Source organism: Nanohaloarchaea archaeon SW_7_43_1 (assembly GCA_003009795.1).
Taxonomy (GTDB): Archaea; Nanohalarchaeota; Nanosalinia; order Nanosalinales; family Nanosalinaceae; genus SW-4-43-9.
The window spans coordinates 57006-286368 of sequence record PXPE01000001.1; the positions used below are offsets into that span (position 1 = coordinate 57006).

Genomic DNA, 229363 nt, shown 5'->3' on the forward strand with positions numbered 1-229363 from the left:
CTCTGCTATAAACTCGCCATCATCAATTTCCTTTCTTTCAAACTCATTTTCCGGAGCAAATATCATCGGATTCTCCGGCAACACAAACTCTGAGATAAAGCTTAGGGCGGCCTCTGACTCGAGAGTTTTGTCTTTAGCTTCATCAGTCCAGTAATAACTTCCCTCCCATCTATCAGGTATCTCCATCCGGGGATCAAGCTCGGTCTCATAAATATCATCTTCAGGCACATAATGCATCTCAAAATCCTCCAGCTCCTCATTCAGAAGATCGAACGCGAAGGACTGACGTCTGAACTGCTCTTCAGCTTTTTCCTCATGTGTCGGTGCCTCGTAAACCAGTCGACCATTATGATCCTGTGGTCTTCCACGGTGAGGCTTGGCCTCATATGCTCTAACCCATTGCTCATCCAGATCAACCAGCATAAGATCTATCTCGCCGTAATACCATTTATTGGAACGGTTCTCGAAATCGCTTTTCTCCGAAATATCTCTTATATCATAATCAACGTTAGAAAGCACTATATCCCACGATCTATCATCATATAGCTCTATAGCTTCCTGGATAGCAGCATCCAACACCCTTCCATGATCACGTCTATCATCAGATTTTTCCAGGGAGTTCTCTATCTCCCAGTAACGGACATCCGTGCCTTCGGGTAAGTACTCACTTTTCAGGTTTCTCCGCCTTGCTATATCTTCCATCAAATCGGAGGGAACCTCCTCTATAGGGATAGCGAAATCATCAGCTTGATTTGAACCAGAAATAAGATGCTCAGAAAGCATCCTCAGGCACATCATTTGATAAGTAGATCGGGTTTTGACAGCCTTCGGATGCATCAAACATTATATCAAACAATTCTGACCGGGCATTAATTAATTTAACTGAAGACGTTCTCGCCTTCTACCCAGATGGTTTCATAGTTCTGTGAAGAGGATAAAATTGGATTGAAAACTCCTTCAGAAAAGTTCTCAAGCTTCTCATCTATGTCTCTCTGGTCGTCTTTCAAGACTTTTCCTCCTACATATGGCGCCGTATCCATCACACTGTAGGAAACCTGCATATCATCCGTAAGCCGGGTCTTGTGCTTCCATCCTTCTCTTTCTTCCAAAAAGTTTTGATCCAAGAGATGTGAAAACACATTTTTGGCCTCTTCAGCTTCTTCCTTCTCTTTTGGGTTGGTGTAGAACCACTCAGATACAATCTCTTTGTTCTTGAAATCAACCTTTCCCATATCTACAGGATAGTCCTCCACGTTACAAACATCCTTGAAGAGAACGCCATAACTGTTATCCTTGAAAGACTTGTACTCAAGCCATACACGGCCATTCTCCAGCTTATCATTTAGGCTTTGGTTTTTATGCATGGTTTAGAATGTGATTTGATCTCAACTAATTTATTTCAGAGGGAAATACAAACCGGATTTAACTTTTCAGGTCGAGTCAATTCTTGTGTCAAGGCTTCAGAACCTCGAGTATATGATAGAAGATCTAGAGAAGACCATTAAGTCAAAGAGGAAAGAGAGGATAAATCTTGAGAGAACCTCTTACATGCTTAATAAAGAGGAAGACGGCCGGAGCTTCGCCTTTCAGATATGGCGGTATGGTGACGGAAAACATGTAGATAACCATTTCAGGGAACTAGGCTATGAGAACCCTGACGACCTGATAGAATCACTTAGAAATATGAATGGTGAAAAACCGGAGAGAAACTTCCGACACGAGATGAAGGGTTTGAAACATTCGATGGAAGAAATTTACGAAGAATTAGAATCTGATTACTGTTTTTGATCCTTCTTCAAACTCAACCTGGTAGCCAAACTTCTTGATAACCTCCAGATTCGTTTCTACATGAGAACTGATCTCGGGAATCTTTATCTCTCCTCCAACTATCGCCATGAAAACGAGAAGCTGATCAGCCATGAATTCATCGACAGCTGCCCCCGAGGAATGAAACTTCTTAAACTCCCGGACTGCCTCTCCAGCAACTCCTTCAGATCTCTTTCCTTTTTCACCAATAGCATCAAAACCCGCTACAGAGTTCTCATACACTGCTTTCACCAGCAGCGAAGAACCTGTTGAATCTGTTTCCTCATAGTTAACTTGTTTGCCTATGGGCACGGAGACATGAGAGTTTTTCAGTTTTCTAGCGGCTTCATCTGCCTGGCGATCTGCCACTTGCTGTTCCCCCAGCTCCCTGGACGCCTTCGAATATATCTCAAACCTCTCTAGTTTTCCCCTCTCAGTCAATTCTATCTGCTCTAAAGAATGTTTTTCTGTCTCAAGTTCTGCCTCACCGCCCCCAGAAGGATAATAGCCTGTACTTTTCAAACCTAAGTCGCCCGAAAAGCCAAATTTCCGTAAAAGCGGAAGCTTAACATGTTTCAGATATGCAAAGGTCGGGGACCATTTCACATCAGTTCCTCCTTTAGCAGTTAAACGAAAACCGGAGTCAAGCTGTGAGGTTAACGGGAGAACAGTATCATATAACAGTGTTATACTACCTGCAGTTCCAATGTTTGAGGTAAATGGGTTAGCGTCTAACTCCTGAGGCTGAAAAATAAGCTCTTCCGAGCCAATCTCACCGCCCTTAACCTCTGCACCCGATATTCTCGCAGCGGATCTGACACATTCAAGGTGCTGGTTTTTCAGCCCCGGATCTGACCTATTACCTCTGATATTTTTCATGCGGAAATCCTCTCCTCTTATCACGGAGAGTGCAAGGGCTGTTCTCATCATCTGTCCTCCGCCTTTCCTCCCATCTATCTCGATCATGGATAAAAAAGTGGAAGCGGAATGATTTAACATCAATGACCGACGCATTCACACAGTCTCCGAAAGAACTAGAACAGTTCCTAAAATTCATAGAGGAAGATCTGGAAAATGTGAGAAGAGTAATCAATTTCTGCAGAGAGAAAGATCTGGACAACGAGTTTATGGTTCACGCCAAATCCGAGACTGTAGAAGAATCAGCTGAAAATGTAGGAATAGAGGAGGAGAAGATTGTAAAGACCCTTATATTCAAAGCAGGAGAAGAATTTGTAGCAGTTCTCTGTCCAGGCGACAAACGTGTCTCAGAGCAGAAACTTGAGGAAATAACTGGAGAAAATGTCAGGATGGCTAATCCTGATGAAGTAAAGGAGAATACAGGATATATAATCGGGGGAGTTTCACCTTTCGATCTTGATATATCTACTTTCATGGAGAGATCGATCCTTGAACATGAAGAAGTGAAACCGGCTGCTGGCTCTAGAGTAGTAGGAGTTACCGTAGACCCTGAAGAACTCAAACATGCTTTAAGTGCTGATGTAGCCGAACTAAGCTCACCTTAGAGTTCTTTACAACATACCTTCAAGGTAAAGCCGCTGAGAACTATCAGAGACTGTCAAAAATAACAAGCGTTTTAACTCTTAGAGCCTTATTCTTCCATGATGAACAAGGAAGAGCGGAAACAAGTAGTTCTACGGAACACATCTGAAATCGTACAGGAGGAAGAACTTGACCAAATTCTTGAGGAGAAAGACGAACCAAATACATACGTGGGCTACGAAACATCCGGACCTGTACATCTCGGACACTGGGCTTCCATCAGAAAGCTCAGCGACCTCCAGAAGGCCGGTTTTAACCTTAAGGTTCTTTTCGCCGACCTTCATACATACCTAAACAAGAAGGGAGAGGAGCAATGGATTCAGGCCATGACAGAGTACTGGGAGGCCACCTTCAAAGCATTAGGCCTTGACGCAGAATTCCATAGAGGTAGAGGTTTCCAGGAGAAGACAGAGTACTTCCACGACGTCCTTGAAATGTCACTGAATACTACTATCAACCGCGGACAGCGATCAATGAGCGAAGTCGCATCAGGAGACGACGACTCAAGAGCGGTCAGCCAGATAATCTACCCATTAATGCAAGCACTCGACATCGAGTATCTTGACGTTGACCTGGCTATGGGAGCGACAGACCAACGGAAAATACATATGCTGGCCCGTGAGGCCCTGCCAAAGATCGGATACAGGAAGCCAACATGCCTCCACCATCCGCTGGTTGTCTCACTTACAGGCGGAGATAAGATGTCTTCCTCACAGCCGGAGACCATGTTCCCGTTACACGCATCAGAGGAGACCATAAAAGAAAGAATCAAAGACGCTTACTGTCCTCAGGGGGAAACTGAGGAAAACCCTATTATCCAGGTAGCAAGGTTCCATATCTTCGGGGATGATGAAGAACTAGATATCGAAAGACCTGACGAGTACGGAGGAGACCATACATATGACAGTCTTGAGACATTGAAAGAAGACTTCAAGTCAGAAGATCTCCACCCACAGGATCTGAAAAATTCAGTAGCAGATCATATAGCTGGAAAACTGGAACCTGTTAGAGAAAGATTCAAACAGGATCCAGAATTACTTGAATGCTTGGAAGAGATCGGGCATGAGAAGCCGGAATATCAGCAGTAACCAGAACAGAGATTTAACTCTTTATCCCCAATAATTTATCGGGAGGGAATTCTGTTGGAAGATAGAATAGATCTAGTTAATCGAAACACTGACGAAGTTGTAAAACTTGAAGAGGTCCGGAATCAGCTGGAAAATGCTGAGGCTTCCGGAGAAAAAGATCCTAGAGCCTATGTAGGATATGAGACTTCAGGACCTGTACATCTAGGCCACATGACTTCTGTACAAAAACTTCTTGATGTGCAGAAAGCCGGATACGAACCTGTTGTACTCTGGGCGGACAGACACACAGAGTTAAACAACAAAGGAAAAAATGAATGGAACGATGAGGAAACCCGGGAATGGATAGACGGAATGACCGAATACTGGCAGGCAACATTCGAATCACTAGGTCTTGATGCAGAGTTTGTAAAGGGAACAGATTTCCAGAAAGACCCGGACTACCTCAACGACGTTATAGAGTTCGGAAACAAAGTAAAAATGAACAGAGCCTCCGATTCAATGGGAGATATAGCTGACGATGCCTCTCTAACAGTAGCACAGAATGCTCTTTACCCGTTGATGCAGGCACTTGATGTTCCACATCTTGATGTTGACCTGGCGATGGGAGGCACCGATCAAAGAGGAATACATATGAAACTGGCACGGGACAAGCTACCGGAAATAGGATACAGCAAACCGGCGGTCCTACATTATCCGCTATTGACTTCTCTAAAAGGTGAGGGAACAAAGATGAGCTCTTCCAAACCTGAGACAATGTTTCCTCTTCATGCAACAGAAGAAACGATCAAAGACAGGATTTCAGGCGCCTACTTCGATACTGAAGCTCTAGATGAATATCCAGAGGGAATAGATGAAAACCCTGTGATGCAGATAGCGGATAGATTTATCTTCGGCGCTGACCGAGATCTCCATGTTCTTACTGAGGAGTATGATGTGGATGAACAGTATTCAAGCATGGAAGAACTTTACGGCGATATTAGAGAAGACGAACTTCACCCTCAGGACGCCAAAAACGCTGTCGGAGAGGAGATAGCAGGAAAGCTTGAACCTGTAAGAGAAAGATTCAAGGATGAACCTAGGCTTCTCGAACCGGTTTCCGAAATGGGATATGACCTGCCGGAGTATGTCGAATAAACAAAGGTAGATCAAATTCAGAGAAACTATGACCGTTCTAGTTAAAAATTTCCTTACTTAAAGAGTTTCTATGCTGAACATAGACCTTTTCCGGGAAAAGCCTGAAAGAATCAAGGAATGTGAGATAAAAAGAGGTAATGATCCGGAAAATGTTGACAAGGTAAATGAACTTGATACAGAATGGAGAAACAAACTTCAGAAACTGGAATCTCTGCAACAGGAGAGAAATACAGTAGGTGATGAGATTGCGGATCTGAAACAAACCGGTAAGGATGCATCGGACAAGATTGAGAGAATGCAGGAGGTCAAGGAGAGAATATCAAAACTTGAAGATGAAGTCGATGAACTAAAGGAGAAGAGAGATACTGTAAGGTACAAGGTCGCCAATCTCCTGCATGAAGACGTTCCGGAAGGAGAAGGCGAGGAAGACAATATTGAGTTAAGAAACTGGGAGCCTGAGAATGGAAGAGACAAAGATTCGAAACTCGCTGCGGACATAATGCAGGAAGAGAATCTGTTGATGAGTGAGAAAGCTGCCGAAGTCAGCGGAGAAAGGGCATACTACCTGACTACAGAATTACTCAGACTGAACCAGGCGTTAACCAACTTCGCCCTTGATTTCATGAGAGACAAAGGATTTGATCTGCATCAGACACCCTTCATGCTTGAAGAAGATGCAATCAGCGCAGCGGTCGACATGGAAGCATTTGAAGACCAGCTATACCAGGTAAACGAAAACGGAAGGTACCTTATCGCGACCGCGGAACACGCTCTCGCAACTATTAAGAAAGATGAAGTGATTGATGAAGAACTCCCATTGAAACTTGGAGGTTTCTCAACCAACTTCAGAAGGGAGGCTGGAAAACATGGAAAACAGACGCGAGGACTCTGGAGGGTACACCAGTTCGAGAAAGTGGAACAGTTCATTTTCTCGAAACCGGAAAGCCATCTTGAGCATATGGAATTAATGACACAGAACGCTGAAGAAATTATGCAGGAACTAGGCCTTCCATACAGAGTAGTGGATATCTGTGACGGAGATATTGGGGATAAAACTTACAAGCAGTACGATATTGAGGTTTGGAGACCGCCTCTCGGAGAGTACGGCGAAGTCGGTTCATACGGTAGCTGTATAGATTACCAGACAAACAAACTGGGAACAAAGTTCTTTGATAACGGGGAGAGGAAAATACCGTATACTATATACGCAACAGCCCTAGCCAACCCGAGAATTATCACAGCTATAATAGAGAACAACCAGACAGAGAATGGGATCAGGATTCCGGAACCGTTGAGAGATTACATGGGAGGAGAGGAGTATCTACGGCTGGAATAGTTTACCACCTGCTAGTAACTATTTATTTTTTACGTTCGTTTATTAATACATGCCGTATGACCTCGACCCGAGAGGAGAAAAAGTAGAGAATATAAGAGAGAGTTATCAGAGCCGAAACCCGTCTTTAGTCGAATTACTGAACGCTGCAGACTACCTAACAAGGGAATATTTCGATAAAGAAAAAACCGGAATTATCGGAGGACTAACCACCGTCGAAGGAGCTCATTCGACATCGACTAGAAGGCCTGTCTCCGCGAGCATTGACATCGCATACGTAGACGAAGAAAATAACCTTGAACAACTGGGCACTGATTATCCCTCATGGGAATTTAAAGGTACAAAATTTGTTGATTATCAGCAATTATCTGACATAGATAGCAGAGAAGAAAAGCATTTGGAGATTAGTCTGGTTGAGGCTGAGGAATTTCCTTTATTCAATTTCACAAGAGACTTAATTGAAGAAGGAGATAACTATACTCTAACCGCACAAGATGGGTCAGGATACATACACGACTTCGACATCAGACTGGCGGATCCAGTAGAAAGCGTATGCTCAAAGTTCAATAGACTTCAGAACCGCGGAGGCATAACTAAAGGAAGTGACTACGTTGACATGGCCTCCCATCTACACTGGATGCATCAAAAAGATGAAAGCATGTTAGAGGAGCTCGGAGAGATGATAGATGAAAGAGTTGAGGGCAGCTATGAAGAAGCTGTAGAATCAATTCAGCGAGGAGCTGAAAACTTCAAGAAAGAGGAGAAAACATTTTTGGAAGAGCCGATCGAAGAGCTTGAAGAGGCGATAAGGTGACCGATATTCGGACCATCGAACCTATGCCATATCAAGAATTCAGGGAGAGATACGAGGAAGATGAGTACAACTCAATGGATGAAGCGCTCAGAATTTCTTCCCAGTTTTATGAAGAAGAAATGGAAGAAGATGCAACACTTTTCGGCAGCCTATTAGTACATTCGGATATCTACGGATGGAACAATTTGAACAGACCTACAGATAGAACAACCGAATTTCTTACAACAGAAGACGAAATAGCCCGATTAGGAGAGGAATATGATATATGGGAGCCAGAGGACAACTGTTATTTCCTTGACTATAATGGATGGGCGGTAGGCCTCATTCCTGTAGAAAAAGATGTTTTTGAAGGCGAATACCTGGAAGAGCCTATAACCATTTCTGAAAGCTTTCTTCAAAACAGCACAAGGATCGAAATAGACGGTAACGATCTCAAGGTATTGAGGCCAGAGATCAACTTCGGTATGAAGGCTCGAAGATATACAGATAGTCTTCTCTCAGAATCATATGTCAAGTCAAACGATTTGGCAGACATGGCATCAATGATGAAGTCCCATAGAAAACAAGAAAACGGGGAATATGATAGAAAGATGCTGGCGGATGTGGTGGAAGATTATACCGAAGGACAGTTCCCGGAAATTGAATGGTTAAAAGATACTCAGATACGAGTGGACGAACACATCACTCTCAACGATTGGAAAGATATCAACTTGGAAGCTGAAGCCCTCTACAAGGAACTGGAAAAAGCACCATTCTGATTTTTAAGAATAGCAGCACTTCTTTGTTTTGCATGGAAACCACAGTGATGATCGGGGAGAAGCCGAAAGTTGCTTCTCGACTGGCGAATGCCCTCGGAAACTACTCGACACAGGAGAACAGGGGAGTAAAGAACTATGTTCTTGAGACAGATGACAGAAAGATAATCATAGCTCCTGCAGTAGGGCATATCTTCAATCTTGAGCAGACAGAGGAAGGATGGGACTATCCAGTCTTCGATGTAGAATGGGAACCTATCTTCGAAAATCAGGACTCCGCAGATTATGTAAAGAAATACTACAACAATCTTAAAGACCAGTTAGGAAAGGCTGATACATATATCAACGCGTGCGACTTCGACGTTGAGGGCAGTACAATAGGAGGAACAGTCCTTAGAGAAATGGTTGACGCAGATGAAGAAAGAATTGAGAGGATGAAGTTCTCAACCCTAACTCCTTCCGATCTACAAGAAGCCTTCGACAACCTTGAAGAGTTCGACAGAGGTATGACCGAAGCAGGTATCACAAGACACATACTCGACTTCTACTACGGTATCAACGTTTCCCGTGCCCTGATGAAAGCCGTGAGAGCAGCAGACCGGTACAAAACATTAAGCACGGGGCGTGTCCAGGGACCAACTCTGAAGATTCTGGCCGATCGGGAAAGAGAAATCCAGGAGTTCAAGCCTGATCCTTACTGGGAGATTTATCTGAATCATTCAGAGTTCACAGCTCAGTGGGAGGATGATGAGGACAGAATCTGGGATGAAGAAACTGCAGAGAGAAAGTTCGAGAAAATAAAGGGAGAGAAAGAAGCTGAGGTCACCGACGTTAAAGTCAACAACTACAAACACAACCCTCCAATACCGTTCAATTTAACCGGGCTGCAGAGCGAAGCTTCTTCCCAGCTGAATATCTCACCAAAACAGACCCAGAGTATCGCACAGACACTTTATGAAAACGGCCTAATTTCCTATCCGAGAACTGAGTCACAGAAACTACCGCCGAAGATCGGTTACAAGAACATACTGAACAGTATAAAGGGACAGGAAAAGTACGATGATCTGGCAAAAAAAGTTCTGAAGAAAGACAAGAAAGATAACCTATACACAACCCAAGGAAAAAAGAAGGATGACGCACACCCAGCGATCTATCCAACCGGTGAATCACCTTCCGGATCATTATCAAAGAAGGAGGACCAAGTCTATGATTTGATAGTGAAACGATTCTTCGCGGTATTCGGAAAACCGGCGAAAAGAAAATCAATCACCTTTACTCTAAATGTCAAAGATGAAGAGTTCAAGGCCAAGTCAAAAATCACAGTAGAGAGAAACTGGTACGACCTCTACGAACCATATGTAAGAGTTGATTCAGCCAAGCTCCCGGAAATGGAGGAAGGACAGAAACTGCCCATCGACAGCTTTGACAAAGAGGAGAAGGAAACTCAGCCTCCAAATCGTTACTCGCAGTCAGGTATCGTGAATGAGCTTGAGACCCGTAACTTGGGAACAAAGGCGACTCGAGCAAAAACTGTAGATCGATTATATGACCGAAATTATATTGAGGAAAAGCCGATAGAGGTAACTGATCTAGGTCTTGTAGTTGTCGAAACACTTGAGGATTACAGCCCTGATCTTGTATCGGAGGGCTTGACGCGGGAATTCGAGGAAAAGATGGAGTCCATCAGAGAGGAAGACGAGAGCCGTGAAGAGGTTCTCTCCGAGGCTCAGGACAAGCTAATAGATACACTGACCAACTTCAAGGAGAAAGAGGGAGAGATCGGAGAAAAACTGGTGGATACAATAGATTCGGAAAGGAAAAGAAGGAGAAGGCTCGGACCATGCCATGAATGTGGGGATGGAATGATAAGGATAATCAAGAAAGGAGGATCCAGCTTCGTAGGATGCTCAAATTATCCTGACTGTGAGAACACTTACCCACTTCCCAATAATGGGAACATTAACTCGACCGACCAAGAATGTGAGGAATGCGGTAAACCAATGATCTACGTTGACAGAAAGAAAGGTAAGAACTACCAGATGTGCGTTGACCCTGACTGTCCGAGCAAGGACGATTGGTAAAAAAGCAGGTTAGCTTCTGCTCAACGCCCAGCTAAATCATACTTGTACCTTTAATGGGGTAACCAGAAAGCTGAATAATAAAAATTCTATTCGCCCTCACTTGATAAAAACTCGATGACGTTGTCGGTTCTTCCCTGGGCTTCCTCAAGGTTAAACTCTTTGCCCAGCTCCTCAAACTTTTGCCCGAACGCTTCTTCATCTCCGATCAGCTGCCTAATATCCTCTGCTGACTCAATAAACTTTTCACGGATTCTAATATTCTCCGGGTTCTCTGCCTGAATCGAACCGTAAAGCCCGGGTTTCTGGTTCAACATTCTCGCCGTTAAATCCGTTATCAGCTGGTAGACAGGTGAAGAGTAATTCGACATTTCCTCTCCATCGATCCCGGATTTCCTTATTGTTTCTGCAACTACAAGTTCGGAGAAATGAATCAGTCCCTGTACCAGTGACATGGCCTCATCATGGGATTCAGGATCGGTAATATGTATGTCAGCTCCCTTTTGTTTCCAAAACTCTTCCATCTCTGTCCATTTCTTCCCTTTCTCAGGGCATAGAACAATTTTTTGGCCTTCAACCGGGTTGCTGGGGGCGTACATGGGATGCATTCCGAGGACTTCGCCGGAATAATCTTTCATCGCCTCAACCGGTTTCTTCTTAACCGAGGTTACATCACAGAATAGAGCATCATCGGAAATCTCTGGGCCGATCTCATGAATGACCTCCAAGGTTACGGCGATCGGAACAGCGACAATTATGACATCAGCATCTTTGGCAGCCTCTTTGTTCGAACCGTAATCCCAGCCATGTTGATCTGCTATCTTTTCTGCTTCATCGGTGTTTGTGCCGGAAATTATTATCTCATTGCCGTCATCCAGATGGTTTCCCAGATGCTGTCCGAATTTGCCTGTACCACCAACGATTGCCACCGTTCTATCTATCATTATCCTTCGTTCCCACATTCTTTATCCAGAATATCGAAAGCCTTGTTAATCTCTTCTTTTGTAGTAGAGCCAAAACATATTCTAACATTCTCATCGCCTTCAGGTCCCATCGGTTCACCCGGAACCATAGCAACACCTTTCTCAACCATTTCAAGGCAGAAGTCCCACGAATCCGTTCCAACTTTCGGGAAAGCGTATATAGCTCCTTCCGGGGTTTCAAATTCCCAACCGATTTCATTCATCCTGTCTACCACCAGATCTCTCCTCTCCTTATAGGTTCTCCTCATCTGCTCGACATGTGAATCATTTTCCAGGGCTTCTACAGCTGCGTACTGAGAAATTCTTGGAGGACAAGCGGTAGTCGCTCGAGAAACTTTGGCGTAATGGTCGATGCTTTCTCTTCCCGAGATTATCCAGCCGATTCTCCAACCGGTCATCGCATGGTTTTTCGATACAGATCCAATGATGACAGAATTATCTGAATAAGACGCAGGTGAATAATGATCCCTGCCGTAAGTTAGCCTGTGGTAAACCTCGTCCGAGACCATTAGGCTGCCTGATTCCTCGGCGATCCTGCCTATTTCCCTGGCCTGGTCCTCGGAAAGCACATTACCGGTCGGATTGGAAGGCGTGGTAACCACAAACAGATCTGCCTCCGCTATCCTGTTTTTAGCCTCCTGCCTGAGCCGACCCTCGTTATTCCAGTACTTTACTTGCTCCCATTGGTTGCCGTTGACCTCGCTTATCATCTTGTAAGGCCCCCAGCAGGGATCGTTGAAAACTGCTTTATTTTTCGATCCTAGGTGAGCAGAGAATACTGAGTATAACGCTCCCATCCCACCGGTGGTTATCATGACGTTTTCTTTTTCCACCGATTCAACTCCTTGTTTCAGGTTTTCCTCTTCCGCTACAGCCTGTCTCAGTTTTTCTATGCCAAGCATCGGGGAATAGCTTTGTTTGTTTTTGAGCCCTTTCTTCGCTGAATCCTTAATGTGTTGAGGTGTATCAAAGCTGGGCTGGCCTATATCAAATCTTATGCATTCATCTTTTTCGGAGGCTTTGTGCGCTATCTTTCTTATCGAAAGATCAATATTCTTAACCTTATCTCTAAAGATTTCTTCCACCCTTTCTGTATGATCCAAGGTTTTTGACATCCGCGTAGGTTTCAAGGCATTTCATTGCTTTCTGGAATCTTCCCAAGCCTTTTGGTTCTTCGGCTTCTAGATAGAAATAATAATCTCCGAGACCGTCTCGAGTAGGCCTAGACTGGATATAAGAGAGATTAATCTTATGGTCTGAGAAACAGGAAAGCATTTTTGAGAGAACACCTGGGTCATCCTCTCCAGGCTCCAGTACCAATGAGGTTTTCTCAGGATTTTGATTTTTCTCTCCATTGATCACCAAGAACCGGGTAGTGTTCGAGGCTTCATCTTGAACGTGTTCCTCCAGAATCTCGAGATTATTTAGTTCAGCCGCCAGACCTGAACAGATTGCAGCCTCATTTCCCTCAATTTCCTGCCCTGCTTTAGCGGTTGAAGAAGATTCAATCTCTTCCCAGTCGTTGTCCTCTATCATTTCTCTGCACTGGCTCAGCGCCTGGGGATGGGATCTAACGCTCTTTACATCCTCTATATTATAGTTTGATGCAAGAACATGATCAATCTCAACGAGAACCTCTCCTGTCACCCCGGGATTTTTCTCCCTAAGAAGATCAATTGATTCACCGACTCCTCCACCAAGTGAGTTCTCAAACGGTATCACAGACACATGTCCTGATTCAACAGACTTCTCTATACTGGAGCAGGTAAATGGCTGATAATCTGAGAAGTATTGATCAACCGCCTGATGAGTGTAAGTTCCTTCAGGCCCAAGAAAAGCTACTTTCATTCAATTTCACCTCTTGCTTCTCCATTCTCCATTTCAATTAGAAGCTGTCCTAACTCTCTGCCTTTTTCCTTCGGGAGTTCCTGCCTTTCAAACAGTTTCTCGAACTCCTGTTTTGTCTTCTCCTGTCTACTGTTGTCGTCGACATCCAATTCCTTTTCTTTCTTGCACTCAGAGATCTCCTCAGCTATATTTATTCTTCGGGAGACCGCATCCACTATCTCAGCGTTAACCCTGTCAACCTTTCTTCTGTAATCCTCTAAGTCCATGCACAAATAACTATGCTTGCTGACTGTTTATAATTGGACGATTCCATCATCCTGTTGTGTAATCTGTGGTGTATTCAGAACAATCCTTTATTCTTCACGGATTCAAGCCCTTCATCAGTTATCTTGAACTGCGATGATTTTCCTTCCGGCATCGAACGGTGTTTCTCGATCTCAATCTCCCGAACTGATTTGTCGGAGTTCGAAAGCTTGAGAAGGCATTTCGACCAGTAACGTGGGACATCGCTGCCTACCAGTTCAATACTGTCCTCATCAAAACTGCTGTATACCTGATTTGTCACAAGCACAGGAATGTTGTTCTTCCTCGCAATCTTTGAAAGCTGTGATAACTGTTGTGATAATTTCTGGTTGACCTCCTGAACCTGATTTCCCTTTGCTTTTAATCGATACAAAGACACCATAGAGTCGACTATAACTATTCCCGGATCGTGTTCCTCTGCTATCTCCTCCAAGGAATTGATTGCATCTTCCTGCTGTCCAAAGTCAAGAGGCTCGTTCAGAACAATGTTTTCCAGCGCTTTCTTTGATGCAATTTGTTTGAATCTCTCTGGAGAAAAACCTTTCTCTGTATCAATATAGACAACTTTCTCCCCTTCCTCAGCTAGATGTGCCGCTGCCTGGACACAGAAATTGGTCTTCCCTGAACCCGATTCACCGAAGACATTGGTTATTATACCTGTCTCTAACCCTCCACTAAGGAAGGAATTGATCGGTTCGCTGCCAGTCGATACGCGTTCAACTTCCACGCAGAATGATTGCTTCCAAATCTTTTATCTTGAATGGCAAATTAACCGAAGGATTAAAAATAATACAGGCATATTATTTAGGTCATGTCAAAGGTTGCTGTCAATGTCGCAGACAAAGAAAAGTCGCTGATAGATAAGTTTGTGGAGAAAATTCCTGGCTACAAGAACAGGTCAGACTTCATACGGAAAGCCGTGAGAAACGAAATGAAAAGGGACTACGAAGTTCTGGAAGAAATATCAGGTTCTTGGACAGAAAAAGAAGCGGAAAAGGCCGAAAAAAGGATGAGGGAACTGAAAGAAGAGGATGTTGAGGCTTCAAAAACATGATAATTGATACAAACTTTGTTATAGATCTTCTAAGAGGCAGGAAAGACGCTAGAGAAAAACTTGAAGAACTGAAACAAAAACGAGAGCCATTAATAATTCCTCCTGGCGCAGTTTTTGAACTGAAAGTAGGTAAACCTGAGGACGAAGAAATAGACAAGATTCTAGGCAACCTTTCAAGAGCAGATTTAACTCCAGAAATAGAAAAGGAAGCCGCCATTATAAGAAGAAATCTTGAAGCGGATGGAAAACCTATAAGCTCTATTGACTATCTTGTAGCCGGGACAGCCAGAAACCTGAACGAGAAGCTGTTGAGCCGGGACACACATTTTGGAAGGGTTGAGAACTTAAGAGTTGAGAGATTCTGACCTCTTTTTTTATTCACGTCAACAAAAAAGGGTTTAAATGTTAGAGATACTCCAGTATATATGCCCCGAGAAGAGGAGGCCTCACTGCTCACGTATAATACTCACAGAGAGAAGTTTGAATCCGTCTATGAAAGGAACAAGTTTTATCGCGGCCTTTTCGGGTATAAACAGACGGTCAAAAAGAATGGGAAGAAGTATGAATACGAGAAAGACGGACTTATGGATCAAATACCGAATGCAAGAATCGATGATTCGGTATTCATAATATCAAAAGGTAAAGTCCAGAGAGTTGAGAATTACTTTATGGATTGGGGAGAAAAAGTTTCCCACCACATATTCAAGGTACTGATTGAAGACCGAAACATAATAGAACAGTTCAAAGACAAAGAAGACGGATCAGAAGAAGCTAAAACGTGATAATACAATGACAGACGACAATAACGACGAAACTGTAAAACTCCGGGTAGGAGAAGTTCCTCCAAACGCACAACAGGATATAGGAAAAGGAATAGTGAGAATCGACTCCAAGGTAATGGAGGAACTCGGAGTTGCAGAAGGCGAGGCAGTCGAAATCGAGGATGGAAGAAAAACAGTAGGAAGAGTAGCAAGGAGCTATCCTGCCGATAAGGGACTAGGAATCGCGAGAATGGACGGCTACATGAGAAAAAACGCGGGAACATCTCTGGGACAGAAAGTAAATGTAAACAAGGCCGACCTAAAAGAAGCCGAAAAAGTAACTCTAGCGCCAGCAGAAGAAGGCGTAATGATACAGGTACAGAATCCTAATATCTTCCAGAGAGCATTGAGAGGAAGAGCAGTAACCAGGGGAGATATAGTTGTGCCGGGAGATTCACAGGACAGAGAGAAATCCTTCTTCGACGATGTATTCGATATGGAAGCTGACCGGTTCAGGTTCTCCTTCGGACAGGACACCAAACTAGCTGTGGTTGGAACTAAACCAAAAGGACCGGTGAAAATCACAGAAAATACTGAGATAGAGGTCAAACAGCAGTCAGTGGAAGAAACTGAACAACAAGAAGTCAGGGTTCCAGAGGTAACTTACGAAGACATTGGTGGGCTGGAAACCGAGATCCAGCAGGTTCGGGAAATGATCGAACTACCGATGAAACACCCTGAAGTATTCCAGCAGCTTGGAATCGACGCACCGCAAGGAGTCCTGCTCCACGGACCGCCGGGAACAGGAAAAACACTGCTGGCGAAAGCAGTGGCGAACGAAGCCGACGCCACATTCATGTCAATTAACGGCCCGGAGATTATGAGCAAGTTTTATGGAGAATCAGAGAAGCAGCTGCGTGAAAAATTTGAGGAAGCTCAAGAAAACTCTCCAGCAATAATTTTCATCGATGAAATCGATGCAATTGCCTCCAAAAGAAGCGAGGTAGGTGGAGAAGTAGAGAGAAGAGTAGTAGCCCAGCTACTATCATTAATGGATGGGCTCGAAGAAAGAGAAAACGTCATAGTCATTGCAGCAACAAACAGAGTTGATGCAGTAGATGAGGCTCTGAGAAGAGGAGGAAGATTCGATAGAGAAATTGAAATCGGTGTACCAAACAGAGAAGGAAGAAAAGAGATCTTCCAGATCCACACCCGGAACATGCCATTAACTGAAGGTGTCGGACTGGAGGAGCTAGCCGATAAAACACACGGATATGTGGGAGCAGACCTCCACGCAGTATGCAAAGAATCAGCAATGAGCGTGCTGAGAAACGTCCTACCTGAGATAGATCTTGACGGCGAGATTCCAAGCGAAGTTATGGACAAACTTGTAGTTGATCAAGATGCAATGATGGAGGGAATTAGAAAAGTTCAGCCGAGCGCTATGAGGGAAGTAATGGTAGAACTACCGAAAGTCACATGGGAAGATGTAGGAGGACTGAACAGCACAAAGGAACAACTCAGGGAGATGGTTGAATGGCCTCAAAAGTATCCTGAAAGATTCGAGAAAATGGGAATTGATGTTCCAAAAGGTATTCTGCTCTACGGACTTCCAGGAACCGGGAAAACACTGCTAGCGAAGGCAGTGGCTAACGAAGCCAACGCCAACTTTATCTCGATCAAAGGCCCGGAGCTCCTAAGCAAGTACGTCGGAGAATCAGAGGAAGCTGTCAGAGAGGTCTTCCAGAAAGCGAGACAGGTAGCTCCATGCATCCTGTTCATTGATGAAGTCGATTCTATAGCCGCAAGAAGAGGTTCAAGGAACGATTCAGGAGTTGGAGACCGGATGGTCAACCAGCTGCTAACAGAGCTTGATGGAATAGAAGATCTCGAAGGAGTAACAGTGATCGCTGCAACAAACAGACCTGATCTAATTGATCCGGCTCTATTGAGACCTGGAAGAATCGATAGGGATATCGAGGTAGAGATTCCAGACCTTGAGGCCAGAAAGAAGATTCTCAAAGTTCATACAGGTGAAATGTCGCTTTCAGGCGACATCGACATAGAGGATCTAGCACAAAAGCTTGAGGGATATGTCGGTAGCGATATTGAATCGCTCTGCAGAGAGGCTGCGATGCTTGCACTCAGGAAAGATCCGGAAGCAGAAGAAGTCGAGATTGAGCACTTCGAGGATGCGATGGAGGAGACAAAACCGACAGCAACTGAAGAAAACAGGGAACACTACAAGCAGATGATGCAGAAGATGGATAAGGTTGAGAAGACTGATGACAGTCCTGACTACTACGCATAACCCTCCTCCACTTTTAATTTTTCTTTACTTCCTTCCCGAGAGTCACCGGAACCTTATTAACACAAAAAGGAGAAAGATTAATTATGTCAGAGGAAAATTTTGAGTGCAATACCTGCGGAGAGGACTTTGATTCTGAAAGAGGACTTCACGTCCATGAAAGCCGTTCACACAACAATGATGATAAAGTATCTGAAAAGCCTACTTTTGAAATAGGTATCAGGAAGTTTGGCTTTCTAATGTTTACGTTAGGTTTGACTACAGGAATAATATTAGGAGGTTTTCTGGTTGGAGCTGGGATGTCCGGATCTGGCCTTAAATTTGAGACAGCAGGATCTGATACAGAAACACCGAATGAACCCAGCACCGGGAACAATGATAACGATAATATAGATTCACAAAACCAGGATTCAGGAACAGGAGTTGTTTCACTCCAGAACCCTGAGTATCCATACGGAAACCTGGAAGCCGGAGTAGGATCAGGTGAAAAAACTTACGGCGATACTACTTTCAAGCTGGAGGGAGAACCTTACATAGGATCTCCTGATGCAGAGGTGACAGCGGTATCATTCGAAGACTTTGAATGTCCGTTCTGTAAGAGATACAATGAGAATGCATACACTGGAATAGTGGAAAACTATGTACAGAACGGAGATGTTCAGTACTTCTACAAGAACCTTCCGCTACAACGTATTCATCCGTGGGCAGAGTCTTCAGCTCTAGCCTCAGAATGTGCGTTAAATCAGGATGCGGAGACGTTCTGGATATTCAAGAAAGGTTTCTTCGATAACCAGGAAGCACTTGGAAACGCTCACCAGAACGGTAACTTCGATGAGTCAATGTATAACTGGGCGGAACAGACAGGTCTAGATACCGGCCGGTTCAAACAGTGCTACGATAACGAAAAGGAGCTGGAAGAAGTTCAACAGGACAAACAGGAAGGGAACGATAGAGGGGCGTCGGCTACTCCAACCATCTTCATCAATGACCAGAAGTTAGAAGGAGCTCAGCCTTACTCCCGATTTGAATCAACGATAGATGAACAGTTAAAGTAAGATGAACTCAGAAGACTTCCTGAAGGATCTGAAGAAAGGAATTAAATCCGGCTTCAACTCAGGAAGAAAAACAGCTTTGACTGTTTCCATTTCTATCCTATTTTTTATTCTGATATCTCTCTCCACCAATATAGGTTATTCAACACAGATGTTTTCAGCAGGTATAGAATACTGGTTACCTGCCATTTCTTTGTCAGTTACCGGTCTCTACCTGAACGGAGGTGTATCAGAAATCATACTTAACCTGGTTTACTCTGTCTTAATTGGAATAATAGTCACTAATACATATATACAGTTCAGAAACTCTGGGACTAGAGCGAGAAACTTTTCAGGGATAGCGCCCGGTTTCTTAATCGCCGGATGCGCCGGATGTGGGATAGGTTTGTTGAATTTAACAGGTCTGACTGGAGTGGTTGCAGTCTTGCCTTTCCAAGGAACACTGATCAAACTCACGGGAGTAATACTGTTAATCTACTTTATAGCAGATATCGGAAAACCTGAGCTCTGTACTATTCCTTCCTAGTTGTAACTATATTCTCACCGTCTTCTCCAACACCGATGAGAACAGTATGTTCTGCCTGTGCAACCGTTCCATCGTTTTCCTCATTGAGAACTTCGTAGGAGTTAACGATACCTGACTGAACCAGTTTATTCATCGCCATCTTCTTTCTACCCGTATAATTGTCTATCCAACGTGTTGTAAATGGTAGGCCGTTGAAGTTTTTGATCTGTCCAAGAAGCTTTCTCTCCATTCTCCCTCTAACATTTCTGTCCTGCTCAAGCTTGTAAATATTGCCGGGCTTGCCATTCTTGATTTTTCCACCGCCATCCGTAATGAAAGGCTCTACAGCTACGGCATCGCCTTCTTTAAACTCGTGAGAGGAAGCATTATCCACACAGGGTATAGAAACTCCAGCATGCTGCGTATATCTACCGAGGTAATGACCGGTCAAATTTCTTACAACCTGATAATCATCCGAAACCTGTGACTCTACAAACCGTCCGAACTCCCCAATCGTTTTCCCGGGTTCAAGGAAGTTCAATGCCTTCTCCAAAACCTCCTCAACCTCATCAACCATTCGTTTCTCACTATCTGAAGAATTGACAGTAAGAGCTGTATCCGCTATGTAACCTTCTGAGTGAGCTCCGATATCGATCTTCAGTACGTCATCTTCGCTTAAATTTCTTGATTCGTCGTTGCTCGGGGTGTAGTGAGCCGCCTCCTTGTTGATGGAAAGGTTCACAGGGAATGCGGGCTGAAGCCCTTCACTGCGTATACTTCCCTCTATTTCATCTGCGATGGTTTTCAGATTGGTTCCGGGAGTCGCGATTTCACGCGCCTTTTGCCTGGCACCCTGAATTGCTTCACCTGCTTCAATGTAGTGCTGCCTTGTTTCCTCGTCCATGAGGTAAATTAGTCGGTAAGTGTTTTTACTTCTCTGGCTTCTCGGCGAAGACATTCAAGAAGTAATCGAACTCCTCACGGTCAGGATTGTTTTTCCCTGAAAGCTTCTCGTCAATCTCATATCCTGCGCTTTCGATTATTTCGTAGGCCTTGTCCTTCGAGACCAGATAGTGTTTGATGCTACCATTGTCCGTTTCATCCATGTAGAATTCCTTCTCTCCAAGCTTGAAGGTGATCTGGGCGAGACCGCCTTTCTCCGTGACCCTATAGAGTTCTTCAGCCGCGTCCCTCATGCCCTCTGGATTGTTGAAATGAATGGATGCACAGCACCAGACTCCGTCGAAACTGTTGTCATCGAAATCAAGATGTTTCATGTCTGACTCCATAGCTTCTAATTCTCGCTGCTCGAGGTACTCAACCACTTCCGAGGATACATCAACACCGACAGCGTCCAGTCCGTTCTGCTCGAAGTAAGCAACATCATGGCCCGGGCCGCATCCAGAATCAAGAATTCTATCACCCGACTCGAACTGTTCGACAAACCTGTCTCTTATGTTCAGAAACTCCTGAGGGAAGTTGCTCCGCTTTGTGGCCTCCGCCAGACCCTCAGGATCAGTGTAGAAATCTTCAGGATTCACGCGCAACACCGGTCTCTACGGCAGCCTCTCTGACTCTTTCGGCGATCTCCATCGCGAGCTTTTTGTCCAGAGTGTCAGGAACGATTCTGTCTTTCTCAGGTTCGATGAATCCGGCGATTGCCTCCGATGCAGCCTGTTTCATTTTTTCATTAATATGGCTGGCTCGTACATCGAGCGCTCCACGGAAAACACCTGGAAATGCCAATGAGTTATTCACTTGGTTGTCAAAATCGGATCGACCTGTAGCCGTGATGTATGCACCGACTTCCCGGGCTTTGTCGGGTTTTATTTCCGGTTCCGGGTTAGCTAGTGCGAACACAATCGGATCATCAGCCATTGATTCAACCATTTCTTTTGAAACAATTCCGGATGCTGAAAGACCGATGAAAACATCTGTATCTTCCATTGCATCCTCAAGACCTCCTGATTGCTCAGAAGCCAGCGTTCTATCGGCCAGATCCGCCTTGTATATATTCTCATCATCAGTCCTTAGAATGCCGGAAGAATCTACCGGCACAATGTTTTCAGCTCCAGCATCAATTAGAAAGTTTGCTACAGCAATACCTGAGGCCCCGGCACCGGAGATCGTAATTCTGACGTCTTCTATACTCTTACCAGCGATCTTCAAAGCATTATTCAGCGCTGCAAGAACAACTATCGCTGTCCCGTGCTGATCGTCATGGAAAACCGGTATATCCAATCTATTCTCCAGCTCTTCTTCAACCTTAAAGCATCTCGGTGCCTTGATGTCCTCCAGGTTGATCGCTCCAAAAGTTGGTGCTTCTCTTTCCACATGTTCAATTATATCTTCGGCAGAATCAGCATTTATGCAGATCGGGAGACCATCGACTTCTCCAAACTTCTTCATTAGATTTGCTTTACCTTCCATTACCGGCATTGAAGCTTCCGGACCTATATCACCAAGACCGAGAACTGCCGATCCATCAGAAACAACCGCTACAAGATTTCCTTTAGAAGTATAACTGTAGGCTTCCTCTCTATCATCTGCTATCTCTCTACATGGCTCGGCTACCCCAGGAGTATAAATCAGATTCAGATCCTCGATACCGTCTATATTGACAGAGGGTTCTACCGATATTTTACCCGGATTTTTAGAATGAAGCTCCAGAGCCTTCTCTTTATCAACCATATCTGTTGATTATCGCAGGAATTAAAAAACACTTCGAACCCTGGAAGAGGATTTTACCGAAAATTAGTTTCTTCCGTATCCCTGGTTAGGAAAGTTTGGAACTACTAATGTCAAATTCATTGAACTATTCTTCAAATCTCCAAAGTACAACAATTGTCACTATGAGAGCTGTGAAAGCCATCACCGGAATAGTGATATATCCGTAATGGAATGTATACTCGGTAGAGCAGCTCACAGCTGTAATTGAACATCCTGCCGAGCTGAACTGATCAAATCTCTGGATTATCGAATGATAGAGAGCGATAGGAGCTCCAATCAAAGCAAGGGGTATCACATAATCACCTAGATCAGACTTATTTAGAAACAAAGCAGTTGCTGACAGAACCGGTATCGGATAAATGAATATTCTCTGGAACCAGCAAAGTCTGCATGGCTCATAACCTAGTATATTGGATAGATAGAGACTGCCAGCGGTCGCAACTGACGTCACCACAAAGACTATCTCGGTTGAATAACTTGAGATATAACTTTCTATTCTGGAGATTGGTTCAAAACTGTAACCAGCCTTTTTCAGTGCAAAAATGGCCAGGCTGGCAATTAAAGCTAAATCAAGTATAAGTACCCCAAATGCCAGCACCTCCGTAACTAAGCTCATACTTACTAAATTTGGAGATTGAATTAAAAACCTGCCGTAATAATTTCTGGATATAATGACAGACTGTAAATACTGTGACAAAGAGTTTGATTCTGAAGATGAAAAGTATCTCCACTGGGGAAAAGAACACGAGGACGAACTCAGCTCACATGACAAGGAAAAAGTGAAGAAAGCCGAGAAAAAGACCGAGCAGAAAAAATCCGAGAAAATGAAAAGAAGAAAGAAACTCGGCGGACAGGCACTCGCTGTCGGAGGCGCTTTACTGGTTGCAGCAGTTCTTGGTTACCAAGCATACAGCTCTATGAACCCCGGAGGCGGACAAACGGGAGACTTCAACCTAGAGAACCAGCCTTTCCAAGGCAATCCAGACGCTAATGTGACAGTAGTTGAGTTCGGAGATTACTCTTGTGGTCACTGCCAGAGGTTTGAGAACGGAGCTCATAAACAACTTGAAGAAAACTATATCAGCACAGGCAACGTAAAATTTTACTGGGTAAACTACGCCTTCCTCGGCCCCGAATCAACTGATGCAGCGGTAGCGAGTGAATGTGTCTATGATCAGACAGAAGCCAACGAAGAGTTCTGGGAATTCCACAGCGAAATGTTAAACAACCAGAAAAACGCTGACTGGGGATCAACAGATCTGTTCGTCCAGATAGCAGGGGATACAACCGACGTCAACACTGAGGAACTCCGATCCTGTATCTCAAATCAGGATACAGTCAGCGAGGTGCAGTCCGACAGGGCTCAGGGATCAAACAACGGAGTAACCGGAACACCTTCAATATTTGTCAACGGGGAGAGAATCCCGAACAACAAGTACTCCTCAATCAAAGCAGCAATAGAGCAGAAATTAAGTTAGAATGAATACAGACAAGGTTAAGGCTCATTACAGGGAGAAAGAAACAGAGATTGAGAAAAGATTGGAACAGTTTCGGGCGTTGAGAGATGAGAGCGACTACAGACTTTTCATAGAGCTGGTTTTTGTGATACTGAGCTCCCAGACAGAGGCACATAAAGCCTGGAAGGCAACGGAAGAACTCGATGAGAAAAACCTGCTGATGGAAGGAAATAAAGACCAGATCGCCAAGATTCTCGAAAGAAACGGGGTAAGCTACGAAGAGAATAAAGCCGAATATGTCGTGGGTAACCGAGAATTTCTCTCCCAGCCAACTCTAAAGAATCCAACAAAAGAACTGAAACTCAAAGAAAAGCTTGATCTAGAAAATCTGGAAAAGACTAGAGAATGGCTTGTAGAAAACATCAAAGGCATCAGCTGGAAAGGCGCTTCACATTTTCTTAGGAACATTGGTTACGGAGACGAATTTGCAATTGTCTCAAGCTACATCTCTCAAAGTTTATTCGAACTTGAGCTTCTGGAAGAAGCTGATTTACCTAAAGATAAAGAGGAATATTTGAAGCAAGAAGAAAAAATGAAAAAGCTTGCTGAAGAGACCGGAATAGATATTCTGGCCCTCGACTTAACTCTCTGGTCAATGGAAACAGGAGAGGTTTTCAAGTGAGTAATTCTTCTAATCTATATTCCGCGCCTACTTTTCCTTCTTTGGCCATTTCTAAGAGCTTTTAATTGACTTGCCCGGCTTTACTCATACCGGACATTGGATTCGGTTCAAATATTTTAGAGAGATCAGTTTAGAAATCGGCTTGGAAGTATGTAGCTCTTATTATTATATAGACAAAGTAAAGCAGTACAAGCAGCAAGCCTCCTATGACGGTAAGCACTCCGTTCTCGGATTCTTCAAATTTAGTTGCAGTATTATTCATTCCTGTTTTACGGAAAAACGGTGCCAGCAGATCTCCTATCTTTTCTCTGTTCCAAAGATAAGTAATCAGTACTATAGCTGTTCCGGCCTGTACAGGGAGATCCCAGAGTATGAGAGGTCGGGGAATAGTGTAGCTGGATATTGCTGCGCCAATTCCTATACCCATCAAAGGATTGGTTATATTACTTCCTATCAAAGTCCCTAGCGAAAGACCTTCAGCTCCTTTACGTACCGCTGAAAGCGCTGTGAAAAACTCTGGCATAGCTGAGACAAGACCTATAGTTGTTACTCCGATCATCGAGCCAGATATACCTGTCTCTGCAATCAAAGTTTCAACTACACCCAGAAAAATATCTGAAAAGTATATCAAGAAAGCCATTCCTAGAATCCCTACACCAAGATCTGTCCAAGGTTTTTCACTAGGTTCTGCATCACCGTGGCGCAGAAGTTTCTCGCCTCTCTTGGAATATAAGTAGTAGATATAGCCAGCAAATACTGTCACGAGCAAAACACCTTCAAACCTGCTTAAAGTTCCATTTAAGGCCATAGAAAGTACTAGAAGGTGCGCTGCAACCATCGGAAAGTAATCTCTCTTTATGAAATCACGTGTGAATACGAAGTGGTTGCGTCCCTTCATCACCGATGCAAGAACTACAACAGTACCCATAATCAGAGTCTGCTGGATTACATCTGATCCGATATTCATACCAAGTACAGTTCCTGAAATCTCGTTTATAGCCGCCGGATTGTTCAGTATGTTAAGTGATCCGACCATATGCACTGATATTTCAGGTAAAGAAGTACCTATAGATATGATCGTCATCCCAATTACAACTTCAGATACACCAAAACTCTTGGCTACCGACTGCATCCTCTCAACAACTTTCTCAGCGCTGAATACGATAACAACGATAGAAACTAGCCCTATAACTATTTGGGGAGCTAAGCCTGTAAAACCAAAAGCCATGAATCGTTATTTAATTAAAACGATTAAAAATTCATTCATCAAAATCTTCCGAGACCGCTCTGCTTCCCTTTACCTCTCAGCTGGCCCTCTGTATAACCGAACACTTTAAGAACTCTCATAACAACCGGCAGGACCTGATTCTCAATATAGTAATCGGCATCATAACTCTCCGCCTGTTCAAGAACTCGGGCTCTCTGGGATATACTACCTCCTCCCCGGGTTATAACATACGCTATAGTTGATCCCGGTGAGATGTCTATACCGTCTTTTATCGCTTTTTTAGCCGCTTCGACATGGGGTGCAGTTGAGTCATAGTTTTCCGGTTTCTTGTTCAAAGTCGTATAAATTCTGAGCTCCTCAACAGGAACCTCGCCTTCTCTAAGCCTTTCTACGATCTGTTTAGCTATCTCAACGGCTTCATCAACATCATTTTCAAGAACCTGTCTCAAAACCCGTTTCTGAGCCTTCTTGGCGATCGGAGACCAGTCTCTTCTAACCTGTTCGAAACCGGTAATCTTCATTTCACCGTCTTCACCAATTAATGCATACTTCTTTTTCGCACCGTCTCCGGAATCTGTAGAGGTGAAGAAACCTCTCTTGAAAAAGCCTTCAAACTCTAGCTGCATGAACTCCGGTAGATCGCTATTGACCTTTTCTAGAAATGAATCCATATTTTCTCTGATATTTTCTCCTTTTAGGAAAACCGAGTCGGTATTGTGGACCAGTATGAGGCCTTCTGCGTCTACAAAATTGTGTTCCCCTTTTACTTCTAAATCGTATACTTTCTTCTTGGTTGGACTAACTTTCTCAATATTGTTTATTTTTGCAGGCGTGAAGTCCTTCTTTGCGTATTCAGGAGCTTTAGGGGCGGTATTACGTATTGATTTTATCTGTGGCTTATCAGATCGGTATTTGAACGATACATCATTTATAGGTCTTCCATATCCATTCTCTCCAAGTTCCAGTTGTTTAAGTATGTAGTGAACCTGGTTCGCAAGATCAGTACTTTTAGTTGAGAACTGCATATTTTCAGAATTGTACCTAGAATCGTGATCCTTGTCCCTGGAACCATCAGCCTCGAAGTATCCTTCTACAAAAGACTCCTTGAGCTGTTCGTGTCCATTGATTATAACTTCGGGAACTTTCTTTCCTGATGAACCTTTACCTGCATCCAAACCTTCCACAAATAAGCTTACAACCGGTTTTCTTTGAATGCGGTAGTAATACATCTTGTTGCCTGTTCGGGAGTCAATATCTTCGATTAAGGAGAGTTCTTCGTCCAAAATTTCATCAAAGAAGCGTTTTACTCTGCGTATATTGCTTTTGTCTTGCCCTCCGAAGGAGATCATCTGTTTATCCCTCTTTGATGCCGAGCCATCACCACAATAAAAACCTAGTATCCAGGCAAGTTCCAAGCTTAGCTCCCAAAAACGAGGTACTCTACCAGCCTTGGCGTTTTCACATCCTATATATGAGTGATCGGAGGTGGCTTGGTCTAGTTCTACATATCTTTCGGAATGCTGGCTGTGGACATGAGAGGATAGATGATATTCTTCCTCACAGTAAGGACATATACCTTTCTCCGCAGGAAATCTCTCAGTATCTCTATAAGCCCTCAGCTCAGAACTTGTATAATCTAGTTCTGTAAGATCCAGAGTATCTCCTTCTGAATACTTCTCCTCAGCTTCAGGAGGCTCGGATATAGAAATAAGATGATCTCCTTTCTCAAGTTCTTGAGCATCTGCCAGCTGGACACTCTCTACGCCATATTTATAGATTGAGTGCTGCGGCGTAACCTCAGTCCTCCCTCTATTGGTGTCAAACCTCAGTAAATCGCCGTCATAGTCATGCATTATGGCTCGCTTCACGGGCCGGAAAACTGATTCACCTTTCTCCTTATCCCAAGCAAGAGTCTTGTAACTCTCTGGATCTTCAAAATCTTCAACAAATTTCCCTATCTCAACGAATCTAGTGTTTGCGTCAGAATCCTTCACAACTATCTGTCTCGAATAATCCAGGCTGTCACCGTACACAATTTCAAATCCTTTATCCTCCGCTACATCTATTGTATCTTGTATATACTGTCTTCCAAGATATGTAGTGGCTTCAGCACATTCTCTAGAGTACCAGCGGGCGCCATTGTATCCAAGATAGCCATAAAACGAATTTGCAAGTATTTTTTCGGCTTGCTGGCGGTTATCAAGGTTTTGATGCTCTGAGCTATCTTTATCGAGATCCTTCATTTTTTCCTTTAGCCGGGAACGATCTTCTACTAGTTCTTCAACCAGTTCCGGAAAGAATCCCTGGTTATCTTGGCAGAAGTTGTAGTCGAACTCGTCCAGTTCAAACTGGTCACCACATTCTTCCAGATTCAGAGTATCTGGCGAAATGTTGTGGCTTACTAGTACGGTAGGATATAGGCTCTTAAAGTCTAGTACGGCTATATTCTCGTAAAGACCTGGTTCAGGAGTATAGACAAATCCTCCTGAGTAAGCCCCTTGTCTTCTCCTGTTTCTTCTCTTATCCCGGGAAGGCCGATTACGCGGCAACATGTCCCGCTCGTGCGCCTCCCTGAGCAAGTAGTTCTCTGTCAGCTGACCGTATGTAAGCCGACAGGCATCAAATGGGATCAGCCCTGTTATCCTTGATAACTCCAGTATCTGCGGTCCGATTTCTTTTCCTAACCTGTAAGTTAACTCTGAATCTTTCAATGCGTAATCCGCGAAAGCACCGAGATCTTCTTTATCTCTCCATGAAGCCTTCATCTCCTCCCAGGAGAGATCATTCTTTTTCTCACCTAACATCTCTTCCGCCACAGAGTCAAGATCAAGAGTCTCCGACTCCAGTCCTGGAGAAAGGACATGTGAGATAAACGGATATAAATCAAGGTGCATTCTACCTTTCAATCTAGCTCCTGCGAATCTTCCCCGACGGTTGAACTTCATTCTTTCCCCATCTCTACCCAATGCCAGTTCAAGGCCATAATCGTCCGATCTTTCCCTGAGAACATCAAAATCATACTCATCGGTGTTGTAGCCGAGTAAAATATCAACATCTCTTTCTCTAACAGTTTCGATCAGTTTTACGATTGTCTCTCTTTCCGTTTCAACGGTTCTGACGAAGTCTCGGTCGATCTCCTCTGTTGTGAACACTTTCTGGAATTCTTTCGAATAGACTGAGGCCATTATTATCCTGTCTTGGTATACCTCGAGATCGAAGGCAAGGGTCTCCCAATTCTGGCTCTCATCTGCCTCTACATCTGCACTAATTGACTGGAGCTCTAGCCTGAGATCAAATTCCTCTGAGTTAACTTTTTCGCCTTCCACTTCTATCCATTCAGCTGGTTTAATTCCTTTATCAATTAGATAACGTTTGTAGAACGGAATGTCAAATTCTCTGCATTCCTTTATTCCTTTCATATCCCAGAGCTGGTTTTTCAGCTTCGGAATCTTGGGAGGAATGCTGGTATGGACTTTCAGGACTTTTACTTCCTCATTCCCTTGCTTAAGCTTTTCCTGGCTAATACCTCTAACCGGTATTTCCTCGCCTTCCTCCTCGAACTCGGATTCAATTATCCGCTCTTCAATTCCATCTATATCCTCATGTTCTTTCGGAACAGCGTAAAGATAAGGCAGAAAGTCTTTATCGAGGAAGAGAATATTTTCCCCTTCACGAGATACTCCAAAGCACCTAACGGTTACCTCTCCCTCCTCAATCCTGTAGTCGGCATCGATCACCTGGATTTTCTTCTTCATGAAAACAAAACCGGTTTTGAAAGTTAAGTAAAGGTCGCTTTGAAAAGGAACTGAGCTGATCAGTAGCAATTGGGAAAAGATAATACACATGCCTGTTCATACCAAACAAAACAGTTTCTTCAAGAAAAAGTGCTTATGAAAAATTGAAGAGTTTGAAAAGAGCCAAAAGCTTTTCTGATGTAATCGAAAGGATATAACAGAATCAGCGCTTGGAAGAATCCGGATTTGAACCGAAATCGAGAGAAATGTAATTGGGAAGTTTTCGGAATTCTTTTTAACCGATATATGAAATAGGTCTTCATGAAGAGGCGCATACTTGTGTCTCTGAATTTGGTCATCATAGCTTCAGGATGTATTGGAAGTCAGAGTGCTTCTGAAGGATTTCTAACAGAATATGATTCAAATGTTTTGCAGCTACAGAGCCAGGGTCAGGGCATCAAATTTATTCTGAACAAAAATACTCAAAATTATACAATCCAAACTTCTTCGCCTGTTAAAGCTGAAGAAATGTTTTCTGATGTAGATAATCGCACTCGAAAGCTACGAGATGTTTGTAGCACGTTAAAAGATATGGCGTACAGTGGTGTCAATCGAGCGGAAGGTCAGCAAAAGTTTAACATCCTAAATCAAGATGGCGAAGTATTAGAGAGTAAGAAAAGCATAAACACGACAAAATTAGCAGCAACCTTGGAAAGATATGAATTATCCAAGGTCGAGTATACTGTTCTTAATGAGTCCGGAGATATAGAAGCGGAATGTATAATGCAAAGTAAACAAGATGATGGTATAGAGATCAAGTTTTATGGGGATTAAGAGAATAAATCCCAAAATTTGGTCTCATCAATCTTCTCTTAATCCTTTGTGGAACAGGATTCCTATCAAATGTGGTAATATACAATTGGCAGGACATGTTCCGACCTTATTCCTAATTCTTAACTGACGAATTTATTTCTATATTTTCTGCCTTTTCAGGGTTTTTCAATACTATTTCAATCACTCTATCGAAAAATCCCTCTAGAGTATCAATCAGGAAGTCCGGATTATCGCTTTCCATTAACTTATTTTTGAAGATTTTTTCCAGTTTTTGTAGTGCTCCTGATGCCACACACCCTTTAAGCCTCTTCTCATACTCCTCTCTGTATTTTTCTGGTATTACTGAACCTATTTCGGCATCTGTTTCGTTCATAATCTCTTGATTCAGGCTTTTGAGACGGTTCCCGCACTCTTCAGGTATTGAATCAGGTCTATCAGAAATATTTACCAAGGTAGGAGGGGGCTTACAGCTTTCAAGCTTGTCTGGAACCCTCTCATAAAATTCCTGTCTTAACTCCAAATCATTTTCTGGATTTTCTCTTATCCTCTGCTCATATTTTTCTCCCATTCTGTCTATCTTTGACCTGCAGAAGTCTGTGGTTTTATCTGGTAGCGTATAATCAAGCTCAATACCAGAATCTGTGTTGTTGGCCGTTGAGTTGGATTGGGCCATGACAGCGGATAGAATTAATATTCCTCCCAAAAACAACCAAAACGGTTTGAATAACCTCACATTTAGAAATAATTCATTTTTCCTGTTAAATCTGTCGAAGGTTACATGCCAGTTTCCGGGACACAATGAAACCTGGAGATATGCAATTGCCAGGGCCAGAATTGGAACCGAAATCAAGAGATAATAAATGGAAGTTTCTGGATTCCACGGTTTCCACTAGCTGTGTTTAAGAAAAGAGTTTTGAACACGATATATACTAGTTTTGGAGAACCTCCGACCACAAAAAATACAAATTTTAAACGCGGCCGTTTATACCAAAAAACATTTAAGTTGTGATAAGTAAGTGACAAACATGACTGTTGATGAATACTTTGGTCCTGTATCTGTCAAAGGAATGGTGGAATTCCTAAATACTCTAGAAGGAGAAGTTACGGTATCACAGAGCCATGAAGAATTTTTCTTAAATGGTGAGGTTGAGGTTTATACGGCAGCAGAATATCTTGAAGGTGTAGTAGAAGGAGAAGCCCAGCGTTCGGCCACTCCTTGGCTCGATAATGATGATGGAGATGGTCTGCTTGACCCTGAAAGTTTAGAACCTTGGGAAACTAGAGATAGTTATTCGGGTGAATTCCGATTAAAAAGTCAAGCTGTAACAGAAGACGGAATTAGTTATGAATTCAAACTTCAGGCAGAAGACGGAGATGGAAAACAATGCGACATCACCATGACAGGAATGGAAGAAAACTATGAGAGCACAAGTTCAAATATTGGAATAAATGCATATATGTCAAAAGCCTTCAAAGAAGCCGGAATTTAATCTAAAAAGATGAATATATCATGAATGATTCAAATCCTTGCTATGAGGCTCCTGAAGAAGAGAAAGGAAAGGACTGCAAATTGGAATAAATCTGAAATAATAAGTTTTCTGGACGAACAATATGAGAATCCTCTGGAAGAATTTGGAGCAGAGGACTATGAAGAATTAGAGGATAAAGTAGAAGAACGAGGACTTGTATATGACGAGGGTTCAGACTGGAGATACGAACAAGTGCCAGAACTTGGCCAAAGAGACTATGAATCGGAATCTGTATTCGGTTTAGTGCCTAAGGGGAAGGCTGATGAAATTGAAAGTCCTGAACCTTGGGAAGTGAAATTCCGAGATGAAGAAGGAGAAGTCCAAGTTCACTGGAAGAATAGATAAAGATTTATTTTGAACTTCAATCGCGATTTTTTACAGTACTATGGAAAAATATATTTTGAAAATTTTTCAACTAATTTAATTATCTAAATAAGGCCGGAATACAGAAGTAATGAAGTCTGTACTATACGAGTCCTCGGAACTGTCATGGGGCATACTGAATAAGTTCCTCCATCCTCTATTCTTTCTACTTTCTCGAACCATCTTTTGACTCTTTCCCATTGCTCTTCACAGTCTGAGATAATGTAAAATAAGCTGAAAATTCTTTTTGATTTAAATCGAGAATATCCGTGGCAGTTTCGGGATTTCTTAGAATCGTGGAGATATGCAGTTGGCAGGACCGGGATTTGAATCAAACCTCTGATTATGCAAATAAATTAAATCTCTACATCAGCCATAACATAATATGAAACTGCTACTGATCACTGACATCCACGGCGACACTGAAAACCTAGAGAGAATTATTGAGAGAGAAAATTATAACGCGGTTCTCTGCGCAGGGGATCTAAGCGATGCGAACGAATTCGACGATTATAAGGCGCAGCTGGACAAAGTTCTCGATGTATTTGAAAAACAGGGAGTTATGACGAAAGCCGTTCCCGGAAACATGGATCCGGAAGAGGAATGTGTACGAGAGTTGATCCAGAGAAGGATGAATATCCACAAGAAGATCGCGAGCTTTGAGGATTTCGAGGCGGTAGGTTTCGGAGGAGGCATAACACCGTTCGGGACACCGTTCGAACCTGAAGGTGCCAAGATCAAGAACGCTATGGAAACCCTCTACGATAGGATGAAGGCCGATAGAAAATTCGGAGTTATCCATCAACCACCTGTCGATTCTCAGCTCGATATGGCTGATGGGGATCATGTTGGAAGTCAGGAAGTAAGGGAAATCATCGAGGATAAAAAGTTCGAGCTTATTCTGACCGGTCACATCCATGAGTCGAGAGGGCGTGATGAGATCTCAGAAACTACTGTAGTCAATCCTGGCCCTGTCATGGAGGGCTACTACGCCATAGCCGACACTAAGGGAGAAATAGACGTTGAGATGAAACAGCTGTAACTGAACGGCCCAGCCGGCTTCCAATTTATTTCTTCTACCTTCTTCAATCTTTTCTCGGCATTTGGTGTGTTTTAAACAGCTGGATAGCTGAAAGAACTACCGATCGGATATATTTATGATATGCACAAGTGTTAAGTTTACAGTGTTTTTATAAGCAAGCTAGATATACCCTATAATAGGATAAATACTTATTCTGTACAAGGAGGTGAACAAACATGGCAGAACTACCACTTGCACCAGTAAAGCGAATCATCAAACAGGCAGGAGCTCATAGAGTTTCAGAAGGAGCAGTAGAGGAACTCAGAGATGAGCTGGAAGATTATGCTGAGGACAGAGCAAGAGAGGCAAAGGAATTCGCTTCTCACGCAGGACGGAAGACAGTGCAAGCTGACGACGTCAAAGCTTCTCAGTAAAATCTTTCTTAACTCTATTTCACTATTTTCTTTTTTACTATGAAGTTGGAGAACAGTTTTATTCTTGCACCAGGAATCGGAGAGAAAACAGAGCAGAAACTATGGAAAAACAATGTAACCCACTGGGACGAAGTATCACAGACGAATGCGATAGGAAATACGAGGCGTGAAACCTTGGAAGGTTTTCTCAAAAAGGCAAGAAAGAATCTCAAGGTAGGCAACAGTTATTTCTTCGGAGACAAGCTACCGAATAAGAGTCTGTGGAGAGCATATAGAAACTTCGAGGAGGATGCTTGTTTTTTCGACATTGAGACAACCGGTCTGGACAAGAGCCGGAACAGGGTGACAACTATTGCTTTTCATAGAAACGGCGAGACCCGAACACTGGTAAGAGGTCAGAACCTGACACGAGAGAATATTCAAAGAGAGATCTCCAATTCGAGTATGCTGGTGACTTTCAACGGGAAGAAGTTCGATCAGCCCTTCCTAGAGCACAGTTTTGATCTAGACGTAGATACTACTCATCTTGATCTTATGTATCCATGCAAGAGGATCGGTCTTTCCGGCGGGCTGAAGAAGATCGAAAAACAGATAGGAATCGACAGGGATCTTGAGGATGTCGATGGTCGGGAAGCCGTCAGGTTGTGGAAAAAGTATGAAAACAAGAACAACGAGGACGCGCTAGACAAACTTGTAGAATACAACGGATACGATGCCCGGAATCTCCAGGAACTGGCTGAAATCATTCATGAGAGACTCGAAAGCCGTTTTTATCGGCCTCACATTAGGCAATAGAGGAAATATTTATAAGAGTCTGAGCTCAACTATGGCATAGTGTCAAAAATGGTCCTAAACAACGAATCCGGAATGCATATGATGCCGGTGAGCTACAGCTATAATAGGGCCAAGGCTAAGTCCAACAAATTCTTCAATATTATTGGCATCCTAGCAGAGTAAAGCGGAATGACGCCTTGGCTCCCAAATCGGAGCCATTCTCGAGCCGACCGCAAAAAACCAAAACAACTGAACAGGGTTTTTCCACTCACCTGCTATCTCCACACCGTAGGGAAAAATCCAGGGGATGACTGTTGCTTGCAAGGTAGCGGTCATCCTCCAAAACATTTTCCAAACTTGACAACTCGAGATCACTCCACACCAGGTGTCAACAATTAACGCAAACACACGCAACTTCGAAGCCGAGCTCCAAGCTCAGGCGGAAAGAAACAATGTACCAAGGACACAGCTCAGCTCAGAAGCAACGGTACTAACAGCAACAGCGCTTTAGAAAAGGGATGCCGGAGAACATTCGTTTTATTTCCAAGCCAGAGTTAATGCTTTTCCACACCTCCGGCTAACAGAGGAACAAACAATACTAAGAACCTCTGTAAAAATCCCTTTCTTTTTTAATCCAGGGCAGCTGACTCGAACGCAACCCATCCGTTCGCCATCGAATCAAGTATCGAGGTGAAAGACTTTGCCGGCTTAATAATCTTCCTTCTACCCTTCTTCCCTTCATTTCTTCCCCTGAATTCCATGTATTCATACTTGATAATTCCTAAACGCCTCAATTTGGGAAGAATATTGTTCTTAAGGTTGGACTTGCCTTTCTCATGCCCCCACTCATCGAAGCTGTTTAGTTTTTTCGAACCAATTTCTCCCTCCTTCTTCAACTCTCTCAGAAAGATCTTGGCATACTTATTTCTCTTTGGGGACTGCTCATGTGGGAAGAAAAGATCTACAATTTTCTCCCAGTTCCATGCTCTCTCGCTTTTCTTGTATTTTTGTTCTTCCTCAGGTATAGCTAATGAATGCTTTGTGACTATGGTAGTAGATTTCCTGGCTTCTTCATCGACAAAAGGATGTTGATCTTCCGACATATTTAGTGTCTAACAAAGGAGGTATAATAAAATTACGACCGGAACCGGTTAAAAATATTCAACAAAGTAGACTAGATATGGACTACAACAACCTTTCCAAGGAAAAGCTTGTAGAAGCATTAGAAGAGCTTGAAAAAGAAGGCGTAGAACTTGAGAAAGAAAGAAAAGAGTTTGAGGAAAAGGCAAAGAAAGCTAAGGCTGACTTCGAAAACTACAGGAAAAAAGAAGATGAAAGAAAGCAAAGATGGCAGAAACAGGCTGAAGAAGAGCTGGCCGAAGAACTGATTGAGGTACTTGACAATCTAGAGAGAGCGATAGCTTCAGCTGAAGCCGATTCAGGTATAGTAAAGGGGGTCAAAATGGTTTCGGACCAACTCTATGAGAAACTGGAGAAGAAAGGGTTAGAAAGAATAAACGCTGAAGGAGAAGAGTTCGATCCCAAGATGCACAAAGCGGTCGAAACCAGAGAACACAGTAAGGAGAACAGGATACTAGAACAGAAAAGAAAAGGATACAAGTTCTACGATAAAGTCCTAAGGGAAGCCGAAGTGGTTGTAGGAAAGTCAGATAAAGAGGAATGAGCCCAATTCAATTCTGAAGACTTGAATCAATTTTACTGATCATTGAATATACATCACGACCTTTAAGACCATCGTTCAGTTGTATACCTACTATCTCGTCCTCTATCGAATCTTCATCAAAATTTATTATATCCGCTTCCAAAATATTGTACTCCACGATATCCTCTACATACGATTCGAATTCTTCTCTAGAACTCCAAACTGGATCCGGCATTGGATCTTCTTTGGCTGTCATTCCAGTATCCGGCATATATGTTTCTCCATGAGGAAATACATCCTGAACCTGTTCAGCTCCGTAAACATCCTCTGGCACTTTATCTATACCTGCTATAAACTGGCAGAGTATCGGCCGGTACATCTCCCATTCGCCGTTCCTCTGTATGTACTCCTCAAAGTCTTCCAGATTTACCATGAGAGTCAACATAAAATCTTAGATATTAAAACAGTTTCGTGGCTCAATGATTCTGCATTGATTTATCGGATCGTTTAAAAATTTTTATTGTTGTATACAAAAACATAGGTGTGATTCTAAATGGGAAAGATAATCGGTATTGACCTTGGAACAACTAGAAGCGCAGTAGCATCAATCGAAAATGGAGAACCAAAAATTCTGGAAAACTCGGAAGGAGAAAGGATAACACCTTCAATAGTGGCTTTCGACGATGGAGAGAGACTGGTTGGGAAACCGGCGAAAAACCAGATGCTGACCAACGAGGAGGACACGGTAAATTCTATTAAGCGACACATGGGAGAAGAACACGAGGTGGAGCTTGGAGGGGAGGAATATACTCCTCAGCAAATCTCATCAATGATTCTCCAGAAACTAAAAAACGATGCAGAGGAGAAGCTTGGAGAAGATGTCGAGAAAGCAGTTATCACCGTCCCAGCTCACTTCGACGATACACAGAGACAGGCAACAAAGGATGCCGGAGAGATCGCAGGACTTGAAGTTGAAAGGATACTGAACGAGCCTACCGCCGCTTCACTGGCATACGGACTTGATGACGAAAAGGAGCAGACGGTGCTTGTATATGACTTCGGTGGGGGAACATTCGACGTTACCGTACTTGAGATGGGTGACGGGATCTACGAAGTCCAATCAACAGAAGGAGATAACGATCTAGGAGGTGACGACTTCGACCAGAAAATCGTTGAATGGGTACTAGAAAAGTTCGAGGAAGAAAATAATATCGATCTATCCGGGAACGATGAAGCAATGCAGAGAATCCGGGAGAACGCGGAAGAAGCGAAGAAGGAGCTTTCATCCAGGAAGTCCACTAAGATAAACATACCTTTCATTCACCAGGAAGACGGGGAAACATATAATATAGATTACGAACTGACCCGTTCCAAGTTTGAAGAACTGGTAAACGAACTCATCCAGAGAACGACAGATCCTACCGAAACAGCGATACAGGACGCAGAAATCGAAAAAGCCGAGATAAGTGAGGTGATCCTCGTTGGAGGTACAACCAGAGTCCCGGCGGTAAGAGAACACGTCCAGGCAATCACAGGTCAGAAGCCAAACAAAGAGGTCAGTCCAGATGAAGCCGTAGCAGAAGGCGCAGCAGTCCAAGCCGGAAGCATCTCAGGTGAAATGGATGACATTCTACTGCTGGACGTAGCACCGCTATCCCTCGGAGTAGAAGTGAAGGGAGGATTGAAGGAGACACTTATTGAGAAAAACACCACTATCCCTGCAGAAGAGTCAAAGACCTTCACCACCGCACAGAACAACCAGTCAATGGTGACAGTCCATGTTGTCCAGGGTGAAAGAGAGATGGCAAAGGACAATAAATCACTTGGACAGTTCAACCTTGAGGGAATTCCGCCGGCGCCGGCCGGACAGCCAAGAATCGAAGTAACATTCGAGATTGACGCAGATGGAATACTGAACGTCTCAGCGGAAGAACAGGAGTCAGGGGAAGAAGCATCAATCACAATTGATGATGCCTCTAGATTAGATGATGAAGAAATAGAAGATATGAAGGAAGAAGCAGAGAAACACGAAGAAGAAGACAAGAGAAGAAGGCAGTTTATTGAGGCCAAGAACCAGGCTGACTCCACGATCAGTCAGGCAGAAACACAGATAGAAGAACACGGAGACAAAGTCGACGATGACTCAATCATCGAATCAGTAGAGAACGCAATTGAAGAACTGGAAGAGGAAAAAGAAGAAGCAGAAGAGATGGATGACCTGGAAGAAGCCACTGAGAAAATCGAAGAAGCAATCGAAAATCTCCAAGAAGAGCTACAGGAAATCGGTAAGGAAATCTACGGAGATCAGGCCGGAGGCCCCGGAGCAGGGGGCTTTGACCCAAGCAACATGAGCGAGGAAGACCTCAAACAAGCAGCCCAGAACATGAACATGGGCGGAGCACCAGGCAATTCTGGAGACGACGAGGTAGTTGATGCCGACTACGAAGAAGTAGATACTGGCGACGAAGAGGAGGAATAAATCATCTCCTCTTTCCCTCCTAAAACCTTTCAGAAGCTACCGAATCGGAGCCTAATTTGATCAAACTCTTGTGAATATACATTGACAAAAAAATATTACAAGCTTCTCGGCGTGAGCGAAGACTCCTCTCAGGACGAGATAAAGAAGGCCTATCGTAAAAAGGCCAAAAAGTATCACCCTGATTCTAACTCTGATACTGCGGACGAGGAGAAGTTCAAGAAGATAAATAAGGCATACGATGTTCTTTCGGATGAGGATAAGAGAAAGAAATACGATCGGTTCGGAGAACAAGGAGTAGAAGGTCATGCCGGCAGAGGTCAGCGCCGAGCTGCTTCCAACTTTCAGGATATTTTCGAGCAGATATTCGGCGGAGGAGGAATCGGTGGCCGAGAGAGGAATCAAGGAAACCATCTCAAGATGCAGACTAGTATAACGCTGGAAGAAGCGTATAAAGGGGTTGAGAAAACCTTTGAAGTCGATCGAAAAGTAAAATGTTCTAACTGTGACGGCACGGGAGCCGAAAACAAAAACAGTTCAACATGCTCCAGATGCTCAGGAAGAGGAAAGGTAGAACAGGTCCAGAGAACTCCGCTGGGTAGAGCAAGGTCGGTGACCGAATGCCCCAAATGTGATGGGAGGGGAGAAATACCGGAAACAAAGTGCTCTGAATGCAACGGAAACGGATTGAAGGAAAAGGAAAATAAGATAACAGTGGATATACCTCCTGGAGTGAAAGACGGTCAAAGGCTCAGAATGTCCGGTGAGGGGAACAGATCAGTCTCCGGTGAAAGCGGTGACTTATTTCTCTACATTAATCTTGAGGAACACGAAATCTACGAGAGAAAGAATGAGGACCTCTTCACAACTTTAACGGTAGGGATTGGGGATGCCGCGCTCGGGACAAAAGTAGAACTCGAACACCCGGACTCAGATATACAGCTTGATATCCCTAAAGGCACACAACCCGGTCAGGTGTTGCGGATCCAGGGCAAAGGTATGCCCACACAGAGAAGAATGAGAAACAAAGGAGACCTCTATGTCAAAATAGATGTTCACGTTCCGGAAAAATTAACGGAAGAGCAGAGAGAGGTTCTTGAGGAAATGAGGTTAGAAGGAGAGAAAGATAAAACCTTCTTTGAGACTGTTAAGGACTTTATCAGCTGACCGCCGCCTTGATGTACGGGATCGAGTACATTATTCCCACACCAAGCGAAAACACGACTAGATGTGTGATCCAGTTCTCACTACCCTTGAAGTCGGGCAGCAGATCACTTCCTGCTATAAAGACAAAGTTTCCAACCACAAGAGGCAGCAGAACCGGTACTGTAGCTCCCGAAAGCTGTGATAGACCTAAAACCAGTCCAGCACCGATAAACATAAAGACGCTGATACCAATGTTTACCCCCAAAGCCTTCAGTTTGGAGAAACCGTAGTCAACCATAACACCGAAATCCCCGAGCTCCTTTGGAATCTTGTGCGCAACCACAGCGATTGTCGCTGCTATACCGGCGGAACCTGATGCTAAGAAGCTTGTAGCGATAAGAATTCCGTCCAGAATATTATGAACTGAGTCTCCGGCAGCCAGGACGTATGGCAAAGGTTCTTTGTGATTTCCGCTATGGTGGCAGTGCCAGTGAAACATTCTTTCAAGTACGAAAGAGCCCATCATACCGGCAATTATCAGCAGTCCGGTTATTCTACCATAGTTAAACTTGTTCGCTAACCGGAATACCAAGTGTATAAAGACTCCTCCAAATATTGTTCCAGCTGAGAGAGATATCAAGTATGGAGTTACTTTCTCAAAATTGTCATCGGATATGTAGAGCATAAATCCTCCGATAGCCGAAATCAAAGATGTTAAGATCAGACTTCCGAATATTGTTGCCTCAACCATCACCAAATAAATCTATTATTAACTCTTTAAATGGTACTACTAACTCTGTGTTGTGGTAATAATCAGCCTGTTGATAGACGATAAACACTTAACAAGATCAAAAAAGAGGTAGAAGCAAATTTTTTTGGTCAAAACAAGAGGCCGAAGTGTCTGTAACTAATTTTATATCATAAACGACATAGTTAGAAAATGTGGTTACTGTAACCATCATTGGAGGCGGGGTAATCGGATTATCTACGGCAGTAATGCTTGATGAACACCCTCAGTCGGATAACTTGAACATACGTATCTTGGAGAAGGAAAATTCTTTAGGATCGAAGTCGACAGCAGCTGCAGGCTGTGGAATGCGGACGTTATATCGACACGATACAAACTTAGAGCTTGCCAGGCGCGGACTACGTTTCTGGTCAAACGCGGAGCCAATACTCGGTCAGGAGATCGGCTTTAGGAGAAACGGATATCTGTTCTTAACAAACAATCAACAAACCCGTGAAACGCTGAACAAACAATCTCAAAAACAGCATATAAACGGTTTTAACTCGGAGATAAATCCCGGCAAAACTAAAACAAAGGGTATCGACAACTTAGGCCTATCAAACTATAGTTTTAGTCTCTATCTTCCTAACTCAGGGTTGGCTTCACCAAATAAGATAGTATCAGCTCTACAAAACAAAATAAATAAGTCTGATATATCAGTGTGCACAGATACGCAGGTACTGGATTTAAAACGGGGGGGCGACCAGTGGGATGTCTTATGTGAAGATGGTAAATTGAGATCTGATTATGTTGTTAATGCAGCAGGTGCTTGGGCTGGTCAAGTCGCAAAGATGGTTGATACTAACCTTCCAATAAAGAATACAAGACGAAGACTATCAAAAATGGATAGATCAGTAGATCCAGATACTCCTCTTACGGTTGACATAGATACAGGAGCTTACATACTCCCGGACGAGGATGGAACTCTTCTTGCTGGAGGCAACCTTCTAGATGGAATGGACAGATATGATGAGAACGATCCAAGCTCATTTTCACTATCTATCGATGAGGATTGGAACAAAAAATTCCGATCTGCTGCATCAAATATAGACAACAGTCTCTCTAATGCAACAATTGTAGATAGTTGGACAGGACTTTATGCAATGACTGAAAGCCGGGTGCCAATAATATCTGAGAACAAAGGGATAATACATGCATGCGGTTTCAGCGGTCACGGAATAATGCAGGCACCAGGTGCCGGTCACATAGTCTCACGGATTATATGTGAGGGCTACAATCCTATGCTCAGGGGACTAGGTATTAACAATCGACCGGATAGCACAGATATCCAGTTCTAAGCTCGACTACAACACAGATAAATGAGAATTTTTTTCACCGGTTTACGACCGCATAACTGTAAGTATCCCACATAGGGTGCTTGATCTTATCGACGCCGTCCACGCTATTTCTAACGGCATTAACTGCTTTAATGCTCAACATAGGGAAACTTGAATGAGTAAACATGCTGTCACAAAACTAAGGAAAACATCCAAAAAATATCTACTGTAAATATTATCTATGGAACTAGCACACACGATGTTGAGAACCGGCTCACCAGAACAGATGATTGAATTTTATGAAGCAGCATTCAGCATGGAACTAAAGAGGAAATCAGTGAACGATTCATTCACCCTATATTTCATAGGACATCCTGGACAGACAGCAGAACTGGAACTAACGTATAACCATGGTGAAGACGGAGAATATGGAAAGGGAGAGGGATTCGGTCATATAGCAATCCGAACACCTGAGGATATGACTCTGCAAGAAGCTTACGATAAAGCGGTAGAGGCGGGAGGAAAAGACTATCGGCCACCAAAGGAATGCCCTGGAAACTACGCCTTCGTAAAGGATCCGGAAGGATACGAGGTTGAACTACTAGGAAACTAGAACAGCCTTTCACGGACATTTTTTGACATTGGAACTCTACTGTCGCTATTTGAAGGGTCTTTTTAGTTGATGGATTCGAATCCATAGTGTATGGAAACTGAAAAAATCGAAGAAGATCTCCAGATGCTGGTTCTATTCGCCACGACCCAGATACTTGGTCTTCTAACGGCTTACAGGCTTAAATTCCGTAATATTTCATCTACTCCGGTATCTCAGGGATCAGTACCATGGATCATGATTGCAATAGTTGGCGTATCCGCACTTCTGATGGGATATATATACGGGAAAAAGATGTACGGAGCAGCCGATCTCTGGATATACACAGTCTATGCTCTATCATCTTTCATCGTGTTCGACAGCTTTCTCGGTGTTAGAGCGACGATGTTGCTCGTGACAGCGCTCCTGATGGCAATTCATTTCTCGGAGTCTGATTTTGTCACAAGTGCTTTGCTGTCGGTATGTTTTGCCGGTGCCGCGACCATAATGGGAATAGTGCTAACCGTTCAGAACGCCGCAATCTTCGTGGTTCTGTATATGGTTTATGATGTTATAGCGGTGAAAACCGGTTTTATGGGACCTCTGGCTCAGGAGACTGATAGAAGCTCTTTCCCTGGATTCAAGATCGGTTCAAGGGTTTTAGGTGGCGGTGATGCTATTGTTCCACTAATATTTGCGATCACGGTACTTGAGTACGGTTTACAGACATCGATTTTGACAGCTGGTGGCTCCCTCATCGGGCTCCTGACTCTGAAAGCTGCCATGCGGAAGAAGATGGTTCCAGCAGCACCGCTGATATGCATAGGTGCTTTTGCAGGATTCGCCTTATCGCTCCTTATCTGATTTGGAACAGAAAATTCAGTAGGGAGATATGAAGGTTGAGGGATTGCGGAGAGGATCAAGAAAGTTCAGGACAACGAAATAAAAACGGCAAGTCTAGATATGTTCTAAGTAGTTTTCTTACAAAATCAGTCAGCCTTCTCCAGAGGGACTTTCTTCTCCTTCTTCGTCTTTTCTAGGGATCTTGTAGTATAGGAATCCTCCACCACCCATTACCGCAATCAGCCCTGCAATCAATCCAAGGTTTTGGTAATAACTGTTCCGGGCGTTTTCCAGGCTCTTCTGAGCGTCCTGTAAGTTACTGTTCGAGTTTTCAAGCTCATTTGAGGCATTGGCGCTTATTGATTCGATTTCTTCCTGGGTGGATGCATTCTCCAGCTTTTCTTTGTCCTTTTCGGCTTTCTCTAGCCGTTTCTCACTTTCCTCTATGTCCCTTCGAGCTTCTCTATTCTCACTGTTATTACCGTATTTCCTTTCGGATTCTCTCAGCTCTGCCTTTGCTTCCGCCAAGTTGTCTTTCGCTATCTCAATCCTGAGTTCTAACGCTGCTGCAGTGTCTTGTTTTCTTTGATCTATTTTGGAGCTGTTTTGCCTTTCTCCAGAATCGTTTTTCTCTGAGCCTTCTTCGGTAGTCTTGTTTTTACTGGTTCTGTTCTCGGAGCTGCCGACGTTCACGTCAAGCGATGTGTTTGATTCCCGAACTTCTGCGTCCAAACTTGTATCTATGCCTTTATCGGAATCCGTGTCAGGATCTGCGTTGCCGTGGAAACTGCCTGTAATTTTCAAATCAGTGTCTTCAGTCGGCTGATCCGGTGTTCCCATAGATATAGCTGAGACTGATCCCGTGGCTAGCATTAGAGCTGTAAGCAGTGTGAGAAATTTTTTCATGTTTACTCCTCTAGCTGTGTTTTGATGTTATGTTTAATGAGGTGTGTGAAGTCTTCCTTGAATATTTTATCTGGTGCGATGAGTCTTTTATCAAATTTGTTGATCTTCGAACGATATTCATTTTTAAAGCTTTCCATGAATTCCAAGTACTCATCGAAGTCCGGAAATCCCACAAATAACACCAGTGTCCGCCGGAAATCATCTGTCTCACCCAGAAATATTGTGTTGGGTTTATCAGCAAGTTCGGTTTTGTCAATCGGTTCTGAAAGCTGTACAGTCATCATGCAGTAAACCGAAATTCCTACTGCCTCCAGGTCGACTATCGGTAGGTACTCATGTATGGTGTCATTTTCCTCAAACTTTCTCCTGATCCGGTTTGCTGTTGCCTTGCTCATTCCTGTTTCACTGGCGATTTCTGTGTCGGTTCTGCTTCCGTCCTCAATAAGGGCTAAAAGAAACTTTCTCTCATTATGCGACATGTCTTCAATACTTTCTCTCATGCACAACAAATAACTGACAAACTTTATAAAAGTACGGTTGTAAATGAGAAAATACCTCATAACGTGATCAACAATGAAAATGAAAACACACACCCGAAACGCAGTTTTGATGACCCTCGCAGTAGCGCTGATGGCAGCACCAGCAGCCGCAACACACACAGAAGCTGGCGCCGCAGCGCACACATCGACGAACGCAGACGCTAATGCACACACCAACGCACAAGCCGATACAGGAGTAATGGCTGAAGCAATTGTCAACCTGGACTCTAGAGTAAGTGAACTTGAGGCAGAAGTAAACGAGCTTCAGGCACAGGTTAACGGAAGTTCAGATACAGAAGCCCACGGCTCAGCTGAGGCAGACGCCGACGTGAATGCTGAAGCAGATACAAACGTAGATGCGGATGCAAACACGAACTCACACGCACAGGCCCAGACACACACAAATGAGAACGGAGAGACCAACGCTGATTCAGAGAACAGTATCTTTGCAAGAGTATCTGGTATGTTCGCAGGAGGCGCTGACGCAAACGCTGATGCAAACGCACACACAAATGCAGACGCTGAAACAAGCGTAGAAGCATCCGAGAACTCGAAAGCCAAATCAGAGACTGACGGAGAATCAGGAATTACAGGTACAGTCAAGGCTCACATCGGAGCAGCTGCTGATGCAGAATCAGACACAAAAGCAGAAAGTGATTCCTCCGCAGAAGCAGACTCTCACACCAGTGCCAATGCTGACGCAGACGCTGACGCAAACGCACACACAGACGCAGATGCAAACACAGATTCAAACGCAGACGCATCAGGTAGTGCAGAAGGCGGGCTGGCTGGTTCAGTAGGCCTTAACTAGAAAAATGACTTTTTCCCTTTCTTTTTTCTTCTCTCTTCTAAATCACACTAGGCACCATCTTACCTCTAACAAAAGTTGTCTAAATTGTTGAATTAGAACAAACATTCAATGTATTTTAAAATCAAATGTTGTTAATAGACAAGAAAAACATAATAGAGAGTATGTTCGATACAAATACACACTCATACGATGAGTGTTCACATGTAATACACACTCTTACTGTGGAAAAGCTCTAAAACGGCCGTTTTCAGGCATCTCAGATTGAACGAGTAACTCGTCATCTCCAGAGGGCAATCTAAAGGACAAATAGAATACATAGAGAAAGCTCAAAAACATCAAAAACCGTCAAAATAAAGGAGGTATAGTTTGACGAGGGTTCCATATATAGAAAACAAGCTGTCGAAGTTATAGGTTCTTTATGCTATACCATATCCACCTGGCATACCCGGGAGTAAGGGTCAAGGACATATGAAAAAACACAATATCATGCACTCTAAATATACCTTCTTTGTTCCAGGCCATGTTTTGAAGACGGCACTTTTGAACGATAGGAGATGAGTGTTCATCTAGTCCCAACACTCATTTCTCTGTATGATCGCTTAGTATTCTTAGCACGATATCTCGATTGTTCTCTGTATAGAGTATGTTAGCGACACCTTTCTCACTCTCTGTTACTGATACTCCAAGGGCTATCTCATCGAAAACATCCTTCAGACGGTCAAAAAGTCCACCTTCACCGTATATTATGAGGCGCTTGCCATCGTCTTGGATCTTTGTTATTCGCACAATAATCTGTTGCTAGGGTTTCTTTTTACTATTTTTCAGATCATTCATTATGGAAAAAATCTGTGTATAAATTTGCCATGTAAGAGTGAAAGCGAATAGCATTTAAAATTATTGTATGTTGGTGTAAAGTGAACATTGTTTGTGAGAGCTCTGATCAGATACTCATGGTTTACTGTCATATCTAGATGCTTTATGGGCTCAAAAAAGAGTGCCCAACATGAGTTTTGCGACGTCTAATTCCTATTGTAGAAAAGTTCTTGATCAAGTGAGTTTCCCACAGGCGTTGTTGAATGAAGCAACTTGCTGATCTCGCCATCTATCTCTTCCATCTCATTGTAACTTGCCTTCAAGTTCGAATTATCAGGCTCCTCGCTGTATCTCACGAAAGTATAAGCATCATACGAATAGTTTCCGCCAATCGCTCCCGCTAACGCAGCTTTACCCTCCTCCTTGTTAGGAACTGGCTGTACCTCTATGTCTTCATGGCCAAATCCTAAGTTGTGTGAAAGCTCATGACCCATAGTCATAAAGGGCTGATATTCTGAATAGTCATCTCTATCTATTATCAATGGTATTGTTTCCTGATTCTCCTCAATCTGTTCCAACGCCTCCTGCTTTCCGACAACGTTTTCATTTTCAGTTACTGATCCTTCATTGCCAACATAAACAGTACTTGTACAGGTGAATCCTTCGGGAGTATCTCCAGAGGAAACATGACCTCTTCCTAACAGGTCATTTTGATCCTCTCTTTCACCTGTATGTGATGATAAGTGAAGCACAATGTCATAACCCTCATATTCCTGAGCCAGCTCTGCGGCATCTGAAAATATTTTATCGGCTGAACTCTCCGATTTATTCAAGTCAATCTCTTCATCATGTACATCTACATTGGAGTCTCCTGCTACAAAATTGGTCCAAGGCTCCAAAAACTCATCTCCCACGTATTCAGGAATATCGCTCGGGATATCTCCGTAAGTTAGTTTTACATCCAATACGCCCTCATCGTCATTAGAGAGTTCTTCTCCCGAAGCAATTCTATCATAGACCTCAGGCTCCGGCAGATTATATGCATCCTTCAATGCCGCACCCAGGTCTTGAGGAATACCTCGTCTCAGTCTGGCATCATACTCACTAATTTCTCCGTCCCCATCAAGATCTATGTAGCCCTCCGATGTAATATTCATCGGATTATCTAGGATATCGGTTAAATCATAATCTGGTTCATATTTACCTTCGAATAAGGAGCTGGATGAGGTAATAGGGAACAAAACAGCGGGTGCACCTACAGAACCTAAAGATTTCAGGAAGTCCCGACGAGTCTTCTCGCTATCCATAATTTGTTATCATAGAGTAACAATTATAACTTATTGGGTTAGAGGTCTCATATTCAATGAATTTGTGCCGCAAATCGGATATCAAATAAGTTTGAACTACTTTATTGGTCATTTTTGGGAGAATAAAGCAAAAGAATATTTAAATCTTCCGTAGATTTGGACGAATGGGTGGACAAACCATGAAATACAAACGAACGTTCACGGCAGCAATTCTGCTAATCGGACTTATAACAGCTACACCTACAGTAGCTGCACAGGCTCAGGGAGAAGCACAGTCAGAGGCAAGTGGCGGAATAGTGGCTGACATAAGTTCAGCGTTAAGCCTAGACGCAGAAGCAAATGCCGAGGCAGATCAAGAAACAAAAGCTGATAGCAACTCTAGTGAAGAAGACCAAGAGAGTTCAACTTTCAGTGCTGTAGTAAACGTCTTTACAGGATCAGATTCTGATGCAGATAATGAAAGAAATGAAAGCAACTCTAGCAAAGAAGGATCAGCAGTTAACGCAGTAGTAAACGTCTTCGTCGAATCAGAATCCAACACAGAAGCCGAGGCAAATGCAAACACAGAGGCTAACGCAGATGCAGAAGCTGAGAGCAACACAGGGTTCAGCCTGTGGTAGAAACCATTTTCTCTTCAAATTTTTTTCGAAGTATTTCTATCGGAAGCAGTATTCTGAAATACCCAAGCAGGAGATCTACAAATGTTAAGAAGCCATGAAAGAGGGTTTTTTCCCCATCAATGCGCTCTATCCGACTGCTTCCTCTATCCTATTCGAATAGTTTGTATAGATATAGGAGGATGCTATAAGTAAGATGCCGAGCACTAGGAATGATACTGTTCTCGAAAAAGTATCTAAGCCTGAAGTATCGACAATAAATACTTTGAACGTAGTAATACCTAGAACCGCTATCGATTGCCTTCTAAAGTAGGTTAGACGAAGCTTAATGCCCATTATTAACAGGCATAAACCATAAACTCCCCAAAGAACTGACAATCTAAACCCTTCTATTTCCAAACCTATAGCAGTCATCGACAGCAACACTATGGACCATGAGAAGGCTCTCTCTACCAAATTATAGTCCAAATTCATTTTCCTTAATCCATCTCTGTTAAGCCTAGAAAGAAGGTAAATAACTGTAAAGCCTGTAATAACTGCTAAGTATGCAAATAATCTGGTAGACGATAAAGGATTAGAATAGCTAAGACCAGCCAATCTCCAGGAATCATAAATCAGGACTTTGGACCCGGCTACGGCAGAAACGAAATAGCCGCCATAGCTTATTTCCTTCCTACCTAAGTTCAGGGATAAAAATACAAGTAGAATTGCTAATGCTGAGTAAACGACCGTGGTCCAGAAATCAGAGAAGTAAAGAAAAATCCCTGTTAATCCAAAAGGAATACCTGAAAACAGATAGTGGTTTTCCAGATCTACATCAAGGTTCTGTGATACGAAATAGACTAAAGTCTGTAAAGCAAAAATTCCAAAGTAAATTCCGTATAAATATTCAATGCCTGATTCCATGAACTCTAAGGTCGCCAGGGCAGTGAAAAGCAAAGGCGTAACATAAATACTGGCTAGCCCTAAAACTCTATCCAAATCATTCAGCTCCCTTAATTTATGCAAAATTGCTGAACTAGAAGCCGTGAACAAAGCTAACATTGAAGTAAGAAATATCAACCCTGATTCATGCCCTCCGATTTCACTCCAAATACGGTATATGCCCATCGTTGAGATAAATGCGTAAAGATGAATGGCCAGCCAATTCTTGTAATATGACAATAAAGCGGTTCCTCCAGCCAACAACCCAACGTAAATCAGTATATAATATCCTATATTCGTACCAAGATAAGCAGTTGCGAATCCAGCAGTAACTGCTTCAGCGCCGAAAACCTTTGAATTTTCACGGACAGCTATAGCAAACATTCCTAGTGCTACAGCCGCTAAAAAGAATACATTCTGTTCCAATGTAAGACCTATAGCTTGCTGATACCCTGAGAAATGGTAGGACGCATAAACCACGAAATAAACAATTCCTGTTCCGCCACCCATCAAAGTACGACCCCACCTCTCATACCCGGAGAACTTCTCCTTAGCAAACCATCCTAAGCCACTTATCCCTAAACCTGCAATCAATCCTAACACTATCCTGGTAGTATAACCGATTAAATCCTGCTGTATAGCATATCTAATTGAGAAAGCTATACCTAAAACAAATGCAAGAACTCCTATCCTGCCTAACCATTTCAGCCCTACTTCCGACTCAAGAGAAGGTGATTTCATACCGGAGTCCTCGCTAGAATCATCTCGTTCTTCCGATGAATCACTTGAAGAATCAAAATTATTCTCCAAACTTCCCCCAATATCTTCCTTGTCCCCGGTTAGAGCATCCTCTATTCTACTTAGTCGGTCATCAATGTTCTCAACTTTCTCTTCCAGATCATCGATTCTACTATCTTCTTCCCCGGTCATTGAAACTTAAATTTCTCTGAGACTGATTTAAAACATTATTGCAAATCTGGATACGGTTCTGAGAGATCTTGTAAAACCAACAATCTTGTTTAAATACTTAACTTCAGATTTGTTATTTGTGGTAACCAATGGAATTTTCTATCTCGAAAATGAAGGAAATGATCAAAAGTGAAGGGGACAAAAGAGTATCAGAAGACGCAGCTGAGGAACTTGGGGAGCTACTCGAACTGTTTGCAGGAGATCTAGCTGAGGAATCAGTCGCTGTTACAGAAGAGGAAGACAGGAAGACAGTTAGAGGCGAAGACGTCAAAGAAGCTCTGAGATAAAAACCAATTTTTTGTTCTTTGAATTCTAACAGACATCACGGATTTAAGTCTTCCATCTCAAAATTCTGATATGGAACCTGAACAAATTGTGGAAAAAATAGTAGAGGAAACAGATCTTGAAGAAGACGAGATAGAGGAAAAAGTCGACGAAAAAATGGACGAGTTCGAAGGACTTGTATCTGAGGAAGGTGCAATCCATCTGGTAGCAAAGGAAGCAGATGTCCAGATAGCGGAATCAAGTGATCAGGCACTGAAAGTCGAAAATATCGTTCCAGACATGAGAAAAGTTAATATCAAAGGACGGGTAACAAGAATATCTGAAACCAACACCTTTGAGAGAGATGACGGAGACGATGGCAAAGTAAGAAATATTACACTGGGAGATGGCACCGGTACCGCAAGACTATCTCTCTGGGACGACCAGACCGAGATCGCTGAAAAAGTTGATGAAGGCGACGCAATAGGTATCTCAGGAGCATACACTGTAGAAGACAACCAAGGTAACGCAGAACTAAGACTCGGGGACTCCGCACAAGTGAAAATGATGGACGATGATGAAGTTCCCGAAGTTGAGGCAGATGAGGTAAGTGAGAAAACTGAAGCCAGCATTAGAGAGGTAAGAAGCAAGAACGCCGAGTACAGCGTAAGAGGAATGATAATGGATGTTTATACCAGCAGCCCGTTCTACTCGCAATGTCCTGAATGTGGAAACACAGTAAGAGAAGACGATGATGGAGAATACGTGTGTGAGGAACACGGGGAAGTAGAGCCGGATAAAGCACTTGCAATGTCAATCGTTTTGGACGATGGAACAGGCAATACTCGGGTTGTAATGTTTGGAGATAGAGCGCGGGAACTTCTCGATATTGATGAGGAAACCGAGAAAGAAGGAGATATTGAAGCAGTCGAGAAAGCAGCCACAGACGTGATCGGAAGAAGAATAGAAGTTGAAGGCCGTGCACGCCACAACGATTATTTCGGAACGCTTGAGCTCATAGCAAATAGCTTTGAAGAGATAGAAGCTGAGAAAGAGCTTGACCAGATTATTGAGATGTTCGAAGCCTAAAAAAACTATACTACTTAGACAAAAGATCAAGAATTTCTTAACAAAGAAGGGAGGACAATACTATGACAGAAGACAACGAAAAAGACCTTGTAGAACTGAAAGGAGTAGGAGAAAAAACAGCGGAAAAACTCGAAGAAGCAGGCTACGACGATCTAATGTCGATCGCTACAATGAGCTCCGGAGACCTCGGAGAAGTCGCAGATCTTGGCGATAAAAAATCACAGAAGATAATCACTGCAGCACGGCATGAACTAGACCTAGGATTTGAGACAGGAAAGGATAAGTACGATTCCAGGAAGGAAATGGGTCGGATTGCCACAGGATGTGAAGACCTCGACGAAATCGTAGGAGGTGGAGTGGAAACACAGAACATTACAGAGTTCTACGGAGAATACGGATCAGCAAAGACACAGATTTCACATCAGCTCTCAGTAAACGTTCAGCTACCTGAGGGAGAAGGCGGCTTAGGGAAAGGCGCAGTATATATTGACACGGAAGACACCTTCATTCCAACAAGAATCGAGCAGATGGCCGAAGCCCGAGGACTTGACGTTGAGGAAACACTTGACAACATCCACGTCGCCCGCGCATACAACTCGGATCACCAGATGTTGCTTGCAGACGAGGCACAGGATATCTGTCAGGAAGAAGACATAGGATTGATCATAGTTGATTCTCTAACAGCCCAGTTCAGAGCAGACTACGTCGGAAGAGGGGAACTAGCCCCTCGACAGCAGAAACTGAACAGGCACATGAACACACTGCTCAGACTGGCTAACTCCCACAATGCCGCAGTAGTCGTCACAAATCAGGTCATGAGCAACCCTGACCAGATGTTTGGTGACCCAACAAAGGCAATTGGAGGACACATCGTTGCACACAACTCCGCAGTACGACTCTACCTGAGAAAAGGAAAGAAAGACAAGAGAGTAGCACGACTCGTCGACTCACCCTACATGCCGGAAGCAGAAGCAGTATTCAAAGTAGCAGACGAGGGAATAATCAGCGATTAACGGAAATTCTTGACATCCGTTATTTCCCTTATTTTTTCATCGGTAGTCAGGATTACCTCACCCTCACTGAAAGCTACTTGAAGAGCATCAAATGTGTGAAGATCGTATTCCTCCATATAATGTGCAGCTTCCAGATATTTATCCATATCTGCCTCAATTTGCATCAACATCTCAAGTTCAGATAGTTTCTTCCTCGGACTCAAATCATTTCTCTCACAGAGAATTAGAACCTCGTTTAAGGTCACGTGGCTCGTAAATATTTCCTCCTTATGCTCTTCGTAAACTGCTCTAGCAGAGTCCTTGAGCCAGTCAGAATCTTTCAGTAAAGCCAGTATGAAATCGGTATCTGCATACATCATTTTGTTGCCTGTTCTCTGGAATCTTTTCTTACATCTTCCTTTAGTTCTTCTATAGACTTGTCTTCTAGAGCTTCTTCCTCCTGAAAGCTTTCTAACGGATCTTCTGGTAAAGGCAATAATAAAATTTCATCCTGAGTCTCAATTATTCGAAATTTGTCCGTATAACCATTTCTAATTTCTTTGGGTAAATACAATCTACCTTGGTCGTCAACAGAAGCAACAGTCATAGTACCACAGAAATAAACTTATTTCCATTGAATTAAATTTGTTTCCACTAAAGCTGAGTATAAAAGTGATTATATCTGAAGTAAGAAACGATAAAGAGCACAAGGCCTGTCTAAGTAGATTCCTACTGCAGAATCACCAATCAGATTATGTCGCTTTCTGAGACGATCACAAAGTCACCGATGCTTCTAACCGCTGAGAACGGGACAATGTTTCTTCCCTTCCGGTCTTCCTGAAGTTTTACATCGTCGATGTGTTCTGTTGTGTTGGAAATTAGCAGGTTCATAAGTTCTCCTGTGTCTCCGACGAATGAGATATCTTCTACTTCTCCGTATTTTTTACCATGTTCTTCCGAAACTATTGTTCTACCAACGATCTGTGATCCTCGAGGTCTATCAGCCATTTTTGCTCCTCCGTAACATGTTTTTATGGCCGAGACATTAAAAGTTTACATGGCCCGAGTGTTCTCAGCGATCGATGTAGAAAATGAAAAACTTCTTGAAGAACTGGCTAAAGTCCAAGATAGAATAGACCTGGGTTTCTCACCGGTCAAGAAAGACAAAATGCATATCACTTTACAGTTCTTCCAAAATATAGATAAAAAGGAAATAGACGAGCTGAAAGCGACGATGGATAAACTTGAGGCTGATTCTTTCACAGCGGAGGTTTCCGGCGTCGGATGCTTTCCCTCAACTGAACATATAAGGGTGGTTTGGTCGGGTCTAGATCAGGAAGAGAAATTTCAGAGGCTTTACAACCAGCTTTCTGACCATAAAATAACATCTGACAACAAACATGAGTTCAAGCCTCACATAACCCTTATGCGGGTGAGAGATATAGATAAGGATAAAAAGAAAAAACTGAGAAGAACCCTGAGGGAATTTGAAAACCATAGATTTGGCGAGCTTGAAGTTAGAAATGTCAAACTTTTCCGATCCGATCTTCAACAGGGTGATTCAAGATACGAGAAACTTTACAGCAAAGAGCTGTGACGCACAGGGAACTATACTTTATATCTACCGTACTCGCAGTGATAGGACTGGGAATAATGTTTGTGACAGCGGAAAGTATTGAACCGGAAACAAATAAGATTGAAAGTCTCAGCTCCTCCTCACAGACAGGAGACATAATAACGGTTAAGGGAGAAGTGATCTCAAGCCAGTATGTAGATGGAAACCTGTTTCTTACAGTTGAGGACGAAACAGGATCAATGTCGGTCGCAGACTTCAACTCGAATAAAAACTTTCAGGAAGGAGAGAAGGTATCGGTTGAGGGCGAGATAACTCTTTATGAAGGCGAATTAGAGCTTATAGCCCAGGCAATTGAGAGACAGTGATTGGATTTAAACCGTTTCAGGATGAAATCTTCAGTATGTTACTTTACCTGATAATACTATTGCTTGCGTTGCCTTTTGTTGATCTTTATCTTCTGATTGAGGTCACGGGCAGAATCGGATTTATCGAGACCTTGGGCCTGGTTTTCCTTACAGGAATTCTGGGTGCCTTCTTCGTGAAACGGGAAGCGAAAACTGTCTGGAGGAAACTCGGTGTCTCTGTAACAGCAAACGAAGTATCCCGAAACGTCCTAGAGGGTGCAATGATCGTTCTAGGAGGCCTAATGCTGTTAAGCCCAGGATTCATCACTGATGCTGTAGGCTTCCTGCTGGTAATAGGCTGGACTCGGATAAGGATAGTGCTGAAAATAGAGGAAAAAATGAAGGAAAAATCCAACTTCAAGGTCCAAGTACAGCAGTTCTAGGCATTATAAGAGGCGAAAAAGGAAAGAGCAAGTACCGCCAATCCCGCCTCCGATGGTATACTAAATCCGTACATCGAAAGCGCTATACTCCCAAGTACCAATGCCCCACCTTTTCTAATGTAGTTAAGGTCGAGCTGTGACGTATCTAGCCTTGATGCGAGGAATAATGCTGAGAGAGCTACCAATGCCGTTCCCGCTGCAGGAGCAACATACTCAAGGCTTAAGGCGACTGAACTCGGATTCTTTACCGATAAAACCATACCGGTTATCAGTATGGCAGGTACTGAAAGCCATTCCCCGACTTCTAAACCACCCATCTTCACCGCTATCGTAAATAATGCTAATCCGGCCGCGTATCGAAGTCTTCCCACAAAGAACAGCTGCTCATAGATCGGAGCCACCAAAGATATCAAGATCGCTCCGACTACTAAGTAAGGTGCTGCCCGAAACACTGTTCTTGTCGCCTCTTTTCTCGTCTCCGAACACGAGTACAGTACTGCAAGTGCTCCCGCTCCCGTGAAAACTGTCAACGCCACCGATACCACATCAGAGAACGTCTCAATCGCTCCTGTAACAAGAAGGGTTGCGAAGACTCCATCAACAAGCGGAAGGCAGAGGATAAAAATCAGTTTCCGTGCGTCCTTATCGGGAACGAGTAAGTGCCTTGAAGCGCCGTCACTCAATCGTTCCAGAACCACAGAGAAATACCCTTTCTAAGTTTTTATGCGGCCCCGGAACCAAGAATCATTTCCAATTAACAATTGCCTTGGTTCCGATGGTCAGAAAATTAGTAAACCTAAACTTAGAGATCATCGCAGTAGCTGACATAAACATTTCATCAACAGTCCTCGAACCAGCCACTGCATTCATATAATCTAACATAGTCGGGAAGCTGTTTTAAATGTTACTCTGGATTGATCAGTATTTCGCCTTTATCAATTACTTTCTCACCGTCAAACTTGACGGTAGGATCCTCACATATTGTATCCCAATGGATATCGCATACGTTCCTCTTTTCATGATTCTCTGAGAAATAACTTGAGTTGTCTCCAAACGCAACATGTACCGTTCCTTTAACCTTCTCATCCTGGAGAACATTACCGATCAGAGTAGCTTTCGGGTTCGTTCCAATTCCTAGTTCGGCGACCTGTTTCGCACATCTGAACTCTTCAAAAGTCTCCGTAAGTTCCGATTCTTCCTCATCTTCATGTCTCACCGCTACCGCCCTATTGTCCTCGATCTCGATTTCTGTTCCTTCTGGAGCGAAGGGAAAATGATCAATAACTAGAACTCCGTTTGCATCGATAACACCGCCATCAGCTTCTCCTGCCGGAAGATTTCCGAAATCCCCCTCTTCCCTGATAAAACCTGTATCCTTCTCAAAGTACTTCCGATCAACTTTCAAAGTTAGATCAGTCCCGCTCGGTGTCTCGATTCTTACCTCTGAAACATTTTCAAGTGCATTGTAGAATCTCCGGGAAAGATCACGAACTTCTTCATAATCTGCATTCAGGCTCTGATTCCAGACTTTCTTTGTAACAGTAGGCATCGTAGCTACACGGGACCCTGCCTCATTTGCTTTATGCCTAGCATCAGTGTGAGATAAAGACTTCAAAGTTGGAGCTATAACAGCATCAGCCTCTTTCATACTTTCCGCAACTTCTTGAGGTGGTTCTTCGCCATGATTCTCCGGTTCCTCATACTCCATCAAACGGTAATCCGCGCCTACGTTATCTAATACTTCAAGAAGCGAATTAATTAAATCCTGGTCATTACCATCGTTCAGAACAAGCACTTCTTCCCCGGATTCAATATCCATGCACTGATTAACAACTGTTTCAGCTCCTTCCTTAAGGCTCATACAATATTCTTAGTGTCCAGAGTTAAAATGCTTTCTAGCTTAGCCGGGCAGAAGTTACTCTGCCCTGAATAAAAAAATCAGCTCGGTTTTCTCACAGATTCCCGGGGCTGAAGGGTAGCGGAAAATCCTCGGAAAGTTTCCTCCTCATAACATCCTCTTGACCGGCAAAAACCAGGTCAAGATCCTCGTGGCCTCTGCTAATATCCTGAAACTCGGCCATGGTTTGAAGACAGTTACCACAGCTAGATCCTCCTTCAGGAGTCGAGGTCGCTATCACAATTTTATCAAAATCGCCAGGTTCCTCACCGTAACGCACAGCTTTCGCAAAAACATCCTCTGAATGAGCCGTCAACTTCCTATCATCCTCATGCTCCTTATTGCTGTACGGATAAACAATACCATCAAAAGTCATCAACGCAGAACCAACCTCAAAACCCGAGTCATCAGCATAAGCCTTCTCCATACCCTGCTCAGCAATATCGATCAACTCCCGTTCAACTTCCTCCTTGCTTCTATCAGTATCCAGCTCCAGATAAGAACTATAGGGCTCAAAGCTCTCATCAACTACCTCAACACCCTCATCGATATGAGGAATCACAGCATCATCCTCATCTCTTTCGACAACTCTGTAAAACATTTTCTCATCCAAAGCAGTATTGCAAACCTTTAGAGACATTTCAACATCGATGAAACCATATAAAGATTCTAGATCCGTTCCTCTCAACCTGTAATCAGGATCCTCAGTGACAATTACTGCGTCAGAAAACTTTCTGCCGCCGTTCTGCAAACCCTCATGCACGGCATTAGTCAAAGCCCAGAAACCTGTAGTATAATTAGTATTCTCAATATCTACACCTGCAGAACCGCGGCCATACTCATCCACTACAACAGCAGAAGTATCATACTGCTCATCTTCAGGATCAAAAAAATTCGGATAGGACTTATCTAAAACCTGAAAAGCAAGTTCCTCAGCACTCAAAGAAACTTCTCCATCAGACATGAACTACTCTTAAAATACAAACTTCAATAATCTTGCCCTCTAACAAAGAAATTACGCCTCGATGGCTCAGCCTGGCTAGAGCGGTCCCCTCGTAAGGGACAGATCCCGAGTTCAAATCTCGGTCGAGGCTTTATAAAGGATATGCTTTGAGAACTCTGTTTGAGGTCTAAATTAACTCACCGTCCAAACTGCAGAAGCCCAAGAGTCTTCTTCATCATATTGCTCAGGTCTCATATTAGAAGGAGTGTTTTCCCAGATTTGTTCTCCTATTTCTCCGCCTTCTATTCTAATTTCTGTATCAACTTCTTGCAAGTCTTCTGGTTCCTTTACTCTTTCACCGGTCGCTGGTCTTGCTCCATAATTGAGCAGATGGTTATCAGAGCGGAGTTTTAGTTTGTAGCTTTTCCAGTCCGTCCTACTTCTGGTTATCGGATTTTCAATCCTCGTCACTTCGTAATCTCTGCCCAGAAATTCTGAGACTTGCATCTCCAATCCATCTATTATAGCGTCCAAAGGCTCGTCTAAATCTTCATCTCTTAAGGGCACTCCTACCCCTTCTGGATTTAATAGTTTATATTTTGTCCTTTTAGGTCCTATATCCCAGCTTTCTCTTTGTTTTGCCATTTTGTAAAGTTCTTCTCCAGAAAGGAGTATTCCAGAATTATAAGCTGCTCCAGACATATTAACTTGCTGAAAATGAACTCATAAAAATCTGTCGCCTATCGAAAACTTTAGATCTTTCGCAGGTCACCATTTTAAACGTTAGACTTGGAAGCAAGCATTTAAATCCCGGTCGGGGTTTGGATTTGCCTTTTTATGCATGACTAGAGTTGGTGGCGCAGAATTCTACCTTACACTCCAAGATTTGAAATCAAGTCGTTATTTTTCCACACTGACTAAAACCGGAGAACAGTTTAGATTATTTCTCAAACTTTTGATAGAATCCATAAATCTTGTTTTTGGCATCTGTATTTCTCTTCCTGTCCAGGAATCATTGACTGCGAAACAACCATCTGAGTAATCACTAATTACAACCCAGTGAGCAAAATGGGTATACATATCCAAACTCCTTTTATCGAGCAAGACTATCCCCAATCCTGTTTCAACCGCCTCTCTGTAATCGCCGCACGACATTATTTTATGCTCGGGATCTATCTTATTCCCTAGATTTTCAGATAATTTTTGATATTTCCAGACAAGGTAGTCTGACTCTATGAATACCTCGACAGAGTGGTCTTGCATTAATTCGTTTATCAAATAAGGCTCGTAGCACTCCCTATCAAACCTAAATGATTTTTCAAGCAAATCAAGCTCATCATCCTTGCTGAACTCAAAACCATCACCGTAATAGGATTCTACCATCGCATAACAGTTTATGAAACAACCAAACGGAGTTTCCTGTTTCAAGGTATTTGGGCTATTATCCATTGATTTAGAGAATCAAAATATCCTCAAATCTTTTCAATCTTGCTAAAAACAAAAATAAACTTTTTAAATAGAATTTTGATCCTTAAATCCTATCTCAAAATTTTAATTATCGGAGATGACCGGTTATCTTACCGCCTATTTGGGTCTTCAAAATTCGGTTTGAGTACTATATTTCCCGACTTATTTGCTGAATCTCAAATATTTAAATGTCACTACACGAGCTGGTTCTTATGAACCAGAAAATCTCCAGAGAACAGACCGATGTTTTGTTCGAAAGAATTATTGCACAGATTGTAGACAATTTGATAGTAGCGTTTGCAGCGCTCTCAATTTTAGCTCTAACATTTTTATTGACATACTTAGGTTTTAGTTCCGTAGCTGGGAGCTTAGCTCCGGGCGGTCTTTTGCTGATAGGTATAGTCTTGGCCTTTGCACTTAGTACAATTTATCAGGCGTTTCTTGAGTATTACTGGAACGGCCAGACTGTAGGAAAAAGGTTAACGGATATACAGGTAGTGAAACAAGATGGTGGAAAAATCGGATCAAAAGAGGCTGTACTGAGAAATTTGCCTAGTTTAGTGATTATAGATTTCTTCTCCGGCATACTTTTCTATACGGCAGCGATAGCAAGCATTAAGTCAACAGAGAAAAGACAGAGAATCTTTGACCGTTTGACTGGAACAGTTGTTGTAGAAAGATAAAATTGAAGAAGCGAAAGAGGCGTAGAAAAGTAAGCATCCTAGCCGGGTTTTTTAGTTTCCGTGAGCACCGTTTCTGTACTGTGTGCTGCCTGTAACACGGACAAACTCGCTTTTATCACGTGCGTCTGTAACATTGTTGGCGCCGCAGTAACTTAATCCGCTTCTTAAACCACCTAGGTACTCCTGGATTACGTCTTCAACGCAATTGTTCTCTTCATAAAACATTACCTCTCCCTCTTCGTAACTATCTGATTCTTTCAGATCGCGGTCGCTTCTGTCTTCGGCAGCGGCTTTTGTTGACATACCTCTGAACTCTCCATCTTTGGGAGATTCGTAAGTATCTCCGAATACACCCCCACACATAACGGCATCTGCTCCAGCCATTAACGCTTTACAGAGGTCACCTGGTTTGCGGATACCACCGTCAGCAATCAGATCCGCATCCAAGTTCTGTTCGCTGATTTCCTTTACAGCAGAAAACTGTGGGTACCCCGCCCCGGTCATTTCACGGGTTGTACAAGCCGCACCCGGACCAACACCGATTTTAACTATGTCTGCACCGCTTTTGCTGAGATCGTAAGCACCCTCCACAGTAGCCACGTTACCAGCAGCTACAGGCACATCATAAGCTTCAGTAATATCTTCAATATAATCCATAAACGCTTCATGGTGTCCATGCGCAATATCCGCCACGAGCATGTCAACACCGGCATCAACAAGTTCCTTACAACGGCTGTACTCGTTCAAACCTACGGCACCGGCAACAGGTGAAATACCTTCAACCATTTCAGCCTGCTCACTTGGCTCTAGGAACCGGTGGACAACTCCTATACCTCCCTGTTCGGCTATTTCCTCAGCCATTCTTCTTTCAGTTACGGTATCCATAGGAGCTGAAATCATCGGTGCTTCAAGAGTTATACCGGCCAGCTCTGTAGAAGTATCAACATTCGAAAGACTTTCTACACCAGTTTTTTTGGGTTTTAGAAGTACGTCATCGTAACAAAGTTTAGTTTCTTCCAAAAGTAATCCTCCCGGGAGTAATCAAATGAAGCAAGCTTATAACATTTTAGCATAAAGCAGCTCTGGTTTCAGATATTTCTATCCTGTTGCAGATTCAGGATGTTTCGAAGGCCTCAAGAGCGCTTCGAGTAAAAACTTTGGATTTCGAAGAGTTTGAAGCCCCTGATTTTTCCATTCCTAATACATAATCTGCTCCAGCGCCCTCTGCCTGGTTAATTTTCTGCTGATCAATTTTAGCATCTAATGCCACCAACTTACAGCTTTCGACATCAGATACTTTCTGACTCATCTGACCGACCGGGAATCTTTCCAAAGTTTCAAAGTTTTCATCTAATATGGTGGCGGCCCTAGTACCCACTAAATCTTCTAGTATTCGCTCAAATCTGTTTCTATCCTCCTGATCTATTTCCTCTTCAGCATTACTTTTGCTTACATATTTGAAAGGTTCCTTGTCTCTCAATGCTTTATAGATCTGCTCTTTGCCGAGTTCTTCCACTTCTTTACGTTCAGGTGCCCGAGCTATGTAATCCGGTTCTGCTTTTTCCTCAAGCTCCCTCAGTATCAAGTCTCCTCCTCTGTCGCCATCAAGAAATGCTGTAATTGTTTTATTTTCGGTTATTTCCTGTGCGTTCTCCGGTATAGAGGTTCCTCCAAGAGCTACTGTATTCTTTATACCGTTTTTCAATAAGTTGAGGAGGTCTGCTTTTCCCTCTACAAATATTATCTCTTCCGACTGTTCGGCTGAAGGTCCTGCACTGAATCCTTTGTAAGCTGTTATTTCTGATGTTCTTACTTCTTCTTTGACTTCTCTTGTTATACTGTTTTTCTCGGGTTTCTCTTCCTGCATTTCAGAGAGTAACTGCTTAGCTCTTTTGACTATGTAGTCTCTTTTAGTGTTCCTTCTATCGTCTATCTCTTCTACCCTGATATCTGCTCCTGTAGGACCTACACGCTCGATGGTCTCCAGAGAAGCAGCCAGTAACGAAGTCTCAGCCGAGTCAAGAGACGTCGGTATTTCTATCTCGGCTATGGAAGTTCCTTCCTTATCTTCAACCCTTACATCTATTCTGCCGACCCTTCCTTTTTCCTGCAGCTCTCTGAGATCAAGTTCGTCTCCAAGAAGTCCTTCAGTCTGACCGAAGATTGCGCCGACAATATCCGGTTTCTCAATTATTCCTGAGGACTCAAGTTCTGCCCTGATAAGGTATTTAGTTGAGCTCTGCGATATTTTCCCCATTATTATCTTTCCTCCAGTCTTCCCCTAAACTCTCCTTTATCCATATTCACAGTACTTCGGTCACATATGTATAGTATATGGCTGCTCTGTAACACAGACGATCATCCGGTAGTCCCAATCGTCGCGCCTGCTGACCGAGAGCAGCCATAAAAATAATATCTTACTGTCTCTTATATGTTCAACTTTCTACCAACCTTTTTCTAGGTAACGATTAGGATTGGCTGGCTTCTAACCGGCTATTGGAAGAAAATTCCTTCTTCCGGAACCGGTTCGAACTCTGACTGCCGGGTTTTACTTTGAGTTGGCTCTTCACCGTGATACTTTCTCAGGTACTGGAAGTACTCCGTTGTTTTCTCCCTGGCATATTCTCCATCATAATCTACCATTTCATGAACTATGAACATCATAAATATCCAGCGGAAAAAACGGTTTAGAGGATAGGCTATGACTCTGGGGAGATTGTCAATACCCGAGGGGATGTTGTACTTTAATTCGGTATTTACAAGGTACTCAACCATTGCGAAGTCATTTTCGCCAGAGGGCGGTGTTTTTGTATTGATCGTTGACTTTATTCTCAGTTTTCCTCTATTACTGGGAAGATCGTCTTCCTTCTCTATCGTAGATTTGAACGATCGAGAGTCGACGTTCTCCTCATAATGTGTTTCATCCGGTCTTCCCATATCCATGTTCTGTTTGAAGATATAGACATGGTCTTGGTATATTCTCGGGATTTTCGGGCTTTCGTACCATTCAACCCTGTTCTGGATTTCATGCCATCCTCCGTTAAAAAGCTCAAAATGATGCCAGGTATCATCCCTATGCCCGAATTTCTGTTCTTCATAGTTGTTTTTATAGGTATTAGGAGTGTGAAACCATGGTAAAATGTTTTTTCCAAGAAAACCGGGGTCTTTGTTTTCACTCATTTGTTATCACTTTGATGGAGGCTGGTAGTGTGATGCTCCTGATCTGTGTACGGTTTTCTCGACTCCGAATTTTTCACGCATTAGGTTGTGTATGATCACGGTTGTTTCTTCGGCTTCCTCTTCGTATCTGTTGATTTCTTTTGAGTAGAACTTGTTGTACCAGATTCCTACTAGTATCTCGTAGAACTTTGATTTCTGGAACCTGGATCTGTGTTCGGATCTCAGCCCTGTCTTCTTTTTCCAGTTTTCCCGTGGTTCTTGTTTGAAACCTTTTGGCAGCCAGCTGATAGGGTCCCCGCCCGGGTAGATACTGATGACTTTGGAATCGACTTTTACACGGGCCTTGTGAATATCGTCTGGACGGTCAATGGTATAGAAATCTTTAGGTTTCTTCGCTTTGAAGGAAATATTAAACATTAACACTGTATGAGGGCTTTTCTCCTTGAAAGCTTTCATCCTGATACGGTCCTTGGGTTTCTTCACTGAGAACTCCATTCTTCCTCCTTCCTCAATCCTATCCATGTCGAACTCGTCCACAAGTATGTCTTTGAGATCATGGTAGATTCTGGCAGGATCCTCTTCAACGAAGAAATGATCCTGTTTCCCGATCACAGATTCCTCAAACTTTACCATGGCCTTACACCGCTTCCAGGTTCTGTCTTACCCTGTTCATTAACTGATCGGTTTTGCTCTCCACTGCGTGCTCCCATTCCTTCCTTACCTCACCGTATAGAAACTTTTCATACAGTGCGCGGTAAGCATAGTACCACAGGGTTGCCTTCCAACCTGTTACGGGATAGGATGTCACAAGCTTTCCTTTAACCTGTAAGTCAAGCTCTTCGGATTCCTTGTTTATCACGGTAAATATCTCTAGAATCTCAGCTGTATGTTTGTCGAAAGCCTCCTCAGTCACTATCTTGGAGCGGACATTTCCTTCATCGACATCGGTGTAGTATTTCTCCTCGGTGACATGGTCAAAGGCCATTCTTCTCTCCAGGAGATCTCTTATCTCAGGGTAAGCTCTCTCAGGTTGGTCTACAGCGATAGTCTGCCGTCTTCTCACCACTTCCTCCTGAATTTTCATACCGCTCATATAGAGTTAACTGGTGGAAGGTAGGATAAAAAAGAGAAGGTGCTGAGAAAAATTTTTACGAGACGTCAAGGTTTGCTCTGCATTCTTCACAGAGAAGTTCTCCTGCCATTTCCCTGAGGTCTTCAGAGTAATTGCCGCATTCCTCACAGACTCCTTCCTGAGGTTCTTCCTGTGGTGTTGCAGGTGCTTCTAGCTCTCTTTCCTCTCCGATGATTTCCGCGAAGCCAGGCCACGCCCGTATAATATCGCTTTGTGTTAAGATGCCTACAAGCATGTCGTTTCTGACAACAGGTACTCGAGAGATTTCGTTCCGAACTAAGGCCATTGCTACATCATCAAGAAGCTCTGTCTCTTCTGCAACGATCAGATCGGTACTCATTACTTCTTCAACTTTGGTGTTTGCAGGATCAAGGCCTTCAGCAACTACCTGATAGGCTATGTCTCTGCAGACGATCACTCCGACTGCCTCTTCATTTTCGACAACCACTAAGCCTCTAATCCCTTCCTCTCTAAGAAGGTTGGCTGCCTCTATTACTGTTTTATTCTTTTCAACGGCTATTACGCCGTCGGTCATTACCTCCTTTACCTGGACTTCTTGTTTCATAATAGGAAACAGATATGGCAACACTCTTAACCCTTGTCCTAACCTGTGAACTGCCTCAACCCGCTCTGCCTGTTATCCTTGCCGAAAAGGCTTTGAAGAGTCTTGTTAAGAACTAGTATCTGCTGCCGGACATACGGCGATACCTCATACTCATCGATTATATCCTTGGAAGGTTGCATGTACTTCTTGATAGTGCCTTCGGAGATTGTGAGAAGTACCTTTCCATTACATTCCGGGCATTCAGCCGTTGCTTTCCCGGAAGGAGCGATGGTCTGGTTGGTTAGAGGCACCCTGCGGAACTTGGTGTTACAATCAACACAACGCATCTTCTGGGATGAGAAAGATCTCAAGTTACCTTTGATATCTGGTATGAAATGCTTGTTGAGTAAGAGCTCCGCAACTTTGTTTTCGTCTACAGCCTTGAATTTTTCTCCGATACCTAGTTGTGCCGAAGTCTTCTCGCTCATTTCATCTAGAGTTACGTATTCGCTCTGTGTCGGGCCGTCCTCAATATTTGAGGTCTCGTGAGTGTAGCCATGATCATACGGTCTATCGCTATGTACAATATCTTCACCAATCTCGATATCGGTCTCAATGTTCCAGGGCTTTTTGTACTCAGTGGTTTCCTCGTAGAAGCTGAGAGGATACTCATCCACCGTTTCGATCGCCCAGGCCTCATCATCAACCTCATCAGGGTTTAAAACTGTTGAAAGGATTAAAGGCGCATCCATGGTCGCAGCTCCCGTCATGTCTGGAAGGAAATCTCTTGAAAAGTTCAGTAAGCCGTCCATAAGCAGTAGAATGGCGTCCTCGTCTCCGTCGCAATTGTTGGTAATTAAATTGTCCGTCGTGATAAAATTGTGAGTATTTTGCACTTCTATATCGTACATAAACTTTTCTTCAGCCTTTTCTATTTCTTTAGACTTTATAGGATCAAGTGTTATCTCCCCTCTAGCTTCTATCCTAGGACTTCTTTCTTTCGAGTAATCTTTCTCAAGGGCTTCCTGCTTTCTCTCTAGTTCAAAGCCAATCTGCTTTCCAAAGTTTACGGCATGTGAGGACCTGATATGAAGCTTATGGGATACAAATGTTCTATCTTTGTAATGTTCCTCACCGTACTTGTCAATTAGTATTCCTCCTGCTTCTCTTTCCGAAGTATTGTATCTAGTAAATATACCGAATCTTTTCAGCATCAGATCAATATCATCGAGTAACCCTCTTGACACACTAGTGGCCTGAACATGTAGTCTGCCCTTCTCTACCGATCCATCTCCAGCGAAGTAAGCAGAAAGTAGCGGCTTTATCTTTGATTTAGGCACAGACTTAACGAATTCCGGTATTCTTTTTTCATGGGCTCCTGTACCTATTTCAAGCTCTTGGAAGAACTCGTAGATTATCCTTGAACTTAAAGTCAGAATATGGTCTCCTTCCGAAGGCTCATATCCAAAGACGGACTTGATACAGTCTGTCATCTGTTCTTTCAGTTCTTCTTCTCCGAACGCGAAGCAGACTTGGTAGAATTCTTCACCCTTCTTCTCCGACTTCCTTGTATAACCTTCTGCTAGATAATATCCTAGCAGTTTCATGAAATCATCATTTATCTCGATGTCATTGGACAGTTCAACGTTGTCTCGTTTTGCAGCAATTATTGCATCTCCAGAAATCTGATAATCCATACCTGCCTCCTGGGAAAGCCTGTCTAGAATCTTTAGTGGTACGGTTTCTCGATATCTGTAATTACCTAGTGTTTTCTTGCTGATTCCTAGTAGATCTGCTGAACTCTTCAAGCCGCCAAGCTCATCTATCAGGCGATTAAGAGTATCTACATCCTTTCTTATCACTATTCCTTCGGTATCAATAAAGTCAGTTAGATGAATTCCGTCTTTACTCTCAAACTCTACATCAATTTCCAGTGGCGCCAGAAGCCGATCTCCTTCATCAACTTCACGAGCTTTCTTCACACCTTTAGATGTTTTTAGCCTATGGTCGGGGAATACCTCAATCTTTCTTCCTGAAGCGGTTTCAAATTCAATCTTAAACTCTTGTGCAGGAGCCCTGTAAACTTTTGTTGCATCTGAAGCAGTAACTTCATTATCTTCTTCAGATAAAACTGATATCTCGATCTCTTTCTCAACTGTACCAGTGCTATCGGTTTCTTTTTCGCCCTGAGCAGTCTCAAATATTTCCATAAGTTCTTTCTTTGTACCGTCAGCCAACTTTACTTCTGTATGGCCAGGAAGACAGTTGCGCCTCTTTCCTGCGTGCCAGTAAGGATGGGCATAGATTCCTTTGGCTTCTGTAAAACCGATTATTCTCCCTACTGTTCCTCCTGATGTGTGTGGAGCTAACCCGATAACGAGCGATCCTATTAGATCCTCTTTCTTTTCTATATTGTAGTATGGCTCCATGTCGTAGAACTGTTCTAGGAGGTCATCAACGAAGTTGGCTACACTTATGAAGTATTCAGATGCTGGTATGGTTTTGTCGTTTTCCGGTATCACTATGTCCTGGGGTTTTAGCGCTAGGACTTGGTTGTCGTTTTCAAGCGGGTTGCCGTCTATGTCTTTGTTGTAGCCTAGCTCTCTGAGTTTTTCGACCGATACGTCGATCTCGGAGGGCTTAAAGTGGGTCATCGGGATGTCTGAGGCGTCGTATCTAACTGTTCCATCTTTGTTTACGTAAAGGCCGTGTTTTTCTCTCAGTAGTCCTTTCTCTACAGGTTCGACGTGCTTGTGTTTGCCGCTCATACCTCTTACTGATTTCAGAAGCTCCGGCAGATTTCTCATCCCTAGGTTTTCCATCGCGTTGTCGATAAGTTTTCGTGTGTCTATTTCGGTGTACTTGTATCGCTCAATCCTCTGGTTGCCACATTTCTCACATTCATCTACTTCTTCATCGTGCTCATTGTCGCATTCCTTGCAGAACCAGATCGGGTTTGCCGGGGCGTCACAGTCGATACAGTAGGAGAAGTATGTGTATTCGTTGCATTTCGTGCACCGGTTGTGAAGTATTCTCTGTTTGACTTTTCCTTTCTCATCGTGTAATTTATTGTTGTAAGTTGCGGTAAGGTTTCTCATTCTGCCTCCTTCCTTCTTTCCGCAAGGGAAAAGCAACTGTGGGTCTCCTTTGATCGTTCTTTTCTCTGCTTTCTCCGGTCTGCCCATTCTGGATCCGAGATAATGAGGTGCCTGATCTCTTACCTCTATTCCTGAGACTTCCTGTATAAACTCCGGGATCTCGTTTTGGTTTTCGAGTTCAGGTTTTCTATCAGTATTCCCGAGAAGTCTATTCAGGACTTTGAGATCTTCTTTCCTTACTTTGATTTCGGCATCCTCAGTTTTATGCTGTACTAGTATATCTTCCAGGGCTTTCTTGGTCTTCTCGCCCGATAAGTCGTCTTCCTGTACAGAGCGGTATAATGCTTTGAATCTTTCAACCGAGGTTTCATCCCAATGATAAGTCCATTTCGGATGAAGCGGGATACCAAGTTTCTCTGAGATCTTGAATGCTTCCTCAGGGCTTGGATCTCTCTCTGAAAAATCTTTACCAAGTTTTACTCCCTGCTTTTCCAGTTCTTGAGCCAGTTCTTTTTCCCACCATTCCTCAACATAGGCTGAGGGTAGAAGTTTTTTGCCGTTCTCCAAAAACTCTCCGTAGGTTACGAGCATGTCACCGAGGAAAAGTATTTCATCGACTTTTCTCTCCAGATCCCGTGCCTGTTCCCGAGATTCAACCTTGATTACTTCTCCGTTCTTTAATCGAACAACCGGCGGGTGTATCGTATCACAGGCAGTTCCGACGGTTGCTTTACCAGGATATTCGACCTTGAACTGTGTTCCTATTGCAGCGAACCTTTCTGTGATCTCCATTGTCGCTGGATGGAAGGAGACGGCTGCCAGACCGTTAGTTCTTGAGTGTCCGTATCGAAGTCGGAATCCTCCTTTTTCTCCAGGATGACCTAGAACCGGTCTCCCTGCCGTCAGGGAGCCCAGGTATTTATCGGAAGGTGTGTAACCTTTCTGCTCAGAACTGTCTGAATCCTCGTCTCCTGAGGAGTGAATTGATTTCTGGAGCTCAATGTATTTTTCAACCCAGCTCCAGTGCTCAAGCTCGAACTCGGATCCCCATTTTTCAATTCTCTTCTCAATTTTTGGCGCTTTCAACGGTAAACCGTCAAGATAGACAAGACACATTCCTCCTCTAATCCGGTTGGTGTCGATCCTCTCTAAGTCTTTGTGGTTAGAGACATCTAATTGTTCGGTCGGGGAACCTGTTACCTCGACAGGAACGTTTTCCGCAATCATTTCTGTCTCCTCTCTGGTGGGATTGTACTGCTTTGCAGTAACCCTGTTGTAGTAGTCCTCAACCTCGGCTGCATATCTCTTGACGACGGTTTCCGAGGGTTTAAACCGGTCGAGACCGACTCCTATCCTCACATAATCGGCGAGAAGGACACTCATAGCGGAGGCGGTTCCTCCTGCGGATCGAATAGGTCCTGAGTAGTAAATAGCAAGGTATTCAGAGCCGTCATCGTTTTCCCTTATTCTGATATCTCCTATTCCTTCAAGCGGTGCAGTGGTTATACCGCCTGTCATGTAGGAGACGCCGACTCTTATCCCTGCATCACAGGCTCTCTCAGTCTCTTCAAACTCATGGAATCTTCCTTCAGCTATTTCTCTGGCGATGGAGAATGCCACTCTTTCATCGTTTTTTCCGTACTCATCTTCAAGCTCTCTGATTCGTTCTGCCACACCGGAGTCTTCCAGTTCCGCAAACTGGGCTGCGATAACAAGGCTGGAAGCTTTTTCCGGTAGGTCTTCAGCTCTCGGAATATCTACTTTCTGCTCCGGATCTCTAGACTGGGATCGGGCCTCATTAGCAATCTTATACGCTTTATCTGTTCTCTCATCTATAGTTTCAAAATATTCTTCAGTATCCATTAGAAAAACCTTTTGACCCTGGTGTTTCGAGTTTTGTAGTTGACCATTGTGACTTTGCCTGGATCCGGCTCATGTCCCATCCTTTCCTGGAAATCGGTCTGCTCTTGGAAGCTTGAGGAGTTGATGACGTTGACTCCTTTGTAACTTTCGTTGCTGTGAGAGTGGAAGTGACCTGATACAAAGACATCCGGTTCCTCAGTAATGGCTAGATGGTCTTCTCCCTCAGGTGAAAGTTGGTTGGAGCCATAAGATGGAGCGAGATGCCTTCTTTTAAGCAGATCTATCATTACATGATATGGCTCTTGGTAGGCCTTTTCCCTCAGAGCCTGGATTCTATCCACATGATCGTCAAAGCTATAGCCATGATAGATAAGGTTCTTTATACCCTTGCTTCTTATCGCATGTAGTCTCACCGTCTGAGGGTTCTGAACAAAATGTACATTGTTATAATCATAGATCTCAGGCATTGCTTTTTCCGGTAGTCTTGGCTGTGGCTCCGCAAGTCTTGTAATGTCGTGGTTTCCAGGACCTACTATCAGCTGGATATGTTCCGGGACTTTTTCTACCCAGTCCTCGAACAGTTGATACTGTTTGTAAATATCCGTTACCTCCAATTCTTCCTTCTGACCAGGGTAAGAGCCGACACCCTCAACTATATCGCCGCCTATAACAACATAACCGACTTTTTCGGCATTCTCTGATTTCAGCCAGTCCGCGAACTCCATGAACTTGTCATGTCTCGTGTCTTTTGATCCAAGATGGAGATCTGAAATATAGGCGGCCTCGACATCCTCTGAAGTGGTTTCAACACCATCCGGTATCGGCAAATCAGGTCTTACAACGCTGTTCGCATAGATAATGTCTCCTCCCATGCTCCCGATTACGCCGATAGCTTCGTCAGGAACTATTCTTTTTCCATCTCTCTCATCTATTAATGCTTTGAACGTCCCTGTTTTATCTTCTAGCTCTACTATCCATCTACCTGAGTTAGTTGAGTATTTTTCTTTTACGAAGCCGATTGCAGTGGCCTCTTCACCTTCGTTTCTTCTTTCAAGTCGATTAAGTGTTGTTGCTGCTTGCAGCTCTTTTCTCCTCATTAACAGCTTCTTCATCTTGTCGTAACGATCATTATAGTACTGCAGGAACTCTGGAACATCCTTTTCATCCTTAGAGATTTCTTTCTCATCCATTATCTCAACTTTTGTATCCATTTCGTTCCTATCTCTCTCATCTAGTATCTCAATATTCTGATTAGCTTTAGAACTGTTCACGTCATCAGTAGAAATCCTTTTTGGCTCACTATTTTCGGATGTGTTTTCTTCTTGTTTTCGGGAGTTTCCCATTTCTCCAGTTGAAGCATCTTTTTTTTTCCGAACAGTTTTCTGGCCTGAGTGTCCGTTAGGTGAGGATCCGTTCGACTTTGGGCTGCCGCTGTTGAGAGCCGAGCTGTTGGATTCCTCCCGTTTCTCCCTAAGGTCCTCTAGCATGTTCTCAGAAATATACATAGGTGTGATATCAAGATCTCTGATTGCCTCAATATCTTTATCGGTGATATCTTCAGCGGCTTCTTTGCCTACTATGCATCCTTCTTTCGTCAGTTTCTTTACAGCGTGCTTGTTCATTCAACCCTCCCCCTTTTTCCCTTTTGTCTATATGTAGAATTTCTCTTCAACCAGTTCCCGAATCTGGCTTTTAATGTTGCTAGACAGGTCAACACTTATCTGCCTGGTCCGGCCATGCCTCCCCTTAGACATAACATTTGCATTGATAATACCAAGCATATCAAGCTCTGAGATTAATCCTGAGACCCTTCTCTGCGTTAGTTCTGAAACCTCTACGTTTTGGCAAAGTTCTTTGTATTCAGAGTAGACATCTCCTGTAGCGATCTCGTTTTCCTCCTCTGTCGCATTGAGGATAGTGTAAAGTACCAGTTTCGAATGTTTTGGCTGAGATCTTACTGTCTCAACAACCCTGTCTCTTTCAATCTTACTCTGTGCTCTATCAACATGTTGTTTTACGATCTGTTCGGATTCACTTCTTTCAGCTAGCTCTCCTGCTACTCTTATTAGATCGAGAGCTCTTCTGGCATCGCCGTGTTCTTGGGCGGCTAGAGCAGAACATTTTGAGATAACTCCATCCTTAAGAACATCCTCTCTAAACCCTCTATCAGCCCTATCCTTCAGTATCTCTCTCAGCTCAATTGCGTTGTACGGAGGGAATATAATTTCTTCCTCCGATAGACTGGATTTGACTCTGGAGTCCATGTATTCTGTGAAGTTGAGGTCGTTCGAAATTCCTACAATAGAAACCTTGGTTTCCTTTAGATCATCGTTTATTCTTGTAAGGTTATAGAGAAACTCATCTCCTACCTTTTTTACTAGAGCATCAATTTCGTCTAAAGCTATTATAACAACTCCTTTTTGCTCCTGTAGAGCTTCGAAGAATCTGTTGTAGACTTCATCAGTTGGAAGGCCTGTACTTGGGACATCATCTCCTAGCTGTCCGGCCAGTTTAGCTAGCAGTCTGTACTCCGTATCCGCAACTTTCTTCATCTTACAGTTAATATAAACAATTTCTAAGTCTTTACTCTCGTTTTTAGCTACTGTGTGCAACTCGTTTGTAACATGCTTTGTAATAAGCGATTTTCCAGTTCCCACAGATCCATAGATAAAGACGTTGCTTGGATCATTTCCTCTAAGAGCTGGGGCAAGTATCGAGGCTAGGTCATCTATCTGTTCATCTCTGTGTAATATGTTATCAGGAACCCAGTTAGTTGTGAGGGCATCTTTATTTTTGAAGAATGTATCTTGGTCGATATAGTTTGAGAACATCGACTGCAAGTTACTTTGGCTCATTCCCTACCCTCCATTTTGTACCGTGATCCCATCTGTGTTATTTCCATTTGAAACTAAGGTTTATATTAGTACTCCAGTTGAAGCCAAGGTTTTGAGAAAACGACTTAACCCCCACCCCCTGTTTTCATGTGGAACTCTTCTAACCACACATCTACTGATATAACAGTGTTATATTATATTATGCTGTTATAACGAATAACTTAATCCCTAGAAAATAATTCTCCAGTCGAAATTAAGGGGTCGGTGCCTAGAAACCCAATTTTGGTCCCAGACTTGAATATGAGAAGCCTAGAACCGATTTAGTATTTTAGCTCATAAGAACGTTGTCAGATTGTTTTAGACATTATCAAATTCTAAGAAGTATCAATAAGTTATATAATGTATTTTTGTACTTTTTTACATTTGCCTAAGCTCTCAAAACCTGTTTTAGGGTTTGAAAAATGTTTAGAACACCATTTACACCCCCTGATTTCAAGTGGAACCAGACTTTTCTGAGATATCGGAGAAATATACTACTAGAGATTTTCCTGGATTTTTTATAACGGCGTTATACTATTCTTACTTATCCTTCCAATTTTCCAGACTTGATATTATCTTAGACCGTAAATATTTATCTTTAAATTACGGTTCACCAAACAAGTATGACTTAACTTGGATTAGTTTGAATCCTTACTATAGCTCCCAAAAGTAATAAGTAGATATTGCCTCAATATTATCTTATTATGACAATGAGTGTAGATCTGCCTGATGGTTTGGAGAACGAAATTGACTCAGAGGTATCTAATGGAAGGTATAAGTCCAAGTCAGAATTAGTCAGGGATGCTGTCAGAAGGCTTTTAGAGGAGAGAAATAAGCTAGAGTACAGAAAGCTCTCTGTCAAAGCCCAAGAAAGGATAGATCTGGCGAGGGAGACAGGAGAAGAGTACAATCCTGAAGAAATTAGAAAAGAATTAGGGATTGAGAGTTAGATGAATTATAGTTTCAAAGAAACAGCCAAGAATTCACTTGAAGAACTAGATGTTGATGAGGTAAAGGAAATTCTGCGTTTAATTGAAGAAATGATAGAGGAAGGATTCAGTCATCCTAAGGTAAAGATGATTAAGGAACGGAATGGAGACTGGGTATACAGATTAAAGGTAGATAGGGAGAACACTAACCACAGAGTTTTTCTTGACTATGTTGAAGGAGATATCAAGATACTGGATATCATGCATAGAGATGTTGCTTACGAAGGCAAGTACGGAAATGGATGAGAATGTTCCCAGTTTCTCCAATTATTTAAGATAAAAAACCTGATTTCATGGCTATGTCAAACCACGACGGAACAGATTATCAATCACCGTCTTCAAAAAGCGCTAGAATCTGCGCTAATATTGTTGCATCAGTACTACTTACTGTATTAGCTATGGTGAGAGCAGTCTTCAAAGCAGTGTTTGGCATACTTTCGGCTATGGCTGGTTGAGTTCTTTTTCCAAAAATCTTTCCAGTTTTTCTGTCTCTTTGTCCAGTAATTGTAGTTTGTTTTCTAAATTTGATTCCTTCAGATTACCAGATTTCCTGGTTAGACCATTTTCCGTTCTGCGGATGAAAGTTCCTTCAGACATCTCTAACTTTTCAGTAATAGATCCAGGTCTCTGTCTTTTTGATACCTTGAAATTGCTTGTCTCAAGAACAGAGTCACTGCTCTCGACATTTCTCTTCATTTTAACTCTTCCATTTTCTGTGTTCCATTTGATACTGGTTTCCCTCTGCTCCATACTGATCTCGATATCGGAAGTAGGGGATGAAAGTGTTCTGAAAAAGTTCCCGATAAAGACTGATCTTGTGGAGTTCATCGAGTTCCTGACTTTGATATTATGTTCTTCTCCATCAAGCTTCACTGTATGGTTTCCTGTTTCAGTTCCCAAGACTCTCCAGTTCAGAGTTTTTTCTTCCCCGGCCGGAACTGATAATGATCTAGTCTGATTTTCTAGCATCCCTAGTTCTGTTCCTTTCTCTGTCCTCAGTTTGAATGTTTTATTGATCGTGAATTTGTTTGGATTCTCGATTACCGCAGTGACTTCTCTAGTACTTCCCTTTCTAAGTTCCGGACTGAAAAAGTTTATCTTCAGAGGTTTCCCGATCCTGATAGTATCACGAGTCTGGGCCAGAATATTATCTTCAATTAGGATCAATTCGACATCTTTTTCTCCATACGAAAGGTTCTTGATCTCAACTTTGCTGCTTCCTTCTTCTAGATTGACATCTTTTGATCCGGTTCTGTTATTGATTCTGTAAATAATATCTCCATAGAGACTTTTCTGGGAGAATATTTTCGCTTCCAGAGTTCTATTGTTTGAATCGGGTTTGATGTTGACTGGTGTCCGGTACTTTATCTCGGCGTTTGCTGATTCAATTACTTCTGTCAAGTTGTCATTTGTTTTGAATCCTGAGACCACATAGTTGAGCTGGTTATTTTCTATCGATAGATCTGCTTTCTGTATCTCGATGTTTTTCTTGTTAGTATTGAAGGTCTTACCTCCAGAGGTAATCGGGCGGTAGGTTTCAGTACTGATGTTTTCATAGTCTTGGGTTGTCAGGTTGATGTTTCTGTCAAGAATACTGGATCCTTTTGGTAGTCTCTGACTGAACGAATATAACGGCGTTATACTAACTCCTGGTTCAAGAAGATAGTTTGAAGCATTCGACTCAACTGTCTTCCGATCACCGTGTTCTACTATCTTCTGCGGTGTCTCAAATGATATTTCTAATTTGCAAATGTTTTCCTTACAGCCTCTCTTTGTTTCAAAGTTTTTGTTTTGGATCGGATCCTTCTTCATTTCTGGATTGCCATAAAGTCTTAGTGAGCTCTCCATTTTCTCTCTGATACCGGTTTTATGGATAGTGGTTGGGGAGTAGATCAGATTGGTTGTCTTCAACTGGTTGATTGATGCTTTGAGAGAGTTACCTAATGTCTTTCTGTGAAGGAAGAAGTTATAGCCAGTTAAGGAAGAGTAAGCAGGATAGTTTATACTTGAGTAACCGAGATAGCTGGAGGCGCCTTTTTCCAGGAATTTTTCTTTCATTTCCCCTTTTGATGCTAAGTTAGAGTTATCCCAGACAATCGTTTTTTGCATTTCTGGAATCTGTTCAGGTTCAAACGTTTTCTCACCACTGTATCTTCCTGAAGATTTACTTTCCTCCGGTAGAACCCAATTATTCCCATCACCTATACCCTGGTAGTAAAGGATATCAGCCTCTTCCATGTTGTTTTGGAGAGATGTCTGGTTAAGGTTCGGATGCCTGTCCGGCCAGACAAAAGCATAAAGCAGTTTCATAACCGATTTTTGTACGTTTCCTTCACTCAGTGTATCGATACCAAGCTCTTCCATTCTTTCCAAACCTCTTTCCCAAGTTAAATTCGAAAGTGTTCCATTGGAACTCGAAGTACATCTCCATCAACTGCTCGGTATAGGTCAAGGCTTTGACGATAACAAGAAAGCTTTCTAACGCGTTAGCCGCGTTCTCAGAGACAAACTTCTCAACAATTTCACCTATATCATCTACTTCTCCTAGAAATGCAGTGATCTCTACCGGCGTTAGACTTAGAAGGAATTTTACGGGATTGGCTCTGTACTCTACGAGATGTGTTGTATCATGGCCTTCTTTCTTAAAAACCGATTCAAGACTTGAACCGTATCTCAATCCTCCGCCGCCCGTCGAGAGAATAACAGGCCAGGTACTGTGAAGATATTCCGAGGCAACGAGAGCCTCGTCTCCTAACTCTCTGTTTATCGACCTGTGGAATAAAAGTGATGCAGTCGTGGTGTTTTCCGGGTATCTTCCGATACCGGCCTCAAGGAAACGGTCTTTATTCAGGTTCCCGTAATCCAGATCCGTTGTGTAGGTATTCCCGTCTTCAGGATCATCGAAGAAGCCTTTCTCAACAGGATCGGATTTCAGTTTCGCTGGAGCATCTAGAAGAGAAATATACTTGCCCTGGAAGATTGTCTTCCTGTTCTCACCTATCCTATCGAAGATGTTTTCGATTCTGTTTTCTAGTATAACGGCGTTATAATTATCTTCTGTGTGGAGAGGCATCGATCCCTGTTTCACCGCCATATAGGAGGCGAGAATCCCCTTTTCCGATTCCAGGTCAGCAGCTACAACATGGTTTGGCTCAAACTTCTCGATGAACAAGTTCTGAATTTCCTTCAAACTGTAGTTGCTGAAATCTCTGTCAGCATCTTCCTGGTTAAAGGTTACAGTTGCATCTTTCTTCGATGCTAATGCAGAAACATAAACCAGTTTCTTCCTAGAACCAGCGTAGTACTTTTCCCTGGAAACATCGAATTCATCATTGAGGTTCCCAAGATTATCCGAATCAACTACGGTCTTATTCATTCCTCCCGGAACAGAATTGATATTTGAAACCGATACCGACTGATCCAATGCGACCGCCTTAAACAGTTCTCTATCCGTACCGGTAAAAACCGTGTTCTCCAAGCCTTGGCTCGTATTAACTTCGTTTATTATATCCAGTATCTTGATATCATTATCTACAGCAACACCGATCTCACTTTCATTATCACCTGTGTAATCACCTGTCCTCGGTCCAACAGTCAGACCAGGATACTCCCTGCTGTATACCTTATCCCCGCCGTAATCAAAGAAGGAGAGATTATTGTTCTGCCTTGCTACAATGAGTTTCTTGGATGGTATCAACTGAATATTTCTTACATTTTTTTCTCCTGAGGAAGAGCTAATTTGTCCTGTTTTAGTATGCCTAAATACCAATCTTCCCTCCGTGGTGTAAACAAATTTGTTCGATATAACTTGAGGATGAGATAGGACTTTATCTGTATTAATACTCCAATTTCTTCCTCCGCTTTGTGAGTAGAGATCGATGCTTGACTTCCCTGAAATAATCACACCATCGCTAGAATTCTCGGTCTTAAGTATATTATTTTTTGGCTGAGATTTCCATAAAACTGTTCCGTTTAGATCGACAAAATTGGAAACAGCTTTATTGCCATTAAAGGGTTTCCCTCCAGCTCCGACCGCTATCCTATTATTTGAATAAAAACTGTAAGGATGCCAAGAATAACCTCCTCCACTGAAAGAAGAGATTTTTTCACCTGTTTCATTGTAAAATTCTAGTGTGTTGAGGGTTCCTCCCGCAAATAATGAACTATCGTTAATTCGATACAATTGAACGGAGTCTACATAGTTACCCAGATTCTTCTCATGAATAAGATTTCCTGTTTTTCTGTCTCGCAATTCGAGATTTCGACCACCTATTCGAGTTCCTAAGGCTATATGTTCATCATTCACATGGAAATCTGAAGATAGATAACCTTCTGGTTTCCGAGTCCATGAATTATTGGCATTGAGTTTCTCGATATAATTTTTTGAAACTAAAAATACCTCTAAATTATCAATTTTCATATCTTCTAAGCTTTCTTTAGCGCTAAAATCATCTATTTGCTCTGTTTGGAGTGCAAGACCGATAGGTAACAGAGGAATTAGAATTAAAATGGCAATTAGTTTTCTCATAAGTTGAGTAAAATTGAGCTCCTTTAAAAATTCTGCTGATGTTGGAAACCGTAATAACTGTTGGATCCGGAGAAGGTAATACTGGATATGATGAAAGCAACTCTGATTTGTACTGTATATAATGAAGGAGAATCCATCCGAGAACTTCTGGACTCGATAGTGAATCAGTCGGTTACTCCGGATGAAGCCATTTTTGTTGATGGCGGTTCTTCTGACAGTACTCAGGAGATAATTGAAGAATATGCTGAAGATCATAATTGGCTGGAACTTGTAGTGGATATAGGCGCCAATATAGCCGAGGGCAGAAATACCGCGGTCGAACATGCCTCTAATGATTATATCGTATCGACCGATGGTGGCTGTGTCCTAGATGAGGGATGGTATGATGAGATGAGTGATGCATTAGAGGAATCAGACTATGTAACAGGGATGTGGGAATATCAGGCCGATAATCTGTTCAAAAAAGTACAGGGCAAAATAGTGTCATCGGCGCACACTGTTGAAGAACTGAAGAAAGGTAACAGAGGGCCAAGCTCGCGATCAGTAGGTTTCTCGGTACAGGCCTGGAAAGATGCAGGCGGTTATCCGGAAACTCTTTATACAGGAGAAGACTCAAAGTTCAACGCTAAAGTAATGTCGGAGGGTTATAAGCCGGCGATCGCTGAAGACGCAATGGTCTACTGGCAAATGCGTCCCACCTGGAAAGATTTCTATCGGCAGTTCTACAAATATGGTGAAGGGGATGCTAGAGGGGGAAACCTGTTTATTCACCCATCCCAGAAATTTGGTGCTAGTAAGAATGTATGGTTGTTCTCGACTGCGTCATTAGCGATCTTGTCAATGATTTCTCTGATTTATACGTTTGTTTCTGGTTCGGAATTGGCTCTGTATAACGCCGTTATATTATTTACCTTATTGGTTATTCCAATAGGATACTATATGTCTGCTTTGAAGGAAATACTGATTGAAGATGGGCTCAAAGCATTTCTAATCGCGTTAGGAATTTCTCAGCTGAAATATTGGGCTTGGTACGATGGATTTGTATTGAATTGTTTGAAAGAACCAAGTCTGATTTCACATCAGTTTAAGGAGGCGTCGAGATTGAGATGAAAATAGGTATGGTAACGACACAGTTTGCCGAAGTAGGTGGAGTAGAGAATGTGGTTAGAAGTCTTTCTAGAGAAATGAGAGAAAAACATGAAGTTCATCTAATTACTAGAGACCGACCTCAAAATACAGAGGATTTTTCTAGATTTGAAGAAGTACATATCATAGAGAACACAGATTCATATCTTAATTATCTGAGCAGTGGTAGAAAATGGTTTGAGGAGAACTCAGGAGATTTTGATGTTCTGCATTTTCATAACTGGTCGCCAATAATACCGGCCAGAGAAATAAAAACTCCTAAAATCTTGACCTTTCACGGTACAACTGTTGATATTTTTTTAGGAAATAAACAATATCACAAAGCTCCGATTTACTGGATGCTAGAAGAATATGCAATTAATATAGCTGATAAAGTAACTTCAATTACTGAATCTCATCTAGAGCCATTCTTCGTGTCTAATTATGAGATAATAAGGAATGGTGTTAATACCGAAAAATATCTTCCTACAGAAACGGAGGAGAAAAGGCAGGAATTGCAAGATAAATATAATATAGAAGGAAAAGGAATACTGATAGTAGCTCAACATGAAGAAAACAAAGGCCACAGAAACCTGATCGAAGCAGCATCAAAAATAGACCAGAAACATACACTGATGACACCAAGCACAGGCCCACTCCAGAGAGAAATAGAAGAGATAGCCGAAGAAAAAGATGTCAACGCAGAATTCTACGGCAAAATACCTGAAGAGGAACTAATCGAACTATACCAGGCTGCAGACATTTTTTGCCTGCCAAGCTGGAACGAAGGACTACCACTCTCAATGCTAGAAGCACTAAGCTGCGGTTCACCAATACTAGTTTCTGATGTTGCTGATAACCCAATTATAGTGGATGAATCAAAAGCAGGCCTAACAGTAGAACCAAAGGATGTAAAAGACCTTCAAAAACAGCTGTTGAAACTTCTTGATTCAAACCTTGATCAGAAATCAGAAAATGCTAGAAACTACGCAGAGAAAAACCTTGACCGGGAAAATATATCTCTACAGTACCAACAACTATACAGTGAAATCGCAAAATGAAAGTGAAAGACTGGTCAAAAGTAGCTGAGGAATACCTTGAACTAATGCCTGACACAGAGAAGATAGGGGTCGTAACTGATACCGCTGAGACAAGTTCAGGAGTTGGAAGAGTAAGCAGAGAGCTCGCCCAACAATTCTCGAATCGAGATTTTGAGGTTATACTTTACACTATAGATGGCAGGATATCTGAAGATAAAATAGATGAGCTGGAACCTGATGTAGAGGTAAAGGAAATTGACAGAAGTTCCTCCATTGATCCTAGAGAAGTAAATAGGATAAAGAGTTTATTTGAAGAGGATGATGTTGATTGGATGAATTCTCATGGCTTCTATCTTGCTATGGTGGCGGCGTTTTCCGATGTGAAGACCCTGAAGACATACCACGCACATATCACGGCCTGGTCCGAAATCAGGAAACATCCAATACACTGGATAAAATGGGTTGTGGAAGAATCACCGTCTATCTGGCTAGCGAATCAGAGAGTTTCAATCAGCGAATACGCTGCCAGACAGATGAAACGGTTCTACCTCTCAAATTCGAAAATGATCTACAACGGAATAGACACCGAAAGGTTCAGAGAGAAAGAAACAGACTACAGATCAAAAATAGATATTCCAGAAGATGCTTTTGTAGTAGGAAGTTTATCAGCGCTGAAAAAATACAAAAATCAAGAGAAAACACTTGAAGTATTTGCGAAAGAATACGCAAGGAGAGGGGATGTATATCTGGTAATTGGCGGAGACGGACCAAGAAGAGAACATCTAGAAGAAAAGGCCTCCAAGCTAGGAATCACGGAAAAGACAAAATTCCTCGGTTATGTTCATGATAAAGACCTAGTAGATTTCTACAACTCAATCGATCTCTTCATCTATCCTTCCAAATGGGAAGGATTTGGTCTTCCCCCATTAGAAGCAAAACTTTGTGGGTGTGAGATAAAAATACCTAATCAAGAAACAGCATTGAGAGAGGTAGAAGGAGGCGAGTGATATGTTTTCGAAAATATATTTAAAGTATGATCGAATACTGAAGAAAAAATTAGGTGATTTTCCTGGTTTGACCAGATTGTCCTTTTTTCTCTACAAGCTTGCGGAGAGGAATATTGAGAAAGTGGAGGGGGGGGAGTCTGTGTTTGAGATGGAATGGGATAATTTAATTATTCTAGACGCCTGTAGGTTTGATACTTTCAGAGAATGTTATGATGGAGAGATTGATTCCCGTATTTCTCTAGGAAGCTCTACACTAGAGTATATGGAGAAAAATTTCTCTTCGGGTAACTTTGTGGACACTATTTATGTAACAGGGAATCCTCACTTCCATCCATCACAGTTTAAGAACCTGACTGGTAGAAATTTAGAAGATGTTTTCCACAGTGTTTTTCATACGTATCAAACCGACTGGGATAAAGATGCAAATACAGTATTACCTGAACCATTAATTAGAGATGCAAAAACAGCTAGGAATCTGTTTGAGGATGAGAATCTAGTAATTCATTTTATGCAGCCTCATTATCCATTTGTCAACTCAGATCTTGCTAAGGGCGGTATTAATCCCGAACTTGATGATTCTGCTGAAAGTGTTTGGAGGAAGGCAGAAAAAGGAGAATACTCTCGTAAAGAGGTTTATCAGACCTACGAATCTCACCTTGAATTTGTTCTGCCTAAAGCGAAAGAATTGGCAGAAACTCTTGAGGGAAAGACAGTAATAACCTCCGATCACGGTAATCTTGTAGGGGAAAACGGATTATATGGACATCCCTCAAGAGCACGAGCACGATGTCTAAGAAAGGTACCACTCTTGGTGATATACGATGAGTAAGGTACTCGTAGTAACCTTTGATGGAATGGATAAAGACTTAATTAGAGATTATAATTGCGAAAATCTTCTTGGGATGGAAGAGTTTGGCACGATAGATAACTCAACAGGGATTTCTACTATAATAACAAATGAACTCTGGGCAAGCTTCATCACAGGGAAGACCTGGAAAGGCCATGGAATAATTTCTAAGAATAGGCCTGAATCAGACTTTCTCTTCGAGATAGAGAAACTAAATAGATACAAATTCTTCAGGAAGTTCATGGGTATAAGAAGATCTATTTATGACAATATTCCTTTCCTTAACTCTAGCATAAGAGCTTACGATAAAAGGGATTTGAAAAGTGATACCCTCTTTGAGAAGGTACCTTCCTCGAAAGCTATAGATGTTAGAAGTTATAACCTTATTTACAATGTAGACATGATGTCCGGCCTGAAAAAAGGCGTTTCTGCAGCCACAAAGGAATTAGAACGCTTTACAGAATACAAGAAAAAAGAACTTTTTCAGGCTATGGGAGAAGAATACAGCTTTATTATGACTCATTTCCATAAACCGGATCATATTCATCATTGGTACTGGGAAGTAGGGAAAAACGAGAAAGTGGAGAAAACATACCATGAAATGGACGAGTTAGCTGGAGAAATAATGGATAAGGCTGAGCAGAACGAATTTGAGAAAGTGATATTCATTAGCGATCATGGCCTTCCAGATATGCAGAAAGGAGCACACAACGAAAATGCATTCTACGCATGCAATCACGAACTATTCGGAGATGAAAAGCCGCATATAACAGATTTTCACGACAGGATTTTGGAACTAATCAGTCAAGGAGGCGATGAAATCGAAGGTGTTGATTTTTGATTGATTTTAAAGCCCTATCAAAGAATATTAGGAGAAGAAATTGGAAGCCGTTTCTTTTGAAAATATATCGGCCTATTTTTAGAAGAAAGGACCATGAGGGCGTTGATATTCTTGAAGAGGAGTGGGATAATTTGATTATTCTAGACGCCTGTAGGTATGATATTTTTAAAGAGGAGAACTTCTTAGAAGGGGATTTGGAAAAAAGAGTCAGCAAAGGCTCTAGTTCGAGTGAATGGCTAGCTGAGAACTTTCCGGAAGATGAATATGAGAATATAGTATATGTATCCGCTAATCCTCACTTGTGTCCATTTGAGCTTGATTATATTGGAGATGCAATGGACTCGAGTAAATTTCATGATTTTGCGCCCGTTTATCTAGAGGAGCCTGAGGAAGACATTAAATCAGCTAACTACATGAGTGTGCATCCTGGAACTGTAAATGAATTTGCAAGGGAATTTGCTGAAAAGTATCCTCTCAAGAAACTGATTGTGCATTACATGCAGCCGCATATTCCTTATATAGGTGAAACAAAGATTAGGCTAGATCAAGAGGTAGAGAACCCGTTTGAGCTTTTCCAACATCCCAAATGTCGGGAAGGGTACCGTGATAACTTGAGGCTGGTGCTTGAACATGTGAGAGAACTAATACCTCACCTCTCCGGGCAGACTGTTGTTTCTGCGGATCATGGAGAACTTTTTGATGAGAGAGGGTTATATGGTCATCCTACCGGTATTTACTTCTCTGATCTCGTGACTGTTCCTTGGTTTGAAGTTGATGGCAATTACTTAGATAATGAGGAAACAAGAGGTATTGATATATGAAACAGAATTTTAATCGAGTTATTATCATAGCGTTTGACGGCTTAGATTACCAGAAGATTCGGAAGTACGACTGCGAAAATGTGATGCAGGAAGAGTTTGGAAAAATCTCTCTAGAGAATATGCCCTTGACTACTGGACCTCTATGGAGTTCATTTATTACAGGTATGCATCCGGAGGAGCACGGTGTTCAAAAGACGATGAACTGGACCAATCAGAAAGTGCAGAAGTTTGAGAATTTGATGGGAGACCTTCCTTTTACAGATTTCTGGAAAGGTATTAGATGGACTATCTTCCGTAACCTTGGCTCCCTTAATGCAGGGGTAGTGGGTGCTTACAGGGAGAACTTGGAGGTAAATGAAACTATTTTTGAGGACATTGAGCCCTCAATCTCGCTTAATGTTCCTGGTCAAGATATTAATACTGCCTTGAGCACAATCATTATTTCAAGGGCGCTTGGAAAAGATGCCCCTCTTCCTAAAGACGTTATGGAAAGGGATATTGACGCTGAGCATCTGAAAAGGAAAGAGGAAACATTCGAGGCTCTGAAGGATGAGAATTTTGCGTTGTTGATGTCTCATTTTCATAAGTCTGATTTCATGCAGCATCTTTATGGTTTCAGTGAGGAGAAGGAAAGAGAACTCTATAGAGTATTCGATAAGCTAGCCGGAGAAATCAAAGAATATGCATCTGATGATGACTTGCTGATCTTCTGCTCTGATCACGGTCTTGAGGACGGAGGTCACAGAGATCAGGCATTTTACTCTCTAAATCATGAGCTAGGCCTTGAAAATCCTCATATAACTGAGTTCCGAGATATTCTGAAGTCTATAGAGGTTAAGAGGGCTGAGGAGATTAGAGAGCTGGATCTCTAAAGGTATCCCATTTTATCCAGCTTGTCTTTGATTTCTTCCTCTACCTCCTTCTCTTCTCCGCTGAAATTGCCGAGCTTCTCTCTAATACTCTCCTTAAGTTCCTCGACTAAATCCGGATTCAAATCCGTTTTCTCTTGGTGGAAACCGTTGATTCTGAAGCCTTTCTTTTCTCCGTTGCTATCTACTACAAGCTTTGAATCCTGCTTTATTGCTGCCTGTAGACCTCTACTGAACCATCCTATATCTTTTGGAGGATTGAGCTTCTCCAGCTCCTCTATATACCCTCCTAATGCCTTGTCCCTCTCCATGTGGACTATTTCTCTTTTTTTCTCATCTGGAAGAAGGCAGGGCCTGCTCTCCACTTCTTCAACCGTTTCGCCTGTAGCAGCTTTTAGAAGGGAGTTTGGAAGATCTATGAGAGAAACAGGTTTTTCTACATTATCCTCTCGGAAGGGGCCTCCCGCAATAACAAGAGGAACGCGCGTAAGGCTTTCATTAAGAGCTGTATCATGATAAAGAAGCCTGTTATACTCGCCAAAGTTTTCCCCATGGTCTGAAGTGAAAACTATAATTGTGTCTTCGTACACTCCTTCTTTTTTCAGCTTGTCTATCAACTGTCCGACTCTGTAGTCTAGGTATGCAACTTCGGCATCGTATCTGGATTCTACAACATCCATTTCCTCATCTTTAAGTTCGAGATTTCCCGCCGTATAATCTAGGCAATGTCCCCAGTCAGCTACTCTGTCGACTGCTTCTTCGTCCATTTCTTCTCCAACTTCTCTTTCGAACTTCTTTCGGAACTTTCTAGGTGCCTCATACTTGTTGTGAGGGTTTGTGGGGTTCCAAAATGTAAAGAAGTGTCTGGAATCTTCTCTTGATTCAAGCCATTTTCCAATCTTTTTCGTTGCGTAACGAGTTCTATTATCTTGGCCAAAAAGAAGGTTCCAAACCATCCCCTCCATATGCCAGAAATTAGGCTCGAACTTATCCTTCAAAGAAATGTCTTCATAGTAGTCAAATCCTCTTTCAAAACCTAGATCTGAACGAATGTGGAGGGACAAATTGTAAGCCCTTGTCTCGTAGCCTTCATCACTGAAGTAATTCCCGATAGTCCTGTACTCCTCATCTAGGGGTGAACCCTTCGCTGGCCAATCCATGTTTGAACAGTACTCTCCTGTAAGAAATGAAGGCTGTGAAGCTGCTGTCCAAGGTCCGGTAGCGTATGCCTTTTCGTAGAAGACTCCTTTCTCTGCCAGCTGGTCAATATTTGGTGTCAGCTTTTTTCCGTCTCTTCTGTATCCTGTGTAAGAGAGTCTATCGGCCCGCATAGCATCGGCCATTATAACTAGCACATTTTTCTTTTCCATACTGAAGAAAGAGTATCTTTTTACTTATAACTTTAGAATAGCATTTGTGATGGCCCGAAATATAGAAGACTTGGATATCCTGTGGCTGGGATATGATGGAGTACATCCGGCACATAGAAACTTCGCTGATAGCATAGGTGCGGAAGTAGTTAATTTAACTATAGATAGTGATCCAGGATGGTCCAATGCCTGGAGATATGTTGAAAATGGTATTAAACAAGGTCACTATGATTATGTGATTTGCAATGAGGGACCTTCTCTCCGTAGCGGGGCGCCTATGAAGTTTTACTCTTGGTTGAAACCAGGTGAATCAAATACTAAAGTGATTAGGTATCTAGCCAATGCTAATTACTATTTTATTACACAAGGTGATGGCGCTAGACCTTACTTCAATAGATTTGTAGCAAATTTTGTGGATGGTGGGATTGCCAATTCAAAATTTACAGAGAAGAACGGTAAGAAATTTATTGACGGACCTATAAGAACTGCAATTCCTCCAATAAGACAGGAACTTTATGATAAACTGCCCAAAAATGGTCATAACTGTGGAAGTAGAAAGATTCTTTCAGTAGGAAACAACTCCTGGTATAAGGGTAAGGATTTACTTGTTGAGGCCTTTCAGATCGTTAAAGAAGATTATCCAGAGGCAGAGTTAATTTTAGTAGGTAGTGAAACTAAGGAGTGGAGCGATAAAGACAATGTAAAAGCACTAGGCAGAGTTAAAGATGTTGCACCTTACTATGACAAGGCAGATGTGTATGTTCAGTCCTCTCGAGGAGATGGATTTGGAGTAGTGGTTCCAGAAGCCATGAGGTCAGGAATTCCTACTGTTGTTACAGAGACTACTGGTGCAAGTGAGATAGTAAGGGACTTAGATGATAATTTGATAAGAGATGTAGATCCAAAAGATATCGCTCAAGGCATTAAATATTATTTCGAACTTTCTGAAAAAAGAAAAAAACAATTATCAGAGACCGCCAGAGATCTATCCGAACCTTTTTCTCCAGAAAATCGTAAGAGCCAGTTTAGGGAAGAATCCGAAGAGCTAGTAGAAGAACTAGAGAAATGATATCAATTGTTATACCTGCAAGAAACGAGAAAGAGAATTTGAAAGACTTATTGGAATCGATAGACCAAACCACCTATGATGATTATGAAGTTATAGTGGTTGACGGGGGATCTACAGATGGAACTAAACATGTGGCTGATAAATATGATGCAAGAGTGATTGGAGGTCCTCAAGAAGGTCCTGCAGTGGCCAGGAATGTTGGTTGGGAGAATGCTAGAGGGGAATTTGTGTATTTCTTGGATGCAGATAGATTAATTGGGCCTAAAACCTTGAATAATGTTGCAGAGGCTTTTGAAGAAAATTCCGAGGTTGATGTATTTCATGTAGAGACCGTTGACAAGTTTGTTACAGATAACTGGGTTTCTAAAGCGATAGCTGCGGAAAACGGTGCTTTGACAGGAAAACAACATAGAGCAGAAATTTTCAGGAAGCTAAAGGAGGTTATAGGGCTGTGATAATACGAAAAGAAGTTTTGGAGGACATTGGAGGTTATGATGATGAGATGGCATATGGAGAGGATTTTGATATTCCTGAGAGGATAGATAAGGCGGGTTATAGAAGAGAATGGGTTAAAGGCGAAGAGTACCACAAACTAGTTTCCTCCTTATCAGAGGTATATAGACAGGGCAGATGGTATGGTAAGAGCATACTTTGGATGGTTTACAAGCATCCTAGCTCCTTTCCGAGCCTTCTCAGTATAGGCTTATTTTCTACCCTGCCATTTATTACACTTGGAGCTGTCCTCTTTTCTCCCCTAACTTATCTGGCAGCCCTACAATATTTACTAATAGGCTTCTATGTTATTCTAGGTTTCTACAGAACTCGTAATCCTTATATAGTGGCTGTTCCCTTGATTAAGGTAGTAAGGAGTATTGCAGAGGTTGTAGGTATTGTGGAAGGGTTCTTCACTACGGACTTTGGTCGCGAATGATATTAATGTAGCTGGAAATGACTGACTCTTTGTCAGACCCAATCTTCTTTGCTATGTGTCTACAGTCTTTATCTCCAGATTCTGGCTCTGTATTATTCCAGTTATCTACGAGGAATTCATCCGGCAGGTACTCGTTTAGAGGCCTGATATCTGAGGTCAGAACTGGTATCCCTGCGGCAAGCGATTCCAGAAGTGCGAGAGGTAGGTCAACGGTTTTCTCAAGGTTATGGTATGGAAAAACGGCTAGCTTGGCTTCTGAAAGAGCTTTCTCGGGAAGCCCCTCATGCAGAAATATCTCCCCGTTACCGATCTTCTCCTTCATCTCAGGAAATCTTTTCAGGACTGTCTCATCGTCCTGTATGAAGTAGCAGTGTACAGGATGTTCCTCAGAAGCCATATACATAAGTCTATCTATCCCTTTATCGGGGCGGGCGTGACCAAAATGCACTATCTTGTCGTTGGAGCTTTCGATATCAAAGAACTTGTCTTCTACGATAGGACGTAATGTAGAAGTATTACTGATTTTAATCTCATCTCTGTAGAATTCTTCCATATTTTCCGAGGGTAGTATAACTTTGTCGCAAAGCAGAGGAAGGAACGTCCGTTTAACGGTTCTACGGAAAAGGTTCTCTGGCTTTATATTATAGTAGTTGACGAAAATCTGTGTATCTGAAAGAATATTGAATTTCAGAAGTCTAAGGAAGAATTTCGAGTTCAGGAAAGGTGTAAAGTATAGATGAACAACGTCGTAGTCGCCTTCTCTTACGTTGTTGATTACGTCCTCTTTCTGAACTATGAAGTTATCTACATGATGTCCACTATCTTTCAGAGCTTCTTCCATACGGTTATGCATAGAAGCTAAACCACCAAAACCCGGGTCCTGTATCAGAAATGCGAACTTCATACTTTATCCTCTATGAAGCTAGCTATTTTTCGTGGCTGTCTTTCAAGCGGCACACGCAGCTTTTTGATTTTTACACTTTCAAAGCAGTCTTCCAAAATCTCTCTGTTTTTCGCTTCTGAGTCCTCCATGTATTCGTTGGCTTCTTCAAACTCGGTTCTCCATATATTATAGTTTTCCTCAAATCCAGAGCGCTGCATCTGGTTCCATAAAACCATTTTATGGATGAAGTCTTCTTTTCTCATATTTTCTAATCTCATATCATTGCGTTTCTCCGGTTGAATGTAGAAAGCAGTATCAATCTCTCTTTTCTCTGTTTCAAAGTTCATATCATAAGGATCAATCTTCACAGGTTCGATGAATCGATCCAGAGCTTTACCTACGATGGGCAAAGGCAGTTTTCTTATTTGTCTGAATGATTTTGCTTTTGGCTTTGAGTAATCAGCATTCAGATTATTCAGGAGGCTCTGGAATTTCTCTATATTATGGTTGCCGATATAAAGCGGCATCCGAAGAGGAATTGCCTCACCGGAACTATTTACTGGTGCATCTTCGTCGGCCATAAACTTGAAGCCTCTCAAGTTCAGGGCTAAATTGATTCCGGTCTTCCCTGTATTAGGCGGTCCTGTAAGCACATAGGCGTTTTCACTATCTGAGAATGTAGAAAAGTGGCTCAGAGATATTTCTTCACGTAGAAGCCGATAGTATTCTGCATCGAGAACATAGCTATTTAGATCGCTGTTTCGTTCCGTATTTGTTTTTACAACTGTTTTCTCTCCGATTTTTGAGAAATCTATACTGTATCTATTCCCTGATTTTAGAATCACCATTCTATCATCGGTGAACAGATAGGAGTTCCCGGCACGAGAATATCTTTCAGCACTCATATCTTTTTTCTGAATATTTGGATTCAAAGGTTCAGGAAATTTCACTTTTCATCACTTCCTATTAGCTCTTTGACATCTTCAAAGCTGCTGTAAGATAGATTCTTCACTTTAGTGTCTTCCAGGCTTTCTCTGTAAATTTGTTCTCGGGATACAATATTCTCATCTGTGATAAAGCTGAATAGGGAAGGATAGTGATGTGTGTGGAACTCCTGTAAGTTATCGGCTAATCCAAGTAATCGATCGACATCGTTTTCCACATCTGAAGTTCTGAACTTTCCTCTGTTCAGTAAGAATATCTTTTCCAGCTCTGTGGGCTCTGAAGCTATATTTTTGTCATCCGTTTCAACTATTTCCTGTCCGAAGACTCTTTCCCCAGTTTTCTCCAGTATTGAGGTTCTTTCAACTGTGAAATCGGTTACGCGGAGCATCTCAGGGTATGGATAGACTTTCCCATCCTTTAAAAACACCAAGTTATCAGCCATGAGTTTGTAATCATTTTCCGCCAGGTAGAGACCTAATGTAGTCTTCCCGACCCCGCCGAATCCCGTGAATACATAGGCCTCGCCGTCTTTCTCAACAGCTGAGGCATGCACAGGATAGAAGCCTTTTTGCTGCATCTTCCACATTAATGGAAGCTGAATAGCACGTCTGATTATAAAGTACTCGTAGTATTCGTTCCACGTGCGCTCTTTACCTTTTTTCGCCATCCTGCCGTAATGCTTCCAGGTCTCTGGGTCGAGGTATGCAGCTATCTGTAGCTCATCCTCCATGCTTACCCTGCATTTTAGAGGTCCGTCGCTGTAGATCATCTCATTTTCATTAATCTGTGTTCCAGCACCTAGATCTGAGAAAGCGTCTTCGTCAAACTCTGGAGCTTCAAAATGAACAGATACTCTCATATCAACATCTTCCACCTCCTGCTGGAAACTCTTCAATCGTTTCTCCAAAAACTGTCTGAACCCTTCTTTACCGGTCTCTACTTCCAGACTGGTTCCGTGTATATCGAATTCTGATTTCATTCTATGAGAACCTCTCTATCACTTCATCTAAGTAAGGTATATCAACACCTATCTTTCTTTCCGCTGCTTTGATAATCATTTTGTCATCTTCGGAAAGTGTACGTGTTAAAAGCAGCAGACCTAGATAAATTACTCCAAAGGCTGCTAGTGCAGGAACTAACATCCATTCTGGAACAGGATCAGCTAGGGCTTTGATCAGGAAGTAGGTTGAAACTGCTGCAACCAGCCCTGAGAAAAATATCTTCCACATAGAGATCTTGAAAGGCTGCTTACTTGTTAGGTAGTTCACAACTATTATACTAGCTACAGAACTGGTAACAAGGGAGAAAGATGTAGCTATCGCAGCGCCTAGAACTCCATAATCAGGGATTAATAGTAGATTCAAACCTATATTGACTAGGCCTGTCATAGAGGCTAGATAGAAGTTGTATTTTGTTTGGCTTGTAGCCTCGATTATCTGGCGGCTAATACCGGTTAGTGAGGAGGCAAGGTATCCGAAAGCAAGTATTGAAAGTGCTGTTGCCGTTGAAGAATAGCTGAAACCGATGAAGTTAACTGTCTGCTCTAGGTACTCAGGACTGAAAAGCAGCTTTAGTCCGGGCTTTGAGAAAAGTGCCATGAGGAGGAACATTGGTAAGGTAATCATCAAAACCCATTTTGTGGTGGTCTTGTATACCTGCGCCATATCCTCAATCTTACCTTCTGAGTAAAACTCGGTCATTACTGGAGTGGCTAGAGAACCTATAGCACTGGGAATAACACTGATGATTGTGGCTGTCGGAAGCGCCGCGTTGTAGAGCCCTACTGCAGAACTGTTCTTCATATATCCGAGTAGGAATATATCTGCCCAGGAGGTAATTTGATTAAAAACATCGGAAAGAACTAAAGGTGCGGAATGTCGTACGATTTTGGCTCTCTCCCGAACAGAGTTGATGCTTCCGGAAATGAATGGAAAAATCTTTCTATCGATCAGGTACAGGCCTAAAATACCTGATGAGATCCATCCGGCAGCAAATCCGATGCTAGCACCAAAAAGACCGTAGTTGAACCACAAAAGCACAGCGGTTACAGCGATTTTCACAATGCTCTCAGTAATATTTCGGATGTAGATCTTGAAACGTATTTTCTTGAAAGCCACAGCGATGTTAGTTGTAACAGTTGCCAGAGTGCAGAAAGGGACTGCGATAGAGAATACTCTGAGAACAGAGGCAACCTGTTCTGATCGAAATATTTGTATGGCTAAGAAGTCTGCTGATAGGAAAAGTCCTATAGAAATTATAATGCTGGTAAGAAGTGTAACACGTATTGAAAAGTCAAATACTCCCTGAATACGTTCTTCGTCATCCTTATTCCTGTAATAAGGAATAAAACGCTGTACGCTGGAAGGAATTCCTAACATAACCAGACTTGTGATAACACTGAAGGCCATCATTCCTAGAGAAAGAACACCGTAAAGATCGGAGCCAAGCGCATTTGCGGCTACAATTTGGTAGATATAGCCAAATACCTTCGTTAGCATTACACCTACGAAGGAAATACCCGCGCCTTTCACAAGTGTTCTTAAAGCATCAGATGCCGAAGCCATTTATCGAACATAGAAGGTCCTAGATATATTAAACTCATATTTCACAAAACCTCAATATGACAAAACTCTTGGTGGTTGGATGGGATGGAGCTAGTCATAACTATTTAGAGGAGATTCAACTAGACTACTACGGATCTTTACAAAATCAAGGCAAACTCCTCCCGGAAGATGTCTACAAAGGTATTCCGATTGATTCGGGTACTGCTTGGACTACTATCACTACAGGTACTGGGGTCAACGAGCACGGTTTCCTGAGCATCAATAATGTTGTTAAGTCAAAGAGTTTCCTCAATTTCACGAAGAGTATCGCTAAACTAATACCGAACAGAAAGCTGAGAACTTACGCTTTCTACGGCCCTAACAAATTGTTCAATCTTAAAGACAGAACTCCCAGATCCCAAGATGTCCAATACAAAAGACTCTGGGATTATATTGACGACAGTCTAACGGTAAGTGTGCCGCTGACCTATCCTGCTTGGAAACATAATGGTGTAATGTTTTCAGGTATTCCTGCACCTAAAGACGGCGCTCTACCTACTTCTTATCCTCAAAGCTATGAAGACTATAGGAAGAGGATCAATGCCTATAATTATCTAGGAGGCAAAAAGACTCCTTTAGAAGAAAGTTCTAAACCGAATCTTCAGGAGTACAAGGATAGGATCTACGAATTAAATGAGGAGGCTTTTCAGGTTGTGGAGGAACTGGATGAAGAGAGGGATTTCCAGCTGATCTTCGGAGTCTTCCCAATTATTGATGATCTTCTACACGCTCTTGATCCGGAAGACAACCGGGATGAGATAGAAGCAGCTTATGAATGGATTGATAACAGAACACAAGAACTAGTGGAGAAGGTTAATCCTGACAATGTTCTAATCCTTTCCGATCATGGTATGATGCCTGCTGAGGAATCGCTTAACCCGAATCAGTATCCTGGTCTGGAGATGGATCATGATCCGATGAATGGTATCTGGGCTTCCAACACAGATCTTGAACTTGAAGAGCAGAAGGACGTTACACCTAAGATTCTTGAGTTGTTCGGAAAAGAGTTCAAGAAGGAGAAGTTCGAGATGGAGGTTGAACCGGATACGGAAGAATTTGAGGATATAAAGGTCTAAGATTGATTGGGAAAATGTAATAATTTTCTAGAGGAAGACTACAACATGACTAAGGTCTCTGTTGATAGCGAAGGAAAGATATATCTTCCGGAATAAATCAGAGAAGGATTCGTGGGAGAGTTCCATGTTGTAAAGCTTCAGAATTCGATAAAACTTGTACCTATTGAAGATGTTCCTGTTGAAGGACTGAGAGAAGCTACTAACGGAGCCGAGATTGTTGACCTTGATGGTATTAGTGAGAAGGTTGATAGGAAGGCGAAAGAGGAACTTAAAGAGGAGTTCTAACGAAGAATCCCCTAAGTTAGATCTGGAAAGGGCCAGGGTTGAAGGTTAGTTCTCAGAATGAAGGAAATTTATTTAAATTTTGCCATTGATCTAAACTTTATGGAAGTTAAAGCAGATGACGGAAGAATCTATATTCCTAAGGAAACAAGAGATAGGATGGGAACAAAGTTTGAGCTTATAGATAGAGGAGATAAAATAATTCTGGTTCCACTTGCGAAAGACCCTTTGAAGGCTCTTAGGGAGGAAGTTGGGGATATAGATAAATCTGTTGAAGAGCTCAGAAAAGACGCTTTAGAGACTGCGATGAAAGAGGCGGGAAGGTAAATGTATGTTGATGCCGATTTTGTCCTGGCTCTTTTCAAAGAGGATGACTGGTTAAAAGAGAATGCCCAAGCAGTATCTGAAAGAGAAGATGATCTCTGGACTTCAAGCTATACTTTAGTCGAACTCCTACTTGTTTCATACAGAGAAGGTTGGAATTCTTTGAAAATTATTTCCTATACTTGTCAAATGTTAAGGGTTGAAGGAGAAACAGAGGAGATTAAGGCGGCAGCCAGCCATATAGAAGAAAATGGTTTTACCCCGTTTGATGCACTGCATCTTGTGTCTTCCGGCAATGATGTCATGGTAACAAGCGATCAGAGCTACGAAGGTTATACGGATAGACTGAAACTTGAAGATATTGGTGGCTAGGAGATATTATTTTTTACAGAGTATAAACGACGTTATATTCTTAGTTTGTATCACTATAATTATCAGAAATGATTATTTCATAGCCGCGAAGTAAGAATTTCTTGTTTTTGTGTAAAGTTTTTAACAGTTTTTATGTAAATTAGTTACATGAATACTAAAAATGTCTCAAGTAGAGAAGCTGAAATAATAGATGAAATAGAGGGCAGAGAGATGCTATTCTTCTCGCCAACTGATATATCCCGTTTCCTGGGTATAGAGAAGAGGAACGCCTATAATCTTCTTTCCAGGATGCAGAAGAAAGAACTAGTAGAGAGGATAGAATCTGGAAAATATGTCCTGACCAAAAAATATAATTCCCGAGATATCTATGAACTGGCTTCAAACATCATTAAGACATCTTACCTTGGATTCTTTAGCGCTCTGCATTTCCATAGTCTTACAGAACAGGTTCCGCAGAAAACCCAGATTGCATCAACCAAAAGAAAAAACTCCTTGAACATACAGGGGAGAAAAGCCGAGTTTGTGAAGATCCGTCCAGAAGATTTCTTCGGCTACGAGGATTATAACGGCGTTGTATCCTCCGATCCAGAAAAAACGCTGATAGATTGCCTAAGATTACCACAAAAAGCAGGAGACTTCTCCAATATAGCAGGTCTGGAGTTCAAAAACTTTCACACTGAAAAACTGATCAGGTACTGTGAGAAGACTGGTAGCTCCGCGGTCGCCTCCAGACTAGGATACCTGCTTGACCAAAATGAAGTTAAATTCAATAAAGAGAGGCTGAAAACTATTACTAGCTATTACTGCAAGCTTGATCCAGGTAAAAACAATAAAAACGCTTCTAAAGAATGGAAAATTTATGCTAACCGTGAAATATGATGATTGATAGACAGAAACTAAGAAAGTTACATGAAGAAGATCTACCACTTCATATCCTCGAACAGGACTATATCCAGGCCCTATTCCTCACAGAGCTCTACAGCAAAACGGAAAAACTTGTTTTCAAAGGAGGCACTTATCTAAAACATGCATACGGTCTGGACAGGTTCTCAGAGGATCTTGACTTCACAGCAGTAGAAGAAAATGTAGAGAAAGATGTAAGAAGCGCCAAAGACGCTCTAGAAGATTATGGTATAGCTGCTGAGATCGATAAAGTTAATGAAAACAGCATTTCATTCAGTTGCAGGCTCCGGTTTGAAGGCCCGCTCTACAAAGGCAAGGAACAGTCAAGAGGAAGTGTAGAGATCGATATTTCCAAGAGAGAAGATGTACTGCTTGAACCGGAATGGAAAAGACTGTTCTTCGAATACCCAGAAACCCGGGTAGTAAACGCTCTGGGCTTGAAAAAGAAAGAGTTACTGGCGGAGAAACTCCGGGCTCTGAGTACCAGAGAAAAAGCAAGAGATCTCTATGACTGCTGGTTCCTGATGAAACAGGGTACTGGGATCGATCTCAAACTTTTTCAGAAGAAAATGAAGGTTGTAGATGCAGAACCTGTTATAGAAATAGCTAAAGACCAGCAGAACTGGAAAGGCGATCTTGAAATGTTTCTCGAGAACCCTCCAGAGTTCAACCAAGTGAAAGAGGAAGTAATGCAAATACTTGAGGAAGAAGGTTTCGAGATGAAAACGTCATAAATAATGGCAACGAATTAAAGGATGTGAATCAAGATGACTGATACAACTGTAGAACTTTCAGAGGAAACTTACGGCCTATTAGCTAAGAGAGCGAAAGACAAGGGATTCAAAACGACGGACGAGTACATCAACTATGTTCTTGACCAGGTCGCAGAGAAAGCGAGAAAAAAGGTGGAAACAGACGACCAAGAGTTCAGCGAGGAAGACGAGGAAAAGGTCAAGAAACGGCTGAAAAGCCTGGGATACCTAGACTAAAACCTTCCGTTTTCTTTTTCACATTTGCTCTCTAACAACTATTCTATGCAAGCCGTTTTCCTTGGAATGAATGATGGCGGTGAGAAAGTCTATAACTGGCTGAACGATAGAAACGATATAGAGGTTAAAGCACTTTTGACTGAGAAAAATCAGCTATCTTTGGTTGAAGACATAGAGCCGGATATTATGATTTCCTCAGGATTTGAACACAAAGTTCCGGAAGAGATAATTGAAGTTCCGGAACAAGGAATTGTCAACCTCCATCCCTCTTTTCTACCACACAACAGAGGGTCTCACCCCAATATATGGAGCATAATTGAGGATACTCCGGCCGGCGTCTCCATACATTACATGACTGAGGAGATTGATGGAGGCCCTATTATTGATAGGAAAGAGGTTAGAGTAGAACCCTCCGATACCGCAGGGAAGCTATACGACAGGCTTCAAAATGAAATGTTTGAGCTTTTCAAGGAGAACTGGTCTGATATTAAAGAGGGAGTTAAAGGTGAGGAACAGACCGGTTCAACGACAACACATTACGAAAGAGAGCTAGGGGAGATCAGCGAACTAGATCTTGACGAAAAAGTAGAAGTGGGAGAGTTCCTGAAAAAACTCCGGGGTCTGACCTGGAAGCCGTACAAGAATGCTTACTTCGAGAAGTATGGTGAGAAATACTTTGTTGAAGTTGAGATTATTCCTGAGAGCGAGATAGACTGATTTAGATCTTATTCTAGTTTTTTGAAAAGAGATTTGTATTTATCTGCTATATCTTGAAATTTTTGCTTAGATTCTAACCACTTGTTTGCTTCCTCTGTTTCAGTTTCAAGTTGTGTTTTCATTGGGTGTTTCACCTGTTTTGATCCATTGGGCTGTTTCCTCAATACTCATTGAGGGTAATTCCCACTTTATAGCATAATGTAGTTCATCAGTGTTTTGTATTTTATGGGGGCTGAATGATTCATTATTCTCTTGTAGAAAACGATCGGTTATCATTACTGCAGTTCTTTTGTTACCATCATTGAAAGGATGTTTTTCTATTAGTTTTTGTAGATAGATGGCTGCTGACCCGTAAACATCATCTTCACTTCTTGCATCTTCCAGTACTTCTTGAATTCTTTCAAGCCCTTTCTCTCGAGATCCTTTAAGACCTTCTGTTCTCACTCTACTATTTTCTTTTACCACTTCGTGAGCGGTTAGAATATCTTGGATACTGGGGTGCCAGAAAGGCATATAGAACTAACTGGTTAGATAGGGATTTAATATCCAGGTTTTGAGCGATTTTGTCTTTTAAAACATCTTAACAGATTCTTTGCCGTCATGGCTACTTTTACAGGACCTAAGCCTCTTGGAACCGAGCTTAGATGTGAGGTTTCCTTTGATTTCTCAACTTCATTCTTGGAGTTCCCCGATCTATTTATGCCACATATCTTTCTCAAGTTCTACAGAGGACTTAACGCTATCTACAACACCTGTTAACCTCCCAATCTATATCTGTATCAACCATATTTTTCTCTGAGTTTTCATCAATTTATGATTTACGCTGATGAGTTGATTTATAAACATATTTTGCATAAGATATGCATTATGCCGAGAAAAACTATCTCCCTGCCAGAGGACCTCGCAGAATTCGTGGACGAGAACCATATCAATCTCTCCCGGTTTGTACAGGACAAGCTGAGGGAGCTGGCAGAGTCAGAAATTGAGGAGGAAGAGCTCTCTGAGGACCAGGCAAAGGAGATTGCTCAAAAACTGGAAGACCTCGGTTATCTTGACAGGTGAAAAACAATGGTAGAGCATAGAAAAAGAACGGTTCTGAAAGCAGCGACTTATAGAGTATTTGCAACAATTACTGTTTTCCTAGTTTCATTCTCATATACGGGAAGCTTCGCTTCTGCTGCAAGTATCGGACTTACAGCAGCTGTTGCCAAAACCTTGCTTTACTACACATGGGAGAGACTCTGGGCAAATATTTCTTGGGGTCTCAAGACCACAAATTAAACTTGGACGATCGAAAAAATGAAAGTAATCGGAATTGACGCGGCTACCTGGGACCTGATAAAACCACATAGAGAAGAACTACCAAACTTCGACCGTCTGATGGAAGAATGCGACTACAAGACAGTTACTGTGGAAGAAACACCAAAAAGTGCGCCTCTCTGGACATCAATATTCACAGGATTAAGACAGAGCGAGCACGGTCACAAGGACTTTGTAGTTGATGATGAACTGCAGAAAAGAAGGGATATTGATGGAACATTTGTCTGGGAAAAACTCGATGATATCGACACCATAGTTCTACAGGTTCCCGCGGTTATTCCGCCGATAAACTACAACGCAGAGTATGAGCCGGAAGGATTCGGCGTCTCCAGCGATCTAGACGAACTCGAGGCCGACAGAAAGAAATTATTGGAGAAATCCAAGGATGTTCTCGAGGAAGATCCTGAGTTCTTCGCTGTCGTATTCATGCAGCTGGATCGTGTCTCCCACTTTTACTGGAACGACAAGGAACTGATCCTAGAATGGTACAAGAAGATGGACGAAGTACTTGGAGAGCTACTGGAATACTATGACTTCGAGTCTGATGAGCCTCTAATCGTTCTCTCAGACCACGGGTTTGCGGAGCATGGAGAAGGCAGAGTACAGACCTTGCCAGAGGAAACACCGCACGGAACTTTGGAAGGCGACCATCACGAGGACGCAGTTCTGATCACAAAAAACGTAGATTTCGAAATCAATCAACCAGAAGACGTTGCAAAAGCTATTCTAAACAACTACGGGAAGTATTATCCAACCCACTAAATTATATTAAGAGCTGATTATTATGCCAGAATCACCTGTAACACGGGAAGAAATTGAAAACGCACCTACAAAAGCCAAGATAAAAGCCGGAGAAGAAGTTGTCAAACGAGCCCTTGAAGAGTACGATCCCGAGAAAACGGTTATCGGATTTACAGGAGGGAAAGACTCGACAATCACTGCCTGGCTCGTCAAGCGAGTATGTGAGGAACACGGTATCCAGAAACCGGATTTCATGTTTGTAGATCACGGCCAGCATTTCGATGAGCTTGAAGACTATGTCAAAAGACTTGCCGACGACTGGGGATTTGAGGTTATGGTCGCAAAGAACGAAGATCTTATAGAGAAGGCAGAAAACCCGGGCGACAAAGTAGATGTATCAGAACTTAACGAGAGAAATCAGAGAGAAGCCGAAAGAGTAGGAGACTACGAGGAAGTACCGTGGCTGATGGACACCGAAGCAGGAAACCACCTTCTCAAAACAGTTCCAATGAACGAGTTACTGGAGAACCACAATATTGAAGCAGTGATCAACGGAGTCCGATGGGACGAACACGAGTCACGAGGAGATGAAGACTTCTACAGCCCAAGAAATGAACCTGAACATATGAGAGTGCACCCTATTTTGCAGCTTACAGAGCGAGATGTCTGGGACGTATCATGGTTCCACATGGTGCCTGACGTAACCGGGGTCGAAATCGAAGAGTACCCGGAAAACAAGGACGATCTGCCAGAAGGACTTTCCAAACAAGGTGTTCCTATCAGTCCGAAGTATTGGGCAGGATTCAGATCCCTGGGATCAGAGATCTCAACCGACAAGCACAAAGAAGAACCTGCATGGCTACAGGATGTAGAGAACACCAAGGAAAGAGCAGGCAGAGCCCAGAACAAAGACGATAAAGAAATCATGGAAAAGCTCAGGTCTTTAGGCTATATGTGACTATCTGGCTTAACTGTAGCTTCTGTAGAGCTATTTTATAATGTTGCAGCTCTGTAGAACCTTTTTAAGTTCTTTTTCTCTACCGGAATACCGGAATTCTTTGTTTTTGTTTATAAAGTAAATATTAGCCAAATACTGATATGGAATTAAAAGAAGCTAAAAAGATACGAAGTCTCTATCACGATAAAAAAATGGCTCAAAAAGAGATAGCTAGCGAAATGGGGTTAACTCAGCCCTGTATTTCGAAGAAAATGAAGAAATACGGTATCAAATCAGATTTTAATGGTTTCTGGAGTCAAGAGGATGAAGAAATACTGGTCGAAATCTATAATGAAAGGTCTAAGAACGAGGTGGTTTCAGAATTCCCTGATAGAAGCTGGAGGGCCATAAAGCAGAAGGCCAATAATCTGGGTCTGAGTGTGTCAATAGAGGAACATAGAAATAGTGAAGAATTAAGAAAAATTCTGGCTAAAAATTCTAGAGAAAGAGCAATTAAAGTGAATTTTGGCGATGTAGAATCGGTGTCTTATGTTTTAGGCGTGGTTGACGGTGACGGATTCAATGATAATGATAACACCGTAGGTTTGGAGGTGAAGAATCCTGATTTTGCCGGCAAATTTGCTGAGAATTTGGAATTAATTGGTTTAAATCCGGGAAGGGGGCAGAGAAGAGGCAAGGAGACTGTCTGGGGATCTTCCAAAGAACTAGTTAACTGGATAAATAGTTTCGATTATGATTCCAAATTCGAATGGCTGGTAGAAAAAGGAGATATCTGGAAGTATATTGAAGGCGTTTATGACTCTGATGGCGATTTTAGTAGTTCCGGACCCAGAATATGCTCATATGATGAGAGTGAGAAAAGATTCATTAAGAGGGTTTACGATTATCTCGATTTGAAAAGTAGCGTTCAATCAAACAATGTGTATGTCAGGGTTTCAAGCGTTGAGAAATTTTTCGACAATGTAGATCCAGTATATGAGAAGAGAAGACCCTAGTCCTGATGTATTTTCCAGGTATAGAAGCTTTCGAAGACATAGTTGAAGCCGAAACCTGCTATTATACCGATTGTGTTGGCTATTACAACAGGAATTCCGAACATGCCGTAGAGTATTTTCAGTACTACCAGCGCCACAACCACTCCTCCGCTCCTGACCAGATTAGACTTCAGAAACCTCCTTAGACCGCCTTTTTGGGCGTCAAATGTCCATTTTTCGTTTAACAGGAACATGAAGATGATGCTGAGTTCTGCGCTGATCAGTTTTGCTACCTCTATCATTAATTCCGTATTCCGTTCAAGAAGAAATATAACGCCGTTATCAACCATTAAACCGATAAAACCGATAAAGGCAAACTTGGAGATTCTCTTCATATTCAGGAGTTCTTTTATACGGTTCTGGTATCTCATAGAAAGATTTTTCACTGCTTGAGAAGTTCTTTCACTGTTTTTGTGACTGATTCCCGAGAGTTCCGCTCTGGTTTCCAGCCTTCATTTTCCAGCTTTGAAATATCCAGTCTCATTTCGGGTACATCGCCTTCCCATCCTTTCTCGCCGCCTGTATAGCTGAACTTAGGATTGAGGTTCATTTCCTCCGAAACTATCTCTGCAATACCGTCGACATCTATCGAGTCCCTGCTTCCGATGTTGAAAACGGTATCCTCCGCTTTCCATGCATGGATTATTCCCTCGACCGTGTTCTCAATATGCAGGTATGATTTCCTTTGTTTCCCGTTGCCAAGGATTTCCAGTTTTTCAGGTTTTTCCTTTAGTTTGTGTATAAAGTCATATATTACTCCTTTCCGATTCCTTCTTCCTACGATGTTAGCGAGTCTGAGAATACTTAGTTCAATATCAAAAATCTGGGAGTAAACCTTGCACATGTGTTCTCCACCTGCCTTTGTCGCTCCGTACATTGAGATCGGATCAAGGTTTGCGTCCTCAGGTGTAGGTATCTCTGTTTCCTCACCGTAAACCACTGAAGAAGATGCGAAAACTATTTCGTCTACATTATTCTCGATGCATGCATCAAGCACGTTCTTTGTTCCTTGAAGGTTCTCCTCAAAATCCTTGTCTTTATCTCCGGGAAATGTTTTGACTTTCGGGTTCGCGGCAAAGTGAAAAACCGTGTCTAAATCCTTGAAATGAGGTTCTATCTCCTTTTTTGATTTAATGTCGGCCTCAACCATCTCAATGCTTTCGGAAACATTTTCATTTTTCCCGGAGGATAGATTATCGATTACTCTTATACTGTGGTTCCTATCCAGTTCCTCACAGAGATGTGAGCCGATAAATCCTGCTCCCCCGGTCACCAAAATCCGCATAATTAGGTATTACCAGACAGGAGTTTAAAATATTCTGAGCTCACTAATTACTTTCAATGGCCAAAAAAAGAGTTTCCCTCACACTGGATAAAAATATTGTTGAGAAAATTGACCGTGAAGCAGATAGAAGAGATCTGAACCGTTCACAGATGGTGGAAAATATTATCGATCAGTATTTCAGTCAAAAAGGATTGGATACAGCTATCGTTCTCTGTGGGGATGAAGAGGTCAAAGCTTTGGAGCTATACGAAGGCAAACCTGTTTTAAGCCATATACTTGATAATCTTTCGGAGGAAGGTTTCAGTAGAGTAATTCTTCTGGTGGGTCAAAACCGTGTTATAGAGGAAGAGTTTGGATCAGATTACAGTGATCTGGCTTTAGAATACATATTTGAGGAAAAAACTCATGGTACTGCTGAAGCCCTTTCAGAAGCTGAGAGCAGGATAAACAATAATTTTGCAGTGCTCAACGGCCATGTGATTGCGGAAGTTGATTTCCAGGATATGCTGAATGTTCATAGAGACGAGGATGCGCTCGGCACTATTGCTCTTACCGCTGTTGAGGATCCAAGCAGTTACGGCGTTGCCAGACTTAAGGGTCGGAAAATACTCGGGTTTGAGGAAAAGCCTAAGAAAGGGGAAGAGCCTTCCCGGCTCATAAACGCTGGAGCCTATATATTCGATCCTGACGTTTTTTCCAGACTTGAAGAGAACAGTCTAGAAACTGCTTTCTCCCGTTTCGCCTCGGAATCAAAGCTTTATGGCTATATTTACGGCGGAGAATGGGAAGACATAGACGAGTAGATCAAAGTTTCTGATAAAGCATCTGTTCAAGTTTTCTGCCTTTTTCTGAAAGTATTTCCTCAAGTATCATACCCAAGTTATACAGCATTGAAACAGAGAAACCTGTTATGAGGAAGTTGTAAGGAGGTTCTATTCTTCCGGTGTAGTATGTCATGGCCACGGGTAGAAGTGCAGCAACGTAATGAACCATGCTTAGAACCATTACATCTGATTCTTCGTATTCTATCTCGCTGAAAGTGTTCCTGTAACTGTAAAGGATTAACGCAGCAAAACCGGTAATCGCACCAAGTCCATACATTAATGCTTCTACAACAGTAGGGAGACCGCCGCTGTAATTTACGAGTAAAGCACCTGAACCCCAGAAAGCGATCGTGAAGCCGTACGCCTTCGATTCATTGGCTAAAGTGGATCTTAGGAAGTTCTTTCTCATTTGAACACTAAATTAGATTTCCCTGATGAAAAAGGTTAGAGTCTGTTCTAGAGACATACCATGAATTGCTTTTTATCTTAGACTAATCATAACAATTGTGTGAAGCTGATAGTTCTAGGATCAGGGTCCTGTATAATGGATCAAACAGAGAGGGCGTGTTCCAGCTATCTTCTGAAATATAACGATAAAAGTGTATTAGTCGATACAGGAATGGGAATGGCTAATAATCTACCTAGAATCGAGGAATCCCATCAGGATATCAATGCCATAATAAATACGCACAGGCATCCGGATCACATCTCAGATTTAATACCTTTTATTCAGAACAAACTGGTCGAGAACATCTATTATTCAAAGAATGAGGAGTATATAACTCTTTACGGCCCCGAAGGCCATTCTGAATATGTTGAGAGCAGAATAGCTTATGAAATGGATGAGTCTGTAGAAAGTCTTAATGAGAATAATTCTTTCGAAATTAAGGTTGTGGAGTTTTCTGAGGGCTCTGTAAATGATTATCCGGATTTGGAATGTATAGAGGCGGATCACGGCGGCTCTGAGTTTCCATGTTATTCTCTGAAGTTTGAAACCGATAATTACAGTATAGTGTTTACGGGAGATACTGATTTTCATGATCGGCTTGTAGATTTCTGCGATGGTGCCGATCTTGTTGTAGCGGACTGTTCCATGCCTGATAATAGTAAGGTTGAAGGTCATATGACTCCTTCAGAATGTGCGCAGCTTTCCTCTTCCGCTAATGTAGATAAGTTGGTTCTTTCACATCTGTATCCTGAGGTTGATAATATTGATCTCAGGTCTCGGGTCAAAGCCGATTTTGAAGGAGAAGTAGTGGTTGCAGAGGATTTGAAAGAAATATCTTCTTGACGGGTTAGTCTTAAAAACTTCTATTGTATTACTTTGTATTACGATATGTTTACTGGCGAACATCCCTCTGTTACGGATAGTGGTGATGACTGGAAAGATATCAACAGTCTACTGGAATCTAGACATCCAGTAGGCCTACTATCGCTTGATGAAGGCAAAATACTGAACGGAGAAATACACCAAGCCAACCCCAAAGACTTATACTTTGGCGAAGTTGAGGTCATAAAAGGAGAATATGTAATTCTTCCTTCTGACTTAATAGAGATGGTAGATGATGATCTCTGGAGTGAGCCCACCAAACTTGCTGAAGACCAGAGAAATGACTGGGGTTTCTACATAGGCCGTTCGACAGGATCTCCACTGGAAGTAAAATACGACGAGAATATACCTTCTGAAGAAGGATGGCACTCTCACAGTGGTTTTGAAGCATATGTGCCGACCAAAGGCGATATTGAACTAGGTATGAGAGGTTTTGAAGACGATTTGAATCAGGAATTCCAGAGTGTAGAAATAGATGAAAACCAACTATATTTGGTTGATCCATATGTTCAGCACAAAGTTATTGATCAAAGCGAAGACCCTGATCTAGCCATAATAAGATACCCTGAGGATAGCCAAGAAATGGTTTCAAAATACGACGGACAGGGAAACAAAATCTATTGAAACACTATTTCGTGTCCTATTGATAAAAATCCTTATGAAGGAGAATAATACATGGAAAAGGCACTAGTAACTGGCGGAGCAGGATTTATCGGCTCAAACATTGTTCATCAACTCGTTGACCGTGGTATAAATGTAGTCGTTCTAGACAGTCTATACCTGGGATCCGAAAGCAATCTGGGAGATGTAAGGGACGAGATTGAATTTATTCAGGGCTCGGTTACTGATAGAGAAAAAGTCGAACAAGCAGTTGAAGGATGTGACACTGTTTTCCATCAGGCGGCGAGATCTTCTTCCCCGATGCATAAAGACGAACCTGTTGAAGGCGCCAAAGTTAATGTTGAAGGATTCATCAACACCGTGGAGGCGGCTAAAAACGCTGAAGTTGAAAAAATTGTATACGCTTCCACAAGCTCAATGTACGGCAGCGTAGAACCTCCCCACAGCGAGAAACAGGTTGTAACCCCTACCAACCTATACACGGCTTCAAAAATGTCGCGTGAGCTGTATGCAAAAGTCTACTCCCGGTCCACAAAAATTCATTTCACAGGACTGCGATATTTCTCGGTATATGGACCTCGGGAAAAAGCAAAAGGAGATTATGCGAATGTCATCACCCAGTTCATGTGGAAGATGATGGAGGATAAGAAACCTGTTATCTGGGGTGATGGAACCCAGAGCAGAGACTTCACCTACGTGAAGGACATCGCAAGAGCCAACATCAAGGCCGCAGAGATAAAAGAAGAAACTAACGGCGAATACTACAATATCGGAACAGGTACAGATACTTCTTTCAACGATCTGACTGATACCCTGAACAAAGTACTGGATAAGAGCATTGAACCCGAATACATCAAGCATCCAAGAGATAATCCTGTCATGACCACAAAAGCCCACCTTGAACGTACAAAAAAGGAACTTGGATGGGAACCACAAGTGGAACTCAGGGAAGGCCTTGAGAAGACCTACAGCTTCTACAGAAACCAATAAACCGGTAAGCAACCATTTGTGACCTTATAGAACCAGCTCTTGATGGAAGGAAAGACTGAATTACAGGAATAAAGCCAGACCTAAAATTACTACGAACACCTCTAATACCATTAGGGAGACTGTGATCTCTTTCTCATTCATACCTCTGTCCATGAAGACATGGGTCAGCGAGTAAATACTTTCATGCTGGTTCCTCAACTCATTACCTTCCAGTAACCCCCAGGAGTGTGCTTCAAACCGGTTTCTGGCTTTAAGGAAGAACTCTAGGAACCATGGACCGAATATGAATACCCCGAACTTCTCCATATCGCCGAGAACCATCACCGAGAATAGGGCAGCTCCACAGAGATATGTAAGTGAATCACCTGGGAGAATGGATGCAGGATACCAGTTATAGATTAAGAATCCGAACAGAGCTCCTGAAAGACTGAAGCCCATAAGAGCTGCTTCTATTCTACCGTTGAACAGTGCAAAGGTTCCAAGCCCCAATGCAGCTATCAGGCTCATTCCCGCTGACAGCCCGTTGGTACCGGCTAACATATTTACGACATTGGCGACAAACAGCAGTCCGAGAGGCAACAGCACCAGAGGATAGAACAGACCCCATTCGATAACTCCTATAATTGGAAAGTTCATGGTCCAGGAACCGGCCCCTACAGCCATAAGAGGGAATACAGCGGGCAGCACAAAGATCATCTTGCTGAGCTGGCTTAAACCTACTCTGTCTATGTCAGGATTATCGAACTCTACCTGATCCCCGAAAACATCCATTATCTCAAACAACCTGTTCGAAGAGCTTTGCTCGACTTCTATTCCTTCCCCAACATGGATATCATCTATCAGACCTATCAGCGTGATTATGTTGATTGAACATACTGATGCAAGAACCAATTCGTTCTGGATCCCCACTTGCAAAATTTTTCCCAGTCCGATCACAGCCATTGTGGAAAAAAGAACGCCGAACAGTACTACAATTCCTCCAGAGGTCGCAATTTTAGGTTTTCGGGGTTTCTGTTGATCTTTACCGTAGATGCCTGAGGAAAGCAGATATTTTTTTGCCAAAGGAACTCCAAAAGCTACGGAAATAAAACTGAGAACCGTTGCAGAGATAATTAACGATAATTCCATTATATCTCACTCTGTATCAATTTCCCACATTCTGACAAACTCTCCGGTATTACCGCCGTCAACCTTGTTGAACATGTCAAGTCCGTGACCGTCCATTAGATAAAGCCTCACCAGTGTCGAATCTGCTATCTCCTTCGGTACCAGGACTGCCCGGGCGGCTGTACCTCTTCCGGCATTGGCTGTACCTAAAGCTCTCTCTATGCTGCGGTAAGGATTTATAGCAACACAGTAACTGGCATCTGTTTCCACTTCGTAATTAATACTTCCTTCATTAGTTAAAGCACAATCCAGATTCGTTCTGCCTCTTGCCTCAAGTGTTGGAGCCTTAGTCTCAGAGATTTCAACACTTGTTTGACCTACTTCAATAGGCACATAGAGCCCCAGACCTCTTCTACCTCTAAAGTTGACAACAGTGTTGTTATCTTTGTCACGGCTTAGAGATCGCTGTATATTGCTCGAGGTCTGTAGCTGTTGCATTGACTTGAAGTTTTCATTGTCTCTGTTCGCGATCTGGCTAACAGCTGAGTACTTACCTATCATGGTCTCATCAAGTACAACGTAATCTGCTGAGTGTTTTTCCAAGAATTCCGTATGATTCTCAGGATTGTCTGAGGTTAAAAACTCGGCCAGAGGGAAGTTGATTTTCTCCTCTGAACCGTAGTATCCGTTGTTTCCTCCGTCGGCTACAGCAGCTCTTTCACCTATTGATTCGAACCAGTAACCGTAGTCCCACCATGAAAGAATTACATCTCCTTCTTCGGTGTTTTGCTCCATCCATTCAAGATTCTCCATCCACAGATTGTTAGGTGATCCTCCAAGATTGTCTGCATTTGCAATACCTGCCGATAAATTAACAGTCAGAGTAAGGACTATTACAGCTGCGATAACCGATATCTTGAGATCGAAGTCTCTTACCTCTTCTATGAAATCCATATCTTGGATAAAGTAGTATGCTATCCCGTTCAGTGCTACTACCGCTCCGGCTACAACACCCAGTGAGATACTAAGTGCTGATCCACCCACTAGAACAGCTATGAGATCTATCACTATAATAGCTGATCCGATTCCGAGTAAAGAAACATCATCGGGATCCATTTCCTGGAACTTTCTGACCACTCTGGAAAATGCATAACCGGCGATTAATGCTGTTGGGAAAGCCGCTAGGAAGATGAGCCGTGACCTTGATACTGCTCCCAAGATTGATGTTAAAGCCCAAAGGAACGGTAGAACTTGATACCACTTGTACTCTATACTGAAACTGCTTTTCTGACCGAGCGCGCTCACAATTATTAAGCCGCCCGCAACAGCGAGTGCCGGCGAACCTATTGCCCGTACAATACTTCCTCCCTGGAAGAACGATGCGAACGCTATAACCCATGCAAACAGCACTCCTACCATTAGAAGGTAGTAGTTTTTCCCTTTCATCTCTTTTTCCACGAAACCTGTTTTTCTGAGCAGCATCGCTGCAATATATGTTCCTCCGAAAACTATTCCGGCAAACGCTAGCGACCATGCACCATTAAGTTTTGATAGAGCTCCTAGTAGAGGAGTAAAAGGTCTTAAGACCGTAAGTGATTCCGGTAAAACACTTGCAACGTTAGTAGAAGAGACTGCCCCCAGTTGTCCGACTAATTGATTTAACCCGGCCGGAGTATTTTCTGCGACAGTACCTGCAATAACTCCTCCTCCGTTCCGTGTCACACTTCCCACCAAACCAAAGAAAACACTTTCAAGGAACTCTGAGTATAGAGGTGACAGAGCCAGAGCGATCAGCCCGGACAGTACTGCAGCTGGTGTGTAATATGGTAGATAAGTATTATCTATTAGATCAAGATCCTCGACCAGATAACGGCTCCAAAGCAAAGCCAGAAGCCCAATATTGCCGACGAACAATGTATCGGTTATCCAGAATCTTTCAGGATTCATTACTGCTGCAAATCCGCCAGCTACGATAACTAAAGGTGTGTAGGATGCCACAAGGTTCTCGGTATCCTCGTTGATGAACATCATTACCAGAACTACAAGCGGATACAGAAGCCAGAGATATTTTGAACCTCCCCAGCTGATGGAGAAAATCCCAAGCGCCAAACCGGAGAACAGACCGAATAGCTGGCTTTTCTCTTTCCATGCTCTAGTAAAGCAGTAAAGTGATACAAGCATGAAGAATGAGCCGGTTGGCTCCTTATCGAAGAAGCCTGCTGAAGTTCTGTGAAGAATGCCTGGAATTGTAGCTAGGGAGAAAGCTGCTGCAACTCCAGTATACTCATCATAAAGTTCTTTACCTAAGAAGTATGTGATGAAAACTCCTCCTGCACCCATCAAAGCCGGGTAGAACTGAGCCCAAGTTAAATAGGATTCAAAGAACAGGAAAGGCCCTAACCAGTAAAGAACTGCCGGGAAGATAATATTGCCATTATTGAAGTTATGGAACGGAGCATTGTAAGGAAAGTAACGCATGAAATCGACAGCAGGTACGTTTCCTTCAAGTGCAAGGTGTTGGCTCTGCCGGAAAATCCAGTAAGGGTCCAGAGCCTGTAAATATTTCATACCCTGAGCCGGCATGTATCTAATATATAATGCGAGCAAGAATATCCCGGAAGCAGCTAGAAATCCCCAGTTATTCAGTACAGCGGTTTTAGGATCGTTTCTGAACTTCCTTCCTCTTTCCTCCAACCGCTCCTTGAAATCTGGGATCTTCATAATCTATACTCAAATTATGTCAGACTTTTTTTAATTCTCTCCCGACTTACAATTAGTTTAAAAGAAACAGAGGAGAAGGAACTTGTTGTGGAGCTAGAAAAACAGTTTAACAAGGTTTACCAGGACTACGATAAGTATTTTGTTATACCTGTAGCCATTATCGCCCTTTCCTTAGCTGTTATGGGTTATAGCTATGTTTCGAACGGTGAAGTAATGGAGAAAGGATTGGATTTTACAGGAGGAACTGAGGTCAAGTTCGCGATAAACGATAGTTTTGAGACTCAGGAAATAGCAAGTGTTTTTTCGGATGCCGGAAGGAACGATGTACAGGCAGTTAAACAGACTTCCGGTGAAGAAACCTCGCTTCTTGTTAGGATACCTCCTCCGCAGATAGATGAATCCGAAGCTCAGAATATATTAGAGGAAGCCGGCTATCAAGTAGAGGTTGAAAGTCTTCGATCCATCTCATCCTCAGTATCGGAGGAATTCTTCGTACAGGCACAGTTAGCATTTGCGATGGCTTTCACTATCATGAGTCTGGTGATATTCTATGCTTTCAAGGACTTAACGCCTTCTCTCGCTGTAATATTCGCCGCAGCAGGCGACATAATATTTGCGATGGCAGGAATGGTAATATTCAATATCCCACTCACTCTCGGATCATTCGCGGCTTTACTGATGCTTATCGGTTATTCAGTTGACACAGATATTGTGCTGTCAACAAGAGTCCTGAGACAGCAGAGAAAATCGTTGCAACACAGAATCTGGACAGCGATAAAGACAGGAGTTACTATGAGCTCCGGTGGAATCACAGGCTTCGCATTGCTTTACCTTGTATCAAATGTGCTTGTCGGACCTTCCGAACTCTCAAATATTGCAGCGGTAATGGTTCTAGGATTGATAGCGGATATTCCTCTGACATACTTTGGAAACGCATTAATACTTAAAAAATACGTTGAAGGAGACTTTGCATCCTTAGGAGAGTGGTTCAGATGGAAGTAAAGGAACTGATGAAAGAATGGAGGATCCTGGCCCTTATCATAGTACTAGGAACGTCTTTCGTGCTTCTAGGTCCGCATTATGAAACAGTTGACGGCGAGACAACTATTACAACTGAGATAAACAAAGGCTTGGATCTAAAGGGAGGTACCAGGGTCTTGCTCGGGGTACAAGGAAACAATACTTCAGAAGCACAGGTCAACCAGATTGGTACAATACTTGAACAGAGAATATCTGCCTTCGGTTTAACCCAGACCTCGGTAAGAACAGTGAGGCTCGGAGATGAATACCGTGTACTCGTAGAGGTAGCTACCACGAATCAGACACAGATCCGTGAACTTATATCACAGGAAGGTAATTTCCAAGCGAGAATGCCATTGAAGGTGGCAGATGAACAGGAGTTTTCACTGGACGAGACCTATAACTTCCAGTACAATGATGGAACAGTAACGGTTGATGGCGAAACATACTCGCCAGGGGATGAGTTCACACTGGAAAATACTGACTTCGTTTATGTCAACAATACTGAGGATGACAGAGCCAGTATACACGTAGTTGCGTATGATGGAGAGGACGTCCAGCGAGTTCTAACTTCACGGTCCCGAGTGAGTCAGCAAGGAGGCGGATACTCGTTCAGATTCCCCGTGGTACTCTCCTCTGAGGCAGCTGACCGTGTTCAGTCAGTAGCTCAGAACTATCCGACGACCACGGTTGGAGGAGAACCTTACTTGGGCAAGATCAGCGGTACAGGTCCTGCAAAGCTCATGCTCTACGTCGACGGCAATCGGCAAAGCGCATTAAACATGGCCTCAGTCTTCAAGACAAAGGTCGTAAACCAGCCATCGATCAACGGAGGAGGACAAAATGCAGAGCAGGCAAGAAGTGATATGGAAGAGCTTCAGGCAATTCTTCAATCCGGCAAGCTTCCGGCACCTGTAGAAATTGATTCACTATCGACCATTTCATCCTCACTCGGAGCACAGTTTATGTCCGCAGCTATAATATCTATAATCGCATCACTGATAGCAGTAGGAGGATTAGTTTACGTAAGGTACAGCAATGCCAAACTGGTAGTACCTATTGTAATAACAGGTGCCTCCGAAGTATTCATCCTTCTCGGATCGTTCTTTTCAACCATCATAACTCTTGATCTGGCATCGATCGCGGGAATTATCGCCGCGGTAGGAACCGGAGTAGACGACCAGATAATTATTACGGACGAATCAGGTAGAGATATCGTCAGAGACTGGAAGAAACGGCTTAAACGAGCTTTCTTCGTAATCTTCACATCTGCAGCCTCAACAATCGGAGCCATGATGCCGATTGTCTCACCTTCAATCTCCAATATGGCGATCGGTGCAGCAGGTCTAGGTTTAATCGGTTACACACTTTATAGTCAGAGAACCCGACCACATTACTTTGCGATCGGAGCGATCGCAGTTGGAGTATCGGCCTTCGCATTCCAGCTCAGCCCGTCCAGCTTCGCGCTGCAGTCAGTCAGAGGGTTTGCAGTAACAACGATCCTTGGAGTATTGGTAGGAATCAGTATCACAAGACCGGCATACGCCAAGATGCTGGAATACATTGAGGAGAAATAGTTGACCTACTGAAGAGATAGCGATAGAAAAATATGAATTAAGAAATATTTTTTACTGAAGCTCCATCACTGCTTCGGCCACATCTTCCGCGTCTTCCAGTGCTTTCTTTGCTTCGTCTTCGCTGCACCCTGTTTTCTCCATTACCAGTTCTATGTCATCTGAGTTGATTTCCTCTACTTCGCTGTAACTGCCCTGGAGCTGGAAGATTTCTTGGCCTTTGGCCTCAATTTTGGAAAGATCAGGATTTTTGAATACGAGTTTCTTGTCGCCGACTGTTACCTCTACCTTATCAGTGTCAATTTCTTCCATATCCATTCCCATCTGCTTCATAGCCTGCATCATATCTTTTCCGCCGAACATATTCTATAGATAACACACCTGTTTTTTATATCCGTGATCCAGCAGAGAATATATGCTGGAAATACTTGTTTTAATTTTAACGGGAGTATTAGTAGGTGTTTTCACGGGATTGACGCCCGGAATCCATCCGAACACAGTTATTTTTGCTCTTTTACCGCTTTACTTTGCTTTTGATTTTAGTTTTGCTATCTATGCCTCCTTTGTCTCGGGCGTATCCCTCTCCCATACTTTCCATGACTTTATACCCTCAATATTCCTCGGCGTTCCTGAGCCTGAATCCGCTTTAACTGCAATTCCTGGGCAGAGAATGGCTCTCCAAGGTAGAGGTCTTCAGGCATTCCAGTACACTGTGTATGGAGGCCTTTACTCTATGTTAACAGCCCTCCTTCTAGCATACCCCCTCTTCCTTACGTTGGAAGGTATCTACAGTTTTTTCGAGCCGGTGATGCATTACTGTCTATTTTTTGTAACTTTATTTGTTGTTTTCAAATCAGATAGCCGGTTCAATGCAGCTCTTGTCGCATTACTTAGCGGGCTTCTAGGGCTTGTCTCTTTCTCCTCCCCAGTCAATCAGCAGTACGTTCTCACACCAATATTTGCAGGCATGTTTGCTTTTCCCTCGATTTTCAATGCTCTGAGTGAAGGTGTTGAGATACCGGAGCAGATAGAACTCCCGACTTCAAGAAGGATTTATTTTCTCGGCGGTATAACAGGTTTTATCTCCTCGCTCCCGATAACAGTTTTTCCCGGCCTCAGTAACTCTATCTCCACGACTTTTCTGATGCCTTTAGTGGATAAAAAGGAGAAATTCATCGCTTCAATGGGTGCGGTCAATACCTCGGATATTTTTCTTTCATTCTTGACTTTGATGGCTATTGAGAGAGCTCGTTCAGGTGCATCAGTAGCACTTCAGACCACAGGCAACAGCGATATGGTGTTCTTTGTTCTCGGCGCCTCGATTTTTGCCGCCGGAATTTCTGCACCTTTGGCCCTGAAAACCGTTCGCCTGTTTCTAGGCTCTTTCTTGATGGATAACCAGAAAGTCTTGTCCTACTCTGTAATGCTTGTACTTCTTGCTGCAACTATCGGTTTAACAGGTTCTTTTGGTTTCTTGATATTTCTGACCTCTTCAGCGATCGGCTTCCTGGCAAGTATAACCGGTGAAAGGCATTCCTGTATGGCGGTTTTGCTTTTCCCGGCTATCAGCTTCTTTATGGAGATCAGTATATTTATGTGATTTAAGAAAAGAGGTAACAGTATGAACGAACGAAAAATCTTTCTAGTTCTACTGGCATTTGTTTTTGGGTCTATAGCATTTTTGATGGCCAGACCGTTTCTAGGTTATATAATAGGAGCAGGTTTGCTTGCTTTCCTTCTCCACCCTGTTCACAGGAGAGTTTCTATACATGTACCCGACCGTATTTCAGGTTTACTGGTTGTCATGCTTGGAATAACGGTGCTTATAGTTCCGTTTATTTTTGCAGCTATAGCGGTTTTTGAGGATGCCAGGAATCTTGTTGATGATGTTAACCGGACAGAGGTAGTTGATACAGGAGAGATTGAACAGAGAGTATTTGAACTGACAGGAAGAGAAGTTAATATCAGGCAGAATGGAAACCAGTTATTCCAAAGGTTTACCAGCACCACCTTGGGCGGCTTCACGGAATTTTTGCGGTTCTTCACACATTTCGCCATAGGCATTACGATAATGGTATTCTTGCTGTACTATCTTCTAGTGGACGGTAAACAGTTTTTTGAATGGGTAAAGGCGATAATACCGCTTTCAGATGAAATAAAGGACTCCCTCTTCAATGAAATGAGAAGCACCTCGTGGGCTGTTATAGAAGGTCATGTGTTGGTAGCAATAATCCAGGGCTTGATCGCCGGTCTAGGTTTATTCCTGACCGGAGTACCGAATTACTTTTTCTGGACGTTCATAATGGTGTTACTAGGATTCATACCGATATTCGGAACATTCCTTATTTGGGGCCCAGCTACAGCATACCTCTTTCTCATCGGAGACGTGTCGAACGCATTGTTCCTGGCTATCTATGGATTAGTGATTGTAAGCCTAACCGACAACGTGATCAGACCCTTCGCAGTTGACCGAGGCTCAAATCTTCACCCTGCAGTTATTCTAATCGGAGTAATAGGCGGAGTTTATGTGTTTGGAGCCGTAGGATTGTTTATAGGACCAATAACGCTTGGAATATTCAAATCAGTTCTTTTGGTGTTCAAAAACAACTACGAAGATTTATAAGCGGCTCTCCACGTAAATATAATATGGCAGATATAGCTAATGCGGCCATACTTGCATCGCTCGTAGTAGGAATGATATCCATTCCAGCAGCTTCAGGAAACATTGAAGCAGAAAACACAGTTTCCGAGCCTTTAGACGATATATCCTCGACAGAGAATACACCTGTCCAGGAAACAACAGAGCTCGATTCTGACTCATTCAGTAAAGTAGTTGAAACAGCTTTCTCTAAGATCAGGACAGAAGTAAGTTCAGGGTCAGTAGATGGCGAGCTTGAGACTCCTCAGTCAAGGCTAAAACTCGAAAAGAAACCTGATGGAGTTGAGTGGAAAATGGAAACTCCACATGGAACACTTACAGCCGCTCAAAAATCAGACAAAGTAATCGAGAGAACAGAGACACCACACGGAACACTTGAGAAAACACGGGAAAATGGAGCTGTCAAGACCAGCTTCCGCGGATCGGACAGAGATAAGGTAGAGAAAATATCCGGAGAGCTTCGAGACCTAATGGAGGAAAGAAAGCAGAAATACCGGTCGAAGACTGATGAAATGAGACTGGATCAGTACAGAGAAGGAGTAAGTCTTGACGTGGCCCAGAAGACACCGGAGAAAGTAATCATTGACAATCGGATGAACCAGAGACTTGATCTAACCAGTTGGGAAGTAGCCAACAACAATCCGGATTACTTTGAACTGAACTCAGATCTAGAGCAAGAACAGAAACTTCATATCTATTCATCCGATAGATCAGAGATCAACGTGACTGAAAACGATTCCGACAAATATGTCTACGGTTCAGACTTGACATGGGAAGATGATGCAGATACCGCAAAACTCTTAGATTCAGAAGGGAACGAGATAGATCTCTACACATACAGCTAGAGTTTCTCTATCTCCCCCCTCAATTTATATTTTTCTCGAGTAAAGAGCCGCTTCATTACCATCTCCTCGTCCTCCTGGATGATCACTATATTCTTGAAAATGGACAGCAAACTATCAGATTTATTCATTCTCTTGATCTCGTACTTAATGCCTAAAATACCGGCCAGAGCAATATAAAGATAAGAAATAACCATAAAAGAGGTAGAGTTGTATCCTAACTGCCTAACAGCTAGATAAGCTATACCGTAGAATGCAAAGCCGATTGAAAGAGGCACTTTGAGTCTACTCAACATGAAAACTTTTTGGAGATACTGAGTTAAAAAGCAAACTTTAGTTATCCAGTATAGATGAAAGGAGTTTACCTAGTATTCTTCCGGTTATCTGAATCGAAAATGATCCAGATAGGGGCCTTGGGAGAGCTCAGTTTCGATTCCGGAACCTATATCTATGCTGGTTCAGGGAGAAACTCTATTGAGAAAAGAATTGAACGCCATTTCTCTTCGCCAGAAAGTAAATTCTGGCATATAGACTACTTTAGTGCCGAGGCAAAGTCTATTGATTACTTCATATTACCAGAGAAATCAGAGTATGAATGTTTCATGGCGGAAAACCTCCATTACTGGTGTGAACCTGTTGAAGCATTCGGTTGTTCTGACTGTGACTGTAATTCACATCTTTTCAGAGTTCCAGAAAACTTTTGACTTTTTGATCACAGTTTTCTAATATGGTCTATTTCCAGTGCCCGGATTGCGGGTATAAACAGAGATCGAAGGCGGAGAAAAGGTTGACTTGTCATAGATGCGGTCGGAGCTACAAGAAATCGGATTCCAAAAAATCCAATGACAAGACTGAAGACGTAGATGAGGAGAAAGGTACAGGATTCTTCAAGTACTCAAAATCCGATAAGTAATTTGATTATTATAGTTTAGCAGATACAGTTCTTGCATGAGAGAGTACAGGTTCAAGTCCGAAGACATTGATCTTGAATTGACATTAACCTGTGGTCAGACATTCTGTTGGAACAGGTTTGAGGGAGAACTCTATGGAGAAGGCGGTAACAGGTTCTACAGTTTCAGGAAAGAAAAACCTTTGATCGCAGAGCAAAAAGATAACTATCTTCTTGTAGAGACAGATTTATCCGAGAAAGAAGTCAGGAAGGCGCTGGATCTGGAGACAGATCTGGAGAAGGTCTTCAGCGAGTTTCCCGAGAGTGAGGCTCTGGAAAGATCGGTATCGGAGCTCTGGGGTTTGAGAATAATCAGCGATGAGTTCTTTCCCTGTCTTGTGAGCTATCTCTGTTCACCTCAGATGAGGATTCCACGGATCAAGAAAATGCATAACGATATAGCCCGGAAGTTCGGCGAAGAAGTAGAGGTTGATGGGAAGACGGTTTACCGGTTCCCAGAACCCGAGGAACTGGCAGAAGCATCGGAAGAAGCACTCAGAGAACTCGGTGTCGGTTACAGGGCGGAGTATATAGTGAAGTCGACGGAAATGATAGAGAACGGGCACTACAGTCACGAGGAACTCTCTGAAATGAATTATGAAGAGGCTAGAGAACATATCAAGCAGCTCTATGGAGTTGGAGACAAAGTTGCGGACTGCGTTCTTCTGTTTTCCAAAGGATTTCACGAGGCCTACCCGATCGATACCTGGGCTCAGAAATGTATCAAAACCCATTACCCTAATCTTCACCACGATAAATATGAGAAGACTTCAGAGAATGTGAGACAACATTTTGGCCAAAAAGCTGGCTATGCACAGGAATATCTTTTCCATGCAGCCAGGAAAAATATAATAGAAGTTGAGGACTGAACCGGGAATATGATGGAACAGCAGGAAAAAGTTGCGGAATTTGTGGAAAAACATAATATGCAGGCGACTTCAGCATTCAGAATTATGGATCTGGTAGCCGAAGTCGGTGAGATAGCCTCGGACGCAACTAAGTCGGCCGATTATGGGGAAAGCGAGGAAGAGCTGAGAGTGGAGAAAGATGAACTGGGTGATGCATTATTCTCTTTGATCTCCGTTGCAAACGATCTGGGAATCGACCTGGAGGAAGCTCTTGATGAGTCTCTAGATAAGTACGAGTCAAGGATTGAGGAGAAAGGTGATGCCGGAAGTGAATGAAGCAATCAGGGTTCGAATGACAAGAGATGATCTGGAATCGGAAGAAAAGAAAGAACTTGAGCTGAAGGAGAGAACTGATGTGAAACAGCTTCTTGATAAACAGGGTATAGAGAGGCAGGAAGTACTTGTATCAAGGAATGGAACGATTCTAACTGATAATCATGAGATCAAGGATGGTGACGAAATCAGGGTTATGGATGTCATTGCTGGCGGTTGATTTTTTATTCTAACTACCTAATTACTACTTAATGGAATTTTTGGATCTGGAGGGTAAGGACGAGAAAGACATAGTCTTTGATGTTTTCGATTTGAATAAACTCCAGAAATCTCTTTTCAGAGAGATGCAGGATGCTAAACTTACTGTAAAAGAGCTGGCATCACAGGTAGATCGAAACCGTTCCACGGTGCAGAGAGCGTTACAGGATATGCTGGATAAAGACCTCATCATGAGAGAAGGAAAGACTGATAAGACAGTCTACTATGTCTATACAACTCTCCCACTGGAAGAACTGCGTGAAGTCACGAAAAACACTCTGGAACAGTGGCATGAAAAGGTTGAAAGCAAGCTTTCCTAGAACTCCCAGAACAGATATCCGAAATAAGTAACTGCTGTTAGATGGCTTAGAACTGTTGCTAATGGCTTAAGGTTTAGGCCGGTTACTGTTACCATGAATCCAAGTAGAACTATAACTGAAACAGCTTCATGTGAATAGTTATCTATGAAGTTCCTAAAATTCTCAAAATAATTTTCTTGTCTACTTAATGTATAGATGACTGCTCCTACAAGAAAGTACTTTATTAGAATAGCTGCAACGTTCCAAGAATTCTCCACAAGTTTGTACCCGAATGAGACCATTAAATGTAAAACCATGTCTACTCGTCTACATCGTCAGTCTTGAAATCCTTGATAATAATTACGTCATCAACCGATTCAACCATCCTATACGGAATAACAACGTTTCTTGTCCCACCAACCTTTTGTGCAAGATAGGAACCTTTCTCAGCTCCGACAACGACAGAACGAACACCGAACTTGCTCAAATTAACTTCAATGTCCTTCATTTTACCGCAGTAAGAACCTTTTCTCGTAAAAACATCTTTTCCAGTAATGTCGGAGTAATCAAGGATATTATCAGCCATTAATTTATCACTCTACAGCCCAAAATTCCGTCTAGAAATTTATATAACCTTTCCAAGCAGAGTCCTCAAACATTTACTTCAAAACACCACCTTTTCTTATTAAACAGTTAAGCTGCAAAAATTAAGATACGAGTCGGGGTCGCATAGTCTGGTTCATTGCGATGGCTTGCTAAGCCATTGGGGGTCTTTAGGCTCCCACGCGGGTTCAAATCCCGCCCCTGACGCTTTTTCTAGCTAATATTGGACTTGGACCTTTCTCACTCGGGGAAGAAATTGAACTTTCTTTGCGGAAATGACTGATAACTATAATTAGAGGTTCAGAGAAACTAGATCAGAGAATGAAAATATCGATAGAGCGGGAAAAAAGATTACCGGTCTTTAGGTGGACGCTCACTAAGTTCCTCTTTACTATCAACTAGTCCATTACTTATCATTAATTGAGATATCTCTCTCCATTCTTCTATAAGACTCTCTTTCTGTCCTCGCAGCTGACTTATTCCGCCTTCGGCACCCTTCAGGTTATCTTCTACAGCCTGTGAATTTTCCTCGAAAACCTCTTCTTCAATCATTTCGCAAAGGCCTATTGCAGACTCTAGAACTTCATTGAGGTCTTTGAAGTACCTTAATGATAACTGAGCTTCTTGCTTATCTCCATTTTTTGCCGCCTCTTTACCTAGGTCTTCGACTAATTCACAGTACTCTTGACTTAACCACATGGCGGTTCTGGCTACATTCAAAAGTTTTACTTGCTCCTCTTCATCGGATAGTTCCTGATTACCAGATTCAGATTGTTGTATAACCTTTTCAAACTCTTCAATGTGGTTCTCAAAGTCTTCAAGGTCTGTCTCAGATTTTTCTAATTCATTGATTATGCTTTGATGATCTACATGTTGTGCTTCTTTCCTATTAACTTTGGCAATATCAGCAAACCTTTCTGAGATATTATCTAGAATGGCCAAAATCTTTTTGTGAACCTTTCTTTTGTCACTCATATCAAATAATTATAGTTTTTTGTATAAAAAAGTTGATAGACCTGCGGTTCTGTATCAGGCTTTATCTCTATGGTATTTTCAGATACCTAAAAGGATTCCTTTATCGTTCTCACTATTCTCCTTTTCCACCTTGACAGCCTGTTCCGAGTCCCGCTTATAAGGAGGTAAGTGGATCTTAGTATCCTGTTTTTCAGCCAGTGAACGACTAGGTATGCGAACATAAAGGCAAAGATTCCGCCCTGGACCCCTGAAAAATGTGTAACGTAAAACTGGGATCCGGATATGTAACCGTAGGAGCTTAGAACCGCGAATATACCTGTAAGCAGTGAAACTGTTTCTTCTGCGTGTCCAATCGGAGCCTTGATATTAAACGAGTTGTTGTGGTAAAATCCTTCCACCAGGAATATGAGGCCGCCGGCCCCCATTATAATCCCCAGAAAAATGTCTCCGAATACAGGGCCGATAAAGTTCCAGGTCTGGACTAATGCTAGGAACAGGAAGAAGTTCATCAGTGCGAGGCTCACATTGAACGGATTGAATATTCTCCTGGTGTTATCGACCCAGATACCTGTCTCCTTTAACAGGTCTTTAGTCTCCGTGTTCGATTTCCTCCAGTCAAAGGCAAAGGATTTGATTCTTTTCTTGGTATCCGCCTCTACAATTTCCTTGTTATACTTTTGTGGCCAGTTTGGCGTAGAAAGACTTAAACTCCATTTACCGTTCTTTTTGTCGGCGTAAAGAACAAAATCAAAATCTCCGTAATGGGTCCACCGGATCTTACCTCTTTCCTCATATGCTTTACCCCAGTTTTTAGCTCCTCCCATAACATTCAAGCCTCTAGAAAACTTCCTCAAACAACATAGCTATACTAGCATCCTTTTGTTGTATCATACCGCGATTATCTCAGAAAGGGTTATAACCATTATTTCCCATAGCTTGAACCCTTTTTGTTATCTTAAGCTTCTCAATGCCCGACAACATGATGAATGTTGCAGGTATCTTTAGTTCCAATATCTTCAATTGGTAGATACTCTAATGTTTAGCTGTATTAATTATTTTTCTAGCTCTCAGCCTGCTTGTACTGTCTTCTGTAGCTTCCGCTCCACGTTTTCCCCTTCCTGTATAAGCCTTTCAAGGTTGGATTCAAACTCACTTAACTGCGCTTCTTCACGTTGATTGGCCACATCTGCATTCTGCATAGCACTCTGTAAAACCTGGTCTTCCTGTTTTATATCCTGGAGGAACTGCCTTATCTCCTGGGCTTCTTCAGCAAGCTCTTCCTTTTCCTGGTTTAAGTGCTGGGTTTCCTGTTTTACTTGTTTCATCATCTGTTTTCTTTTCTGATGTATCTGTTTTAGTTCCTGTTCAATATTCTGGTCTTCATTTTTCAGTTGTTTCAAGAATGATACTGCTTTGTTCTCTTCCTTAGAGTTTGAACCTTCTTCCAGGCTTTCTTTCTCATAGTTTTTGATCAGACCCTCAAGCTCCTGATCCTCCTCTACATGCTTTTCCTCTATCTGGTCAAGCTCTTTGATCTCCTCGTTCAATCCATTCAACACTTCTTCAACTAAGCGGAGTTTTTCCAGAGCGTCGTTTATCTCATCCGCTGTCTGTGCTTCCTGCTGGAGAAGATTTTCCATATCTCCTAGTTCTTCCTCGTTAGACGAAACCGCTCGATAGAGTTCATCGACTGATTCTGCTTCACCTATCTGTCTGATAACATTTTCCTCATCTCTTAGAATCTGATCAAGCTCCTGTCTATCCTGGCTTTCTTTTCTACTGATATCTTTTTCCTCTTTTTCTATCTGTATTATTTCGTTTTCCTCAAGACTTTCCAGAAGACTATCTATTTTCTGCTCTATGTCCTCCAGTTCCAAAGTTTCCTGTTTATCTTCTTTCTCAATACTTAGAATATCTTTCAGACCACTTGCCTTTTGTTCTTCCCGGGCTGTTTGATTTTCTTTCCTTTTTTCATCTTCTATCTCTTCTTGAAGTTCCTCAAGCTGTTCCTTGTATTTTTGTTTTTCCTCCTTAGTCTTTAGCTTCTCTCTACGGTATTCGGGGAACATTCTACCGATCAAAGGAAGACTTCCAAGTACTCTTGTAGTCCAAGAATATTTTTTGCGTCTAGCCATTTTTTATCAATTTGTCATTGCTTGTTCATGAAGCTTTTGAGATAAGGATTTCTCTCTGCACGTGATAGCTTTCCCGCCTTATCATCGTTACGTAACTTGTCCCTGCATACAGTATGAATATCAGAGACGTTCCGAGGTACGATGAAACGTCTTCTACAAACTTTAACTGGTCAAAACCGATTATTGTGGCCACACTGGTTACAACGCTGGCGTAGAAAAATACTTTGAGAACGGCCTGAAACATCTTCATATACCTGTAATATTTTAGTGCGTTATTGTATCTCTCTAACTCTTCATCATCAAGCCTTTTCTCAAGATAGATCCTGACATCCTTATCAGCTTTTCCCAGAGGCGTCAGCTCAAACAGGTAATCCTTGATCCTCATTATATAGAGGTTTTTTTGCGACCGTTTGGTATAAAACTTTCATCAAAACTAGTTGAACCATGAATCCAGATTCTAAAACAGTAGCTGCATCAGCAGTATTCTTGGTATTGGGCGGTGCTCTTGGCGGAGCAGCCACCTACAACTACATGCAGTCTGAGATCCAGAATTTGGATGATAGACTTGAGAATCTTGAAAGCAGTGCAAATGTGGTCAGATTGAACTATACTGAAAATACCGGTCTTTCCTCACTTTTCGATTCTGTGGATCAATCAACAGTATATATCAGAGCGAATGGTACAGGAAGATCCCAGGGTTCAGGATTTGTATATGATGAAACCGGTCATATTGTTACTAATGAACATGTAGTTGCAGACGCTGACAGAGTAGAAGTAGGATTTATCGATGGTTCTACACGGAGAGCAAGAATTGTTGGAACCGATCCATACACTGACCTAGCGGTTCTAAAGGTCAACAAGAGAGATCTTGATCCTCTGGAGCTAGCGGATTCTTCAGAAGTGAAGGTCGGACAGAAAGCGGTAGCTGTAGGAAATCCATTCGGGCTCAGAAGCTCGATTACCTCCGGTATAATATCACAGAAAGGTAGAAGCCTGAGAACTCAAGGAGGATTTTCAACACCTAATGTTCTTCAGACAGATGCCGCAATCAATCCAGGTAACTCAGGAGGCCCATTAATGAACCTTAAAGGAGAGGGGGTTGGTGTCAATACTGCCATTGAATCTAATACAGGAACTTTCTCAGGAGTAGGATTTGCAATTCCATCCAACACCGTCAGAAACGTTATCCCATCATTAATTGAAGACGAAGATCATCAACATCCATGGCTCGGAATATCCGGTGTCGATATCAGCCCGGAAATCGCTGATAGAATGAATCTGAAAAATACTACAGGATTCCTAGTGGTCAATGTGATAGATGACAGCCCGGCCGATAAAGCAGGGCTGAAAGCAGGAAACAGAACAGAGGAAATTAACGGTAACTCTGTAAGGCTTGGGGGAGACGTGATAACAGCCATAAATGGAAAAAAGATGAGAGGTATAAACGACATTTTGCTTTACCTCTCCCGGGAAACGGAAGTAGATGAAGAGGTAAATGTAACTGTTATCCGGGACAACGAGAAAGTTGACAGGGAAGTGACTCTTGGCGCTAGGTCAGATCAGTGAGGACTGTATCTAAGTAAGGCAGCGATTCCACCAAGTTTCTCAATTCTTTCCCCGGCTTCATGATCTTTGTGTATGATGATTGTCTCACCGCCGTTGTTTTCCACAGTCTCTGATAAATCCGGGTTTTCACGGTTCTTTTCAGGGGTGATCAGAAGTCTTTCTACGGCGCCTTGCTCCGCTAGTTCCTTGACAGGCTCTCCATAGCTTGCGTTCCCATCATCTCTAACTCCCTCAAGTAATTCTTCAACTACCTCGGTTTCCTCAGATATTCTCGAGTCCTCAACCACTTTCTTCAGACCTCCGCGTTTTATTGCCTCCCTCAAACCGGTTTCACCTGTCACAGATGTATCCTGTAAAAATACTTTCGACTGTATATCATCGGAGAGCAGATTCTTTACCTTGTTCTTCTCCATTCCTGGCCCAGCCAGAATGATGTTTTCTAGGTCACTTGCTGATCTCTCAACCGTTGATTTGACCTTCTTATAGAATCCGTCACCTTCCTTCTGGTCGGCATACATTTTTCCTGGAATGTTTTGCTCCACGCCAGACATATTCTTGATGCCTGATTCCTCCACCATGAAAAAGTCGGCCTTACCTTTCTCAACAAGGCAGAAAAGTACTTGGTATGACCGTTTCTCCTCCATCTCCTCTAGCTTGTTGAAATCCTCTCCTGTGAAGTTTCGCCAGATATCGAACTCCATCTCCGGCTCCAAGTTGAAGGTGTGGTATCCCAATTCAATATCATCGCTTCCCTCGGTAATTTCACCGGTAACTCTTAGACGATTCTCTTGGTATTTGATCTTCTCTGTCTCAAGCGTTAGTTTCAGTGTTTTTTTCTCCCGTCCATCCAGTTTGGTTCTCTGTGTTAGAGCTCTCAGAGTATCTCCGGGCTTAATAAAGTCTTTCAGGTGCCAGAGATCATCCTCATTTTCGATTCTGATCTTGGCATAGCCTTCACCTCTATCAGTGTTTAACAGTTTCATTATATTAGAGAAGTCAACCTACAAATAAAAACCTAGAAACTTTAAGAATAATCCATGGAAGAGAAGTTCGGAGTAGTCGTAGCTATGGGTTTAGCTATTTTCGGTTTAGCTTTCGTGGCAAACAGCGCAGATTTGGACTTTATTGATACTTCGGAACAAGATACTGAGAGTGTATTTATTGATAAGAGCTACGATAAAATCGGAGAATCAAATCCTGACGACCGTGTCATCGAGTTCGGAGATTTCCCTGTAGGAGAAGCCCGTGGAAACATTAGAGCGTACAGAAATGACAGAGCTTCCATCTCTGACTCTTTATTTTCCTTATTTGGTGGAGAAAAAATAGTTTTCAGATACAACGCCACTCAGCCGGAAACAGGAAATGTTTCGTTTGAAGTCCTAGGTAGAGAAGGAAAAGGAGATGTCTATGTAGAAGTGAATGATCGAAGGCTTTATTCTGAACCATTGATAGCTACAGGATCTCCGAGAATTGAAGTCCCTCAGACAGCTCTGAAACCGGGTATTAACCGGTTCGAGATTGGAGTGGAAAGGAATTCATTCTTCGGATCAACAGAGTATGCGCTTGAGGAAGTTGAGACCCGGGTCAACGATAGAAAATTCCATGACTACGAAGATAATTTCCAGGTCTACAGCTATGAACTACAGGATTACGTTGAGTCACCGTTAACGTTCACAATAACTAAATCGTTAAAGGCATCACCTCTTGAAATCATTATTAACGATCAGACAGTATACTCGAAAGACCAGGTAAGATCACAAAATGAAGTTGAAATTACGCCTAGAAATGCCAATCTTACACCGGGATCAAATGAGATAACATTTTCGACAGACAAGCCTTCACGGTACGATATTGAAAATGCACAGATGACCATTAGATACATAGGGAACGTTGAAAGACAGAATATTGAATTCGACTTCCCTATCAATAATAACCAATTAGATCTAGTCAACAATGATGATACAACGGAGTATATCAGCTTTGAATATCAGAACCTACTGCCATCCCCTAGACCTGTAGACATCAAACTAAATGATTATCAAGAAACTTTGAACCCTAGAAACGGAGAAAACTCTATAGAGTTAGAGGAAGGAGTTATACAGCAGGAAAACAGTTTTTCATTTAGAAGCAACGGCACATACCAACTTGACAAACTGAGGATATATACAGAAGGTGAGGAATAAGTGGGCTGGGGAAAGTATGTTGGTTTATTCATTCTTGGTTGTATACCGCCTTTCCTGTTCATTGGAGGGCCGGTACTTTTTCCCTTGTTAGGTGCTTTCTGGGGGTATGTCAAGTTCTGCATCAAAGTCGATATTATCGTAATTTATCTGATTGTAAGGCTGCCTATCTGGCTCTTCATACAGTTACCTCTTTACAGCCTCAAGTACAGTACTCAAAAGATAGATGAAGTCTTCAGCCGAGGATTCAATGCTTTAAACAGGAGAAGAAAGCTTTCAGTTTTCTTTATTACAGTATTTGGCCTCTTTTTTGCATTTTTATTTCCGTTTAACACGAGTTTTCAGCCATTAAATCCTTTTTTCTGGTGGAGCAATATCATTAATGCATTGAGGGTTGCAGTTGGAGCATTAGGAACCACGATAATATTTTTGACAATTATTGAAACTTTCTCAGGAGGGGTTGCACAAAAAGAGATGCCTGGAAAATGGGCGAAATCAGAGCTGTTTGCCGAGCAGGATGCTGCAGTCGCAGCAGTTGCTCAAAGCGCTGACTCGGCTCAGAGAGCGGTTGAGGGAGCAATGAAAGCCAATGAAACCAAAAACAAAGCTCAGGGAGTTTACAGCGATATTAAGACGGCTGATACTAAAGGATCTATCAAGGCCCTTCCGAAAGATATGGGGAAGGCCCTGACGAATCTTGGAGAATCATTTGGTTTAGAAGTAGAAGCAGGAGCAGCTGAAGCAGAGGCGGGAGCAGCCGCTGCAGCATCTAACCCGCTTGGCTGGATGGCTGTAGGAGTTTTCTTATTTGCCTTGTTTATCTTTGTGGTTCAATTAGTATTTGTCACAGCTTATTTCATCGGATTTCTTCAGTTCGTAGCGCCAATAGTTTTAGGGCCGGTTGCAGCTGCTCTTGGCCTTGGCTCTGATTACGGTAATTATCTCGGAGGTGAAGTAGCTGATAGATATCTTGCAGGACTAAGGGTAAACTTTGACACATACGTCGATCCTGTACTTGAAGCTAGACAACGAGTTTACTGTCTGCTTCAAGGCCCTGCCTGTATGAGACAGTGGAGACTTAATAATACCCGCACTCCAGGCTCTAATGCTGTTGGAGAACAGTATCTGCTCAGCATCAACAGGTTTGAGGTAGGTTCAGGTGATAGATTGGATATTGCTTACAAGGATGGTGACTATAAGGTACCTACATCTTTCGGCTTGAAGAATTCAAGGAACGGGTTGAAAGGAATCAATGCATTGAATGTAAGCTATAGGATACGTGTTATAGACTTTGATAGAGGCAGAGATGATCCATTCTGTGATACTGAATGGACGCCCGTCAGTGGTTTTGATATACGAGAAGATGCTGAAGGACGTTTCAAAGGTAATGACCTTTATCCTGGCACTGCGGCAAATACAAACTTCCTGACTCTAGATGAATTTAACTTGAAGAACTGTGGGTTGTTACAGCCTGGAGCAGGTGAGACAAGAACTGTGATACTTGATGTGAAGTATGATTACTTCTCTCAGGCCACGCTATACTTTGATGCTATGGCACAGGAAACACTACTATCAGATCCTAGTATTGAGAAGAATTGGAAGAAATCTGAAACAGCTGATACTCCTGTAAAGTCCGCGCTGAACGTTAATTCGCCGGTACTGTTTGATCAAAGCGAAGGTGATTCACAACCGTTCTCAATGAGAACCACACTCTTCACAGAGGAAAGAAATATTGAATACAAGATAAATGAATTACAGGTTAGGAAATCATCACAAGTAAGAAAAGCAGAAGGTGCTAACCGGAACTGCCAACTTGAATCTGCTAGTGGGAGAGGCGAAAATGTCATGGTACCCTCTGATAACGCGCCAGGAATAGGAGACAACGAAAAAGATGGTGAAACCAGGTGGTATGATTCAACCAATAGTCCCCCGTTCTTTGGATGTATAATGGAGCTTAAAGATATTGGCTCCATAAGTCCGGAAGGTGAAACACTTACCATGGGGGTTGCCTCAAACTACACGTTAAAACTTGAAGAACCTCTAGATAGATTCAGAGTGCTTAACACGCGATGCACGGAATTTAACTGTCCTCTTTTGGTAACCAGGAATTTCGCTGATTCACAGGAAAGTAAAGATAACTGGAAACACAAATGTGAAGGCCCTGATGCCGGTAGAACAGGAGGAACAGCAGGTTGTTCAGTCGTACAGGGAGATCCAAACGACTGGTCTACAATAGGAGAAGATCTTATGACAGGTAATAAATCACTTGAATCAAGGATTGAAAGAGGTGAAATAGCTATTGATCCATTCCAAGTTGATGAATTAGGCGGTCCTAGCTACAATCTGACGAACATCCCAGCTCTTACTGGAAATGCTGGTAATGATGGGAGAACAGGGAAAGTTGCCGTAGGTTTGACACAGGATAAACTTGACCAGATAGAAAATGATTACTACTCCAGATTCGGAGATATAGAAGGTAGAGGTTTTGCACTGGTATCATATCTGAATACCGAAGGGGATAGAGATGTAGAGGTTAAAGAACTAGAATATATACTGTGTCGACAAGAAGGAGACCGTAAAAAATATGCCAGATACTTAGCCCAAACCCGGTACTTTGGTCAGGAACCGGCTTGGGTATCGTTCAGTCCTGCATTCACAAACTGTGGAAGCGATAAACTATGGGAGAGCTTCGGTAAGGGATTCAAAAGTGAACAGAAGATTAGACCATCAATACTTCTCGGACCGTATGCGTTGATTGTGGAGAACACGGTCAGAGGCTTGAAAGAAGAATATGACAACATGGCGGAACAGTATAGAGCCCTTAGTTGTGAGGGCGGAGATGGAAGTAGCTTCAAGGTATATGATCCTGATGAAGGCTTGAAATGTGTAGGAGGGGAAGAGAGTTACCCTGAACAGGAGTCTAGTGGGGATGGAAGTTAGAACCATTCTAAAGAGTTTACCCGGATAAGGTGATGAATGTCAGTAGGTTTCTGGTGGCTATCGCTATTCCAAGTACTGAGATCAAGAAGAGATAGTAAATTTTTTCATCCCCTTCTACATTCTTCAGGATGTAGTAGACTGCGGGAGGTATTATCAGTGATTTCATTATGTACATACCTTTCAGGGAGCCAAAGACATCTATGAAAAATCTTGCTAAAACATGTTTTTCACCGGTTCTAGGAAACATAAGTGCTATGCCTGTGATCCCTGCATCGAAATAATGTGAGACAATAGGGATATAGAATTCGGGCTTAAGGAAGCCTGGTTTAACCAGTTTCAAGATTGAGTAGCCCAGTATCATAGTTGTTCCCAGTGTAGCAGTTATCATCGCGAATCCTGGGAAGTTGTTTACCCTGTAAAAACTTAGCGAGATCAGAAGTATCACCGTTCCAATGGCTGAAAGTATTTTATGGTAGCTGTAGCTTGTCTTCGATTCTAACTTTCTTGACAGTATTATTGAGGCTATTACAGTACCGAACATTAGAAGATAGATGAAAGGAGTCTCTAAGATGATCGTGTTGACCGCGTTTATGTCTTTTAGACCTCTGGCTGCTCCGCCGAGAAACACGAAAGGAGCTATACCTAGAAAGAATTCTTTGTTGAGATCTATATCCAGTTTCTTGATGACAGGATATCCAATGTATGCCGCTGTCAATGCGAATAAACCTGAGTATACAGCAGTATTGAAAGGGTTGTAGAAAACGGTTTCATCTATTATTGGGAGCCAGAACTTTTCCAGTAAAAAGCTTTTAACCCCGCTTAACAAACCCATTGTTGTATGCAAAGTAATACTACGGTTTTAACTTTGTTGTTTCTGACAGTTTTGGCCTCCGGATGCATGCACTCACCACCAGGAACTGTCACTGAAGGACCGGAGTCTGTTGATATACAGAGCATACAGGTTACACCTAGTGAGATCTATGAGGGGCAAAACGCTAGAGCTTCTTTAACAGCTTTTAACGCCGGTAATATAGAGGCTGAGGTTACACTTGGAAAAAATGGTGAAAAAATGCTTACAGATTACTGTCCTGACATATTCGAGAATAAAGAGGAAAGATTTTCAGCTTCTACCTCGAGAGTAGCAGAGACAAGACAAGGCAAAGAAGCTTCTTACAATCTGAAACCCGGCGACAAAATTAATGTAAGATGGTTTCTACAGCAACAAGGCAATGTTCCGTTGATCGGGAAAAGATGTCAGATGTCGTTTTCAGTTCCGTTCAGTTACAGTGTTGAAGCCTATAGACAAGTCCAGATTAAACAGGATAGATCGGTGGAAGGATCACCTAATCTTGGATCAGAGTCTTCCAGCGGACCTCTAACATTGGCTATGGAAACCTTGCCCGGTTCTACAGGCCGTTCCAATACTTATATTGCAGAGGAGACCGGCGATGAAAGAATACAGTTACTGGTTCAGATGATAAACGAGGAACCACAGGAAGAATACAGGAAAGGTGTAGTCGAAATAAATAAGGAATCTTTCTCTATAGGCGCTACAGACCCCCTAGATGTTGATAGGGATGATTGTAAGTTCCCAGACGCAGATTTCCGTATGTACCAAGGGAAGAGCGTGGTCATACAATGCGATATCCCGGTGCCGCAGAATTTTGAAGAGCCTTCTGTGCTTTCAGATATTACCGCGAGTATAGATTATAATTACATTAAGGATGGAGGAACAAGAACAGTAAAGGTGGAGACCCGTGGATAACAAAATAATGATTCTAGCAGCGGTAGTTACTGTATCCGGCTGTACACATATGACCGGACCTTTAACGCCTCCTAGTGGTCCTTCAGGTTCAGGCTTACAAGTTGAGACCCTTGATATCTCAGACGGTACTGTGAGCTCTGGTCAGACAGCATTAATCACTTTAGAGCTCAAAAACTATCACAGACAGGAGATAAACATAGATGATATATCACTGTACAATACAGGTATACTGGAGACAGAAAAACAAGGATGTAACCCTCCTCCCGCCCGTCTTGAGACAGCTAGAAAAGATTACATCCCGGAGATGCGGTGTCGTTGGACATTACAGGTACCTGAAGAAGAGGTCGAAAATTTTAACTCTAAGATGGTTCCGGTAAAACTCAATCTCGCCTACCGGTCACAACTATCTAATTCTGAAGAACCTATCAAACTACATTTTCAGCCTTTAGAGGATATAGAGCAAAAAAACGAGTTGACCAAAACATTTTCGAATGAAGAGGTAAGACTTCAGATCAAAACTGAAAGCCCTATACAGCTTGAAGGCAGCACAGCAACTATTACAGCGAACAACGCTGGTAATGGAAGAGTAGATTCGGATTATAGCTTTGAATATTCGCCTTCAACCGTTTTCCCAGATTGTCCGCAACAGAAAGAACCTCTAATCAATCAAGAAGTTGAATTCGCCTGTAGTATAGATCCTCAGACAGATTCTAGTCTTACCCGGAACCTCATAGTTTCCACATCTTATAAATACGTGAAAGAGCCAACAATTGATGTTGAGGTTGTTAACCGTTAATGATGGAGAATAAGGAAATACTGGTTTTACTGGGTCTTGTAGTCGTTGCTTCAGGATGTTCACATACGGCTTCACAATCTACATCTTCCAGTAGTGTAACAATTCAAAACTTCTCAGCTTTCCCCAGCAATGTTTTGAGCGATCAACAAGTCCGCTTAAAACTTACACTGAAAAACAACGGAGACTCTGATGCTGAAAGTGTCCAGGCCAGATTGTTCAATGTTGCGTTTAGTGGGGAAAGAAACTGGAACTTAGATGGTGAAAGATCAATCAGATTTGGAACACTTCAATCTGCTGATGAGGAAAGAAATCTTCCTGCCAGAGAATCTACAAAATATTGGTCACTTGATTCTCCCAGCCTTGATGAGGGCGCCACAATACCTTATAGATTCATTACTAGAGTATACTACAAATACCAGACAACAGGCACCAGCAGTATCACTCTTATGGGACAGAGAAGATACAGGCAGCAAGGAAATCCTGAAAGACCAACTCTTGATACTACAAGTGGTCCTATCCAGATGGAGATCAGAACGCGTTCTCCTATAGTGTTCTATCCGCAAGATGATTCAAGCAGGACGACAAAGATGTGTGTCATAGTTACCAACAAGGGAACCGGAACACCGTTTGTCCATAATCAGGCTTATGATGAAGATAATAGTGAATACAATCTGGAAAGAGAAAACTCTAACAAGGTCAAACTGCGTGTGAAAAACCAGGGCAACACCAACTTCACATCAGCAGAATCAGGTGACGAATCACAAACAGTTTTAGTTGACATGCTGGGGAACAGAGGTATTGGTTGTTTCAGTATTGATGTCAGAAACTGGAACAATAACGTGGGACCTCAACAAGATGTGCCTGTACTCATCGAGGCAGATTATGGGTATGTTAAAGAAACCTCATCTTCCGCGACTGTCAGTGGAACAGATAGGTTTCGATAGAGAGAAGAAAAATTAGAAGAAAAACAGGACTGCAGCTGTAATTGCTGCACCTGCTGTCATTGCGATTCCTACCTTACCTGTTTCTCCTTCTAGGTTTGGGGAAGGAACTTGATCGAAGAAGCCTCCGGTCAGTTCATTTCTTTCATCCTCAATTGATTCCTCAACATCTTTTTCGATCAACAGCTTGACTTTCTTACTTTTCTCAACTTCAGTTCCGTTAGCTTTTGCTGTGATCTTGACCTCTCCCTTCTTCTGGAATGGAACTCCTGCGTAGATGTAAGCTGTTTCTGTTTCTCCAGCTGGTACTGTTACTTCCTCTGGCTTAACTGAGGTCCATTCAGGTCCTTCCTTTGAAAGTTCGTAGGTGTTTTCTTCTGTTCCTGTGTTGTTCAGTCTTATCTTGTAGATTGCGCTTTTGTTCTCTCCTGCGCTTGCTACTTCCGGAATGACCTGCATGTCTAGATCCCAGCAGTTCTCTACTGTAAGTGTTGATGCTGATGATTTTACAGGTTCTCCGAATGTTGTTGCTGTAGCTGTGAGACCGACTTCGTGTTTACCTATTCCAAGGTCACCAGATGTATTTACTTCAACTTCCTGGCTTTCTCCTGGCGCAAGTTCTACTTCTGATGTCTGTAGTTCTCCTGTGCTTGCTTCTAGATTGAACGACTCCAGTGCTTCTCCCGTGTTCTCGACTTCTGCTGTGAATGTTGTTGATTCATCTTCACAGATAGTTCTGGCCTCTCTCTCCAGATTGATCTCTGAGTCCATTCCATTGTATGAATTGAGGCTTACCGTGTTCGAACTTTCGGAGGTGCCTGTGGCTGAGACTGTGATTTCTCTTGATCCCAGTTCTCCAGGTCTTACAACCAAGGTCGTTGATCTGGTTGCTCCAGCTGGAACATCTAGTGATGTCTCGAGGAGCTTTCCTTCTGTTGTCTCAAGCGTGAACTCATCTGCCTTGGTTCCTAGGTTTCTAGCAGTTACTTCGTATTCCGTCTGGGTTCCTGCTGCCGTCTCCTGACTCTCAGGCGTTACTGATACTTCAGAGTTCCAGCATTCTTCTGCGTTGAACTGGACGTTCTGGATGTCCTGTGCGTAACTCGTTTTTGATGCGGTCACTACCTGAAAGTTTCTCTCTGCAGGTGAATCTGAAGACACTTCAAGTGTAAGTTCTGCTGTCTCTCCGTCTTCAAGATTAACAGAGTTTCTTGAGAGCTCTCCGAAGTCAGAAGTAACTGAGAACTCTTCAGGCTGGATACCAGTATTTTCTACCTCGACTGTGTATACAGCTTTCTGTCCCAGGCATGCTGTTTTCGATTCTTCCGCACTGACTTCTACCTGATGATCCTTGATAACTTCTACATTACCTGTCTCAGAAAATCGGTCACCGCTTGCTCTTGACTCCGCGGTAAGTTGGAATGTATATGTTCCCTCATCTCTATCGGTTCTGGGATTGAACCAGACGTTCACTGTCTCCGATTCTCCAGGTTCTAGCTCCGTTTTTTGCGGCGCGATTGTTACTTCGGCTGGAGATGAAGAACTTAGCTCGTAAACGTCTTTTGCCGGTCCTGTGTTCTCGACTTCAAGCTCATACGATGTAAAAGAATCAATTCGTGCACTTGAGCTTTCTGGGAACAGGTTTAGGGCTGCAGGACTTGCTGAAACTAGCCCTGATATCAAAACTAACGCTGCTGTAAGTAATCCGAGTTTGTTGTGTAAATTCATGGTTTAATTGTCACCTAGTAATAACACTTCAGTTAATTTTTAAATATCGGTCGGTAATCAATTGATTTTACCACTACAGAAAGACATTTTTCAGCCTCTCATATAGTGATAGTTTTCTCTGGGTTTTGGTTCCTCCAACTTCTACCGGAACTCTCTCTGTATAGACAATTTTTGAGTCGCTGGTAATGGTAACTAGGGGATTGAACTCTCCTTCTTCTCTAGGTGTGAGGTAGAAGAAGACTTCTTTCTCCTCTCCTGGCTGAAGGATAACTTCTTTCTCTGTTGTCGAAGTCCAGGTGTTTGGAAGACCGTTTATACCGACAAAGTACTTGGTCCGGACATCGTTATTGTTGTAAATAGTTGCCTTCACAATACCTCTACCTGAATCAACTGATGCAATCTGTCCAGGGAAGCTTGAAGCCTCTGGCTTTGCCTCATGAACCTCTACTTCTCTCTCAGCAGAGCTTCTTTCACCTCTCGCTAATCCAACTATCTCATAGTTGACCTCGCCTTCTTTTTTGGCTACAGTGTCGAAACATACAGTACCTCTATCATTTGTTGACTCAACTATCTCTCCATCAACTAACAGTAGCACTGAAGGAATTTTCTGTGAGTTGACATCCGCACAGACTTCTATCTTATCGCCCTGGAATACTGTCTCGGGCGTCTTCATATTGCCAACCGTCACCGTTGGAAGGACAGTAAGCTTTCTTGTCGCTCTATACTGATCAGTTCTCGCGGTTAGTTCGAAGTCACCTGCCCTCTCCGGGTAGATATAAGTTGAGTAGTAACCATCGGGCTCTGTCGATACCTGCTTGAGATCTCTGTCGTTTATCTCTATCTCAACATTTTCTCTTCCTCGAGCGTTGTCAACATATCCTGAGATCTTGACAGACTTACCTGCTCTCACTCTATCAGGAACGACTTTCATCGATATCCCGTCTACTTCTTCCCCGACTGTATCACAGTCAAGTACCTCTATGCTGTTATCTATCGTGTCACTGTTTCCTCCCACTGAAGAGATTGTGAATTCCTTTGTTCCAGGTGATGCTGGCGTAAATGTTACAGTAACTTCCTCACTTTCTCCTTCTTCAAGTAAGGTGCTGTAGCTGTTGACGTCTCCCAGTCCTTCACCTTCTACTACAGTCAGTCTTTCACTTTCCCCGACATTCTCAGCGGTGAAAGTCACATCAAAACTTTCTCCAGCACATACATTACTTGGTGTATTGATATCGCTGAATGAGACCCGGCTCTCAGCTCTCACGCTGTATGCATTCTCTGCTGTATCGGTGTTACCATCGTTGTCTGTAACTCTGACCTTCGCGGTTCTTTCTATCTCTTCAAAGAATGTCTCTTTGACCTCTGAATCATCCTCACTTATCTCGTAGTCGCCGTCCCCATCAAGATCGAACTCATATTCCTTAATTCTTCCATCAAGATCCTCCGAATCCCCTGCATCGAAATCTATCTCTTCTCCCACATCAGCGTTCCCAGGATCTATATCTAATCTTGCGACCGGTTCTCGATCTCCGGTTACTTCATTGAAAGTCGAGGATCTCTCGAAGAACCCCGAACCACAAGGATCTCCTGAAGTTCTTACCTCGGCTCTAACCTCAGTACCTCTCTCATCAGCAAAGTTTTCTCTGAACTTTCTTTCAGCTCCGGTTCCTAAAGTCGCATCAGTATCCGAGATTTTTTCGTTATTCGCAAAGAGCTGGACATTTACATCCTGAGGTTCCCCTGTGTTCGTTATCTTTAACGAACCCTCAGTCTCATCATCAGTTGTATCTGTATCGCTGAAACTAACACCGCCCACATTAACTCTACATTGTTTCTGTTCTGGTACATTGAGGGATACTGATGCGGTATCACTGTTGCCATTGGTATCTGTAACTCTAAGGTATACCTGCTCTTTACCCTCTGAACTGAAACTTTTGAAGACCGACTTGCCGAACCTACTAGTGGCATCCTCAAACTCCCATTTGTATTCTTTAATATTTCCTTTACTTCTCGAACCATCAAACCTAACCGATTCTCCGATGAAAGGATTGTTGTTTGAAACCGATATTACTGCGTTAACTTCTTCTGGTTCCTCTTGGCCGCCGTCTTCCCCACCATCGCCGTTACTGGATTCATTCTTCTCTTCTACACTAACTGTTGTCCTATCTGTGTCGCTGTTGCCGTTTGTATCTGTGACGGTCAGTGTTGCTTGTTTCTCTCCAGGCGAATCATATGTTCTAGATACAGCCCTATCAAAACTGTTTTCACCGTCCTCAAAGTTCCATTTGTATTCTTTTATCGGTGAGTCTCCTTCCTGACTGTCAAAGGCATCAAAGCTAACACTCTGGCCTGCCTCTATCGAAGAATCTGAAACTGTAATATCTGCAGTAGGTCCTTCAGCAGGCTGAGGTGTTTTCTTAACCCACTTTATCGTATTCTCGGAGCTGGCCTCTGTATTAGAATTTTCTGAGTTTCTAGCGACGGCTCTACCTCTTACAGAAATTGAGGACTCACTGTTTCTCTCAAAGTTGTATGAAACATCACATTTAGATCCTGAGCAGCCTGCGGAGTTCTGTCTTTTGGCAATCCATTCGTTTCTGCTATCAGACCATTTTTCTACCCAGATACTCTCCACGTTTGAACCTGTAGCAGTGACATCCACTCTAACAGATTCTCCTAAATTAACATTTCTTTCTCCCGAGGGATCAATATCTATTGATTCAATATTCGCTGATTCTTCAGGGGGTTTGTTTGTTGACTCACTCCATTCTAAATTTGTTTTCGATGTTGCACCGACGTTGCCTCCGTTACCACGAACTTCTATGACACCAGCATTGTTTTTCCGATATGAATAGGTTAGACTACACCCGTTATTACAGTCAGTTTCCATTTTATCTGCGACCCACTCATTTCTTTCTGAACTCCATCTTTCAACCCAGATAGATGAACGGCTTTGATCTGCGGTAACTTCGATTACTGCAGTCTTTCCTGTGTCAAGATTGTTTGATGGTGAGACTTCTAATCCTAAAGCTGTGGCTGAAACTGCTAAAAAAAGTACCAAAAAAGTTGTCAATGCTAGTTTACTGTATTTCATTTTAATCACTTGAATTCTTCTGGGTATGTTCCGATCCTCTCTCCGTCTTCTGTCAGAACAGTTAGATCTCCGGTTTTGGAGTCATACTGTAGGTCGAAATTTTCTGCATCTTTATATCCGCTTGTATCGGCGAATGCCTCTATCTCTTCGTATACCAGATTGGTGCCTACATCATCATTGAATTGGTCGACATTTTCATAGACTACAGGTCCTCCGGTCGTCGTCGTATCTTTCTCAGTTCCTGTAGGTGTGTATTCACTGTCATGTGACGGGTGTTCTTTGCTTTCTTCAAGATCGTTATCACTTTGGTCCAGTATTCCATAAAGAATACCTCCCCCCGCTGTTGCAGCTGTTGCTGCACCCAATTTAAGTACATCTCTTCTGTTTGCCATGATTCCTTCATCCTGTGCCTCTTCGTGTCTGCGTTCAGCTTCCTTTCTTTCTCTATAAGCTTCTTCTCGTTCATCTGCTGGGCTTGGTTCTAGCTCGGAGTCTATCGAATCCCAATTATCGTCTGTCATTCGTCTGAAAGCACCTCCTCACCATCAATATATAGCTCGTCTGTATCCTCATCGTACTGGATTACGCTACTCGTTTTACGCGTTATATCCTCTTCGTAGATTAAGTCTTCTTTAGTCTCTACCTCTCCTTCGAGTATTTTCTCTGCTGTGATGTATTCTAGGGAGCTGTTTGTTTTTTCACGCAACTTGTGTTTGAATGTTTTCATTTGATTGTCACCTTATATGTTACTACTGTTAAGTAACACTTTTATATGTTTTGACGCTTGCCCCCCTAATCGAGGATAAATCCTCTCAATTCACGTTAGAAAAAATCTGAGATAATCTCTCTAAGCCCTTTGTTCATTTCTTCCTCCAATTTCTGCGTCTGGTCCTTGTATTCTTCAATTGCTTTCCGGTCAGTCTCAGCTAGCTTTGTTTCTTTCTCTCTACGCCTATTTTTATTTTCCTTCAAATGTTCGAATCTATCTTCATGGGTCCCCAATGTATCGTTAATATCTGAAACTGATGCTTCTACCCCATCCAGCCGATTCTGGTAATTATCAAGTCTACTTCCATTGTCAGATATATCCATCTCTGCTAAGTCTACACGGCCCTCTAATGAATCAAACCGATCTTCTAGACCTGAGAGAGCTGAAACAGTTGACTGTAGTTCCTCTACATCCGACATAGTGGTCGTCAAATCTCCCCTATTGCTCCTAATCCTTGTGTCGTTGGCGGTTACCCTGCCTTCAAGTTTTTCTATATCTGACTCATTTGAATTTATACCTTCTTCAAGCTCGCTTATCTCTTCATCAATATGATCATACAGCCCTGTTTCCAACTTATCTAAATGGTCATCGCAGTTATCCAATCGTTCTTCCAGGTCACTAATGCTATCTGTCACAATACCTAATTGGTTATTGTGATTGTCTAGTATACCATAGAAGTTTTCGACTTCTTCGGTTAAGTTGTCCAGAGCGGTTATCTTTCCTTCTAGCACTCCTACTTCATCAATTATTGTATCGATATTTTCGTTCTGTGTCTGAATAGTCTGTTCTATGTCCGTTATCCGTCCATCCACATTCTCCGTGAGGTGTTGTTCAATGTTGTACTCAACATGGTTATCGATATACTGCTCTAATTTATTAACTATCTCTTCTCCGTAACTACCATCCTCGTCGTGTTCGGCTATCTGACCGATCATGCTTCCAAATAAATCCTCTTTAATATATTGGTCGAAAGTATCTGTAGTATCTCTGACTGCGTTTGTCCAGACCCTTCCCCCTTCTGCTATATCTCTTTGTATCCTCATCAAATCCATTTCAGTATCTGAATTTTCGTCGCTCTCATACTCTGAAGCTATCTCCCTTTCAAAATCACGTATATCTACAATATCCTGCATAATTTCGCTGTAATCTTCAGCGTCTCTATCAACTGCATCTTCATATATCTCGGCGGTCTGTTCTAGTAGATCCCAAGAAGATTTGAAACTGAAAAGACCTGGTAGCATCCTACCTTTTTCTAGGTCTTGTATATAGTTTATTAGTTCTCTGTTATCTACATCCCTTACTTCGGACTCATCAAAGTCTTCAGACTGTCTATTATCGTTCTTAGAGGCCAAGTGTTCTCTTGCAAGGTTTTCTCTATTACCTCCTTCCTCAATACTTGTTTCTAAATAGAAATCTCTGTTTTCCTGAGAAACCTCTCCCATGGATGGCAAATTATAGTAATCGAAGGCTTTAGTGTATTCCTCGACTATGTTCTGTTCTATCGCATTTTCTTCATACAAATTCATCCATCCTTCTTCTGATCTAGACATATTTTGACACCTTTTGTTATTGTATAGTTACAAAAATTTTATATAGGTTATGAATTGTGGAAGAAACCCAAATCGGTTTTTCACCAGCTGATAGTAATTTTATATAATTAAGGCCCGATCATAACAGGTATGGTGAACAAATAATGTCAGACGACAAAAGACCGGACGATAAGCCGGGACAAAGGTCCAGAACCTTTGAAGACGAGAAAAATATGGAACAAACTCGATCAGACGGAGGTAACTCCAATGATCAAAACCCAGAACCAAGAGAAACTGTAAGAGAGGAAAACAGAGAGAATGAAAGAGGATTTGCGCAGAGACTTTACGATGGATTAACAAACGCAGGAGAAGGAGTATCAAACGCTGTAACAGCAGAACATCAGGAAACCGCTCAAACAGCTGAGAGGACAGCAGAAGCTGAAGAAGCAATGCATGACGCTCAAGAAGACATGGTTGGCCGATTTCAGGAACTAGGAGCTGATGCTGCAAGAGAGAAAACAAGGATTGAAGGATATACTACACAAAGAGACGATGAACTTCACAATCCTGAAGAAAGAAATGAAGCTCAGGGCAATTACGAAGCTGCAAGAGAAGGAGGAATGATTGACAGTGAATTTAGCTTCGGTCTATACGAGAGTCTAGTGAACACAGAATTCCTTTCAGATGATGTAGTCAAAATGAGATATGTGGAGGATAACTCTTACACTCACGGAGACAGAGGAGGAAGATCACTTCCATTTATAGAAGAAGCAGAAATTGCCGACAGCGATGCGAGAGGATGGGCTTCCCGTTTCAACTCAGATCTGGATGCAGCGATCGAAAAACTCGGAGAACACGTTGATCTATTCAATCTGGGCGAGAGGAAAGACGCTTACGAAAACGCAGTAGATAGATATGAACAAACAGGAGAATTCGAAGACAGAATCGAAGAGATTGAAGAAGAAGCAGAGAAAAGAGGCCTAGAAGGAGTCAATGAATTAATTGACAGTGATTATGAAGCCCTAGAAGGAGGACACCTCGAAGAACTTCAGGATACAATTGCAGAAGTCGGAGGCCACATGAACGGTAGAGAAGATGGAACAGGATCCGTTAATCTTGAACATCCTGAAAGAGAGAATGCTGAAGAGCTAGTGAGACAGACAAGAGCAAGAGCATTGGATGCTGCAGCACTTCATAAAGACCGACTTGATGAAGCAAGAGAAGAGCTTGGAGCAGTCCAGACCGAGATCCGACAGACAAGAGACGAAGTTCAGTCATACGTTGATGATGTCGAAGATCTAACAGCATTAAACGGTGTAGGAGACGCATTTGCGGATGTCTTAGGAGACATGGGAATCGACACAGTTATGGACCTAGCAGCAAGAAATGACTTCGACTCCAATCCTGCTTACCAAGAACAAAAACGAACAGAAAACGGAGTAGCAGTTCCAGACGCAAACGCACTCAGAGAGAACGCATTCGATTATCTGAACGAAGTTGCTTCAGATAAAGAGAACCTTGATTTCGTCCCAACAGACACAATCAGGGATGTTGGAGACAACTACTCAGATGAAGACCAGAGAAGAAGACATCACGAAGCAGTCTATGACTCAGCAAACTCACTCGTCAATGTAATGAACGAGCTTGAAGGAGAAATTCCTGACCTCGATCAGTACGACGTTGACTGGGATGGAGATGCAGACACACTTGAGGACGAAAGACAGGAAGTTTACAGCAACCTGGATGTTGACTATCCGGTTGATGCAGAAAACGCTCTCAATCCATCTGACGTCTACGCAGAGGAGTAACTCCTCTTCTTTCTTTCATTTCTTCTTTATTTCTATACAGACACGTTTTACTGAAGGACCTCGTTCACCGCACTCCACTTTATCTGTTATTTCATAGTTACCGATATTCTCGGATATTTCGTTCTCAAGTTCTTCCCATTTATTGTCTTCCAGGAACCGGTAATAATGTATAATGCCGTTATATTCAGTATTCTTGGAAGCGAGTCCTAGGAATTCATCTGCTGACCCTGGTAGAGGCATTATTACGCGATCAAACTTCTCCTCTAGCCCCGGCAAAACCTCACTTACATCACCTTCGATACCTTCCACTGTATCTTCCACATTGTTGATTAGAATGTTCTCTTCAAGGTAGTCGGCTCCATGAGGGTTCTTTTCAATCGCCACAATTTTTTCTAGATCAGCTTCTTTAGCTGCTAGTACGCTAAAGGGCCCGGCCCCAGCAAACATAACTAGAACTTTCTCTCCATCCTCTATCTGATCAACCACTCTTTTTCTCTCTGTAGAGAATCTTTCTGAAAAATATACTTTGGTGGGATCGACATGGTAATCACAGCCGAACTCTGTATGAATAGTTTCAGTTTCCTCCCCATATAGTTTATTATAGTTCCCAACCCTGAACTCTCCTTCCAAACCGCCTTTTTTCAGCAATACAGTTTTCACGCTCTGATGATTTAGAATACCTTCTACCGCCTCTTTTCTGTCTACTCCAGCCAGATCGTTGACCACCGCTATGTCACCGATCATTTCGTAGGAAGGAGTTTCAAATTCGGGCCTCTCTGTTTCTTTCTCCAGAACTGAAACATCGTTCTCCACTTTATTTTGAATATCAGATAGACCGGGGTCAATGAATACTTTGTCTCTATCCTCAGAAAGTTTAACTGCTTCACTTTCCGTATATTTCTCTGATGAGAAAACTTTCAGTGAAAGTTCTTCGGCCTCCTTTTGTGCATTAAACCCGTTCTCAGTTTCCTTAAGGTTGAAATCCTGTCTCTTGAATAGCTCTCTGGCTTTTGATTCTAGTTTTTCCTGTTTCATTTGAACGGGTTTTCTGCTTCTATTCCTGATATTTGGTCGAAGTCTTGAGCGTTTTCAGTATGGATTTTCTGAATACTGTTTTCCTTCATTGCTGAGGCTATAACAGCGTCCCAGTAGTCAGTGTTGTTCTTCTTCCTAATTTCTATGGAGTTTAGGACTGACTTTTCCGTTGTTTCTACTATTTTGAATTTTGGCCAGTTGATAATTTCTTCTATATATCCCCCGATTTCCTGCCATGAGATTGGATTTTCTATCTTTGAAGTTGAAACAGTTGCAAGTTCTTCAAGGTTCTGTACTGCTATGTAGAATTCTTCTTTACCCTCGAAACCGGATTTTATGATTTCTTTTGCTATTCTCCTTTTTTCTGGGTTCGCTGAGGAATCTATTGAGTATACCAAAATATTTGTGTCAATCAGTGTTTTTTGTGTGTCTGTCATGTAGTTCACTTCTCTTTTCGTATTGGATTTCTCCCATCTCGTAGCCTTCTTCCAGCCGCTTAAGCGCTCTTTCTTGGTATTTTTGCTCGTTCTGCTTGTCTAACCAATTTCCAACTGCTTCGGTAATTGCATCTCCGAGAGCGCCTTTATTATCGCTGATTCTTTCACGGAGGTTTTCCTCTACCTCATCATTCATACTGATGGTGATAATACCCATATCTGTATTTAGTTATCGGAAATATTTAAATATGTCTCATTTGTACTTAGAAATCCTTCAGATCTTGGGCTAGTTCTTTACCTGTGAGGTGCGGGTCTCTTGTTACCAGCTCCAGCTCATTTTCCCTGGCTGTAGCAAGAATTTTGCTCATATCTATCTATCCTGCCCTTTCTTTCTCTAATGGCTTCCTTATCTCTTATCTCAGCTGTTCCGAACATCTCATCGGTGGAAGGAGTATCCAGGTTTTCATCAGCTATCTTTTCTAAAATATCATCAAAAGAATTTTCTGAAGATTTCTCCTTCAGTCTCTTCAGCTTTCTATGAGTTTCCTCACTTATACTTACAGTGGTCATAATGAATAATAAGCAATTGGACGCTAAATTTATTTTGGACATTCCTAAGTATCTTGCTGTAGACATCAAAATATATGCTTTACATGATTGGACTTGGCCTAGATAATGGAGAGATTACACAGAAAGGTTTAGAGGCTCTGAAAGAGGTTGACAGGGCCTTTGCGGAGTTCTATACTAATACTGAAAATATCAGTTTGGAGAAACTGGAGGACAAAACTGGAAAGGAAATAGAAAAATTAACCAGGGAAGAAGTTGAGAGAAATGACAAAGTACTTGAATCTGCAGAGAATCAGGATACGGCATTTCTCGTCTCTGGGGGTCCTCTGACGGCTACAACACACTATGATATCAAGCATCGAGCCGAGGAGAAAGGGATCGATGTTGAAGTGATTCATGCACCTTCGATATTTGTATCTGTAGCTGAAACAGGTTTAAGTGTCTATAAGTTCGGGAGAACTGTTACGCTGCCAGATGATTCAGCTCCGGAATCTGTTACAGAGTATATCAGCAAGAATGATGAAATCGGCTTACACAGTTTAATTCTCCTAGATATAGATTACCCTGCTGATAAGGCTGTGCAGAAACTCATTGAGATGGACGAAAGCCTATCTAATAGAGAGGCAGTCGTAATTGAGAGAGCCAACCATGATGATCAGCGGATAACTGTTTTGGATTTAGAAGAGGCCGCCGAGAAGGAGTTTGGATCTACCCCGCATTCGATTATTCTGACTGGGAATAAATCTCATAAGGAAGACGAATTTCTCGATAGTTTTAAGTAAATGTACTTGTACAAGTATGTTTATGGTCACTAAAACTATCACGATTAAAGAGGAAGCCTATGAAAGGTTGAAAAAACTGAAAGATGGAAAGAGTTTTTCTGAAGTCATTATGGATATTACAGAAGATGATGAGATTGACCTAATGAAGAGTTTTGGAGTCCTTTCTAGTGAGGAGGCTCAAAAAGCAAAAGAAGAGATCAAGGAATTTAGAGAAAATATTGACGAGGATGCGGATGAAGCACTACGCATTTGATTCGAGTTTCATAATAAATTTTCTGTCTGGAGATGAAAGAGCCGCTGAATTTTATCACGGATTAAAGGCTAAGAGACTCGCTGTTCCTGCTCCAGTCAAGCTTGAAACATTGAGAGGAGTCAAGAGCCTGGAAGTTTTTGAGAAACTTGAGAAACCAGGTTTCAAAGATGAAGAGGCCTCTGAAGCACTAAAGTTGCTTGAATTTCTGGAAGAGGAAGGCGAAATGATAGGAATAATGGACTTGATGATTGCATCGATAGCAGCAACTAACTCTCTGACTGTTATCAGTTATGACCAGGATTTTAGCAAACTGGAAGGCTATGATGGGTTTGAATACGAGCTGGTTCAAAGTGGATGAGACGCAGGAAAAACTGGAATCTGAAACCGAAAAATGGCTTGAAAAGTTGAATTCCCGATTAGAGGAAAGAGACAGATCTATTGACCAGATGGAAAATGTTATTGCCTACAGAGATGATACAGAGCATTTTTTGGAGGAAGAAGATTTTATCCGGGCCTGGGAATCAGTTATCTATGCCTGGGGAATACTGGAAACGCTTGAAAGGCTCGGTAAATTTGAGGAATAGTCAGAATAATTACAGTTTTATCAATTAACAGTTACAGATTATGTTCACATGGCAGCTACTGATTATATCATGGGCACGCTGTTTGCCGCAGTAGTAGCTTTTCTCATATTTTTGAGTTTCAGCCGTGGTCTTTCACCAGTTATAGTTGGTACGGGAATACTGGTTTCTCTGGTTCTTTGGTATCTTGTAAACGGATCCGATGTAGGATCTCCTAGTACTTCAACATCTTCTGTCGATAATAGAGCGCCTTCAACTTCTTCTCAAGGCAGTGGTCCAAACTTGGATGGTCCTGACTTAGGTAACGGGAACGGAGGAAGTAACAATAGTGGAGGAAATAATAGCGGAGGAAGTAACAGTGGAGGTGGCAACAGCGGAGGAGCCGGTAATGGACCTATGGTTCAGCTGAAAGTTCCCAGGGGAACTAAACCTCCTGTGAACGCCGGCAATATAGACTTAGAGGTCAAATGCCAGGCCTCAGGTTCAGGTCTGGAAGCTCTAACTCTAGAGATACCTGATTTTGGCGAGCAAATAGGTGAGAATCTCAATGGAGTTCCAAATACTGTAGAAGATATTTCATTAGCTCGTATAATCGGGAATGTAGAACTAGGTGCTGGTGAAACTGAGATAAGAGCTATTTTATTCGATCAGAACAGAAACGAGGCCCGTGACGCAGAGGTACTGAAGATAAGTAATAAAAACAGCGGAGGACAAAGCAATAATATGCCAGACTTTGATGAACTTGAAAAGGATTTAGCTGCTCTTGACGAAAATGATCTTCCAAAAGCTATCAACGCTCTAAAGAATCACCATGAACACCTAAAAGCGGAGGAAGAACTAAGCGACAGATTATTTAATGATGCGAAGGATTTCTTGGAGCATATTCATGCAGTCAGGCAGGATTTAATCGATCTAGAAAATAACAATCTCACCCAGAAACAGTCGAGGCAGGAGCTCCAAGATTTACATGATCATCTTGAAGACGCTTTGAGAGACTTAAGAGACTTTGAAGAGCTAGTAGAGAGTGAGAAGGCCAAAGTAAATGAGGATAGCCAGCTATTAGCCAAGCTTGAGAATGCAGAGGATGCTATTGAGCCTAAAATGAATTATCTTCAGAATCACCAAAGAGATCTGAAGCAAGCGATAGGAACCTAATCTTTGACAACCTTTTTGAAGAGGTTAGATCAATAGTCAACTATGCAAGATCCGTGGAAGTTTCTTGGTTTTCCGGCTGCAGCTGTCGGAGGATATCTGATTGCCTCGACACAAGTGGCAGTATTTCTAAAGGATTCTGTGGGTCTGAGCCAGTTTTTCTCTGAACTAGCTATAGTGGCGGTTACGGGGTTTATTGCCGGTTTTCTAGTGGATGAGGTAATACCGACGTATATTGAGCACGTTCGAGGCGGAGGTGCCGGACCTGGAGGGGATCTAGGTGGTGGAGGTATGGATGATGATTTCGACTTCGACTAAACTCTTTCCACTGGCAGTAATAGTTCTGTTATTTTCAGGACTGGCTTTCAGTTCTCACTACTACGATCATCAGCGAAGCAGTTACAGTATTACAGGTGATACAGGTTTTTCTGTCCCGCAGTATGATTCACAAGCAGAACTGGCTACAGAGTTAATCGCTCCTTTCCTGTTTCTCGTTATATTACTGAAGTTTGGCCTGGAGATGGTTCTATCAAACGTTCTAGATTCAAACAATGCTCCGATACCGGGAGAGAAGCCGGATGTTTCCCGTGAATCAACTTTGATGGCATTGACAATAACAGGTATGTTGATACCCACACCTTTCTGGGACTACATGAGGCTGGCGGCGAGCAGTATAGGACTGATTGCCACAGGTGCCGTGATACTGGCGATCCTGTTCGTAATTTACTCATTCATACAAGGCTGAACTGAAAGCCTTAAAATAATCGGAGCGAATAATTACTTGTGAAAAGTAAAAAACTGAAAGCAGTTCATATTTCAGCAACCTTTACTTTATTTCTAACCAAGGTCTCGGCACAGATAATCGATTCTTCGGGACGTCCTGAGGATCAGTTGCTGGAAGTCTTCAACCAAATACTTCTCACGTTTGAAGCTCAAAGCATCTCCGAGGTATTCCTATTCTTCATTCTTCCTTTGTTCGGTTTTTACTTCATCAATAAGAATATATTCGAGATTGCATTCGAGAACTTCCATGAGAGAATAGATAGGCATGAGTGGCACAATACAGATGATGAATTACCTACCGGTGTGAAAGGACTTGCGTTTGTTGTGGCTTTCATGGTTGTCCAGATAACGGGAGCAGTTGGAACATGGATACTTGTCTCTACTGCAGCTCTTGCCTTTGGCGCATGGGTTCTCAGCTACATGGATCTTTTGAACTTAGATGATCTAGGTGGTGAAGGAGGAAATGAAACCGTCGCAGAAGACGTTATAAGAGATGCTGTTGGTGAAGGTGAAGATGCGATAGAAGATACTGAGGAAGATGAGGATGAGGAAGATGTCCCGTCCGCAGAAAATGATTTTGAACATGCTTTATCCGCCTTTGAGGGTGCAGAGGAAGATCTTATCCAGTTACTTGAATATGATGAACATGAACTGCTGAGCGTTGTTCAAAGAGCGAATGATGCAGTTGATGATACAGCTCTAGAAAGAGATAAACTATCGAATTTTGAGGATAGAATGGAGAACTTCCAGCAGAAACTGATCAATCTCTCCCAATCAGTCAATGATGATGCTGATGGCAGATCGCTTGGTGGCTCAGACTTTCAAGACAGTTGGCAGAATCAGGACTTGGATGAAATAATGTCGATGACCGATCAAATAATCGGTCACATAGTGAATCTGAGAAAGCTGGATGTAAAGAACAATGAAGATGTACGAGACGAGTTAGACGATCTAATCAGAGAAACCAAAAGAATAAACCGGCTCTCAAAATTCCTTAACCGACTTGACCATGACCTGTCCCGGTTAAGCAAAGACGAACAGAGACTTGAACAGATAGTGGAACAAGGTAAAGAACAGGGAGTTCTTGATGATAACTTTGTGGAGAGACTGATGGGAGATAAGAGAAAAATGAGTGACTTGGCTTCCAATCTTGAACACCTTGAAGATGAACTTGATACTGTTATGCCGACTCTCAAAAAATTGATAGATAATCTAGAAGAACACGTAACCATAGAAGAGGATGTACTGGAAGACTTAATCGAAGGAGGAAGTAATGTTGTTGGCATAGAATATCTAATTAATTCAACTGAAACATTAGCGGAGAGGGTTAATGAAAAATACTCGGATGTCAGCAAGTTCAGTTACAAACATAACCTGATATATTCACATAAGAAACTGAAAGAAGGTAGAACAGAGTTAGTACATATGAAAGACAGCATAGAGTCCGGAGAATCCGAATATGTCAGCAGAAGGCTTGGACAGTTAAAGCAGGAATACAGCGAGATAACCAATGATTAGTCGACAGATAAACCTATATAAAACCGGAACGGATAATATTGACTATACAGTGAGCAAACATGGCATGTGAAGGACCTATACTACAATGTGTAATGAACAATCCGACAGTAGCGGGAATAGGAGTCGCAGCAGGATTCATACTTGCAAAAGCCATGGACATGAGAAAACGCCGTAACCAAGGATTTGGCGGAGGAGGTTTTTGAAATGAGTGATAAAAGATTCCATGAATACGTTTACAGTGTAGAAAACTGGCTTGATGAACTTGTAATCGCATTTCTATCTTTCGGAGTAATAATAGTTCTAGTCGATCTGCTATTGTTCCAAAGCCGAAACTATTCATTTATGACACTGGGAGATGCAATATTTCCATGGATCACGATGATAGCCCTGATGATAATTGGAAGAGAGCTTTGGCTTCTTAACAGAAATGTGAGAGAACACCTAGAGAGGACGGGTGAATAATTAAGTGGCAGTAGCCGGTTTCAATCAGCTTCTGGAAACAATGGCCCAGATAGACGCTTTTACGGGACTACTTCCGTTTGTACTGACCTATGTTGTTTTATATGCCGCTCTAAAGGACGTACCTGTTATTAAGGACAATGATAAATTCCCTCCTTTGATCGCAGTTATTGGAGCGTTTTTCGTTGCAAGATTTATAGTTGTCAATCCTTTCTACCAAGACTTCTTTGTGACCTTTTTCGGCAAGCTGGTGGTAGGATTAATAGGTTTCATAGGTCTACTGATTTTGCTAGCCTTCACAGGATTTAACGTAGAAAAAAGCAATGCGCCGATATTAATGGTCTTGATGATAGCTATTGCGGGCGCTGCTTTCACGTCTGCCGGAGGATTCGGACCTCCTTGGAACCTTTCCGTGCTTTCGAGTGCTGAATTATCCTCATTGATAGGTTTCACACTCGACTCAGGTCTTATATGGATCCTGGTGGTAGGTGGAGCCTTATTCTGGGTTTCAGGCGACGAGAACAATGAGGATGGCCCATCAGGCATGGATTTCATGAAATGGATGTTGGGAGAAAGCGGCGAGGATCCTGAAGGAGGGTAAAAATGGGAGTCTTCGAAGTAATTATCGAGACCATGATGCAGGTTGATGTATTCCAGTTATTCTTTCCCTGGTTACTGGTTTTAGCTGTTACATATGGAGCATTAGATAAGTATAACTGGTTTGAGGAAGATACTATTAATGCAGCTGTTGCTATGTCTGTAGCCTTTATTGCGATCGGAGGCCTATATCTTTTCGTGCCTGCAGGATTGTTCCCTCATTTCGCAGCCGCGATAGCTTTTGGGGCTTTCGGTATAATAGGGTTAATGGTTCTCATGGCGATAGCCGGTGTTGACCTAAACGAACTTGATAGGGAAAGCTCCATCGCCAAACTTGCTTTTGGAGGAGGAGTTCTTTCCTTCGTCGCTATCCTATTGATGTATTTTGAACTTCCAATTTCCCTTGCAGATCTTTTACAGGGACAGTCTTTTGATGAGGTTGTGATGCCGATTTTGACAATGTTATTCTTGCTTGGGATTGTAGGTGTAATAACTAAATCGGGAGAAGAAAGTGATGAAGGTTAAGTTACCAGTCTTCCATATCAATGTCTTCAATATCGTCCTGATCGACATCCGAACTTGTCTCTATTCCTCTTTCCTGTTTTATTTCCTGTACTAGGGAGGTCAGGTCCCGGACATTGTCCACAAGTGATGGTAGAACCTGTTGGAAAGCCTTTTCAAGTCCTCCGATTCTTGACTGGTATTCTTCTATATCGCCTTCGATATCATCCATTTTTTGAATTACCTGTTTGTCGTCTTCGTCATCCCTTACTTCAAGATCGTGTATTCGTTGTTCGAAGTCTTCTGCTCTTTCCTTAAGTGCATCCATCTCTGAGTATACATTTTCAAATTCGTTTTCAACTCTTTCAAAGTTCTCTGCTACAATTGTTTCAATTAGTTCTTCAACATTTCCGGAGTTGTTGCCTGAGAGATTGGTTTTTGGTGGAGGGTTGGCTGCAGGAGGGTTTTGAGCTTGTGTTGTCTGATTCATTTCTGGATTCTCGGAGTTAATCTGGTTGTTTTCCGGTCCCTGTGTCTGATTATTGAGTTCGTCGTTCGGGCCCATGCTTTGATTGTTTTCTTGGTAAGGTGTCATCGGTTGTGGTCCTTCTTGTTCTGCTGTGGCAGATGTTTTCACTGCCTGGTTTATAGCTCCTTGAATCTCATCTCTGGAGTACTGTCCCTGTAGTTCCTGTCTTACTTCTTCCTCTGAATATCCTTGTTCGAAAAGGTTTTCGACCGTTCTCTGTATCCCTGAGGAGCTAAAATCTTGGAAATCGTTTTCCTGGTTCATACCTGGTTCTTGTTCCTGTTTAACGTTTTCACTATCATCATCATTACCTCTTAGTCTCCCGAATAACTGGAATTTCACGTTTTACCATTCCTCATTACTGTTTTGTGAGCCTTTTTTATTATTTGATTGGGTTTTCCGGTGTTTATCCATTTTCTTCTGTATTACTCTTTCAATCTTCTTTTCCGGTACCCCGTTTTCCTCCTGGATCATTTCTTTCACCTCTTTTTTTGTGGCAAAAGAAGACTGTATAGGGTTCATTAGATCCATGTAGTTTTCTATTTCATCTATTTGCTGTTCGGTCACGTATTTCTTTTTTTCACGGTTAAGTGCCTTGATATCTACCTCCATGTTTGCTACTCTGTCCCTGACCTTCTCTAAATCTTCTTCAAGATCCTGCATATCTTCTTGGAGAGCATTAGTCTTGTCTAGAAGTGAGTCATCGAGAGTGTTGACTCTTGCTGTAAGGTTTCTTACCTTCTCCTCCAGGTCTCTAATCCTTCTGTTGAAGTCATTGACCCGGTTTACGATACGGTTTAACAGATCTTGCTGTGGCACATCTTTTATTGTAGCAAACCTTGAATAATAATGCTGGGATGACATTACAGGACAAAGACGTTTTTGACTACGAGTACGATGATGAGAGCGGTACAATCGAGGTGAATATGCTTGGATCGATTTACGGGGCTTCTATAGAAGATTATCCTGAGGTAATGTCCCGAGTCATCAATATTTTACAGGAGGTACCTGATGCATCTTCGGTAGTGCTCTCTGAGTCCCGTGATTATGAATACGATGATGACCAGGTAAGAATGTTGAAGGAAGTCTCGGATGCTATAAGAGATATTTCATCACAAGGATATCTTTCAGAGAGTATCAGAACAGATAAATGTGAGAGCCTTTATCAGGATCATCTACCTGAAGTCCAGAGAATAGTTATCGATCAGTTAAGGAAAGATCCTGTCGGAGGCTATGTTGAACTGAAAAGAAAGGAGAGGCACCTCAAACAGGAGATGAACGAGTCGTACCCACAGAAAAAACGGTGCCTGAAATACTTTATACAGGATGTAGTTAATCCCGTTAAGAAGAGACTGGAAAACTGTGAGATGATTGATCAGGCCCGAAGCGATGAGTTCATAACAGGGCACCATGTCGGTGATAGAGAGGTTTATAGGGAGTTTTTCCATCCGTTGGTACGTCCTAACTTCATGCTTACAAAGTTTATGTCACTTCCCCCGGAAAGAGGGGAGGAAATCGATCGGTATGAATCAAGAAACGATGTAGAGGTCTCGGTCTACGATGTTCCTGACCAGGTTCAACCGGTCTATCATGTAAACCCACCGGAGTTCAATCTTTCCGAGGAAAAATACAGATTACTTGATGCAGCGAGAAGATTCCTGGCCTCCCACCAGCCAGAGTCAGGGGAATTCGCCCGGCCGGATAGAATGAGGCAGGTATTCCAAAACATTGGGAGAGATATGATACGGGATATCGCCCAGCAGATGGATATACAGCTTCCCAGAGAGGAATCAGAACAATTGACTTCAATACTTAACCGTTATACCTCCGGACTTGGAGTCCTGGAGTTACTTCTATCTGATCCAAAGATCCAGGACGTGTTTATCAACTCACCGATCGGAAACGCACCTATCTACATCAAACATGAAGAATACGAAGAGTGTGAGACCAATCTAATCCCGACAAAAGAGGAGGCAGAGTCATGGGCCACACGTTTCAGAATCAAATCAGGTAGACCGTTGGATGAGGCAAACCCGGTTCTTGATACAGACACAGAGGTTCCAGGCGGAAGAGCCCGAGTAGCAATAATACAGGAGAATCTGTCGCCGGAAGGACTCGCATTCGCCTTTAGACGGCACAGATCACGGGCCTGGACATTACCATTGTTCATAAAACGTGATTTCATTAATCCGCTCGGTGCCGGCCTTTTATCGTTCATAGTAGACGGTTCAAGAAGCGTTATCTTTAGCGGTACGAGAGGAGCTGGAAAGACGTCCTTACTGTCGGCTTCTATGCTTGAGATACTGAAAAAAGAAAGGATAGTGACTGTAGAGGACACACGGGAGATTCCGATCCGTCAGATGAAGGATCTAGGATTTAATATTGAGTCTATGAAGTCAAGATCAGTGATTACTCAGGTAGAGAATGAATTACCGGCTGAAGAAGCGATCAGGACATCTCTGCGCCTAGGAGACTCAGCTCTTATTATTGGAGAGGTCAGGTCTGATGAGGCCAAGACTTTGTATGAGGCTATGCGTGTTGGCGCTGTCGCTAACTTTGTCGGTGGAACCATCCACGGTGAATCAGCTTACTCCGTATTTGACAGGGTTGTAAATGATTTGAATGTTCCGAAGACTTCTTTCAAGGCTACTGATATCATTGTCTCGGTTAACAAGATCAAAAGCCCTGATGGTCTAGAGACTTACAGACGGGTAACAGCTATTACAGAGGTTAGAAAGGACTGGACTGATGATCCGATGGAAGAAGATGCCTTCGTCGATCTTATGCGGTATGATTCCAATGAGGATAAACTAGTTCCAACTGACACATTGAAGAACGGGGAATCGGAGATACTGAATAGGATTGCAGAGAATATTAGGGAATGGAAGAATAACTGGGAAGCCGTATGGGGCAATATCAAACTGAGAGAAAGAATGAAGAAAGAAATTGTCGATAAAGCAAAAGAAACAGGTAATGATGAGTTACTCGAAGCCGAGTTTGTTGTGAAGGCAAATCAGAAATACCACATACTTGCACAAAGAGTGAGTGAAGAGTATGGGAAACAGGATCCGGAAAGAATATTCGCTCGATGGCAGGAATGGCTTGAGCAACAGGTGTAGAAAATGGAGGAAAAGGAAAGAAACCGTCTGAAAGGAATTGTCAATGATCTCAACAAGGATATGGAAATGCCTCCATACAATACCGGCTCCGAAAGAGGTTATTCCCGTGAATATAAGGAGTATAAGAAAGAGGAGAAGGAGGATCAGAGACTTTCAAGATATGAGAGGCTTTGCATAAAATTTTCTGAAGTACTTGATATTAGGGCAGGAGAAAGAACCCAGAAAAAGCTTAGCCCGCCTCTAAGCCTGCTTAAATGGGATGTAACTCCTGGTATGGTACTATCGGCTTCTGTAGGCGTGAGCTTTTCTATGTTTGCATTATGGGCAGTACTTTTCCTTACAAATATGCTTCTAGGTCCTTTGATACCTGTTTCAATAATGGTGATAGCCGGAGTTATAGCTGTCGGTTCAGGAGCCTACATATACTACAAGCCGGTTTATGATGCCAAAAACAAGGTGATCAAAAGCAGCGGAGAGATGATTCTTTCCATACTTTATATGGTGATCTATATGCGTAGCTCACCGAACCTTGAGGGAGCGATACGTTTTGCAGGATTAAACCTTGAAGGACCTATTTCCAAGGATCTCAAAGGTATTCTCTGGGACTTGGAGGTTGGAAAATTCAACAATATAGAGAAATCTTTAGAAAACTATACCCGGGCCTGGAAAAATTACAACGATGACTTCCTTGAATCCCTACAGCTTTTGAAGGCAGCTGTAAACGAGCCCAACAAGGAAAGACGGGAATCACTTCTCCAGGACTCTATAGACCGTATTCTTGATGGAACACAGGAAAAGATGAAACACTACGCCCAGGGCTTGAAGACACCTGTAATGATACTGAATGCTATCGGAGCAATGCTTCCGGTTCTTGGCATGATCATGCTTCCACTTATCTCGGTTTTCATGGGTTCAAGTATAACCATTACACACCTGTTTCTAACCTTCAACATCATGCTTCCTGGCTTTCTCTACTGGTTTATGCAGAGGATTTTAAGCTCCCGTCCCCCAACCGTAAGCTCAAAACCGACAAGCGAGGAAAGCCTGCCAACCCGTGGAAGATACCTAATAGAATCCCTTGATTTCGAGATACCGACCTGGCCGATAGGACTGGGCATATTCATGTTCATCGGGTTTTACGGGATTGTCGGTTACCTGATATTTCCGTATACCTATCCCTTAGGTGATGCAGCCCAGGAAGCCGCAATACCGGTTATGCTCGGAGGTTCTGACGGTGCTTCACCGCTTGCAATGCTTATGAGAAGCCTAAGTATAACCTCCGGCCTGGGACTAGGAATAGGAACGGCTTTGATACTTGGTAACAAGAAAAGGAAGAAGGCGGAGGAGGATCTGAGGAAGATCGAACAACAGTTCCCAACCGCTCTTTTCCAGCTAGGTAACAAGATTTCCGGTGGAACACCTATTGAACTAGCACTGGAGGAAGCAGCGGAATCAACATCTGACCTGGAGATCTCTGATCTGTTCAAAGAATCTTCCAGAAATATAAGGGATATGGGAATGACTTTTGAAAAATCCATATTTGACGAAAGCTATGGTTCTTTGAGAAACTTTCCCTCACAGATGATTCACACGGTGATGAAGGCAATACTCAAATCTTCTGATAAAGGCACACACATGGCCTCAATGGCGATGATGACAATATCAAAATACCTTGATAATATCCACAAGACACAGGAAAGACTGAACGATCTGATGGAGGATACCACTACTACCATTCTGATGCTTGCATATCTTCTAGCACCGATTGTTTCAGGGATAGCCGTGGGAATGTCACAGACAATAATCACTGCAATGTATGAGCTCAGCAGCTCATTCTCGGAGATAGAAGGAGAGATAGGTGGTTCACAGGCAGGAGTTTCGGAACCAGGATTCACAGGTATACTCGGCAACCTCGATACAGCTATCCCTCCCGAAGTACTGCAGTTCGTGGTAGGTATTTACCTCATACAGCTGCTGTTCATACTTGGAACCTTCTACATGAAAATCCGGGAAGGAGAAAACAAAACCTACAGAAACATGTTCATAGGGAAGATACTTATTTCAGGAATGATATTCTACAGTTTAAGCCTGATCATAGTATCAGTCCTATTCGGAAGTATTGTACAAGGTGTCCCGACATAATGCTAAAACATAAAGGAAGATTACCCAGTTTTATGTTGTATGAGATAGGCCTAGCGATTGTAATACTGGGAGCACTGCTAATAATCTGGTCCAAAGGTGTTTTACCTTCATGAAAGGAGCATCAATGAACTTTGTGATCGGGCTAGTAATCGCGTTGTTCATGTTCGGTATCCTAGCAGCCATAATAACATCAACAATATTCGATGCACAGGGAGCAGCCCAGGGCTGTGGACCAATATCATCATTAATATCCGACGTATCAGGAGGAGGAATCGAGACCTGCTAACACAATGTCATCAACAGTAAACTCAACGGTATTCAAAATCTTTCTGCCAGTCCTAATAGGCCTAGCCATATTCGCAACACTCGACTCCATCAAAGTAAACTCGCTTGACCCTAGCGTAAACAGCCTAGAAGCTGCATTAAACTCAATGGATAGAAGTGTTACCTTTGGGGACATCGAAGATGAACAAAAAGGTAGACAGGAGATAAGAGAAGCAATTTTTTACAATATTATTATTGCTCAAAAGTGTAATTTATTGAAAGCCGTGTATGATGCCGATTGGGAAAGATTACAGACTAGTGATAAAGCAAGTTGGGGGGGTATAGCACCAGATCCTGACAAAGACGTGGTTTTTTTCTATAATGGTGATCAAATTAGTGAGGGGTTTGAAGTCTCGAAATCTGAGGAACTTTCGATAAGCTGTGTAGGAGCTGATTCACCGACAGAAATGATAAGACCGAATGCAGAAGATTTGAGAGAAGGTGCTGGTACGAGTAAAACCAATGATATGGAAGGAAAATTTGGTAGGGTTTCGTTTGATATGAATGATACGGTAGTTATAGAAGATCCGAAAATTGGATCAACCTCTCTCTTCGAAGGGAACCCCTGGCGGCCTAGCGGCAACTTCCCTGATTTTTGGAGGAATCAAAGATTATCTATGATGTTGCCGAATGGATTAGAGGAAACTAACGATTTGTGTGATAACGTGGGGCCTGAACATTATAAAAAAACCCAGTCGGTGTTTTATAAAGAATATGAAGCGATTTCAGGTCTTTATGAGGCTTTCACCGGGAACAACGAGGATATAAATGTTTATGAGGGAAGGGAAGGTCCGAGCTCTATTTACGCATTTAGGGTAAGAATGCAAAATGTGCCTATAATAAAAGAGGGATATCTTGGCCCCAAACAAAACCTAAACACATGTCAAAGAGGGACTGAATCAAAACTTAAGAAATTTTTAATTGGTGGAGAGAATCAAGATTCTGCTAGATATGTTTTGTGTAAAAGCGCTTCTGGCTATATTCAGTCTAACGCCGGCTCTATAGATAACACAGGAGAGACAAATGTAGATAGAATTGATTTGAAACGTGACTTTGCCACGGAAACTATATTTCCAAAACTTTTGATCCGGGAAAATTCCGATTATTGTTTAAGCGATACACAGAGCGAATTTATTGATTATAGACTAAATGGAGATAAATGTACTACAGAGGAAGTTCTAAAAGACAGAGAAGGATCTGAACCTGTGACCAAAAATTGGAGAGGTCTTGAGGTTAAGTGTGGAATAAAGAAGGAAACAATTACACAGGAAAACGGAGGAGGATTTAATTTCTATAATACGGGTTGGTTCAAAACAGGAGGAAAGTTGAATGGCGATATTAAAGCAGCAGGATCTCTTTATGAAACTGAAAACGGTAATGATGGTGGGGTGGAGTCTGCGGATCAAAATACGGAAGGCAATCTGATCATAAGGTCTAACGACCAACAAGGTAGCAAAGTGACATTTAAGACGGCGCCATTCTCAGTGGAGAACGTTGGTCTGAGCTTTGAGACTAAAGGGGATATGAACGTAAATCTAAAGCAGGATGAAGATAAGCAAATCCAATTCAGGATTGAAATGGATCGAAACAATGAAAATAAACAATCTGGTGTTGATTATACATTTGATATCATAGAAAATGGGGATACCAAGAAGTCATTTACTGATACAATAGACGCTGAACAACAAGAGAATGCTTTTGATGTAGTAGTAGATCTTCAATACAGAGAAAACTTAGAATTAACTGTGAAAGGAGGCGATGAAGAAAAGGATATATTTGATGAAACGATAGAAGTTTCAGAAATTAATGTTAATTACATTGAATTTGAAACCTCAGTAGGAGATACTGTTCCAACAACAAAGGTTAAAGAGGTCTCGATTAAAGAATGAATTTGTTGGAGGATTATTATCGTTATATTGAATTGAATTTAGCTCGGCGTAAAGGGATGGATAAACCGATTTTTCTTATTGCTTCTTTGACTTTGGCTATCATGTTTGTGATGGCCTATTACTTGGCAACTACCGGCTGGATGAGTAGCGTAGGAGACATATTCAATACCACGGTTAATAATTATCAACCGGAACCGGGCGGTTCTGGAGGATAAGGGAATCCAAGTTTATTTATCCTAGCTTTGAGTTCATTGTTGTATGAGCATTTCGATCAGGATGATTATCTCAATGATTATCGGTATTGCTTTGGTATTGGCACTTGCTTTCCTGGTTCAAAATCAGACATCTGGAGCTGAAACGTTTCTGGTAGGTTTGCTTCCATGAACTCTGAAACTGCTATAGTAGTCGCTATAGTGATGGCGGTTTTGATCATTCTTTCGATGGCAACCATATACAGCGGGAGCCTTGACCAGGTTGGTAGCTCGCTTTTTGGAGAAAACTCTGATGAAAATGGCATTTTTGAACCAGATGGAGAGATGAATGAGTTCCCGACTAGAGAAAACTCCCAGACCGAGGAATCAGTTTTTCAGGAGGACTTAGTATATGACGAGCTCTGAGACACCAGGAACTATTTCAAGGATTATCTTAGGTGCAATTGTGGCGGCTTTATCCACAGGTATTATGGTAGCTCTATTTTCCGGTATCGCGGGAGATGGACTGTCGAGAGAGAAACAGGATCTGGGCACTCTCGTTGATGATGTTAATTCTGTATGTGATGGTGCAGAAGGAGCGGGAGGCGGATTGCCGAATTTAGAAAATTTTTACATAAACAGATCTGATAATGAAAAAAATAAGGTTTATCTGGTCAGCCCAGAGAATGAAATCAAGGAGACGAGAGAAGTAGAGTGTATAATTAATAACGAATTCAGGGTCAGTGACCGTTACAAAGTCAGTTTGCTAAATGAAAACACCGATGAAACCCTTGTTAAGGTTTCTAAGAAAGGAGCCTCAGCCTCTCAGGGTGGTTTAGCTGAGTAAAGGATTATCTGTTACTCTTAGTCTGGCCATAGTTACTTTCTTTGCTGTAGCTTTAGTAGCTAATATAGGAATTGAGAGGGTTGCGGAAATAGAGGATAGAATGTCGATGCATGCAGTACCTCTTGTAGCTCAGAGAGTAGAGGTAGCGATCTATACCCTTAACTCAGGCAATAATGGTGAGGTCCAGTTAAATCTACGTGACGAATACAATCTTTCGAAAAACCCTGATCAAATTAACTACAATTTTTCAAGTTATATACCTAGTCAGGATGATACAAGAAGATCCGAGATCAACCCTCCTGAAGGCGTAGGATATGTAATAATAGAAGAGGGAAGATCTGAATACATTTGCTTGAGAAAAACAGGGACTATCAAGGTTAGTCCGGGTGAGTGCTGATGGAAGATGTTTTACCTTATGTAGCTGCCTCTGTCATGATCATACTGATAATCCTGGTATCAATCAGGATGCAGGTTTCTATGATGGAAGGACTTAACGATATCACAGTTGAGAACAATGACAGACTAGGTTACAAGACGGCAGGTTCTTTTCAGTTCTTATCGAAAGGAGACAGATTTGGTGTTCTTACAAGAGAACAGTATGACAGCTTGAAAGATAACTGCGGGCGATCCGTGGACGGGTTTTCCGGAGAGCCATTAACACTTGAGGATGCGGGCTGTCCGGAGGTAAAAACCCCGTTACCTGTTCCTTTGATGATTGTAGAACCTGAATCCGAAAACTCTTATAAGAAAATGCAGGTAGGTGAGACAAGTGAAGGGTTCAATTGATATAACGGTTCTTATTGTTGCAGTAGTGCCTATGGTTTTGCTTTTGATTCTTTCTGCTTACTTCATCGCCGAGGATAATTTGAATGCAGAGCTTATAGGTGAAATGAGGTTTGAGGAAAGTAAGTTCCAGACTATATCTGTTCACTCCCAGATTATGGATAATGATACGAGAAGAAAAATTGGTTTATACAGTGTTCAGGAGAACCAGGTTCTGAAGAATGATGTTGAGGAAAGAGCTGAGGATATTTTATCAAGTTATACAGATTATTACAGGTTTCAGGCTGCAGGAGACAGTATAAATGTAGAATCAGAAGCTGATGGGAACCGTGTAAGGTTCTCCACCTACGTTCCTTCTCCTAAACAAGAAATGGTTAAGGCTACTACTGCTTTAGAGATAACAAATCAGGAGGACCAGTGATGAAAGGACAGTATGTAGGTATGCTCACTGTATTTGTTTTAGTTTTCATAATAACAGGTAATGTTTTCGGAGCCCTTCTTTTCCAGAATGAATACAAAGAAGAGATTGATTTCAGTATAGGAAATTACAACACTATAGCTGAGGCACAGGTAATAGGTGAAAGATACATACCTAGGATAGAAACAGAGACAAACTATTCAAGCAATATAATGGCGTTCAGAATTGGTATGAACAAAGGAGAATACGAAGGATTAGAAGATTATGATGATCCAGAGGGGGATCTTTCATGGGGTTATAACACTCCTAGATACAGTGAACTTAGGGAGGAGTTCAGGAAAGCTACTAGAGATCATCTTAAAACCCAGAATGAGGTTTTCAATTGTCGGAATCCAATGGTTGAAACCCTTCAAGTGGAAAAAGAGCCTTTATCCGTAAAAACAACGTTCAAGAACAACTGGATTAACTGTACATCCTCAGGAGCTGAGGCCAGTATAAAAATCCCTGAAGAAGCATCTTCAGTACATGAGAAAAACCGGTACCTACAGATGGCAAAGTACTCAGTAGAGTTCTCAGGAAGATTATCCGATCATATTGATGACTACTGGGATAATAATGGACCTATCACCAACGATGGGTACGAAAATGGTAGATGCGGTGTAGGCGAGGGTACTGTCGAAGAAAATGCGGAAATTGATGCGGAGAAAGATATACCGGATACGAAAAATGTTTATGGAAAAATTTTATTCAAAAATGATGAAGGGAACAGACCTGAATGGGTGAGCCTGAAAGATCAAAACACCACTTTCACATCCTCAACAATTAAATCCAGCCGTATAACTGATACCTCTTCCTGTTGTCAAAACTATAAAACTAACGATGAAGGAGAAACTTCCTGTGCTGATTCTGATAATTCACATGAGGCGGAAGCTACGGCTGCTGCTACAGAGGTCAAAATTAATTTCACCATTAAGGATTCGGAAAGAACTGTTGTGGACAGTGAAGGCGCTGAAAGAAGCATAAATTTCAAGTTCAAAAAGATAGAAGACGTTCCCGACAGCTATAATTAACTATATATTTCTTTAAACCAATCTGGAACTAAAGGTGAACTAACAGTATGCCAGAAGAAGATGACAACACAGTATACGTCGGTTCAAAACCTGCTATGAGCTACGTTCTCGCTGTAGTAACACAGTTCAACGAAGGACACGAAACAGTACACGTCAAGGCGAGAGGGAAAGCAATTTCGAGAGCAGTAGACGTTGCAGAAATGGTAACGAGTAAGTTTGAGGAGACAGCAGAAGTTGATGATATATCAATTGATACAGACAAGATTGAAACAGATGAAGGAGACGAACTTAACGTATCATCAATCCAGATCAATCTTACACAAGATCAAGAGTAAGGTCTCTGATTACTGCTGAATTTGAAGAGATAATCCTCTTCCCATCCTTTTTCTTCAGACTAAATTCACCGCACCGTTTTTATACAACCAATTCCAATCAAGTAGTATGAATAGAAAGGGAATGTCCCAGACATTGGCACTTATTGTGGCTGCCTCAGTTCTGATGATGACAGCACTAACCGTTATCTTCATGGTTCAAGGCGGTCTGGGAGATGTGAACAGCGGTACAAGTAGATCAAGCTGTGTAGCGACTATGGAAGCAAAGTGTGCCGGAACATCAGGAAGAATAAAAGCTCCAACCACATGCTATTCTGATGGTAGCCCTATTCCAAGCGCTCCAGATATTGTACCTCAGACACAGGGAGCAGAATTTGAGTGCAGCAGACTCAACGAATAGTGATCTAGATGGACAAGACTATTGAGATAATGGTTGTTGCCATGGTAGCCTTATCAACCGGTGTAGTTATCCTTTTCCTTACAAGCGGCCAAACAGACGGATTTACCTCATTTGTAGATAACCGTCAACAGGATACTAAATGTACTTATTGGAAACAAACATGTGAAGGAGGAGAAAAACCACCCGATTACTGTGGAGAATCTGTTTCCGACTGTCCACCCGATACAGCTAATTCCGAAGGGAGTGGAGGCACCACTGGTCAAAGCTCAAATGGTGATTCAGGAAATTCTGATTCAAGTACAGATGATTATTCTGGCGGTAGCCAATCGAATACGGGCACCGGCCAAATTGAATAATGATGAATTCTATTGCGTAACAATTGAACCTGTTTGGAAAATGGGGCTAGCAATCAATTAACTGGTTCCTTTTTGACCTATATCATCACTTACTACCAGCAGAACAGGCCTTATGAATGGTTGCTCTTGCCCGATGTTTAATAACTGAGCTTCAACCATTGATAAGTATGCTGTCTTCATTGAAGGAAAAGCTTTCCGGTGACAGTGAATCTTCGGAGATTGAAGAGTCTGAAGTTATTGATGATATAAAAGAAGAAGTATCGACAGAAGATCAGGAAGTAGATAGTATCAATGGAAGCCTTGAGAATGTTGATGAACTTGAGAAGGAAATAGAGGAGAAACTCTCCGAACTAAATAATTCTGGGCAGGATAGTGCCCCTCAAACTGAGAACGGTGTAGATGAAGCCGGTAATTCAGAAGAATCAGAAGAAGTTGATAATCCGGTTGAAAAACTGCCTGAAACTGTAGAAGAAGAACAAAATAAGGAGAACTTTGAGAAACCCGGAGCCGAAGATTCTATTGAGTTAGAGACTGATGCTGAAGATAATGCTTCGAAAGAAAAGGAGGTTAAAAATGTTGCTCAGGAATCAGACTCAGAGTCATTGCATAAGCCCTCACTCCCCGGAGCTGGGAATAATCCGGATCTTCCATCCCAGGTCAAGCAGTTCGAGGAACATGTAATTGCAGGCGAATCTGAAGAACTTGCTAGGATAAATGACCTTGAGCAAAGAATCGAAAAGATGGAGCTCCGATCAACTAAAGATCTTCAGGAGAGAATCCAAAGTCTGGAGTCCAGGATTGATTCAATGCAATCAGTTGAAAAGTTCAATAAGAGATTACTGGAGCTGGAGGAAGTAGTAGCTGATAACGGACCTGCAAAGGTAGATGAAATAGGTAGAAAAGTCGATCAGCTTTGGGAGGCTTTCGACGAAGAACTTGACGATATTGAGAAAAACGAAGATAGAACAGATAAGAAAATCCGGCTTTTATGGCAGGCACTTGATCTTAAGACAGATGAATTAGAATCCCTAATCGAAAACAATGATGAAAGAAAGATAGAGGAACTTTGGGAAGCAATGGATGAAGAGCTTATGGATGTTGAATCAAGAATACATGAGAATAAAGAAGAGATAAATGATCTTTACTCATCGGTAGTAGAGCTTTCAGAGCTTATGAAGAAGGAAGTTGAATATGACCACTAGAGTTTTAATGTTTTAATCACTTCTAAGTGTTAAAGAAGCGGACCGCTGTTTTTAATCCAGACTGTCTTGCTTCAATACTAATTTAAGAGGAGATAATTATGGGAGAAGACGTAATATTTGGGGAAGATGAGGACTCAGAACAGGAAACTCTTTTCGAATCAGAAGAGGAAGAAAACAACGAAGAACAGGATGTAATGTTCGGTGAAGATTCTGAGGAATCAGAAGCTGAAGACTCGACAGATGAAGAAAATGAGGACGTCTTACTCGATGAAAACAATACAGAAAATGAAGAAGAGACAGAAACTGAAGAGGCTGAGGATGACGAACCAGAGTACAGTACTGAAGAAGACGATGTAGATGAGGATCCCAGTGACAAAAAGGAAACTCAAAATGAAGATGAATCCAAAGATGACAATGAACAAATCGGAGATCTAGAGAAGAGACTGGCTGAGCTTGAACAGAAAACAGACCTCCAAGATAGAGAAGAACTAGATGAAGTAAAGACGAGAATGGATGAACTCGAGGAATCGGTGAGGGAATCCGATATTTCTGATGAAATTGAGGATTTGAAGAATGATATCACACACCTAGAAGAAAAAATAGAGGATACTGAAGAAACTGATATCTCCTCACTCGAAGATCAGTTGGATGAAATAGATAGGGCGGATGAAATTGAACAGGTGAAAGACAGACTTGCTGAAAAATCCGATCTAATAGAGGAGATTAGGAACAACCATGAAGAACGGATGGAAAAACTTCAGGAGGAAATAGATCAGTTCGAAGATCGGGAATTATCGGATGAAGGAACTGAGGAAAACCTTCAGGAAGTTGAGGAAGAAATAAAGGAACTGGAAGGAGATATTGAGGGTGTTCTGGATAGACAAACCGAGTTCGAGGAAAAACTTCAAGATTTCAATTCCGGAGATTTCGATAGGTTACAGGTTAAGGTACAGAACATAGAGAATAAGGTTGAGGAACTGGAGAAACAGGAACAGGAAAAAGATGTCTCCAAGCTTTCGGAAGAAATCGAACAGCTGAAAGGAATGATATCAGACTATAAATGGATTTTCAACGACTTCGATGATCTTGCAGAGCTGAAGCTTCTATCACAGGATGAATACGAGGAGCTACAGGAAGGCATGAATGAGACTCAGTCTAAAGAAACCGATGAAAGAGTGGAGGCGATTGAGGAACTAAGTGATAACATGGAGAGATTCGCCGAGAAAGTCGAGCCCGGTCAAGAGCTCCGAGAAGATATTGAGCTTTTAGAGCAGAAAGTTCAGGAAATGGAGGAAAGGAAAGAAGAGAACAGTCTCGGCCCTCTGGTCAAGAGGGTTGAAAGACAGGAAAAACAGATAGAAGAGATCAGAGAAGGTTACCAGGAACTTGGTGATATGATGGAACTGGTGCTTAAAGAACTGAGAGAAACCAGATAAAAATTCTTTTAGACAAAACTTCCGAGACCTGACTGTCGGGCCTCAAGTGCTTTTTCAAGATCTTCTAGCCCGGATTCAACACGGTCCTCGGAAAAGTCGTGTCGGTCCACAAGTATTTCCTTGATTTCCTCTTCATCAGGTTCACCGAAACTGTAATCCGTCTCTGCCACCGGGGGCTGAAGGAAGAATTCTACGATTCTGTAAGGATCTTTCTCCGAATCCCATTCAACTTTATCATCCTCTAATAGTTCTTCAAGGCTTTCATACTCTCTGACAAGCTTTAGACTGGTTTTCGGCCCTATACCTTTGATACCGCCAGGATTGAAATCAGTTCCCATTAATAGACTCATCCATATCAGTTTCTCATATGAAATTTCTAGTTGTTCAAGAACCTCATCAACTTCAATTCTCTCCGTAGAAATCTCTTTTCTTCCGCCTCCAGAGGTTTTCCGTGTTTTTCTTGTTGTCAAGTTCTTAACCATTCTCTCAGCTCCGAACATTAAACAATCCCAGTCCTGTGAACCAACTGCATATATATCACCAGGGTATTCCTCTGAAACCATGAATGCTGCTTGGGCTTCTCCCTCGCTCGGTGCCTGAATATAGGGAATTCCCATAGCTTCAAGTAGCTTCTTCGCCTCTTCGATCATGTCTCCAGTCAATTTAGAGCTTTGAGTTGCCTTGCTATAAGCCTCGCTCACTTTGCCTTCTTCTTTCAGTTTTTTCCATTCTTTTCGTGCTTCCTCCCTTTTTTTCCTTCTTTTGCTACTCTCTTTTTCCTTCAGATCCGGCATCTCGCCGTCAAAAACAAATACAGGTCGGATGTTTTCCTCAAGAAGATTGATGTTGCGGTAGAAAAGCCCGGAAAGATGCGAGGTAATGTTTCCATCTGAGTCTTTCAACGGTGTTCCATCTCTCTGCCTTATAATTGATAGGAACTGGTATAGAGTATTCATGGCATCAATAGCGATCTCTTTGTCATTCAGGTCAGCAAAATCTATCTCTTCGCTTTCAACCAGTTCCCCCAGATCTACACCCATGATGTCTTCTTACCTCCTGAACTTTAAACAGTTAGATATAGCAATGTGCAGCTAATGGTGTGAAAGGGAATACAGCTGTGATGTAAATAGGCGTAGAGCTGCTATGTAAGGTAGAAGTTATTTTAACCATTCACAATACAAAATAATTATGCAGGGCAGAGACAGACTGGAAAAATTTACAGAGTTCCTGATTTTCGGTATTATTCTAGGTGTAACCGAAGACATGATAGCGGTCATGCTCGTCACGGATGAAAGCTTTACTCTCCACATGCTTGGAGTAGTTATCGCGGTTACAATACCCTTTGCAGCGTTTTCAGAGCTGGTGGTTGACAGTGACGAATACAAAATAACGGAGAGAATTTCAAGTCGAATAAGAGATTTGCTGTAGTTCTGAAAAATCTTTTTTAACCGGCGATATAAACTTTATCAATAATGAATCAAACTCTGACACTTATTGTTGCTGCCTCGGTTCTTATGATGACTGCTCTAACTGTTATACTTATGAGCTCTGATACCTTACCACAAGTCCAGAAAGATGTTGAAGTTACAGCATGTCAAGAGGCTGTTTCTGTTCAATGTTCGACCTCAGACTCTCCTAGTGTACCAGCCAATTGTAAAAATGATGAGGGCCAAGTTCCCGAAGATGTAGCGAGTCAGATAGAAGGATTATCGGTTTCAGGTTTAAGCTGCGAACCTTATAATTAAAGCTTATCGAAGTGCTCTAGTTCAATACTTTGAATTCCTTCTAGATTTTCAAGTTTCTCCTCCACTGCATCAGTTCCGCCTTCTTCATCTGTTGTGATAGTGGAGACCTTGACCGCTTTAAGACCGAATGCAACTTCCTCCTCTCCTATATCCTCTACATCCAGCTCTTCTCTGAGCTGATCTTTGATTTTTTCTAGATCGGTTTCGTTGTCTTCCGGCATAATCTTGTATACGCATGAAATCTTTCCCATTCTTGAATTGCCTCTTAGAAAACCAGATAGGAATGAAGATTTAAAAACAGATAAGAAAGATCGTCCTACCCTAAATTGTTTCTATGCTTCGAATTCAACTTTTTTCTCTTGATAAATTTCATCTTGTTCCAGCCTATTGTCTATAACATACCTGTAGAATCGGTTTTTAAAGTTCCTAGAAATAATTCGGTTACAGGCCCTCTTGGTCTAGTGGAAAGACGGCACCTTGCGGAAGACTGGTATATTAGCTCGGCATCCATCGTCCGGATGGCTTTCAGAACGGCATACTAGTTCAGCAGATAGGTGCAGATCCAGGGTTCAAATCCCTGAGAGGGCGCTCTGAGATCGTTTTTATTAACTTGGCGGTTGTATAGCTCTTGGTTTCTATTTCTTGCGCTATTTATTGGTTTCTACGGCTTGTTAATAAAGTTTAGGTTTAAATTGCCGGTTACTCCGGTATAGGAACTATCGGAACAGGTTTGGACTATATTATAAGTATTTTGAGGAGTGGATCTGACCGAAACGAATGGTCGTGGTCCAAAGCAGCCATGCTTTAGAATTTCTCGGATTTGTGGTATTGATTTAAAATCTTGGAGTGCCGTAGTCAAACCATGAGAGACATTGAAATTGTTATCGATCCAGAGATTTTGAGCGGAGAACCTCACTTAGAGGGAACCAGAATCTCGGCTTGGAAGATTCATGATATGTGTTCGATGGTAGGAATGTCACCGGAGGAGATTGCAGATGAGCTTCCGACAGTAGATGTTGAGGGAGTGAAAGCTGCTTTAGAATATGTTGAGAATCAGGATGAGAAAACTAAGTCACCGGTGAAGGCTTAGATTACTCCGTATAGTCTGATAGATACCAGATATTATCTTACAGTTCATCTTCAGAAACTTCGTTTAGTATCCACTTTACAGTGTCTGACAATCAGTCTAATTCTCTCCTGCGTATGTATTTATCTACTTCCTGGTCGCTGTCTTTAGAGGGCGTTCATAATGGTTTATATTCATCAGTCGATGAATATTGAGATATGGAGCCGGACTGGGATAGGATCAGGACGTGGACTGACAGGCTTGTAGGACCTGCCTTGATAGTAATTTTGGTTGTGATTTTACTGGAGATTTTTCTACCTGATCTAGCACACCACTACCATACAGAAATCATGATTGTGGATTATGCAGCTATTGCAGTATTCGTAGTTGATCTTGGTTTCAAGTTTGAAAGAGCTTCTAGGTGGCAGAACTTTCTGAAGGATTACTGGCTGGAGATAATTGCAATAATTCCAGGTTTCATACTCTTCAGGATACTTGATTCGTTATTTGTGATTACTAGAGGAGCAGAGCTGGGTCAGGATGCTTTACACCTTGCAACCCGCTCTGAGAGACTGACCGCGCTTGTTAGAGGCAGTGAACTAACGCGTGCAGCAAGGTTTGAAAGGGTTATGCTTGGTTTTGCAAGAACGCCTAGACTCGCGAAGGCAACCGAGTTCTTCAAACCACATGAAGGCTAGTTAAAGGGTTTAACTTCCTCTGAGAGAAGTAAAAATAATTAGGCTTTTTCTAGGCCGGTATACTTAATTTTTTCTTCCGGATTCTCGGTTTCAAGACTTCTTACAACCTTTTTTAGCTCGCTGTCTCCAGGGCTTCCTGTCTTTGACTCGTCCAGTAACTCGTTTTCCACAGACGGATATTCCTGTTTTTCGAGTTTTTCCCTGCCTTCGTATTCCAGGTTAATACCTCTGTTCTGATCTTCCTGACCTGATTTCACGGCTTCCGGTTCTTCCATTATGGTAGCAATCTGTTCAAGGAGTTTTTGGCTGTCATACTTCTCTGATCCTATATCTCTTCTTTGGTCATAGAAATTAGTTAGAAGTTCAAACTTAGTATACGCATCTATATCTTGGTAGTCCTCAGTGTCAAACTTTGTTTCAAAACCGGCTGAGTCCAGCAGCTGACCGTTTTTCAATAGCCAGTCAGCCATCGGTTCGTATTCTTCTGCTTTTTCACGTGTTTCGAAGCAAATAAGTCTGTTTTCAGGTCGAGTTCTCGTCATATATTATTAGATCACGTCTCTTTTTTATTCAGCCTAGACTATTTGGACCTGAGCTTTCAAAAAACTTGCGGTAAAAGAGTCCTGGGCCGCTGTCAAACTTTCTCTATTCTTCGATTCTTGGTGTTGGTACCGGCGGGATCAATCCAAGTGTATCTGCCACACCTACTGACTGTGAAATACATTTTCTGTAGAGATCATTCATGATATGTTTGTTAATTTGTTCTGGCAGTTCTTCGTTTTCATCCCAGCTATCTACTGCATTTTTTACTTCTCGGTTCCAGAGAATGTTTCCTTCCAGAACTATCTTTGCAGCGTTTTGATCTCCAACTGTATAGCCGACCGTGAAGCTGAAATCTATTTTCGCAACTTCATCGTCAAAAGCGTTTATAGATGCTTTTTCCACCGACATAATTTTCGGTGTATAGTTTACCTGTACATCTCCTCCTTTTGTTGAACGGTTTTTCTCTGCGTTAAGAGAATCAACATTGAATCCTACGATCATAATCCAAGTTTCTTCAGTAAGTTACTTTAACCTTTAGGAAGTCGGCACCTATTTAGTTAGGCTTTTATGGCTTCGTCTCTGAAAGAGTCTTTATGCTGGATCTAAAGCAGTTAGGTACTTTGTTAATAGGTGCATTTGCTGTAGGAGGCTTTGCCTTTGGCGGTATGGTCAATTGGTCAGGTATATCAGGCGGCGGCCAGCAACCTCAGGGATCAGGAGAACTTGATGCAACAATGCCGGAACAGAACTACCAAGAATCGCCATATAAAATGAATTGGAGAGAACAGCGGGTTCTAGCCAACAAAAATGATGTCGTATTTGTTAATGCCTTCTATGAGAATGAAGAACAGAAAGAACAGCTCCAAAAACTTCAATCATTAGTTCAAAGATTTGACAAAAGGGTCTATGTCAGTGTTGCCAGCTCATCCTCAAACTCGAAAATCATGATACATTATGGTATTTATGAGTTTCCATCAGCGGTCGTAAACGGAGGTTCAAGTATTTCACAGCCGGAGAATGTAACTGTTGAAAGGATTTCCGAGGCTGCATGTGATGGATTCAGAAACCTTGGTGACCAGACCTCAGAGTGCCTGTAGAGTTATATAGTAGAAAGCAGTATTTTTCTGCATGGTAGAGGAAAAAATCAGAAAATGGATAAAGAAAAAACTGGAGAAGGACATAAAACCTGACAGAATAAAGAAAAGTCTCCAAAATACAGGTCATGATGCCTCCCTCGTTGATGAAATAACCGGTGATAAACCGGATGAAGATGCTTTTCAGGCCGATGAGAAAACCGGTAGTTCAGATGGTGAAGATAAAGAATTTGAGTTTGCTTCAAATGCAAACCATGATGAAGAAGAGGAAGAAAATGGATCGGAGCGTTCTCTCAATGTTAAAAATATCTTAAACCGGAAAACCGCTGCGGTTCTTGTAATTTCGTTGATAATAGCGGTTGTTACGGCGGGGTTTTTCAGCTATGTTGAGACTTCTAAGGTCTTTCAGCCACAGTGCTCAGGAGGGGATGAAGGCGCTGGTGTAAAGATCTACAGTGCAGAGGCTCAAAATGATGTTACAACCGCCGAGATCAGTGTAGCTGAGGAAGCAAATGTTGTTCTAGAAGTGTTTGAATCCCAAGAAAAAATAGGACAAAGTATTGAGAAAATGAGTGGTAGAGGAACTATTTCAGTTGACGGTGTTGGAAACAGGATATTCTTCCACGAGTATGGTTGTGATGAGCCTTCTGTTGAAATGAATTACTGAAGTTCAAAGGTTTTTGCAAAGTTTTCATCTCCTTGAATATTATTTCCGTGTCTCTCAAGGTTCTTGTCAGCGTCAAAGTCTTCGTGGTAAGATGCGGATACCGCTCCGTTTCTACCGATTAGCGTTACCGATGCCTGCTGATCTTTAGACAGTTTTCGGGCTACTTGAATTAAGAGGCCAATATTCTCTGTAGGTACTTCTTCCTCGACAAATCTGTCCTCCATCTCAGCTCCTATATAGCTCTCTAGCTCTGACTCCAGGTTTTCCAGGATTTTTTCACGTTCCTTCCTTACGTTGAACATGCTTTCAGCCATTGATTTTAGGTCTTCACCATTTACTCTTGGAACCTCTTCGTCTCCCTCATTAAGATATCTGGAGAGACTCATTACCTTGGCCTCTAGATTCTCATTATCTTCAATGAAGTTTTCAATAGTTGAATTAAGGTGTTCGGGCTCCACAGAGAAAACTGTACAGAGTTCTCTCTGATTCTTTCTATGGTTGTCAGGTCTTCCGACTCCGAGTTTATCAGCTACTTCATTAATCCGGTCTCTTATCTGGTTTATGTGCTTCTCTGCAGCTTTTCCAGCTTTGTAGTTTAACCGGATAACTCCGTCCTGGATTTTTCTGCTTGAGGTTATCAAAAACTGTTTGGCTTCTGATGTTCTATCTAGATGTGTTCCCCCACATGCTTCGACATCAATTGTTTCTCCGGGTTCTTCACCTAATATCTTGATTATTCTTACCTTGTTTCCAGGTGGTGCTCCTCCCTGGTATATTCTGAACCCGTATTCCTGTTCTGCATCAGCTTTCTTTAGCTGTTCTCGTTCAATATTCAGGTCTTTCCAGATGTTTTCCCGGACTTCCTCTTCTATCTCATCTAGTTCTTTGCGGGAGAGTTTCTCATAATGTGATATATCCAATCTTCCTTTCTTCTGGGTTTTGTGGGCTCCTGCCTGGTTGATATGGTTTCCAAGCAGTTTTTTTGATGCTCCGTTCACCATGTGGGTTGTTGAGTGATGTTGCATTAACTGGAGACGTCTTTCCCAGTCAATCTTTCCTTCAACCTCATCTCCTTTCTCTAGACTGTGTTTCGGGACCTTGTGTAAGACTACATTGCCTTGCTTCTGTACGTCTGTTACTTTATATCTCTCACCTAAGTGCGAGATGCTCCCTTCATCGGATTCCTGACCTCCACCCGTCGGGTAGAAGACAGTTTTATCTAATGCGACCCATTCATCTCTAACCGCTACCACCTCAGCATCCATTTCCTTCGTATACTCGTTAGTGTAATATAGTTTCTCAGTTCCCTCAACTTCTTTCAGGTCGAACCCTTCTTCTATTTCTTCGACTGTCTCATCTTTCGAGGCAACTTTAGCATAGAAATCCTCCAGTACTTCAAAACCGGCTTCCTCCATCATTTCAGGTGATACTCCATGGGACTCGTAAAGCTCTATCATCTGCTCCACAGAAGGCTCTGAATCCAGTCTTTCCAGCTCCTGAGCAGCTTTCTCTCTTGCTTCCAGATACTTTACTTCCTCTACTTCAAGTATCTCTTTTATCTCATCGATCGAATCCATGAGTTCAGGAAACATCGATGAGAGCTCCCGAGCGTTCCACTCTATAACTTCTTTTACATCGAGATCCCAGTCATATTTTTCAATGTGGTCCTTCGCTCGACGGTAAATTGCCCTCAGATTGTGTCCTCCGCCTGTGTTCGAGGGTAGTTTTCCGTCTGCTAATGCGAATAGAAGCGCCCGGGAATGCTCTGCAACAGAGTAGAGACCTGCAACAGGTTTGATTTCATTCTTTAGCCGGTCTATATCTACCTCTAGCTCGTCGGCGATTTCCTGCCATTTCTCATCTATATCATCGACTTCATCTACATTCAATTTCGAACTGTGAGGTAGGAACTGTCCCCAGACCTCTTCGTTTACTTCCAAACCGGTTCTTTCCTTCATCTTTTCCAGAGTTTCTGGCATTACACATTCATAGCTTGTCTCTGTGCCGTGTGATATCCATGTTATTCTTTCATGTCCCATACCCATGTCCAGGACCTTCAGGTCAAGTTCCTCGTAGCCGTCAGGAGTCTGTCTGTAGAACATATAGACCTGATTCCACAGCTCCAGTCCATCGACAAAGAACTCCATACATGCACCTAAGTTACCTCCGCCGCCCCATGCGTCTTCATGAAGTATCAACTTTTTCTCCGGTATTCCAAGTTCTTCTACAGCGAACTCGAACATATCGGCGAAGTATCTATCCTGATCATAGTTCTCCGTTTTGAAACATGTTTGACCTATATGGTTGTGGAGAACGTAATGTCGACCCGTTATCCCGACATTGTCGATATCATTGAATCTCAGAGAGGGTTGGGGTATAACCAGTTCTTCTGCTGGAGGCTCTGCCTCTCCCGATACTACGTATGGCTGGAAACAGTAGATACTTCCTCCCACAAATTCGGTATCGTCTCTCCACCGGGCTATAACAGGGTATCTATCGATTGATTCGTAGTCCCGGGAGTTCATGAAGTCCTCATAGAGTTCCCAGGCCTCAGTGTAAGAGAATTCTCTATCAGTTGGTGAATCTCCTATAAATGTGTAGCCGTTTCCACATTCAGGCTCCCCGCAGACTGTTCTCTCATCGGCTGAGCTCCAGAAATGCATTCCGCAGTTCTCGCATTTCCCTCTCGAGAATCCTTTCTCCCTTAGAACATTTGTTGCAAAGAATTTTTCCGGTTTCTGCGTGGCTTCTTCCTTAATCTGTTTCTTCAGTTTTTCGAGCTCTGCCATATCTTCTCTTGCTTCCTGTATTTTTTTATCAGCTAATACTTCACAAGTAGCCGTCTTTTCCGCCGTTAATTTCCCGGTCTAGTTCGATAAGTGTGGAGTAGACAGTTACAGCGGTCAAAGATCCCAGAAGCCCTGATACTATAATTACTACAGGGTTGGATGAGATTTCTGCATTGCTCGCACCGAGATTAACTAACAGACTTACTCCATAAAGGATTATTACAGGTACTGAAGCCGCCATCATCTGTTTCTTATGACCTTTCGTCTTTCTGACGCTGTTGTCAAGTGCTTCAAACATCCTGTTGTTCCTTACTGCTACCTCAGGTAATGACAGAGCCAGTGCCAGAACTGCATAGAAAAAGGCTGCAAAGGATACCAGTAATCCTGCCACACCTACTAAAACTGCGGCTGTTCCCGCATTAGCCAGGTTTCCTCCTGCTACGGCATTTGATAGAGGTGCAAGTGGAACGAAAGCCAGTACTGCGAAAGCAGTAATCACCAAGTTGACTCCTGCAAGTCTTATTATAGGCCATGTCAGATTATCTGTGAAATGCTTTTTTTCCAGTTCCCCGGAATTAAGTGACCTGAATGCTCCTAGTGCCACCACTATTGTAGCTCCGAAAAGTACAAGAGATAAAACATTTCCCAGTATAGCTGTTATTCCTCCGCTAGACGTTAAGGTCCCGGTGACTGTGTTTGCGACTTGGAGGAAGAAAACTGTGGCTACGAGAAATGCACCGGTTTGTGTCACAAGGTTTCCAAGTATCGACTTTACTGTTTTACTGATACCAAGTGTCATGTTGAGTAATTTGTGAGGCTTTGTTTAAAACCGGTTTGGGGGTAAAAAGAAGAGAAGAAATTGAAATGAAGTGTATAAAATTACCTTAGCTGTCTGTAGGCCCTTGCCAGAATTGCCAAGGTGAAGACTGTGCTGAAAGCGTTTGCCGTCATTCCCACCAATGCGCCCAGCGGATTGCTTATGGTTCCTACAAGGGCTCCAGGTATACCTGCCACGATCCCTGCGGCTAGGCCTATTACAAGTGTTCCCGCTCCTATCAGCAGTATATCGAACCTGTTTCCTTTTGCCATGTTCCAGCTTTTTTTCATCGCATCGATAAAGTTTTCATCTTCTACAGATACATAAACTGTCCAGAATAACAGGCTTACCAGCAGAAAGATCCCCGGAATTACCAGTAGCATAAATCCGACTCCTACAATCAGGCCGAATACTAATCCTCCGATAATCAGGTTGAGGAAGGGCAGCCCAAGATTTTCCGTGAACAAATCGGTGTCTATACTTTCCGAGTTTTCGCCAACAAAGTTTCTCAGAACTCCGATTGTTAGCCATAGCCCTGCTAGAGATCCGATAAGGCCTAGTCCTGTCCACAGCGGCAGCGGTCCATCAACTGCCAGTGAGCTCATCATCGGTCCAGGGTTCATCAATCCACTTTGCAGCTCTAATTTTGAGAGAATACTTTGACTGGATACTTTACTAATTATACTTATCATATATGCAAGCCCCATAAATTTCAGTCCTTTGGAGCTTAAGGTATCTCTGAGGCCGCCTCTCAGCGTTTCAATAATATCTAAGCTCATACCAACAATTTATTATACACTTATAATTATTTTGTGGTATTCATCAAAGAATACTGTTAAAAGAAAGATAAAGAAGTAAAAAGCTATGAGAAAGCCTTGGAAGGTTTAAAGCGCTCTAACTAAACTAAAATAGATCTCCCAAGCCTTCTGCTGCCTCATCTTCGTCAGCTTCGTCTTCGTCGCCTTCTTCGTCAGCTTCGTCCTCTTCTGCTTCTTCATCTCCTGAATCTTCAGAAGATCCGCCTGAAGGTGCTGGTGCTCCGCCTCCTGCAACTGCTGTTTCCATTGCTTCTTCAATGTTTACATCTTCGAGTGCCGCGACCAATGCCTTGACCTCTGAGTCCTCGACATCAAGGTCTGCTGCTTCTACAACTGACTTAAGGTTTTCCTCATTGACTTCTTTTCCTGTTTCGTGCAGTGTTAGTGCTGCGTATACAAGTTCCATTATTGATTCACCTGATGGATTGACAAACGTGCCTCATTGTTAAAAAGACTGCTAACATAAATGAGTACAAATATGGAATTGTCTCCGGAAATTAGAGTTAAACTATCTGATGAATGTACCGAAAGATTGTGGGAAGAAGTTGATAGAAGAGGAGGTATCAAAGAGGTTTCAAAGAGTTTGGGTTATTCCCGCTCTAAAATATATAATTGGAAAAATAAGAATTCTTTTCTCCCTACTGATTTTGTAATCGAAATATTAGGAAACTGTTTGGATGATGAGATCAAGGCTCTTAAGGGAAAAAGCAGGAGCAACCCTATTCGAAATCCAAGGTTACCATTAGATCCCTCTGATGAACTGTTGTGTCGGATCGAATTCTCTGTCAGTACAAACGAAAATGGAACGCCAATGTACATAACCGACGATTTAGGAAATTTAAGAAGATTCCACACACTCCTAGATGAGATTGGGAAAGTTCCTTACCAGATTTATACCAGAGACAGTTGCTTCCAGTTGAACTTCCCTTGTTATCTCCACACACTGTTCCGAGAAACTAGCCATGGAATGGATAAAACAGCACTCGTAGATGAAAAGGGGAATGTGGAGGATGGTGAAATCTATGTGGAGGGTGAAAGAATTGCTGAAGAAAACTATCCTAACGAGATATATAATAGGAATAAGAAACTAGAATTGGCTTTGAGTAAAGAGAAGGGCGATGTTGTGAGGGAAATTTTGGGCAAGGAAGCTAAAAGAGCTGAGAGAACCCTGGAATCAGTTACTTGAACCCGCAAGGGTGTCTTCATGTTTCTGCCCCAAGTACTTGTACATCAATACATCTGATGAATCAATACATTCCTGATCTACTTCTTCAAGATCTATCGCCCCGTTCTTATATTTATCTACTTGGTTTTGGCATGCGGTACTCTTTGAAGAATCAGAAAATGCTTCTATATTGCTAATACTGGGAAGAGCTATTGCTAAGACTATTATACCTGCTGTAAGAAGTACGGAAGCACTGATTATGATAGCTAGAACTTTATCCATCTATTGAGACCCCCGGTACAGGTTCTTTCATTAAATCTGGGATTTCTCCATTTTCTTCATTTTCTGCCGCTGCACCGTCTGCACACCTGTACCCGCCTGAACTTGTTTGAGTGGCTTCTTCGCCTTCTCCGAGGGCTTCTTTCTGTCCTTCACTCACTGCATCCGAGTTATCCCCGTATAAATCTTTGCAGAGTGTATCCATTACTTTTTCACAGTTTTTCAAACTGTCATCGTTTCCTTCTACACAGCTCGGAATAATCAGGTTGGATATACATTTATCTCTAGATTCTAATCTTTTCTCCTCTAATTCGTATTCTTCTCTGCATTTTTCCTCCCACGCACTTGAACTGGAGCTTTTCAAACCGCATTTATCAGAGTAAGTGCCTTTAGGGCTTCCAAGCTCTCCTTTATCACCTGTAATTTGACAGGATACTTGGCAAGGCCCTCCCCCTGATCCAGTCCACTTAGGATTTATCTTGGCGCTGTACTCGGTACCGGTTCCTTCTTGGGCCCCGGATTTCGCGTATGACGGTACACCTTTCTCCTGTCTAAAGGATAGTTCTTTACTGGATCCTGGTCCTATCCATGCGGTATCTGCGCCCAGCCCTAGTCCGGCAACATTAAATCTCGTTCCTAGTTTTATGGGGTAATCGTTTTCATTATTTATTGTTATTTTTCCGCTCTGAGCACCGCTTAAACCGTTTTCAAGCCCTATTTTGCAGGAATTAGGATTAATTCCTTCGAACCGGTACTTATCCTTGTACGCAGCCTTACCAGTTGGATTGTACGGAAGTATGTATCTAGAGTTAGGGTCTTCAGCTGTATTAGGATCGTCGTATTCGGCACCTGGTTTCCAGTACTGATGCTTTAAGTCGTTTATAGTATCGATATTTTCGTTTTTGACCGTTAGATCACCGGAATATGTTTGCACTAAGTTGGTTGCTTCGTTTTCTTTGAAACACTGTGAGTATAATACTTCATCTTGCTCTATAGGATTTGTTCGTTGGATCCTTGCCTCTCCCAGACTATTTAATTCAATCTCAATCAAAGTATCTCCGGAATTGGGATCTATTATACCGTTTTTGACGGAATTCTGTTCTGTTAAGCTCTCTGCCTTTTTGGTTACAACTGAATAACATTTGAACGATTTGAAGTCTACATCTCCCCACAGCTTTAGGGTGGCTCTATTTTGGATATCATCTAGAACCGATAACCATAAATTATCGTTGTATACACCTTCCGCTTCTCTGCTCACAGGTAATTCTATACTTTCCGGGTTTTCTACCATTGAAGTCTTAGAACTGTATTGTTTGGATGAATCTTTATTTTCAGAGGATAAAACGCCGTCAATTAATTCTTTAGCCTTATCAACCGCCTCTTCTACTATTCCTTCATCCTGAGATCCTCTCGGTTCTGTTACCTCAAAAGTGTCATTGATTTGTGTCTTATAGTTGTAATCATACCTTCTGTCAAGCGAGCGAAGAATGTCTTCATCGGTCTCTAGTTTTACTATGTATTTACCGGGCTCGAGTCCGTCTTCCTTCAAATCCAGCCAGTGCAGTTTGATGGTTTCATGTGTAGTTTCTTTCTCGTCAATCAATTCATTAGATGAACGTTTTTCTATTCTTAGATTATATCCTGACGATGCGACTTCGACAGGGACATAAACATAAATGAAGGATCCTCCTCCCACCTGCAGTTCTGGAGTTCTAAAGTCTACCGCGGGACCTGATTTTCTGGCCTTATCAGTTTCTATTTCTGATGGCTCGTCTCTTGTCACCTTAAATTCTGCGCCTTTTTGTCTGAAGCTATCTACTCCCATTCTATAGTTTCCTGCCAGCTCTTCTTTGTTCTGGAAATCGGTCCATCTCATGAAATCTATTTCAGGATACTGTCTGTAGGTATATCTCAGGGTATCATCACCTCTTTCAGGCTCTACTTGATGCAAGAATTTGTTTCTGTCAATGTCTCTTAACCACCCTGAATGACTGCTTTCATTATGTTCACTGGGAATATTTTCTACTACAATCTCTACTTCTGATGACATGTTAACGGTTTTTTCCAGGTCTTCTCCAGACTGTTCAGGATTATTATCAACTGGAATTACTTCGTCCCTTCCGTCCTCTTTTTCCTGGTATCTGTATCTTAATGTCTTTACTGGGATATCATCTCTTTGATTTACAGGTATTCTGAAACCGTATTCCGATTTCTCGGTTCCCATCTCCTCTATATTTTCCAAGTTGAAAACCAGGTCCTCACCTCTAGATCCGTAGTCTGTCTCATACTTTGAATCCTTTATTGAGTGTGTGGATCTATAATTGTTGGAAAAACTGAATTCTGGAGTTTTCTCTGATTTGAAATCTATTTCGATTGGTTCAGTTTGATCAGAAATCTGAAATGATACGTTAGGGTTCTCCACTATCTCTTGGTTAGATGTTTCAGGAGCCATCGCCCATTCTATAGTGACTAAGGTCTGGTCCTGCCATTGTCCCTTATCTGATTGAAATGCCTCAGTGACTCGTGGAATGTATCTGACAGTTCCTGTTTCTCCCTCGACTATGAAACCTCTATCAGTTCTGTTACTGCCGTTGATCTTGAAATCTTCATAGAGATCCATTGTAGGGTCATAGGATTGGATGTAATTGGTTGCGCTCTCGCTTTTCCATTGAACTCCTATAACCGCAGAAGAAAGTAGTATAATGCTGATTATTACCAGAGCTTTCTTCTGCATAATGTAACATATTTGCTGTATTTGTTTAAAAATCCGTTTCAAAAAGAAAACAGCGATAAAGATGGGGAAGGGTCACTTATTCTTGATTTTCTAGCCATTCCAGGAATGTCTTTCTTTCCTTGTTATCTTCCTCTGCTTCGATAAGTGCATCGAAGTCAGGTTCCTGGAGGTCTCCGATTTCTTCTTTGGCATCACTAATTGACTGATCGACTATTTTATCGTAGTCGGCTTCAGAGTCTTCTTGGCTTTCTTCCTTTTCTTCTTCAGTTTCTTTTTCTCCCGACTCTGTTTCATCTTCAGCTTCTGTTTCCCTGTCTTCCCCGTTGGTTTCTGTTTCATCGGGTTCCGTGTCCTCTTCTGTTTCTTCTTCAAGGTTGACTGATTCAAGATCGATCTGTGAGTCGACTCCTTCCGCGTTACTTCCTGCGTAGGCGATTGCTTCTTCAACTGTATCCTTGATTGGAAGTCCTTCACTGACAGCAAGGTTTTTGGACTTTCTTGATGCCTTTGAGACTATTGCTGGTGCGGTTGTCTCTTTGACAATCTCGGCGTTAACCGCGAGGTTGAATGCGAGGCTTGATGCTGCTTCAAGATCATTTCTGTACTCTTCTACATCAATGTCAAGTTCTTTTGACGTGAAGATCTCTCCCTGGCTGTAGGCGATGTCCAGGTCTAGTCCGATCTCAAGAGGTTCAAGTCCGACCTGATTCAGGATTTCTGCATCGTCCGCTGTAATTGTTTCTTCTCTCTCGACGATGATACCCGGTTTCTGTACGTGAATCGATCCATCATCTACCTGTACTTGAAGTCCTGCTCCCTGTAGTTTTCCAAGCATAGGTCCTGGCCCGATTCCTGTATCTCCTTCAGGGATTTCAATGTCATCAGGTGCTTGTTCTCCTCCTTGTGCTGCAGCCGATGACTTATTCTGCTGTATCAGAGAGTACAGCTGGAAGGGATCCTTGTTTGAGAAGATGAAAGCTGGCTGTGTTGCATTGTTTTCCTCAAGCTGGTCGATTTCTTCCTTTCCAGCGTTTTCTACAGCTAGTTTCATCAATGTCTTTCTTTCCATCCTGATGTTGGCAAACTCCTTCATCTCTTTCTTGATCTGTTGAAGCTGTTTGGATGGCAGATTATGCATGTCGAGAATCCCTACAACAGGGTGTTCTTCGATCTGTTCCTCCATCTGTTCGACTACTTCTTCTTTTTCTTCTCGAGTCAAGTGTTTTGGCGTTGGCTGTACCATTTTTACTTCACCTCCTCAGGTGAACCCATGGTTGTCTTTATCATCACTGATTTGATGTTGTTGTCTCCTTTTGGAAGCTGTCCTTCAATAAATTCATATACCGAAGATGCGTTTCTCTGAACTTTATCGAACTCGTAATCCTCTTTTCCAATCTTGATCTGTAGAAGCGGTTCCTCTTTCAGTCTTAATGTTACTGTGTTTTTCAGATCTTCAATACTGTCTGTTGGGTCAGAACCTGGGGGCATTGGATCTGGCATCATGTTTCGTGGTCCGAATACCTGTCCCAGCTGCTGACCGATCTTAGGCATTAGAGGTGCTTCCGCAATCAGGAATGAGAACTCTTCCGCAAGATCTTTTGCCTCGTCCGGATTGTCATACATTTCCTCGAGTTCATCGCTGCTGACCGTTCTATCCGCGTTTTCTGCGTTCTGTGTGATTGAGTCTCCGATTACCGCGATCTTGACTTCTTCATCTGCCTGATATGGAAGCTTGAAGTCTTCGTTGAAACGGTTTTCAGGGTCTGAAAGATCTAGGTCTCTGAAATTGATTATCAGGTCGATTGATTCTGTAAAGTTTCGATCTTCAGAGTTCTTTACTGCTTGTTCGACTGTTGTCTCAAAATCCATTTTTTGTCACCTCTAGATTCCTTCCTCGGCTTCTAGCCGATCATCGTATTTGCCTTCATCGATTTCCTGCTGGATATCATAGGCATCTTTCCCGTCTACTGTTATTCCTGCGGCCTGTGTAGAACCAATTACCTCTTTAACAGCTCCTCTCAGATCCATTGCGAGTAGATCAGAGGCTTTCATCCTTGCGACTTTACATGCAGTTTCAAACTCCATGTCCGCTATCTTGTTTTTGTTCGGTTCTCCTGATCCGCCGTCGATTCCCAGTTCGTCGAAGACTAGCTGGGCTACAGGCGGTTTTCCGACTTTTACCTCGAATTCACCTGTTTCCTCATCGACTTCTACAGTTACGGGCACTTCCATGCCTTCAAAGTCCTTGGTTTTTTCGTTAATTGCTGACACGACTTCCCCTACGTCTGTGGGCAAAGGCCCGAGTTCTGGTCCTAGAGGAGGTCCTGCGGAGGCTGATCCTCCTTCCACCAATGTTTCGATAGTGGTTGTGTCTCCCATTGTTGTTTTGTCACCTAGTATTGTGTTGAGTTAAAATTTCTGTGTTTCAGTTCGCTGATGCTTTTTTTCTTACTGTGTCGATGTCTACTGTTGTCGGTATAGGTACTGCAGCATCGATAAGTTCTACTGTTACTTCTCTGTTGGTTTCGTCAACCCTGTTGATCTTGGCTTCTTCTCCTTTGAATGCTCCGCCGACTACTTCAACGGTATCGCCTTCTTCCAGTTTGATATCTTCTTCCTCTTCATCAAGATATTTCTCAATTTTTTCTATATCTACTTCTTCTTCGATTATTCCTCTGAGGTTTCTGATATCATCGGTCAGTTTCTGGATATCTCCTTCCTTTCCCTCAATGAATATGTATCCTTTCAGATCTTGGGGGTGGAAAACTGCTTTTATGTCAAGGTTTTCAGCTTTAACCTTGCTTTTGACCGCCTCTATGGCGTTTTTCTCTCGTCCTCGTGTTGTTTTTCCGGTAAGTATCATTCTTGTTTGAACCTCAGACGTACTGTGGTAACAGGTTAGCTATCAAATACATGATAAAGCCCATTAGGCCGATTATCAGCATTCCCGCACCTGTGACTTTCGCAGCCATCTCAAACTCTTCTCTATCCGGCTTCGTTGAAATCTTGAGCACTCTTTTGTACTCGTTAAGTTTACTTTTTAGCTGGTTTTTCCACTTGCGGGGTTTGAACTCCATGCTATTGATTCACCTGCAGTTCCGTCAGCTGTAAGGGAGAATACAGTTCGAATTGGAAACTCCCTCCCACCATAGGTGGTTCCGACGGGTTACATCTAATAGAGGTGAACAATTTTTATAAGGAGTTCCTTTATACAAGAGGTCAATATTTGAGAAAAGCCTTTTGTTCTCTCAGTTCCAGAGAATATTGATCAAAATGCTCCTGATACTAAACCACTTAAGGATCCTTAATTAGTAAGTATACAATATGGATCGCCGAATAATCTTTACCATAGCATTTTTGTGGATATTATTATCCGTCTTCGTTCTATTATACTTCGGCTCTGCACCGAAAGGATTTTGCTGTGCTTCTCCTGATGAAAATAAAGAAGCTTACTGTAATTCCATATTGAACAAGGTGACAGCGAAGGATGCAGGAAATGAAAATTATTCATTCAGTCCTCCGGATTTATGTTTTGAGCAAGGAGAACCAATTGTATCTGAACTTGAAGGCGTAAATGAGGATGATAATATTACTTATAGAGACGGTGAATACGTGGTTGTAGATGAAAGCTAGTCAAAGGCTTTTCCTTCACAAAAATGGATAGAAGAAAGAATTTGAAGAGATTTCTAGATGAACTCTACTCCTAGTTCCTGTTCGATTTCTTCCTCGTATTCGTCGCTGTGAGTCTTTTCAGGTCCGTAGATCTGAGGTGAATCTACTCCTGTTACGATGATCATTGACTGGAGTGTTGAGTCCATATCTTCTCTGACCTGTGCTCCCCATATAACCTTTGCGGAGTCATCAAGTTTGTCGCTTACCGTGTTGACAACTTCCTGAGCTTCGTTGAGTGAGAGTGATGTTCCTCCTGTCACGTTTACTAGTGCTCCCCTTCCACCCTCAATGTTCACGTCGAGTAGAGGATTGGAAAGTGCTTTCTGAACTGCTTCTCTTGCTCTTGAGTCTGTATCGCTTTGACCCATTCCGATCATGGCGATTCCTCCTTCTCCCATTACAGCACGTATATCTGCGAAGTCAAGGTTGACCAGCCCGGGTTTTGTAACAAGTTCTGTTACGCCTTTAACTGCATTTACGAGAATTTCGTCCGCTATCTTGAATGCTGTATTAAGTGAGACATCTGGAACGATTTCAAGTAGTTTATCGTTTGGAATTACAATTAGTGTATCTACAGTATCTTCGAGCATTTCAAGTCCGTACTCTGCGTTCTCTCTTCTTGACTGTCCTTCCATCTCGAAAGGCAATGTTACAATACCTACTGTTAGTGCGCCTTCTTTCTTGGCTTGCTGTGCGATTACTGGTGCTGATCCTGTTCCGGTTCCTCCTCCGAGGCCGCATGTTACGAATACCATGTCTGCGCCTTTGACGGATTCCTTAACTTTCTGCTGTGATTCTTTTGCAGATTCTTCTCCTACTTTAGGATCTGCTCCTGCTCCGAGTCCTCCTGTAAGCTCTTTTCCGATAAGGACCTTTTTGTCAGCATTTGCATAAAGAAGATCCTGTGCGTCGGTATTCATTGCGACCGTTTCACATCCCTCGATACCGACTTCAACAAGTCTGGAGATTGTGTTGTTCCCTGCGCCTCCTGAGCCGATTACTTTGATGTCTGCCTTTCTCTTTTCAATTAATTCTTCCAGTTCATCGTCAATATCATGTTTTTTCTGCTTTGACTGCGGTACGTTGCCTGAGTTATCCTGCTTCGCCTGTTGTATCTTGTCTTCCATTTGAGAGAACCCTTTGTATTTTGTTGTTATGTATAAGAGGTTATCATCAAAATATATAAAATTGGCCCGAGTTCCGCGATCTCACGGTTTTTACTTGGTAAACTCGACTTCCTCGAAACCGGTGTACTCAGTCATCTCTTTAGTTAGTTTCTCCCGGGCCTCTTCCGGTAGCTCGTGTTCGTGGTCCTCATGAGAGTACATTCCAGGGACTTTAACCTTTTCTCCCTCGAACTCCATGTCTTCGGAGCCGTGGCCGATCCGGTAATCCATGATGTGCTTTGCGATCTCCTCGTCATCTTCAACTTTCTCTTTTACTCTTATATCGTATTTTAGGTCTTTTCCTGCGAGAGGATGGTTAAAATCGATTCTTACTCTACCTGATCCCTTTGATACTACTTTTCCTCTCCTGTTTCCAATCTTCAGTTCTTCTCCCGTCCTCACCTGTATACCCTGTTTCTTGAATTCTTTTTCAGGATAGGTTTTAACCGCATCAGAGTCTCTTTCTCCGTATGCCTTTTCTGATGAGATTTCTGCTTCCTTCTGGTCTCCGACTTCCATGTCGAGCAGTGCCTCCTCAAATCCTTCAATTACATAGTTCTTTCCGATAAGTACAGGAGCCGGTTTGAAATCTTTACCTCTACTCATTCCCTCTTCTTGTGCTTTCTCCTCCACTGTTAGATCAAAGATTTCGCCATCCGCCTTTCCGATATAGTCCACGAGTACCATGTCGCCTTTTTCCATTGTCTAATTCACATATAGAAAGTAGAGGTTGAATATTAAATACTCTGCTAGCTCTCCCAGCTTCTCGATAACCATGTCCTGGCATCTAAAAACCAGTTTTGAAGCATCTATCCTGTTATCAGGAGTTACTGCAGAAACTCCAGCCACATTTTTGGGATAAAAACCTAGAATTGGTCGCGAAACCGTTAAAAGAATTTGATTACATCTGTTTGACATGGAATGGGTAGAAGATCTTCCCGATGAACTTCAAGCATCTCTTGAATCACTTCTAGACGACGTTGAACACCAAGAAAATATTTACTTAAACGCTCAAAATGCTTCAGTTGGACAGATCTGGGTTGCTATGAGCCATATGATGAACCGAGTGCAGAAACTGGAGCAACTTGTTTCAGCCCAGAGAAAGGCTTTGAACGAGACAGAAGTTGATATCGACGAGCATCTTGATCAAAGACTTGAGGAAAGCCTCAAACGATACTAGAATCTCCGAGCATCAATTTCTCTCATTTACTCCATCACTATCGCAGGTTTCCCAGGCTCCGCTCTTGAAGCTTTTTCCTCTCCAGATTCTTCCTCTGTCTCTATTACAATATCGACATTGAACTCTTCCTCGATGAACTCTCTGTTATCTTCAAGAATCTCCACTTCTCTTTCCGAGCTGAAGACTTCTTCAGGCATCGCTCCAGGATCATCCATATATTCTCGGAGAAGTTTCTTGACAGTCTCTGCGTATTCCTTTCTTCCTTCTATAAGTCGGTTCATTGCTTCTCCAAACTCCGGTCTTTCTTCGATTACTTCATTCATTTCCTGAAAGAGCTCTCGTTTCCAGTTCTCCGCGGTTATGATTCTTACAGTTGCGAAACCATCAACAATCTCCGATAATTCTCTGATATCGCTGACCGTGTTTTCTATGAACTCCTGAGCTCTCTCAATCTCTTCATCTATCTTTTCCTCATCAATTTCCGGCCAGTCCTCTTCAGAGACAAGTGTTTCATGCCCGGTTTCATTCCACAGCTCCTCACATATGTGTGGTGTGAAAGGAGCCATCAATTTGATCTGGGTCTCTAATGCTTCTTCAACTACCTTGGCGTTTAGCTCATCGCTTCGGCTAATATAAGTGTTAATCAGCGAGTTAAGCTCGAAGAATGCTTTTAGACCGGCTTTTCTGGTCTGGAACTCTTCAAGTCCTTCCGTCGCTTCTCTCTTAATCTTATTTAGCCTTGAAATAACATACCTGTCAAGGTTGTTGTGTTCTCTTTCAACTCCTTTGCCATGAAGTTCAAGGGTTCTATCATAGAATTTTTTCAGCTTGGTTCTGTAGTCTTTTACTTCCTCTGATTTCCAGTCAAAGTCCTGCCATGGTTCAACTGAGGCGAAAAGGAAGAATCGGGATGTATCCGCGCCGTATTTATCTAGTGCTTCATCCGCTGGCACCACATGCCCTTTTGAGGTAGACATTTTCTCTCCTTCAAGTAGACCCATTCCCCAGATAGCTATTCCCTGTGGCCAGTTCTCTTCCTCGAATATGGCTGCATGGTGGAACATCATGAATGTGAGATGATTCTGAATGTGTTCCTCAGCTGTAGTTCTCCAGTCGAGAGGATACCAGTAATCAAAGCTCTCCTTTGCTTCTCTTATTACTGATTCTTCGATACCTGTGTTTTCAGAAACCTTGTCTAATTCTCCTTCATCTCTGAAGACATAGTCGAAGAACCCCGGTTGAAGTTTTTCGGCATCAACATCTTCGATTATATGTCTGATGGTGTAAAAAGCCATGTAGATGGTGGAATCGGAGAGAGGTTCTATAACGAATTCACCGTCAAACGGCAGCCTGGTTCCGAGACCGTAGTTCCTGATGCATGGCCAGGATTCAAGCCAGTTTATCGTGTGTTCAAATTCATCTATTGTGTTTTCCGGTATCAATTCGAGATTGTTGAGGCATTTATCAGTCTTGTCCTTCCACCCTTTGTCGCCGTATTCGAGGAACCATGAGTCCTGCATCGAGACTATTACTTTTCCTCCGCATCGACAGACGACTTCTTCTGAGAAGTCGTACATGGAGTCGAATTTGCCCTGGTTCTCGAACTGCTCGGTGAGTCTATCTTTGACGGCATTGACTTTTTCAGAGGCGAAGTCCTGGCAGTTTGCGTTCAAAGTTCCGGTGTGGAACTCTTTATCGTATATCTCTTCAGTTGCTTTCTCAAGTGCTTCTTCATCTTCCTGTGATTCGACTCCGTACTCTTCACATGCTTCTCTTGCCGGGATATCGTCAAATCCTTCGACGTTGATTATAGTTTTAGGTTCAATTTCCTGTACAGCTTCTGGATTAATTCCATACTCGTCGAGGAGAGCTTCGTCTCTCTGAATATCTTTGAGTGAGATCCAATCGTAAGGAGCATGTGCCGGGACAGACATTACAAGCCCTGTACCTGAGTCCGAGCCAACAAATGATGCAGGAAGCATCAGCACCGATTCGCCTGTAACCGGGTTCTTCAAGGTCTCTCCAACTAGCTCTGAACCTGAGATCTCTCCGGTTATCTCAATCTCTCTATCTTGGTGTTTGAGCTTCTCAGCTGCTTCTTCCGAGACAACCCAGTTCTCCCCGTCGACTTCTGTCGTTACGTAATCCACTTCCGGATTAACCAGTGTATGAGTTACTCCGAAAACGGTTTCAGGTCGGAGAGTAGCCATCGGAAATACATAATCTTCTTTCTCGAACTTGACAAGCGAGTACTCCTGCTTCTCAGCGCTTTCTCCTTCAAGTAAGTCGTGTGTTGTGACAGGATTCTTATCGTTTAGACAGTACTTTGTAGGATGGAGGCCCTGTTTTACCAGACCTTTTTCCCTCAATTTCCTGTACTGCCACTCGATAAACCTGTTATACTGTTCCTGGCTGGTGTTGAATTCTCGGCGCCAGTCAACGGAGAAACCGAGATTCTTCATGTTCTTCTTGTAAGAGTTTTCGATGAAGTAGTTAGCATAATCCATCGGCTCCTCCCAGCTCTCCATTTCCTCTTCCGGGACATCGTATACATCCCTGAGAACTTCAATCTGTTTCTCCTCTCCTTTCTGAAGCCTTTCCAGAGCTCCAATTATTGGTGTGCCTGTGACATGCCATGACATCGGGAACAGAACGTTGTATCCCTGCATTCTCTTGTAGCGTGCGAAAACATCTGGCAGAGTATAAGTGGAGACATGGCCGATATGCATTCCGCCGCTCGGGTAAGGATAGGCCACAGTTATGAAGAATTTATCATCATTGTTCGGATCTGGTTCGAATATTTTCTCTTCATCCCATATTTCCTGCCATTTACTTTCAATTGAATTGAGTTTATCGGCAAAGTCCTGATCCATGGAAAGTGATAGAAGCTGAACTTATTTTAATTTGAACGTTTGGGTGCTATCCAGAAAAAGAAAAAATATGGTGGATTCATTCCCTGTAGTTTCTAACGGCTACCACAAGGATGTAGAGTACGGCGCTGACTATACCTGTCTGACCAAGGGCTCCTGCAATACTGTCCGATAAATTGCTGCTTAGATTGGCTGCCTCTATTCCGAACCCTACGAGCTGTGATACTGCAGCCCAGAATAAGAGGATTGTCGCAAGCACCAGTCCATGCATTAGCATTTCCCGTGTGTCCTGCATATAATCTGCTTCTCTCATAACACATCCTTTTTTGTCATTCCACACTTATACCGTTAGGGGTAAGTTATGCGTTGGTAGGGTATTGCCTTCGATTACTTTTACCGGTATTAGAGTAAAGACTAACCCTGCGAGATTTTGTATAAAGCGTTTAAGGCCATTCTTTCAAGTTTGTCTAATAATTGGCCTCTTGAAAACTCTTTTCTCTACTATTTAGGCTTACTAGGGCTTTTATAGAGTAATCAAGTGGCATATTAATTGCCATAGCTTTTTTCAACTATGGCCTCATGAGTCTAATTATGAATAAAACCGCTGTTTATGGTCTGGCTTTCACAATGTTTGCAATTTTAGCTGCCTTAACAGTCTCGAGTGTTTCCGAAGATAAAGTTTATTATGTTGATAACTTTGAGACCTCTTACAATACTTCTAACTCGAATAACTCTTCTCCGATAAAGTTTGATGCTGAGTTGGTTGACCAGAAAGTAAACTCTTCCAATCCGGCGAAAATTCAATTAATGATAGAACCTACTTCTACTACCAATGTTTCTCTAATTGGGGGTCCCGTCTATCCTTTCGGGGTTCTGAATGCTGAATCTAGAGAGGATAATCTTGTTCTCTGGTCTAAAAGATATGAGGAAAACAGTGCTATCTCAACCGAACAGGGAAGAGTAACTACTATCGGTGCAATTAGAATCATAGGAGAACATTCAGGTGGTGAGACAGTATCTAGGAACTATTCAGTTCGTTTGAAAGATATCGAAAGATCTGATAATTACACTGCAAAGGAGTCTATCAAATATAGAACGGATTCTGGGAGAGGAAACCTAAGCTATCGATTCAGCTTTGATTTGAAAAAACAATGACTATCCTGGACAGATCTTTGATCAGTAGATAGTGCTGGGAACCTCACTCACTACTCATTTAAATGACTGTGAACTTAATATTAAGATACAATGACCCGCCTTGTATGTGTTAGTAGTGGTAAAGGAGGCACAGGGAAAACCACAGTAACTTCCAACTTAGGAGCTGCATTAACCCAGTTCGGTACGGATACTATTGTTCTGGACGCCAATCTTACCAACCCCAATCTAGGTTTTCATCTAGGAATTCCGTTATATCCGAATACTCTTCATGATGTTTTGAAGGGCAATGCACACATAACCGAGGCAATGTATATCCACAATTCGGGTCTGAGAGTTGTGCCGGCAGGTCTTTCAATCGAGGATCTTGTTGATACCTCACCTGAGAACCTGAGTGATGTTTTACTTGATACTGTCGGAGAACCTGATTTTGTTCTTGTAGACTCAGCAGCAGGTCTGGGAAGCGAATCAATCAACGCTATTGAGGCATCAGATGAAGTTTTAGTCGTCACCAATCCTAATCTTCCAGCGGTTACTGATGCTCTTAAGACGGTTAATATAGCTGAGGAGGCAGGTACTGATGTTCTTGGAATTGTTGTTAACCGGAAGACAGGTCATGAATCGGAACTGGATGAAGACGAGATCGAGTCTATGCTCGGCCATGAAGTAATAATGGAGGTGCCTGAACACGAGAAGGTCCAGGAAGCGCTTGCAGTCAAGAAGCCTATGGTTCATCATGACCCTGACCACCATGTTTCGGAAAGGTTCAAGGGTGTAGCAGCTGAGGTAGCAGGCCTTGAATACGAACCGGATCTGAGAGAAGAAGGCTTTTTCACTAAGATAGTAGATAAGTTAAGATAGAGATGAGCAAAGGCCAATTAATACTTAACCCGGGAATGGCCCTACTGATAGTTTTAATAGCTTTTTTAGGGTTCTTTGTTTATTCTTGGTCGGCAGATTCTGTAACTAGTACAGGGAATGAAACCCTCCAGGAGCAACAGAATGTGATCGGTTGCACAAAGCTTAATATTGAGATCGTAGAGTTCAACTCTGAGGATAACTCTACAAGCGTTTCCTTCAGGTCCGATCGAGAATTTGAAAATATTTCGGTTGTGTTCTTGGGAGAAAATAATATGACCCAAAATTTTGACAAGGTAGAACCTCAAGAAATAGAGACTGCTACAGTTTCTGGTACTCGCTATTCCAATGTAATCATTGAGGCTCAGGGCTGTGGAAGAGTCACAAGCTACAGGTGATACTCTTTTATTCCGGAAGAAATAATTCAAATATTATGACACGTGTGATTTCAGTGGTTTCCGGTAAAGGAGGTGCGGGAAAGACCACTTTGACAGCTAACCTCGGTGTGGCTTTATCCAACCAAGGAGAAGATGTCCTGATTATCGATGGAAACTTCACCGGGGCAAACATCGCACAGCATTTCGGAGTAGGTTTTCAAGATGTCTCATTGAACGATGTTCTTGAGGGTGATGCGTATATTACACAGGCAGTCGCCAAGCATCCTGAAGGAGTCTCGATTCTACCGGCTTCAGTTCTAGAGTTCAACGGTCAAGAACAGAACCTCAAGCATTCAATAGTGGACTTCCTTGGCGATAAAGACTTTGTACTGATTGATGCTGCTGCAGGAACTGATGATGAGGTACAGGCAGCGATAGAGACCTCAGATGAAGTATTACTTGTTTCACATCCGGAGCTCCCTGCTTTAACAAATACTCTAGGAGCCAAAAAACTGGCCGAAGAGATGGATAGAGAGATACTCGGGCTTGTGATGAACATGGTAAGAGATGAAAAATCCGAGGTCGAACACGAAGATATCAAAGAACTGGTAGATGAGAAGATTATAGGAGAAGTTCCTGAACATAAGCATGTAAGGGAAGGAATTGCATTGAGAAAACCGGTTGTATCATACAAACCGGATTCAAGAGCATCCTATGCAATTGAGGATGTTGCTCATAAGTTAAAGGGGCGTGAACCTCCGAAGAGACCTCTGCAAAAAAGACTGAAGATGCGGCTTCAAGATGTGTCGCCTATTTGATCATGTTATTTACTTTTTCCGATGCAGCTTCTCCAACTTCTTCTCTGACTTCTTCGGGAGAAAAGACTTTCAGGTCAACAGTCTGCCATTCCGCCTCTGATAGCATATCCGGGAAACGGGATATATCTGACATATTGACGACTTCTCCATTACTTTTCTTTATATTGATACCGAAATCGGTTATTCCGGGTGTTGACGGAGGATCCACTATAACTTCATGAGGTCTGACTCCAGCTCTCTCCGCTATTTCCCTTTCTATCTCCTCAGGGCTGTCTATTCTCTGCTCCAGATGTTTGAGCTCTTCCTGATCTCCTCTGTATATAAACGCTCTTTTGTACAGTTTGCGGTTCTTCACTCTCTCGTACAATTTATGCGACACACCTTCTGATTCCAGGAGTTCATTGTGGGCATCATAGTCATCCAGCCTCATGATCCTCTCTAGACGGTTATCCTCAAGATGGTTGTCCAGAGCTCTCTGAATCATTTTCTCTGCAATTTCCACTGCGTGATGTTTGTAAACAGATTTAGTCATATGGAAACGGGATGCGAGCAGTGATTCCAGTGATGTAACCGCTTTTTCATCATATACAAGTCTACGTGAGTCTATCTCTGCTAACCGTATAATAGTATCAACGTCTATCTCTCCGTGCTTTACTCCTGTAGCGTGAGCATCCCGGATAAGATAATCCATTCTATCCGCATCTATATCTCCGGCTACTATCTGTCCGATCTCCAGATCTCCTCTGATTATCCTGTGCAACCGGTATTTATCCGCGGAGTATAGATCCTCAAGTCGGTCAATAACCTCACAGGAGAAATCTTCGTGTGAAACCCCATACTGTTTTGACATCATTTCGCTGACATGGGAGAACGGTCCGTGGCCAGTATCGTGGAATAATGCAGCAAGTCTAAGTTCCTTTCTTTTCTCATGTTTAAGGTTCAGGCTGTCAGCGAACTTTCCGGTCAGATGCGTAACTCCCAGTGAGTGCTGGAACCGGGTATGTGTGGCAGAGGGGTAAATCAGTGATGTAAATCCCAGCTGCCTGATTCTTCTCAGCCTCTGAAATGCTGGAGAATCAACTATCTTTTTCTCCTCTTCGCTGAGGTTTATGTAGCCATGGACTGCATCCTGAATATCCATCCTATGAACTATTTAGAACGTCATCTGCTTTAATCTAATGGTTCCCCAAACCTTCATGCTTAAATCTTCAGCTCAACAACTTCCACATATGACAGATTTTAAGACCTATGAAAAATACCTCTGGAGCCCTAAAAGAGAGGAATACCAGCAGGAAACACAGATACTGGAAGACTACTGGTGATCAACTTGGCATCATTCTTCCATGCATACGATCTCAGAGGCAAGTATCCAGACGAGATAGGTGAGGGAAAGGCGGAGAAAGTCGGCAAGGCATTCGGAACATTTACTGAAGCCGAGAAAGTTCTGGTGGGCAGGGATGGAAGAACTCATGGAGAGAAGATAAAAGATGCATTTATTCGTGGTGTAAACTCCACAGGAGTTGATGTGCTGGATGCCGGAATGGTTCCAACACCTGTAATTTACCAGGGGATGAGGCTGAGAGATATTGAGGCCTCAACGGTTATAACTGCATCACACAACCCTCCGGAGTACACCGGTTTCAAGTTTTCTAAGGAAGAGGCGCTGGCAATGTCTCGGGAGGGAGGAATGAAACAGATCGAAAAGCTCTATGAACTGGGCGGCTTTGAATCAGGTAACGGTGTACGAAAAGAGGTTGAACTGGAAGAAGATTATGTTGAAGCAGTTAAGGATAAGCTGGAAATAGAGGAAAGTCTTGATATAGCTGTAAACTACGGTAACGGCGTTGCAGCGGGATTAGGTGAGAAAGTTCTCGAGGGGATTGAATGTGACGTGGAACCAATTAATGATGAGATAGATGGAAGATTTCCAAACCACCTTCCAGATCCAACGAATAAGGATGCAAAAAAAGCGCTCAGAGAGGAAATGAAGTATGAGGATCTAGGAATAATACTTGACGGCGATGGCGACCGCGCAGGATTTATTTTACCAGATAAAGGTTATATTACGGAAGATGAAGTCCTTGCATTGTTCTCACAGCACTGTCTAGAGAGGGAGAAGGGAAAAGTTGTGCATGATTTGAGAGCCTCTAAACTGGTGCCAGAAAAAATTAGAGAGAGCGGCGGAGAAGCCGTTGAGACTAGGGTCGGCCACACATTTATCTCGGAATCAATCCATTCGGATCAAGGTATAGTCTTTGCTGGAGAGCTTTCCGGCCACTACTATTTCCCGGTTTATGGTTTCCCGTTTGATGATGGTATTTTTGCAGCGGCTTTAATGTGTAAGATTGCATCCGAGAATGAACTTGAGAAGATTATTGAGAATTATCCTGAGTATCCTGTTTCTCCGGAGTTGAGGATTGACTGTCCCGAAGGAGCTAAGGAGAAAGTGGTTGAAGAAATAAAGAATTCCTATTCTGATCACGATGTATCGACTATTGACGGCGCCAAGATAATATTTGAGAATGGCTGGGCATTGGTCAGACCCTCCAATACCGAGGAGAAGATGTCTGTCAGATGTGAGGGAGACACTCAGGAAGATGTAGATGAAATTCTGGAGGAAGTCAAGGCAGAAGTAAAACGGCTGATAGGTAACTATTCCTGATCGGTTATTCGAGGCTTGTTCTATGTTTGTTCGGGTATTCCAACCAGTTTTCCGGATTATGGATCAACTGCCTCGAGCAGGGCTCCCGACCGGTTTCTGTACGATAATACCGAAGATGATTATAGAAAAAGTATAAGAGTACTCGACAGGAAATTATTTCATACAGCGAGGCAACCAATGATCTGGTTGAAATGATTGAGGATGTAGTATCTTACTCAAAGATAAATATTACTGAGAAAAAGCAAAAAGCCAGGAAAATGACTCATTTAGCCTCTTACAAAAAATTTGGGAAAACTACAAGCAGGCGCACAATGTCTCTAGAGGACGGAAAACAATGTCAATAAAGATTGATATCGACCAATTCAGTGAAGACAAGAGAGAACACCAGGAACTTGTAAAGAAAGATGAACCGGGTTTCGTCTCTGTTAAACCCGATATAGAACAGATTAAAGAGGCAAGAGACAACTATGAGTATGAAAATTTAGTGGTAATAGGAAACGGGGGTTCTATAACAACTTTTCGAGCGTACCTATATGCTTTCCTGGGAGAGACTGATGTAAGTGTGCGTCTGGTTACAACAATGGATCCGGATTATCTCAATAATTTAACAGATGACTTTGAGCCTGAGAATACTGTTGTAATGCCTATCAGCAAATCCGGGGAGACAGTAGGAGTAATCGAATCGCTTATGTACTTCATAGACAAAGATTATCCTGTCTGTGCAGTTACTTCGGAAAACGATGGAGCGTTAAAACAGATAGTTGAAAGACACGACTATAGATTCATTGAGCATCAAGATGTTGGAGGAAGATTCTCAGGTCTTACTGAAACCGCTCTGGCGCCTGCACTGTTTGCAGGGATTGATGTTGAGGAGATAAGAGAAGGAGGTGAAGAAATGTATGAAAAGCTCTCACCCAAAATGCAGTATAATCCGGCATTAAACGTGGCATCAGCGCTTTACGACTCAGAGCAAGATGGCTTCCAGGAGGTTTTCACACCTTTCTATTCCACGAGACTTTTCGGTTTCTACCCACTATTAGTACAGCTCATGCATGAAACAGTATGTAAAGAGGGGAAAGGACAGACCTTCTACGGTGATATAGGGCCTGAATCCCAACACCACACCAATCAGAGACTTTTCGGCGGAAAAGAAAATATAATGACAATGTTCATCCGGACCGATGCACATGAGAAAACCAGTATTATCATTTCAGAGGACCTCTCAGATATCAGTATTAGAGGGAAAAAACTCGCCGAGTTAGATGGCCAGAAGCTCGCCGATTCTCTAAAAGCAGAGTATCAAGGAGTCAGAGAGGCTCTTGACGATGATGGAATACCAAATATTACGGTAACATTGACTGATGTTTCGCATAGAACTCTCGGAAAGCTTGTAGCATTTCTTCAGTATGTAGGAGTTTATTCGGCCTGGCTTAGAAATGTGGATCCTTTCGATCAGCCTGATGTAGAGAAAAGCAAAGAATTAGGTTTTAATGAAAGGTTTTGAAGGCGGAAACCTGTATTTATGGCCCAGAAATTTGAGGATGGCTGAGCTAAAGCATGATACGCAAAATTTGTACCATGTGAAATAGTTGAAGAATAGAATGGAGGAGAACTTCCAGTGGGAACGGATTTCTGCTTGGATTATGTCTATTTGCAGCAGCGCCTTTAATGACTAGATACTTTCCAGCCACTGTAACATCGAGTTGAGGAGTTTACCGTTCGCTTCATCTGACATCTTGTGTTTTTCTCCTTCGAACATCTCAACTCTCGTATTCTTTTCCAGGTTCTGTGCCGCTTTCCATGTATATTCTGGGTGTACGGTTGTATCTTCCCTGCCATGGTAGAAGGCGACCGGAACTTCCAACTGTTCTGTTACTTCCTTAAACCTATTCTTTTTTAGGTCATCAACGAATCGATGATCTATAGTCTTGTCTCCAAAATGTGTGTATTCTCCTTTCTCCTCTATAACTGATCTGAACTTCTCCATCGTCTTATTATAGGTAACGGGTGACTTCCCAATTACCGCCTCGGGTTCAAGTTCTGGTGCTGAATGAAAGACAACTTTACCTCCAAAACTCATGCCGAATAGAACGTAGCTTCCCGGTTCAAAGAAGTTAATTACTGCTTTCAAATCATTCATCTTCGAGCTCAGGTTCTGATCTATGAAATCGCCATCCGATTCTCCGTTACCTCTGAAGTCGAACCTGACAGCGTTCCGGCCCTCCTCAACAGCTCTTTCGCATCTTATCTTGTAACTTCCTTCTTTGTCACTTCCGAATCCATGGCAGAAGAAGATCCATTTATCAGAACCGGATTCATGATGTACTGCAGAGACTTCCTCATTTTCCTCGATCTCAATAAGGTGTTTATCTGTCATGTTTCTGGTTCAATTAGATTAGTTGAAAAACTTATTCTTTCGGAATAACCGGTTTAGAGAGGTTTTTACACATGTTGATAATCTGTACTTTCGGCTTAGAGAAAGTATTTAAGCATCGTCAAGGCAGATCTGAGCGCTCTCAGTGCTTTACTGCGTTCTTTTAGCGTTTTTATCATCTTTCGGTGTAAAATAATATGTTTATACTAAGTACTACAATTAGAAGATATGGTGTGTGGAGATGGCATTAGACGAAACTTTAGAACACGGGAAAGTATATCGTTCCCCGGTAGGCTTCCTAGAAGATACTGAAGATGAGTTACCCGAAGACCAGGAATACTGGTTAGAAAACTCGACTGGTGACGAATGGGTTTTCGACTCTCTACCGGAGCTCAGAAAATTTCTCGAAACCAAAGAAGACGACTGGGAAAAATATAGGGATTTCATTCCGGTGGAATCCGATTCCGAAAGTGTCCAGATCAGAGAATCCGATGAGGCCAGATATTTCGGAATAGAGTTTCCTTACATGGAGCTTGAAACAAACTACGCTCAGGGATCGGCAGGTCAGACAGGAAAAGTAAGTCTCGGATATCTGACGGAGAAAGAAGTTGTTGACAGGACTGTTGAGAAACCGACTCCCAATCTGGCGAATGACTAGATAGAATCCCGGTCTTCTTTCATTTTATTTTTTACTGATTAAGGTCTTAGAATTCTTTTCTGGATTTAGTTATCTGCGGTGCCATGATATGCGTTCTCTTTCTTCCAACCGGGCTCGAATTCGTACTGTATACCTGACTTCTTGATTGTACTTTCCATACTGTCGATCATTTCTACGGCGCAGTCAGGTACGAGGTAACGCCATTCGCTGCCTGATCTGATTCTTCTCCTTATTTCTGTGGCGGAGTAGATTTCCTTGTCAAACATCTCCTGCTCTATTATTTCCAGATCGGTATGTGATTCTGCCAGTTTCTTCACAACCTTGTTCTGGGTAATGATTTTTCCCGCTCCCACTTTTTCTTCAACTTCATGTATCCACTCTCTGTTTCCTTCTTCAGTTCTTTCAGTATCTTCTATATGGATTGTTTCGATATCAGGGAAACATTCCTTGATTATTTTCTCTCTTTCCTCTGCGCTTAAAGGATTTTTCTCTGTCCTTGATTTATCTGCACTCCCTATCACTAATGTGAGATCATATTTTTCTCGATATTTCTCTATTACTTTGTAGTGTCCTGAATGGAATGGCTGGAATCTTCCGGGAAATACTGTTTTCATTTTTTCAGTTGAAGGCCTCGTCCCCTGTTTCTATAATATCGCTTTTTCTGGCTTTCGTAAGTTCTTCTACTTGGTTTTTCTCACTGTATATACTGCCTATACTCTCCGCTATAATTCCGGCGCTCACATATAGATCCTCGTCAAACTCCTCAGATTTATTATCTAGTTTCTGTTTCAGTTGTCCCCACTTATTCTCCAGTTCAGGTTCCTCTATTTCTTCGTCTCTGAGGTTAGTTTCTCTTGCTCTTACATAAGCCATTCTTGCGATCTCCTGCCAGTTATATCTCAGTTCTTCGTACTCGGCTTTCTCCATGAACTCGATCTCCAGGAATCCCCGGAGAACGTTTTTCTCAAGGTTCTCCCTTTCTCTCTCAGGGTTGATTATCACCGTTAAGTTATTGTCTCTAGATACTACATTGGAATCTTTCTCGAATCTCTGCCACCCCAAGCTTAACTCCACGTTTTCTACTTCGAGGCTATAGCTGTATTTCTGGATTATTTCCTCAATCTCTCCTTTTACTGCTTCAAGTTCATGTTTATCCGGGTTGATAGAGTAATTCATATTTTAAGGTGTGGGGAGCAAGCTCTTGAATCTGGTCATCAACATAGCAAAAGTTGTAAACTTGAACGCACATATTGGTACTATATTCAGCATGATCTCTGTCTCGGATGATGTCTATGAATGGATGAAGAGGAAGAAGATGGATAGAAGTTTCTCAGAGCTAATAAGAGATTTGATGAAAGGTTCAGATCTTAGAGAACTTGAAGACATCGGCTTTTCTGAGGGCTGGGAAACTCTAGATGAAAAGGTAAAGAAATCCTCGGATAAGACATGGGATAGAATAGAGAATTTGGAAGTTATAGACTGGAACAAAATTTAGTTGAAAAGCTGGTCGCCTGCTTCAATAACATCTTCTTTCCCGAGCTTTGGGAACTCTTCGAGATTGTGCTTCTCAAGCAGTTTTTCGCCTAGACGGTATGAAAGGGAGTATCCGAGCCATAGAGGGTAATTTTCTTCACTTTTGTCAATGTAGAGAGGATAAGGGTAGGTTGTGTTTTCAGTCTTTCTGTCTAGTTCTTCACTCTTGATTCTTTCCCAGTGTTCCGATATTTCTCCAATTGAATTCTTTTTTCTCCAAGGCGTTTCATAATCCGGATAGATCATCTCGGTAAATATCTGTGTTATTGCTTCATCAATTACATATTCCCAGACAAATTTGTTTCTGTCTACATCTTCGTGGTTCTTGTGCTCGTAGTTCCAGGTATGTGCGTATTCATGAACGGCACTGGCTTTTACTGATTTTTTCCAGTCTTCGGGACCGGTATTGAATCTTATTCTAAAGTATCCTGGTGCGAAAGCCATTCCTGCAGCACCATCCATATTCTCTAGAACATGAGGATCTTCGCTCCATCCGAGCCCTACTTTCAGCTCTCCTTCCTTTGGAAGTTCTTTCTGTGCCTTATCCAGAGCCTGGTTCACGAGATCCTTTGCTTCTTCTAACTCTTCTTGAGTTGGCCTAAGTTCTTCACTCATTTTTCTTCAACGGTATCATTGTTTTTGGATCTGATTTTTATGAGATTCACGCAAAAAATAGGTCTCTGACTCTGATAACATCATTCTAAATCTTTGTCGTGTCATTGGAGTAATTCATTTTTTGGTAGTTTTCTAACCGATTTTCTCCCTTAACGTTACTTCCATTTAATTGAACATCCCTGGCTTGGTTTCTGTTCTTCTGGAGGTTCTTTTCTCTTCAGCATATCTTCGATTACTGATTTCATTTCTCTTTCCTCTACTTCCTGATCTGGTGACTTCTTGTCGTTCAGTCTTCCGTGATAGTGGAGCCGGTGTCTCCAGTCAAGCAGAAATGGATCGGGCGTGCATTTTGCTCCGTATTCTTCTGTTACTTCTTGATCTGGGTCTGCGAGATAGTAGAAGTTTGAGGTACCTAGATTGTTTTCTTTGATGAACTCTGACATTTTTTCAACCGAGTCCTGTGGATGTGTCTCTGTATTAGGGTTGATACCTACGAATGCTATGCTTGAGAATTCTTCTGCCAGTTTTCTGAGTTCAGTTGTCTGGGTTTTTACATACGGACAGTGGTTGCACATGAATACTACCAAAACTCCGTCATAGTTGTCAAGATCGGAGAGAGCAACTTTTTCTCCTTCATAGTTTTCCAGTCCGAATTCCGGGACGGGTTTTCCTTGTTGTGGTCCGGAATCTGATTCCTCTAGAGACATAATCTTTTCTTGAGTACGCAGATTCTTATTTCGGTCCCCTTATTAAATATTAAATATCGTGCGAGATCATGATTAATCATGAAACATGAAAACATCTGGAAGGCAGCTAAAATGTCTTCTTTAATCACCTGGACTTTCATCTTATCTTTTGCTCTTGCAATTTTTCTTGATACTTCGGGTATTCTCGATCTCGGAATAAATATTCGCCCTAACTTAATAATATACTTTTTCGCTATCCTGTATTCATCTTTATTCACGGTTTCTTATGTGAAATTTCGACAGCATTCATCTCAAAAGGATTCGGTTAGAGAGGCTTTAATCGGCTTTAGAAAATAATTTCGAAGCTATACTCTGGAGAAAGCTGTATTAATTTTGAGAATTTTCTCTGGCAGCAACCTGTAAATAAGAAGCTGAGAGCTTATATCTTTGAAAACGCCGGCGGAACAGCTACATCAATGAACATTTTTCTTTGTTAGGAACTAAGAATCGGTTGATAGAGTTGAAGAAAGGTTCTGAGCTAAGAGTTTTAAACTGATTTCTTCAATTTAAGTTGGTGGGAATACCGAATACAGATGGTATCGATAAGGAATATGCCGAAAGCTCTGAAATAGAAATAGATGGATTTAGAGGTCTTGAAACCGGTTCTTATGATATTTTAGATTATTTTGAAGTTGTTGAAGATGATTCAGATCATGAAAACTGCGATATACTGGCTGTTTTAGATTCATGGCAAAACTTAGGAGACGGGGATTTATCTCAGGGTTTGGAGGAAGGTGTTGATGTAGTTCTGGATTCCCGGGATTATTATGACAGTGAGGTTTTGGATATGCTTCCTAATGATTACGATGTTAATGAGGATCTAGAATCTTACTGGGGTACTATCGATGGTCAAGGCTCCAAATATTTTGTGATATCTCTGGACTAGTCAAAAATAATCTGTAATGTTTTCTCTGTCGAAAATATTTTCCTGACCGACTTGTTTTTTCAGTTTTCTTGCAGTTGCACTGCCGATCAGTTTTTTCAACTTCTCAAACTTTGCTTCTCTAATCGCTTCTTGATCTCTTATACCGTGATTATGGAGTTTTCTGGCTCTGACTCTCCCGATCTGGTCGTACTGCACTAAGTTTAGTAGTTCTTCTTTGATGCCGTGTTGGAGTCTTATCCTGAGTTTTTCCAGGTCTTTCTCGACGTCAAAATCCTTCATTCTGGCCAGTTCCTTTGATGAATAAATCAGCCAGTCGGCGTTACTCATTTTTGCTCTGATTCCGCCCGGCGCCACCCCGTACTTATCCATAAGTCTTTCCTCTTCTACCTCTGAAATCCAGCCTTGCATCAGCATCGAGTTCTTCATGCATTCCATGAACTGCTCATACTCTGGTTCCCACTCGTTAGGAACAGTCTCGAGAACATACTCCTCTGCATCGCTTAAAGCTTGTTGGATCTCACCCCATTCCTTGTCCTTGACCCTAGGCCTTGGCTTCATCTCGGTGGTCCTTGAAAGCATAAAAAGAAATGAGACCGGACGAGTGGTTTTTTCCGATGCCTTCTCCATTGATTCGATCATCAGATTAGCGGAATCCGGGTCAATATATAACTCGGAGACTCTCTTCCCGGTCTTGGTTGCTGAAACATCTTCGTCCAGAAAGCCGTACTCTATTAGATCCTCGACAACGCTACTAATTTTTTTCTCCACCTCTTCCATATCCCCGAACTGGTAGGCGTAGAAAGTCTTCTCATAGAAATCCATTAAATCCTCAAAATCAGTGCAGAAAGAAGACGCCACCAACGATAAAGTATGCATCCTGAGAACAGGCTCAACCGCCAGTTTTGACTGGATGTGCTCTGCCTCACCCAAGACATATCTCTCTAGAATTTCATCCTTCATACCCGGATTCTTGGCAAGTGAAATCGCCTGCCCTTCATCATCGTATTTTGGGCGACCAGCTCTCCCCGTCATTTGCTCAAACTCGAGTACAGGTATCCAGTCCATTCCTCCGCCCGTATATCTCTTCAAATCACGCATTATAACTCTGTAGGCCGGTAAGTTGATCCCAGCGGCTAAAGTAGGTGTAGCGGACACTGTTTTGATTAGGCCTTCCCGGAAAGCTTCTTCAACCAGTGATCTCTGGCGGTTGACAAGTCCGGCATGGTGATAGGCAGCTCCATCCGCCACATTCTTCGCTAGACGTTTGCATTGGGAAGTTGGGCTTCCTAGAACGTTCAGAATTCTTTCGGAGTATTCCTCCAGTTCTTGTCTTTCTTCCCGGGAGAGACCGTGTTCAGTTACTTCTGCGCATCTGTCACTGGATTTTTCCGCACCTTTTCTTGAAGAGCAGAAGATTATCGCCTGCTTGTCTATTTCTAGAGTGTCTTCTACAAGGTTTGAGGTCGGTCTTCCGTGTTTATCCTCTATGAATACTTCTTCGGTTTCTACATCTTCTTTTTCCTCTTCATCCTTGACAATCTCTTTCCCAGTTTTGAATCCTGAGGATTCATCGTTGTTCGTTTTGTTTGAACTCTCATTACCGTAGTCTTCCGGGAAGAACTCAATTTCGTTTCCCTCCATGATTCCTTCCTTTAGTTCGACAGGCCGGTAATCGGATTCAACCAGTTCTGCATCCAGCCAGTCCGCTAGTTCGGATGAGTTGGATATAGTTGCGGATAGACCTAGCATCTGGAACTCGAGTAAATCTCTTAACCGGGTTAAAGTTACTTCAAGTGTTGGTCCCCTGTTTGGCGAGGTTAGTAAGTGGATCTCATCTGTAACCACAAGATTGATTTCATGAATCCAGCTAGGGTTATGTCTCAGCATTGAATCCAGTTTCTCTGATGTCACGATGACAATGTCTGCTGTCTCTAAATAATCTCCGGAGTCGTCCCTGTCTCCTACGCTCATCATGACGTCCAGTTCTTGGTATCTTTCTGAGAAATCTTCGTACTTTTCGGAGGCAAGAGCCTTTAAAGGCACGATATAGATAGCTTTTCCTCCTTCATTTTTTACCTGGTTGACCATTGCTAGCTCCGCAATGAATGTTTTTCCTGAGGCGGTAGGAGAAGCAACTATCATATCACTACCATCCATCAGACCCGCATCTACAGCTTTTTCCTGGGGCGGATTCAGCTCTGTGATTCCTTTCTCAATATATTTTTCTTTCAGGTCTTCAGGTATGTTCAGGTTTTTGGTCTCCACATTGAGATTTAAGGTTGGAAATCTTTTATCTCTCATATCTGTTCCGAGGATTCTGAATCCATCATTTTTAATGCAGAAAATATCTTAGTAGTATATTATGTATGGTTCTAAAGCTTTTGCAGTATCTTTTACGCTGCTTTTGTTGGTTGGAATGGCTTCAGCGGAGGTAACTAAGTCTAAGGATGGAGTTAATCTGAGGATCGAACATACCGAATTTCAAGAAGATGATGATATGAAAATGTGGGCCACAGTCACTGAGAGCAGCAATTTAACTGATTACAACGTCAGCTTCTTCGTCGAGGACAATAGTGTATTAGAACCTGAAGATCAGGAAAACAACACTTACATGTTTGAGGAAAGTTTTAGCTCAGGTAAATGGATTGTAGGAACCTCAGTCGAAGGAAAAAATGACCGGGTTAATATAAGCGAAACTGTAACCGTCAAAGAAGACTCAGAGAAAGAAAAAGATGAAAACAAATCAGAAGAGGAGGATTCAAAGCAAACTGGGGATAACGAAGATAATCAAGGTTCAACAGATGGCGAGGAATCGAAAGAATCTGAGGAAATGAACGTTGGGATAGAGCTTGGAACAGAAAAGGTTACTCCCGGAGATCAACTTGAGATAAGAGCGGATATCGAAGAAGACGTAAATACTGATGACCTGGAATTTAACTGGGGAGAAAGAGGTCTTACGAGAGACCCCATTAATGAGAAAAACCAGAAAAATCTAACTGTTGAGACAGTTCAAAGAATCCGCAGAGAAGAACCAGAGCTCCATTTGACAGTGGTAAAGAATGAAAGACCTGTGGGAGAAGCAGAGAAAACTTTGACCTGGCACGTACCGAGCGTGGATGCAGAAGGCCTTGAAGTTGATTATGAGTCCGATTCATTGACAGCATCTGTCTCAGCAGAAAAACTCGATGACAACCCTGAGTTCAGGGCCGGAACATCTTTGAAAGGCCTAAACCAGATAGAACTCGAAGGCAGAAATGTAGCAGGCGGAACAGAGCTGATGATGCAACAACAAGATACTTCTAATTACGAGGATACTGATTTGATACCTTATTCGGTCATAGATATAACCGGTAACAACATTGAGGGCCTCGAGCTCAGAATGAGTGCTGACTTACCTGAGAACTGGCTTATGGATAACGATCTTCTTGTTTCGAGCAAAGAGGCTTACGTAAGTTTCTACACTGTGGAAGGCGATGAGTGGAAGAGACTACCAGTTAGGACGGGAAATTCAGGTATAGATAACTATTACAGAATAGAATCCGAAAGTGAATTTGAGGAAAGCTCTTACAGCTTGAAAGGCGATACCACGATAGCAATAGCCGGAGATCCAGATGGAATAGATCTGGGAAAGTTTGCTGTAAATCCTCAGGGTGAGTGTGAAAGACTTGAAGACGATGAGCCGATTCCTGCAGGATGGGAAGAAATAGAGGTGACCTGTTATACTTACAAAAGCATTGATAGAGTCGAGCGAAACTTAGATAGAACAGCTCAAGACTTGAACAAGACCAGATACGGGGAAGAGATTGAAGAAGCAAGAAACTATTTGGAAGAAGATAGACCTGGTCCAGCCAGAATCAAGTTAGAGCAGTTACAGGGAGCTGAAGAAGTCAGCCAGATGAAAGATCAGTTGAAAGAAATTGAAGATGATCTGGATCGGGCAGAAGAATCCGGAGCTGAGGTGGATGAGCTTAGAGAAGATATTCTAGAAATAAGGGAAGATATCGAAGCTTTTGAAACCGGTGAAACAGGGGAACAATCCCTTGGAGAGATAGATAGAAGCATAGAGAGCCTTCAATCAGAAACGAGAGATGAAATAGAACGGTCAAGATCTGCTTCAAGAGAGGCAAGAGAGCGGCCTCCAGGAGCTCCAGTGGATGAGGAACAGCTAAATGAAAGGAGGCTGAATGCAGAGCTGGAAAGATCACGGAATCTGGAAAACGATACTTTCGATAGATTGCCAGAAGAACTTAAGGAGCTTGAAAACTTTTACCAGCCACCGGAAGACCTAGAAGAGCGGTACAGTAACATCGAACAACTGATAGAAAATGGAAACCTGGAACAAGCCCAGCAAGAACTGGAACAAATAGAACAAGAAAAAATGGAGGCAGGTCTCGAAAAGGTTCAGACAGGTATAGAAACATATGATACAATTGAAAGACTGAGGGATCAAGAGGAAATAGAACAGGAACAACTGGAAACATTAAATGAATCCGAGAGACTACTTGTAGAAGATCAGAACGTTGAACAGGCCTCAAACCAGGTAGAAGAAGTTAGAAGGGATTTACAGGTCCAGATGATCAGAGATAAAGTGTTTGAAATGCTGGAAAACCAAGAGTTCCGACAACTCGTCAGAGACGTAATAGCGGAAGTCACTCCTGTAATTTCCTAAGTTAATGCGGCCAGAATTCTTTCTAATATCCTTAATTAGGAAAAAGAATTAAAGAATTCTAACATCTAAATGATATCTCAGTAGACTCGCCCCAAAACAGGCTAGAGATAATTGCTTCCATCAAGTCCATACAAAAATTTTCTAATCAAGTATATTCCATATTCCCCCCAATCTATACAGATATATTTTCTCATTTGAAACCTGATTTCAAACTCTTCTTGTGACTTATGTTACCGATAGATGAGCACAGTTGAAATACAGATGACGTAGTAAAACACTGGACAAGCCGCATAATTACAAAAACTCATCCTAAAATAAACGCCGAAATAGAGCTTACAGGAAAATTAGGTCGAAAAACGCGCCTTCTCAATTAGTGTTTAAAAAAGTTTATCCAGATTGTTAACCTATAACTTGCAGGCAATAATCATGAAGGATTACATTAATTCAAACACGTTAACGCTCTCTAAAACATTGATTGCAACACTAACAATACTACTTTTAACGGGCCTTGGTACAGCCGAAGACCTGAAAGTCACCGGCACCGACACCGAAGACTCCTATGCTTCGATTCAGAATGCAATAGATAAAGCACAGCCTGAAGACACTCTGATATTAGAAAAGGGGACATATGAGGTTACCGAGGAGATTAATGTCAGTAAATCTGTAACGATAAAATCAGCAGGAGACGGCAGACCGGTGATTAACAATACCGCGAGCGGATGGACAGCACTGATGGTGACGGCTGAAAATGTAACATTGGATGGCCTGAAGGTTGTCAACCTGAATAATGACGATGACGAAAGAATCAGAGGCATCCATGGTGATAGAGACTCAGACAGATTGGTGATCAAAGATACTGTAGTGGATGGAGTAGACGGTCAGACCAATGGAGAAACTGCATACGGAATGACACTTCAAGGAAACTCAACAGAAGTAATCAATTCAGAGGTCGAGGATGTAGAAGGCACAGACTTTGCTGCAGGAATAAGACTTGGAGGAAATTCTCAGTATAAGATTAAAAACGGTCGGATAGAGAATGTAGATATTTCATCAATTGAAGCTGTCGGCAAAGGACCCGCATCTGCAGGAATTTTACTTGCCAGTGTATCATCTTCAGAACAGACTAAATTACTGGACAACAGTGTATCTGACCTTGCGCCGAGCGAAAATTCTGCTGCTGTGAGCTTTGGAAGTACAAACAGCGATGCCACAAACCCTACTTTGATTATAAAGGACAATGATCTCTCAGCTGGTGTGGCAGCACTCAATATTGAAGATTCTCAATTAACCAGCCTGTCAAATGTTGATGTAAGCGAAAATGACTTTTCAGGAGTTGTAGTGGCAAATAGAGATGAAGATACCAATCTCGATGTCTCTGAAAACTACTGGGGTCAGGCTCCAAGACCAGCTAACAAGCGGATATACGGAACTATCGATTTGGAATCTTGGTATGCAACTTCTGACTATTCACAGGACGTGAAGGTAGTCAGTTCGGGAGACACAGTGGCTTACTCAGGAACGATACAGGCAGCAGTGGACGCGGCTTCAAGCGGAGACAAATTAAATGTATCAGCAGGAACTTTCGATGAATCTGTAAGTATTGGAAAACAAAACGTCAGTCTTGTCGGCAGCGGTGAGGAAACAGTTATTGATGGCCGGATAGATATCCCGGTTGATGGTGTGGCCGTCGAGAATTTGACTGTGCGGAATGGTGCAAAGAGTGGTTCCGGCGAAGTTGAAGGGATTTTCGTCGGCAACGCTAACGGCTTTGATAATATCAGCGAAGACATCGCTATTAGAGACGTAACTGTCGAGGACATCCGGCCGCATGGAACGACGAAGACAGTTGAAGGAATCCAAATCAAGAACTACGATAAAGGTGACAGTATCAACGGCGTAACAATCTCGGAGGTAGAGATCCGGAATATCATGCAGACTGGTGCCGGTGCCGACGGTATCAAGCTCCAGGCGGGTGTCCAGGATGTTTCGGTCACTGACTCGACTATTGAAGATATCAGAGGCAGATGGGCCTATGGAGCTGTGGCAACACCTTCCAGTACTGAATCTGGCGTCCCTGAGAATGTACTAGTCAGAAGCAACACGATTTCGAATGTCACTGCGACTAAATACAAAGGAGTCGGAGTTGGCATTGATGGAGGCAATGGTAATGGGTTTGCGAATCCGGATGAAATAACCGTTTCTGGAAATGGTTTTGAGAGAAACGACATTGCTGTTTTGAACAAGAATAGTGATGAAAGTCTGAATGCCGTCCGAAACTACTGGGGACAAGATTATGGTCCAGATGAAAGCCAAGTATTAGGAAATGTTCATTTTGCTCCTTGGAAATTAACTGAAAGTGGCGACTACGACAGACTGGTCCATGTTGAAGAAGGTTACACACCTGTCTCGCCAACTCAACAGCTTTCGGAGACTCCAGCTGTTGGAACTAATGGTGCTGCTAGCTTCCAGAGTTTCTCCGGATTTGACTCTTCTGATTGGGAGAATTCGGCTACCCAGTCTCCTCTAGAGTCATTCTATGTAAATGTTGAGGGAGATGACGCAACGGTTGGCTTCAAACATGCTTCCGGTTCGGATAATGCACAGAATGTTGATTCAGTGAGCTTGGAAGAAGGATGGAACACTGTAGGTGTAGCCAGTGATGGAGATGCGAAGGATCGTTTCTCAGTTCTGGAAGGTCCGTTAAGAAGCCTATATGTTCCGACACAGTACAGCGAGTCTAGTGACTTCAATACAGGAGAGATTCTAAGCACTGGCGATCTCTCAGGAAATGAGACAAGAGATGAACTTGGTTACTGGGTGAACCTTGCTGAGGGCGAGGAATACTCAGTAATCACTAATTAGAGGTGATCCTCAAATGAGGAAAACCCTAGTTGTTTTTTCTTTTATTGTAGCGGTTGCGGGTTTTGTCTCCTCCCAACCGGTAGATAATCCGGCGTCAGTCTATGGAAATATTTCTCTAGATGGAGGAGATATCTCAGACTCCAGCTTTGCCGACGCAACCATTCAAGTAAGAGATGGAGATGAAGTGTTTGATTCTATGAGTTTTAATGATGCGAGTTTTGGTGGTCCGGATGCTGGAGATGGAAAGCTTCTGGTACCTGCTGGAGTTAATGTCTCCCTTTACATTGGTGGAATAAAAACCCAGAATCAATATAACTTTGAGCAGGGCATCGAAAGCGTCTCAGTTGAACTCTCCCCTGGAAAAAGTATTTCGGCAAGAAGCGAGAAAGAATCAAGTCAGCAGAAAGCTTCAGTACCTGAGAATTTGCAAAACGAAAACGAATTCAGATCGGTAAAAGCAGATCTGAGCAAACCCGTTGAGGGAGGCTTTGATGTTACTTTAGATGCTGATATCCCTGAACTAGATGATTACGAGATCAAATCTAAAGCTAAGATAAATCCAGCAGGTTTCGGTAATTCAGATGTAGAGGATGGAGAGGTTAGCTTCAAGGTCTCAAATAATGAGTTTGGTTCTAGTTCTCAAGTATATATCTTCCACTATGAGGGCGGTGAGTGGAACAAACTTGATACATCAATTAAATCCGAGCAAGAGGATTACACTGTGTTTTCAGCCCCTGTTGAATCTTTCTCACCTTACTCAGTAGCGACAGATACAGAGAATCCATCGGCAGATATCGCTTACGATCCTTCGAATCCGGAGCCCAGTGAGGATATAGATTTCAATGCTTCAGATTCAACCGACAATGTTGAGATCACAAGCTACAATTGGGACTTAGACGACGGCAGTTCTGCTTCAGGAGAATCAGTCACTCATTCCTTTGAAGACGTAGGAAGTTACTTAGTTGAATTGACTGTCGAAGACTCGTCTGGAAATGAAGATACGGATACGGTTGAGATAGAAGTTGAAGAATCCCCGAACACGACAGATAATTCTACCGACAACTCTGCAAGTGGTGCCCAGCAACAGGATAACATTGAACAGCAGTCAAATAATTCAACTGATCAAACTGGAGATGATCAGCAGTCTGATGCCCAGACTCAGAATCAAACAGATCCTGAAGATGATACCACAGGTGAGTCAGATACCGATACTCAGCAACAGGATGATTCCCCATCAACTAACGGAGGAATTACCGGTCAATTCACGGGCTCGCCTGGAGCGCTGGGAGGAGTTCTGCTTATTTTGATTGTTTTGATTGTAGCTGCCTTGGAGTATACGGGTAGAACAGACGTTAAGGAATCAGTTAGAGAACTTACTCAATCAATTAGCTCAAATGATGAAGAAACTGAGAACACTGATTACAGCTTCAATTGAGTCTTTCGTGCTCAACGAAAGAGAATTCATTTTTTTCTTCTCTTTCTGTTTCTCTCCATTTTTCTTCGTTCCACTCCGGGAAGTAGGTATCTCCTTCGTATTCTCCTTTTATTTCGGTTAGGATCATCTTGTCTGTTTGTTCAAGACTTTGCTCGTAGACTCCTTCCCCTCCAATAATGAATACCTTCTCATTGTTAGCTCTCACCCAAGCCTCATCGAGACTGTTCGCTACAGTTACACTCTCACTTTGTGGAGAAAAATCTGATCTTGTCAAGACTATGTTCTGGCGGTCCGGCAATGGCTTGAAGCTGTCCGGAAGAGACTGAAACGTTTTCCTGCCCATGATAACAGTGTTTCCTGTTGTCTTCTGTTTAAAATGCTTCATATCTTCGGAATAATGCCAGGGTATATCGCCATCTTTACCTATTACATTGTTTTCCGCGACCGCTGCTATGATTATCTTCTCCATCATCCTTAATCCTCTTTTACGAAAACTATCCTATCTCCGTCGTAAGTCACGGTTTCCTCTGATTTCAGGTAATCGGTTAATTTACCTACTTTTGAGGCTCTGGACACAGTTGAAGCATTTTCCAGTTCTTCTGATACGATTTTGCTTATCTCGGTTTGATCTATTTCTCCTTCCTCCTCTAGGTATTCGAGAACAGAATCTCTCATCTGTTCTTCTTCTCTATAGAAATTGATTCCATGATCTAAAGTATTTCCTTCTACACTGTACTTTCCAGGATGAACGTCAATCTTCTCTATTTCATATGAATCTTCTTCGGAGGCTTGAGTGAGTATTCTACCACAGAATGTACTCGGATGACCGGTTGCTTCAGCAACATGGGTTGATCGGAAAGGATCCTTATCCAAATTCTCTATAACAGGTTTAATTTCTTCCTCGTATAGCCGATCCATTGATTTTTCTTCAGTTTCTTTCATTCTGCGATCCCGAATTTGATTCCTTCATGAGGTTTGTAGTTTTTGAGTTGGAAGTCATCATGTTTCATTTCATCTATTGGTTTGTCCGGAACTTCCATTTCCGGTCTTTCACGTGGTTCACGGGAAAGCTGTTTCAACAACCCGGGTATGTGATCTTTTTTCTCTTCTCCTTCATTTTCTTCCGGTGCATTCTCCAGTATCCAGTCTCTGACTTCCAGATAGTCTTGTCTATCCTCGCATTTACTGACTCTATCTTTCAGTTCTTCCAAGTTGTTTCCATACCATTTACCTCTCTCTTCCGTCCCGCAGTAGATGTGTGCGTCTACGATTGTATGTGCGAACTCGCCGAGCTCAAGATCGGTCTGTTTCGCAATCATTCTCGTAATCAAGGAGTATGCAGCAATATTGAAAGGTATTCCAAGCGCTGTATCACCGGATCGCTGTGTCAGATGAGTATTCAGTTTTCCGTCCTGAACATTGAATACAAAGCTGAAGTGACACGGCGGAAGCTTTGATACTGTAGCATTAGCGGGGTGCCATGCATTCACAACTATTCTTCGGGACTTCGGATTCTCGTTTAACTGATCAATAACGTACTGTATCTGGTCGAAAGTAAGAGCGCCATCTTCTTCCTCATCTACCCATCTGTGATCATCTTCTTCTGACCACGTCTCTCCAGGAAGATGAGAATTTTCATCTGGAACCGGGAATCTTCTCCAGAATCTGCCATAAGCGGTCTCCAGTTTTCCTTCCTCATCAGCCCAGGCATCCCAGATCTTCGTCTCCTCTCTGAGGTTCTTGATGTGTTCTTCTCCTGAGAAATACCATAGGAGTTCATGGATAAGGGAGTTCCACCGGTATCCGGACATGTCTTTAGTTGTCACCAGTGGAAATCCTTGCGATAGATCGATTCTGTAGAACTGGCTGAAAGTCGAGATGGTGTCTACGGAGGTTCTGTTTGGCTTATAGTTTGCGTTTTCAAGTATGTTTTTGACAAGGTTCTGGTACTTCTCCATAGGTAATCATTATACCCTGAGATTCAAATTATCTTGTCTTTCCGTAAACCAAATTTTATCCTAACCGCTAGGTAACAAATATAAAGGTTTCGGGTAAAATCATGGGCGTGGATTACACGGATTCGTTAGAGGAACTAGGAGAGACACGATGGACACTCCTCGTTGGAACTCCTGAAACAAAGAACCTAATTGAAACTTATACACATGAATTAGGTAACCATCAGGCAAAGCTCGATGGATACAGACAATTCGCAGAGGAAAAGGATAACTTGGAAAAATTCAATGGACTGGCGAGTGACATTCAAGGCGATGAAGAAATGATGGCCGAATTCTTGGAGAATCTAGAACAGGTAAGAAAACCTGCTTCGAGAAGAGGCTTGCTGCTTGAATCAACCGTAGAAGATATTTCGAACTTCAAAGGATATTTTGAAGGCCAGGCCGGTGTCTGCGCTGACTCGGTAATAGATATCTCAACAGATATACTTGATTACCAGAAAAGGCTTGGGGGCATACCCGCTAGAGAATCGATCGAAGTCCAGGAATTACTTGAACCCGGTAAAAATATCGTAGAATCATGTAGTACCGATCTTGAGTTCAACGGACACGAGAAAGGAAAACTGGCGGCGGATTACGGTGCAAGAATTATAACTTGGACTTTAGCCAAGAACTGGAAAGACCATGCTGACAGACTCGGAGCTGACCATCTTAATTCTGAAATAACCAGAGACAATGGTTTTTATGAAATAAATCTTTGGGACGATGGAAAGGGATTGTTCGAAAAACATTCAACTAAAGAGCAAAGAGAGCAATGGGCCGAAAAACTTTTCCAGAACAAGGACGGCGGTCATGGTCTTTCAACAGCGACTAAAATAGCGGATTTATATGATGGCTCAATCCAATACACAGAAGAGAAATTAGAGGAGAAAGGATTTGGAGTAAAGCTGAGGCTTCCTGTCTATCAAAACTCTACTTCCGATCCCTCGTAAAGCGGATACCTTTCTAATAGTTCTGATACCCTCTGTCTAATTTCTTCACCCAAATTCTTGTCCTCAGGATTCTCAATTCTATCACCGATTACTTCTCCGATCTCTCTGAGCTCATCTTCCTTCATTCCACGTGTGGTAAGGGCCGGTGTTCCGATTCTAATTCCGGAAGTTACCATCGGTGGCTCAGGATCATAAGGCACAGCGTTTTTATTGGCAACTATATTTACATCCTCGAGAGCTTTTTCTGCCTTTTTCCCGTTTATATCCTCATCTCTTAGATCAACCAGCACTAGATGATTGTCTGTTCCTCCAGATACAAGATTCAATCCCTGTGATTGAAGTCCTTCTGCCAGGGCTTCAGTATTTTTGTTTATTTGTTTCGCATAGTCTTCGAACTCTGGTTTCATCGCTTCCTTGAAACATACTGCTTTCCCGGCTATCTGATGCATAAGCGGACCTCCCTGTGAGTAAGGGAAAACTGCGCTGTCGACATCATCGGCATATTCTTCCTTACAGAGTATCATCCCGCCCCTAGCGCCTCTGATCGATTTATGGGTGGTGGTAGTTACTATATCACAGTGCGGGAATGGAGAAGGATGTTCTCCAGCCGCCACCAGACCTGAAATATGTGCTATATCCGCCATCAGCATCGCATCTACCTCATCCGCGACCTCCCGGAACATTTCAAAGTCAACTTCTCTTGGGTAAGCTGAGTACCCGCAGACGATAAGTTCTGGGTCATGTTCTTTTGCTGCTTCCATTATATCCTCTTTCTCAAATCTTCCTGTTTCCTTACTTATTGGATATGTTCCAAAGTCAAACATGTCACCGGATATGCTGACACTGTGTCCATGAGATAAGTGTCCGCCATGTGATAGAACAGGGCCGAGTATCTTACCATCTTGTCCGACAAACTTGCCGTAGATCCCTATGTTCGCTGTAGTACCTGAATGAGGCTGGACATTGGCGTGATCTGCATTGAATATTTCACATGCACGGTTCCTGGCCAGGTTTTCGACTTTATCATGGTATTCACATCCTGCATAGTATCTTTTACCAGGGTATCCTTCGGCATACTTGTTCGTCAAAACTGAACCTTGAGCCTCTAGAATCTGTTTGGGCACAAAATTTTCGGAAGCGATCATCTCCAGTGACTCACTTTCCTGCCTCTCAATTTCGTTTTTTAGTGCTTTGTAGACTTCGGGATCTGCCTCAGAAAGATCTCGGTGCTCCATATAATCATTTGTTCATTTTAGACTCAAGTGTCTTTCGATTCAATATCGAAACTGTTTTTCACCTTCTCAGGTACATTTCGACGATTATCTGGAGGATCTGTACGAAGACACCCATGAAGGCTACGTAGATTCCGACTGCGTTCAGATATACTCTACTAGATGTTTCCTTCATCTCCCAGATCTGGTAGATCAGGTATGTTATGAAGCCGGCGAGAGCCAGTAAGAAAGCTCCTGCGAGAACCACAGGTGTTAGACTGCCTACGAACGCTAATCCCATAACTCCTAGGAACATGTAGCTGGAGTATTTTCCCCAGTCGCTGAAGTCATGGTTTGTTCCATACACCACTATTCCGCTGAGAACTGTGATTCCTGCCGTGACAAGCCCGGTTATTCCGAGTACAACTGCATGAGCGCTCTGTGGTAGGAAACCTATTATTCCGGCGCCGAAGACCCCGTATGCAGCCTGAAGTATAACTGTACCTAGAACTGCTTTCTTGTCTGAATCATTTTTTATTCCGTTTCGCGCCAGGTAGGATCCTCCGGTTATCAGGGCACCGAATACAAGTACTCCTACTATGGGTATGCTGAAAGCCAGGTTGGCGAACTGTCTGGCAGGTGTTAGGGCAAGTAAAGCTATCAATGCTATGTTTGAAACTACTAAACCGGTGCTCAGACCAATACTCTTGATTTCTTCAGATTCTAGCATATGACTTTATTCTAGTTCCACTTTTTTCAACTATTGGATAGGATACAAATAGATTCGTGGATGAAAATTTGGGTGTGAAGGAACGTGATTACCCCGGTACTTTCATTGTCGTAGAAGGAGCCGACGGAGCTGGTACAACAACACAGTCAAAGAAACTTGCTGAGAAACTTGAGGCAGAATGGACTTTTGAACCTACAGATAAGAGGATAGGGGTTAAAGTCGATGAGATGATTTCATCGGAGGATCACTCTCCGGAGACAGTTGCTCTAGGATTCGCAGCTGATAGAATGGCACATCTTGAAGACAGAGTGATTCCATGGCTAAAAGAAGGTAAAACAGTAGTATCTGACCGCTACTATCATTCCTCACTTGTTTACCAGCCGGTGATGGGAGCTGACAGGGAATGGATCGATGGACTGAATAAAGAGACTTTGAAACCCGATCTCACTTTTATTCTCGATATATCTGCGGAAATAGGTATGGAAAGAGTAGATGAAAGAGGACGTGACGGCAATATCTTTGAGGATCTAAGCTTTCAGGAGAAAGTTGTCAAACGGTACCGGAGACTTGAGAACGAGTCAACAATTCTTGTTGATGCCTCAAATTCTGAGGAGGAAGTATTCAAAGAGATTAATTCCCGTGTCGAACAGAATATCGATCTATGAGCAATGCATTCTTGTTATCAGATACTTTATCCAGTATCCGTAAAATACCGGGAATGACGTTTTTAACGAGGTACAGTAACTTCAATTAGGAACCAATGCATAAAGTTTTTAGATTAATAATGGAGAGACTGAGAAGTATGTTTCGAAGCCCTGAAGAGAAGATGCTTGAAGAAAGAGAAGAGATTGGAAGACTAAAGGTTGCCCAAGAATTACTCCGTTCGGAAAAGGCTTCAGGTCCTGGGATCAGACCTAAAGGTGATGATCAGCTTCTCCAACTTCTCAGTGATGATCTGGAAGATGTTTTACAGAGTTATTCTCAGGAAGTCAGAAAGTTTGAAGACATAGTGGAGAAAGTTCATCTAGACGACCTGGATAGTTCCCTTTCTGAAGATGAGGAGGATAACATAAGACATGCTGTTAGAGAGTACAGAAATGACTCTGAAATCCCACAGACTGTAAGAGAACTGGTTGATGGGGAAAACGGATTAAGAAGCAAATGGGGCGAAGCCACAGAACTTGAAGATGTTGAGGAAGAGTTCACAGATCTGGTATACGCTCTCAGAGATTTCTCGGGTCAGAACTATGGAGAAGTTCTGAACATATGGGAGCCGAATGTCGAACAGGAAAAAATTGATAGTCTGATGGCGGAAGTGAAATCTGAGTCAATATCAATACTTGAGGATATTTCTAATGAAGAAATTGAGGAACTCTGGAATAAGACAGGAGCTAAAGTTGATGAATCTGAAAGCCTGAATGAAGTTACCGGAAGCTCAGCTGCAATCCATGAATTCCTGGCGAATTACATGCTTTCCGGCAACCCTATGAGAATGCCTGTCAGAATCGCTGAAAGCGGAATGGAATACGGTAACCCGTTGATGGCCCCGCTTCAAACCACCGATCAATCTTTCTGGGCGAAAAGCCTGGATACAACCGCTCATGAATTCGGTCATACATTCGGGAGGCAGAATCTTTCAGAACAACACATGTACCTGCCTTTAGGAGAGCCTCCTTCCGAAGCAGTTGATGAAGGAAGCGCCCGGTTCTACCAGAACCACATTTTCAGATCAAAAGAATTCCTCGAGTTCCTATCCGAAGGAAGTAATGACAGTCCTAAGGGTTTCCTGAAAAATCATGGAGTACCGGATTTTGAGGCAGAAAACCTTTATGCCTGGTTCAACGCTATTGAACCTGAGAACACGAAAAGAGTATCCGCTGACCCAATTACGTATCCGCTTCACGTAGCAGTGAGGTACGAACTGGAGAAAGAACTTATTGAATCAGACAGGTCTGTGGAAGAACTGGTGGATAATCTGCATGAAAATTGGGAAGATAAAATGCAGGAATACATCGGCGATCACATTGGTATTGAGTACGATCTGGATGAGTCTGAAACTATTCTCCAGGATGTCCATTGGGGGAAAGGCAAGTTCGGTTACTTCCCCAATTACACGCTCGGAGATGTAATGGCGGCGAACTGGCGTCAAAAAATGAATGATGACCTGGAAAGAAATGTATCAGAGTATGCGAATACAGCCGACTTGGATTCGATCAACAACTGTATCTCCGAGAATATCTGGCAACATGGTAAAGCAGTTTGGGAAAGAAGCGATTATACTGATCTGGAAACTGATGCCTACATCGAACATTTAAGATCCAAGGCCTCCGGATTATACAAGTAATTGGCGGGGTGGTTTAGCGGACTATAATCGTACAGTGGGGCTGTACGGACCCGAGTTCAAATCTCGGCCCTGCCAAATTAGAATGTAAACTCTGTAGTCTTCAATTTAAGGGTCTTTGCCACCGGCTACTATTTTGCTCAAAATATCGGTGTTCTGTCCGGTTCTTCTCCCTCGGTTACGTTACCTCTATAGACTCCGTTCAGCTGAGGTGCTTGCTCTATCCCTACTTTTGATAGGACTTCTTCTGTTGCTTCTGCACCAATTGTAGGTTCCAAGACGTCTTCTATAGTGTAATCTTCAGCATCTTCCTCACCATCGACGAATGCAGTCCGCATATCTTCATTCCCGCTTTCTGCCAGACTCCCGTTAATTATTCTGTCAAGAGTTTTTGGACCTTCTTCGGATTCCAATTCATATTTTCCTATCTCTTTGCCGTTGCCCAGATATACTGTTACCTCATCCTCCCATGGGTTGTCGTGAAGTGTAATCACTGAACCTCTGCTGGCTTGATATGAGTCATAAGTTGGTTCCCCGCTTTCAGTGTTGGAGGGTCCCGGCATCGAAGTTTTTACTGCGTATTCAACAAATTGTCTTTGGTTATTAGTCATCTAAGAATCACCTATAATTAATTACTAGTGAGTAACACCTTTAATTGTGCGGTTTTTCAATGTCGCTGAAAACCAAATTTGGCTTCATCAAACAAACTAATTTTTTTCTACGAAAGGGGTGTGAAGTTGGTTACAATGTAGCCAACCACGAAAGTCAGAGCCGCGGAGAGCAGGAATGCTCCAATCCATGCGGCAGCTGTAGCTGCGATCTTTGTGTTGTCGCTGCTGGATCTTCCTTCTACGAGGCCTGAGCCAACGACTGCTGCAATTATAGCTTCGTTAAATGACATCGGGATTCCGTAGAATATTCCTATCTGGGCAAGTATTGCTGCGGTTGTGAGTGCAGCGAATGAACGTCTCGGTCCTATACTTGAATAGTCGAACGATATCACACGGATTATACGTGGTGAGTAGACCCAAGCACCGATCATTATAGATAAGCCTCCCATCAAGAGCAAAGCATTCAGCGATGTGAAAACTCCTGTAAGAGGCCCTACCGCCAGTCCAACCGCCGAGGCACCTGCAGAGTAAGATACGTAGCAGCCAGCCCCAAGTAAAGCATATTTTATCTGTTTCTCGGATCTTTCTAGTGATACATATTTTCTGACAGCCTTCGACAAAACATAGCTAATTACGATGGCTAGAGGCGGTATTATAAGCCAGTAAAACAGTATGCCGCTGAGAACACTCCAGTTAACAGCGTTCCCGAAGCCAAGTGCACTTCCTACAACACCTCCAATAACGGTGAAAGTCGTAGGCATAGGGTAATCTCCTATAACACTGATTATCACAAGCAAGGCGGCTATAAGAAGTACTGAAGCAGCCTGAATTTGCAATACTTCACCTCCAATCAGTCCAGCACCCACAGTCTTCGTAGTATTTGCTCCTTGAAATACAGCTCCGAACAAAGCGAATATTCCTGCTAAAAGAGCGGAGCGAAGGACATTGGTGGACCTGGCATTGTTAACCGGGCCGAAAGCGGAGGCAACGGTTGATGCACCAATAGAAATTCCCATAAAAACTGATGATAAAAGCGCAAGAACTGTTACTACTTCACTCATCTTCTTTGAATTCCTCTTTCAGCTTTTCTCGCTTGTCCTCAATAGGAACATTGACATCCAGTTCATATTCTTTGTCTTTAGACTTCATATCAACTGAGATATCATCTGTATCCAAGTAGTATGTGCTTCTCAATGAAATCTTTGAGTATATCATGGCTTCAAATTTCCTGAAAAACTGTGCGAACCTTGTGTAGAAAGGCTTTGCGATATTTTCGGATGCTTCGGATATTTCTTTTGCTGGAGGCTTCTTCTTTTCCGTGGCTTTTTTACCTGCTTTTGCAACTTTTTCAGAGGCGTCTTTAAGATCTTCCTTGACGCCTTCGCTTTCCTCCTCAAGTTTGTTCTTGCTTATTACAGCTTTATCGACTGTTTTCCGCTTCATATCGTTTTCTGCTTCTTCTTTCTTTGGTCGCCATTCTTTGAAATCCTCTGCGGATTTTTCGTTGACCACGTTCTTTATAATTTCTTCGACTTTCTCTCCAAACCTTACTACTTCTTTCCAAGTCCCTTTCTTCTTCATACCGGAGTTTGTTTCCTCCGCATCTTTATCCATAATAAGTTCTAGATTGTAGACAGGCTTAAATATAAACCTTCGCTCACAGCTTTGTACCAAATCTGAGTTATCGACAGGAACTCTTGAAACGAGAATTATTAGACCTGCGACAAATATTTCTCCCTGAATGCCGATACTATACTTCCTATTAAAGAACTCATAAATTATTTTAAATCAAGTTTGGAATTATGCTGTTATGGCGCCTTTTGATTCTATTATCTCCTCCTTGAGGTTGCAGAGTTTTGTATCGGTCCTTCTGCCCTATTTAGTTACATTTCTCGTTATTGGAGGATTGATTTACTATATAACAGGATATATTTCTCAGATTAAGAATTTAAATGGATACTATAGAAAAGCCACCAGACTGGGAATAGCCCTAATATTAGGGGGAATACTCAGTATCTTTGTTTCCGGAGCTCTCCAAATGTTTGTCCCTATATAGCTATATTTAATGATTACAGGCCTAACTCTTTTTTCTCTGAGCTGCTATAAGAAAAGACTACTATATCTCTTAGTTCAAACAGGAATTATTATCTGAGTCGAGAACAGAGTTCAAATCTTGTCCCTCCCATCTGTTTATTCATCCATCTCTGATCCGCCTGGAGGCATAACTCTAATTATATAGTCGAGATCCAAATCATGACCTTCTTCGGCGAAGCGCTGGTTGATTTCCTTGGCTATATCCGATTTCTTTGTATGTCCAGGTCTCAGTTTGATGCAGGTTTCAGAGTTCTCTTCAACTGCCTTCCTTGGACCGCATATAGGTACTTCATGATCTTCTATCTCGTATACACCTATTGAAGCATCTACCTCGATATTTCTCATGTATTCTCGCTCACCCCGTATTACGAATGCGCCTTTTGCCAGGTACTCTCCTGATTCAGGGTTTTCTGTTACCTGTTCAGGATTGACGTAGTATACATCATCCGCGCCTATACCGGCTTTCCATGTCTTTGAAAATGTGACAGCAGCTTGTGCGGCCTGTCTCAGGGTTTCCTCTCCTCCTTCTTGGCCTTTCTTCACAATGACACTGGGTGCGCCGTCAAAGTCAGCGTGGAAGTACAGATCATTGTTTTCCATATGTTTTTTGACAAGCATGTCATTGGTCTGAGAGTCCCTACCCGCAAGCACTAAGAATCCCTCAGAGGAGTAGAACCAGCGGTACTTCTCGTACCATTTTTTCTCCCTTTTCTCGGATTTATCCTCCATAACTTCCTCAAGTTTGATGTCTTCCTTCTCAAGTTCAGCGATCTGTTCCTCTGTCTTCTCCAGCGCCTTTTCCGCACTCTCAATCTTTGACTCCGATTCTTTGGCCTTATCGTAGAATCCTGAAGCAGTTGCTTCTAAATCTTGATCTAGATATATCTTCAGGTTTTTCTCGCCTACATCCACTGAGATAAAGTTCTCTTGCTCGTTAATCGAGTTTATTCTCTTGGAAAGTTCGTTTTCAGTTTCTTTCAGAGTTTCTCTGGTTTCATCCCAGCCATGTTCCTTGATAGCGTTTTCTATCTTGGTCTTTACTTTGTGGAGAAGATTGTGGTTTTCGTATATGGCTTCGGCGTCTTCTCTCTTCTGTTCGGCTGATTTTCTCAAACCTTCAATTTTTCTCTCCTGTTGTTCTTTCTGGGCTTCGAGACCCTCCATTTTCTCTCTGTAAGCGTCCAGTTTTTTCTTCTCCTCTGCCTTCTTTTCCCGTGTATAATAGTATTCGTCCAGTGCCTCTGAGAAACTATCAAACTGTTCTTCCTCACCGGAATAGGTTTCTAATCGGAACGGTGCGGCTCTCGAAGGGAAACCGTCTTCGTCATAGTAGAGTACAGGATACCTCTCATCTTTGATGAGATTCTCGATCTCGGAGTTGATCCTCTCTTTCTCATCTTCCTCAAGTTCTTCAACCTGTGTTGTCTTCTCGACGTTGGTTCTGGAACAGATTTCTTCGGCATAGGTTCCTCCCAGACTCAGATCTGAGGCGATTCTTCTAACTATCTCGCCATCACTAAGGTTCTCAATGTAGTCTTCCATCCCTTCTGGATCTGGTGCTGGTTCCGGAAACTCGTATTTCTCTCCGACAAGTATATCTCTGTCAGCCCATTCCTCCTGTCTAAGAGCTCCGATTATCTTCCCGTCTTTGACCAGGATAAAGTTACCTTTCCCGAATATCTCACATATAAGCCGGGTATCTCCGCTCTTGATCTCAAGTATACGGTCGAACCCTCTCTGTTTAACTGACTCAACTTTCCCCAAGTGCTTTCTCAGCTCCATTGCAAAGCCTGGGGGCCGTGTCGGGTTCTCTCTTTTGTATTTGGATAGAAAAGTATGGTCTATTCCGATTATCAGCCTCTCTTTCCCGTCACCCGGAATGTAAACCTCAAGCGTAAGTTCGTTATCCCTCTGGTAGACTTTCTGGACGTGACCGTTCTCCAGCTTCTTCAGATCATCCATCAGTATTGAAAGATCAAGACTGGTTAGCTCCATGGAGATTAATTGAACGGTGAGTTACAAAAAACCATTATTCGAACATATCGACGCCCTGCTGTTCTCCCTCTCTCCCGGCTTGTTCGTTCTCGAACTGTCTCTTGAACTCATCGACGGATTCTATATCGAAGTATTCGAGGAAGTGATCTGTTACATTGAGTATCGCTGTTCTACCATCTTTCTCTTTCGAGATAAAACCTCTGTTCACCATCTCCTTCACGTGCTGATAGGCTCTGTTCCCTCTTGTTTCAACCAGATCTGCCTGTTCAAGAGGAGCATTATATGCGATGAGGCTGAGAGTTCTCAACTGTCCTTCATTAAGATCTTGGTGAGGAGCTAAATGGGCCACATGATCCAGATGATCCTTTTTCACTTTCAGTTCATAGCCTTTCGGTGTTTCTACCAGCTCTAGACCTCTGTGGTCTTCTTCCAGCTCTCCCCTATATTCTTCTATAAGCGTTTCCACATACCCCATGCTTCCAAGATCGAGTATGTCTGCTATTTCTTCTCTGTCGACCGGTTCTTCGGATAGGAAAAGTGCAGCTTCAAGCCTTGATTTCTTTTTATCCACTTTATATCACTTTAATTAGTTTGCGATTTCCTCTTTCTGTTCTGCCGGTTTAACATGTAAATCATCGAGAAAGTTATCCTGTATACATCTAACTTTCTGGTCGTCTTCAAGATGGAGGACATGCAGAAACTTCTCCAGCTGCTCTTCGCTCTGGTCATTTTTAACCAGCTGATTGAACTTCACCTTGTCGGAGCTGGAGCCTATAAGATTCGTTAACCGGGAGAAAAGCGAGTTGATCTTCTCATCCAGGGATTTTTCATCAACTTCCAACTCGTGGTCTATCTCTTCCCTCATTTCCTGTCGATCCTCCCGTCTTTCTTTTACCTCCATCGCATCGTCAAGAGCATCTTTCAACTCATTTAGGCTCATCCGTCTTTTCGGTTTAGGTTTGACCGGCATCTCCAGTTCTGGTCCTGGTGTTAGATCCAGTTTGTCATTCTCCATCATATCTTCTTCGAGAAGTTCGTCGTCGTCAAACGCCATCGGATTTTCTTCAGGCGCCTCTTCTATCTGTTCTCCGGTCATTGCTAGTGTTTTCATTCTCAGGAGTGCAGCGCATAACCTGATAGCTCTGGCAGGAACCTCAAGATCAAACTCTTCTAGTTCCTGTATGTAACCTCTGTACCTATCTGCGAGAACTTTGATATCTATATTTGAGGGATCCATGTCTGCGGTGAGAATTTCTAGAGTTTCCTCCCACGGCTGTTCTGCTAGCTCGTTAATTTCGTAGTCATCCATTTTCGGTCTTTCATTTTTGAATCCCTCTCCCCACGGAAAAATTTTCTTTCACAGTTTTTAACTCGTTCGGTTATAGATGCAGTAAGATTTTATTGTTAAATTAAAATTTGTAGCCGCAGAGATAAGACATTCCACAGAAACACTGGATAGGGATGTGAGGTGTCAGCAACTTAGGCCTCAAGCTCCACGCTCCTCATCTTTGTGACGCCGTCCTGCATTGTGACTCCATAGGCTCTCTCTGCGTGTCTGACGGTTATCTCGTTGTGGCTTATGACAATGAACTGGTTCTCATCGGCATAATCTTTCAGTAGTTCTGAAAGTTTCTTCGAGTTACTCTTATCCAGTGCGGCATCAATTTCATCCATGATGTAGAAAGGCGATTCCTCGTATTCAAGTATCGCAAATATGAATGCGATAGCGGTCATGGTCTTCTCTCCACCGGATAATGCCTGAATTATATGCGGATCGTTGCCGGGAGGTTTCGCTCTTATCTTCAGTCCTTTCTCAATATCATCGTCTTCAAGTACAAGCTTTGCTTCCCCACCATCGAACAGCTCTGTGAATATTCTTCCAAAGCTCTCCTGTATCTGCTCCAGGGTCTCCATGAAGCAACTTCTCTTTTTCTGGTCGATCTCGTCTATCATGTCTTCGATTTCCAGTTTCTCCTGCCTGATCTCCGAGACCTGTTCTTGGAACTCATCTAACTCTTCTTTTTTCTCCTTGTATTCCTGAATCGCTCTCATGTTGACAGGTCCCATCGAGTTCTGCTTTCTCAGTATCTTTTTCTTTTTCTTTTTCAGATCTTCGGGCGATGCCTCCAGCTTCAGTTCGTCCTCATCATAATCATGTTCCTCAAGATCATCTTTCACATTTTCAAGCTCTGCTTTCAAATTGGCTTTCTTCGATCCTACATCGTCAATTTTGGTCTTCAGTTTCTGCTGCTCAGAGTACAGTTCCTGCCTTTTCTCTCGCTCGTCTTCAAGTTTGTCCCGAATCTCGTTTTTCTCCTTTCTCAGCTCCTCGTCCGACCCTTGATTCTCCTTTTTTCTCTCCTTCATCTGTTTGAGCTCGGCTATATCTTTTTGTAGGGATTCAATTTCTTTCTCTACTTCCTTCTTTTTCTCCTTCTTTTTCTCCGGATCCAGGTTCTGTGACAGTTTTTTACTTTTCTTTTTTCCTGATTTCTTCTTACCACCGGTCATTGATCCTCCCCGCGACATCACGTCGCCGTCAAGTGTGACGACCCTTACCCCGTCAATATTTTTGACAGAGTCAAGATCCTCGGCAATTAAAGTATCTGAGAAAACATGGTTGATTGCTTTCTCGTATTTGTTATCATAGTTTACTAGTTCTGTGGCGTATCCGATTACACCTTTCTTTTTTTTCGCCATCTGCGATTTGGCGCTCTTCGACCGATCTTTAATCTTATCCATCGGCAGTGTTCTGGCCCTTCCGATATTCTCTCTTTTCAGGTAGTTGATGCATTCCATTGCCACGTCCTTGTCCTTGACAACTAGGTCGTTCATGTGACCTCCCGCAGCTGTCTCCATAGCTATCCCAAACCGGTCCTCGGCTGAGATCAGATCTTGGAACGCACCGTAGACCCCGTCCTTGTTTAGAGATAGAACCGAGTCGACCGCCCTTGATCCCGTATTTTTCCTGCTCTGCATCTGTTGGAGTTCATTTACTGTCTCCTCAAGATCCTCTACTTTATCTCTTTTGTTCTCAATCTTTCCTTTCTTCTTCTCAACCCGGTTTTCGAGGTGCTGGATATCATTGTTTCCTCCCATCTGCTCCTCGATCTCCTTGATACGGTCCTGTTTATCATCTATTTCCTGATCAAGTTCTTCCAGCTCCTTGTCGACTTCTTCCAGTCTTTCCTTTTTCTCGGATGTATCGGTATTGATGTTGGCAAGTTGGTTCGAGAGTGCTCTCTTTCTAACCTCGAGTTTCGAGGCCTCCAGTTTTTCCTTTCTCTGTTCGAGTCCTCTGTACTGTTTTGCCAGCTCCTTCTCCTCTTTCAGTTTTTTAAGATGTTCTCTCTTCTCATTCAGCTTGATCTCTTGCTCCTGAAGTTTGTCCCCGACTTTTTCCAGTTCTTCTTCCGCCTCTTCTTTTCTCTCATCGAACTTTGCAACTCCTGATAATTCATCGATAACTTTTCTTCTTTCAGTATCACTTTGCTCAACGATTTCCGTAACCTTGCCCTGTCTCACGAAATGATATCCTTCCGGATCGATACCGGCTTTGTCCGCAATATCATCTATCTTGCTTTTCTTGCAGTTTGTACCCTGGAACTTGTACATGGAGCTTCCGGCCTGTGTGATTTTTCTCGCTATATTTACCTCATCGGTTTCCTCGTCCTCTACAAGAAACTCGTCGAATATACCGGATGAATTGTCTAGGTAGACTGTGACTTTGGCATAATCTGCGGCTTTCCGAGACTCCCCGCCGTTGAAGATAAGTTGGGTCATTTTTTCGGCTCGAAGATTGGAGCTTCTCCGTCCGAATACGAAGCTGATGCCGTCTAGCAAATTTGACTTACCGTGACCGTTCTGACCTACAATAGCCGTTAAACCCTCGAATAGAGGTATAGCGGTCTTCTGTTGGAAAGATTTGAAGCCTTTGAATGTTACCTTGTTTATCTGTACATCTCCGGGTTCATAATCTTTCTTTTCAGTGTCGGTCTCTGTTTCTTCTGCTTCATGTTCCTGTAAGGCTTCTGGCATCTGGATTAAAATTTCGTCTGGTAGGAATAAAAAGACTGCGCCTGTTAAATGCAGTTATTGTATTACATTATGCGTTTAATTAGATAGAAAGTGACATTCCGTATTACATCACAAACAGTTTGTAATACAAAACTACAAATGAAAGGAATAAAATGCTGAAATGTATTACATTATGGCGTGAGCCTGTCCGGTGTTCTTGGGAACAGGATTCCTTCCTTGACGTTTTCGAGTTCGGCTACCTGTTTAACCAGTCGGTCTATACCTAGGCCGTATCCGCCGTGTGGAGGCATTCCGTACTTGAAGGATTCTAGATAGAATGAGATGTCTTCTGGATCGATTCCTTCGTCCTCCACAGCGTTCATCAGCCTATCCATATCGTGTTCTCTCTGTCCGCCGGATGCAAGCTCCAGCCCTCTATAGATGAAGTCAAATCTTCTGGACTGGTATTCGTCTCCTTCACGGGCCTCCATGTAATAGAACTTTTCTCCAGGATATCCCACAACGAAAACTGCTGGATGACCTTTCTCCATGAAGTGTTCGCCAAGCAGTTTCTCCCCTTTCGTGTCAAGATCTTCGGGATCATCCGGCTCGTGATCGTATTCCTCTCTGAGGATTCTCCGGGCTTGCTCAAACTTGATTCTCGGGAAATCTTCTTCAGGAACTTCAAGATCTATTCCAAGCATGTCAAGATCGTCTGCTGCCTCTTTTTTAGTTTCTTCCAGAGTGTATCTCAGTGATTCCTCCAAAACGTTCATTACATCATGTTGATCCTCAATGAATGCGAGCTCCACATCGAACATCGAGATTTCAGATACATGCCGGGATGTCGCGAATTCTTCTGCTCTGAATGCGGTCCCGGTTTTGTATACTTTATCGAATCCTGCTGCCATCAGCATCTGTTTGTAGAGCTGTGGACTCTGTGACAGGAAAGCCTCTTCATCATAGTAGATTACAGGGAACAGCTCTGCTCCTCCTTCCGCACCCATCTTGGCGATTGTAGGAGTCTGAATGTTGATATACTCGTTCTCATCAAACCATTCCTCCATGTTTTCTATGAGATGAGATCTAAGTGAGAATACGGCATGGACCTCTGGTTTTCTTAGATCCATAAATCGAGCATCCAATCTTGTGGAGAGATCGGAGTCAATATTCTTCGAAACATCCATCGGAAGAGGTGATTCGGCTTCTCCGATTACCTTTAATGTTTCAGGATGAATTTCCCTATCTCCGGGTGCCTGATCGTTTTCCTCTACGGTCCCTGTTACATGTACTATATCTTCTTTACCGATTTCCTGTGCTTTCTCGAATAGTTCCTCGTCTTCATCCTCCTTGAATATTACCTGAATCTGTCCTTCACGGTCTCTGAGAACGACAAATGTTATTCCTCCAAGATCTCTGATTTCATGTGCCCAGCCGGCGACTGAGACCTTTTCTCCGCCATCCTCAGTTGTAATATTATGTGTATATTTTCTCTCTAGCATTGATTGTCCACAATACCTGTTCCGTCTACAGTTTTTTATTGCCTTTGAGTTCGAAAACATATTTGAGATTAAAAGCCGAAAACATTGACATGATACTGAATAGACAGCAGCTAGAAAACGAAATAAAGAAGGGTCTTGTACAGGATTACATTGATCTGGAAACACAATTAACCCCCCAGGGTTTTGATCTGACTGCTGGAGAGATCCACAGATACAGGAGCTCAGGGAGTCTTGATTTCTCTAATTCGGAAAGGGAAATACCTGATACTGAGAAGGTTGAACCGGTTAAAAGAAACGAAGATGACGAGTATGGATGGTGGAGATTGGAACCTGGTGCTTACAAGGTTGTTATGAATGAGAGGGTAGACATTCCAGAGAATCTGACTGCTTTTGCCTATCCACGGTCCTCGCTGCTTCGGATGGGCTGCAGTATCGAAAATGCGGTTTGGGATGCGGGTTATACTGGTACAGGCAGCTTCATGCTAGTAGTAGAAAACGAGGACGGTGTCAAGATAAAGGAAAACGCCCGTGTAAATCAACTGGTTTTCCATATGATAGATAAGACAGAAGAGGGCTACTCCGGAAGGTATCATGAGGGCGAGGTTTAGAAGCTTTTGTAACCAATTTCAATTTAGTACAGCAGTTTTTCGATGATGAGGATTGACATCGTCTGAGCCCTGACCCAAAAGGGTTATGATGACAACATGAACACCTCTGAGAGCTATTTTTCCCTCAAATCTGACTTCTTTGAGGTATATTTTTAATAAGCGCCGAAGGATAGCTTATAATAAGGCAATGCCACCAGAAGATGACCAGCTATATGTGAGAGTAGACGGCTACAAAGTACTTCTACAGGATCTAGAGGCTATAAGACAGATAATTGATAATATAAAGGAGGCTGAAGAGGTTCTGGAACAGGTAAGAATAGTGAAGGAGAAATCAATTGATACAATTTATGAGAATGTTGACAGGTTGAACGATAAGTTAGAGGATGTTGAGGTGGAAATGCCAGAGGTTGAGCCCGGGGAACAAACTTCTGTAGAGGTAGAACAGCACCAGCAGGTTGATCATATAGATGACTCGGTTAACGAGCTTCACTCAGAACTGGAGAACCTTCAGAATGAATTAAGTGATCTTGGCGAATAATGACAGTACTGAAACTTTTCCGTTCGGGGAACTTAGGTAACCCTCAAATGGTTTCAAATTATTTTGAAATCGATGCCGATTATTTAGAAAACTTTCTAGAAGCTACAGGAGGTGACTTTGAGGAAATAAAACGTCTGAAACTATCTATTGTTGGAAAGCTAGACCGTTCGGAGGAACTCTCCGGGAAAGAGGAATTGTTTCTGACAGCCATCTTTATAGGCGACGCTGAATGGCTGGGACCTAATTCTGAATGGTACAACAGGTCTTTAAGACACGTTATACAGCTAGCAGATGGATTTGCCCATCACCAATGGTATGGAATAGCTGAAGAATATGGAGATGTTTCAAAGGTCAGCTTGCCCAGTTTCTCTGAACCTGAAGGCTTTGATATAAATGGGAAGCCTCCTACTTTCTATGCCTCAGGTTTACGTCAAAGAGTTGATTTAATTGCTTCAGTAACTCAGTTAGAGTGGTGTCTCTATGTATGTGATCAAATAGATATAGAAAACGGTTTAGAAAATCCTGATAAGGTCGTGATGGACGGAATTAAGTACTTTGTTGGTGAGAAGGAATCCATACCGGAAAGGTCAGCACGAATACATAGGATGCTTTTCCTTTCGGATAAGAAATGGTTGAAGGATGTTAGAGAGCTGTTTGATATCCGATCTCTTATCATGTATTATTTTGAGAGGAGATTTGATACAAGAAGTAAAGAACTGGAAAAACTAAGTGATTAACCTTCAGATTATATCGTTTGAACTTGTGATTTAGGGATTTGTTCTATCCAGAAATTGAACTATTTGCCGGGGATGAGATTTGAACTCA

At 42.5% G+C, this 229363-nt stretch carries 252 protein-coding genes and 4 tRNA genes (2 of these 256 only partly in view); 141 read left to right on the forward strand and 115 right to left on the reverse strand.

The annotated features are described in order from the left end of the window. Positions 1-783 carry the 5' portion of a hypothetical protein gene (locus BRC29_00320; protein ID PSG98555.1) on the reverse strand. The gene continues 15 nt to the left of window position 1, outside the view, so 783 of the gene's 798 nt are visible here — the first part of the coding sequence; the start codon lies at positions 781-783; its stop codon lies off the left edge, out of view. Positions 784-878: 95 nt separating this feature from the next. Then, positions 879-1364, reverse strand: coding sequence for a hypothetical protein (locus tag BRC29_00325; protein PSG98556.1), 486 nt, complete (start codon positions 1362-1364; stop codon positions 879-881). Positions 1365-1449: 85 nt separating this feature from the next. Here BRC29_00325 and BRC29_00330 point away from each other — a divergent pair, with 85 nt between their 5' ends. Continuing rightward, a complete protein-coding gene (locus BRC29_00330; GenBank protein PSG98557.1) occupies positions 1450-1788 on the forward strand; it encodes a hypothetical protein in 339 nt (112 codons plus the stop codon). Here BRC29_00330 and BRC29_00335 read toward each other — a convergent pair. Continuing rightward, positions 1765-2820 (reverse strand): RNA 3'-terminal phosphate cyclase, encoded by a 1056-nt coding sequence (locus tag BRC29_00335; GenBank protein PSG98558.1) that lies wholly within the window; start codon positions 2818-2820, stop codon positions 1765-1767. The genes BRC29_00330 and BRC29_00335 overlap by 24 nt on opposite strands. Here BRC29_00335 and BRC29_00340 point away from each other — a divergent pair. The 7 genes from BRC29_00340 (at position 2808) to topA (ending at position 10571) form a co-directional block, all read left to right on the forward strand. Continuing rightward, complete coding sequence (locus BRC29_00340) at positions 2808-3329, forward strand: hypothetical protein (protein ID PSG98559.1); 522 nt, start codon at positions 2808-2810, stop codon at positions 3327-3329. The genes BRC29_00335 and BRC29_00340 overlap by 13 nt on opposite strands. Before the next feature lie 99 nt (positions 3330-3428). Next, positions 3429-4454 (forward strand): tyrosine--tRNA ligase, encoded by a 1026-nt coding sequence (locus BRC29_00345; protein ID PSG98560.1) that lies wholly within the window; start codon positions 3429-3431, stop codon positions 4452-4454. Positions 4455-4484: 30 nt separating this feature from the next. Further along, complete coding sequence (locus BRC29_00350) at positions 4485-5588, forward strand: tyrosine--tRNA ligase (GenBank protein PSG98561.1); 1104 nt, start codon at positions 4485-4487, stop codon at positions 5586-5588. A gap of 70 nt (positions 5589-5658) precedes the next feature. Then, positions 5659-6924: a serine--tRNA ligase gene (locus BRC29_00355; protein ID PSG98562.1), complete on the forward strand. Its 1266-nt coding sequence runs from the start codon at positions 5659-5661 to the stop codon at positions 6922-6924. A 49-nt stretch (positions 6925-6973) separates the two neighbouring features. Further along, entirely contained in the window at positions 6974-7735 is a 762-nt protein-coding gene (locus BRC29_00360; protein PSG98563.1) for a hypothetical protein, read from the forward strand. Beyond that, complete coding sequence (locus BRC29_00365) at positions 7732-8493, forward strand: hypothetical protein (protein PSG98564.1); 762 nt, start codon at positions 7732-7734, stop codon at positions 8491-8493. The genes BRC29_00360 and BRC29_00365 overlap by 4 nt, the downstream gene beginning before the upstream one ends. Before the next feature lie 32 nt (positions 8494-8525). Then, on the forward strand, positions 8526-10571 hold the full coding sequence (topA, locus tag BRC29_00370; protein ID PSG98565.1) for a DNA topoisomerase I: 2046 nt from the start codon (positions 8526-8528) through the stop codon (positions 10569-10571). A gap of 86 nt (positions 10572-10657) precedes the next feature. Here the strand turns inward: topA and BRC29_00375 are convergent, their stop codons facing one another. From BRC29_00375 to radB, 5 genes are all read right to left on the reverse strand, one after another. Then, positions 10658-11530 carry a hypothetical protein gene (locus BRC29_00375; protein PSG98566.1) on the reverse strand — a complete coding sequence of 291 codons (873 nt, stop codon included), beginning with the start codon at positions 11528-11530 and terminating at the stop codon, positions 10658-10660. Then, positions 11512-12666: a hypothetical protein gene (locus BRC29_00380; GenBank protein PSG98567.1), complete on the reverse strand. Its 1155-nt coding sequence runs from the start codon at positions 12664-12666 to the stop codon at positions 11512-11514. The genes BRC29_00375 and BRC29_00380 overlap by 19 nt, the downstream gene beginning before the upstream one ends. Further along, positions 12620-13399 carry a hypothetical protein gene (locus BRC29_00385; protein ID PSG98568.1) on the reverse strand — a complete coding sequence of 260 codons (780 nt, stop codon included), beginning with the start codon at positions 13397-13399 and terminating at the stop codon, positions 12620-12622. Before BRC29_00385 ends, BRC29_00380 begins: the two co-directional genes overlap by 47 nt. After that, complete coding sequence (locus BRC29_00390) at positions 13396-13665, reverse strand: hypothetical protein (GenBank protein ID PSG98569.1); 270 nt, start codon at positions 13663-13665, stop codon at positions 13396-13398. The genes BRC29_00385 and BRC29_00390 overlap by 4 nt, the downstream gene beginning before the upstream one ends. Before the next feature lie 74 nt (positions 13666-13739). Next, complete coding sequence (radB, locus tag BRC29_00395) at positions 13740-14450, reverse strand: DNA repair and recombination protein RadB (GenBank protein ID PSG98570.1); 711 nt, start codon at positions 14448-14450, stop codon at positions 13740-13742. A gap of 63 nt (positions 14451-14513) precedes the next feature. On the opposite strand from radB, the gene BRC29_00400 reads away from it, so the two are divergent. The 6 genes from BRC29_00400 (at position 14514) to BRC29_00425 (ending at position 19403) form a co-directional block, all read left to right on the forward strand. Then, positions 14514-14756, forward strand: a complete 243-nt coding sequence (locus tag BRC29_00400; protein ID PSG98571.1) for a hypothetical protein — start codon at positions 14514-14516, stop codon at positions 14754-14756. After that, positions 14753-15121 carry a hypothetical protein gene (locus tag BRC29_00405; GenBank protein PSG98572.1) on the forward strand — a complete coding sequence of 123 codons (369 nt, stop codon included), beginning with the start codon at positions 14753-14755 and terminating at the stop codon, positions 15119-15121. Before BRC29_00400 ends, BRC29_00405 begins: the two co-directional genes overlap by 4 nt. A 60-nt stretch (positions 15122-15181) precedes the next feature. Beyond that, positions 15182-15538, forward strand: coding sequence for a hypothetical protein (locus BRC29_00410; protein PSG98573.1), 357 nt, complete (start codon positions 15182-15184; stop codon positions 15536-15538). A gap of 7 nt (positions 15539-15545) precedes the next feature. Continuing rightward, positions 15546-17828, forward strand: a complete 2283-nt coding sequence (locus tag BRC29_00415) for an ATPase (protein ID PSG98574.1) — start codon at positions 15546-15548, stop codon at positions 17826-17828. Between the two features lie 83 nt (positions 17829-17911). Next, the gene (locus BRC29_00420; protein PSG98575.1) at positions 17912-18880 is read left to right on the forward strand and encodes a hypothetical protein; all 969 of its coding nucleotides are present in this window, start codon (positions 17912-17914) and stop codon (positions 18878-18880) included. A gap of 1 nt (position 18881) precedes the next feature. Next, positions 18882-19403 carry a hypothetical protein gene (locus BRC29_00425; protein ID PSG98576.1) on the forward strand — a complete coding sequence of 174 codons (522 nt, stop codon included), beginning with the start codon at positions 18882-18884 and terminating at the stop codon, positions 19401-19403. Here the strand turns inward: BRC29_00425 and BRC29_00430 are convergent. From BRC29_00430 to BRC29_00445, 4 genes are all read right to left on the reverse strand, one after another. Then, entirely contained in the window at positions 19390-20340 is a 951-nt protein-coding gene (locus BRC29_00430; protein PSG98577.1) for a type II methionyl aminopeptidase, read from the reverse strand. The two genes, BRC29_00425 and BRC29_00430, sit on opposite strands and share 14 nt — an antisense overlap. Next, complete coding sequence (locus BRC29_00435; GenBank protein ID PSG98578.1) at positions 20312-20932, reverse strand: hypothetical protein; 621 nt, start codon at positions 20930-20932, stop codon at positions 20312-20314. Before BRC29_00435 ends, BRC29_00430 begins: the two co-directional genes overlap by 29 nt. After that, positions 20913-22073, reverse strand: coding sequence for an NAD-dependent malic enzyme (locus BRC29_00440; GenBank protein ID PSG98579.1), 1161 nt, complete (start codon positions 22071-22073; stop codon positions 20913-20915). Before BRC29_00440 ends, BRC29_00435 begins: the two co-directional genes overlap by 20 nt. Positions 22074-22197: 124 nt before the next feature. Continuing rightward, a complete protein-coding gene (locus tag BRC29_00445) occupies positions 22198-22728 on the reverse strand; it encodes a disulfide bond formation protein B (protein PSG98580.1) in 531 nt (176 codons plus the stop codon). 55 nt (positions 22729-22783) lie between these two features. Here BRC29_00445 and BRC29_00450 point away from each other — a divergent pair, with 55 nt between their 5' ends. Continuing rightward, complete coding sequence (locus tag BRC29_00450) at positions 22784-23590, forward strand: hypothetical protein (protein ID PSG98581.1); 807 nt, start codon at positions 22784-22786, stop codon at positions 23588-23590. Between the two features lies 1 nt (position 23591). After that, a complete protein-coding gene (locus tag BRC29_00455) occupies positions 23592-24251 on the forward strand; it encodes a hypothetical protein (GenBank protein ID PSG98582.1) in 660 nt (219 codons plus the stop codon). Positions 24252-24381: 130 nt separating this feature from the next. On the opposite strand, the gene BRC29_00460 is transcribed toward BRC29_00455, so the two are convergent. Both BRC29_00460 and BRC29_00465 read right to left on the reverse strand, forming a co-directional pair. Next, the gene (locus BRC29_00460; protein ID PSG98583.1) at positions 24382-25479 is read right to left on the reverse strand and encodes a hypothetical protein; all 1098 of its coding nucleotides are present in this window, start codon (positions 25477-25479) and stop codon (positions 24382-24384) included. 38 nt (positions 25480-25517) lie between these two features. Beyond that, positions 25518-29324 carry a hypothetical protein gene (locus BRC29_00465; protein ID PSG98584.1) on the reverse strand — a complete coding sequence of 1269 codons (3807 nt, stop codon included), beginning with the start codon at positions 29322-29324 and terminating at the stop codon, positions 25518-25520. An 8-nt stretch (positions 29325-29332) separates the two neighbouring features. On the opposite strand from BRC29_00465, the gene BRC29_00470 reads away from it, so the two are divergent. Both BRC29_00470 and BRC29_00475 read left to right on the forward strand, forming a co-directional pair. Continuing rightward, positions 29333-29431 (forward strand): hypothetical protein, encoded by a 99-nt coding sequence (locus tag BRC29_00470; GenBank protein PSG99528.1) that lies wholly within the window; start codon positions 29333-29335, stop codon positions 29429-29431. Between the two features lie 103 nt (positions 29432-29534). After that, positions 29535-30047 (forward strand): hypothetical protein, encoded by a 513-nt coding sequence (locus BRC29_00475; protein ID PSG98585.1) that lies wholly within the window; start codon positions 29535-29537, stop codon positions 30045-30047. 112 nt (positions 30048-30159) lie between these two features. On the opposite strand, the gene BRC29_00480 is transcribed toward BRC29_00475, so the two are convergent. Further along, positions 30160-30720 carry a hypothetical protein gene (locus tag BRC29_00480; protein ID PSG98586.1) on the reverse strand — a complete coding sequence of 187 codons (561 nt, stop codon included), beginning with the start codon at positions 30718-30720 and terminating at the stop codon, positions 30160-30162. Between BRC29_00480 and BRC29_00485 the strand changes: the two genes are divergently transcribed. From BRC29_00485 to BRC29_00510, 6 genes are all read left to right on the forward strand, one after another. After that, complete coding sequence (locus BRC29_00485) at positions 30719-30904, forward strand: hypothetical protein (protein PSG98587.1); 186 nt, start codon at positions 30719-30721, stop codon at positions 30902-30904. The two genes, BRC29_00480 and BRC29_00485, sit on opposite strands and share 2 nt — an antisense overlap. A 168-nt stretch (positions 30905-31072) precedes the next feature. Further along, positions 31073-31537, forward strand: coding sequence for a hypothetical protein (locus BRC29_00490; GenBank protein PSG98588.1), 465 nt, complete (start codon positions 31073-31075; stop codon positions 31535-31537). Positions 31538-31561: 24 nt separating this feature from the next. Then, complete coding sequence (locus BRC29_00495) at positions 31562-31921, forward strand: hypothetical protein (GenBank protein ID PSG98589.1); 360 nt, start codon at positions 31562-31564, stop codon at positions 31919-31921. Positions 31922-32324: 403 nt separating this feature from the next. Beyond that, positions 32325-32981, forward strand: a complete 657-nt coding sequence (locus BRC29_00500; GenBank protein ID PSG98590.1) for a hypothetical protein — start codon at positions 32325-32327, stop codon at positions 32979-32981. 215 nt (positions 32982-33196) lie between these two features. Then, positions 33197-33394: a histone gene (locus BRC29_00505; protein PSG98591.1), complete on the forward strand. Its 198-nt coding sequence runs from the start codon at positions 33197-33199 to the stop codon at positions 33392-33394. A gap of 39 nt (positions 33395-33433) precedes the next feature. Then, the gene (locus BRC29_00510) at positions 33434-34189 is read left to right on the forward strand and encodes an exonuclease (GenBank protein PSG98592.1); all 756 of its coding nucleotides are present in this window, start codon (positions 33434-33436) and stop codon (positions 34187-34189) included. A 608-nt stretch (positions 34190-34797) separates the two neighbouring features. Here the strand turns inward: BRC29_00510 and BRC29_00515 are convergent. Then, positions 34798-35271 carry a hypothetical protein gene (locus tag BRC29_00515; protein ID PSG98593.1) on the reverse strand — a complete coding sequence of 158 codons (474 nt, stop codon included), beginning with the start codon at positions 35269-35271 and terminating at the stop codon, positions 34798-34800. A 77-nt stretch (positions 35272-35348) separates the two neighbouring features. Here BRC29_00515 and grpE point away from each other — a divergent pair, with 77 nt between their 5' ends. After that, positions 35349-35852 (forward strand): nucleotide exchange factor GrpE, encoded by a 504-nt coding sequence (grpE, locus tag BRC29_00520; GenBank protein PSG98594.1) that lies wholly within the window; start codon positions 35349-35351, stop codon positions 35850-35852. Between the two features lie 7 nt (positions 35853-35859). Here grpE and BRC29_00525 read toward each other — a convergent pair whose 3' ends face one another. Further along, on the reverse strand, positions 35860-36264 hold the full coding sequence (locus tag BRC29_00525; protein PSG98595.1) for a hypothetical protein: 405 nt from the start codon (positions 36262-36264) through the stop codon (positions 35860-35862). Between the two features lie 120 nt (positions 36265-36384). Between BRC29_00525 and BRC29_00530 the strand changes: the two genes are divergently transcribed. Then, complete coding sequence (locus tag BRC29_00530) at positions 36385-38310, forward strand: molecular chaperone DnaK (GenBank protein ID PSG98596.1); 1926 nt, start codon at positions 36385-36387, stop codon at positions 38308-38310. A gap of 81 nt (positions 38311-38391) precedes the next feature. Continuing rightward, complete coding sequence (gene dnaJ / locus BRC29_00535; GenBank protein PSG98597.1) at positions 38392-39474, forward strand: molecular chaperone DnaJ; 1083 nt, start codon at positions 38392-38394, stop codon at positions 39472-39474. Here the strand turns inward: dnaJ and BRC29_00540 are convergent. Then, positions 39467-40204: a hypothetical protein gene (locus BRC29_00540; protein PSG98598.1), complete on the reverse strand. Its 738-nt coding sequence runs from the start codon at positions 40202-40204 to the stop codon at positions 39467-39469. The two genes, dnaJ and BRC29_00540, sit on opposite strands and share 8 nt — an antisense overlap. Positions 40205-40449: 245 nt before the next feature. On the opposite strand from BRC29_00540, the gene BRC29_00545 reads away from it, so the two are divergent. The 3 genes from BRC29_00545 (at position 40450) to BRC29_00555 (ending at position 42970) form a co-directional block, all read left to right on the forward strand. Beyond that, entirely contained in the window at positions 40450-41538 is a 1089-nt protein-coding gene (locus BRC29_00545; GenBank protein PSG98599.1) for a hypothetical protein, read from the forward strand. A 220-nt stretch (positions 41539-41758) separates the two neighbouring features. Then, complete coding sequence (locus BRC29_00550; protein PSG98600.1) at positions 41759-42130, forward strand: hypothetical protein; 372 nt, start codon at positions 41759-41761, stop codon at positions 42128-42130. 90 nt (positions 42131-42220) lie between these two features. Then, positions 42221-42970, forward strand: a complete 750-nt coding sequence (locus BRC29_00555) for a hypothetical protein (protein PSG98601.1) — start codon at positions 42221-42223, stop codon at positions 42968-42970. A 129-nt stretch (positions 42971-43099) separates the two neighbouring features. Here BRC29_00555 and BRC29_00560 read toward each other — a convergent pair whose 3' ends face one another. After that, positions 43100-43855: a hypothetical protein gene (locus BRC29_00560; GenBank protein ID PSG98602.1), complete on the reverse strand. Its 756-nt coding sequence runs from the start codon at positions 43853-43855 to the stop codon at positions 43100-43102. A gap of 2 nt (positions 43856-43857) precedes the next feature. Then, entirely contained in the window at positions 43858-44355 is a 498-nt protein-coding gene (locus BRC29_00565) for a hypothetical protein (GenBank protein PSG98603.1), read from the reverse strand. Between the two features lie 73 nt (positions 44356-44428). On the opposite strand from BRC29_00565, the gene BRC29_00570 reads away from it, so the two are divergent. Further along, positions 44429-45205 carry a hypothetical protein gene (locus BRC29_00570; GenBank protein PSG98604.1) on the forward strand — a complete coding sequence of 259 codons (777 nt, stop codon included), beginning with the start codon at positions 44429-44431 and terminating at the stop codon, positions 45203-45205. Positions 45206-45784: 579 nt separating this feature from the next. On the opposite strand, the gene BRC29_00575 is transcribed toward BRC29_00570, so the two are convergent. Together BRC29_00575 and BRC29_00580 are read right to left on the reverse strand one after the other, a co-directional pair. Beyond that, complete coding sequence (locus BRC29_00575; GenBank protein ID PSG98605.1) at positions 45785-45991, reverse strand: hypothetical protein; 207 nt, start codon at positions 45989-45991, stop codon at positions 45785-45787. A gap of 233 nt (positions 45992-46224) precedes the next feature. After that, positions 46225-47325 carry a hypothetical protein gene (locus BRC29_00580; GenBank protein PSG98606.1) on the reverse strand — a complete coding sequence of 367 codons (1101 nt, stop codon included), beginning with the start codon at positions 47323-47325 and terminating at the stop codon, positions 46225-46227. A gap of 164 nt (positions 47326-47489) precedes the next feature. Here BRC29_00580 and BRC29_00585 point away from each other — a divergent pair, with 164 nt between their 5' ends. Then, positions 47490-47945, forward strand: a complete 456-nt coding sequence (locus BRC29_00585; protein PSG98607.1) for a hypothetical protein — start codon at positions 47490-47492, stop codon at positions 47943-47945. Between the two features lie 126 nt (positions 47946-48071). Here BRC29_00585 and BRC29_00590 read toward each other — a convergent pair whose 3' ends face one another. Then, the gene (locus BRC29_00590; GenBank protein ID PSG98608.1) at positions 48072-49796 is read right to left on the reverse strand and encodes a hypothetical protein; all 1725 of its coding nucleotides are present in this window, start codon (positions 49794-49796) and stop codon (positions 48072-48074) included. Positions 49797-49924: 128 nt separating this feature from the next. Here BRC29_00590 and BRC29_00595 point away from each other — a divergent pair, with 128 nt between their 5' ends. The 3 genes from BRC29_00595 (at position 49925) to BRC29_00605 (ending at position 52201) form a co-directional block, all read left to right on the forward strand. Further along, positions 49925-50122, forward strand: a complete 198-nt coding sequence (locus tag BRC29_00595) for a histone (GenBank protein ID PSG98609.1) — start codon at positions 49925-49927, stop codon at positions 50120-50122. Between the two features lie 70 nt (positions 50123-50192). Next, positions 50193-51188: a hypothetical protein gene (locus BRC29_00600; GenBank protein PSG98610.1), complete on the forward strand. Its 996-nt coding sequence runs from the start codon at positions 50193-50195 to the stop codon at positions 51186-51188. A gap of 62 nt (positions 51189-51250) precedes the next feature. After that, entirely contained in the window at positions 51251-52201 is a 951-nt protein-coding gene (locus tag BRC29_00605; GenBank protein PSG98611.1) for a DNA repair and recombination protein RadA, read from the forward strand. Here the strand turns inward: BRC29_00605 and BRC29_00610 are convergent. The 3 genes from BRC29_00610 to BRC29_00620 form a co-directional block, all read right to left on the reverse strand. After that, positions 52198-52560, reverse strand: a complete 363-nt coding sequence (locus BRC29_00610; protein PSG98612.1) for a hypothetical protein — start codon at positions 52558-52560, stop codon at positions 52198-52200. The genes BRC29_00605 and BRC29_00610 overlap by 4 nt on opposite strands. Continuing rightward, positions 52557-52787: a hypothetical protein gene (locus BRC29_00615; GenBank protein PSG98613.1), complete on the reverse strand. Its 231-nt coding sequence runs from the start codon at positions 52785-52787 to the stop codon at positions 52557-52559. Before BRC29_00615 ends, BRC29_00610 begins: the two co-directional genes overlap by 4 nt. Positions 52788-52927: 140 nt before the next feature. Next, a complete protein-coding gene (locus tag BRC29_00620; protein ID PSG98614.1) occupies positions 52928-53188 on the reverse strand; it encodes a hypothetical protein in 261 nt (86 codons plus the stop codon). Positions 53189-53213: 25 nt separating this feature from the next. On the opposite strand from BRC29_00620, the gene thpR reads away from it, so the two are divergent. The 3 genes from thpR to BRC29_00635 are packed head-to-tail and all read left to right on the forward strand — an operon-like array spanning position 53214 to position 54543. After that, positions 53214-53777 (forward strand): RNA 2',3'-cyclic phosphodiesterase, encoded by a 564-nt coding sequence (gene thpR, locus BRC29_00625; GenBank protein PSG98615.1) that lies wholly within the window; start codon positions 53214-53216, stop codon positions 53775-53777. Beyond that, positions 53774-54121, forward strand: a complete 348-nt coding sequence (locus BRC29_00630) for a hypothetical protein (GenBank protein PSG98616.1) — start codon at positions 53774-53776, stop codon at positions 54119-54121. Before thpR ends, BRC29_00630 begins: the two co-directional genes overlap by 4 nt. Continuing rightward, complete coding sequence (locus BRC29_00635; protein ID PSG98617.1) at positions 54118-54543, forward strand: hypothetical protein; 426 nt, start codon at positions 54118-54120, stop codon at positions 54541-54543. The genes BRC29_00630 and BRC29_00635 overlap by 4 nt, the downstream gene beginning before the upstream one ends. Here the strand turns inward: BRC29_00635 and BRC29_00640 are convergent. From BRC29_00640 to BRC29_00650, 3 genes are all read right to left on the reverse strand, one after another. After that, positions 54540-55241: a hypothetical protein gene (locus BRC29_00640; protein ID PSG98618.1), complete on the reverse strand. Its 702-nt coding sequence runs from the start codon at positions 55239-55241 to the stop codon at positions 54540-54542. The two genes, BRC29_00635 and BRC29_00640, sit on opposite strands and share 4 nt — an antisense overlap. 206 nt (positions 55242-55447) lie before the next feature. Next, positions 55448-56404: a leucyl aminopeptidase gene (locus BRC29_00645; protein ID PSG98619.1), complete on the reverse strand. Its 957-nt coding sequence runs from the start codon at positions 56402-56404 to the stop codon at positions 55448-55450. Positions 56405-56495: 91 nt separating this feature from the next. Then, positions 56496-57404 carry a hypothetical protein gene (locus BRC29_00650; protein PSG98620.1) on the reverse strand — a complete coding sequence of 303 codons (909 nt, stop codon included), beginning with the start codon at positions 57402-57404 and terminating at the stop codon, positions 56496-56498. 55 nt (positions 57405-57459) lie between these two features. Here BRC29_00650 and BRC29_00655 point away from each other — a divergent pair. Further along, positions 57460-57534 (forward strand) — tRNA-Thr (locus BRC29_00655). 41 nt (positions 57535-57575) lie between these two features. Here BRC29_00655 and BRC29_00660 read toward each other — a convergent pair. Together BRC29_00660 and BRC29_00665 are read right to left on the reverse strand one after the other, a co-directional pair. Continuing rightward, the gene (locus tag BRC29_00660) at positions 57576-58085 is read right to left on the reverse strand and encodes a hypothetical protein (protein PSG98621.1); all 510 of its coding nucleotides are present in this window, start codon (positions 58083-58085) and stop codon (positions 57576-57578) included. Between the two features lie 198 nt (positions 58086-58283). Beyond that, positions 58284-58766 carry a hypothetical protein gene (locus BRC29_00665; protein PSG98622.1) on the reverse strand — a complete coding sequence of 161 codons (483 nt, stop codon included), beginning with the start codon at positions 58764-58766 and terminating at the stop codon, positions 58284-58286. Between the two features lie 272 nt (positions 58767-59038). On the opposite strand from BRC29_00665, the gene BRC29_00670 reads away from it, so the two are divergent. Next, positions 59039-59533 (forward strand): RDD family protein, encoded by a 495-nt coding sequence (locus BRC29_00670; GenBank protein ID PSG98623.1) that lies wholly within the window; start codon positions 59039-59041, stop codon positions 59531-59533. Positions 59534-59584: 51 nt separating this feature from the next. Here the strand turns inward: BRC29_00670 and BRC29_00675 are convergent, their stop codons facing one another. The 9 genes from BRC29_00675 to BRC29_00715 all read right to left on the reverse strand — a co-directional run bounded on the left by BRC29_00675 (position 59585) and on the right by BRC29_00715 (position 72205). Then, on the reverse strand, positions 59585-60553 hold the full coding sequence (locus BRC29_00675; protein PSG98624.1) for a guanosine monophosphate reductase: 969 nt from the start codon (positions 60551-60553) through the stop codon (positions 59585-59587). Between the two features lie 94 nt (positions 60554-60647). Continuing rightward, positions 60648-61790 (reverse strand): hypothetical protein, encoded by a 1143-nt coding sequence (locus BRC29_00680; protein ID PSG98625.1) that lies wholly within the window; start codon positions 61788-61790, stop codon positions 60648-60650. Between the two features lie 236 nt (positions 61791-62026). Then, positions 62027-62713 carry a hypothetical protein gene (locus BRC29_00685; GenBank protein PSG98626.1) on the reverse strand — a complete coding sequence of 229 codons (687 nt, stop codon included), beginning with the start codon at positions 62711-62713 and terminating at the stop codon, positions 62027-62029. A gap of 6 nt (positions 62714-62719) precedes the next feature. Beyond that, positions 62720-63346, reverse strand: a complete 627-nt coding sequence (locus BRC29_00690; protein PSG98627.1) for a hypothetical protein — start codon at positions 63344-63346, stop codon at positions 62720-62722. Positions 63347-63350: 4 nt separating this feature from the next. Continuing rightward, positions 63351-63806, reverse strand: a complete 456-nt coding sequence (locus BRC29_00695) for a hypothetical protein (GenBank protein ID PSG98628.1) — start codon at positions 63804-63806, stop codon at positions 63351-63353. Between the two features lie 55 nt (positions 63807-63861). Beyond that, positions 63862-64410 carry a CBS domain-containing protein gene (locus BRC29_00700; protein ID PSG98629.1) on the reverse strand — a complete coding sequence of 183 codons (549 nt, stop codon included), beginning with the start codon at positions 64408-64410 and terminating at the stop codon, positions 63862-63864. A 38-nt stretch (positions 64411-64448) separates the two neighbouring features. Beyond that, the gene (polC, locus tag BRC29_00705) at positions 64449-69350 is read right to left on the reverse strand and encodes a DNA polymerase II large subunit (protein PSG98630.1); all 4902 of its coding nucleotides are present in this window, start codon (positions 69348-69350) and stop codon (positions 64449-64451) included. Further along, complete coding sequence (locus BRC29_00710; GenBank protein PSG98631.1) at positions 69350-70972, reverse strand: hypothetical protein; 1623 nt, start codon at positions 70970-70972, stop codon at positions 69350-69352. The genes polC and BRC29_00710 overlap by 1 nt, the downstream gene beginning before the upstream one ends. Before the next feature lie 27 nt (positions 70973-70999). Then, a complete protein-coding gene (locus BRC29_00715) occupies positions 71000-72205 on the reverse strand; it encodes a cell division control protein Cdc6 (protein ID PSG98632.1) in 1206 nt (401 codons plus the stop codon). A gap of 722 nt (positions 72206-72927) precedes the next feature. On the opposite strand from BRC29_00715, the gene BRC29_00720 reads away from it, so the two are divergent. Further along, on the forward strand, positions 72928-73173 hold the full coding sequence (locus tag BRC29_00720; protein ID PSG98633.1) for a type II toxin-antitoxin system ParD family antitoxin: 246 nt from the start codon (positions 72928-72930) through the stop codon (positions 73171-73173). Then, positions 73174-73458: a hypothetical protein gene (locus BRC29_00725; GenBank protein PSG98634.1), complete on the forward strand. Its 285-nt coding sequence runs from the start codon at positions 73174-73176 to the stop codon at positions 73456-73458. A gap of 195 nt (positions 73459-73653) precedes the next feature. On the opposite strand, the gene BRC29_00730 is transcribed toward BRC29_00725, so the two are convergent. Further along, the gene (locus tag BRC29_00730) at positions 73654-75576 is read right to left on the reverse strand and encodes a hypothetical protein (GenBank protein ID PSG98635.1); all 1923 of its coding nucleotides are present in this window, start codon (positions 75574-75576) and stop codon (positions 73654-73656) included. Beyond that, positions 75545-77740, reverse strand: a complete 2196-nt coding sequence (locus tag BRC29_00735; protein PSG98636.1) for a hypothetical protein — start codon at positions 77738-77740, stop codon at positions 75545-75547. The genes BRC29_00730 and BRC29_00735 overlap by 32 nt, the downstream gene beginning before the upstream one ends. Positions 77741-77827: 87 nt before the next feature. Here BRC29_00735 and BRC29_00740 point away from each other — a divergent pair, with 87 nt between their 5' ends. From BRC29_00740 to BRC29_00770, 7 genes are read left to right on the forward strand one after another with little or no spacing between them, the layout of a single operon-like run. Further along, complete coding sequence (locus tag BRC29_00740) at positions 77828-78850, forward strand: hypothetical protein (protein ID PSG98637.1); 1023 nt, start codon at positions 77828-77830, stop codon at positions 78848-78850. After that, a complete protein-coding gene (locus tag BRC29_00745) occupies positions 78847-79926 on the forward strand; it encodes a hypothetical protein (protein ID PSG98638.1) in 1080 nt (359 codons plus the stop codon). Before BRC29_00740 ends, BRC29_00745 begins: the two co-directional genes overlap by 4 nt. Continuing rightward, positions 79923-80912: a hypothetical protein gene (locus BRC29_00750; GenBank protein PSG98639.1), complete on the forward strand. Its 990-nt coding sequence runs from the start codon at positions 79923-79925 to the stop codon at positions 80910-80912. The genes BRC29_00745 and BRC29_00750 overlap by 4 nt, the downstream gene beginning before the upstream one ends. 1 nt (position 80913) lies before the next feature. Next, positions 80914-81741 (forward strand): hypothetical protein, encoded by an 828-nt coding sequence (locus tag BRC29_00755; GenBank protein PSG98640.1) that lies wholly within the window; start codon positions 80914-80916, stop codon positions 81739-81741. Beyond that, positions 81734-82600, forward strand: coding sequence for a hypothetical protein (locus tag BRC29_00760; GenBank protein PSG98641.1), 867 nt, complete (start codon positions 81734-81736; stop codon positions 82598-82600). The genes BRC29_00755 and BRC29_00760 overlap by 8 nt, the downstream gene beginning before the upstream one ends. After that, positions 82597-83421 (forward strand): hypothetical protein, encoded by an 825-nt coding sequence (locus BRC29_00765; protein PSG98642.1) that lies wholly within the window; start codon positions 82597-82599, stop codon positions 83419-83421. Before BRC29_00760 ends, BRC29_00765 begins: the two co-directional genes overlap by 4 nt. Then, positions 83418-84293 carry a hypothetical protein gene (locus BRC29_00770; GenBank protein ID PSG98643.1) on the forward strand — a complete coding sequence of 292 codons (876 nt, stop codon included), beginning with the start codon at positions 83418-83420 and terminating at the stop codon, positions 84291-84293. Before BRC29_00765 ends, BRC29_00770 begins: the two co-directional genes overlap by 4 nt. Here BRC29_00770 and BRC29_00775 read toward each other — a convergent pair. Beyond that, a complete protein-coding gene (locus BRC29_00775) occupies positions 84290-85660 on the reverse strand; it encodes a hypothetical protein (GenBank protein ID PSG98644.1) in 1371 nt (456 codons plus the stop codon). The genes BRC29_00770 and BRC29_00775 overlap by 4 nt on opposite strands. A 49-nt stretch (positions 85661-85709) precedes the next feature. On the opposite strand from BRC29_00775, the gene BRC29_00780 reads away from it, so the two are divergent. From BRC29_00780 to BRC29_00790, 3 genes are read left to right on the forward strand one after another with little or no spacing between them, the layout of a single operon-like run. Beyond that, positions 85710-86729 carry a hypothetical protein gene (locus BRC29_00780; protein ID PSG98645.1) on the forward strand — a complete coding sequence of 340 codons (1020 nt, stop codon included), beginning with the start codon at positions 85710-85712 and terminating at the stop codon, positions 86727-86729. After that, positions 86726-87184 carry a hypothetical protein gene (locus BRC29_00785; GenBank protein ID PSG98646.1) on the forward strand — a complete coding sequence of 153 codons (459 nt, stop codon included), beginning with the start codon at positions 86726-86728 and terminating at the stop codon, positions 87182-87184. Before BRC29_00780 ends, BRC29_00785 begins: the two co-directional genes overlap by 4 nt. After that, the gene (locus BRC29_00790; GenBank protein ID PSG98647.1) at positions 87181-87660 is read left to right on the forward strand and encodes a hypothetical protein; all 480 of its coding nucleotides are present in this window, start codon (positions 87181-87183) and stop codon (positions 87658-87660) included. Before BRC29_00785 ends, BRC29_00790 begins: the two co-directional genes overlap by 4 nt. On the opposite strand, the gene BRC29_00795 is transcribed toward BRC29_00790, so the two are convergent. The 4 genes from BRC29_00795 to BRC29_00810 are packed head-to-tail and all read right to left on the reverse strand — an operon-like array spanning position 87638 to position 92052. Further along, positions 87638-88564, reverse strand: a complete 927-nt coding sequence (locus tag BRC29_00795; protein ID PSG98648.1) for a hypothetical protein — start codon at positions 88562-88564, stop codon at positions 87638-87640. The genes BRC29_00790 and BRC29_00795 overlap by 23 nt on opposite strands. Continuing rightward, the gene (locus BRC29_00800) at positions 88561-89493 is read right to left on the reverse strand and encodes a hypothetical protein (protein PSG98649.1); all 933 of its coding nucleotides are present in this window, start codon (positions 89491-89493) and stop codon (positions 88561-88563) included. The genes BRC29_00795 and BRC29_00800 overlap by 4 nt, the downstream gene beginning before the upstream one ends. Next, positions 89490-90467 carry a hypothetical protein gene (locus BRC29_00805; protein PSG98650.1) on the reverse strand — a complete coding sequence of 326 codons (978 nt, stop codon included), beginning with the start codon at positions 90465-90467 and terminating at the stop codon, positions 89490-89492. Before BRC29_00805 ends, BRC29_00800 begins: the two co-directional genes overlap by 4 nt. 1 nt (position 90468) lies before the next feature. Then, complete coding sequence (locus BRC29_00810) at positions 90469-92052, reverse strand: hypothetical protein (GenBank protein ID PSG98651.1); 1584 nt, start codon at positions 92050-92052, stop codon at positions 90469-90471. 56 nt (positions 92053-92108) lie between these two features. On the opposite strand from BRC29_00810, the gene BRC29_00815 reads away from it, so the two are divergent. From BRC29_00815 to BRC29_00845, 7 genes are all read left to right on the forward strand, one after another. Beyond that, positions 92109-93167 carry a hypothetical protein gene (locus BRC29_00815; protein ID PSG98652.1) on the forward strand — a complete coding sequence of 353 codons (1059 nt, stop codon included), beginning with the start codon at positions 92109-92111 and terminating at the stop codon, positions 93165-93167. Between the two features lie 384 nt (positions 93168-93551). Beyond that, positions 93552-93776, forward strand: a complete 225-nt coding sequence (locus BRC29_00820) for a hypothetical protein (GenBank protein PSG99529.1) — start codon at positions 93552-93554, stop codon at positions 93774-93776. Then, positions 93777-94145: a hypothetical protein gene (locus BRC29_00825; GenBank protein ID PSG98653.1), complete on the forward strand. Its 369-nt coding sequence runs from the start codon at positions 93777-93779 to the stop codon at positions 94143-94145. A gap of 147 nt (positions 94146-94292) precedes the next feature. After that, the gene (locus tag BRC29_00830; protein ID PSG98654.1) at positions 94293-95024 is read left to right on the forward strand and encodes a hypothetical protein; all 732 of its coding nucleotides are present in this window, start codon (positions 94293-94295) and stop codon (positions 95022-95024) included. Further along, the gene (locus tag BRC29_00835; protein PSG98655.1) at positions 95021-95782 is read left to right on the forward strand and encodes a hypothetical protein; all 762 of its coding nucleotides are present in this window, start codon (positions 95021-95023) and stop codon (positions 95780-95782) included. Before BRC29_00830 ends, BRC29_00835 begins: the two co-directional genes overlap by 4 nt. Before the next feature lie 33 nt (positions 95783-95815). Next, positions 95816-96037 (forward strand): CopG family transcriptional regulator, encoded by a 222-nt coding sequence (locus tag BRC29_00840; GenBank protein PSG98656.1) that lies wholly within the window; start codon positions 95816-95818, stop codon positions 96035-96037. Positions 96038-96082: 45 nt separating this feature from the next. Then, the gene (locus BRC29_00845) at positions 96083-96754 is read left to right on the forward strand and encodes a formyl transferase (GenBank protein ID PSG98657.1); all 672 of its coding nucleotides are present in this window, start codon (positions 96083-96085) and stop codon (positions 96752-96754) included. A 105-nt stretch (positions 96755-96859) separates the two neighbouring features. Here BRC29_00845 and BRC29_00850 read toward each other — a convergent pair whose 3' ends face one another. Continuing rightward, positions 96860-97267 carry a hypothetical protein gene (locus BRC29_00850; protein ID PSG98658.1) on the reverse strand — a complete coding sequence of 136 codons (408 nt, stop codon included), beginning with the start codon at positions 97265-97267 and terminating at the stop codon, positions 96860-96862. Positions 97268-97621: 354 nt separating this feature from the next. Here BRC29_00850 and BRC29_00855 point away from each other — a divergent pair, with 354 nt between their 5' ends. From BRC29_00855 to BRC29_00875, 5 genes are all read left to right on the forward strand, one after another. After that, positions 97622-97816 (forward strand): CopG family transcriptional regulator, encoded by a 195-nt coding sequence (locus BRC29_00855; GenBank protein ID PSG98659.1) that lies wholly within the window; start codon positions 97622-97624, stop codon positions 97814-97816. 6 nt (positions 97817-97822) lie between these two features. Further along, complete coding sequence (locus BRC29_00860) at positions 97823-98035, forward strand: hypothetical protein (protein ID PSG98660.1); 213 nt, start codon at positions 97823-97825, stop codon at positions 98033-98035. Positions 98036-98053: 18 nt separating this feature from the next. Continuing rightward, the gene (locus BRC29_00865) at positions 98054-98836 is read left to right on the forward strand and encodes a hypothetical protein (protein PSG98661.1); all 783 of its coding nucleotides are present in this window, start codon (positions 98054-98056) and stop codon (positions 98834-98836) included. A gap of 22 nt (positions 98837-98858) precedes the next feature. Further along, the gene (locus BRC29_00870) at positions 98859-99773 is read left to right on the forward strand and encodes a nodulation protein (protein ID PSG98662.1); all 915 of its coding nucleotides are present in this window, start codon (positions 98859-98861) and stop codon (positions 99771-99773) included. 140 nt (positions 99774-99913) lie between these two features. Next, positions 99914-100768 carry a hypothetical protein gene (locus tag BRC29_00875; GenBank protein ID PSG98663.1) on the forward strand — a complete coding sequence of 285 codons (855 nt, stop codon included), beginning with the start codon at positions 99914-99916 and terminating at the stop codon, positions 100766-100768. Here the strand turns inward: BRC29_00875 and BRC29_00880 are convergent. Both BRC29_00880 and BRC29_00885 read right to left on the reverse strand, forming a co-directional pair. Further along, positions 100765-101178, reverse strand: a complete 414-nt coding sequence (locus BRC29_00880; protein PSG99530.1) for a GtrA family protein — start codon at positions 101176-101178, stop codon at positions 100765-100767. The two genes, BRC29_00875 and BRC29_00880, sit on opposite strands and share 4 nt — an antisense overlap. 11 nt (positions 101179-101189) lie before the next feature. Further along, a complete protein-coding gene (locus BRC29_00885) occupies positions 101190-102092 on the reverse strand; it encodes a UDP-glucose 4-epimerase (protein PSG98664.1) in 903 nt (300 codons plus the stop codon). A 56-nt stretch (positions 102093-102148) separates the two neighbouring features. Here BRC29_00885 and BRC29_00890 point away from each other — a divergent pair, with 56 nt between their 5' ends. Further along, positions 102149-102895, forward strand: a complete 747-nt coding sequence (locus BRC29_00890; protein PSG98665.1) for a hypothetical protein — start codon at positions 102149-102151, stop codon at positions 102893-102895. Position 102896: 1 nt separating this feature from the next. Here the strand turns inward: BRC29_00890 and BRC29_00895 are convergent, their stop codons facing one another. Next, positions 102897-103325, reverse strand: a complete 429-nt coding sequence (locus BRC29_00895; GenBank protein ID PSG98666.1) for a hypothetical protein — start codon at positions 103323-103325, stop codon at positions 102897-102899. 135 nt (positions 103326-103460) lie between these two features. On the opposite strand from BRC29_00895, the gene BRC29_00900 reads away from it, so the two are divergent. From BRC29_00900 to BRC29_00910, 3 genes are read left to right on the forward strand one after another with little or no spacing between them, the layout of a single operon-like run. Beyond that, complete coding sequence (locus BRC29_00900) at positions 103461-104207, forward strand: hypothetical protein (GenBank protein ID PSG98667.1); 747 nt, start codon at positions 103461-103463, stop codon at positions 104205-104207. 45 nt (positions 104208-104252) lie between these two features. Then, positions 104253-104870 (forward strand): hypothetical protein, encoded by a 618-nt coding sequence (locus BRC29_00905; protein ID PSG98668.1) that lies wholly within the window; start codon positions 104253-104255, stop codon positions 104868-104870. A gap of 51 nt (positions 104871-104921) precedes the next feature. Continuing rightward, complete coding sequence (locus BRC29_00910) at positions 104922-105857, forward strand: nucleoside-diphosphate sugar epimerase (protein PSG98669.1); 936 nt, start codon at positions 104922-104924, stop codon at positions 105855-105857. A 60-nt stretch (positions 105858-105917) separates the two neighbouring features. Here the strand turns inward: BRC29_00910 and BRC29_00915 are convergent, their stop codons facing one another. Beyond that, positions 105918-106985 (reverse strand): hypothetical protein, encoded by a 1068-nt coding sequence (locus BRC29_00915; GenBank protein PSG98670.1) that lies wholly within the window; start codon positions 106983-106985, stop codon positions 105918-105920. 6 nt (positions 106986-106991) lie between these two features. Then, entirely contained in the window at positions 106992-109685 is a 2694-nt protein-coding gene (locus BRC29_00920; GenBank protein PSG98671.1) for a hypothetical protein, read from the reverse strand. A gap of 87 nt (positions 109686-109772) precedes the next feature. On the opposite strand from BRC29_00920, the gene BRC29_00925 reads away from it, so the two are divergent. Further along, complete coding sequence (locus BRC29_00925; protein ID PSG98672.1) at positions 109773-110687, forward strand: protein translocase subunit SecF; 915 nt, start codon at positions 109773-109775, stop codon at positions 110685-110687. After that, positions 110678-112282, forward strand: a complete 1605-nt coding sequence (locus BRC29_00930; protein ID PSG98673.1) for a hypothetical protein — start codon at positions 110678-110680, stop codon at positions 112280-112282. Before BRC29_00925 ends, BRC29_00930 begins: the two co-directional genes overlap by 10 nt. Positions 112283-112333: 51 nt before the next feature. Here BRC29_00930 and nac read toward each other — a convergent pair whose 3' ends face one another. After that, the gene (gene nac / locus BRC29_00935) at positions 112334-112642 is read right to left on the reverse strand and encodes a nascent polypeptide-associated complex protein (protein ID PSG98674.1); all 309 of its coding nucleotides are present in this window, start codon (positions 112640-112642) and stop codon (positions 112334-112336) included. A 52-nt stretch (positions 112643-112694) separates the two neighbouring features. On the opposite strand from nac, the gene BRC29_00940 reads away from it, so the two are divergent. The 3 genes from BRC29_00940 to BRC29_00950 are packed head-to-tail and all read left to right on the forward strand — an operon-like array spanning position 112695 to position 115783. Continuing rightward, positions 112695-113879 (forward strand): hypothetical protein, encoded by a 1185-nt coding sequence (locus BRC29_00940; protein ID PSG98675.1) that lies wholly within the window; start codon positions 112695-112697, stop codon positions 113877-113879. 21 nt (positions 113880-113900) lie between these two features. Further along, positions 113901-114902: an AI-2E family transporter gene (locus BRC29_00945; GenBank protein PSG98676.1), complete on the forward strand. Its 1002-nt coding sequence runs from the start codon at positions 113901-113903 to the stop codon at positions 114900-114902. A gap of 23 nt (positions 114903-114925) precedes the next feature. After that, a complete protein-coding gene (locus tag BRC29_00950) occupies positions 114926-115783 on the forward strand; it encodes a hypothetical protein (GenBank protein PSG98677.1) in 858 nt (285 codons plus the stop codon). Here BRC29_00950 and BRC29_00955 read toward each other — a convergent pair. Further along, on the reverse strand, positions 115780-116076 hold the full coding sequence (locus tag BRC29_00955; GenBank protein PSG98678.1) for a hypothetical protein: 297 nt from the start codon (positions 116074-116076) through the stop codon (positions 115780-115782). The genes BRC29_00950 and BRC29_00955 overlap by 4 nt on opposite strands. Positions 116077-116130: 54 nt before the next feature. On the opposite strand from BRC29_00955, the gene BRC29_00960 reads away from it, so the two are divergent. Genes BRC29_00960 through BRC29_00985 form a run of 6 tightly spaced genes read left to right on the forward strand, consistent with a single transcriptional unit; the run spans position 116131 to position 118488 of the window. Beyond that, entirely contained in the window at positions 116131-116484 is a 354-nt protein-coding gene (locus tag BRC29_00960) for a DUF123 domain-containing protein (protein ID PSG98679.1), read from the forward strand. A 23-nt stretch (positions 116485-116507) separates the two neighbouring features. Next, entirely contained in the window at positions 116508-116693 is a 186-nt protein-coding gene (locus BRC29_00965) for a hypothetical protein (GenBank protein PSG98680.1), read from the forward strand. A 35-nt stretch (positions 116694-116728) separates the two neighbouring features. Then, entirely contained in the window at positions 116729-117598 is an 870-nt protein-coding gene (locus BRC29_00970; protein ID PSG98681.1) for an 8-oxoguanine DNA glycosylase, read from the forward strand. 12 nt (positions 117599-117610) lie between these two features. After that, positions 117611-117913 (forward strand): nucleotide pyrophosphohydrolase, encoded by a 303-nt coding sequence (locus BRC29_00975; GenBank protein PSG98682.1) that lies wholly within the window; start codon positions 117611-117613, stop codon positions 117911-117913. Next, complete coding sequence (locus tag BRC29_00980; protein PSG98683.1) at positions 117897-118130, forward strand: hypothetical protein; 234 nt, start codon at positions 117897-117899, stop codon at positions 118128-118130. The genes BRC29_00975 and BRC29_00980 overlap by 17 nt, the downstream gene beginning before the upstream one ends. Before the next feature lie 31 nt (positions 118131-118161). Next, entirely contained in the window at positions 118162-118488 is a 327-nt protein-coding gene (locus BRC29_00985; protein ID PSG98684.1) for a hypothetical protein, read from the forward strand. Here BRC29_00985 and BRC29_00990 read toward each other — a convergent pair. Both BRC29_00990 and BRC29_00995 read right to left on the reverse strand, forming a co-directional pair. Beyond that, a complete protein-coding gene (locus BRC29_00990) occupies positions 118485-118784 on the reverse strand; it encodes a hypothetical protein (protein ID PSG98685.1) in 300 nt (99 codons plus the stop codon). The genes BRC29_00985 and BRC29_00990 overlap by 4 nt on opposite strands. 2 nt (positions 118785-118786) lie before the next feature. Next, the gene (locus BRC29_00995; GenBank protein PSG98686.1) at positions 118787-119053 is read right to left on the reverse strand and encodes a hypothetical protein; all 267 of its coding nucleotides are present in this window, start codon (positions 119051-119053) and stop codon (positions 118787-118789) included. Between the two features lie 132 nt (positions 119054-119185). Between BRC29_00995 and BRC29_01000 the strand changes: the two genes are divergently transcribed. Next, a tRNA-Ser gene (locus BRC29_01000) sits at positions 119186-119277 on the forward strand. Positions 119278-119421: 144 nt separating this feature from the next. On the opposite strand, the gene BRC29_01005 is transcribed toward BRC29_01000, so the two are convergent. From BRC29_01005 to BRC29_01020, 4 genes are all read right to left on the reverse strand, one after another. Beyond that, entirely contained in the window at positions 119422-120045 is a 624-nt protein-coding gene (locus tag BRC29_01005) for a hypothetical protein (GenBank protein ID PSG98687.1), read from the reverse strand. Positions 120046-120131: 86 nt separating this feature from the next. Next, complete coding sequence (locus BRC29_01010; protein ID PSG98688.1) at positions 120132-120869, reverse strand: hypothetical protein; 738 nt, start codon at positions 120867-120869, stop codon at positions 120132-120134. Positions 120870-121112: 243 nt separating this feature from the next. Beyond that, complete coding sequence (locus BRC29_01015; GenBank protein PSG98689.1) at positions 121113-122114, reverse strand: hypothetical protein; 1002 nt, start codon at positions 122112-122114, stop codon at positions 121113-121115. Positions 122115-122205: 91 nt separating this feature from the next. Continuing rightward, positions 122206-122565 (reverse strand): hypothetical protein, encoded by a 360-nt coding sequence (locus tag BRC29_01020; GenBank protein PSG98690.1) that lies wholly within the window; start codon positions 122563-122565, stop codon positions 122206-122208. 59 nt (positions 122566-122624) lie between these two features. Between BRC29_01020 and BRC29_01025 the strand changes: the two genes are divergently transcribed. Further along, positions 122625-123746, forward strand: a complete 1122-nt coding sequence (locus BRC29_01025; protein PSG98691.1) for a trypsin — start codon at positions 122625-122627, stop codon at positions 123744-123746. On the opposite strand, the gene BRC29_01030 is transcribed toward BRC29_01025, so the two are convergent. Then, positions 123740-124729: an mRNA surveillance protein pelota gene (locus BRC29_01030; GenBank protein ID PSG98692.1), complete on the reverse strand. Its 990-nt coding sequence runs from the start codon at positions 124727-124729 to the stop codon at positions 123740-123742. The two genes, BRC29_01025 and BRC29_01030, sit on opposite strands and share 7 nt — an antisense overlap. 54 nt (positions 124730-124783) lie before the next feature. Here BRC29_01030 and BRC29_01035 point away from each other — a divergent pair, with 54 nt between their 5' ends. Both BRC29_01035 and BRC29_01040 read left to right on the forward strand, forming a co-directional pair. Beyond that, complete coding sequence (locus tag BRC29_01035; protein ID PSG98693.1) at positions 124784-125929, forward strand: hypothetical protein; 1146 nt, start codon at positions 124784-124786, stop codon at positions 125927-125929. Beyond that, entirely contained in the window at positions 125930-128866 is a 2937-nt protein-coding gene (locus BRC29_01040) for a hypothetical protein (protein ID PSG98694.1), read from the forward strand. Positions 128867-128882: 16 nt separating this feature from the next. On the opposite strand, the gene BRC29_01045 is transcribed toward BRC29_01040, so the two are convergent. Continuing rightward, on the reverse strand, positions 128883-129698 hold the full coding sequence (locus BRC29_01045) for a hypothetical protein (GenBank protein PSG98695.1): 816 nt from the start codon (positions 129696-129698) through the stop codon (positions 128883-128885). Positions 129699-129764: 66 nt separating this feature from the next. Here BRC29_01045 and BRC29_01050 point away from each other — a divergent pair, with 66 nt between their 5' ends. Genes BRC29_01050 through BRC29_01060 form a run of 3 tightly spaced genes read left to right on the forward strand, consistent with a single transcriptional unit; the run spans position 129765 to position 132371 of the window. Next, a complete protein-coding gene (locus tag BRC29_01050; protein PSG98696.1) occupies positions 129765-130631 on the forward strand; it encodes a hypothetical protein in 867 nt (288 codons plus the stop codon). Continuing rightward, positions 130624-131427 (forward strand): hypothetical protein, encoded by an 804-nt coding sequence (locus tag BRC29_01055; GenBank protein PSG98697.1) that lies wholly within the window; start codon positions 130624-130626, stop codon positions 131425-131427. Before BRC29_01050 ends, BRC29_01055 begins: the two co-directional genes overlap by 8 nt. Positions 131428-131429: 2 nt before the next feature. After that, positions 131430-132371: a hypothetical protein gene (locus tag BRC29_01060; protein ID PSG98698.1), complete on the forward strand. Its 942-nt coding sequence runs from the start codon at positions 131430-131432 to the stop codon at positions 132369-132371. Between the two features lie 12 nt (positions 132372-132383). On the opposite strand, the gene BRC29_01065 is transcribed toward BRC29_01060, so the two are convergent. From BRC29_01065 to BRC29_01085, 5 genes are all read right to left on the reverse strand, one after another. Further along, positions 132384-134096, reverse strand: a complete 1713-nt coding sequence (locus tag BRC29_01065; protein PSG98699.1) for a hypothetical protein — start codon at positions 134094-134096, stop codon at positions 132384-132386. Between the two features lie 73 nt (positions 134097-134169). Continuing rightward, complete coding sequence (locus BRC29_01070) at positions 134170-137190, reverse strand: hypothetical protein (GenBank protein ID PSG98700.1); 3021 nt, start codon at positions 137188-137190, stop codon at positions 134170-134172. Positions 137191-137195: 5 nt separating this feature from the next. Then, positions 137196-137711, reverse strand: coding sequence for a hypothetical protein (locus BRC29_01075; GenBank protein ID PSG98701.1), 516 nt, complete (start codon positions 137709-137711; stop codon positions 137196-137198). Beyond that, positions 137708-137917: a hypothetical protein gene (locus BRC29_01080; protein PSG98702.1), complete on the reverse strand. Its 210-nt coding sequence runs from the start codon at positions 137915-137917 to the stop codon at positions 137708-137710. The genes BRC29_01075 and BRC29_01080 overlap by 4 nt, the downstream gene beginning before the upstream one ends. A gap of 95 nt (positions 137918-138012) precedes the next feature. Beyond that, entirely contained in the window at positions 138013-139509 is a 1497-nt protein-coding gene (locus BRC29_01085; protein PSG98703.1) for a hypothetical protein, read from the reverse strand. A 143-nt stretch (positions 139510-139652) separates the two neighbouring features. Between BRC29_01085 and BRC29_01090 the strand changes: the two genes are divergently transcribed. Then, the gene (locus BRC29_01090) at positions 139653-141296 is read left to right on the forward strand and encodes a hypothetical protein (GenBank protein ID PSG98704.1); all 1644 of its coding nucleotides are present in this window, start codon (positions 139653-139655) and stop codon (positions 141294-141296) included. A gap of 15 nt (positions 141297-141311) precedes the next feature. Here the strand turns inward: BRC29_01090 and BRC29_01095 are convergent, their stop codons facing one another. The 4 genes from BRC29_01095 to BRC29_01110 all read right to left on the reverse strand — a co-directional run bounded on the left by BRC29_01095 (position 141312) and on the right by BRC29_01110 (position 143338). Next, positions 141312-142331 (reverse strand): class I SAM-dependent methyltransferase family protein, encoded by a 1020-nt coding sequence (locus BRC29_01095; protein PSG98705.1) that lies wholly within the window; start codon positions 142329-142331, stop codon positions 141312-141314. After that, the gene (locus tag BRC29_01100; protein ID PSG98706.1) at positions 142328-142768 is read right to left on the reverse strand and encodes a hypothetical protein; all 441 of its coding nucleotides are present in this window, start codon (positions 142766-142768) and stop codon (positions 142328-142330) included. Before BRC29_01100 ends, BRC29_01095 begins: the two co-directional genes overlap by 4 nt. Next, positions 142740-142985, reverse strand: coding sequence for a hypothetical protein (locus BRC29_01105; protein ID PSG98707.1), 246 nt, complete (start codon positions 142983-142985; stop codon positions 142740-142742). The genes BRC29_01100 and BRC29_01105 overlap by 29 nt, the downstream gene beginning before the upstream one ends. 116 nt (positions 142986-143101) lie before the next feature. After that, a complete protein-coding gene (locus BRC29_01110; protein PSG98708.1) occupies positions 143102-143338 on the reverse strand; it encodes a hypothetical protein in 237 nt (78 codons plus the stop codon). 74 nt (positions 143339-143412) lie between these two features. Between BRC29_01110 and dph5 the strand changes: the two genes are divergently transcribed. From dph5 to BRC29_01165, 11 genes are all read left to right on the forward strand, one after another. Further along, complete coding sequence (dph5, locus tag BRC29_01115) at positions 143413-144117, forward strand: diphthine synthase (GenBank protein PSG98709.1); 705 nt, start codon at positions 143413-143415, stop codon at positions 144115-144117. Between the two features lie 16 nt (positions 144118-144133). Continuing rightward, on the forward strand, positions 144134-144370 hold the full coding sequence (locus BRC29_01120) for an antitoxin (GenBank protein PSG98710.1): 237 nt from the start codon (positions 144134-144136) through the stop codon (positions 144368-144370). Further along, on the forward strand, positions 144345-144728 hold the full coding sequence (locus BRC29_01125) for a hypothetical protein (protein PSG98711.1): 384 nt from the start codon (positions 144345-144347) through the stop codon (positions 144726-144728). The genes BRC29_01120 and BRC29_01125 overlap by 26 nt, the downstream gene beginning before the upstream one ends. Beyond that, on the forward strand, positions 144661-144954 hold the full coding sequence (locus tag BRC29_01130; GenBank protein PSG98712.1) for a DUF357 domain-containing protein: 294 nt from the start codon (positions 144661-144663) through the stop codon (positions 144952-144954). Before BRC29_01125 ends, BRC29_01130 begins: the two co-directional genes overlap by 68 nt. A gap of 48 nt (positions 144955-145002) precedes the next feature. Then, positions 145003-146106: a hypothetical protein gene (locus tag BRC29_01135; GenBank protein ID PSG98713.1), complete on the forward strand. Its 1104-nt coding sequence runs from the start codon at positions 145003-145005 to the stop codon at positions 146104-146106. A 42-nt stretch (positions 146107-146148) separates the two neighbouring features. Beyond that, positions 146149-146421: a hypothetical protein gene (locus tag BRC29_01140; protein PSG98714.1), complete on the forward strand. Its 273-nt coding sequence runs from the start codon at positions 146149-146151 to the stop codon at positions 146419-146421. Further along, a complete protein-coding gene (locus BRC29_01145; protein PSG98715.1) occupies positions 146399-146848 on the forward strand; it encodes a hypothetical protein in 450 nt (149 codons plus the stop codon). Before BRC29_01140 ends, BRC29_01145 begins: the two co-directional genes overlap by 23 nt. A 38-nt stretch (positions 146849-146886) precedes the next feature. After that, positions 146887-148404, forward strand: a complete 1518-nt coding sequence (locus BRC29_01150) for a hypothetical protein (GenBank protein ID PSG98716.1) — start codon at positions 146887-146889, stop codon at positions 148402-148404. Positions 148405-148608: 204 nt separating this feature from the next. Then, a complete protein-coding gene (locus tag BRC29_01155) occupies positions 148609-148866 on the forward strand; it encodes a hypothetical protein (GenBank protein ID PSG98717.1) in 258 nt (85 codons plus the stop codon). A gap of 40 nt (positions 148867-148906) precedes the next feature. Next, positions 148907-149464, forward strand: coding sequence for a hypothetical protein (locus BRC29_01160; GenBank protein ID PSG98718.1), 558 nt, complete (start codon positions 148907-148909; stop codon positions 149462-149464). A gap of 2 nt (positions 149465-149466) precedes the next feature. Next, positions 149467-149985, forward strand: a complete 519-nt coding sequence (locus BRC29_01165) for a hypothetical protein (protein PSG98719.1) — start codon at positions 149467-149469, stop codon at positions 149983-149985. Position 149986: 1 nt separating this feature from the next. Here the strand turns inward: BRC29_01165 and BRC29_01170 are convergent, their stop codons facing one another. Both BRC29_01170 and BRC29_01175 read right to left on the reverse strand, forming a co-directional pair. Next, on the reverse strand, positions 149987-150832 hold the full coding sequence (locus BRC29_01170; protein PSG98720.1) for a hypothetical protein: 846 nt from the start codon (positions 150830-150832) through the stop codon (positions 149987-149989). A 3-nt stretch (positions 150833-150835) separates the two neighbouring features. Next, entirely contained in the window at positions 150836-151354 is a 519-nt protein-coding gene (locus BRC29_01175) for a hypothetical protein (protein PSG98721.1), read from the reverse strand. Between BRC29_01175 and BRC29_01180 the strand changes: the two genes are divergently transcribed. The 15 genes from BRC29_01180 (at position 151348) to BRC29_01250 (ending at position 164999) form a co-directional block, all read left to right on the forward strand. Beyond that, entirely contained in the window at positions 151348-153609 is a 2262-nt protein-coding gene (locus BRC29_01180) for a hypothetical protein (protein ID PSG98722.1), read from the forward strand. The two genes, BRC29_01175 and BRC29_01180, sit on opposite strands and share 7 nt — an antisense overlap. A gap of 3 nt (positions 153610-153612) precedes the next feature. After that, positions 153613-155751, forward strand: a complete 2139-nt coding sequence (locus BRC29_01185) for a hypothetical protein (protein ID PSG98723.1) — start codon at positions 153613-153615, stop codon at positions 155749-155751. A 290-nt stretch (positions 155752-156041) separates the two neighbouring features. Then, positions 156042-157964, forward strand: a complete 1923-nt coding sequence (locus BRC29_01190) for a hypothetical protein (GenBank protein PSG98724.1) — start codon at positions 156042-156044, stop codon at positions 157962-157964. Further along, positions 157961-158179 carry a hypothetical protein gene (locus BRC29_01195; GenBank protein ID PSG98725.1) on the forward strand — a complete coding sequence of 73 codons (219 nt, stop codon included), beginning with the start codon at positions 157961-157963 and terminating at the stop codon, positions 158177-158179. Before BRC29_01190 ends, BRC29_01195 begins: the two co-directional genes overlap by 4 nt. A gap of 165 nt (positions 158180-158344) precedes the next feature. After that, positions 158345-158581, forward strand: coding sequence for a hypothetical protein (locus BRC29_01200; protein PSG98726.1), 237 nt, complete (start codon positions 158345-158347; stop codon positions 158579-158581). Continuing rightward, positions 158568-159002: a hypothetical protein gene (locus tag BRC29_01205; GenBank protein ID PSG98727.1), complete on the forward strand. Its 435-nt coding sequence runs from the start codon at positions 158568-158570 to the stop codon at positions 159000-159002. The genes BRC29_01200 and BRC29_01205 overlap by 14 nt, the downstream gene beginning before the upstream one ends. A gap of 106 nt (positions 159003-159108) precedes the next feature. After that, a complete protein-coding gene (locus BRC29_01210; protein PSG98728.1) occupies positions 159109-159399 on the forward strand; it encodes a hypothetical protein in 291 nt (96 codons plus the stop codon). After that, complete coding sequence (locus BRC29_01215) at positions 159399-159788, forward strand: hypothetical protein (protein ID PSG98729.1); 390 nt, start codon at positions 159399-159401, stop codon at positions 159786-159788. Before BRC29_01210 ends, BRC29_01215 begins: the two co-directional genes overlap by 1 nt. Continuing rightward, positions 159772-160206 carry a hypothetical protein gene (locus BRC29_01220; protein PSG98730.1) on the forward strand — a complete coding sequence of 145 codons (435 nt, stop codon included), beginning with the start codon at positions 159772-159774 and terminating at the stop codon, positions 160204-160206. The genes BRC29_01215 and BRC29_01220 overlap by 17 nt, the downstream gene beginning before the upstream one ends. Further along, positions 160206-161273 (forward strand): hypothetical protein, encoded by a 1068-nt coding sequence (locus tag BRC29_01225; protein PSG98731.1) that lies wholly within the window; start codon positions 160206-160208, stop codon positions 161271-161273. The genes BRC29_01220 and BRC29_01225 overlap by 1 nt, the downstream gene beginning before the upstream one ends. Before the next feature lie 47 nt (positions 161274-161320). Beyond that, a complete protein-coding gene (gene albA, locus BRC29_01230) occupies positions 161321-161608 on the forward strand; it encodes a DNA-binding protein Alba (protein ID PSG98732.1) in 288 nt (95 codons plus the stop codon). A gap of 106 nt (positions 161609-161714) precedes the next feature. After that, positions 161715-162005 carry a hypothetical protein gene (locus BRC29_01235; GenBank protein PSG98733.1) on the forward strand — a complete coding sequence of 97 codons (291 nt, stop codon included), beginning with the start codon at positions 161715-161717 and terminating at the stop codon, positions 162003-162005. A 162-nt stretch (positions 162006-162167) separates the two neighbouring features. Next, the gene (locus tag BRC29_01240; GenBank protein ID PSG98734.1) at positions 162168-162422 is read left to right on the forward strand and encodes a hypothetical protein; all 255 of its coding nucleotides are present in this window, start codon (positions 162168-162170) and stop codon (positions 162420-162422) included. 106 nt (positions 162423-162528) lie between these two features. Further along, a complete protein-coding gene (locus BRC29_01245; protein PSG98735.1) occupies positions 162529-163563 on the forward strand; it encodes a hypothetical protein in 1035 nt (344 codons plus the stop codon). Between the two features lie 98 nt (positions 163564-163661). After that, the gene (locus BRC29_01250) at positions 163662-164999 is read left to right on the forward strand and encodes a hypothetical protein (GenBank protein ID PSG98736.1); all 1338 of its coding nucleotides are present in this window, start codon (positions 163662-163664) and stop codon (positions 164997-164999) included. A gap of 8 nt (positions 165000-165007) precedes the next feature. On the opposite strand, the gene BRC29_01255 is transcribed toward BRC29_01250, so the two are convergent. Beyond that, the gene (locus BRC29_01255) at positions 165008-166039 is read right to left on the reverse strand and encodes a flap endonuclease-1 (GenBank protein PSG98737.1); all 1032 of its coding nucleotides are present in this window, start codon (positions 166037-166039) and stop codon (positions 165008-165010) included. Positions 166040-166187: 148 nt separating this feature from the next. Here BRC29_01255 and BRC29_01260 point away from each other — a divergent pair, with 148 nt between their 5' ends. Together BRC29_01260 and BRC29_01265 are read left to right on the forward strand one after the other, a co-directional pair. After that, positions 166188-166427, forward strand: a complete 240-nt coding sequence (locus BRC29_01260; GenBank protein PSG98738.1) for a hypothetical protein — start codon at positions 166188-166190, stop codon at positions 166425-166427. Between the two features lie 44 nt (positions 166428-166471). Further along, positions 166472-166744: a hypothetical protein gene (locus BRC29_01265; protein PSG98739.1), complete on the forward strand. Its 273-nt coding sequence runs from the start codon at positions 166472-166474 to the stop codon at positions 166742-166744. Here BRC29_01265 and BRC29_01270 read toward each other — a convergent pair. Further along, entirely contained in the window at positions 166741-166995 is a 255-nt protein-coding gene (locus BRC29_01270) for an elongation factor 1-beta (GenBank protein PSG98740.1), read from the reverse strand. The genes BRC29_01265 and BRC29_01270 overlap by 4 nt on opposite strands. Positions 166996-167606: 611 nt before the next feature. On the opposite strand from BRC29_01270, the gene BRC29_01275 reads away from it, so the two are divergent. Both BRC29_01275 and BRC29_01280 read left to right on the forward strand, forming a co-directional pair. Further along, complete coding sequence (locus tag BRC29_01275) at positions 167607-167834, forward strand: hypothetical protein (protein PSG98741.1); 228 nt, start codon at positions 167607-167609, stop codon at positions 167832-167834. 194 nt (positions 167835-168028) lie between these two features. After that, positions 168029-168508, forward strand: coding sequence for a hypothetical protein (locus BRC29_01280; GenBank protein ID PSG98742.1), 480 nt, complete (start codon positions 168029-168031; stop codon positions 168506-168508). A gap of 38 nt (positions 168509-168546) precedes the next feature. Here the strand turns inward: BRC29_01280 and BRC29_01285 are convergent, their stop codons facing one another. Both BRC29_01285 and BRC29_01290 read right to left on the reverse strand, forming a co-directional pair. Further along, complete coding sequence (locus BRC29_01285; protein PSG98743.1) at positions 168547-169050, reverse strand: hypothetical protein; 504 nt, start codon at positions 169048-169050, stop codon at positions 168547-168549. 103 nt (positions 169051-169153) lie between these two features. After that, the gene (locus BRC29_01290) at positions 169154-169552 is read right to left on the reverse strand and encodes a hypothetical protein (GenBank protein PSG98744.1); all 399 of its coding nucleotides are present in this window, start codon (positions 169550-169552) and stop codon (positions 169154-169156) included. Between the two features lie 92 nt (positions 169553-169644). On the opposite strand from BRC29_01290, the gene BRC29_01295 reads away from it, so the two are divergent. Together BRC29_01295 and BRC29_01300 are read left to right on the forward strand one after the other, a co-directional pair. Continuing rightward, positions 169645-170148, forward strand: coding sequence for a hypothetical protein (locus BRC29_01295; GenBank protein PSG98745.1), 504 nt, complete (start codon positions 169645-169647; stop codon positions 170146-170148). Positions 170149-170179: 31 nt separating this feature from the next. Next, complete coding sequence (locus tag BRC29_01300; GenBank protein PSG98746.1) at positions 170180-170812, forward strand: hypothetical protein; 633 nt, start codon at positions 170180-170182, stop codon at positions 170810-170812. Here BRC29_01300 and alaS read toward each other — a convergent pair. The 4 genes from alaS to BRC29_01320 all read right to left on the reverse strand — a co-directional run bounded on the left by alaS (position 170806) and on the right by BRC29_01320 (position 175642). After that, entirely contained in the window at positions 170806-173601 is a 2796-nt protein-coding gene (gene alaS, locus BRC29_01305) for an alanine--tRNA ligase (GenBank protein ID PSG98747.1), read from the reverse strand. The genes BRC29_01300 and alaS overlap by 7 nt on opposite strands. Positions 173602-173641: 40 nt before the next feature. Further along, complete coding sequence (locus BRC29_01310; protein PSG98748.1) at positions 173642-174400, reverse strand: hypothetical protein; 759 nt, start codon at positions 174398-174400, stop codon at positions 173642-173644. A gap of 80 nt (positions 174401-174480) precedes the next feature. Next, positions 174481-175197, reverse strand: coding sequence for a hypothetical protein (locus BRC29_01315; GenBank protein PSG98749.1), 717 nt, complete (start codon positions 175195-175197; stop codon positions 174481-174483). A 124-nt stretch (positions 175198-175321) separates the two neighbouring features. After that, entirely contained in the window at positions 175322-175642 is a 321-nt protein-coding gene (locus BRC29_01320; GenBank protein ID PSG98750.1) for a 50S ribosomal protein P1, read from the reverse strand. A gap of 60 nt (positions 175643-175702) precedes the next feature. On the opposite strand from BRC29_01320, the gene BRC29_01325 reads away from it, so the two are divergent. Beyond that, complete coding sequence (locus BRC29_01325; protein ID PSG98751.1) at positions 175703-176422, forward strand: hypothetical protein; 720 nt, start codon at positions 175703-175705, stop codon at positions 176420-176422. Here BRC29_01325 and BRC29_01330 read toward each other — a convergent pair. The 9 genes from BRC29_01330 to BRC29_01370 form a co-directional block, all read right to left on the reverse strand. Next, the gene (locus BRC29_01330; GenBank protein ID PSG98752.1) at positions 176411-176683 is read right to left on the reverse strand and encodes a hypothetical protein; all 273 of its coding nucleotides are present in this window, start codon (positions 176681-176683) and stop codon (positions 176411-176413) included. The two genes, BRC29_01325 and BRC29_01330, sit on opposite strands and share 12 nt — an antisense overlap. After that, entirely contained in the window at positions 176676-179414 is a 2739-nt protein-coding gene (locus BRC29_01335; protein ID PSG98753.1) for a hypothetical protein, read from the reverse strand. Before BRC29_01335 ends, BRC29_01330 begins: the two co-directional genes overlap by 8 nt. Positions 179415-179490: 76 nt before the next feature. After that, on the reverse strand, positions 179491-180657 hold the full coding sequence (gene rplJ, locus BRC29_01340) for a 50S ribosomal protein L10 (protein ID PSG98754.1): 1167 nt from the start codon (positions 180655-180657) through the stop codon (positions 179491-179493). Between the two features lie 2 nt (positions 180658-180659). Continuing rightward, the gene (locus BRC29_01345) at positions 180660-181283 is read right to left on the reverse strand and encodes a 50S ribosomal protein L1 (protein ID PSG98755.1); all 624 of its coding nucleotides are present in this window, start codon (positions 181281-181283) and stop codon (positions 180660-180662) included. A 12-nt stretch (positions 181284-181295) separates the two neighbouring features. Beyond that, positions 181296-181793: a 50S ribosomal protein L11 gene (locus BRC29_01350; GenBank protein ID PSG98756.1), complete on the reverse strand. Its 498-nt coding sequence runs from the start codon at positions 181791-181793 to the stop codon at positions 181296-181298. Between the two features lie 46 nt (positions 181794-181839). Beyond that, on the reverse strand, positions 181840-182277 hold the full coding sequence (locus BRC29_01355) for a transcription elongation factor Spt5 (GenBank protein PSG98757.1): 438 nt from the start codon (positions 182275-182277) through the stop codon (positions 181840-181842). Positions 182278-182290: 13 nt separating this feature from the next. After that, positions 182291-182491, reverse strand: a complete 201-nt coding sequence (locus BRC29_01360) for a protein translocase SEC61 complex subunit gamma (protein ID PSG98758.1) — start codon at positions 182489-182491, stop codon at positions 182291-182293. 609 nt (positions 182492-183100) lie between these two features. After that, a complete protein-coding gene (gene ftsZ, locus BRC29_01365) occupies positions 183101-184213 on the reverse strand; it encodes a cell division protein FtsZ (GenBank protein ID PSG98759.1) in 1113 nt (370 codons plus the stop codon). 90 nt (positions 184214-184303) lie between these two features. Beyond that, positions 184304-184954 (reverse strand): peptidylprolyl isomerase, encoded by a 651-nt coding sequence (locus BRC29_01370; protein ID PSG98760.1) that lies wholly within the window; start codon positions 184952-184954, stop codon positions 184304-184306. A 214-nt stretch (positions 184955-185168) separates the two neighbouring features. On the opposite strand from BRC29_01370, the gene BRC29_01375 reads away from it, so the two are divergent. Beyond that, positions 185169-185432 (forward strand): hypothetical protein, encoded by a 264-nt coding sequence (locus BRC29_01375; GenBank protein PSG98761.1) that lies wholly within the window; start codon positions 185169-185171, stop codon positions 185430-185432. 26 nt (positions 185433-185458) lie between these two features. Here BRC29_01375 and leuS read toward each other — a convergent pair whose 3' ends face one another. After that, complete coding sequence (leuS, locus tag BRC29_01380; protein ID PSG98762.1) at positions 185459-188305, reverse strand: leucine--tRNA ligase; 2847 nt, start codon at positions 188303-188305, stop codon at positions 185459-185461. 76 nt (positions 188306-188381) lie between these two features. Next, positions 188382-188615 (reverse strand): hypothetical protein, encoded by a 234-nt coding sequence (locus BRC29_01385; GenBank protein ID PSG98763.1) that lies wholly within the window; start codon positions 188613-188615, stop codon positions 188382-188384. A gap of 278 nt (positions 188616-188893) precedes the next feature. Here BRC29_01385 and BRC29_01390 point away from each other — a divergent pair, with 278 nt between their 5' ends. The 4 genes from BRC29_01390 (at position 188894) to BRC29_01405 (ending at position 191507) form a co-directional block, all read left to right on the forward strand. Then, a complete protein-coding gene (locus BRC29_01390; GenBank protein ID PSG98764.1) occupies positions 188894-189457 on the forward strand; it encodes a hypothetical protein in 564 nt (187 codons plus the stop codon). A gap of 90 nt (positions 189458-189547) precedes the next feature. Next, positions 189548-190315: a septum site-determining protein MinD gene (locus tag BRC29_01395; protein ID PSG98765.1), complete on the forward strand. Its 768-nt coding sequence runs from the start codon at positions 189548-189550 to the stop codon at positions 190313-190315. Between the two features lie 2 nt (positions 190316-190317). Next, complete coding sequence (locus BRC29_01400) at positions 190318-190710, forward strand: hypothetical protein (protein ID PSG98766.1); 393 nt, start codon at positions 190318-190320, stop codon at positions 190708-190710. Further along, positions 190707-191507: a hypothetical protein gene (locus BRC29_01405; GenBank protein PSG98767.1), complete on the forward strand. Its 801-nt coding sequence runs from the start codon at positions 190707-190709 to the stop codon at positions 191505-191507. The genes BRC29_01400 and BRC29_01405 overlap by 4 nt, the downstream gene beginning before the upstream one ends. On the opposite strand, the gene BRC29_01410 is transcribed toward BRC29_01405, so the two are convergent. Beyond that, complete coding sequence (locus BRC29_01410) at positions 191500-192648, reverse strand: metal-dependent phosphohydrolase (GenBank protein PSG98768.1); 1149 nt, start codon at positions 192646-192648, stop codon at positions 191500-191502. The two genes, BRC29_01405 and BRC29_01410, sit on opposite strands and share 8 nt — an antisense overlap. Before the next feature lie 177 nt (positions 192649-192825). Between BRC29_01410 and BRC29_01415 the strand changes: the two genes are divergently transcribed. After that, complete coding sequence (locus BRC29_01415) at positions 192826-194169, forward strand: hypothetical protein (GenBank protein PSG98769.1); 1344 nt, start codon at positions 192826-192828, stop codon at positions 194167-194169. A gap of 334 nt (positions 194170-194503) precedes the next feature. Next, on the forward strand, positions 194504-195673 hold the full coding sequence (locus tag BRC29_01420) for a hypothetical protein (protein PSG98770.1): 1170 nt from the start codon (positions 194504-194506) through the stop codon (positions 195671-195673). Positions 195674-195841: 168 nt separating this feature from the next. Here BRC29_01420 and BRC29_01425 read toward each other — a convergent pair whose 3' ends face one another. Then, positions 195842-196546 (reverse strand): alpha/beta hydrolase, encoded by a 705-nt coding sequence (locus tag BRC29_01425; GenBank protein PSG98771.1) that lies wholly within the window; start codon positions 196544-196546, stop codon positions 195842-195844. Positions 196547-196778: 232 nt separating this feature from the next. Between BRC29_01425 and BRC29_01430 the strand changes: the two genes are divergently transcribed. After that, positions 196779-197201, forward strand: a complete 423-nt coding sequence (locus BRC29_01430) for a hypothetical protein (GenBank protein ID PSG98772.1) — start codon at positions 196779-196781, stop codon at positions 197199-197201. Between the two features lie 65 nt (positions 197202-197266). Here the strand turns inward: BRC29_01430 and BRC29_01435 are convergent, their stop codons facing one another. Continuing rightward, positions 197267-197815 carry a hypothetical protein gene (locus BRC29_01435; protein ID PSG98773.1) on the reverse strand — a complete coding sequence of 183 codons (549 nt, stop codon included), beginning with the start codon at positions 197813-197815 and terminating at the stop codon, positions 197267-197269. Between the two features lie 4 nt (positions 197816-197819). Next, positions 197820-198377 (reverse strand): hypothetical protein, encoded by a 558-nt coding sequence (locus BRC29_01440; protein ID PSG98774.1) that lies wholly within the window; start codon positions 198375-198377, stop codon positions 197820-197822. An 82-nt stretch (positions 198378-198459) separates the two neighbouring features. Between BRC29_01440 and BRC29_01445 the strand changes: the two genes are divergently transcribed. Continuing rightward, positions 198460-198696 carry a hypothetical protein gene (locus BRC29_01445; GenBank protein PSG99531.1) on the forward strand — a complete coding sequence of 79 codons (237 nt, stop codon included), beginning with the start codon at positions 198460-198462 and terminating at the stop codon, positions 198694-198696. On the opposite strand, the gene BRC29_01450 is transcribed toward BRC29_01445, so the two are convergent. From BRC29_01450 to BRC29_01460, 3 genes are all read right to left on the reverse strand, one after another. Further along, entirely contained in the window at positions 198693-199349 is a 657-nt protein-coding gene (locus BRC29_01450) for a hypothetical protein (protein PSG98775.1), read from the reverse strand. The genes BRC29_01445 and BRC29_01450 overlap by 4 nt on opposite strands. 155 nt (positions 199350-199504) lie before the next feature. Continuing rightward, complete coding sequence (locus BRC29_01455) at positions 199505-200056, reverse strand: thioredoxin family protein (GenBank protein ID PSG98776.1); 552 nt, start codon at positions 200054-200056, stop codon at positions 199505-199507. Further along, entirely contained in the window at positions 200047-200313 is a 267-nt protein-coding gene (locus tag BRC29_01460) for a hypothetical protein (protein ID PSG98777.1), read from the reverse strand. The genes BRC29_01455 and BRC29_01460 overlap by 10 nt, the downstream gene beginning before the upstream one ends. Positions 200314-200609: 296 nt before the next feature. Between BRC29_01460 and BRC29_01465 the strand changes: the two genes are divergently transcribed. Next, positions 200610-200981, forward strand: coding sequence for a hypothetical protein (locus tag BRC29_01465; GenBank protein ID PSG98778.1), 372 nt, complete (start codon positions 200610-200612; stop codon positions 200979-200981). Here BRC29_01465 and BRC29_01470 read toward each other — a convergent pair whose 3' ends face one another. Continuing rightward, positions 200982-203282 (reverse strand): hypothetical protein, encoded by a 2301-nt coding sequence (locus BRC29_01470; GenBank protein ID PSG98779.1) that lies wholly within the window; start codon positions 203280-203282, stop codon positions 200982-200984. 115 nt (positions 203283-203397) lie between these two features. Here BRC29_01470 and BRC29_01475 point away from each other — a divergent pair, with 115 nt between their 5' ends. From BRC29_01475 to BRC29_01485, 3 genes are all read left to right on the forward strand, one after another. Next, on the forward strand, positions 203398-205650 hold the full coding sequence (locus BRC29_01475) for a hypothetical protein (GenBank protein PSG98780.1): 2253 nt from the start codon (positions 203398-203400) through the stop codon (positions 205648-205650). 426 nt (positions 205651-206076) lie between these two features. Then, complete coding sequence (locus BRC29_01480) at positions 206077-208512, forward strand: hypothetical protein (GenBank protein ID PSG98781.1); 2436 nt, start codon at positions 206077-206079, stop codon at positions 208510-208512. 13 nt (positions 208513-208525) lie between these two features. Then, the gene (locus tag BRC29_01485; protein PSG98782.1) at positions 208526-209947 is read left to right on the forward strand and encodes a hypothetical protein; all 1422 of its coding nucleotides are present in this window, start codon (positions 208526-208528) and stop codon (positions 209945-209947) included. Here BRC29_01485 and BRC29_01490 read toward each other — a convergent pair. The 3 genes from BRC29_01490 to thyA are packed head-to-tail and all read right to left on the reverse strand — an operon-like array spanning position 209940 to position 211905. Further along, complete coding sequence (locus tag BRC29_01490; GenBank protein ID PSG98783.1) at positions 209940-210419, reverse strand: dihydrofolate reductase; 480 nt, start codon at positions 210417-210419, stop codon at positions 209940-209942. The two genes, BRC29_01485 and BRC29_01490, sit on opposite strands and share 8 nt — an antisense overlap. 2 nt (positions 210420-210421) lie before the next feature. Next, positions 210422-210889 (reverse strand): hypothetical protein, encoded by a 468-nt coding sequence (locus BRC29_01495; GenBank protein ID PSG98784.1) that lies wholly within the window; start codon positions 210887-210889, stop codon positions 210422-210424. Then, entirely contained in the window at positions 210886-211905 is a 1020-nt protein-coding gene (gene thyA / locus BRC29_01500) for a thymidylate synthase (GenBank protein PSG98785.1), read from the reverse strand. Before thyA ends, BRC29_01495 begins: the two co-directional genes overlap by 4 nt. 101 nt (positions 211906-212006) lie before the next feature. Between thyA and BRC29_01505 the strand changes: the two genes are divergently transcribed. After that, positions 212007-212891, forward strand: coding sequence for a hypothetical protein (locus BRC29_01505; protein PSG98786.1), 885 nt, complete (start codon positions 212007-212009; stop codon positions 212889-212891). Here BRC29_01505 and BRC29_01510 read toward each other — a convergent pair. Continuing rightward, positions 212864-214126, reverse strand: coding sequence for a serine hydroxymethyltransferase (locus BRC29_01510; GenBank protein PSG98787.1), 1263 nt, complete (start codon positions 214124-214126; stop codon positions 212864-212866). The genes BRC29_01505 and BRC29_01510 overlap by 28 nt on opposite strands. Positions 214127-214184: 58 nt before the next feature. After that, entirely contained in the window at positions 214185-214832 is a 648-nt protein-coding gene (locus tag BRC29_01515) for a hypothetical protein (protein ID PSG98788.1), read from the reverse strand. 56 nt (positions 214833-214888) lie between these two features. Here BRC29_01515 and tmk point away from each other — a divergent pair, with 56 nt between their 5' ends. The 3 genes from tmk to BRC29_01530 all read left to right on the forward strand — a co-directional run bounded on the left by tmk (position 214889) and on the right by BRC29_01530 (position 217251). Next, complete coding sequence (gene tmk, locus BRC29_01520) at positions 214889-215497, forward strand: dTMP kinase (GenBank protein ID PSG98789.1); 609 nt, start codon at positions 214889-214891, stop codon at positions 215495-215497. Between the two features lie 95 nt (positions 215498-215592). Continuing rightward, positions 215593-217176: a hypothetical protein gene (locus tag BRC29_01525; protein ID PSG98790.1), complete on the forward strand. Its 1584-nt coding sequence runs from the start codon at positions 215593-215595 to the stop codon at positions 217174-217176. 2 nt (positions 217177-217178) lie between these two features. Beyond that, positions 217179-217251, forward strand: a tRNA-Pro gene (locus tag BRC29_01530). 62 nt (positions 217252-217313) lie between these two features. On the opposite strand, the gene BRC29_01535 is transcribed toward BRC29_01530, so the two are convergent. The 3 genes from BRC29_01535 to BRC29_01545 all read right to left on the reverse strand — a co-directional run bounded on the left by BRC29_01535 (position 217314) and on the right by BRC29_01545 (position 219398). Continuing rightward, a complete protein-coding gene (locus BRC29_01535; GenBank protein PSG98791.1) occupies positions 217314-217784 on the reverse strand; it encodes a hypothetical protein in 471 nt (156 codons plus the stop codon). Between the two features lie 107 nt (positions 217785-217891). Then, positions 217892-218845, reverse strand: coding sequence for a hypothetical protein (locus BRC29_01540; protein ID PSG98792.1), 954 nt, complete (start codon positions 218843-218845; stop codon positions 217892-217894). Continuing rightward, on the reverse strand, positions 218838-219398 hold the full coding sequence (locus tag BRC29_01545; protein ID PSG98793.1) for a hypothetical protein: 561 nt from the start codon (positions 219396-219398) through the stop codon (positions 218838-218840). Before BRC29_01545 ends, BRC29_01540 begins: the two co-directional genes overlap by 8 nt. A 196-nt stretch (positions 219399-219594) precedes the next feature. On the opposite strand from BRC29_01545, the gene BRC29_01550 reads away from it, so the two are divergent. Further along, the gene (locus tag BRC29_01550; GenBank protein PSG98794.1) at positions 219595-219840 is read left to right on the forward strand and encodes a hypothetical protein; all 246 of its coding nucleotides are present in this window, start codon (positions 219595-219597) and stop codon (positions 219838-219840) included. Between the two features lie 134 nt (positions 219841-219974). Here the strand turns inward: BRC29_01550 and BRC29_01555 are convergent, their stop codons facing one another. From BRC29_01555 to BRC29_01575, 5 genes are all read right to left on the reverse strand, one after another. Beyond that, the gene (locus BRC29_01555; protein ID PSG98795.1) at positions 219975-221873 is read right to left on the reverse strand and encodes a hypothetical protein; all 1899 of its coding nucleotides are present in this window, start codon (positions 221871-221873) and stop codon (positions 219975-219977) included. Between the two features lie 34 nt (positions 221874-221907). Beyond that, positions 221908-222444 carry an SMC-Scp complex subunit ScpB gene (gene scpB / locus BRC29_01560; GenBank protein ID PSG98796.1) on the reverse strand — a complete coding sequence of 179 codons (537 nt, stop codon included), beginning with the start codon at positions 222442-222444 and terminating at the stop codon, positions 221908-221910. A 15-nt stretch (positions 222445-222459) separates the two neighbouring features. Continuing rightward, positions 222460-223182 carry a hypothetical protein gene (locus BRC29_01565; GenBank protein ID PSG98797.1) on the reverse strand — a complete coding sequence of 241 codons (723 nt, stop codon included), beginning with the start codon at positions 223180-223182 and terminating at the stop codon, positions 222460-222462. Between the two features lie 170 nt (positions 223183-223352). Continuing rightward, positions 223353-225911 carry a hypothetical protein gene (locus tag BRC29_01570; GenBank protein PSG98798.1) on the reverse strand — a complete coding sequence of 853 codons (2559 nt, stop codon included), beginning with the start codon at positions 225909-225911 and terminating at the stop codon, positions 223353-223355. A gap of 170 nt (positions 225912-226081) precedes the next feature. Next, on the reverse strand, positions 226082-227392 hold the full coding sequence (locus tag BRC29_01575; protein ID PSG98799.1) for an aspartate--tRNA(Asn) ligase: 1311 nt from the start codon (positions 227390-227392) through the stop codon (positions 226082-226084). Positions 227393-227481: 89 nt separating this feature from the next. On the opposite strand from BRC29_01575, the gene BRC29_01580 reads away from it, so the two are divergent. The 3 genes from BRC29_01580 (at position 227482) to BRC29_01590 (ending at position 229275) form a co-directional block, all read left to right on the forward strand. Then, positions 227482-228000: a deoxyuridine 5'-triphosphate nucleotidohydrolase gene (locus BRC29_01580; GenBank protein PSG98800.1), complete on the forward strand. Its 519-nt coding sequence runs from the start codon at positions 227482-227484 to the stop codon at positions 227998-228000. A 187-nt stretch (positions 228001-228187) separates the two neighbouring features. Then, positions 228188-228538, forward strand: coding sequence for a hypothetical protein (locus tag BRC29_01585; protein PSG98801.1), 351 nt, complete (start codon positions 228188-228190; stop codon positions 228536-228538). After that, positions 228538-229275, forward strand: a complete 738-nt coding sequence (locus tag BRC29_01590; GenBank protein ID PSG98802.1) for a hypothetical protein — start codon at positions 228538-228540, stop codon at positions 229273-229275. The genes BRC29_01585 and BRC29_01590 overlap by 1 nt, the downstream gene beginning before the upstream one ends. A 64-nt stretch (positions 229276-229339) precedes the next feature. On the opposite strand, the gene BRC29_01595 is transcribed toward BRC29_01590, so the two are convergent. Then, positions 229340-229363: transfer RNA gene (locus BRC29_01595), tRNA-Leu, on the reverse strand; it runs 119 nt beyond the window's last position.

Excerpts from the sequence above, each read along its gene's own strand:
- BRC29_00325 (PSG98556.1), bottom strand. The coding sequence starts at position 1,364 with ATGCATAAAAACCAAAGCCTAAATGATAAGCTGGAGAATGGCCGTGTA.
- BRC29_00340 (PSG98559.1), top strand. The coding sequence starts at position 2,808 with ATGACCGACGCATTCACACAGTCTCCGAAAGAACTAGAACAGTTCCTA.
- BRC29_00335 (PSG98558.1), bottom strand. The coding sequence starts at position 2,820 with ATGCGTCGGTCATTGATGTTAAATCATTCCGCTTCCACTTTTTTATCC.
- BRC29_00345 (PSG98560.1), top strand. The coding sequence starts at position 3,429 with ATGAACAAGGAAGAGCGGAAACAAGTAGTTCTACGGAACACATCTGAA.
- BRC29_00355 (PSG98562.1), top strand. The coding sequence starts at position 5,659 with ATGCTGAACATAGACCTTTTCCGGGAAAAGCCTGAAAGAATCAAGGAA.
- BRC29_00360 (PSG98563.1), top strand. The coding sequence starts at position 6,974 with ATGCCGTATGACCTCGACCCGAGAGGAGAAAAAGTAGAGAATATAAGA.
- topA (PSG98565.1), top strand. The coding sequence starts at position 8,526 with ATGGAAACCACAGTGATGATCGGGGAGAAGCCGAAAGTTGCTTCTCGA.
- BRC29_00375 (PSG98566.1), bottom strand. The coding sequence starts at position 11,530 with ATGTGGGAACGAAGGATAATGATAGATAGAACGGTGGCAATCGTTGGT.
- BRC29_00380 (PSG98567.1), bottom strand. The coding sequence starts at position 12,666 with ATGTCAAAAACCTTGGATCATACAGAAAGGGTGGAAGAAATCTTTAGA.
- BRC29_00385 (PSG98568.1), bottom strand. The coding sequence starts at position 13,399 with ATGAAAGTAGCTTTTCTTGGGCCTGAAGGAACTTACACTCATCAGGCG.
- BRC29_00390 (PSG98569.1), bottom strand. The coding sequence starts at position 13,665 with ATGGACTTAGAGGATTACAGAAGAAAGGTTGACAGGGTTAACGCTGAG.
- BRC29_00400 (PSG98571.1), top strand. The coding sequence starts at position 14,514 with ATGTCAAAGGTTGCTGTCAATGTCGCAGACAAAGAAAAGTCGCTGATA.
- BRC29_00405 (PSG98572.1), top strand. The coding sequence starts at position 14,753 with ATGATAATTGATACAAACTTTGTTATAGATCTTCTAAGAGGCAGGAAA.
- BRC29_00410 (PSG98573.1), top strand. The coding sequence starts at position 15,182 with ATGCCCCGAGAAGAGGAGGCCTCACTGCTCACGTATAATACTCACAGA.
- BRC29_00415 (PSG98574.1), top strand. The coding sequence starts at position 15,546 with ATGACAGACGACAATAACGACGAAACTGTAAAACTCCGGGTAGGAGAA.
- BRC29_00420 (PSG98575.1), top strand. The coding sequence starts at position 17,912 with ATGTCAGAGGAAAATTTTGAGTGCAATACCTGCGGAGAGGACTTTGAT.
- BRC29_00425 (PSG98576.1), top strand. The coding sequence starts at position 18,882 with ATGAACTCAGAAGACTTCCTGAAGGATCTGAAGAAAGGAATTAAATCC.
- BRC29_00430 (PSG98577.1), bottom strand. The coding sequence starts at position 20,340 with ATGTCTTCGCCGAGAAGCCAGAGAAGTAAAAACACTTACCGACTAATT.
- BRC29_00440 (PSG98579.1), bottom strand. The coding sequence starts at position 22,073 with ATGGTTGATAAAGAGAAGGCTCTGGAGCTTCATTCTAAAAATCCGGGT.
- BRC29_00445 (PSG98580.1), bottom strand. The coding sequence starts at position 22,728 with ATGAGCTTAGTTACGGAGGTGCTGGCATTTGGGGTACTTATACTTGAT.
- BRC29_00450 (PSG98581.1), top strand. The coding sequence starts at position 22,784 with ATGACAGACTGTAAATACTGTGACAAAGAGTTTGATTCTGAAGATGAA.
- BRC29_00455 (PSG98582.1), top strand. The coding sequence starts at position 23,592 with ATGAATACAGACAAGGTTAAGGCTCATTACAGGGAGAAAGAAACAGAG.
- BRC29_00460 (PSG98583.1), bottom strand. The coding sequence starts at position 25,479 with ATGGCTTTTGGTTTTACAGGCTTAGCTCCCCAAATAGTTATAGGGCTA.
- BRC29_00465 (PSG98584.1), bottom strand. The coding sequence starts at position 29,324 with ATGTGTATTATCTTTTCCCAATTGCTACTGATCAGCTCAGTTCCTTTT.
- BRC29_00475 (PSG98585.1), top strand. The coding sequence starts at position 29,535 with ATGAAGAGGCGCATACTTGTGTCTCTGAATTTGGTCATCATAGCTTCA.
- BRC29_00485 (PSG98587.1), top strand. The coding sequence starts at position 30,719 with ATGACAGCGGATAGAATTAATATTCCTCCCAAAAACAACCAAAACGGT.
- BRC29_00480 (PSG98586.1), bottom strand. The coding sequence starts at position 30,720 with ATGGCCCAATCCAACTCAACGGCCAACAACACAGATTCTGGTATTGAG.
- BRC29_00490 (PSG98588.1), top strand. The coding sequence starts at position 31,073 with ATGACTGTTGATGAATACTTTGGTCCTGTATCTGTCAAAGGAATGGTG.
- BRC29_00495 (PSG98589.1), top strand. The coding sequence starts at position 31,562 with ATGATTCAAATCCTTGCTATGAGGCTCCTGAAGAAGAGAAAGGAAAGG.
- BRC29_00500 (PSG98590.1), top strand. The coding sequence starts at position 32,325 with ATGAAACTGCTACTGATCACTGACATCCACGGCGACACTGAAAACCTA.
- BRC29_00505 (PSG98591.1), top strand. The coding sequence starts at position 33,197 with ATGGCAGAACTACCACTTGCACCAGTAAAGCGAATCATCAAACAGGCA.
- BRC29_00510 (PSG98592.1), top strand. The coding sequence starts at position 33,434 with ATGAAGTTGGAGAACAGTTTTATTCTTGCACCAGGAATCGGAGAGAAA.
- BRC29_00515 (PSG98593.1), bottom strand. The coding sequence starts at position 35,271 with ATGTCGGAAGATCAACATCCTTTTGTCGATGAAGAAGCCAGGAAATCT.
- grpE (PSG98594.1), top strand. The coding sequence starts at position 35,349 with ATGGACTACAACAACCTTTCCAAGGAAAAGCTTGTAGAAGCATTAGAA.
- BRC29_00525 (PSG98595.1), bottom strand. The coding sequence starts at position 36,264 with ATGGTAAATCTGGAAGACTTTGAGGAGTACATACAGAGGAACGGCGAA.
- BRC29_00530 (PSG98596.1), top strand. The coding sequence starts at position 36,385 with ATGGGAAAGATAATCGGTATTGACCTTGGAACAACTAGAAGCGCAGTA.
- BRC29_00540 (PSG98598.1), bottom strand. The coding sequence starts at position 40,204 with ATGGTTGAGGCAACAATATTCGGAAGTCTGATCTTAACATCTTTGATT.
- BRC29_00545 (PSG98599.1), top strand. The coding sequence starts at position 40,450 with ATGCTTGATGAACACCCTCAGTCGGATAACTTGAACATACGTATCTTG.
- BRC29_00550 (PSG98600.1), top strand. The coding sequence starts at position 41,759 with ATGGAACTAGCACACACGATGTTGAGAACCGGCTCACCAGAACAGATG.
- BRC29_00555 (PSG98601.1), top strand. The coding sequence starts at position 42,221 with ATGGAAACTGAAAAAATCGAAGAAGATCTCCAGATGCTGGTTCTATTC.
- BRC29_00560 (PSG98602.1), bottom strand. The coding sequence starts at position 43,855 with ATGAAAAAATTTCTCACACTGCTTACAGCTCTAATGCTAGCCACGGGA.
- BRC29_00565 (PSG98603.1), bottom strand. The coding sequence starts at position 44,355 with ATGAGAGAAAGTATTGAAGACATGTCGCATAATGAGAGAAAGTTTCTT.
- BRC29_00570 (PSG98604.1), top strand. The coding sequence starts at position 44,429 with ATGAAAATGAAAACACACACCCGAAACGCAGTTTTGATGACCCTCGCA.
- BRC29_00580 (PSG98606.1), bottom strand. The coding sequence starts at position 47,325 with ATGGATAGCGAGAAGACTCGTCGGGACTTCCTGAAATCTTTAGGTTCT.
- BRC29_00585 (PSG98607.1), top strand. The coding sequence starts at position 47,490 with ATGGGTGGACAAACCATGAAATACAAACGAACGTTCACGGCAGCAATT.
- BRC29_00590 (PSG98608.1), bottom strand. The coding sequence starts at position 49,796 with ATGACCGGGGAAGAAGATAGTAGAATCGATGATCTGGAAGAGAAAGTT.
- BRC29_00595 (PSG98609.1), top strand. The coding sequence starts at position 49,925 with ATGGAATTTTCTATCTCGAAAATGAAGGAAATGATCAAAAGTGAAGGG.
- BRC29_00600 (PSG98610.1), top strand. The coding sequence starts at position 50,193 with ATGGAACCTGAACAAATTGTGGAAAAAATAGTAGAGGAAACAGATCTT.
- BRC29_00605 (PSG98611.1), top strand. The coding sequence starts at position 51,251 with ATGACAGAAGACAACGAAAAAGACCTTGTAGAACTGAAAGGAGTAGGA.
- BRC29_00610 (PSG98612.1), bottom strand. The coding sequence starts at position 52,560 with ATGATGTATGCAGATACCGATTTCATACTGGCTTTACTGAAAGATTCT.
- BRC29_00615 (PSG98613.1), bottom strand. The coding sequence starts at position 52,787 with ATGACTGTTGCTTCTGTTGACGACCAAGGTAGATTGTATTTACCCAAA.
- BRC29_00620 (PSG98614.1), bottom strand. The coding sequence starts at position 53,188 with ATGGCTGATAGACCTCGAGGATCACAGATCGTTGGTAGAACAATAGTT.
- thpR (PSG98615.1), top strand. The coding sequence starts at position 53,214 with ATGGCCGAGACATTAAAAGTTTACATGGCCCGAGTGTTCTCAGCGATC.
- BRC29_00645 (PSG98619.1), bottom strand. The coding sequence starts at position 56,404 with ATGAGCCTTAAGGAAGGAGCTGAAACAGTTGTTAATCAGTGCATGGAT.
- BRC29_00650 (PSG98620.1), bottom strand. The coding sequence starts at position 57,404 with ATGTCTGATGGAGAAGTTTCTTTGAGTGCTGAGGAACTTGCTTTTCAG.
- BRC29_00660 (PSG98621.1), bottom strand. The coding sequence starts at position 58,085 with ATGTCTGGAGCAGCTTATAATTCTGGAATACTCCTTTCTGGAGAAGAA.
- BRC29_00665 (PSG98622.1), bottom strand. The coding sequence starts at position 58,766 with ATGGTAGAATCCTATTACGGTGATGGTTTTGAGTTCAGCAAGGATGAT.
- BRC29_00670 (PSG98623.1), top strand. The coding sequence starts at position 59,039 with ATGTCACTACACGAGCTGGTTCTTATGAACCAGAAAATCTCCAGAGAA.
- BRC29_00680 (PSG98625.1), bottom strand. The coding sequence starts at position 61,790 with ATGGGGAAAATATCGCAGAGCTCAACTAAATACCTTATCAGGGCAGAA.
- BRC29_00685 (PSG98626.1), bottom strand. The coding sequence starts at position 62,713 with ATGAGTGAAAACAAAGACCCCGGTTTTCTTGGAAAAAACATTTTACCA.
- BRC29_00690 (PSG98627.1), bottom strand. The coding sequence starts at position 63,346 with ATGGTAAAGTTTGAGGAATCTGTGATCGGGAAACAGGATCATTTCTTC.
- BRC29_00695 (PSG98628.1), bottom strand. The coding sequence starts at position 63,806 with ATGAGCGGTATGAAAATTCAGGAGGAAGTGGTGAGAAGACGGCAGACT.
- BRC29_00700 (PSG98629.1), bottom strand. The coding sequence starts at position 64,410 with ATGAAACAAGAAGTCCAGGTAAAGGAGGTAATGACCGACGGCGTAATA.
- polC (PSG98630.1), bottom strand. The coding sequence starts at position 69,350 with ATGGATACTGAAGAATATTTTGAAACTATAGATGAGAGAACAGATAAA.
- BRC29_00710 (PSG98631.1), bottom strand. The coding sequence starts at position 70,972 with ATGAACAAGCACGCTGTAAAGAAACTGACGAAAGAAGGATGCATAGTA.
- BRC29_00715 (PSG98632.1), bottom strand. The coding sequence starts at position 72,205 with ATGAGCCAAAGTAACTTGCAGTCGATGTTCTCAAACTATATCGACCAA.
- BRC29_00720 (PSG98633.1), top strand. The coding sequence starts at position 72,928 with ATGACAATGAGTGTAGATCTGCCTGATGGTTTGGAGAACGAAATTGAC.
- BRC29_00725 (PSG98634.1), top strand. The coding sequence starts at position 73,174 with ATGAATTATAGTTTCAAAGAAACAGCCAAGAATTCACTTGAAGAACTA.
- BRC29_00730 (PSG98635.1), bottom strand. The coding sequence starts at position 75,576 with ATGGAAGAGCTTGGTATCGATACACTGAGTGAAGGAAACGTACAAAAA.
- BRC29_00735 (PSG98636.1), bottom strand. The coding sequence starts at position 77,740 with ATGAGAAAACTAATTGCCATTTTAATTCTAATTCCTCTGTTACCTATC.
- BRC29_00740 (PSG98637.1), top strand. The coding sequence starts at position 77,828 with ATGATGAAAGCAACTCTGATTTGTACTGTATATAATGAAGGAGAATCC.
- BRC29_00745 (PSG98638.1), top strand. The coding sequence starts at position 78,847 with ATGAAAATAGGTATGGTAACGACACAGTTTGCCGAAGTAGGTGGAGTA.
- BRC29_00750 (PSG98639.1), top strand. The coding sequence starts at position 79,923 with ATGAAAGTGAAAGACTGGTCAAAAGTAGCTGAGGAATACCTTGAACTA.
- BRC29_00755 (PSG98640.1), top strand. The coding sequence starts at position 80,914 with ATGTTTTCGAAAATATATTTAAAGTATGATCGAATACTGAAGAAAAAA.
- BRC29_00760 (PSG98641.1), top strand. The coding sequence starts at position 81,734 with ATGAGTAAGGTACTCGTAGTAACCTTTGATGGAATGGATAAAGACTTA.
- BRC29_00770 (PSG98643.1), top strand. The coding sequence starts at position 83,418 with ATGAAACAGAATTTTAATCGAGTTATTATCATAGCGTTTGACGGCTTA.
- BRC29_00775 (PSG98644.1), bottom strand. The coding sequence starts at position 85,660 with ATGGAAAAGAAAAATGTGCTAGTTATAATGGCCGATGCTATGCGGGCC.
- BRC29_00780 (PSG98645.1), top strand. The coding sequence starts at position 85,710 with ATGGCCCGAAATATAGAAGACTTGGATATCCTGTGGCTGGGATATGAT.
- BRC29_00785 (PSG98646.1), top strand. The coding sequence starts at position 86,726 with ATGATATCAATTGTTATACCTGCAAGAAACGAGAAAGAGAATTTGAAA.
- BRC29_00795 (PSG98648.1), bottom strand. The coding sequence starts at position 88,564 with ATGAAGTTCGCATTTCTGATACAGGACCCGGGTTTTGGTGGTTTAGCT.
- BRC29_00805 (PSG98650.1), bottom strand. The coding sequence starts at position 90,467 with ATGAAATCAGAATTCGATATACACGGAACCAGTCTGGAAGTAGAGACC.
- BRC29_00810 (PSG98651.1), bottom strand. The coding sequence starts at position 92,052 with ATGGCTTCGGCATCTGATGCTTTAAGAACACTTGTGAAAGGCGCGGGT.
- BRC29_00815 (PSG98652.1), top strand. The coding sequence starts at position 92,109 with ATGACAAAACTCTTGGTGGTTGGATGGGATGGAGCTAGTCATAACTAT.
- BRC29_00820 (PSG99529.1), top strand. The coding sequence starts at position 93,552 with ATGGAAGTTAAAGCAGATGACGGAAGAATCTATATTCCTAAGGAAACA.
- BRC29_00825 (PSG98653.1), top strand. The coding sequence starts at position 93,777 with ATGTATGTTGATGCCGATTTTGTCCTGGCTCTTTTCAAAGAGGATGAC.
- BRC29_00830 (PSG98654.1), top strand. The coding sequence starts at position 94,293 with ATGAATACTAAAAATGTCTCAAGTAGAGAAGCTGAAATAATAGATGAA.
- BRC29_00835 (PSG98655.1), top strand. The coding sequence starts at position 95,021 with ATGATGATTGATAGACAGAAACTAAGAAAGTTACATGAAGAAGATCTA.
- BRC29_00840 (PSG98656.1), top strand. The coding sequence starts at position 95,816 with ATGACTGATACAACTGTAGAACTTTCAGAGGAAACTTACGGCCTATTA.
- BRC29_00845 (PSG98657.1), top strand. The coding sequence starts at position 96,083 with ATGCAAGCCGTTTTCCTTGGAATGAATGATGGCGGTGAGAAAGTCTAT.
- BRC29_00850 (PSG98658.1), bottom strand. The coding sequence starts at position 97,267 with ATGCCTTTCTGGCACCCCAGTATCCAAGATATTCTAACCGCTCACGAA.
- BRC29_00855 (PSG98659.1), top strand. The coding sequence starts at position 97,622 with ATGCCGAGAAAAACTATCTCCCTGCCAGAGGACCTCGCAGAATTCGTG.
- BRC29_00860 (PSG98660.1), top strand. The coding sequence starts at position 97,823 with ATGGTAGAGCATAGAAAAAGAACGGTTCTGAAAGCAGCGACTTATAGA.
- BRC29_00865 (PSG98661.1), top strand. The coding sequence starts at position 98,054 with ATGAAAGTAATCGGAATTGACGCGGCTACCTGGGACCTGATAAAACCA.
- BRC29_00870 (PSG98662.1), top strand. The coding sequence starts at position 98,859 with ATGCCAGAATCACCTGTAACACGGGAAGAAATTGAAAACGCACCTACA.
- BRC29_00875 (PSG98663.1), top strand. The coding sequence starts at position 99,914 with ATGGAATTAAAAGAAGCTAAAAAGATACGAAGTCTCTATCACGATAAA.
- BRC29_00880 (PSG99530.1), bottom strand. The coding sequence starts at position 101,178 with ATGAGATACCAGAACCGTATAAAAGAACTCCTGAATATGAAGAGAATC.
- BRC29_00885 (PSG98664.1), bottom strand. The coding sequence starts at position 102,092 with ATGCGGATTTTGGTGACCGGGGGAGCAGGATTTATCGGCTCACATCTC.
- BRC29_00890 (PSG98665.1), top strand. The coding sequence starts at position 102,149 with ATGGCCAAAAAAAGAGTTTCCCTCACACTGGATAAAAATATTGTTGAG.
- BRC29_00895 (PSG98666.1), bottom strand. The coding sequence starts at position 103,325 with ATGAGAAAGAACTTCCTAAGATCCACTTTAGCCAATGAATCGAAGGCG.
- BRC29_00900 (PSG98667.1), top strand. The coding sequence starts at position 103,461 with ATGGATCAAACAGAGAGGGCGTGTTCCAGCTATCTTCTGAAATATAAC.
- BRC29_00905 (PSG98668.1), top strand. The coding sequence starts at position 104,253 with ATGTTTACTGGCGAACATCCCTCTGTTACGGATAGTGGTGATGACTGG.
- BRC29_00910 (PSG98669.1), top strand. The coding sequence starts at position 104,922 with ATGGAAAAGGCACTAGTAACTGGCGGAGCAGGATTTATCGGCTCAAAC.
- BRC29_00915 (PSG98670.1), bottom strand. The coding sequence starts at position 106,985 with ATGGAATTATCGTTAATTATCTCTGCAACGGTTCTCAGTTTTATTTCC.
- BRC29_00920 (PSG98671.1), bottom strand. The coding sequence starts at position 109,685 with ATGAAGATCCCAGATTTCAAGGAGCGGTTGGAGGAAAGAGGAAGGAAG.
- BRC29_00930 (PSG98673.1), top strand. The coding sequence starts at position 110,678 with ATGGAAGTAAAGGAACTGATGAAAGAATGGAGGATCCTGGCCCTTATC.
- nac (PSG98674.1), bottom strand. The coding sequence starts at position 112,642 with ATGTTCGGCGGAAAAGATATGATGCAGGCTATGAAGCAGATGGGAATG.
- BRC29_00940 (PSG98675.1), top strand. The coding sequence starts at position 112,695 with ATGCTGGAAATACTTGTTTTAATTTTAACGGGAGTATTAGTAGGTGTT.
- BRC29_00945 (PSG98676.1), top strand. The coding sequence starts at position 113,901 with ATGAACGAACGAAAAATCTTTCTAGTTCTACTGGCATTTGTTTTTGGG.
- BRC29_00950 (PSG98677.1), top strand. The coding sequence starts at position 114,926 with ATGGCAGATATAGCTAATGCGGCCATACTTGCATCGCTCGTAGTAGGA.
- BRC29_00955 (PSG98678.1), bottom strand. The coding sequence starts at position 116,076 with ATGTTGAGTAGACTCAAAGTGCCTCTTTCAATCGGCTTTGCATTCTAC.
- BRC29_00960 (PSG98679.1), top strand. The coding sequence starts at position 116,131 with ATGAAAGGAGTTTACCTAGTATTCTTCCGGTTATCTGAATCGAAAATG.
- BRC29_00965 (PSG98680.1), top strand. The coding sequence starts at position 116,508 with ATGGTCTATTTCCAGTGCCCGGATTGCGGGTATAAACAGAGATCGAAG.
- BRC29_00970 (PSG98681.1), top strand. The coding sequence starts at position 116,729 with ATGAGAGAGTACAGGTTCAAGTCCGAAGACATTGATCTTGAATTGACA.
- BRC29_00975 (PSG98682.1), top strand. The coding sequence starts at position 117,611 with ATGGAACAGCAGGAAAAAGTTGCGGAATTTGTGGAAAAACATAATATG.
- BRC29_00980 (PSG98683.1), top strand. The coding sequence starts at position 117,897 with ATGCCGGAAGTGAATGAAGCAATCAGGGTTCGAATGACAAGAGATGAT.
- BRC29_00985 (PSG98684.1), top strand. The coding sequence starts at position 118,162 with ATGGAATTTTTGGATCTGGAGGGTAAGGACGAGAAAGACATAGTCTTT.
- BRC29_00990 (PSG98685.1), bottom strand. The coding sequence starts at position 118,784 with ATGGTTTTACATTTAATGGTCTCATTCGGGTACAAACTTGTGGAGAAT.
- BRC29_00995 (PSG98686.1), bottom strand. The coding sequence starts at position 119,053 with ATGGCTGATAATATCCTTGATTACTCCGACATTACTGGAAAAGATGTT.
- BRC29_01005 (PSG98687.1), bottom strand. The coding sequence starts at position 120,045 with ATGAGTGACAAAAGAAAGGTTCACAAAAAGATTTTGGCCATTCTAGAT.
- BRC29_01010 (PSG98688.1), bottom strand. The coding sequence starts at position 120,869 with ATGGGAGGAGCTAAAAACTGGGGTAAAGCATATGAGGAAAGAGGTAAG.
- BRC29_01015 (PSG98689.1), bottom strand. The coding sequence starts at position 122,114 with ATGTTCCCCGAATACCGTAGAGAGAAGCTAAAGACTAAGGAGGAAAAA.
- BRC29_01020 (PSG98690.1), bottom strand. The coding sequence starts at position 122,565 with ATGAGGATCAAGGATTACCTGTTTGAGCTGACGCCTCTGGGAAAAGCT.
- BRC29_01025 (PSG98691.1), top strand. The coding sequence starts at position 122,625 with ATGAATCCAGATTCTAAAACAGTAGCTGCATCAGCAGTATTCTTGGTA.
- BRC29_01030 (PSG98692.1), bottom strand. The coding sequence starts at position 124,729 with ATGAAACTGTTAAACACTGATAGAGGTGAAGGCTATGCCAAGATCAGA.
- BRC29_01035 (PSG98693.1), top strand. The coding sequence starts at position 124,784 with ATGGAAGAGAAGTTCGGAGTAGTCGTAGCTATGGGTTTAGCTATTTTC.
- BRC29_01045 (PSG98695.1), bottom strand. The coding sequence starts at position 129,698 with ATGGGTTTGTTAAGCGGGGTTAAAAGCTTTTTACTGGAAAAGTTCTGG.
- BRC29_01050 (PSG98696.1), top strand. The coding sequence starts at position 129,765 with ATGCACTCACCACCAGGAACTGTCACTGAAGGACCGGAGTCTGTTGAT.
- BRC29_01060 (PSG98698.1), top strand. The coding sequence starts at position 131,430 with ATGGAGAATAAGGAAATACTGGTTTTACTGGGTCTTGTAGTCGTTGCT.
- BRC29_01065 (PSG98699.1), bottom strand. The coding sequence starts at position 134,096 with ATGAATTTACACAACAAACTCGGATTACTTACAGCAGCGTTAGTTTTG.
- BRC29_01070 (PSG98700.1), bottom strand. The coding sequence starts at position 137,190 with ATGAAATACAGTAAACTAGCATTGACAACTTTTTTGGTACTTTTTTTA.
- BRC29_01075 (PSG98701.1), bottom strand. The coding sequence starts at position 137,711 with ATGACAGACGATAATTGGGATTCGATAGACTCCGAGCTAGAACCAAGC.
- BRC29_01080 (PSG98702.1), bottom strand. The coding sequence starts at position 137,917 with ATGAAAACATTCAAACACAAGTTGCGTGAAAAAACAAACAGCTCCCTA.
- BRC29_01085 (PSG98703.1), bottom strand. The coding sequence starts at position 139,509 with ATGTCTAGATCAGAAGAAGGATGGATGAATTTGTATGAAGAAAATGCG.
- BRC29_01090 (PSG98704.1), top strand. The coding sequence starts at position 139,653 with ATGTCAGACGACAAAAGACCGGACGATAAGCCGGGACAAAGGTCCAGA.
- BRC29_01095 (PSG98705.1), bottom strand. The coding sequence starts at position 142,331 with ATGAAACAGGAAAAACTAGAATCAAAAGCCAGAGAGCTATTCAAGAGA.
- BRC29_01100 (PSG98706.1), bottom strand. The coding sequence starts at position 142,768 with ATGACAGACACACAAAAAACACTGATTGACACAAATATTTTGGTATAC.
- BRC29_01105 (PSG98707.1), bottom strand. The coding sequence starts at position 142,985 with ATGGGTATTATCACCATCAGTATGAATGATGAGGTAGAGGAAAACCTC.
- BRC29_01110 (PSG98708.1), bottom strand. The coding sequence starts at position 143,338 with ATGACCACTGTAAGTATAAGTGAGGAAACTCATAGAAAGCTGAAGAGA.
- dph5 (PSG98709.1), top strand. The coding sequence starts at position 143,413 with ATGCTTTACATGATTGGACTTGGCCTAGATAATGGAGAGATTACACAG.
- BRC29_01120 (PSG98710.1), top strand. The coding sequence starts at position 144,134 with ATGTTTATGGTCACTAAAACTATCACGATTAAAGAGGAAGCCTATGAA.
- BRC29_01125 (PSG98711.1), top strand. The coding sequence starts at position 144,345 with ATGCGGATGAAGCACTACGCATTTGATTCGAGTTTCATAATAAATTTT.
- BRC29_01130 (PSG98712.1), top strand. The coding sequence starts at position 144,661 with ATGACCAGGATTTTAGCAAACTGGAAGGCTATGATGGGTTTGAATACG.
- BRC29_01135 (PSG98713.1), top strand. The coding sequence starts at position 145,003 with ATGGCAGCTACTGATTATATCATGGGCACGCTGTTTGCCGCAGTAGTA.
- BRC29_01140 (PSG98714.1), top strand. The coding sequence starts at position 146,149 with ATGCAAGATCCGTGGAAGTTTCTTGGTTTTCCGGCTGCAGCTGTCGGA.
- BRC29_01145 (PSG98715.1), top strand. The coding sequence starts at position 146,399 with ATGATGATTTCGACTTCGACTAAACTCTTTCCACTGGCAGTAATAGTT.
- BRC29_01155 (PSG98717.1), top strand. The coding sequence starts at position 148,609 with ATGAGTGATAAAAGATTCCATGAATACGTTTACAGTGTAGAAAACTGG.
- BRC29_01160 (PSG98718.1), top strand. The coding sequence starts at position 148,907 with ATGGCCCAGATAGACGCTTTTACGGGACTACTTCCGTTTGTACTGACC.
- BRC29_01165 (PSG98719.1), top strand. The coding sequence starts at position 149,467 with ATGGGAGTCTTCGAAGTAATTATCGAGACCATGATGCAGGTTGATGTA.
- BRC29_01180 (PSG98722.1), top strand. The coding sequence starts at position 151,348 with ATGACATTACAGGACAAAGACGTTTTTGACTACGAGTACGATGATGAG.
- BRC29_01175 (PSG98721.1), bottom strand. The coding sequence starts at position 151,354 with ATGTCATCCCAGCATTATTATTCAAGGTTTGCTACAATAAAAGATGTG.
- BRC29_01185 (PSG98723.1), top strand. The coding sequence starts at position 153,613 with ATGGAGGAAAAGGAAAGAAACCGTCTGAAAGGAATTGTCAATGATCTC.
- BRC29_01190 (PSG98724.1), top strand. The coding sequence starts at position 156,042 with ATGTCATCAACAGTAAACTCAACGGTATTCAAAATCTTTCTGCCAGTC.
- BRC29_01195 (PSG98725.1), top strand. The coding sequence starts at position 157,961 with ATGAATTTGTTGGAGGATTATTATCGTTATATTGAATTGAATTTAGCT.
- BRC29_01200 (PSG98726.1), top strand. The coding sequence starts at position 158,345 with ATGAACTCTGAAACTGCTATAGTAGTCGCTATAGTGATGGCGGTTTTG.
- BRC29_01205 (PSG98727.1), top strand. The coding sequence starts at position 158,568 with ATGACGAGCTCTGAGACACCAGGAACTATTTCAAGGATTATCTTAGGT.
- BRC29_01210 (PSG98728.1), top strand. The coding sequence starts at position 159,109 with ATGCATGCAGTACCTCTTGTAGCTCAGAGAGTAGAGGTAGCGATCTAT.
- BRC29_01215 (PSG98729.1), top strand. The coding sequence starts at position 159,399 with ATGGAAGATGTTTTACCTTATGTAGCTGCCTCTGTCATGATCATACTG.
- BRC29_01225 (PSG98731.1), top strand. The coding sequence starts at position 160,206 with ATGAAAGGACAGTATGTAGGTATGCTCACTGTATTTGTTTTAGTTTTC.
- albA (PSG98732.1), top strand. The coding sequence starts at position 161,321 with ATGCCAGAAGAAGATGACAACACAGTATACGTCGGTTCAAAACCTGCT.
- BRC29_01235 (PSG98733.1), top strand. The coding sequence starts at position 161,715 with ATGAATAGAAAGGGAATGTCCCAGACATTGGCACTTATTGTGGCTGCC.
- BRC29_01245 (PSG98735.1), top strand. The coding sequence starts at position 162,529 with ATGCTGTCTTCATTGAAGGAAAAGCTTTCCGGTGACAGTGAATCTTCG.
- BRC29_01250 (PSG98736.1), top strand. The coding sequence starts at position 163,662 with ATGGGAGAAGACGTAATATTTGGGGAAGATGAGGACTCAGAACAGGAA.
- BRC29_01255 (PSG98737.1), bottom strand. The coding sequence starts at position 166,039 with ATGGGTGTAGATCTGGGGGAACTGGTTGAAAGCGAAGAGATAGATTTT.
- BRC29_01260 (PSG98738.1), top strand. The coding sequence starts at position 166,188 with ATGCAGGGCAGAGACAGACTGGAAAAATTTACAGAGTTCCTGATTTTC.
- BRC29_01265 (PSG98739.1), top strand. The coding sequence starts at position 166,472 with ATGAATCAAACTCTGACACTTATTGTTGCTGCCTCGGTTCTTATGATG.
- BRC29_01270 (PSG98740.1), bottom strand. The coding sequence starts at position 166,995 with ATGGGAAAGATTTCATGCGTATACAAGATTATGCCGGAAGACAACGAA.
- BRC29_01275 (PSG98741.1), top strand. The coding sequence starts at position 167,607 with ATGAGAGACATTGAAATTGTTATCGATCCAGAGATTTTGAGCGGAGAA.
- BRC29_01280 (PSG98742.1), top strand. The coding sequence starts at position 168,029 with ATGGAGCCGGACTGGGATAGGATCAGGACGTGGACTGACAGGCTTGTA.
- BRC29_01285 (PSG98743.1), bottom strand. The coding sequence starts at position 169,050 with ATGACGAGAACTCGACCTGAAAACAGACTTATTTGCTTCGAAACACGT.
- BRC29_01290 (PSG98744.1), bottom strand. The coding sequence starts at position 169,552 with ATGATCGTAGGATTCAATGTTGATTCTCTTAACGCAGAGAAAAACCGT.
- BRC29_01295 (PSG98745.1), top strand. The coding sequence starts at position 169,645 with ATGCTGGATCTAAAGCAGTTAGGTACTTTGTTAATAGGTGCATTTGCT.
- BRC29_01300 (PSG98746.1), top strand. The coding sequence starts at position 170,180 with ATGGTAGAGGAAAAAATCAGAAAATGGATAAAGAAAAAACTGGAGAAG.
- alaS (PSG98747.1), bottom strand. The coding sequence starts at position 173,601 with ATGGCAGAGCTCGAAAAACTGAAGAAACAGATTAAGGAAGAAGCCACG.
- BRC29_01310 (PSG98748.1), bottom strand. The coding sequence starts at position 174,400 with ATGACACTTGGTATCAGTAAAACAGTAAAGTCGATACTTGGAAACCTT.
- BRC29_01315 (PSG98749.1), bottom strand. The coding sequence starts at position 175,197 with ATGAGCTTAGATATTATTGAAACGCTGAGAGGCGGCCTCAGAGATACC.
- BRC29_01320 (PSG98750.1), bottom strand. The coding sequence starts at position 175,642 with ATGGAACTTGTATACGCAGCACTAACACTGCACGAAACAGGAAAAGAA.
- BRC29_01325 (PSG98751.1), top strand. The coding sequence starts at position 175,703 with ATGAGTACAAATATGGAATTGTCTCCGGAAATTAGAGTTAAACTATCT.
- BRC29_01330 (PSG98752.1), bottom strand. The coding sequence starts at position 176,683 with ATGGATAAAGTTCTAGCTATCATAATCAGTGCTTCCGTACTTCTTACA.
- BRC29_01335 (PSG98753.1), bottom strand. The coding sequence starts at position 179,414 with ATGCAGAAGAAAGCTCTGGTAATAATCAGCATTATACTACTTTCTTCT.
- rplJ (PSG98754.1), bottom strand. The coding sequence starts at position 180,657 with ATGGTACAGCCAACGCCAAAACACTTGACTCGAGAAGAAAAAGAAGAA.
- BRC29_01345 (PSG98755.1), bottom strand. The coding sequence starts at position 181,283 with ATGGATTTTGAGACAACAGTCGAACAAGCAGTAAAGAACTCTGAAGAT.
- BRC29_01350 (PSG98756.1), bottom strand. The coding sequence starts at position 181,793 with ATGGGAGACACAACCACTATCGAAACATTGGTGGAAGGAGGATCAGCC.
- BRC29_01355 (PSG98757.1), bottom strand. The coding sequence starts at position 182,277 with ATGATACTTACCGGAAAAACAACACGAGGACGAGAGAAAAACGCCATA.
- BRC29_01360 (PSG98758.1), bottom strand. The coding sequence starts at position 182,491 with ATGGAGTTCAAACCCCGCAAGTGGAAAAACCAGCTAAAAAGTAAACTT.
- ftsZ (PSG98759.1), bottom strand. The coding sequence starts at position 184,213 with ATGGAAGACAAGATACAACAGGCGAAGCAGGATAACTCAGGCAACGTA.
- BRC29_01370 (PSG98760.1), bottom strand. The coding sequence starts at position 184,954 with ATGGAAAAAGGCGACATGGTACTCGTGGACTATATCGGAAAGGCGGAT.
- BRC29_01375 (PSG98761.1), top strand. The coding sequence starts at position 185,169 with ATGGAATGGGTAGAAGATCTTCCCGATGAACTTCAAGCATCTCTTGAA.
- leuS (PSG98762.1), bottom strand. The coding sequence starts at position 188,305 with ATGGATCAGGACTTTGCCGATAAACTCAATTCAATTGAAAGTAAATGG.
- BRC29_01385 (PSG98763.1), bottom strand. The coding sequence starts at position 188,615 with ATGAGAGAAGCAGATTATATGCAGGACACACGGGAAATGCTAATGCAT.
- BRC29_01390 (PSG98764.1), top strand. The coding sequence starts at position 188,894 with ATGAATAAAACCGCTGTTTATGGTCTGGCTTTCACAATGTTTGCAATT.
- BRC29_01395 (PSG98765.1), top strand. The coding sequence starts at position 189,548 with ATGACCCGCCTTGTATGTGTTAGTAGTGGTAAAGGAGGCACAGGGAAA.
- BRC29_01400 (PSG98766.1), top strand. The coding sequence starts at position 190,318 with ATGAGCAAAGGCCAATTAATACTTAACCCGGGAATGGCCCTACTGATA.
- BRC29_01410 (PSG98768.1), bottom strand. The coding sequence starts at position 192,648 with ATGGATATTCAGGATGCAGTCCATGGCTACATAAACCTCAGCGAAGAG.
- BRC29_01420 (PSG98770.1), top strand. The coding sequence starts at position 194,504 with ATGTCAATAAAGATTGATATCGACCAATTCAGTGAAGACAAGAGAGAA.
- BRC29_01425 (PSG98771.1), bottom strand. The coding sequence starts at position 196,546 with ATGACAGATAAACACCTTATTGAGATCGAGGAAAATGAGGAAGTCTCT.
- BRC29_01435 (PSG98773.1), bottom strand. The coding sequence starts at position 197,815 with ATGAAAACAGTATTTCCCGGAAGATTCCAGCCATTCCATTCAGGACAC.
- BRC29_01440 (PSG98774.1), bottom strand. The coding sequence starts at position 198,377 with ATGAATTACTCTATCAACCCGGATAAACATGAACTTGAAGCAGTAAAA.
- BRC29_01450 (PSG98775.1), bottom strand. The coding sequence starts at position 199,349 with ATGAGTGAAGAACTTAGGCCAACTCAAGAAGAGTTAGAAGAAGCAAAG.
- BRC29_01455 (PSG98776.1), bottom strand. The coding sequence starts at position 200,056 with ATGTCTCTAGAGGAATCAGATTCCGGACCACAACAAGGAAAACCCGTC.
- BRC29_01470 (PSG98779.1), bottom strand. The coding sequence starts at position 203,282 with ATGAGAGATAAAAGATTTCCAACCTTAAATCTCAATGTGGAGACCAAA.
- BRC29_01475 (PSG98780.1), top strand. The coding sequence starts at position 203,398 with ATGGCTTCAGCGGAGGTAACTAAGTCTAAGGATGGAGTTAATCTGAGG.
- BRC29_01480 (PSG98781.1), top strand. The coding sequence starts at position 206,077 with ATGAAGGATTACATTAATTCAAACACGTTAACGCTCTCTAAAACATTG.
- BRC29_01485 (PSG98782.1), top strand. The coding sequence starts at position 208,526 with ATGAGGAAAACCCTAGTTGTTTTTTCTTTTATTGTAGCGGTTGCGGGT.
- BRC29_01490 (PSG98783.1), bottom strand. The coding sequence starts at position 210,419 with ATGATGGAGAAGATAATCATAGCAGCGGTCGCGGAAAACAATGTAATA.
- BRC29_01495 (PSG98784.1), bottom strand. The coding sequence starts at position 210,889 with ATGAAAGAAACTGAAGAAAAATCAATGGATCGGCTATACGAGGAAGAA.
- thyA (PSG98785.1), bottom strand. The coding sequence starts at position 211,905 with ATGGAGAAGTACCAGAACCTTGTCAAAAACATACTTGAAAACGCAAAC.
- BRC29_01505 (PSG98786.1), top strand. The coding sequence starts at position 212,007 with ATGGGCGTGGATTACACGGATTCGTTAGAGGAACTAGGAGAGACACGA.
- BRC29_01510 (PSG98787.1), bottom strand. The coding sequence starts at position 214,126 with ATGGAGCACCGAGATCTTTCTGAGGCAGATCCCGAAGTCTACAAAGCA.
- BRC29_01515 (PSG98788.1), bottom strand. The coding sequence starts at position 214,832 with ATGCTAGAATCTGAAGAAATCAAGAGTATTGGTCTGAGCACCGGTTTA.
- BRC29_01525 (PSG98790.1), top strand. The coding sequence starts at position 215,593 with ATGCATAAAGTTTTTAGATTAATAATGGAGAGACTGAGAAGTATGTTT.
- BRC29_01535 (PSG98791.1), bottom strand. The coding sequence starts at position 217,784 with ATGACTAATAACCAAAGACAATTTGTTGAATACGCAGTAAAAACTTCG.
- BRC29_01540 (PSG98792.1), bottom strand. The coding sequence starts at position 218,845 with ATGAGTGAAGTAGTAACAGTTCTTGCGCTTTTATCATCAGTTTTTATG.
- BRC29_01545 (PSG98793.1), bottom strand. The coding sequence starts at position 219,398 with ATGGATAAAGATGCGGAGGAAACAAACTCCGGTATGAAGAAGAAAGGG.
- BRC29_01550 (PSG98794.1), top strand. The coding sequence starts at position 219,595 with ATGGCGCCTTTTGATTCTATTATCTCCTCCTTGAGGTTGCAGAGTTTT.
- BRC29_01555 (PSG98795.1), bottom strand. The coding sequence starts at position 221,873 with ATGGAGCTAACCAGTCTTGATCTTTCAATACTGATGGATGATCTGAAG.
- BRC29_01565 (PSG98797.1), bottom strand. The coding sequence starts at position 223,182 with ATGGATGACTACGAAATTAACGAGCTAGCAGAACAGCCGTGGGAGGAA.
- BRC29_01570 (PSG98798.1), bottom strand. The coding sequence starts at position 225,911 with ATGCCAGAAGCCTTACAGGAACATGAAGCAGAAGAAACAGAGACCGAC.
- BRC29_01575 (PSG98799.1), bottom strand. The coding sequence starts at position 227,392 with ATGCTAGAGAGAAAATATACACATAATATTACAACTGAGGATGGCGGA.
- BRC29_01580 (PSG98800.1), top strand. The coding sequence starts at position 227,482 with ATGATACTGAATAGACAGCAGCTAGAAAACGAAATAAAGAAGGGTCTT.
- BRC29_01585 (PSG98801.1), top strand. The coding sequence starts at position 228,188 with ATGCCACCAGAAGATGACCAGCTATATGTGAGAGTAGACGGCTACAAA.
- BRC29_01590 (PSG98802.1), top strand. The coding sequence starts at position 228,538 with ATGACAGTACTGAAACTTTTCCGTTCGGGGAACTTAGGTAACCCTCAA.